We start from the raw sequence: 225,889 nt of genomic DNA on the forward strand, positions 1-225,889 counted from the left end.
AGCCCGAGCGCTGGACCGAAGCCCGCAAGCTGTTCGACTCCCTGGCCGTGGACGATGAGCAGACCTGCGAAACCATCGCCGAGGTGTTCGCACAGAGCGGCGAACTGCTCGATCCGCACACGGCTATCGGCGTCAGGGCGGCCCGTGAATGCCGTCGCAGCCTGGACATTCCGATGGTGATCCTGGGCACGGCGCATCCGGTCAAGTTCCCGGAAGCGGTGGAGAAAGCCGGTGTAGGAAAAGCGCTCGAACTGCCTGCGCATCTTTCTGATTTGTTTGAGCGAGATGAGCGTTGCACCGTGTTGCCCAACGACTTGAAAGCCGTGCAGGCCTTTGTCAGCCAGCATGGCAATCGCGGCAAGCCACTCTGACCGGGTAAACCTGTCACATTTTGAAGCCCGTCTCCTGACGGGCTTTCTTGTTTCTGCATGCCAAACTGGCCGGGTTTTCGCCCTTGGAGGGATGGGCGAGTCATCTCGAAGGAAATGCAGATGTCGTTTTTTATCAAAGGCAAGCCAGCCCTGGGCTGGGTAATGGGCCTGGCCCTGATGTACTGGACGCAAGGAGGCAATGCGGCGCAGTTGGCGGCTTTCGAAACACCACCGCCCAACCCTGGCGAACGGCTGGTGCTGGACGCGCAGGAGTTGAAGTGGATCAAGGAGAACCCCCGGGTCATCGTGGCCACGATGCAGTTTCCGTTGTACCTGTTCAAGAACGAACAGGGGCAGTGGAATGGGCTGAACCACGACGTGCTCCAGCGCATCGGGCACATGACCGGCCTTGAGTTCGTGCATCGGGAATCGTTCTCCCCCGGTGAATTGCTGACGATGCTGGAGAATGGCGAGGCCGACATGACGACCTTGCTGGCGATGAATGAAGAACGCCGGGACTTCCTGAGTTTCAGCCATGCATTCGGCGGTTCCGGTTGGGTATTCGTCGGCCGAGACGGGGAATCGTCCCTCCATTCCCTGGAGCAGCTCGAAGGGAAGGTTTTGGCATTGCCGGCACGGCATGCCTTGGAGGCGGAAATCAGGCGCGATTACCCGGCGATCAAGTTGCGCACGACCAAGACCTATGGCGAGGCGCGGGCGCTGGTGGAGAGCCGGGAAGCCTACGCCACCATCGAAAATGAAACCGGGGTGCATCTCTATCCAGCCGGGCAGTTGCAGGTCGGCAGCGGTCTTGAGGGCAAGTGGGAACCGGACTACCTGGCGGTGCGCCAGGACCTGATCGTGCTGTTGAGTATCTTGAATAAAGCACTGGAAGCCTTCCCGGCCGAGGACATGCGTGCACTGCGTTCGAAATGGATGGCCGGTGCGACGCCCGTCCAGGCGCCATCGATCTGGGAGCGGATATCCAGCTGGGGCTACTGGTGTGTGATCGTGGTCATGGTGTTTGGCCTCTTGTCCCTGCTGTGGAACCGCCGCCTGCAGATACAGATCGACCAACGCCTCAAGGCCGAAGCGGTCCTCAAGGATCAGTTGATGCTCCAGCGGGCCTTGATGGATGCCATTCCCGACCCGATTTTCATCTGTGATCTGGAAGGGCGCCTGATCATGTGCAACAAAAGCTATGAAGACCAGTTCGCGACCCGCTTCGAAAAACTGCGGGGCACGCGGCTTACCGACTCGGCATCATTCCCGCCGGCCACCGCCGAGCTGCTGCATGGGGAAGTGATGGAGCAATTGCGCACCGGCCAGTCTCGATTCGTCGACCGGCAATTGATGTTCAGCGGCGGATTGCGGGAAATCTATCATTGGTCGGTGCCGTTCTATGGGGCTGATGGACAGTTACGCGGCCTCCTGGGGGGCTGGACCGATGTCGGGCGGCGCTGGCGCCGTTGCGACAGGGGCCTGGCTGAGCCGGCCGTCACCCCGTAACGCTCCCGGAGAACGCTGTTGTTTGCCTGTCATATTGGACGCGCATGCTCGGTTGAACAGGTTGAAGGCATGCCGGTTCGGTGCGCTGACGAACTTTCTGCTGCGGCCCACGGTCATTTACTGTGCACATGCAGTTGTTTCGGACTATTGAAGGGTGAGCGAATGGAAAGTATCAGCCTATTGCTGAATGAAGCCTTGAGCCCGTATCAGGTCTCGCTGACTCCCTCCGGCGCCAAGGGCGAATGCCGGGTGACGCTGAAGAATGCCAGCGGGGTCATCATGGTCGAGCGAGTGTTCAATCAGGCCCAATTGACCGACAAGCGTCAGTTGACCGACGTGGTCGATGGCCTGCATCGCGATGTGCTGATTGCCGAGGGCCGCCTGGAGCCCTGTGTGATTGCGGCGTTGCGCAATCTGGCGCGCGACAAGGTCATGGTCGCGGCGAATTGACTGGGGTTTTGTGGGAACCTTCCTACGTCTTGATGAGTCAGACCCTTTACCAGCAAGAGCGAGCATTGTGCTCCGGTGCTTGTCGCTTGTTGTACGAACCTTGAATGGTTACGTTTAACCCCGAGTCGTCTCCCCACTTCTCGGGGTTTCTTTTTGCCCGGCTTTTACGTTTTTAGCGCGCGATCTGTCAGGCGCTGATGGAGCTTTTGTGGGAGCGAGCTTGCTCGCGATGACGGACTGACAGTTGACCGGGATTTTTTGGTTGGGTACATATCCATTGCTGCTGTAACGGCCACTTAGGGTTCCGCCCTGACGGCGGGTCACTTTTGAAAAGCCCGGAAGCCGGCCCAGTCAAAAGTAACCAAAACGCTTTTGCCCCACCACTCGGTGCCTCGCTTAGGCTCGGCATGCACTCACTCCGGCATTGCTCCGTGGGCCCGCCGCGAAGGGCCATCCATGGCCCAGCGCGGCTATCCCGGCATCCATGCCGGGATGCCCACTCCACAATGCCTGCGTTCGGCCAGCGTGGTTAACGGGGCGCCAAAATCAACGTCCACCGCGAGGCGGCCTAACAGCCGACCTGGCTCTTGATGGAGACCGCGTTCCCCTGTGGGAGCGAACCTGCTCGCGAAGGCGGCCTAGTAGCCGGCCTATCTCTTGCGGATGTACCCCGACCCAACTGTGGGAGCGAGCCTGCTCGCGATTGCGGCTTAGTAGCCGGCCTATTTCTTGCGGATGTACCCCGACCCAACGGTGGGAGCGAGCCTGCTCGCGAAGGCGGCCTGACAGCCGACCTATCTCTTTCGGATGTACCCCGACCCAACTGTGGGAGCGGGCTTGCTCGCGAAGGCGGCCTAGTAGCCGGCCTATCTCTTGCGGATGTACCCCGACCCAACGGTGGGAGCGAGCCTGCTCGCGAAGGCGGCCTGACAGCCGACCTATCTCTTTCGGATGTACCCCGACCCAACTGTGGGAGCGAGCCTGCTCGCGATTGCGGTATGCCAGTCAACATCGAGTCGACTGAACCGACGCTATCGCGAGCAAGCTCGCTCCCACCGTTTGATCTTCAGTGACAGCCCCCTGCGGCGTGTCAGATGGCGCCATCGCTGCGCAGTCTGGCGATCTGCTGCGCGTCGTAGCCCAGCTCGCCGAGCACTTGGGCATTGTGTTCACCCAGCGCCGGGCCGACCCATTCGCAGGTGCCCGGGGTGTTGGAGAGCTTCGGTACGATCCCCGGCATCTTGAACGCCTTGCCGTCCGGCAGCTTGGCCTGCAGGAACATTTCACGGGCGAGGAATTGCGGGTCGTTGAACATATCCTCGGCGCTGAAGATCCGACTGGCCGGTACGCCGGCCTGGTTCAGTTGGTCGATAACGCTATCGAGCGGCAGCGCGTTGACCCAGCGATCAATGACCCCGTACAGCTCGTCACGGCGGCTGTCTCGGCCGTCATTGCTGGCCAGTTGCGGGTCATTGGCCAGGTCGTCACGGCCGATGATCTGCATGAAGCGCTTGAAGATCGCATCGCCGTTGGCGCCAATCTGCACGTGCTTGCCATCGGCGCTGGTGTGGATGGACGAGGGGGTGATGCCGGGCATGATGTTGCCGGTGCGCTCGCGGATGAAGCCGAACACGTCGAACTCCGGCACCATGCTTTCCATCATGGCGAAAATCGCCTCGTACAGGGCCACGTCCACCACTTGTCCGGTTCCGCCATTGATCTCGCGGTGACGCAGGGCCATCAATGCGCCAATCACGCCCCAGAGGGCCGCGATGGAATCGCCGATGGAGATCCCGGTGCGCACTGGTGGGCGGTCTTCGAAGCCGGTGATGTAGCGCAGGCCGCCCATGGATTCGCCCACCGCGCCAAACCCCGGTTGGTCTTTCATCGGCCCGGTCTGGCCGAAGCCCGAAAGCCGCACCATCACCAGTTTAGGGTTCAGTGCATGCAGTACATCCCAGCCCAGGCCGAGCTTTTCCAATACGCCGGGGCGAAAGTTCTCGATCAGGATGTCGGCTTCGCCGAGCAGTTTTTTCAGGATCGCCAGGCCATCGGGGTGCTTGAGGTTCAAGGTCAGGGACTTCTTGTTGCGTGCCTGGACGAACCACCACAACGAGGTGCCTTCGTACAGCTTGCGCCACTTGCGCAGCGGATCACCGCCGTCAGGCGATTCGACCTTGATGACTTCGGCACCGAATTCGCCGCAGATGCGCGAGGCGAAGGGCCCGGCGATCAAGGTGCCGAGTTCGATGACTTTGACGCCGGCAAGGGGTTTGGCAGTAAGCGACATGACGGATCCTGTAGGACAAAGGCAGAACGAGTAGAGCGTTTTATCATAGGCCAGGGATGGTCGCCGCAGGTTGATGGTCGGCAATTCGTGGATTGCCCGCGTCATCGGTTAGACTTGCCGCCTTTCCTCGTATCAAGAAGCCCGTTCATGGCCCAGCCGTCCACGACCTACAAGTTTGAACTGAACCTCACCGACCTCGACCGCAATGTGTACGAGAATGTGAAGCAGACCATCGCCCGCCATCCTTCGGAAACCGAAGAGCGTATGACCGTGCGCCTGTTGGCCTACGCGTTCTGGTACAACGAGCTGCTGGCGTTTGGTCGTGGTCTGTCAGACGTCGATGAGCCTGCGCTGTGGGAAAAAAGCCTGGATGACCGTGTGCTGCACTGGATCGAAGTCGGCCAGCCGGATGCCGATCGCCTGACCTGGTGCTCGCGCCGGACCGAGCGCACCAGCCTGCTGGCCTATGGCAGCCTGCGGGTGTGGGAAGGCAAGGTGATCCCGGCGGTCAAGAACCTGAAGAACGTCAACATCGCCGCCGTGCCCCAGGAAGTGCTCGAAACCCTGGCCAAGGACATGCCCCGGGTGATCAAGTGGGATGTGATGATCAGCGAGGGCACGATTTTCGTGACCGACGACCGTGGCCAGCATGAAGTCCAGCTGCAATGGTTGCTGGGCGAGCGTGGTTGAACCATTGACCCGGTATTGAGTGAACTGATTGTGGGAGCGAGCTTGCTCGCGAAGACGGCAGATCAGTCTGCATTGATGTTGAATGTGCCGCCGCATTCGCGAGCAAGCTCGCTCCCACCCAAGCGTTCCTTGCCACAACCTTCATGATTTCCAGAGAAAATTTTGTCACCCCATGCGCATAGAACCCCGCCAACTGCCCGACACCCTGCCATTCCTCGGTGACCTGCCGCCCCTGTTGACCCGCTTGTACGCAGCACGCGGCGTGCAGTCCGAGGCGGAACTGGACAAGAGCCTGGCGCGCTTGATTCCGTTTCAGCAGCTCAAGGGGATCGACGCCGCGGTGGATCTGCTGGTGACGGCGTTGGAGCAGCGCCAGCGCATCCTGATCGTGGGGGATTTCGATGCCGATGGCGCGACCGCCAGCACCGTGGGCATGCTGGGGTTGCGCCTGCTCGGTGCGGTCCATGTCGATTACCTGGTGCCCAATCGCTTCGAATATGGCTACGGGCTGACCCCGGAAATCGTCGAAGTCGCCCTGGCCCGCGAACCGCAGTTGCTGATCACCGTGGATAACGGCATCTCCAGCGTGGAAGGCGTGGCGGCGGCGAAAGCGGCGGGGCTCCAGGTGCTGGTCACCGACCACCATTTGCCCGGCCTCGAACTGCCGGCGGCCGATGCCATCGTCAATCCGAACCAGCCGGGCTGTGAATTCCCGAGCAAGGCCCTGGCCGGTGTCGGGGTGATTTTCTATGTACTGATGGCCCTGCGGGCGCGTCTGCGCGGCCTGGGGTGGTATGCCAACACACCCCAGCCGAACATCGGCGAATTGCTCGACCTAGTGGCCCTGGGCAGCGTGGCCGACGTGGTGCCCCTGGACGCGAATAACCGGATCCTGGTGCACCAGGGCCTGGAACGGATTCGCGCCGGACGCGCCCGGCCCGGTATCAAGGCGATCCTGGAAGTGGCCAAGCGCGACGCTTCACGGATTACCTCCACCGACCTCGGGTTTATCCTCGGGCCGCGTCTGAATGCGGCAGGGCGCCTGGACGACATGAGCCTGGGCATCGAATGCCTGCTCACCGACGACCCGGCCCTGGCGCGGGAGATGGCGGCGCAACTGGACGGCATGAACCAGGACCGCAAGTCAATCGAGCAGGGCATGCAGCGTGAAGCCCTGGCCCAGCTCAAGGACTTGCCGGTGGAGTCGATGCCATTCGGTTTGTGCCTGTTCGATCCCCAGTGGCACCAAGGGGTGATCGGCATTCTTGCCTCGCGGATGAAAGAGCGTTATTTCCGCCCGACCATCGCCTTTGCCGATGCCGGGGACGGCTTGCTCAAGGGCTCGGGCCGCTCGGTGCCGGGCTTTCACATCCGCGATGCGCTGAGTGTGGTGGCGGCGCAGCATCCGACCCTGATCAGCAAGTACGGCGGTCATGCCATGGCGGCGGGGCTGACGTTGCCGGAGGCGAATTTTCCGTTGTTCGCCGAAGCGTTCGATGCGGAAGTGCGTCGGCAATTGCGTGAAGAAGACCTGACCGGCCGGCTGTTGTCGGACGGCACCTTGGCGGTGGAGGAATTCCACTTGGAACTGGCCCGGGCGCTGCGCCATGCCGGTCCCTGGGGCCAGCATTTCCCGGAGCCGATGTTCCATGGCGTGTTCCAGTTGGTCGAACAACGCGTGGTGGGCGAACGGCACCTGAAGGTCATCCTCAAGAGCGAGTGCGGCTCGGTGAAGCTCGATGGCATCGCCTTTGGCATTGATCGCGAGATCTGGCCCAACCCTACCGTGCGTTGGGTGGAGCTGGCCTACAAGCTCGACCTCAACGAGTTCCGCGGCCAGGAAACGGTGCAGTTGATGATTGCCCATATCGAGCCGCGGTAGCCGATACGCCGATGGGCCTTTGTGGCGAGGGAGCTTGCTCCCGCTGGGCTGCGAAGCAGCCCCCTGAATTCCAGCCATCACATCGCAAGGGGACGCTGGCGCGTCCAGCGGGAGCAAGCTCCCTCGCCACAGAAGTCGGGTAAGGACGCCACGGCGTCACACCGTCGGTTTTTAAGTTCTGAACCCTCCCGCCTCCCGGGTTGTCGACTAGGCTCTAAGCACTGCTTGATAGCCCTTGTGACGTCTTGTCGAATTTTTTGCCCGCGGGGGCGGGTGTTGCACCTTCTTGTCACTCGTCGACTTTTCAAACAGAACCCTGGAGCCTGCCCACTGATTCGAGAGGTGCCCCATGAGTCTGCTGCTGGAACCCTATACCCTTCGCCAATTGACCCTGCCCAATCGCATCGCGGTATCGCCGATGTGCCAGTATTCAAGCACCGATGGCCTGGCCAACGATTGGCACCTGGTGCACTTGGGCAGCCGCGCCGTGGGCGGTGCCGGCCTGGTATTCACCGAAGCCACCGCCGTGACCGCCGACGGCCGCATCACCGCCCAGGACCTGGGGCTGTGGAACGATGAACAGATCGAACCCTTGCAACGCATCACCCGGTTCATCACCGCCCAAGGGGCCGTGCCGGGCATCCAACTGGCCCATGCCGGGCGCAAGGCCAGCACCTGGCGGCCCTGGCTGGGCAAGCATGGCAGCGTCAAACCGGCCGACGGAGGCTGGGTGCCGGTCGGCCCGTCGCCGATTGCCTTCGACCCGCAACACACCCAGCCGGTGCAACTGGACGAAGGGCAGATCGCCGATCTGATCCAGGCCTTCGTGGATGCGGCCAAGCGCGCCCTCACGGCCGGCTTCAAGGTGGTCGAGGTCCACGCGGCCCATGGTTATCTGCTGCATCAATTCTTGTCGCCCTTGAGCAACCAGCGGCGCGATCAATACGGCGGCTCGTTCGAGAACCGCATCCGGCTGGTGCTGCAAGTCACCGAAGCGGTCCGGGCCGTATGGCCTGAAGAGCTGCCGGTGTTCGTTCGCGTCTCCGCCACCGATTGGGTCGAGGACGGTTGGAACCCGGATGAAACCGTGGAGCTGGCGCGGCGCTTCAGGGCGCTGGGGGTGGACCTGATCGACGTGTCATCGGGCGGCACGGCCGCCAATGCGGAAATCCCCACCGGCCCGGGTTACCAGACACGCTTTGCCGAACGGGTGCGCAAGGAGTCGGAAATCGCCACCGGCACCGTCGGCATGATTACCGAACCGGCCCAGGCCGAACACATCCTGCGCACCTGCCAGGCCGACATCATTTTCCTGGCCCGCGAATTGTTGCGCGATCCGTACTGGGCCTTGCATGCCGATGATGACCTGGGCGGCCGCAAGGCCACGTGGCCGGCGCAGTACCAGCGGGCCACCCATCGGGACCAGCCGATCCATGAGTCGGATTTGCGGGACTGAGTGTTTGGTAAAACAAAAGCCCCGGTCGATTTGGCCGGGGCTTTTTGTTTATTGGGCTGGATTATTCGGTGGCTGTAGCGGCCTCATCGCGAGCAAGCTCGCTCCCACAGTGGACTGTGTTGGGGCACAGAACTTGTGATCCACCCACTACCCTGTGGGAGCGAGCTTGCTCGCGATGGGGCCAGCCCAAGCGCCGAATCACTATCAGGGATACTTACGCTTATCCGGCGCCGGCGGGAAGTACTGGTACAACCAGGTCTCGCTCAAGGTACGGTCCTTGGTGCGAATGAACAGGCGCATCTCCACCGGGTCCACGCGGTCGTCGGTCGGGTACCAGTCGAAGGTGATGCGGTAGCCCTTGATCGCATCCAGCACCAACACGTTGAAGTCCTTCACCTCGCCGTGGGAACAGGTCACCACCGGTTCGATGCCGGTGCCCGGCGGCAGTTGGTCGAGGCCGCCACCGCTGAAGTCCACGGCGAAACGACGTGCCCAGACGGTCGGGTAATGCTCGCCCGGTGCCCAGCCTTCGATGAAGCCGCCCATGCCTGAACGGGTGGCGTCGACGTGGGCCAGGTCGGTGCTGACCGGCGGCAGCGCGCTCCAGTAGAGCTTGTAGCCGTAGTTCAGCGAGTCGCCGGCGGCCACCGGTTTTTTCGGCGTCCAGAACGCGACAATGTTGTCCAGGGTCTCGCCAGTGGTCGGAATCTCCAGCAGGTCCACCGAGCCTTCGCCCCAGGCCGTCGTCGGTTCGACCCACAGGCTTGGACGCTTGCTGTACCAGTCCACGGTGTCCTGGTAACTGGCAAAGTCGTGATCGGTCTGCACCAGGCCGAAACCTTTCGGATTATTGTCGGCGAAGGCGTTGAACTGCAGGGTGGCGGGGTTGTTCAACGGCCGGCAGACCCACTCGCCGTTGCCGCGCCACATGGCCAGCCGGTCGGAGTCATGGATTTGCGGGTGAATGGTGTCGCACATGCGCCGTTCGACGGTGCCGCAGCTGAACATGCTGGTCATGGGGGCGATGCCCAGTTGCTCGATGGCGGTACGGGCATTGACGTGCGCGTCGATCTCCATCACCACCCGGGTCGGTTGGCAATCGATGTCGAACCGATAGGCACCGGTGGCGCTGGGGGAGTCGAGCAGGGCGTAGACCACGAAGCGGGTGCTGTTCTTGTCCGGGGTTTCGAACCAGAACTTGGTGAAGTCCGGGAACTCCTCACGCTTCTTGGCATAGGTGTCGATGGCCAGGCCGCGGGCCGACAGCCCGTACTGGCCGCTGGCATCCACGGCGCGGAAATAGCTGGCCCCCAGGAACGAAACGATGTCGTGTCGATCCAGCTCCGGCGCCTTGAAGACACGAAAGCCGGCGAAGCCCAGGTCACCCGTCAGTTGCGAGGTGTTGACCGTGGTTTTCTCATAGTTGAACAGTTCCGGACGGAAGTGCACTTCACGGGCCATGCGCGTCTTCGGGTCGACGCTGTACATGCGCACCGGCTGCTTGAAACCCATGCCGACGTGGAAGAACTGTGCATCCAGTTGCCCATCCAGATCATTCCACAGCGAGTGGTTGACGTCGTACTGGATGGCGTTGAACTGCAGCGGCGACATTTGCGCCAGGGTGGGTGGCAGGACTTGCTTGGTGTCGACGTAGCGGCTCTCGGCCAGCCGTTTGGCCTGATCCTTCAAACCGTTGAAATCGAAGGGACGGGCTTCGCCGTCGGCAGTCTGATCGGCGGCCCAGGCGCGTGCGGCCATGAGCCCGGAGGCCGACAGCCCGGTGTAGGCGGCGAAGGCCATGGAGGCCTTGAGCAGATTCCTGCGGTGCATAAATACAACCTTTCTCAAAACAGTCCCGAGCCGACCCTGGCAACAAAGACTGATAAAGGAGTTCGGACATGCCTTTGGCCAAACGCGACGAACGTTAGAACAGATGCCTGAGAGCTGGATCGGTTCACCGAGGCGCAAAATCATAGGGGAAATACAGGCTTTGAGAGCAAGGAAAGCGTGGCTTGGTCAAATTTTCTTACAGTTATTTCTTTTTTTATGTCGATTCCAACTTTTTTTGACTAATTACTCTAAAACTCCCTTTTCACGCTTTGAATCCTCCCTATTCTTTAGCGTGATAGACGATCCAACCCGGGTTCAGACGGCGCTATCAGGTCAACCTCGACGTAAAGAAGGACAACTCATGACAAAAATACAGGGCATTACCGAAATGCTGGGGATCTTTCCAGGCCTGACCAACCCGCGCAGGCCACGCCGGCTCAGCCTGGAAGAATTGAGACTGGTCGAGCGCTATCGGGAGTTGTCGGAAAGCGACCGCATCGCCATGCGCTACCTGGTGGATGCGATGCGCAGTGTTTCGCGGTTTTGAAGCGTGGTGCAGGTGAGCGGCCGGGGCGGGAGCACCGGCCAACATCACTCTGGCGACCAGTCCTGGCGACGTTCGGTGCGCTGGTGCAGTATCCGCAGGACCTGCAGTTGGCCATGCTTGAGCCGGTAGGGGGCAACGAATGGATAGCGTGTCAGCACCAGCTCGCGGATATCGGGAACGAGCGAAGGACGGCCCGAACCGGGAAAGCGTTGCAGTTGACGCAGTGTCTCCAGGATGGCGCGGATGACATCATCGGCGCCTTCCGCGCCGATAGCGCTTTGGTAATGTTCGTGGATCGAGTCGAGGTCACTCTGTGCTTTGTCGGTCAGTACGATGCTCGGCACGCTTTGCCCACTTAGCCTTCACGGCGTCCAGATCGGTCAGATTTCCAGCGTCGGCATCGGCTATGCCTTCGCTGATGGCTTGCAGATGCCAGGATTCGGCTTCCACATATCGGACCAGTGCACGCTTGAGGTGATACTGGCGGTCGCGGTCAGTGGCGGCAGCCAGCGAGTCCAGCTGTTGAGCCAGACCTTCTTCCACACGAAAGGACAAAACGGGCGAGGCCATGGCTGATCTCCAAGGTGTATACGTTGTAGACACCCTAGGTGCTGCCAGGATTTCCGTCAACCGGCAGGCGTGCACCGATCGACGAAAACCTTAGCAGGGCGAACGCAGGGCAGGCGCGAGCATGTGTTGCCAACGTTGTCTTGTCGTCAATGCTTGAACATCACATGCCGCACCACCGTGTAATCCTCCAGCCCGTACATGGACATGTCCTTGCCATAGCCGGAACGTTTCTGACCGCCATGGGGCATTTCGCTGACGAGCATGAAGTGGGTGTTCACCCAGGTGCAACCGTATTGCAGGCGTGCCGACAGGCGATGAGCGCGGCCGATGTCGGCGGTCCATACCGATGAGGCCAGGCCGTAGTCCGAATCGTTGGCCCAGGCCAGCACTTGCGCTTCGTCGAGGAACGGGGTGACGGACACCACCGGCCCGAAGACTTCCCGGCGGACGATTTCGTCATCCTGCTGGGCGTCGGCCAGCACCGTCGGTTCGAAGAAGAACCCGTTGCCGTCCACGGCCTTGCCACCGGTGACCAGGCGGATATGCGGCTGGGCGATGGCCCGCTCGACGAAAGCGGCCACGCGGTCGCGGTGCTGGGCGGTGATCAGCGGGCCCATCTCGGTGTCGGATGCACCCTGCAGCCCATACTTGATGCTGCCCACCGCGGCACCGAGCTTCTCGACGAACTGGTCATAGATGCCTTGCTGGGCATAGATGCGGCAGGCGGCGGTGCAGTCCTGGCCGGCGTTGTAGAAACCGAAGGTACGAATGCCTTCCACGGCCGCGTCAATGTCGGCGTCGTCGAAAATGATCACCGGGGCTTTGCCGCCCAGTTCCATGTGCATGCGCTTGACGCTGTCGGAGGTGCTGGAAATGATGTTCGAGCCGGTGGCGATGGAGCCGGTCAGCGACACCATGCGCACTTTCGGGTGAGTGACCAGCGGGTTGCCGACGGTTGGCCCTCGGCCGAAGATCACGTTGAGCACGCCAGCCGGGAAAATCTCCGACGCCAGTTCCGCCAGGCGCAGCGCCGTCAGCGGGGTTTGCTCCGAAGGCTTGAGCACCACGGTATTGCCGGCGGCGATGGCCGGGGCGATTTTCCAGGCGACCATCATCAGCGGGTAGTTCCACGGCGCGATGGAGGCGATGACGCCCACCGGGTCGCGACGGATCATCGAAGTGTGCCCCGGCAGGTACTCGCCGCCCGCCGAACCGCTCATGCAGCGGCTGGCGCCGGCAAAGAAGCGGAACACGTCGGCAATCGCCGGGATCTCGTCGTTCAGCGCGGCGCTCAAGGGTTTGCCGCAGTTGTCCGACTCCAGCTTCGCCAGTTCCTCGCCGTGGGCTTCGATAGCATCGGCCAGCTTGAGCAGCAACAGGGAACGGTCCTTGGGCGGCACTTGCGACCAGGCCTCGAAAGCGCTGTCGGCGGCGCGCACGGCGGCATCGACCTGGGCTTCGCTGGCTTCGTTGATTTCCACCAGCACCCGGCCCAGCGACGGGTTGAACACCGCCTGGCCAGGGCCTTCGCCGTTTACCAGGTGGCCGTTGATCAGCAGTTTGGTTTGCATGTCGAAGTCCTCTTGAAGGTTTCCCAAGTCCCCTGTGGGAGCGAGCTTGCTCGCGATAGCGGTGGATCATTCAGCCGTTGCAGCGACTGATACGACGCCTTCGCGAGCAAGCTCGCTCCCACAGGATTGCGGTTCCCGCAGTAAGCGATCACCGTTGATTATTTCCCGCCGCTCCCGGCCACGCTCTCACCCCCACGGGTCAGGTAATACGCGCCGAGTATCGGCAGCATCGTGACCATCATCACCAGCATCGCCACCACGTTGGTCACCGGTACGTCGCGCGGGCGGCTGAGCTGGTTGAGCAGCCACAACGGTAAGGTGCGTTCGTGGCCGGCGGTGAAGGTGGTGACGATGATTTCGTCGAACGACAGCGCAAACGCAAGCATCCCACCGGCCAGCAGTGCCGATCCCAGGTTGGGCAAGATGATGTAGCGAAAGGTCTGCCAGCCGTCGGCGCCCAGGTCCATCGAGGCCTCGATCAGGCTATGGGAAGTGCGGCGCAGGCGGGCGATCACATTGTTGTAGACGATCACCACGCAGAAGGTGGCATGGCCGACGACGATGGTGAACATCCCCGGTTCGATGCCCAGGGTCTTGAAGGTCGCCAGCAGGGCAATGCCGGTGATGATCCCCGGCAAGGCAATCGGCAGGATCAGCATCAGCGAAATGCCCTGTTTGCCAAAGAAGTCGCGGCGGTACAGCGCCGCCGAGGCCAGGGTGCCGAGCACCATGGCGATCAGCGTGGCGATGGCTGCGACCTGTAATGACAGCTTGATCGCCTCCAGCACGTCCGGGCGCGAGAAGGCGACGCTGAACCACTTCAGGGTCAGACCCTTGGGCGGGAAGCTGAACGCCGCGTCCTCGGTGTTGAAGGCGTAGAGGAAGATGATCAGGATCGGGAAATGCAGGAACACCAGCCCGCCCCACGCTGCGATCCGCAAGCCCCATGAGGCCCGGTCTTGAGAATCAGAGTGCATCGAAGGCTCCCAGTCGCTTGACGACGGATAGGTAGATCGCGATCAGCACGATGGGCACCAGGGTGAACGCCGCCGCCATGGGCATGTTGCCGATGGCGCCTTGCTGGGCGTAGACCATGCTGCCGACGAAGTAGCCCGGCGGGCCCACCAGTTGCGGCACGATGAAGTCCCCCAGGGTCAGCGAGAAGGTGAAGATCGAGCCGGCGGCGATGCCCGGGATCGACAGCGGCAGGATCACCTGCATGAACGTCTGGCGTGGCCTGGCACCCAGGTCTGCCGAGGCCTGCAGCAGCGATGGCGGCAGACGTTCCAGGGAGGCCTGGATCGGCAGGATCATGAATGGCAGCCAGATGTAGACAAACACCAGGAAGCGTCCCAGGTGCGAGGTGGACAACGTGCTGCCACCCACCCCCGGGATCCCCAGCACGAATTGCAACACCGGTCCCAGGCCCAGGTGCTGGACGAACCACTGCGCCACGCCGCCCTTGGCCAGCAGCAGCGTCCAGGCATAGGCCTTGACGATATAGCTGGCCCACATCGGCAGCATCACCGCGATGTAGAAAAACGCCTTGGTCTTGCCGTGGGTGTAGCGCGCCATGTAGTAGGCGATCGGGAACGCGACAATGGCGCTGGCGATGGACACCGTAATGGCCATGCTCAGGGTGCGCAAAATGATGTCGAAGTTCGAGGGTTGGAACAGCGCCGTGAAATTCGCCAGGGTCAGGTCCGGCGTGACCGCCATGGTGAAGTCGTCGAAGGTGTAGAAACCTTGCCACAGCAGGGTCAGCAGCGAGCCGAGGTAGATCGCGCCGAACCAGAGCAGCGGCGGCACCAGCAACAGCGACAGGTACAGGTTGGGCCGTCGGTACAGCAGGTTGGCGAAACGCCGCAGCGGCGAACCGGGCGCAGGCGCTTGGGGGATGGCCAGGGTGTTCATTTCACACCTCGCCACTGACGGTGTCGTGCAGCGTGACCATCGCCTCACGGGCCCAGCGGACGCTGAGGTGCTGGCCGGTCTGGTGCTGGGCGGTGTTGTCGAGCCACTGGGTGTTGGCCTGGCTGAGGTTCAGGGTCTGGCCGTTGGCAAGTTTCAACTCGTAGCGCGTGGCGCTGCCCTGGTACTGGATGTCGTGCAGCAGGCCGTGGACTTCGATCTCGTCACTGGCCAACGGGCCCTCGGCGAAACGCACATGTTCCGGGCGAATCGAGAACGGCTGTGGATAACCACTCAGTTCCCGGGCCAACTCGCCACGAATCACGTTGGAGGTGCCGACGAATTCGGCGACGAAGGTGGTCGCCGGTTTCATGTACAGGTTGCGTGGGGTATCGACCTGTTCGATGCGCCCCTTGTTGAACACCGCTACCCGGTCGGACATCGACAGCGCTTCGGTCTGGTCGTGGGTGACGAAAATGAAGGTGATGCCCAACTGGCGTTGCAGCTTCTTCAACTCGCCCTGCATCTGTTCACGCAGCTTCAGGTCCAGGGCCCCCAAGGGTTCATCGAGCAACAACACCCGCGGACGATTGACCAGCGCACGGGCCAGGGCCACGCGTTGGCGCTGGCCGCCGGAGAGTTGCACCGGCTTGCGTTCGCCATAGCCACCCAACGCCACCATCTCCAGGGCTTCGTTGGCGCGCTGGATGCGCTCGGCCTTGGCGACGCCTTTGACTTTCAAACCGTAGGCCACGTTGTCGCGTACGTTCATGTGGGGGAAGAGGGCGTAATCCTGGAACACCGTGTTGACGTCCCGCTGGTACGGCGCGAGCCCGGTGGCTTCTTCGCCATGGATACGGATCGAGCCGGCACTGGGTTGCTCGAACCCGGCGATCAGCCGCAGGCAGGTGGTCTTGCCCGAGCCCGACGGGCCCAGCATGGAAAAGAACTCGCCGTCCTGGATATCAATGGAGACCCGGTCAACGGCCTTCACATCGCCGAACTGACGGGATACCTGGGTGAACTGGACTGCAAGCGTCATGGTGCGGGGCTCCAAAAAACGGGGCGGGTATGAATCTTCAACGATTGGAACGCAATCCCGTGGCGAGGGAGCTTGCTCCCGCTGGGGGGCGTAGCCGCCCCAAAACCAGGCGACACGGTGGGTCAGGTCATACCGCGTCGGTCCGTTTTGGGCGCGCTTCGCACGCCAGCGGGAGCAAGCTCCCTCGCCACAGGGATCACACCGGTTTTTTAGCGCCCACCCATGATCGCAATGTAGTCCTGGGTCCAGCGGCTGTACGGCACGAACTTGCCGCCCTCGGCCTGTGGGGTTTTCCAGAAGGCGATCTTGTCGAACTGATCGAAGCCGTTGGTCTTGCAGCCTTCGGCGCCCAGCAGCTCGCTGCCCTGGCACGCCGCCGGCACCGCAGGCAAGGAACCGAACCACGCGGCCACGTCACCCTGGACTTTCGGTTGCAGCGACCAGTCCATCCATTTGTACGCGCAGTTGGGGTGCTTGGCCTCGGTGTGCAACATCGTGGTGTCGGCCCAACCGGTGGCGCCTTCTTTCGGAATGGTCGAGGCGATCGGTTGTTTTTCGTTCATCAGGCCGTTGACCTGATACGGCCAGGCGCCGGACGCCACCACGCCTTCGTTCTTGAAATCGCTCATCTGCACAGTGGTGTCGTGCCAGTAGCGGTGGATCAACGGCTGCTGGGCCCGCAGCAATTCCAGCACGGCCTTGTACTGGGCTTCGTCGAGTTGGTACGGGTCCTTGATGCCCAGCTCAGGCTTGGCGGTCTTGAGGTACAACGCCGCGTCGGCGATGTAGATCGGGCCATCGTAAGCTTGCACGCGGCCCTTGTTCGGCTTGCCGTCGGGCAGGTCCTGGGCGTTGAACAGCACGCCCCAACTGGTGGGCGCCTGCTTGAATACATCGGTGTTGTACATCAGCACGTTCGGGCCCCATTGGTACGGGGTGCCGTAGGTCTGCTGATTGACCACGTACCACGGCGCATCCTTCAGGCGTGGGTCGAGGTTTTTCCAGTTGGCGATCAGCGCGGTGTTGATCGGCTGCACGCGCTTGCCGGCAATCAGCCGCAACGAGGCGTCGCCGGAGGCGGTGACCAGGTCGTAGCCACCCTTGGTCATCAGGCTGACCATTTCGTCGGACGTGGCGGCGGTCTTCACATTGACCTTGCAGCCGGTTTCCTTCTCGAAACCCGTGACCCAGTCGTAGGCCTTGTCGCTTTCCCCGCGTTCGATATAACCCGGCCAGGCGACGATATCCAGCTGGCCCTCGCCGGCGCCGACGGCCTTGAGTGGTTCGGCGGCCTGGAGGCTGACGCTGGTCAAAAGCGCCGTGGTGAGTGCACTGAGCAATATGGTCTTGTGCGCGTACATGGAAATCCCTCTTGCTTTAATTATGGTCGGGGCAGTGTTCGAACCGGGTGAAGCGCCATGGCTGGCCTGTTATTAGAGTAGTGGTGTTAGCTACAGATGCTGGCCGTGGCGGGCCATGATATGGCGCACCACGCTGTAGTCCTGGAGCGAATCGCTGGACAGGTCTTTCCCATAACCCGAACGTTTCAGGCCGCCGTGGGGCATTTCGCTGACCAGCATGAAATGGCTGTTGATCCAGGTGCAGCCGTATTGCAGCCGCGCCGCCACCTGCATGGCCTTGTCCAGGTTCTGCGTCCAAACCGAGGAGGCCAGGCCGTATTCGGAGTCGTTGGCCCAGTCCACCGCCTGGCTGAGTGCGTCGAAGCGGGTCACGGTGACGACCGGGCCGAACACCTCGCGCTGGACGATTTCATCGCTTTGCTTGCAGCCGGCCAGCAGCGTGGGCTGGTAGTAGAAACCGGCGCCGGAGTGCACCGCCGCGCCAGTGATGCGTTCGATATGCGGCTGGCCGAGGGCGCGCTCGACAAAACTGGCCACGCGGTCGCGCTGGCGGGTGCTGATCAGCGGGCCGATCTCATTGTCGGCGTCGCGCTTGCCGGCAAAGCGCAGGCTGCTGACCGCGGCGCCGAGCTCGGCCACCAGCCGGTCGTGAATCCCGTCCTGGGCATAGATCCGGCACGCCGCCGTGCAATCCTGCCCGGCGTTGTAGTAACCGTAGGTGCGTACGCCTTCGACCACGGCCTGGATGTCGGCATCGTCGCACACGATCACCGGCGCCTTGCCACCCAGCTCCAGATGCGTGCGCTTGAGGGTTTTCGCCGCCGCCTGGAGGATCTTCTGCCCGGTGACGATGTCGCCGGTCAGCGAGACCATGCGCACTTTCGGGTGGCTGACCAGATGGCTGCCGACACCTTCGCCGCCCCCGCAAATGATATTGATGACGCCCCGTGGCAGCAGTTGGGCCAGGGTCGGCGCCAGGGCCAGGATCGACAGCGGCGTGTGTTCCGAGGGCTTGAACACCAGCGTATTACCGGCGGCCAGGGCGGGGGCGATTTTCCAGGCGGCCATCATGATCGGGTAGTTCCACGGCGCGATGGACGCTACTACGCCGATCGGGTCGCGGCGCACCATGCTGGTGTAGCCGGGCAGGTATTCGCCGCTGAGCTGGCCGGTCTGACAGCGCACGGCACCGGCGAAGAAACGAAAGACATCCACCGTGGCGCTCAGGTCATCCTGGCGCGCCAGGTGCAGCGGCTTGCCGCAGTTCAGGGATTCGAGGCGGGCCAGCTCATCGGCGTTCGTTTCGATGGCGCTGGCGATGTCCAGCAACAGGTTCGAGCGTTGCTGCGGCGTGGTGCGCGACCAGCCGTCGAAGGCGCGATGGGCGGCGAGGATCGCGGCTTCCACCTGTTCGGTACTGGCCTCGGGGATGTGAGCCACCACCTCGCCGGTGGCCGGGTTGAGGATCGGCTCGGCAATGCCTTCACCGGGGATGAGTTCCCCGTCGATCAGCAACGCGGTGCATAACAAGGTTTGCGTGCCAGCCATGTCCGATTTCTCTTTTCATATATCGGTTGAAACGCAGAACCTGTGGGAGCGAGCTTGCTCGCGATAGCTGTCTACCAGTCGACGTTTACTTTGTTGACACTCCGCCATCGCGAGCAAGCTCGCTCCCACAATGGAATGGGGTGATGCAGCAAGACTAGTGCTCAGCCTCAAGGCCGACAAATTCGAAATACTCAAGGCTGCGTTCGATTAAATAGATGGCTTGCGCCCGCCATGGGGCTGTTCCCGGGCGACGGCCAGGAACGGGTCGACCGACGCCGGTCGCGCCGTGCCCCGGCGCCAGGCCAAGCCGACGTCGAGGGTCTGGTTAAGGTCGGCAATCGGTCGGGCTTCGATGATGTCGCCTTCCAATGACCAAGGGCGGTAGGTCATGTCCGGCTGGATCGACACGCCCAATCCCGCCGCCACCAGGCTGCGCACCGCTTCGGTCGAGGCGGTGCGTAGGGTGACCCTCGGTTGCAGGCCGGCGCCGCGCCACAGGCGCTGGGCGTTGCGGTCCATTTCATCGACGTTCAGCTGGATCAGCGGTTCGCGGGCCACGTCGGCCAGGTGGATGCTGTCGTGCTCCAGCAACGGGTGCTGCGCCGGCAACCACAAACGGTGTGGCGAATGGGTCAGGACCTCGGTCTGCAAGGCGTGGCGGTCTTCCAGGTTGGACAGGATCAGCACCCCGACGTCGATTTCGCCGCTGACCAGCAAATGCTCGATGTACGGCCGTTCGTCCTCCATCACGCGGATCTCCACGTTGGGGTAGGCGCGCTGGAAACGGGTGAGCAGGTCCGCCAGGTAATAGCCGGCGACCAGGCTGGTGACGCCGATGGTGACTTGGCCGGCGATCTGGTCGGTGCTTTGTTGCAGGCTGCGCTTGGCGTTGTCGACGGTGGCCAGGATCAAATGGGCCTGGCGCAGGAATTGATGACCCTGGTGGGTCAGGGTCATGCCCTTGGCGTGGCGGTTGAACAGGCTGACGCCGATTTCCTGCTCCAGTTGCTGGATCGCCAGGGTCAGGGTGGACTGGGAAATGAACGCCGTTTGCGCAGCGGCGGAGATGGAGCCGGTTTCGGCCACGGCGATGAAATGGCGGATCTGACGCAGGGTCATCATGGGCACATACCCGGTGGGCGGCTTTTATCGATGTATTGGAGTGTATATCGTTTTTTTAGAAGGGTAGATGCGTGCTTCATTTGATGGGTCAGGCAACATCTGGAAGCAATCTCGCCAACGGCGTCGGGGCACTTTCGATCTAGGCTGGGGGCCTTACGTTGACCCGACAATGTGGAGGCAACAAATGAACACCCGTGGATTGCTCGATCAGCTTCTCAAGTCCGGCCAGGAAATGTTGCAGAACAAGGCTGGCGGCTCACAGGGCAAGCCGTCCGGCGGCCTGGGCGGATTGCTCGGTGGCTCCGGCAACCTGGGCGGGATGCTTTCCGGCGCGGGCGGCGGGGCGCTGGCCGCTGGGGCCATGGGCCTGTTGCTGGGCAACAAGAAAGCCCGCAACTTCGGCGGCAAGGCCCTGGCCTACGGGGGCCTGGCTGCCTTGGGCGTGATCGCCTACAAAGCCTACGGCAACTGGCAGGCCCAGCAGGGCAACGCGCCGAAAACCGAACCGCAGACCCTCGACCGCGTGCCCCCGGCGCAGGTCGAGCAGCATAGCCAGGCGATCCTCAAGGCGCTGGTGGCGGCGGCCAAGGCCGACGGTCATGTGGACGAGCGCGAGCGGCAATTGATCGAAGGCGAGTTCACCAAGCTCGACAACGACCAGGAGCTGCAACACTGGCTGCACGCCGAACTGAACAAACCCCTGGACCCCACCGACGTCGCTCGCGCCGCCAGCACCCCGGAAATAGCCGCGGAAATGTACATCGCCAGCGTGATGCTGGTGGACGAGGAAAACTTCATGGAAAAGTCCTACCTCGACGAACTGGCGCGCCAACTCAAGCTGGAGCCAGGGTTGAAGGTGGAACTGGAAAAACAGGTACGTCAGGCGACTGTATAGAAGTCCCCATCGCTATCCCCTGTGGGAGCGGGCTTGCTCGCGAAGGCGGTGTGTCAGTCAATGGAAATGTCGACTGATGCACCGCTTTCGCGAGCAAGCCCGCTCCCACAGTGGTTTTGTGGTGTTTGGTAGTCTTGTGTCCAACGCTATTCCCTGTGGGAGCGAGCTTGCTCGCGATGGGTCCCTGTCAGTCACAGTATTTTTGACTGATACACCGCTATCGCGAGCCAGCTCGCTCCCACAGGGACGCATTCCATTCTTCAGTAGCGGGTGGCGAGCCTTGGATTGGTCAAAATCCCCCCACGCCGCCATACAGACGCCACGCCGCCCTCGGCTATACTCCCCAGCATTTCAAATGCCCGAGGTTTTACTGTGAAGAATTGGACATTGCGCCAACGCATCCTGGCGAGTTTTGCGGTGATCATCGCCATTATGCTGCTGATGGTGATTGTCTCGTATTCACGGTTGTTGAAGATCCAGGACAGTGGAGAAAAGGTCCGGACCGATGCGGTGCCAGGGGTGTATTTCAGTTCGATGATCCGTGGTGGCTGGGTCGACAGCTATGTCCTGACCCAGCAAATCGTCGGCCTTTCGGGAAACCGGGAAATCACCGCCGAGGACAAGGCCCGCTACCAGGGCTTCGAGCAGCACCTGCGCGAAGAAATACAGAACTATCAGAAACTGATCCAGGACCCGGCCGATCAGGTCTCTTTCGATGAGTTCGAGGTCAACCACCAGGACTTCAACAAGGCCCTGGCGAAGGTCCTGGACCTGTATCAACGCAAGGATTACGAAGGGGCGCGACTGGCACTGAACACAGAGCTGACGACGGCATGGCTCGAAGGCCGTGGGCACTTGAACCAGATCATCGAGCGCAATCGCGAGCTGGCGGAAAACGCCACCCAGACCATTGGCGATGCGGTGACCGCGGCCAAGGTCGCCATGGGCCTGTCGTTCCTGGTCGCGCTGATCGTCGCCGTGCTCTGTGGCGTGTTGTTGATGCGAGCGATCATGGGGCCGATGAACCGCATCGTCGAGATTCTCGAGATCATGCGCAGCGGTGACCTGAGCGGGCGCCTGAACCTGGCGCGCAAGGACGAATTCGGTGCCGTGGAAACCGGCTTCAACGACATGATGGCCGAACTGACCTCGCTGGTGTCCCAGGCCCAGCGCTCTTCGGTGCAGGTCACCACCTCGGTCACCGAGATCGCCGCCACCTCGCGCCAGCAACAGGCCACGGCCACCGAAACCGCCGCCACCACCACCGAGATCGGCGCGACCTCCCGGGAAATCGCCGCCACCTCCCGGGACCTGGTGCGCACCATGACCGAAGTCTCCACCGCCGCCGACCAGGCCTCGGTAGCGGCCGGCTCCGGCCAGCAGGGCCTGGCGCGCATGGAGGAAACCATGCATTCGGTGATGGGCGCCGCCGACCTGGTGAACGCCAAGCTGGCAATCCTCAACGAGAAGGCCGGCAACATCAACCAGGTGGTGGTGACCATCGTCAAAGTGGCCGACCAGACCAACCTGTTGTCCCTCAACGCGGCCATCGAGGCCGAGAAGGCCGGTGAGTACGGGCGCGGTTTCGCCGTGGTGGCCACGGAAGTGCGGCGCCTGGCCGACCAGACCGCCGTGGCGACCTATGACATCGAGCAGATGGTGCGCGAGATCCAGTCCGCGGTGTCGGCCGGTGTGATGGGCATGGACAAGTTCTCCGAAGAAGTGCGCCGGGGCATGGCCGAAGTGCAGCAGGTTGGCGAGCAACTGTCGCAGATCATCCATCAGGTCCAGGCCCTGGCGCCGCGGGTATTGATGGTCAACGAAGGCATGCAGGCCCAGGCCACCGGCGCCGAGCAGATCAACCACGCCCTGGTGCAACTGGGCGATGCCAGCAGCCAGACCGTGGAGTCCCTGCGCCAGGCCAGTTCCGCCATCGACGAACTGAGCCAGGTCGCCGTGGGGCTGCGCAGCGGCGTCTCGCGTTTCAAAGTCTGATGGGCGAACTCGAAACCCGGCGTGGCGCCGCACCGACGGCCCGCCAGTCGTTGTTCCTGGTGTTCTGCATCGGCAACGAACGGTACGCCCTCCAAGCCATCGATGTGGTGGAAGTGCTGCCGCGCCTGCCCCTCAAGCCGATCGCCCGGGCGCCGTCCTGGGTGGCGGGAGTGTTTGCCTGGCGCGGTACGGTGGTGCCGGTGATCGACCTGTGCGCCCTGACCTTCGGTCAGAGCGCTGAACCCCGGACCAGTACACGATTGGTGCTGGTGCGCTATCAAGGCGACGGGCAAGCCGGGCAAGTGCTGGGGCTGATCCTGGAACAGGCCACCGACACCGTGCGCTGTGATCCGGTCGATTTCAAACCCTATGGCCTGGACAATCGACAGGCGCCGTATCTCGGCCCCGTACGCGAAGATGCCCACGGGTTGCTGCAATGGGTGCGGGTCAATGACCTGCTCGACGAATCCGTTCGGGCGCTGCTGTTTCCCGCGTCGCCGCTGGACCTCGACGACCTCGGGGCAACGCCATGAGCAACGACCAGCGTTTTTTCGACTTCCTCAAGGAGCGCATCGGCCTCGATGTGACCTCCGTCGGCACCGCGATCATTGAGCGGGCCGTGCGCCAACGGATCAGTGCCGTGCCCGGGCGAACCGCCGATGAGTATTGGCAGGCCTTGCAGCATTCGGCCCCGGAGCAGCAGGCGCTGATCGAAGCGGTGATCGTCCCGGAGACCTGGTTCTTCCGCTATCCCGAATCCTTTGCGACCCTCGCCAGGCTGGCCGTCAAGCGCCTGGCCGAGATCAAGCACCTGCGTGCGTTACGCATCCTCAGCTTGCCGTGCTCCACCGGCGAAGAGCCTTATTCCATTGCCATGGCCTTGCTTGATGCGGGCTTGGCACCCCATCAGTTCAAGGTGGACGGCCTGGACGTCAGCCCGCTGTCGGTGGCGCGGGCCAAGGACGCGCGTTACGGCAAAAACTCCTTCCGTGGCGCCGAACTGGGTTTTCGCGAACGGCATTTCGACCTCGCAGACGAGGGGTACCGCCTCAGCGAACGGGTGCGCGAGCAGGTGCGTTTGCAAGTGGGCAACCTGCTGGATCCGGCCTTGCTGGTGAACGAGGCACCCTACGACTTTGTGTTCTGTCGCAACCTGCTGATCTATTTCGACCAGCCGACCCAGCAGCAGGTGTTCGAAGTGCTCAAGCGCCTGACCCATCAGGACGGCGTGCTGTTTATCGGCCCCGCCGAGGGCAGTTTGCTGGGACGCCTGGGCATGCGCTCGATCGGGATTGCCCAATCGTTCGCCTTCAGTCGACACGGGGCTCCGGAGCCTCAACCGTTGCCGGCCTTGATCCCGCCGCCGTTGCCGGTTCGCCAGCCACCCCGCGTGGTCCCGCCGGTGATTCGGCCGCGGCCGTTTGCCGCGAACGTCACGCCGATTGCCCCACCCAAGAGCAGTGACGCCGCGACCTTGCTGGCCAGTATCGCCGCCCTGGCCAACGGTGGCAAAAGCGCCGAGGCCCGTGCGGCGTGCGAAGAGTATGTGCGCAGCCACGCGCCGAACGCCCAGGTGTTCTATTGGTTGGGCCTGCTTAGCGACATGGCCGGCAGCGCGCTTGAAGCCCAGGGGTTTTATCGCAAGGCGCTTTATCTTGAACCGCAACACGCCGAGGCCCTGGTGCATCTGGCGGCGCTGCTGGCTTCCCAGGGAGACGCGGCCGGAGCCCGTCGATTGCAGGAACGCGCCGCCCGCAGCGGGCGCACGGCAGACAGTGAGCAAAAACGATGAGCGGTTCGGTTTCTTACAACCTCACCCATGACGATGCCCAGGCAATCGATGATTGCTGGAACCGCATCGGGGTGCATGGCGATAAATCCTGTCCACTGTTGGCCGAGCATATCCATTGTCGCAATTGCTCGGTGTATTCGGCGGCCGCCACCCGGCTGCTCGATCGTTACACCTTGCCGCAGGATCAACGGGACTTGTCCCTGGCCCCGGTGGACGACGATGTGGTCACGCGCTCGCTGCTGATGTTCCGCCTCGGCGAGGAATGGCTGGGCTTGACCACGCGCAGCCTGGTGGAAGTGGCACCGTTGCAGCCGATCCACTCATTGCCCCACCAACGCTCGCGGGCCTTGCTGGGCGTGGCGAATGTGCGCGGGGCACTGGTGGCCTGCCTGTCGCTGGTGGAACTGTTGGACCTGGAACCCGGCGCGGCGGCGGTTGCCGGTACGCGGGTCATGCCGCGCATGTTGATTGTCGCGGCCAAGGGCGGGCCGGTGGTGGTGCCGGTGGACGAGGTGGATGGCATCCACGCCATCGATGAACGCATTCTGGCGAGTGCGTCGCCATCGGCGGGCAAGTACACCCGTGGCGTGCTGCCCTACAACGGCCGCAGCCTGCGCTGGCTGGATGAAGAACAGTTGTTGTCCGCCGTGGCCCGGAGCCTGTCATGACCCCTGACCAGATGCGCGACGCCTCGCTGCTGGAACTGTTCAGCCTGGAAGCCGAAGCCCAGGTCCAGGTGCTGAGCACCGGCTTGTTGGCCCTGGAGCGTGATCCGACTCAGGCCGAATACCTTGAGTCGTGCATGCGTGCGGCACACTCCCTCAAGGGCGCGGCGCGCATCGTCGGGGTGGACGCCGGCGTCAGTGTGGCCCACGTGATGGAGGATTGCCTGGTCAGCGCCCAGGAGCGGCGCCTGGTGCTGGACGCCAAGCACATCGACGCCTTGCTGCAAGGCACCGACCTGCTGACGCGCATTGCCACTCCTGGCAACAATGTCGGCGCCCCGGACATCGACGCCTATGTGGCGTTGATGGGGCGTCTGCTCGATCCCAACGCGGCGCCACTGGCGGCGCCGGCGCCGACAAGCGTCGAGGTACCTGTCGAGCCCGTGAGTGCCGAGTTACCGGTTCTGGAACCGTTCGCGGCACCGGAGCCGGCTCCGAAGAATAAACGGGTCACCGAAGGCGGCGAGCGGGTCTTGCGAGTCACGGCCGAACGCCTCAACAGCTTGCTCGACCTGTCGAGCAAGTCCTTGGTGGAGACCCAGCGCCTCAAGCCCTGGCTGGCGACGATGCAACGGCTCAAGCGCCAGCAAGGCACTGGCTTGCGCGCCATTGAAGAACTGAACGTGCACCTCAAGGATCACGCCCTGAGCCTGCAGGCCCAGGAAGCCCTTGGCGATGCCCGTCGCTTGCTCGCCGAGACCCAGCAGTTGCTGGCGCAGAAAACCGCCGAGCTGGATGAGTTCGCCTGGCAGGCCAGTCAACGGGCGCAGGTGCTGTACGACACGGCGCTGGCCTGTCGCATGCGGCCGTTCGCCGATGTGCTTTCGGGGCAGGTGCGTATGGTCCGTGATCTGGGCCGCAGCCTGGGCAAACAGGTGCGCCTGGAGATCGAAGGCGAGAAAACCCAGGTCGACCGCGATGTGCTGGAAAAGCTCGAAGCGCCACTGACCCACTTGCTGCGTAACGCCGTGGACCACGGCATCGAAACCCCGGAACAACGGATACTGGCCGGCAAGCCCGCCGAAGGCCTGATCCGCCTGCGCGCCTCCCATCAGGCCGGCCTGCTGGTCCTGGAGTTGGCGGACGACGGTGCCGGGGTGGACCTGGAACGGGTGCGCCGCAGCATCGTCGAGCGCGGTCTTTCCCCTGAGTCAACCGCCGCCAGCCTGAGCGAAGAGGAACTGCTGACGTTCCTGTTCCTGCCCGGTTTCAGCCTGCGCGACAAAGTCACCGAAGTGTCCGGGCGCGGTGTCGGCCTGGACGCCGTCCAGCACATGGTCCGGCAGTTGCGCGGTGCGGTGGTACTGGAGCAGACGGCGGGCGAGGGCAGTCGTTTCCATCTCGAGGTGCCGCTGACGCTGTCGGTGGTGCGCAGTCTGGTGGTGGAAGTCGGCAATGAAGCGTACGCCTTTCCCCTGGCCCACATCGAGCGCATGTGCGACCTGGCGCCGGAAGACATCGTCCAGGTCGAGGGGCGTCAGCATTTCTGGCACGAAGGCCGACATATCGGCTTGGTCGCCGCCAGCCAGTTGCTCAATCGCCCGTCGACGCAGAACGGCAGCCAGACCCTCAAGGTCGTGGTGATCCGCGAGCGCGAGACGATCTACGGCGTGGCGGTGGAGCGGTTCATCGGCGAGCGAACCCTGGTGGTCCTGCCCCTGGACGAACGCCTGGGCAAGGTCCAGGACATTTCCGCCGGGGCCCTCCTTGACGATGGCTCGGTGGTGTTGATTGTCGATGTCGAAGACCTGCTGCGTTCGGTGGACAAGTTGCTCGATACCGGGCGCCTGGAGCGCATCGCCCGGCAGAACCAGGCCCAGGCCCCGCGCAAGCGGATCCTGGTGGTGGACGATTCCCTGACCGTGCGCGAGCTGCAACGCAAGTTGCTGCGGGGGCGCGGCTATGACGTGGCGGTGGCGGTGGATGGCATGGATGGCTGGAATGCGTTGCGCTCGGAGGATTTCGATTTGTTGATCACCGATATCGACATGCCACGCATGGACGGCATCGAGCTGGTGTCGCTGTTGCGGCGCGACAACCGCTTGCAATCGCTGCCGGTGATGGTGGTGTCCTACAAGGACCGCGAAGAAGATCGCCGCCGTGGCCTCGACGCCGGTGCCGACTATTATCTGGCCAAGGCGAGTTTCCACGACGACGCCCTGCTCGACGCCGTGGTCGAATTGATCGGAGGGGCCCGCGCTTGAAGATCGCCATCGTCAACGACATGCCCCTGGCGGTCGAGGCCTTGCGCCGCGCCCTGGCGTTCGAGCCGGCGCATCAACTGGTCTGGGTGGCCGCCAACGGCGCCGAGGCGGTGCAGCGTTGCGCCGAATACACCCCGGACCTGATCCTGATGGACCTGCTCATGCCGATCATGGATGGCGTGGAGGCCACCCGGCGGATCATGGCCGACAGCCCCTGCGCGATCGTGATTGTCACCGGGGACAGCCAGCAGAACGTTCACCGGGTGTTCGAGGCCATGGGCCATGGCGCGCTGGATGTGGTCGATACCCCGGCCCTTGGGGTTGGAAATCCGGCGGACGCCGCGGCACCGCTGCTGCGCAAGATCACCAACATCGGCTGGCTGATCGGTGAACGCAACAAGCGTGAACGACCCGCGCCGGCGGCGCAGCGCGCGGCGGTGTCGCGCAAGAGCCTGGTGGCCATCGGGTCATCGGCGGGCGGGCCGGCGGCGCTGGAAGTGCTGCTCAAGGCCCTGCCGCGGGACTTTGCCCCGGCCATCGTGCTGATCCAGCATGTGGACGAGGTGTTCGCCGCGGGCATGGCCGAGTGGCTGGGCAGTGTGTCGGGCCACACGGTGCGCCTGGCCCGGCACGGCGAAACACCGCAAAGTGGCACGGTGTTGCTGGCCGGGACCAACCATCATCTGCGTTTGCTGAAGAACGGCACCCTGGCTTACACCGCCGAGCCGGTGAACGAGATCTACCGGCCTTCCATCGACGTGTTTTTTGAAAGTGTCGCCCAGTACTGGAGCGGTGACGCGGTGGGCGTATTGCTCACCGGCATGGGCCGCGACGGTGCGCAAGGGCTTAAACTCATGCGTCAGCAGGGCTATGTAACCATCGCCCAGGACCAGCGCAGCAGCGCGGTGTACGGCATGCCCAAAGCAGCGGCCGCCATCGACGCCGCCGTCCATATTCTTGCCCTGGACGCCATCGCGCCACGGCTGTTGGAGATTGTGACCCCATGAAGAACCCCGCGAGCCTTGACCCAGGCCGTACCCAGGTAAGCCACCATGAATGATCTGCAGCTCGACGATTTCAAGCGCGATGAGAACGCCGCCATGGTCTTGCTCGTCGACGACCAGGCGATGATCGGCGAAGCGGTGCGGCGCGGGCTGTCGAATGAAGAAAACATCGACTTCCATTTCTGCTCCGATCCCCACCAGGCCGTTGCCCAGGCCGTTCGCATCAAGCCGACTGTCATTCTTCAGGACTTGGTAATGCCCGGCCTCGACGGCCTGAGCCTGGTGCGCGAGTACCGTAACCATCCCGCCACTCGCGATATCCCGATCATTGTCCTGTCCACCAAGGAGGACCCGCTGGTCAAGAGCGCGGCGTTCGCCGCCGGGGCCAACGACTACCTGGTCAAGTTGCCGGACAACATCGAACTGGTGGCGCGCATCCGCTATCACTCGCGTTCCTACATGATGCTGTTGCAGCGCGACGCGGCTTATCGCGCCCTGCGGGTCAGCCAGCAGCAACTGCTCGATACCAATCTGGTGCTGCAACGATTGATGAACTCCGATGGCCTGACCGGGCTGTCCAATCGCCGGCACTTCGACGAGTACCTGGAGCTGGAATGGCGCAGGGCGATGCGCGACCAGAGCCAGCTATCGCTGCTGATGATCGACGTGGACTACTTCAAGGCCTACAACGACAACTTCGGTCACCTGGAGGGCGACGAAGCCCTGCGCAAGGTCGCCACGGCGATCCGCGAGGCGTGCAGCCGTCCCTCGGACTTGCCGGCCCGCTACGGCGGTGAGGAGTTCGCCCTGGTGCTGCCCGGCACTTCGCCAGGCGGCGCCCGGCTGATGGCCGAGAAACTGCGCCAGAGCGTCGTCGCCCTGAAAATCCCCCACACCACCCCCGACGGCGGCGAGAACCTGACCGTCAGCATTGGCGTCTCGACCGTCACGCCGCAGCAAGGTGGCGATTGTCGGCAACTGATTTCGGCGGCGGACAAGGGGTTGTACCTGGCCAAGCACAATGGGCGTAATCGGGTGGGGGTTGAATAGATCACCCCTGGGTTGGCTTGGGCACCTTTGTGGCGAGGGAGCTTGCTCCCGCTGGGCTGCGCAGCAGCCCCAAAAATGGGCGACTCAACCCATCTGACACACCGAGCCGCCTGGTTTCAGGGTCGCTGCGCAACCCAGCGGGAGCAAGCTCCCTCGCCACGGAGCCGGTGTTGAGCCCTATCCCTGAGTTTCATGCCCCTAAAGCCGCCAGGCGGGCTGCCGCTGGCGCTTGATTACGTTATACTCGCCGGCTTTCAAAAGTTCGCCAACGAGTGCTGCCCGCCATGGAAATCAACCCGATCCTTAACACCATCAAGGACCTGTCCGAGCGCTCCGAAACTATTCGGGGGTATCTTTGACTACGATCAAAAGCATGAGCGCCTGACCGAAGTCAATCGCGAGCTTGAAGATCCGAATGTCTGGAACAACCCTTCGTACGCCCAGGAGCTGGGCCGCGAGCGTTCTGCGCTGGCGCAGATCGTCGAGACCCTGGACGAGTTGTCCAGCGGCCTGGCCGATTGCCGCGACCTGCTGGACATGGCTGTCGAAGAGAACGATGAAGGCGCGGTCGGCGATGTCGTCGCCGAGTTGACACGCCTCGACGAGAACCTCGCCAAGCTGGAATTCCGTCGCATGTTCAGCGGCGAGATGGACATGAACAACGCCTACCTGGACATCCAGGCCGGCTCCGGCGGCACCGAGGCCCAGGACTGGGCCAACATCCTGCTGCGCATGTACCTGCGCTGGGCTGACAAGCGCGGTTTCGACGCCACCATCATGGAGCTGTCGGCCGGTGAAGTCGCCGGGATCAAGGGCGCCACCGTGCACATCAAGGGCGAATACGCCTTTGGCTGGCTGCGGACCGAGATCGGCGTGCACCGCCTGGTGCGCAAGAGCCCGTTCGACTCCGGCAACCGTCGCCACACCTCGTTCTCGGCCGTGTTCGTCTCGCCGGAAATCGACGACAACATCGAGATCGAGATCAACCCGGCGGACCTGCGCATCGACACCTACCGTTCCTCCGGTGCCGGTGGTCAGCACGTCAACACCACCGACTCGGCGGTACGGATTACCCACGTACCGACCAACACCGTGGTCAGCTGCCAGAACGAGCGCTCCCAGCACGCCAACAAAGACACCGCGATGAAGATGCTGCGGGCCCGCCTGTACGAGCAGGAAGTGCAGAAGCGCAACGCGGCGTCCCAGGCGCTGGAAGACACCAAGTCGGACATCGGCTGGGGTCACCAGATCCGTTCGTACGTGCTCGACGCCTCGCGGATCAAGGACCTGCGCACCAGCATCGAACGCAGCGATTGCGACAAGGTGCTCGACGGCGATATCGATGAATACCTGATCGCCAGCCTCAAACAAGGGCTGTAACGCGACACCCATGCGGCGGGCGGGCACGCTTTCACCAACAAGCGCGTCTCGCCCGCAAACTCCGGCCCGGGCCGGGGGCAACGAACCTGTGATGGAATCCTTAAAGACATGAGCGACCTAGAACTCGACCCGCAAGCCCTGCAACAGGAAGAAAACTCCCTGATCGCCCTGCGCAAGGAAAAGCTTGCTGCCGAGCGCGCCAAGGGCCAGGCCTTCCCCAACGACTTCCGCCGCGACGCCTACTGCGACGTCTTGCAGAAGCAGTATGCGGACAAGACCAAGGAAGAGCTGGCCGAGGCGGCGATTCCAGTCAAGGTGGCCGGTCGCATCATGCTCAACCGTGGTTCGTTCATGGTGATCCAGGACATGACCGGGCGCATCCAGGTCTACGTCAACCGCAAGACCCTGCCGGAAGAAACCCTGGCGGCCGTCAAGACCTGGGACCTGGGCGACATCATTGCCGCCGAAGGCACCCTGGCCCGTTCCGGCAAGGGCGACCTGTACGTCGAGATGACCAGCGTGCGCCTGCTGACCAAGTCCCTGCGCCCGCTCCCGGACAAGCACCACGGCCTGACCGACACCGAGCAGCGCTATCGCCAGCGCTACGTCGACCTGATCGTCAACGAAGACGTGCGCCAGACGTTCCGCGTGCGCTCGCAAGTCATCGCCCACATCCGCAGCTTCCTGATGAAGCGTGACTTCCTGGAAGTCGAGACGCCGATGCTGCAGACCATCCCTGGCGGTGCGGCGGCCAAGCCGTTCGAAACCCACCACAATGCCCTGGACATGGAAATGTTCCTGCGCATCGCGCCGGAGCTGTACCTCAAGCGGCTGGTGGTCGGTGGCTTCGAGAAAGTCTTCGAGATCAACCGCAACTTCCGTAACGAAGGCGTTTCGACCCGGCACAACCCCGAGTTCACCATGCTCGAGTTCTACCAGGCCTACGCCGACTACGAAGACAACATGGACCTGACCGAAGAACTGTTCCGCGAGCTGGCGCAGCTGGTCCTGGGCAGCACCGACGTGCCGTACGGCGACAAGGTGTTCCACTTCGGCGAGCCGTTCGTGCGCCTGTCGGTGTTCGACTCGATCCTCAAGTACAACCCCGAGATCACCGCCGCCGACCTGCAGGACATCGACAAGGCCCGCGCCATCGCCAAGAAAGCCGGGGCCAAGGTGCTCGGCTTCGAAGGCCTGGGCAAGCTGCAAGTGATGATTTTCGAAGAACTGGTCGAGCACAAGCTGGAACAGCCGCACTTCATCACCCAGTACCCGTTCGAAGTGTCGCCACTGGCCCGTCGCAACGACGAGAACCCAAGCGTGACCGACCGTTTCGAGCTGTTCATCGGTGGTCGTGAAATCGCCAACGCCTACTCCGAGCTCAACGATGCCGAAGACCAGGCCGAGCGTTTCATGGCCCAGGTGGCCGACAAGGACGCCGGCGACGACGAAGCCATGCACTACGATGCCGACTTCGTGCGCGCCCTGGAGTACGGCATGCCGCCGACCGCCGGCGAAGGCATCGGCATCGATCGCCTGGTGATGTTGTTGACCAACTCACCGTCGATCCGGGATGTGATTCTCTTCCCGCACATGCGGCCTCAAGCGTAAGTGCTTCAACTAAAAAGCCGCCTGGAAGGGCGGCTTTTTATTGCCTGTCTGGTACAAACGTATCAATCGGTTACTTTTTCAAAGAGCGAGGAAGACCTGTCGTGAATCGTGCAATGGCTTCAGAAGGTGCAGCGGGCGTCGCCACGGCTGTCGCTGAAAGTGTTCAGTACCAGGGCCGCAAGGCCAGCCGACAGGGCAGTGAGCAGCGTCGCCAGGAGATTCTCGATGCGGCCATGCGCATCGTCGTGCGCGATGGCGTGCGCGCGGTGCGGCACCGTGCGGTGGCCGCTGAAGCGGGCGTGCCGCTGTCGGCCACCACGTACTATTTCAAGGACATCGATGACCTGCTCACCGACACCTTCGCCCAGTACGTGGAGCGCAGCGCGGCATTCATGGCCAAGCTGTGGACCAACAACGAAGGCCTGCTGCGGGAAATGGTCGCCTATGGTGACGGTAGCGCCCAATCGCGCTCGCAACTGGCGGACGACATTGCCCGGATGACCGCCGACTACGTGCGGCATCAACTGGACAGTCGTCGTGAATACCTGATGGCCGAGCAGGCCTTTCGCCAGGAAGCCCTGCTCAACCCGCGCCTGGCGGAGTTGGTGCGTTCACACCAGCAGATTTTGCTGCATGGCACGTGTCAGTTTTTCCAGGTTTTGGGCTCCCGCGAGCCGCAACAGGATGCCAAAGTGTTGACGGCGATTATCGGACGGATGGAATATCAGGGCTTGCTCAATGGCGCCGAGCCGGTAGCCGATGAAGATATGCTCGGCATCCTGACCCGCTACATGCACCTGGTACTGGCGTCGGTGTAGTCCCTTTGTGGGGGCCACCACCGTCCTTGTGGCGAGGGAGCTTGCTCCCGCTGGGCTGCGCAGCGGCCCCTTTTTGTGAGTGCTGCGCACTCAAGCGGGAGCAAGCTCCCTCGCCACCAGGGCAAGGCAACATGTGCCATAGGGAGTTCAAATGAAAGCCTGGCGTGCCGTTGTACTGGCCGTGTCGTTGCTGCTGCTCAGTGGCTGCCTGGTGTCGTTCAAGGCGCCGTTGCCTGACAGCGAAGCCGCACCCCCGGGCCTGGTCGGCCACTGGACCAGCACCAATGCCTGGGGCGAACCGTTGAACCTGGAGCTGACGCAGGTCGGCAAGCACCGGTACCAGGCCATCAGCTACTTCCGGACCAGGCCCCATGAGCGCGAAGCCATTCCCCTGACCGTCTCCCGTCACGGCAGCCGCTGGTACCTGTCGGCCAAGGTGCCGGCCCGCTATGGTGGGCATTTCCTGATCGCCGGTTTCGAATTGACCGATAAACAGGAACTGGTGGTCTACAACCTGGACCTGGAGCAGATCAACCAGGCCATCGGCCAGAAGATTCTCAGCGGCCAGCCGAACCAGAGCGAAGAGGGCGACGGCGTGTTGGTGGAGAGCGACATGAACACGGTGTTCAGCTACCTCGACGACCCGGCCAATTCCGATGTGTTCTCGGAAGCCGTGCGTTACCAGCGACTGACCCAATCCCAATAATTGCTACAAGCGGACGTTTTTTCACAGGAGTTCCGGGTGGACGATTACCAGCAGACGATACGCACCTTGTCCGATCGCATTGTGCTGGCGCAAACGCCGATTCGCATCCTCGACGCGGTGAAATGGGACGAGAGCATCCGCAAGGGGTTTCTCAAGGCCAAGGGCAAGGAAATGCCCGCGGTGGATCGCGACTATTACCTCAACCGGCCACTGTCCTTCGATTCCAGCAAGGTGAAGCTGGAGTTCCAGAACATCGAGCGTGACATCACCCGCCAATTGGGGCAGTTCAACCCGGTTGGCCAGATCATGCGTCGCATGTGCAAGGAGTATCGCATGGTGGTGCGCATGCTCGAAGCACGCGGCACCGAGGATTTCGGGCTGATTTCCCAGGAATTGTACGGCGCCGCTTCCGACGCCTTTCATGCTGGCGACCCGACCCTGGCGGACTTGGGCCTGATGCTGTCCGACTACCTGAACAATATCGACGGTCGCGGCGACCTGAAGGATGAGCCGAAGATCCTCACCGCCAAGGACGCCGTCAGCCTGTTGCAACATCGCCTCAACCGGGTGTTCGGTGAAGCCGAGGAAACCATCCGGGTGTTCGAGTCCGATGGGATTGTGGCCGATGCGGCGGCGGGTGCGGACTACATCAAGATCCGCACCGATGCGATGTTCAACGACCGCGATGTGCGGGCGCTGGAGGTCCACGAAGGGCTGGTGCACGTTGGCACCACCCTCAACGGCCTGAACCAGCCGATCTGCACCTTCCTGTCCAAGGGCCCGCCCTCGTCCACGGTGACCCAGGAAGGCCTGGCGATCCTGATGGAAATCATCACCTTTGCCTCGTACCCGAGCCGCCTGCGCAAACTGACCAACCGCACCCGGGCCATTCATATGGTCGAGGAGGGCGCCGATTTCCTGCAGGTCTTCGAGTTCTTTCGCGAGCAGGGTTTTGAAATGGCCGAAAGCTACGGCAACGCCAGTCGGGTGTTCCGTGGCTCGGTGCCGACCGGGCTGCCATTCACCAAAGACTTGTCCTACCTCAAGGGCTTCATCATGGTTTACAACTACATTCAGCTGGCCGTGCGCAAAGGCAAGCTGGAGCAGGTGCCGCTGCTGTTCTGCGGCAAGACCACCCTCGAGGACATGCGCACGTTGCGCCAGTTGGTGGACGAAGGCCTGGTGGTGCCGCCCAAATACCTGCCCGAGCAGTTCCGCGACATGAACGCCCTGTCGGCCTGGATGTGTTTCTCCAACTTCCTGAACCACCTGAGCCTGGACCGGATCGAAGCGGATTATTCCAATATTCTTTAATCACAACACCCACCCCCTGTGGGAGCGAGCTTGCTCGCGATAGCGACAGGACAGTCAACACCGCTCTGACTGATCTACCGCTATCGCGAGCAAGCTCGCTCCCACAAGGGGGCTGTGTATAACTTCTGATTTTTGCGAGGCTTCACCGGATGCGAACCCTCGGCATCATCTGCCTGTTGCTGGCCCTGAACGGTTGCAGCTCACTGCTGTTCTACCCCGAGCGCGGCCTGCCGTTTACCCCGGAGCGGGCCAAGCTCGAGTACCGCGACGTCACCCTGACCACCGCTGACGGCCTCAAGCTCCGGGGCTGGTGGCTGCCGGTCAAACCCGGCGTGGAGGTCAAGGGCACGGTGCTGCATTTGCACGGCAACGGCGGCAACCTGGCCTGGCACCTGGGCGGGAGCTGGTGGTTGCCGGAGCAGGGTTACCAGGTGTTGATGGTCGACTACCGGGGTTACGGCGTGTCCGAAGGCGAGCCGAGCCTGCCGGCGATTTACCAGGACATCGACGCCGCGTTCCAATGGCTCGACCAGTCGCCCGACGTCCAGGGCAAGCCACTGGTGTTGCTCGGCCAAAGCCTGGGCGGCGCGCTGGCGGTGCATTACCTGGTCGAACATCCCCAGCGCCAACGGCAGCTCAAGGCCCTGGTGCTCGATGGCGTGCCCGCAAGCTACCGCGACGTCGGGCGTTTTGCCCTGAGTACGTCGTGGCTGACCTGGCCGTTCCAGGTGCCGTTGTCCTGGCTGGTGCCGGACGGTGACAGCGCGATCAGTTCCGTGGCGCAATTGAATGGCGTGCCGAAATTGATCTACCACAGCCTGGACGATCCCATCGTGCCTCTTTCCAATGGCATCCGCCTGTATCAAGCTGCGCCGCCACCGCGGGTCCTGCAATTGACGCGCGGCGGCCATGTGCAGACATTCGCCGACCCGACCTGGCGCACCGTGATGTTGCGCTACCTCGACGACCCCCGGCACTTCGACGGCCTGCGTCGCCTGGGCGAGGTTCCGAACTACCCGAAATCACCCGTTGAATCACCAGAGAACCCGCAATGAGCGAAGAACGTAACGCCATCCCCCTGATCATCACCGGTATCTGCAGCATCCTCGGCACCGTCGCGGCGCTGTGGTACTACGGCTACCTGCACTTCGCCAAGCCCGAGGACGCGTTGCTGCTCAACCAGTTCACCATGCTCAAGACCGTGCCGGGGGAGGACTACAAGGTGTCCCTGGAACCGGCGCCCCAGGTCGCCCAGTGCATCGACGGTGTGCTGGTGTTGTTCGACACCGAGCAGAAAGGCTTGACCGGTGTACTGATCAACGAGAAGAAACGCGCGGTGCGCTGCATGGGCCAGGAGACGCCGCAGAAGCTTCAGCCGTAATCCAATCCCAAGGACACCACCATTCCCCTGTGGGAGCGAGCTTGCTCGCGATAGCGGTGGATCAGTCAACACCTAGGGCGACTGACCTGCCGCCATCGCGAGCAAGCTCGCTCCCACAGGGAATGTGTACAGCCAAGTCTATTCGTCCATGAAAAAGCCCCGCCTGACGAAATCAGGCGGGGCTTTTTTGTTGCACTCAGCCGATCAGTTGGCGCTCATGGTCGAGCGCGGGGCCACTGGCTGGTTGTCGTTGGAGATGGTCACTTCCACGCGACGATTCATCGCACGGCCCGAGACGCTGGTGTTGTCAGCCACCGGGAATTCCTTGCCGTAGCCCTGGGTCACGATGCGAGCCGGGTCGACGCCCATCTTCACCAGTTCGGTGCGCACGGAACTGGCGCGGCGTTCGGACAACGACTGGTTGTAGGAATCCGAACCGGTGCTATCGGTATAGCCTTCGATGATCACCTTGCGGTCGGGGTTTTCCTGAAGGAACTGCGCCAGTTTGTTCACATTGACCAGGCCGTTGGCGCGCAGGTCGGACTTGTTGGTGGCAAACAGCACGTCGCCGAAGGTCACCAGCGTACCGCGTTCGGTCTGCTTGGCGTTCAGGCTGTCCTGCAGTTGCTTGATCTGCGCGTTACGCGCGTCGAGCAGCGCACGGGCGCGTTGGTCGCCAGCGTTTTTCAGTTCAGCTTCGGCGTTGCGCAGGGCGATGGTCTGCTTGGCCACTTCGACGCGCTGGTTGGTCAGGTAGGCCAGTTGGTCGACCTTGGCTTCGTCTTCCTTGTCCAGGTAGGCCTTGTCGGCCTTGGCCAGGAAGTCCGCCGCGTCTTTGGTTTCCAGGGCCGCCACTTTAGTCGCCGCCGGATCGGCCTGCAGGCCGTTGTAGTTGGTGCGCGCCTGTTCCAGGTTCGCGTTCGGGTCATGGGAGCAAGCGGCCAGGGCTACGCAGGCAGCGAGCAGGGCGGGCATCATCAAGTGTTTGTGCATCATAGTCTGTCGTCCTTTTATCAATGAGAAGTACGTCGTGGCGTGAACGGTTTACTGAACCTTGTTCATGCCTTCCTGACGCAGTTCCTGAACCCCTTTCTGAGAATCCTTGAGTGCTTGTTCGGCCTTGGCGGCCTGGGCCTTGCGCTCGGCGACGCGGGCATCCCACTCGGCCTGTTCGGCCAGTCGCTTGGCTTCGTCGTACTTCTTGTCATGCATGGCGATTTCGGCTTGCTTGAGCTTGTCCTGGGCCGATTTCATTTCCACGGCGGCGAATTCGGTACCGCCGGCGCTGACGGCGCTGTTGACCGCCGATTGGGTCACCGCGTACTGCTCCGAAGGTGGATTACCGGCGCAACCGGCGAGAATGAAGCTGCTACCGATCGCCAGGGCAGCCAACTTCAAGCCGCGCAGGCCAGTGGATGAGGGTTTGGCAGTGCAGGTATTCATAGGCTTCAACTCCATTGGAAAACTCCTGAAAAAACGACAAATCCATGCTGGGACCGAAACCGTGACGTCTGGTTTGGCGTTGGCGCCAAGGCGCGTTTATTTAAACAACCGTTCCAGTATGGTTACTCGGTGTGACCCGAGGCGTTTTTCAAAAGTTCAGCGAAGATGGCCATTCGCCAAAAGAATTGCTGACTGATCGGTCAGTGGCAGAAAAGCTGAACTTTCAAGGCGCGCAGGGGTATCGCGGCGCGGGTGGAAAGGCCCCGCGCCGGAAAACCGCACGTTGGAATGGAGGAATCAGTGTTTGGATTTGTCGTTCTGCGAGGAAAGTTCGTGCAGGTGCCGACGGGACAACGCGAGGAATCGCGGGGTCGGGCCCACGTCTTCGTACAGCGGGTCACCTTCTTCATCGGTGGCGACGACTTGCGAACCCTTGATGTAGGGAAAGCTGGCTTCCAGCTCTTCCAGCGCCGCCCCGATCAGCTCGCCCAGCAGTTCCTCGGGCTGGCGCTTGGGGTACATGTCGCAGATCGCTGCCAGGCGCGCGGCGGCTTCCACGTCCAGATGGATCGTGTAGCCGGTCTGGGTCAGGCGACCCTTGGCGTTTTCTTCCCAATGCTGGGCAAGCTCACGAATTTTCATGATGACCTCAATCAGCCTGCTCGTGGCAGGCGCGGTGAGTGACAAGCCGTTGTGTGGCTTACTCATCAGACTAGCTTTGTTGAACAAGGTTTAAAGTCCCTTCGTCGCTTGTCATAAGCGGCGGGCATCGGCACTCTCTAAGCCAAGAGCTGTCCGGACTTTTTTGCTGGAGAAATGCTGATGACCGATATCGATGCCCGCTTGCGCGAGGATGTCCACCTGCTCGGCGAACTGCTGGGCAATACCATCCGCGAACAATACGGGGACACGTTTCTCGACAAGATCGAGCAGATCCGCAAGGGGGCCAAGGCTGACCGACGTGGTTCCGTGGATGCCGAACTCAGCGCCAGCCTCAACCAGCTGAGCGAGGACGAATTGCTGCCGGTGGCGCGGGCGTTCAACCAATTTCTCAACCTTGCCAACATCGCCGAACAGTACCAGCTCATCCATCGCCGCGAAGAATCGCAACCGGCGCCCTTCGAGGCACGGGTCCTGCCCGAACTGCTCGCCCGGTTGCGTGCCGAGGGCCATGGCGCCGAGGCCCTGGCCCGGCAGTTGGGGCGGCTGGAGATCGAACTGGTCCTCACGGCCCACCCCACGGAAGTGGCTCGCCGTACGCTGATCCAGAAATACGACGCCATCGCCGCGCAACTGGCGGCCCAGGATCACCGCGACCTGACCAGCGCCGAGCGCGCGCAGATTCACGAACGCCTGCAACGCTTGATCGCCGAAGCCTGGCACACCGAAGAAATCCGCCGCACCCGGCCGACCCCGGTGGATGAAGCCAAGTGGGGGTTCGCGGTGATCGAGCATTCGCTGTGGCACGCCATCCCCAATTACCTACGCAAGGCCGACCAGGCCCTGCACGCCGCCACCGGCTTGCGCCTGCCCCTGGAGGCCGCGCCGATCCGCTTTGCCTCGTGGATGGGCGGCGACCGTGACGGCAACCCGAACGTCACCGCCGTCGTGACCCGCGAGGTGCTGTTGCTGGCGCGGTGGATGGCGGCGGACCTGTACCTGCGGGACGTCGACCAACTGGCGGCCGAACTGTCCATGCAAAACGCCAGCGAGGCCTTGCGTGCCCAGGCCGGCGACAGCGCCGAACCGTATCGCGCCGTGCTCAAGCAACTGCGCGAACGCCTGCGCGCCACCCGCAACTGGGCGCACGCCTCCTTGAGTGCCGCCACGCCACCCAGCGCCGAGGTGTTGCAGCACAACCGCGAACTGTTAGACCCCTTGGAGCTGTGCTACCACTCCCTGCACGAGTGCGGCATGGGCGTGATTGCCGACGGGCCGTTGCTCGATTGCCTGCGCCGGGCGGTGACCTTTGGCCTGTTCCTGGTGCGCCTCGATGTTCGCCAGGACTCGACGCGCCATAGCGCCGCCATGACGGAAATAACCGACTACCTGGGCCTGGGCCGTTATGAGGATTGGAACGAGGAGCAGCGCATCAGCTTCCTGCTCGAGGAACTGAACAACCGGCGTCCGCTGCTGCCAGCCCATTTCAAGCCCTCGGCCGACACGGCGGAAGTGTTGGCGACATGCCGGGAAGTGGCGGCGGCGCCGGCGGCGTCCCTGGGCTCCTACGTGATCTCCATGGCCGGCGCGGCTTCCGATGTCCTCGCCGTGCAGTTGTTATTGAAGGACGCCGGCGTGTTGCGACCGATGCGGGTGGTGCCGCTGTTCGAGACCCTGGCCGACCTGGACAACGCCGGGCCGGTGATCGAGCGGTTGTTGCTGCTGCCGGGCTATCGTTCACGGCTGCAAGGGCCCCAGGAAGTGATGATCGGCTATTCCGATTCGGCCAAGGATGCCGGGACCACGGCGGCGGCCTGGGCGCAGTATCGGGCCCAGGAGCGGCTGGTGGACATCTGCCGCGAGCAGCAAGTCGAACTGCTGTTGTTCCACGGTCGCGGTGGCACCGTGGGCCGTGGTGGCGGTCCTGCGCACGCGGCGATCCTGTCCCAGCCTCCGGGCTCGGTGGCCGGGCGTTTCCGCACCACCGAGCAAGGTGAAATGATTCGTTTCAAATTCGGCCTGCCGGACATCGCCGAACAGAACCTCAATCTTTACCTCGCCGCGGTGCTTGAAGCGACGTTGCTGCCACCGCCGCCACCCACGCCGCAGTGGCGGGGCTTGATGGACGAACTGGCGGCCGACGGCGTCAGTGCCTACCGCGCCGTGGTACGGGAGAACCCGCAATTCGTCGAGTACTTCCGCCAGTCCACCCCCGAGCAGGAACTCGGGCGCCTGCCCCTGGGCAGCCGTCCGGCCAAGCGTCGCGCCGGTGGTATCGAAAGCCTGCGGGCGATTCCGTGGATCTTCGGCTGGACCCAGACCCGCCTGATGCTGCCGGCCTGGCTCGGCTGGGAGACCGCACTGAGCAAAGCCCTGGAGCGCGGCGAAGGGGAGTTGCTGGGGCAGATGCGCGAGCAATGGCCGTTCTTCCGGACCCGCATCGATATGCTGGAGATGGTGCTGGCCAAGGCTGACGCCGATATCGCGCGCTCTTACGACGAGCGTTTGGTGGAACCTGGGCTGTTGCCTTTGGGGGCGCATTTACGCGACCTATTGTCGCAGGCGTGCTCGGTGGTCCTTGGCTTGACCGGCCAGTCGCAGCTACTGGCACATAGCCCAGCCACGCTGGAATTCATTCGCCTGCGCAACACCTACCTCGACCCGTTGCACCTGTTGCAGGCCGAACTGTTGGCACGCTCGCGGCAGCAGGATGTGGCCCAGGGCAGCCCTGTGGAGCAGGCGTTGCTGGTGTCTGTGGCGGGGATTGCCGCCGGTTTGCGTAATACCGGCTAACATCAGGCGACGCAGCGAAACGGCTCGTCCGGCGTTCCCGGGCGTTGTCCGTCGGGGGAGGGGGCAGGTCGAGCAGGCGACAGTTTGTCGTTCGGTTACGACGCTCGCCACCCCCTCCGAAGGTCGTATCGGGCGCGGGTTCCTCCGACTTTCGGCGGCTTGTGTGGGTCGGGCCTGCTGTGTATCTTGATCAGCCTTTGGCCGTTTGGGCGGTCACGATCCAGTTTTTCGAAGATTGGCCCCACGAGGCGAATCCGAGCGTTTTACATAAAAAAATTGAGGAGCACATCGATGCGCGTCATTCTGCTGGGAGCTCCCGGGGCCGGTAAAGGTACTCAGGCAAAGTTCATCACCGAAAAATTCGGTATCCCGCAAATCTCCACTGGCGACATGCTGCGTGCCGCGGTCAAGGCGGGCACGCCACTGGGCGTTCAAGCCAAGAGCATCATGGATGCCGGCGGCCTGGTGTCGGATGACCTGATCATCGCCCTGGTCAAGGATCGTATCGCTCAACCCGACTGCGCCAATGGCTTCCTGTTCGATGGCTTCCCGCGCACCATTCCCCAGGCTGAAGCCTTGGTGTCTGCTGGTGTCGAGTTGGATGCGGTGGTTGAAATTGCCGTCGAAGACGAGGAAATCGTCCAGCGCATTGCCGGCCGACGCGTTCATGAGTCTTCCGGTCGCGTTTACCACACCGTCTACAATCCGCCGAAAACCGAAGGCAAGGACGACGTGACAGGTGAAGACCTGGTGCAACGCAAGGACGACACCGAGGAAACCGTGCGTCATCGCCTGTCGGTCTATCATTCCCAGACCAAGCCGCTGGTGGATTTCTATCAGAAACTGTCGGCCGCCAACGGCAAGCCGAAGTACAGCCATATCGAAGGCGTCGGTTCGGTTGAAGCGATCACTGCCAAGGTGCTCGCAGCCTTGAGCTGAAAAGTCTGATCAGCTGCATCAACTACGGCCCGCTTGCGGGCCGTAGTTGTTTATACTGGCGCACTTTTTTCACCTGATTGACGGATACATCGATGAGCACCTTGCTGGCCCTGGACACCGCGACTGAAGCTTGCTCCGTTGCCTTGCTGCACGACGGCAAGGTCACGAGCCATTACGAGGTGATCCCGCGCCTGCATGCGCAGAAACTGTTGCCGATGATCCAGCAACTGCTGAGCGACGCCGGGACGACCTTGCAGGCGGTGGACGCGATTGCCTTCGGTCGCGGGCCGGGGGCTTTTACGGGGGTGCGCATTGCCATCGGTGTGGTGCAGGGGTTGGCGTTTGCCCTGGAGCGGCCGGTGTTGCCGGTGTCGAACCTGGCGGTGTTGGCCCAGCGCGCCCTGCGTGAACAGGGCGCTCACCAGGTCGCCGCGGCCATCGATGCGCGCATGGACGAAGTCTACTGGGGCTGCTATCGCGAAACCGACGGCGAGATGCGCCTGGTGGGGGCCGAGGCGGTATTGCCACCCGAGGCCGCGGCGTTGCCAAGCGGGGCCGACGGTGACTGGTTCGGCGCCGGCACAGGTTGGGGTTACGGCGAGCGCATCGGTGTCAGCCTGATCGGCCAGGACGCCTCAATGCTGCCCCATGCCGAAGACCTGCTGGCCCTGGCCCGCTTCGCCTGGGAACGCGGCGAAGCCATCCCGGCGGACGATGCGCAGCCCGTTTACTTGCGAGACAAAGTCGCAACGCCGAAATCCGAGCGGTAACTCGACAGCAACAAGTGTTCAAGCGAGCACCGTTGTGGCGAGGGAGCTTGCTCCCGCTGAGGCGCGAAGCGGCCCTAAAGTCTCATTCGCACCGTTTCTGGTCAGGTATTGGGGCTTCTTCGTAGCCCAGCGGGAGCAAGCTCCCTCGCCACAAAAGCGTTGGCCTTCCCAAAAAAGCGGTGCGCTCGCAAAAGTCATTTGCACCTTCAAAAGTCACACCCAATACTGCCAGTCGTCACTTTTTCAGGCCGTTTTTAAACCTTTTCGACTTTATGTGCTCTAGTTATCACTTGCGCATTTGCGCGGCTGCGAAAGTGCCGCTAAATTGCCATCATTGATACCGAGCATTCTGTTATGCGTATAGACGGCGTTTCATCCCAGTCCTATCCCATCAAGCGTCGGCCTCGGGCGGGTAAAGCCACTGAGCCGGAAAACTTCGATGACATCGACGGCGACCTGGAATTTCCGTCCGAGGAGCAACTGGCCTCCCGCGCCGCCAAAGCTTCCGCGCAACGCCTGAGCAATCTCCCCGCCCGTCAGCAAGACATGCTTTATCACCGCGCAATGAGCCGCAGTGTCGCTACGGCCCTGGCGAGCTACCTGAGCACTGCCGGTTTCGTCGATTGGGATATGGAAGTGCTGGGACTCGATCTCTACATCTGATGGTCTTGCCTTACTACCTGGGCTGTCCGTCCTGGAGCGAAAACGCCTGGCGCGATTACCTTTATCCCCAGGACGCCAAAAGCACCGACTTCCTCAATCTCTATTCCCAAGTGTTCAATGCCGTGGAAGGCAATACGACCTTCTACGCCAGCCCGTCTGCGGCCACGGTCCAGCGCTGGGCCGAAATCATGCCCGAGCACTTTCGCTTCACCGCCAAGTTCCCCGGTGACATCAGCCACAATGGCGACTTGCGCGAACGCCTGACGGCCACCGAAACCTTCCTGCAACTGCTCAGCCCGTTGGGCGAGCGCGTTGCGCCGTACTGGCTGCAACTGTCCAAGGCCTTCACTCCGAATCGGTTGGCGGAACTGGCAGGGTTCATCGACGCTTTGCAGCGCCCCTTGGCCGTGGAGGTCCGTCACGATGAGTTCTTTGCCAAGGGTGACGCCGAGCGACGCCTCAATCGGTTGTTGCTCGATCGCGGCGTCGAACGCATCTGCCTCGATCCTCGGGCCTTGTTCAGTTGCACCTCCCCTGATCCTGCTGTGCTCCACGCACAATCGAAAAAGCCCCGCGTGCCACCCCGGCCCGCGGCGTTCACCCAATGCCCGCAAGTGCGCTTCATCGGCCATCCGGTGCTCGAAGCCAACGAGCCGTTCCTGACGCCCTGGGTAGAGAAAATCGCCGAGTGGATCGAAGAGGGGCGCACGCCTTATATCTTCCTGCACACCGCCGACAACCGGCTGGCGGCCCGGCTCGCACAACGCTTTCACCAGCGTTTGATGGATCGATTGCCTGGCTTGCCGGCCCTGCCTGCGCTATATAGAGAGCCCGCCGCCGAGCAACTGGGTTTGCTCTGAGGCCCACTCCCTCTCTGCTCAGGAGCGAACTACATGGAAGCGCAAATTCGTCGAGCCCAGGCGTTCAAGGCCTTGCACGAACGCGAAGGGGCGTTTGTCATTCCCAACCCGTGGGATGCCGGTTCGGCCAAGATGCTGGCCAGCCTCGGCTTCGAAGCCTTGGCGACCACCAGTGCCGGTCACGCCTTTTCCTTGGGCCGACCCGATGGCGCGTTGGGCCTGGATGACACCCTGGCTAATGTGCGGGCGATTGTGGCCGCCACTGACCTGCCAGTGGCCGTCGACCTGGAGAACGGTTTTGCCGATGCCCCCGAGGACTGCGCGCGTAGCCTGCTCCGGGCGGCAGAGGCCGGTGCGGTGGGTGGTTCGATCGAGGATGCCACGGGGCGCGAAGACAGCCCGATCTATTGCTTCGACCATGCGGTGGCGCGGGTCAAGGCGGCAGCCGAGGCCGTGCGCAGCTTGCCGTATCCCTTTCTGCTGACGGCCCGGGCGGAAAACTTCCTGCATGGCAACCCGGACCTGGACGACACCCTTCGCCGCCTGAAGGCCTTCGCGGACGCGGGGGCCGACGTGTTGTACGCGCCGGGGCTGAGCAGCGCCGAGCAAGTGCTCGCCGTGGTGCGGGCCGTGGCGCCGAAACCGGTAAACGTACTGATGTCCGGGGCGCTGGACCTGACCGTCGCGCAGTTGAGCGAGTTGGGCGTCAAGCGCATCAGCGTCGGGTCGGCGCTGGCCCTGGCCGCGTATGGCGAGTTCTTCCGCGCCGCCGAGGAAATCCAGGGGCAGGGCACCTTCACCTTCACGCGCCGCTCGATGCCGTTCAAGCAGGCCAACCAATTATTCAAGGGTTGATGCCCGAGGCAACATCGTGCGGTTTTTGAAAGCTCTTGCGGTCGTGGCACTGCTCGTTGGCGTTGCCGTGCTGGCGGTATGGCGCGGCTGGGTGGCGCTGCCGCCCCAATGGAATCCCTGGGCGCCGTTGGACGTCAATCTCGCGCCCAACCTGCTGACCCGCTTCAAGCTCATGGCCCTGCGCAACGACCCGCAACTGTGTGACCAGGCTCTCGCCACCTCGGGGCTGCGCACCGCTCGCCAGGCCGACAGCGGTGCCAATACGACATGCCCGTTGACCAATGTGTTGAGGGTGCAGGGCGGTGAGGTGGCGTTGAGCAGCAGTTTCCTCGCCAGTTGCCCCCTGGCAGTGGCGTTCGCGCTGTTCGAGCGCCATGGGTTGCAGCCGGCGGCAATGGCGGTTTACGGGCAGAAGGTGACGCGGGTCGATCACCTTGGCAGTTTCGCCTGCCGCAACATGTACGGGCGTGAGAGCGGTGCGCGCAGTCAGCACGCCACCGCCAGCGCGCTGGACATCGCCGGGTTTCGCCTGGCCGATGGGCGCACGATCAGCGTGCTCAGGGACTGGCCCAAGGACACTGCCGATGCGCGCTTTCTTCGTCAGGCCCGGGATGGTGCCTGCGATATGTTCAGTGTGGTCTTGAGTCCGGATTACAACGAGGCACACCGCAACCATTTTCATCTGGATGTGGGGCCATGGTGGATTTGTCGTTGATTTAGTGTCAGGCGGCGATGCGCAGGTTCTGCAGCACGATTGGACGCGCCCAGCGGGTGTCGAAGTCCAGTTGTTTCTGCTGCGCCACCAGCTCTTCTTCCGGGAATGGCGGGAACGGCTTGTCCAGCAGGTCGAGTTCGAACTCGGCGATTGGCAAGTGCAATGGGCGCGGTTGCGGTGCCGGGCCGGGCTCCGGCAGCGGTTGTCCGGCGGCGAGGACGAGTGGGCGAACCCAGTTGCTTTCGAAGGTCTGCTGTTTTTGCTGGGCGGCGATTTCTTCCGCTGGGAAGGGTGGGAAGGGCTTGTCCAGCAGGTCGAGTTCGAATTCGGCGATGGGCAGGAACAGCGGCTCAGGCGGCTTGACCGGTGTATCGGTTACTTCACAGGTGCGCTGGCTGACGATGTGCGCCAGCAGCTCCGCGCCGAGGGTCGGTTCAACGGTCTCATCGAGCGGCGCTGGCTGGTAGCTGCCAGGCGCCGGTGCGTTATCACCCAGTTGATCGGCCAGGGCCCGGGCAAAAAAATCCTGCCACAGGTGACTGACGCCGCTCAGTGCTTGGGTGTTGCGCAGGCTGTAATCGCCGTAAGGGGAGATAACGCCTATCGATGTGGATTGAATGTCTGACATTTTTCTCGGTCGACGCTCAGCTCTGGCAAAATGCCGTTCACCGTTGTTATCGGCCGTTTTTGCCGATCCTTAATTTTTTGAGCATGTTTCCATGAGTGAGCAACTTGCGGCCTGCCGTATCCATGTCGAGGCCCTGGCCCCGGCCTTCCAACCGCAGGCCAAGCACTGGGCCGAGCGGCTTGGCCTGCCTTTGCAAGTGGACGATGGCGAGTTTGCCTTGCAAGTCGGCGAGCAGGGCTTGCAATTGCAGCAATTGGGCCCGGATGCGCCAGGGCCGGTGCGCGTGGACTTCGTCGAAGGTGGCGCGGCGCATCGGCGCTTGTACGGCGGCGGCAGCGGCCAGATGATCGCCAAGGCGGTCGGGATTGCCCAGGGGGTGCGTCCGCGGGTGCTGGATGCCACGGCCGGGTTGGGCAAGGATGCGTTTGTGCTGGCCAGCCTGGGCTGCGACATGAGCCTGATCGAGCGCCAGCCGCTGATTGGTGCCTTGCTGGAGGATGGCCTGGCCCGTGGGGCCAAGGACGTCGAGGTGGCGCCGATCGTGGCGCGCATGCGTTTGCTCAAGGGCAATTCCATTGAGGTGATGCGCAACTGGGAAGGCGAACCGCCTCAGGTGATCTACCTCGACCCGATGTTTCCCCATCGTGAGAAAACCGCCCTGGTGAAGAAGGAAATGCGCCTGTTCCGCCCTCTGGTGGGCGATGACCCGGACGCCCCGGCACTGCTCGCCGCGGCCCTGGCCCTGGCGACGCACCGGGTGGTGGTCAAGCGGCCGCGCAAAGCCCCGTGCATCGAAGGGCCGAAGCCGAGCCATGGGCTCGATGGCAAATCCAGTCGCTACGACATCTACCCGAAGAAAGCGCTCAAGCCTTGAGACCGAGTTGTCTGCATCGCGAGCAAGCTCGCTCCCACAGGAGGGTGGGGGTGGGGCCAGGTTTTGTGAGCGCCTCGGTCAAATTGTGGGAGCGAGCCTGCTCGCGATAGCGATTTGTCTGAGGCGGTGATGTTGGCTGTGCCATCGCCTTCGCGAGCAAGCTCGCTCCCACATTGGATAGGTGGTGTTCATCAACCCTGTGGGAGCGAGCTTGCTCGCGATGAGGCCCTTCCAGCCAGCGAAAGGCTAGCGTTCGAGCTAAGGCCGATAAGCCCGCATGAACAACCCCACCACTTCCTGCACATGAGCCTCGGCGGCTTCCGGTTCCGGCGCCGCGCCGCAGCCAGTCAACAACCGGAAATTCGCTGCGCCCTTGATCAGGCAGAAAAAATGCTCGGCGGCATTGCGCGGTTTATCGATGCTCAGGACGCCGCTCTGGTTGACCTTGTTCAGCAGCCGCTCCATGCCTGAGAGCATCCGCTGTGGGCCTGCGTCATAGAAAATCGTCGACAGCTTCGGGTCCTGGCTGCCCAGGGCCATGATCAACCGATGCAGGTTCAGGGATTCGTCGCTGTTGATCAGTTGGTTGAACCCGCGGGCGATGTTCAACAACACCTGTTCGATCGGAACGCCGTCAGGCCATTCATAAAACAGCGGCGGCACCTGCTCTTCACATTTGGCCATCACGGCAGCGGAAAACAGCGTCTCCTTGTCGTTGAAATGGCTGTAGACCGTCAGCTTCGACACCCCGGCTTCGGTGGCGACGGCGTCCATGCTGGTATTGGCGTAGCCCATGCTCAGGAACAGGCTTTTCGCCGCGTCGAGAATGGCCTGGCGCTTGGCCAGGTCTTTGGGGCGGCCAGGGCCGCTGGGGGGGGAGGGATTGTTCGACATTCTTCGCTTTAATACTGGACTGGTGAGTTTGCTATTAATAACATACTCGCCAGTATAATTATTCCAAGCACCATTAGCGAAAGGTCACTCGTCATGTTCCGCTATGCCCTGCCCCTCGCCGTGCCAGTCACCCTGGCTTTTTTATTGTCTGCGTGCGGTCATGACGAGCCGGTGCCCGTCGCCGTGCGCCCCGCCATGGTGGTCAAGCCCGAGCCGTCGGCCCAGGTGATGGACAGTTACCCCGGCGAAGTGCGGGCCCGTTTCGAGCCCGACCTGGCTTTTCGCATTGGCGGCAAAGTGAGCCGACGACTGGTGGAAGAGGGCCAGCGGGTCAAGACCAACCAACCGCTGGCCGAGCTCGATCCCGAGGATGTGCGCCTGCAACTGGAAGCGACCCGTGCCCAGGTCGCGGCTGCCGAGGCCAACCTGAACCTGGTTCGCGCCGAGCGTGACCGCTACAAAACCTTGATGGAGCGGCAGATGGTCAGCCGCTCCCAGTACGACAACGCCGAAAACCTTTATCGCTCTGGCACCGCACGGCTCAAGCAGATCAAGGCCGAGTTCGATGTCGCCAACAACCAGGCCAGCTATTCGGTGCTGCGTGCGCCCCAGGATGGCGTGGTGGCCCGGCGTTCGGTGGAGGTCGGGCAGGTGGTCTCGGCCGGGCAAACCGTCTTCACCCTGGCCACCGACGGTGAGCGTGAAGTGCTGATCAGCCTGCCGGAACAGGGTTTTGGCCGGTTCAAGATCGGCCAGCCGGTCTCGGTCGAACTGTGGAGCCAGCCCGACCAGCGTTTCAGCGGGCGTATTCGCGAACTGTCGCCCGCCGCCGACCCCAAGTCCCGTACCTTTGCCGCCCGCGTGGCCTTCACTGCCGGCAGCGTTCCGGCCGAGCTGGGCCAAAGCGCGCGGGTGTTTATCCAGACCGCCGACAAGGTGCCGCTGTCGGTGCCTTTGTCGGCCCTGACGGCTGAAAACGGCGCGACGTATGTCTGGGTGGTCAATGCCAACAACACCGTGAAAAAAGTCCCGGTGCGGGTCGGCGCCTTCGGCGAAAAGGCCGTGCCGGTGCTCGAAGGCCTCAGCCCCGATGACTGGGTGGTGGCTGCCGGTGTGCATGTGCTCCTCGACGGCCAGCAGGTGCGACCGGTGGATCGCTCCAACCGTGTGGTCAACCTGACGGCCAAGGAGTAATCCGCGATGGGTTTCAATCTTTCCGAATGGGCGCTGCGTAACCGCCAGATCGTACTTTTCCTGATGCTGTTGCTGGCCATCGTCGGTGCGCTTTCCTACACCAAGCTCGGCCAGAGCGAAGACCCGCCGTTCACCTTCAAGGCCATGGTCATCCGCACCAACTGGCCAGGCGCCACGGCCGAGGAGGTTTCGCGACAAGTCACTGAGCGCATCGAAAAGAAGCTGATGGAAACTGGCGATTACGAAAAGATCGTCTCGTTCTCCCGGCCGGGGGAGTCCCAAGTGACCTTCATGGCCCGAGACTCCCTGCATTCGGCGCAGATTCCCGAGCTGTGGTACCAGTTGCGCAAGAAGATCAGCGACATCCGCCACACCTTGCCGCCGGGTATCCAGGGGCCGTTTTTCAACGACGAATTCGGCACCACCTTTGGCAATATTTACGCACTGACCGGCGATGGCTTTGACTACGCCGTGCTCAAGGACTACGCCGATCGCATCCAGCTCCAGTTGCAGCGGGTCAAGGACGTGGGCAAGGTCGAGCTGCTCGGCTTGCAGGACGAGAAGATCTGGATCGAATTGTCGAACGTGAAACTGGCGACCCTCGGCCTGCCCTTGGCCGCGGTCCAGCAGGCCCTTGAAGAGCAAAACGCGGTCTCCACCGCAGGCTTCTTCGAAACCGGCAGCGAGCGCTTGCAGCTACGGGTTTCGGGGAATTTCCAGACCGTGGAAGAGATCCGCAACTTCCCGATCCGGGTTGGCGATCGTACGTTCCGTATCAGCGACCTGGCGGACGTGCGCCGTGGTTTCAACGACCCGCCGGCACCCCGCATGCGCTTCATGGGCGAAGACGCCATCGGCCTGGCCGTGGCGATGAAGGAAGGCGGGGATATCCTGATTCTGGGCAAGGCCCTTGAAGTCGACTTCGCCCGCATCCAGAACACCCTGCCGGCCGGCATGCAACTGCGCAAGGTGTCGGACCAGCCGGCGGCGGTGAAGACCGGGGTCGGCGAGTTCGTCCAGGTGTTGGTGGAAGCGCTGACCATTGTGTTGCTGGTGAGCTTCTTCTCCCTCGGGCTGCGCACCGGGATGGTGGTGGCCCTGGCGATCCCGCTGGTGCTGGCGATGACGTTCGCCGCCATGTACTACCTGGGGATCGGCCTGCACAAGATTTCCCTCGGCGCGCTGGTATTGGCCCTGGGGCTGCTGGTGGACGACGCGATCATTGCGGTGGAGATGATGGCGATCAAGATGGAGCAGGGCTATGACCGGATCAAGGCCGCCAGTTTCGCCTGGACCAGCACCGCATTCCCGATGCTCACCGGTACGTTGATCACCGCGGCCGGCTTCCTGCCGATCGCCACCGCGCAATCGGGCACCGGCGAATACACCCGCTCGATTTTCCAGGTCGTGACCCTGGCCTTGCTGGCCTCCTGGGTGGCCGCCGTGGTGTTCGTGCCGTATCTGGGGGAAAAGCTCTTGCCGGACCTGGCGAAAATTCATGCGGCCAAACATGGCACGACTGACGGCCAGACCGACCCTTACGGCACGCCGTTTTATCAGCGTGTCCGGCGGATGGTGGAATGGTGCGTGCGTCGCCGCAAAACCGTCATCCTGCTGACCGTGCTGTTGTTCGTCGGCTCGGTGGTGTTATTCCGGTTCGTGCCCCAGCAGTTCTTCCCGGCCTCGGGGCGGCTGGAGCTGATGGTTGACCTGAAGTTGCAGGAAGGCGCCTCCCTGAGCAATACGGCCGAACAGGTCAAGCGCCTGGAAGCGCTGCTCAAGGACCATGCCGGCATCGACAACTACGTGGCCTACGTCGGCACCGGTTCTCCGCGCTTCTATCTGCCGCTGGACCAACAACTGCCGGCCTCCAGCTTCGCCCAGTTCGTGGTGCTGGCCAAGACCATCGAAGACCGCGAGCCTTTGCGCAGTTGGTTGATCGCGACCCTGAACGAACAATTTCCGACCCTGCGCTCGCGGGTCACGCGCCTGGAAAACGGTCCGCCGGTCGGTTATCCGGTGCAGTTTCGCGTCACGGGTGAGCACATCGAAGAAGTCCGGGCCTTGGCGCGGAAAGTGGCGACGAAAGTTCGCGAAAACCCCTACGTGGTCAACGTGCACCTGGACTGGGAAGAACCGAGCAAAGTGGTGTACCTGAATGTCGATCAGGACCGCGCCCGGGCCCTGGGCGTCAGCACGACCGACCTGGCGAGTTTCCTGCGCAGCTCCCTCACCGGTTCCAGTGTCAGCCAGTACCGGGAGGACAATGAACTGATCGAAATCCTGCTGCGCGGTACGGTGCATGAGCGCACCGAGCTGTCATTGCTGCCGAGCCTGGCCGTGCCGACCGACAACGGCAAGAGCGTGGCCCTGTCGCAGATCGCGACCCTGGAATACGGCTTCGAAGAAGGCGTGATCTGGCACCGCAACCGTCTGCCGAGCGTGACCGTACGGGCCGATATCTACGGCAAGGAACAGCCGGCGACCCTGGTGCAGCAGATATTCCCGACCCTGGAGCCGATTCGTGCCGAACTGCCGGACGGTTACCTGCTGGAAGTGGGCGGTACGGTGGAGGATTCGGCCCGTGGCCAGAAATCGGTGAATGCCGGCGTGCCGTTGTTCATCGTGGTGGTGTTGACGCTGCTGATGTTGCAACTGCGCAGTTTCTCCCGCACGGCCATGGTGTTTCTCACCGCGCCCCTGGGGTTGATCGGCGTCACGCTGTTCCTGCTGGTGTTCCGCCAGCCGTTCGGTTTCGTCGCCATGCTCGGCACCATCGCGCTGTCGGGGATGATCATGCGCAACTCGGTGATCCTGGTGGACCAGATCGAGCAGGACATCAAGGCCGGGCTGGCGCCCTGGCAGGCGATTATCGAAGCCACGGTGCGCCGCTTTCGCCCCATTGTGCTTACTGCACTGGCCGCGGTGCTGGCGATGATCCCACTGTCGCGCAGCCTGTTCTTCGGGCCGATGGCCGTGGCGATCATGGGCGGCTTGATCGTGGCCACGGCGTTGACGCTGTTGTTTCTGCCGGCGTTGTATGCAGCGTGGTTCAGGGTCAAGAAAACCTGATAACCGCAGGCTGATTGTTTAATGTGCCGCCGCCTTCGCGAGCAAGCCCGCTCCCACATTCGACCGTATTTCCATGGAGGAACGCGGTTAAATGTGGGAGCGGGCTTGCTCGCGAAGAGGGCGTGACAGTCAATCAAGATGCTGGATTGAAAACCCCGGATCAGAGAGTGCCGAAAACCTTCTTCGCCAAACTGGTCGCCGCAGCCGCCGGGTTCTGGCGAATGGTGGCTTCCTGTTTGCCGATCATTTCGAACAACCCATCCAGTGCCTGTTCGGTCACGTAGTTTTCGATGTTGGCGCTCTTGGCATCCAGCACGCCGAACGTCGCGGCCTGGCCGGCGAAGGCATTGTATTTCTGGGCCACGCCGACCTTGTCGGTGGCTTGCTTGACGATAGGCAGGAACTTGGCGCGGATCTGCTCGCGGCTGCTCTTGTTCAGGTATTGCGTGGCCGAGTCTTGGCCGCCGCTGAGGATGCCCTTGGCATCGCTCACGCTCATGTTTTTCACGGCATTGACCAGAATCGGCTGGGCCTGGACCACGGCGGCTTCAGCGGCCTGGTTCATGCTGGTTTCCAGTTGTTCGACCTGTTCACCCATGCCGAAGGCCTTCATCTTGCTGGCGACTTTGCCCAGCTTGCCTGGCAGCTCGATCTTCACATCCGGGTTGTTGCTGAAGCCGCCGGGTGTGCCCAGTTGCTTGACCGCCACTTGCGCGCCTTGGGTCAAGGCGTCCTTGAGGCCACCGGTGGCATCTTGTTGCGACAGGTCGCCCAGGGACAGGGCCATGGCATTGGCGCAGATCAACAGGCCCGCGCACAGGCCGGTGAAACGGAGGGTGGAGCGGAGCATGATGGCGTCCTTGAAAAAAAGTTGGAAAAAGCAATCAGCGTGCGGCGTTGACGCGGATCTTCAACGGCTGCGGATCCTTGCCATCGAGTTGCACGGCGTGTTGTTCGGTGGTGATGAACATCAACTGGCCATCCACTTCGATGCGGGCGCTCACGGCATAACGATGGCCGGGCTTGACCTGGGCGGGATCATAACTGAGGTGGAACGGCAGTGGGACCTGGCCTTTGACCGGGCCGCTCTGCTCATCGAGCACCACCGCAGGGGCGTCGGCCAGGGAAACGTCCTGAAGGCTCACGCTCAAGGTCGCGTTGGGCGGCAGGGCAATGCGTTGCAGATAGAAGACTTCCCCATCGAGGGACGCAGAGGGTGGGGTTGTCGATTGGCAAGCGGCCAGCATGGCCATGGATGCAAGCAGAGCGAGTTTTTTCATGGGGAAGCACCTGGCTCATTGACGCTTGCTACACACGGGCGTCAATGAGCATTTAGCGGATTTGCGTCCAAGCATCCCTGCGTAACGTCGCGGCTCAGGAACCGAACACGGGCGCTTGAACAGTTTCAGCCAGCGATGCTGGCGCCAGGCTCAGGAGGATGTCAACGTGTTGATCGGTGCCATCCCAGGTGAAGGCCTGTTCGGTATCAAGGAAAAGAGCGGTATCGCCTCGGTACATTTGCGCTTTCACCGAGAGTTTCTCGCCCACGGACGCCGTCTCGGCACTGACCTGGAAGCGATATTGCCAAGGCTGCCGGAGGGGCTCCCTTGGCGCCATGTTGGAGCCCTGGCCGCCGCTGGCGCTGATCTGCACACCGTCGGCATTTCGAACACTGATTTCGGCACGGCCGGCTTCCGGGAGTTCATAGCCTTCGGGCAGTTGCAGGGTGAGGGTGAGGGTGATGATGTTCACGTTGAATTCCTTTTCACTACGTCGACATTGACGTGAGCTCATCCTAGAGGCCGGCTCCAAAGTTCTCTGTAGGTCTTTTCTTCGTTTGACGTCGCTTTGGCCGCTGCGCGGCGTCGGAGTACGCCTGTCGACTGACCGATGCACTCACCGCAACCGTTCCCTGTTCACGGTGAGTGATCGTAAATGTCAAAGGTCGGGGCTGACGGCGACCTCCGCCGCATCTTCACTGCGATGCAACGCCACCTGGCGAATCGACAGGCGAATTTCCGCCGGCAGCACCCGCTTGGCCGCGCCTTCGGCCAGTTCGCCCAGCAGTTCGTGGTAGCCGAGTTTGCCGGCCTCGTCGCGGCGCAGTACATCCAGGTCCAGCATCGTCTGGATGAAGTGACGGAACAGGCTCTTGTCGAAAAATTCCGGCGCATTCAGGCCATGCAGGATCGACAGGCGCTGAGCCATGACGGTGCAGAGGTCTTCCAGTTCTTCGGCGCTGACGGTGTTCTGACCGCTGTTGAGCAGCAGCGAGACGGTCATGTAGAAGCGCTGCAAGGTCTGGGCAATGCTTTTCGACAGCAGGGTCAGCAGCACGAAGTGCCGCGAACTCGGCGCCGGACGCAGGTACAGGTCGTTTTCGAAACGCAGCAGGCCCTGTTCGACGAATGCGTCGAGCCACTGGTCGACCACGCCGTCCAGCGCTTCCAGCGACCAGCGAATGAACAACTCCGATTGCAGGTACGGGTACAACGCGTGGGTGTAGCGCAGGATCTGCTCGCGGCTCATGCGCGAGCTGCTCTGGAAGAAGCTCGCCAGCAACGCCGGCAGGGCGAAGATGTGCAGCACGTTGTTGCGGTAGTAGGTCATCAACACCGCGTTCTGCTCGTCCAGGTACAGAATCTTGCCCAGGGCGTCGCTCTGTTCCGACAGCAGGTCCATGCCTTTTACGTGTTCGATCAGCGCTCGACCATCGCCTTCGGGCAGGGTGGTATGGGGCGAGTACGGGACTTTGCGCAACAACGCCAGGTACAGGTCGAGCACGCGGGCCATGGCGCGGTCGTCCAGGGCCAGGCGGCTGGTGGACAGCAGCGCCAGGGCGACGAGGTTGACCGGGTTGATGGCCGCGGCTTCGTTCAGGTGCCGGGCCACGCGCTCGCCGAGGCGGTGGGTGGTCGCGTTGAGCCAGGCTGGTTTGAATTGTGGGCCCAGTTCCTGCTGGCGCCAATCCGGCTGTTCACCGTCGAGGAATTCCGCCAGCTTGATCGGTTCGCCGAAGTTCACCGCCACCTGGCCGAAGCGCTGCTTGAGGGCGCCGATGACTTTGAAGATGTCGAAGATCGATTCTTTCTTCTTGCTGGCCCCGCGCAGTTCGCCCAGGTAGGTGCGGCCTTCCAGCACCCGTTCATAGCCGATGTACACCGGTACGAAGACGATGGGCATGCGCGAGGAGCGCAGGAAGCTGCGCAAGGTGATGGCGAGCATGCCGGTCTTGGGTTGCAGCATGCGTCCGGTGCGCGAGCGACCACCCTCGACGAAGTACTCCACCGGAAAGCCTTTGGTGAACAGCGTGTGCAGGTATTCGTTAAACACCGCGGTGTAGAGCGGGTTGCCCTTGAAGGTGCGGCGCATGAAAAACGCTCCGCCTCGGCGCAACAGGCCACCAATCACCGGCATGTTGAGGTTGATGCCGGCGGCGATGTGCGGTGGTGTCAGGCCGTTGCGAAACAGCAGGTACGACAGCAGCAGGTAGTCGATGTGGCTGCGGTGGCACGGCACGTAGATGACTTCGTGGCCCTGGGCGACGTTCTGCACGCCTTCGATATGGTTGACCTTGATGCCGTCGTAGATCTTGTTCCAGAACCAGCTCAGGACCACTTCCAGGAAACGGATCGCGGTGTAGGTGTAGTCCGAGGCGATCTCGTTGCCGTAGCGCAGGGCCTGGGCCTTGGCTTTTTCCGGGGAGATCTTTTCCCGTTCGGCTTCCTCGGCAATCGCCTGCTTGACCAGCGGCTGGTTCAACAGGCCCTTGACCAGGTTGCGTCGGTGGGAGATGTCGGGGCCGATGACCGCCGCTTTCAAATTGCGGAAGTGCACCCGCAGGATCCGCTGGGCCATGCGCACGGTGCGTTCGTGGCCTTTGTCGTGCTTGATCAGTTCACGCAGGTGGATCGGTGCGGAGAATTGCACGCGGGTCTTGCGCCCCAGGATCATGATGCTCAGCAGGCGGCGCAGGCGCCCGGTGACCGCCCAGCTGTCGGCGAACAACAGCTTCCAGGGGCTGGATTCGCTGTCGGGCGACTGCCCCCAGAACACGCTGACCGGGATGATCTGGGCGTCTTCTGCGGCATTGTGGGTCAGTGCGTCGACCAGTCGCGTCAGGGTGGGCGGCGCGCCGCGTTTGTCCTGGCGCCCGATCCAGTCCGGCGCGGGTGTCAGGTAGAAAAACGCCGCCGGTTCCAGCAGGTTGCCCACGGACACCGGCAATACCGGACGGGGCAGGCCGGCCTTGGTGCATTCGGTATCGAGTACTGCCAGATCGGTGAGCGAAGGATCTTGCAGGACGTAGAACACCGGACGACTGCGGTCGAGGTTGAGGGTGAAGGACGACTGGTTGATGGTCTCGGAGCGAACCCAGAGGTACAACAGTCGGCGCAGGGTGCCAAACACAAGACGGCGGAACGGGGAGCGGGTCATACGGCTTCTGCATGAGTGGATAAGATCAAGCGGCCGCTAGTGTGCCGGATTCGTCGAAAATCGGCAAAAAAGCGGCGAAGTAAAGTCAGTTGAGAGTTTTTACGTGTGACATATACTCGGCCAGTGACTGCCACGGCCCTTCTTATGGACGGCTGGACGGCAGCTAACGTTCGTACGGCTTTCCCTCGAAAAGCCGACTCAAAAAATAAAAATGGGAGTGAGCATCATGGCAGCACGGGAAACCGGCAGTGTGAAGTGGTTCAACGACGCCAAGGGCTACGGCTTCATCCAGCGTGAAGGTGGGGCGGATGTGTTCGTGCATTACCGCGCCATTCGTGGCGAAGGCCACCGTTCACTGACCGAAGGCCAGCAGGTCGAGTACGCGGTGGTGGAAGGGCAGAAGGGCTTGCAGGCTGAGGATGTGGTGGGGTTGTAACCCGTAACATCCACAACAGATCTCCTGTGGGAGCGGGCTTGCTCGCGAAAGCGGTGTGTCAGGCAATATCTTCATTGGCTGATACACCGCTTTCGCGAGCAAGCCCGCTCCCACATTTAGATCCAGGTAGGCCCTGAGACTAGGATCACGCCGTCTTCCAGGTAATCTCTTCTTCCCCATCGGCGCTGATGCGAATCCAGCGATCCGCCGACTCTTCACCTTCCTCTTCCACCCACGAGCCAGGTGCACAGCGCACTTCGACATTCAGTGCGGCGAAGGCGGCGCGGGCGCAGGCGATGTCGTCTTCCCACGGGGTCTGGTCGCTTTCCAGGTAGAGGCTGTTCCATTTGCCGACGGCCTTGGGCAGCCAGGTCACGGGGACGTTGCCGGCCTTGCACTTGTAGGTCTGGCCTTTCTGCACCCAATCGCTGCACGGGCCCAGCGCCTGGCCGAGCCAGGCGGCGATGGCCTTGTGGTCGACGTCGGCGTCCTTGAGGTAAATCTCGATATCGGGTTGGCGCATGGATGTCCTCGCTGCGGTCTTGAAAAATCCATTCGCGGATTTAACTGGCCCCGGACGGTTGCCCGAGGCCCAAGGTTAATTATTGAACAATGAAATAATCGTAGCGCATCGACACCGTGACCTCGAACGCCTCGGCCTGCTCGATCACGTTGGCGCGGCGTTCGGCGCTGGCGCGCCAGCCGTGGGGCGTCATGGCCAGCAGGTTGGCGCGGTCCTGGCCGTTGTCGAGGGTCAGCTTGAATTCGAGGGTTTCGCTGTGATCCAGCGCCATGCCCGACGGCACCAGGGCCAGGTGCTTGTCGTCGGTGTATTCGCGCACCTCGTCATACAGGCGCTCGCGCAATTCCATCAGATGGCCGGCGGTGGGGCCGACTTTCATCAGACCACCGCCGGGGCTGAGCAGGCGCTTGGCCTCTTGCCAGTCCAGCGGGCTGAACACGCTGGCCAGAAACTGGCAGCAACCGTCCGCCAACGGCACCCGGGCCATGCTGGCGATCAACCAGGTCAGTTGCGGGTTGCGTTTGCAGGCGCGCTTGACCGCCTCGCGGGAAATGTCCAGGGCATAGCCATCGGCGTGGGGCAACGCCTCGGCGATCTGCGCGGTGTAGTAACCCTCGCCGCAGCCGATGTCCAGCCAGCGCCCGGGCGCGCGTTCGGCGGCCAGTTCCGCCAGGCGCCGGGCGACCGGGGCGTAGTGTCCGGCGTTGAGGAAGTCGCGGCGGGCTTCGACCATCGCCTGGTTGTCGCCGGGGTCGCGACTGTTCTTGTGCTGCACCGGCAGCAGGTTCAGGTAACCCTGGCGCGCGCGGTCGAAGCGGTGCCCCGCCGGGCACACCACGCCGTTGTCCACCGCGTTCAGCGGTTCACTGCAGATCGGGCAGGCGAGCATCAGGCGAGCAACTTGATCAGCGTCTTGTAGTAGATCTCGGTCAGCACGTCGAGATCGGCCGCCAGCACGCGCTCGTTGACCTGGTGGATGGTCGCGTTGACCGGCCCCAGCTCGACCACTTGCGTGCCCATGGTGGCGATGAAACGACCGTCGGACGTGCCGCCGCTGGTGGACGCCTGGGTCTCGCGCCCGGTGACGTCCCGGATGCTCGACGACACTGCGTCCAGCAAGGCCCCCGGTTCGGTGAGGAACGGCAGGCCGGACAGTGCCCAGTCGATGTGCCAGTCCAGTTGATGCTTGTCGAGAATATCGGCGACGCGCTGTTGCAGGCCTTCGACGGTGGATTCGGTGGAGAAGCGGAAGTTGAACACCGCTACCAGGTCTCCCGGGATCACGTTGGTCGCGCCGGTGCCGGAGTTGAGGTTGGAGATCTGGAAACTGGTGGGCGGGAAGAAGTCGTTGCCGTGGTCCCAATGCTCGGCGGCCAATTCGGCCAAGGCGGGCGCGGCGAGGTGGATCGGGTTCTTCGCCAGGTGTGGATACGCCACGTGACCTTGCTTGCCGCGCACGGTCAGTTTTGCGCCGAGGGAACCGCGCCGGCCATTCTTGACCACATCGCCCACCAAGGTGGTGCTCGACGGTTCGCCGACGATGCACCAGTCCAGCCGCTCCTGGCGGGCCTTGAGGCGTTCGACCACGGCTTTGGTGCCGTGGTGGGCCGGGCCTTCTTCATCGCTGGTGATCAGGAAGGTCAGCGAGCCCTTGTGGTCCGGGTAGTCGGCGACGAACCGTTCGGCCGCCACCACCATCGCCGCCAGGCTGCCTTTCATGTCCGCCGCGCCACGGCCGCAGAGCATGCCCTGTTCGTCGATGACCGCATCGAACGGGTCGAGCTGCCAGGCCTGCACCGGACCGGTCGGCACCACATCGGTGTGCCCGGCGAAACACAGCACCGGGCCGTCATGCTTGCCGTGGCTGGCCCAGAAGTTATCCACGTCCTCGATACGCATCGGCTCGAGTGTGAAGCCCGCGTTGCCCAGGCGCTGCATCATCAGTTTCTGGCAATCGGCATCCACCGGCGTCACGGACGGACGGCGGATCAGGTCGCAGGCGAGTTGCAGGGTCGGCGAGAGGTCGGCGTGGGCCGTCATGGAAAACTCCGGAAAGCTGGAAAGGAGATCACAGTCCCTGTGGGAGCGGGCTTGCTCGCGAAGCTTTTAGCGTCAGTGATGACGCCTTCGTGAGCAAGCCCGCTCCCACAGGTCCTGAGTGCGACCGTTGAATTGTATTCGGTCGAGGCTTACAAAATGGCGGTTATCTTATAGCAAAACGACCACCATGGGCCCTGGTGCTGGTCAGTTGGAACACAAATCCTGTGGGAGCGAGCTTGCTCGCGATGGCAGTGTGTCAGTCAACATCACTGCCACGGATCCACCGTCATCGCGAGCAAGCTCGCTCCCACAGAGGTTTTGCTTAATTTGCTGTGGCAAAGCCCTATAATGCGCGCCGGTTTTTGGGGTAATGGTCATGAGTACAGAAGATCCAAGGTTTGCCGGCATCGCCCGTTTGTACGGCATCGAAGGCCTGGAGCGCCTGCGGGCGGCCCATGTGGCGATTGTCGGCGTCGGCGGTGTCGGTTCCTGGGCGGCGGAAGCCATTGCCCGTTGCGGCGTGGGCGAGATTTCGCTGTTCGACCTGGACGATGTCTGCGTCAGCAACGCCAACCGCCAGCTGCACGCCCTGGACAGCACCGTCGGCAAGCCCAAGGTCGACGTGATGGCCGAGCGGCTGCGGGGGATCAACCCCGACTGCAGCGTGCACGCGGTGGCCGACTTCGTCACCCGCGACACCATGGCCGAGTACATCACGCCGAACATCGACTGCGTGATCGACTGCATCGACAGCGTCAACGCCAAGGCCGCGCTGATCGCCTGGTGCAAGCGCCGCAAGATCCAGATCATCACCACCGGCGGTGCGGGCGGGCAGATCGACCCGACGCTGATCCAGGTCTGCGACCTCAACCGTACGTACAACGATCCACTGGCCTCCAAGGTGCGCTCCACCTTGCGCCGCGACTACGGCTTCTCCCGCACCGTGACCCGCCACTACAGCGTGCCCTGCGTGTTCTCCACCGAACAACTGCGCTACCCGAAACCGGACGGCAGCATTTGCCTGCAGAAGAGTTTTGTCGGCGACGGCGTCAAGCTCGACTGCGCCGGTGGGTTTGGTGCGGTGATGATGGTCACGGCGACATTCGGCATGGTCGCGGCGACCAAGGCTGTGGATAAGATCGTGGCGGGTGTGCGGCGGCCGGCGGACAGGGTCAAGCCCGGGCAGTGATCGCTCTTGTGGCGAGGGAGCTTGCTCCCGCTGGGTCGCGAAGCGGCCCTGAAACCGGGCAACGCGGTATGTCAGGCAGATTGAGTTGACTGCTTTTGGGACTGCTGCGCAGTCCAGCGGGAGCAAGCTCCCTCGCCACGGTTATTGCGTCAATTCGCGCATCCGCTGCAACACCGCATTCAACCCATTGCTTCGCGACGGCGACAGCTGCCGCGACAATCCCAACTGATTGAACCAATCCGGCAAATCCACGTGCTGCAACTCGTCAGCGGACAACCCGTTGACCCGCGCCAGCAACAACGCCACCAACCCCCGGATCAACCGCGCATCGCTGCTGGCGGAAAACTGCCAGTGCCGGTCGTGCAAGCGACCCACCAACCACACCTGGCTTTCACAGCCGTGGACGAGGTTGGCGTCGCACTTGTCCTCGTCGCTCAACGGCGGCAGGCGTTCGCCCCATTGCATCAGTAGCCGGGCCCGTTGTTCCCAGCCCGAGGCTTCCTGGAAAATCTGCAGCGCGGAGGAGGCCTCGGCAGGCAGATTCATCGGAGCATCTCCAACGCCTGGTCCAGTGCCTCGAAGAAGCGTTCGAGATCAGCAGAGTCGTTGTACAGCGCCAGTGACACCCGAATCGCCCCGGACAGCTTCAAATGCTTGAACAACGGCATCGCGCAGTGATGCCCGGCGCGCACGGCGATGCCCTGTTCGGTCAGCAGGTGCGCCAGGTCGGCGTTGTGGATGCCTTCGACCACGAAGCTGACCAGGGCCAGGCGCGGGTTGCCCAGCAGGCGAATACCGTTGCGGGCCAGCAGGCCATGGAGCAGGTAGTCATGCAGCGCCGCCTCATGCTCGATGACCGCCTGCGGGTCGAGGTCGGACAGGTAATCCAGGCTCGCCCCCAGGCCGATCACGCTGGCAATCGGTGGCGTGCCGGCTTCGAAGCCCAGCGGCGCCGCCCGGAAGGTGGCGGTGTGGTAATCGGCCTGTTGCACCATTTCGCCGCCGAATTGCCAATGGCGCAGGGTGCCAAGGGCTTCGGTACGGCCAAACAGCACGCCGAGACCGTCGGGGCCGTAGAGTTTGTGGCTGGAAAATACATAGAAATCGCAGCCCAGCGCCTCCACGTCGTGGCGGCCATGGACCACGCCTTGGGCGCCGTCGATCACCGTCAGCGCGCCGTGGGCCTTGGCCAGTGCCAGCAGCGCCGGCACCGGCTGCCAGGCCCCCAGCACATTGGATAACTGGCTCACCGCCAGCAAGCGTGTACGGGGGCCGATCAGTTCGGCGGCGGCGCTTGAATCGATCACGCCGTCGGCATCCAGTGGCAACACCACCAGGGTCAACGAACGGCGCTCGGCCAGTTGCTGCCACGGCAGCAGGTTGGCGTGGTGTTCCAGAGCGCTGATGACGATCTCATCGCCCGGGTTGAATAAATGTTCCAGCCCGTAGGCCAGCAGGTTCAGCGCCGAAGTGGCGCCGTGGGTGAAGACCACCTGCCCGCAGTTTCCGGCATTGAGCCATTGCGAGACCTTGAGGCGGCTGTCCTCGAACGCCTGGGTGGCATGTGCGCCCGGCAAATGTTGCGCGCGGTGCACGTTGGCCGCGCCGTTGGCGTAGTAGTGCGTCAGGGCATCCAATAGGGCTTGGGGTTTTTGCGTGGTGGCGGCGCTGTCCAGGTAGGTCTGGCCTTGCCGTTGCAGGGCGGCGATGGCCGGGAAATCGGCACGCCAGGGGGATTGGATCAACATGCTTTCGGGCCCTGCTGGAGTTACGCCGGACCCTGTGGGAGCAAGGTTGCTCCCACAGGTGAGGGTGTGACGCGGCTTAGTTGTGGGCGTGCAGTGCTTCGTTCAGCTCGATGGCCGACTTGTGCGTCTTGCATTCCACCGCGCCGGTCTCGGAGTTGCGACGGAACAGCAGGTCGGGCTGGCCAGCCAGGTCGCGGGCCTTGACCACTTTCACCAGTTGGTTGTTTTCGTCCAGCAGGGCGACTTTGGTGCCGGCGGTCACGTACAGGCCCGACTCCACGGTGTTGCGGTCGCCCAGGGGGATGCCGATGCCGGCGTTGGCGCCGATCAGGCAGCCTTCGCCAACCTTGATCACGATGTTGCCGCCGCCCGACAGGGTGCCCATGGTCGAACAACCGCCGCCCAGGTCCGAACCCTTGCCGACGAACACGCCCGCCGAGACACGGCCTTCGATCATGCCTGGGCCTTCGGTGCCGGCGTTGAAGTTGACGAAACCTTCGTGCATGACCGTGGTGCCTTCGCCCACGTAGGCGCCCAGGCGGATCCGCGCGGCATCGGCGATGCGCACGCCGGCCGGGACCACGTAGTCGGTCATTTTCGGGAACTTGTCCACCGAGAACACTTCCAGCAGCTCGCCACGCAGGCGGGCTTCGAGCTGGTGCTCGGCCAGTTCGCTCAGATCGATCGCGCCCTGGCTGGTCCAGGCCACGTTCGGCAGCAGTGGGAAAATGCCGGCCAGGTTCAGGCCGTGGGGCTTGACCAGGCGATGGGACAGCAGGTGCAGCTTGAGGTAGGCCTCAGGGGTGGAGCTCAGTTGGGCATCTTCGGCCAGCAGGGTGGCGACCAGCGGCTTGTGGCTTTCAGCCAGGCGAGTCAGCAGCTTGGCTTGTGCGGCATCGACGCCCTTGAGGGCTTCGGCCAGTTGCGAGGCCTGGGTGGTGGTGAAGGTGATGGCCTGGTTGCCTTCGCTGTAGCCAAGGATCGGCGCGACAGCGGCAACGATCTCAGCCGACGGCTTGAGCAGCGGCTGTGCGTAGAACACTTCCAGCCAGGCGCCTTCGCGGTTTTGGGTGCCGACGCCGAAGGCCAGGCTGAACAGGGTAGTGGACATGAAATTACCTCTACAAAATGGACTGGGCAGGCTTACTTGATCTCTGCCGCATAAATATCTGGCTTGAAGCCAATCAGGGTTCGGTCACCGAGATCGAGCACCGGGCGCTTGATCATCGAGGGTTGGGCGAGCATCAGTTCGATGGCTTTCGTCTGGTCGAGATCGGCTTTGCGTTCGTCGTCGAGTTTGCGAAAGGTCGTACCAGCACGGTTCAACACCACTTGCCAGCCATGCTCGTTGCACCATTGGGTCAGGTGCTCACGGTCGATGCCGGCGGTCTTGTAGTCGTGAAAGTCGTAGTGCACAGCGTGATCATCGAGCCAGGTGCGCGCCTTTTTCATCGTGTCGCAGGCTTTGATGCCGAAAAGGTGCAACGTTTTGCTTGAATCGGTCAAGGAACTGCCCCCTTTGCAGGTGCTGAAAGTAAAAGGTGAAGGATTATGCCATGACCGGACGGTTTCGCGACGGCCCAGATCGGCATGCTCCCAAACCTGTGGGAGCGAGCTTGCTCGCGATGGCGGTCTTACATCCAGCATTGATGTCGGCTGATACACCGCTATCGCGAGCAGGCTCGCTCCCACAAGGGTGGGCTGCGACATAGGTGTAACGGCCAGGCTCATGCTAAGCGGTTAATATGGCACTTCAACGGCAAGCTGTTGCCGGATGTGTGTGGCTGCAATTGGAAACCGTTATGCAAAGCGCTTATACCGTCCTGATCCTGTTGATGCTGGTGGGCGTTTCGCGCCTGATCGGACGGTTGATCCCGCTGCCGTTGCCCCTGGTACAGATCGGCGCTGGTGCCGTGTTGGCCTGGCCGTCCCTGGGTCTACATGTGGCCCTCGATCCTGAGTTGTTCCTGTTTCTGTTTCTGCCACCGCTGCTGTTCTCCGACGGCTGGCGCATGCCCAAACGCGAGTTGTGGCGCCTGCGCGGGCCGATCCTGACGCTGGCGGTGGGGCTGGTGTTGTTCACGGTGGTGGGCGCCGGTTACTTCATTCACTGGCTGCTGCCGAGTATCCCGTTGCCGGTGGCCTTTGCCCTGGCCGCGGTCCTGTCGCCGACCGACGCGGTGGCGGTGTCGGCGATTGCTCGCGACCGTCTGCCCGCACCTTTGATGCATATGCTCCAGGGCGAGGCGTTGATGAACGACGCGTCGGGCCTGGTGACGTTCAAGTTCGCCCTGGCGGCGGCGATCACCGGGGTGTTTTCCCTGGCGGGCGCGAGCCTGGCCTTCGTCCTGGTGGCGGTCGGCGGCCTGCTGGTCGGTGTGGCCCTGAGTTGGTTATTGGGGCGCTTGCGGGCCTGGATGGTGGCGCGCGGCTGGGACGATCCGGCCACCCATGTGGTGTTCATGTTGCTGCTGCCGTTCGCGGCCTATGTGCTGGCTGAACGCTTGGGCGCCTCGGGCATTCTCTCGGCGGTGGCGGCGGGGATGATGCAGAGCTGGCTCGACCTGCTGCCGCGTCAGACCGGCACGCGGCTGCTCAATCGCAGCGTATGGTCGCTGCTGGAATTCGCCTTCAACGGCTTGATCTTCCTGCTGCTGGGCCTGCAACTGCCGGACATCATCAAGGCGGTGACCAGCCACGAGACGACGCTGTGGCCAACGCTGTTCTACCGCTGCCTGGAGGTGGTGGCGATTTTCCTGGTGCTGCTGGTGCTGCGGTTTGTCTGGGTACAAAGCATCTGGCGGCTGTCCGGGCTGTTACGTCGCTGGCGTGGCGAGAACGAACTGACGTTCGTGCCGACTGCGCGCTCCTGCTGGTTGCTGACCTTCGGCGGGGTGCGCGGTGCGGTGACGTTGGCAGGTGTGCTGTCGGTGCCGTTGCTGCTGGGGGCGGGCGAGGCGTTTCCCGAGCGCGACTTGCTGATCTTCATTGCCGCCGGGGTGATTCTGTTGTCGTTGATCGCGGCCTGCATCGCCCTGCCATTGCTGTTGCGAGGTATCGAGAAGAGCCCCGATGACAAGCGCCGCACCGAAGTGCGTGATGCCTGGCGTAAAACCGCTGAAGCGGCGATCCATGCGTTGGAAGTGGAGGAGCCGGCCGAGCTGTCCAGTACACCCGATGCGGCTCAGGCCGCACTGGCGACCGAGGTCAAGGCGCGCTTGATGTCTGAATATCGCCATCAGTTGGAGGTGTTCAACGACTCCGCCGAAGCCCAGGCGCTGGCGTTCGAAATGGACCTGCTGGAACGCCGGTTGCGCTTGAAGGCCTATCGGGCGCAGCGGCTGGAGTTGTATCGCCTCAGCCGTCATCACCAGATTGGGGATGATGTGCTGCGAGAGGTGCTGGGGGAGTTGGATCTGGCGGAGGCGAATTTGGGGTTGGGTAAATAGCCGCCATGGCGCAAAGCCAATGGTGGTCTGTCAGACGCACCGAAGTTTCCGACAAGTTTTTAAGGTTGTCCGTCGGAAGCGAGGGCTCTAGCCTCTGGGTGTCGCTGCCAATTCAGCGACCGGACGTGAGAATCCGATCCTCCCTAGTAGGCGCGTAGGCGCCGACCATATAAAGTGCAGGCGCTTTTCGTCTGGGCATTATGTTATGGCGGCTGTGCGCGGGCATGCTTCGGCATGGCCGGGCTTCCTAGGGGCTTGGATTCTCACCCCGCGTACGGCTGCCACCCTCCGGTCCGTGAGAAGACTCGGTGGCGGCTCCCAATTTCCCTAGGAGCAATAGCATGACTAAAGAAACGCCTAATCCTCCAAAACCGGCCTCCACTTTCCCCTACGGCGACTACGCCCCCGAAAAGCTGCAAGAAGCCGCTGATCGTGCGCTGGACCATTACCTCAAACCTGACGACAGCGAGTCAGAACCCCAACCCTCGGTACAGTTGTTCACCGTGTCGGACAGCGTTGATACCGAAGCCCTGCTAGCCAACCTCAGCGAAACCCTAGCTTCGGCCAATGCGATGCTCAACGACCTGGCGTTTGGCCTGGAAGGCTCGCGGCGGCATGTGGCGTTGGGGGCGGCGCAGATGATTGAGTTGGGGACGTTGTTGGCGAACAAGGCTTTGGATCGGGTAGAGCTGCGGACCTGATGTAATAAGTACCGGCCTCATCGCGAGCAAGCTCGCTCCCACAATGGATGCGTGTTGTTCACAGAACTTGTGATCGACACCAGCCCCTGTGGGAGCGGGCTTGCTCGCGAAGACGTAGGCCCATCCAACATGGATGCAAGCTGAACCACAGAAGATTTGTGGTGTTCACAGATATGGGTCGACACCAAACCCCTGTGGCGAGGGAGCTTGCTCCCGCCGGGGCGCGAAGAGGCCCTGAAATAGGGCAACGCGGTATGTCAGGTAGATTGAGTTGAATGCTTTGGGGCTGCTACGCAGCCCCGCGGGAGCAAGCTCCCTCGCCACAACTGCGGTCTACTCAAGTCCTGAGGCGGGATTAACCCCGACGCTGAATGAACGCGCGAATCCGCTCGGCCGCTTCCACACATTCAGCCAATGGCGCGACCAAGGCCATGCGCACACGCCCGGCGCCTGGGTTGACGCCATTCACATCGCGGGACAGGTACGAGCCCGGCACGACGGTCACGTGTTCCTGTTCGAACAGGTCACGGCAGAACGCCGCATCATCGCCCGCCACATTCGGCCACAGATAGAAGCTGCCATCAGGCCGCTGCACATCCAGCACCGGGCTGAGGATTTCCAGCACGGCGTCGAACTTCTCCCGGTACAGCGCGCGGTTGGCTCGTACGTGTACTTCGTCGTTCCATGCGGCGATGCTCGCCAGTTGGGTCTGCACCGGCATCGCGCAGCCGTGATAGGTGCGGTAGAGCAGGAAACCCTTGAGGATGTCCGCGTCACCCGCGACGAAACCGGAGCGCAGGCCGGGCAGGTTGGAGCGTTTGGACAGGCTGTGGAACACCACGCAGCGCTTGAAATCCTGGCGACCCAGTTCGACGCAGGCGCTGAGCAGCCCTGGCGGCGGGGTTTGTTCGTCGAAGTAGAGTTCGCTGTAGCACTCATCCGCGGCGATGACGAAGTCATGTTCGTCAGCCAGGGCGATGAGTCTCTTCAACACATCCACCGGGATCAGTGCCCCGGTCGGGTTGCCCGGGGAGCACAGAAACAGGATCTGGCAGCGTTTCCAGATGTCCGGCGAGACCGCATCGAAATCCGGATTGAAGCCGTTCGCGTCCAGGCACGGCAGGTAGTGCGGCTTGGCCCCGGCCAGGAACGCCGCGCCTTCGTAGATCTGGTAGAACGGGTTCGGGCTGACCACCAGCGCATCGTCGTCCCGGTTGACCACGGTCTGGGTGAAGGCGAACAAGGCTTCGCGGGTGCCATTGACCGGCAGCACATGGCGCGCGGGGTCCAGCCAGCCGTTCGGCACGTTGAAGCGGCGCTCGCACCAGCCGGTGATGGCTTCACGCAATTCCGGGATACCGAGGGTGGTCGGGTACACGGCCATCTTTTCCAGATTGCTGGCCAGGGCCTCAGCCACGAAGCTGGGTGAGCGATGCTTGGGTTCGCCGATGGACAGCGCGATGGGGCGTTTGTCGGGGTTGGGCGTGACGCTGCCGAGCAGGGCGCGGAGTTTTTCGAACGGGTAGGGCTGCAACTGGTTCAGAGCGTTGTTCATCGAGGGCCTCGTCAATGTGGGCGCGGTCCTTGTGGGAGCGAGCTTGCTCGCGATGGCGGTGTGTCAGGCAGCATCAATGCTGGATGTTGCGCCGCTATCGCGAGCAAGCTCGCTCCCACAGAGGGGGATTGTTCGTTCAGATGCTGATCCGTGTCAGGTGAGCATCGGGTTCCTGGTTGACGCTCAGGTGCCGCACGATCGCCTCCTGCAGGCGGCTGCACAGTTGCGGATCGGACAGCGGCTGGTTGTGAGCGTCGGTGATGAAAAACACGTCTTCCACCCGTTCGCCGAGGGTGGCGATCTTGGCGTTTTGCAGCGACAGGTCGAACTCCAGGAAGATATGGCCGACCCGCGCCAGCAGGCCCGGGCGGTCCGGGGCGCTGAGTTCCAGCACGGTGACCTGGCGCTGGGCGTCGTTGTGGATCGTCACCTGGGGCGCAAAGGCGAAGTGCTTGAGCTGGCGCGGCACGCGGCGCTGGATGATGGTCGGGTAGTCCGCCGGGTTACGCAGGGCTTCGGTCAGGCCGTCGCGAATCTGCTTGACCCGCGCCGGGTTGTCGCCAATCGAGTCGCCATCGGTGTCGAGCACGATGTAGGTGTCGAGGGTGAACTGGCTGCTGGAGGTAATGACCCGGGCGTCATGGATGTTGAGGTTGAGCTGGTCCATCGCCGCCACGGTCACGGCGAAGAAGTCGTGCTGGTCCGGGGCGTAGATGAAGATCTGCGTGCCGCCCTCGAACTCGCGCTGGGTGGTTTCCTTGATCAGCACCAGCGGCCCGCCATCGGCCGGTTGCTGCAGGATCGCGTCGCTGTGCCAGGCCACGTCGCCGGCGGTGTGGCGCAGGAAATAGTCATCGCCCAATTGCGACCAGAGCTGTTCGACATCGTCCGGATCGGTGCCGCCGCGGACCAAAATGTCCAGGGCCGCGCTTTGGGTGCGACGGATCTGTTCTTCGCGGTCCACCGGGTTTTCCAGGCCACGGCGCAAGGCGCGCTTGGTCTCGGTGTAGAGCTGACGCAACAGGCTGGCGCGCCAGGAGTTCCACAGGCTCGGGTTGGTGGCGTTGATGTCGGCCACGGTCAGCACGTAGAGGTAATCCAGGCGCGTTTCATCGCCGACGATCTGGGCGAAGTCGTGGATCACCTGCGGGTCGGACAAGTCCTTGCGCTGGGCGGTGGTGGACATCACCAGGTGGTTCTGCACCAGCCAGACGATCAGCCGGCTGTCCCACACGGGCAGTTGATGGCGCTGGCAGAACGCCTCGGCATCCACCGCGCCGATCTCGGAGTGATCGCCCTGGCGACCCTTGCCGATGTCGTGGTACAGCCCGGCCATGTAGATCAGCTCAGGCTTGGGCAGCTTGCCCATGAGCTTGCTGGCCAGCGGGAATTTCTCCGACACCTGGGTGTACTGCAGCTTACGCAGGTGCTTGATCAGGTTCAGGGTGTGGGCGTCGACCGTATAGATGTGGAACAGGTCGTGTTGCATCTGCCCAACGATGAAGCCGAACTCCGGCAGATAGCGCCCGAGGATTCCATAGCGGTTCATGCGCCGCAGATTGCGGTGCACGCCGATCTTGCACTTGAACAGCTCGATGAACAGGCTGGTGTTGCGGATGTCGTGGCGGAAATCCTCATCGATCAGATGACGGTTTTCCCGCAGCAGGCGAATGGTGTCGGCGCGCACACCCTTGATTTCCGGCTGCTGGGCCATCAGCACGAAGATTTCGAGCATGGCGAACGGCGTGCGGCGGAACACATAGTCGTGACGCGCTTCGATGTAGCCGTCGTGGAGCTGGAAGCGGGAGTTGATCGGCTGCGGCGGTTCCTCGTCTTCGGGGGCGAGGATGACTTCCTCGAAGTGCTGGATGATCAGTTCGCTGAGCTGGGCGATGCTCATCACCACCCGATAGTACTGCTGCATGAAGTTTTCGATGGACTGCTTGGCATCCTGGCCCTCGAAACCCAACAGGCTGGCGATGGAGCGCTGGTGATCGAACAGCAGGCGGTCCTCGGAGCGCCCGGCGAGCATGTGCAGGGCGTAGCGGACCTTCCACAAAAATTCCTGGGACGAGGCCAGCAAGGCGTTTTCGCTTTCCACCAGGAACCCTTCGCCAGCCAGGGCGCGCAGGTTCAGCGTGCCGTACTGGCGGCGGGCCACCCACAGGATGGTCTGGATGTCCCGCAGCCCGCCGGGCGAGCCCTTGACGTTGGGCTCCAGGTTGTATTCGGTGTCGTTGTACTTGTGGTGGCGGGCCTTCTGCTCCGCGTGCTTGGCCAGGAAGAAGTCCTTGCTCGGCCACATGTGCGCCGTGCTGGTGACATCGAGCATGCGCTGGCGCAGGTGCTCGGGGCCGGCGATGGTGCGGCTTTCCATCAGGTTGGTGATCACCGTCAGGTCGGCGCGGGCCTCATCGGCGCATTCCTGCACCGAGCGCACGCTCTGGCCGACTTCCAGGCCGATGTCCCACAGCAGGGTCAGGAACCGCTCGATGGAGTCGCGGAAAATTTCATGATCGGCGCTGTCCAGCAGGATCAGCAGGTCGATGTCGGAGTAGGGGTGCAGCTCACCGCGCCCATAGCCGCCCACCGCCACCAGGGCGATGTCGGCGTCTTCACTCCAATCGAACTGCTCCCAGGCCTTTTGCAGGATGTTATCGACGAACCAGGCGCGGTCCTCGATCAACCGACGGATATCCCGGCCACTGCGAAAGCGCTGGTCGAGCACTTCGTGGGCCTGGCGGATCGCCTTCTTGAACGCCGAGATGGGGCTTGCCTTCAGGGCCAGTTCAGCCTGGAACTGGCCGCGGTCGAAGAGTTCGGGATCCACCTGCGGCATTGAATGGCTTTCCTTTCTATCTATATCTATCGGATCTATAGGCTGGGTTCGGATCAGGCGGAAACACGCGCGATGGTGTCATCGCTGCGCAGGGTGAAGATTTCATAGCCGGTCTCGGTGACCAGCAGGGTGTGTTCCCACTGGGCCGACAGCTTGCGGTCCTTGGTGATGGCGGTCCAGCCATCGCCCAGCACCTTGGTGTCGGCGCGGCCCTGGTTGATCATCGGCTCGATGGTGAAGGTCATGCCCGCCTGCAGCTCCATGCCGGTGCCGGCACGGCCGTAGTGCAGGATCTGCGGCTCTTCGTGGAACACCTTGCCAATGCCGTGGCCGCAGAACTCGCGCACCACCGAGAAGCCGTTCTTCTGCGCGTGCTTCTGGATCACTTCGCCGATGTCTCCCAGGCGGCAGCCCGGTTTCACCAGTTCGATGGCCATGTACATGCATTCCTGGGTGACCTTGGACAGGCGCTGGGCCCACTCCGGCACGTTGCCGACATGGAACATGCGGCTGGTGTCACCGTGATAGCCGTCCTTGATGACGGTGACGTCGATGTTCAGGGTGTCGCCATCCTTCAACGGTTTTTCGTTGGGGATGCCGTGGCAGACCACGTGGTTGATCGAGGTGCAGATCGACTTCGGGAAGCCTTTGTAGTTGAGCGGGGCCGGGATGGCTTTCTGCTCGTTGACGATGTAGTCGTGGCAGATGCGGTCCAGCTCTTCGGTGGTCACGCCCGGCTTGACGTAGTCGGCGATCATCTCCAGCACTTCGGCGGCGAGTTTTCCGGCGACACGCATTTTTGCGATGTCCTCGGGCGTCTTGAGGGTAACGGTCATACAGGCTCTCTCTGCGCCCGGCGGCGCTGTTCAAAACGAAATGGGCGGCGGATGATGAGCAGCGCGGCCCTGAAAGAGTCGATTCTAACAGACGATCAGTACAATGAGCTCTCCAGGCTGGAACTCTGTGGTGAGGGGATTTATCCCCGTTGGGCTGCGCAGCAGCCCAACATCAGGCAGCATGGTGTATCAAGTCGATTGAATCGCCTGGTATGGGGCCGCTACGCGTCCCAGCGGGGATAAATCCCCTCGCCACAAGAGGTTTTCAGAATCCGTGTTCCGTTTTCGCCCTTGCTGTGGTATAAAATGCGCCGCTTTCCGGGGATGACCCCGTAAGCTTAAATCCACACACGTGTCGACACGATGACCTGGGTGCCTTCGGCCTATACAGCCGCTGGTTGGTCATTGGGATACGTGGAGGCCAAACCCGACTTATCAAGGAACTATCATGTCCCAAGTCAACATGCGCGATATGCTGAAGGCCGGTGTGCACTTCGGTCACCAGACCCGTTACTGGAACCCGAAAATGGGCAAGTACATTTTCGGCGCGCGTAACAAGATCCACATCATCAACCTTGAAAAAACCCTGCCGATGTTCAACGAAGCACTGACCTTCGTAGAGCGCCTGGCCCAGGGCAAAAACAAGATTCTGTTCGTCGGCACCAAGCGTTCCGCTGGCAAGATCGTTGCTGAAGAAGCAGCACGTTGCGGTTCGCCGTACGTCGATCACCGCTGGTTGGGCGGCATGCTGACCAACTTCAAGACCATTCGCGCTTCCATCAAGCGTCTGCGTGACCTTGAAGTCCAGTCCGAAGACGGTACTTTCGCCAAGCTGACCAAGAAAGAAGCGCTGATGCGCACCCGCGATCTTGAGAAGCTGGACCGCTCCCTGGGCGGTATCAAGGACATGGGCGGTCTGCCTGACGCACTGTTCGTGATCGACGTTGACCACGAGCGCATCGCGATCACCGAAGCCAACAAGCTGGGTATCCCGGTCATCGGCGTTGTTGACACCAACAGCAGCCCGGAAGGCGTTGACTACATCATCCCAGGCAACGATGACGCCATCCGCGCCATCCAGCTGTACATGGGTTCGATGGCTGACGCTGTGATCCGTGGTCGCAACAATGTTAACGGCGGCACCGAAGTCTTCGCTGAAGAAGCTCCGGCAGCAGCCGCTGAGTAATCGACGCCCCTGGCGTTGACTCAGTAAGCAAAAAGGGGGCTTGGCCCCCTTTTTGCCACCTCGAAAACCATTTGCCGCCAGCGCAGTGACCTGTTTGTAACCTGCAGCGGCCTATAAGCAGTGGTTTTCCAGGAAGAATTGATCGCCCGTTCGATCGGGTGGAATGGTTGAAAACCTATCCAAGAGGATTTTGAAATGGCAGAGATTACTGCAGCGTTGGTCAAAGAACTGCGCGAGCGTACCGGCGAAGGCATGATGGATTGCAAGAAAGCCTTGACCAAGGCTGGCGGCGACATCGAGAAAGCCATTGATGACATGCGTGCTTCGGGCGCCATCAAGGCTGCCAAGAAAGCCGGCAACATTGCCGCTGAAGGCGCGATTGGTATCAAGGATGACGGTAAAGCTGCCGTTATCATCGAAGTCAACTCGCAGACTGACTTCCTGGCCCTGCAAGACGACTTCAAGGCATTCGTTGCTGCCAGCGTCGAAAAAGCATTCGCCGACAAACTGACCGACGCAGCTCCGCTGATCGCCGCTCAGGAATCGGCTCGTGAAGCCCTGGTTGCCAAAGTAGGCGAAAACGTCAACATCCGTCGCCTGGTTCGCGTCGAAGGTGATGTTGTCGGTTCCTACCTGCACGGCAACAAGATCGGCGTGGTTGTAGCCCTTAAAGGCGGCAACGTCGAGCTGGCCAAGGACATCGCGATGCACGTCGCTGCCAGCAACCCTGAGTTCCTGCTGCCTTCGGAAGTTTCCGCTGACGCCATCGAGCGCGAAAAAGCCGTGTTCATGCAGCTCAACGAAGACAAGATCAAAGGCAAGCCAGCCGAAATCGTTGAAAAAATGGTTGCCGGCCGTATCACCAAGTTCCTGGCAGAAGCCAGCCTGGTTGAGCAGGCGTTCGTCAAGAACCCTGAAATCAAGGTCGGTGAACTGGCCAAGAAAGGCGGCGCTGAAATCGTTTCCTTCACCTACTTCAAAGTGGGCGAAGGCATCGAGAAGCCAGTAGACAACTTCGCTGAAGAAGTGGCTGCTCAGCTGGCTGCCAGCAAGCAATAAGACAGTTTTCGTAACTGTCGCCCTGGAGAGGCTGCCCGCTTATGCGCGCAGCCTCTTTTCAGATGGGGATGCCGATTTTTATTGGTTTCCTGTCGGAACTGGCTTACAAAGCCGTGTTCCGATGGCGCTGTGTCAGCGTCAGCTAGAGTGAACGCAGGCTGTAAACAGTTTGCAAAGAATTTTCGAAAATACGCCGCAGGAGAGATTCGCAATGGCTCAGCAGGGCAGTGGTTATCAGGCTCGCTATAAACGCATTCTACTCAAGCTTAGCGGCGAGGCCCTGATGGGCTCGGAAGAGTTCGGGATCGATCCGAAAGTGCTGGATCGCATGGCCCTGGAAGTTGGCCAGTTGGTCGGGATCGGCGTTCAGGTCGGCCTGGTCATCGGCGGTGGCAACCTGTTCCGCGGCGCAGCGCTGAGCGCGGCCGGCATGGATCGGGTCACGGGCGACCACATGGGGATGCTGGCCACTGTGATGAACGCCCTGGCTATGCGCGACGCGCTGGAGCGTGCCAATATCTCGGCCATCGTGATGTCGGCCATTTCCATGGTTGGCGTGACCGATCACTACGACCGCCGCAAAGCCATGCGCCACCTCAACGCCAAGGAAGTGGTGATTTTTGCCGCCGGTACCGGCAATCCGTTCTTCACCACGGATTCGGCCGCCTGCCTGCGAGCGATCGAGATCGATGCCGATGTCGTGCTCAAGGCCACCAAGGTCGATGGCGTCTATACCGCTGACCCGTTCAAGGACCCGCATGCCGAGAAGTTCGATCATCTGACCTACGATGAAGTGCTGGATCGCAAGCTGGGTGTCATGGATCTGACGGCTATCTGCCTGTGCCGTGACCACAAGATGCCGCTACGTGTCTTTAATATGAACAAGCCTGGCGCCCTGCTGAATATCGTCCATGGCGGCGCCGAAGGAACACTGATCGAGGAAGCGCAACAATGATCAACGAAATCAAGAAAGACGCTGAACAGCGCATGCAGAAATCCCTGGAGTCCCTGGCGCACAACTTCGGTCGCATCCGCACCGGCCAGGCGCACCCGAGCATCCTTGAAGGCGTGATGGTGCCGTACTACGGCTCCGATACCCCGATCAAGCAGGTGGCCAACATCACCGTCAAGGACGCGCGTACCCTGCAGGTCGTGGCTTTCGAGCGCAACATGCTGGGCGCGGTCGACAAGGCCATCGGCAGTGCCGGTCTGAACCTGAACCCGACCAACCTGGGTGAGCTGCTGCTGATCTCCATGCCGGCCCTGACTGAAGAAACCCGTCGTGGTTTCACCAAGCAGGCCCGTGATGTGGCTGAAGACGCCCGTGTTGCCGTGCGCAACATCCGTCGTGATGCCAACAGCCAGCTCAAGGACCTGGTCAAGGAAAAGGAAATCAGCGAAGACGAAGAGCGTCGCGCCACTGGCGAGATCGACGACCTGACCAAGAAGTACGTGGCTAAGATCGACGCGGATTTGGCGCAGAAAGAAAAAGACCTGATGGCCGTATAAGGGTCTCGTTTTCATGGAAAAGACCAAGCAGGCCGTGCCGTTCGCGGTGCCGCGCCACGTGGCGATCATCATGGACGGCAACAACCGTTGGGCCAAGAAACGCTTTATGCCTGGTGTCGCCGGGCACAAGGCGGGGGTCGATGCGGTTCGCGCCGTCATCGAGGTGTGCGCCGAGGCAGGGGTCGAGGTGCTGACCCTGTTCGCCTTCTCCAGCGAGAACTGGCAGCGGCCGGCCGATGAAGTCAGCGCCTTGATGGACCTGTTCCTCAAGGCCCTGCGCCGTGAGGCCAAGCGCCTCGACGACAACAAGATCAGCTTGCGCATCATTGGTGATCGCTCGCGCTTCCATCCTGAATTGCAGGCTGCGATGCGCGACGCCGAGGCCGCGACAGCGGGTTCCAATCGGTTCGTCCTGCAAATCGCTGCCAACTATGGTGGCCAGTGGGACATTGCCCAGGCTGCCCAGCGGTTGGCGCGAGAAGTCCAGGCCGGGCACTTGCGTCCGGAAGACATTACCCCTGAACTGTTGCAGACCTGCCTGGCGACCGGCGACCTGCCATTGCCGGACCTGTGCATCCGTACCGGTGGCGAGCATCGCATCAGCAACTTCCTGCTCTGGCAGTTGGCCTATGCCGAGCTGTACTTCTCCGACCTGTTCTGGCCGGACTTCAAACACGAAGCCATGCGCAGCGCACTGGCCGATTTCGCTTCCCGTCAGCGTCGCTTCGGTAAAACGAGCGAGCAGATCGAAGCTGGAGCCCGGGTTTAATGCTTAAACAACGAATCATCACTGCCTTGATCCTGTTGCCCATCGCCCTGGGTGGTTTCTTCCTGCTCAAGGGCGCCAGTTTTGCGCTGTTCATCGGGCTGGTCGTGACCCTGGGGGCGTGGGAATGGGCGCGGCTGGCGGGTTTTCCTGCGCAGTCGGCGCGCGTGGCCTACGCAGCGGCCGTGGCGGCCATGCTGTTCATCATGTACGTGGTGCCCGGCCTTGCGCCTTGGGTGCTGGGCGCCGCGGTGCTGTGGTGGGCGACAGCGACCTTCCTGGTCCTGACCTATCCGCAGACTACGCATCATTGGGCCAATGCGGCGACCAAGCTGGTCATCGGCCTGTTGATCCTGCTGCCGGCCTGGCAGGGTTTGATCTGGATCAAGCAAGGTCCGCTGGGCAACTGGCAGATCATGGCGGTGATGGTGCTGGTCTGGGGTGCCGACATCGGCGCCTATTTTTCCGGCAAGGCCTTCGGCAAGCGCAAGCTCGCGCCAAAAGTCAGCCCTGGCAAGAGTTGGGAAGGGGTCTATGGTGGCCTGGTCTTGAGCCTGGTGATCACCACGGTGGTCGGTTTCGTGCGGGACTGGACGGTCGCGCAACTGTTCATGGGCCTTATTGGTGCCGCCCTGATCGTATTTGTTTCCGTGGTCGGCGACCTGACCGAAAGCATGTTCAAGCGTCAATCCGGGATCAAGGACAGCAGTAACCTGTTGCCTGGTCACGGCGGCGTGCTGGATCGCATCGACAGCCTGACTGCCGCGATCCCGATCTTTGCCGTGCTGTTGTGGATGGCTGCACCGTGAGTCGCCCCCAGCAGATCACTGTCCTTGGCGCGACCGGTTCGATTGGCCTGAGTACGCTTGACGTCATTGGCCGGCATCCGGAGCGCTACCAGGTGTTCGCCCTCAGTGGCTTCACGCGTTTGAGCGAATTGCTGGCGTTGTGCATTCGCCACACGCCGCGGTTTGCCGTGGTGCCTGAGGTCGGCGTGGCGCGGGCGCTGCAGGACGATCTGCGCGCAGCCGGCCTGCAAACCCGTGTGCTGGTGGGGGAGAAGGGGCTCTGTCAAGTGGCTGCCGCCCCTGAAGTCGACGCCGTGATGGCGGCGATCGTCGGTGCGGCGGGCCTGCGTCCGACCCTCGCGGCGGTGGAAGCCGGCAAGAAGATCCTGTTGGCCAATAAAGAGGCGCTGGTGATGTCCGGCGCGCTGTTCATGCAGGCTGTACGCAAGAGCGGCTCGGTGTTGCTGCCGATCGACAGCGAGCACAATGCGATTTTTCAATGCATGCCGCGGGATTTTTCCCGTGGTCTCGGCGCGGTGGGCGTCCGGCGGATTTTGCTGACGGCCTCCGGTGGTCCGTTCCGGCAGACGCCGCTGGAAGAATTGGTGCATGTTTCACCCGAACAGGCCTGTGCACATCCGAACTGGTCCATGGGGCGCAAGATTTCCGTGGATTCGGCCAGCATGATGAACAAGGGCCTGGAGTTGATCGAGGCCTGCTGGTTGTTCGATGCCAAGCCGTCGCAAGTCGAGGTGGTGATTCACCCCCAGAGCGTGATTCACTCCCTGGTGGACTACGTTGACGGGTCAGTGCTGGCCCAGTTGGGCAACCCGGACATGCGCACCCCGATCGCCAACGCCCTGGCCTGGCCGGAGCGTATCGACTCGGGCGTTGCGCCGCTGGACCTGTTCGCTATCGCTCGCCTGGATTTCCAGGCGCCCGATGAGCAGCGCTTCCCCTGCCTGCGCCTGGCGCGCCAGGCGGCCGAGGTGGGCAACAGTGCACCGGCCATGTTGAACGCTGCCAATGAAGTGGCCGTTGCCGCGTTTCTCGATGGACGTGTCCGTTACCTCGAGATCGCGAGTATCATCGAGGAAGTCTTGAATCTCGAGGCCGTGGTTTCGGTTGATGACCTCGATACAGTATTTACGGCGGATGCCAGGGCTCGTGAGTTGGCGGGCCAATGGCTGCAGCGCCACGGGCGTTGAAGCTGCGATACGTTAGCCAGGGCTGCCCTGGACAGGATTGCGGAGAAAACAGATGAGCGCGCTCTATATGATTGTCGGCACCCTGGTTGCCTTGGGGGTGTTGGTCACTTTTCACGAATTCGGTCATTTCTGGGTTGCGCGTCGCTGTGGCGTCAAGGTCCTGCGTTTTTCCGTGGGCTTTGGCATGCCATTGCTGCGCTGGCACGACAAGAAAGGCACGGAGTTCGTCGTGGCGGCCATCCCATTGGGCGGCTACGTCAAGATGCTCGACGAGCGCGAAGGCGAAGTCCCGGCCGATCAGCTCGATCAATCCTTCAATCGCAAGACCGTCCGTCAGCGTATCGCCATCGTCGCGGCGGGGCCGATTGCCAACTTCCTGCTGGCCATGGTGTTTTTCTGGGGCCTGGCCATGCTGGGCAGCGAGCAGGTGCGTCCGGTCATCGGCGGGGTAGAGGCCGGTAGCGTCGCCGCCCGTGCCGGGCTGGGTGCCGGGCAGGAAATTATCGCTATCGATGGTGAGCCGACATCGGGCTGGGCGGCGGTCAACCTGCAGCTGGTGCGTCGTTTGGGTGAGAGTGGGTCGTTGCAGTTGCTGGTGCGCGAGCAGGGTTCCACGGTGGACTCGCCTCGCGAGCTGGTCCTGGACAACTGGCTCAAGGGCGCCGACGAGCCGGATCCGATCCGTTCCCTGGGGATCAAGCCATGGCGTCCGGCCTTGCCGCCGATACTCGCCGAACTCGACCCGAAAGGCCCGGCCCAGGCTGCCGGCCTGAAGACCGGCGATCGGTTGCTGGCCCTCGACGGCCAGCCGGTCAGCGACTGGCAGCAGGTGGTCGATTCGGTTCGTGTACGTCCTGATACCAAAATTGTGCTGCGCATCGAGCGCGACGGTGCTCCAATCGACGTCCCAGTGACCCTGGCCGCCCGTGGCGAGAGCAAGGCGCCGACCGGTTACCTGGGAGCGGGCGTCAAGGCGGTCGACTGGCCGCCGGAAATGATCCGCGAGGTCAGTTTCGGCCCTGTGGCGGCGATTGGCGAGGGTGCGCGTCGTACCTGGACCATGAGCATCCTGACGCTGGACTCGCTCAAGAAAATGTTGTTCGGCGAGCTCTCGGTAAAAAACTTGAGTGGACCGATAACCATTGCTAAAGTGGCGGGCGCTTCTGCCCAGTCGGGCGTTGCTGATTTCCTGAATTTCCTTGCTTATCTGAGCATTAGCCTGGGGGTTCTGAATTTGCTGCCCATCCCGGTACTGGATGGGGGGCATCTGCTGTTTTATCTGATCGAGTGGGCGCGTGGTCGTCCCTTGTCGGATCGGGTGCAAGGTTGGGGGATACAGATCGGTATCAGCTTGGTGGTCGGGGTCATGTTGCTTGCCCTCGTCAACGATCTGGGTCGTCTGTAACGCTTCGCTGAATTGCGAATCTGCCGCATTTTGCGGCAGTTTGTTTATTGCCAGTTGGAATAAGAAAGGACTTCATGAAACGTCTGCTGCTAACTGCGGTTCTCACCGTATTGATGATCGCCGAAGTTCACGCCGAGTCCTTCACTATCTCTGATATTCGCGTCAATGGCCTCCAGCGGGTCTCCGCGGGTAGCGTCTTTGGTGCCTTGCCGTTGAACGTCGGCGAGCAGGCGGATGATCGGCGCCTGGTGGAATCCACGCGTGCGCTGTTCAAGACCGGCTTCTTTCAAGATATCCAGCTGGGCCGTGACGGCAATGTCCTGGTCATCACGGTAGTCGAGCGCCCGTCGGTCGCCAGTATCGAGATCGAAGGCAACAAGGCGATCTCCACTGAAGACCTGATGAAGGGCCTCAAGCAATCCGGCCTGGCCGAAGGCGAGATCTTCCAGCGCGCCACCCTCGAAGGTGTGCGTAACGAGCTGCAGCGCCAGTACGTTGCCCAGGGCCGCTACTCGGCCACCGTCGACACCGAAGTGGTGCCGCAGCCGCGCAACCGCGTCGGCCTGAAGGTCAACATCAACGAAGGCACCGTGGCGGCCATCCAGCACATCAACGTGGTGGGCAACACGGTTTTCCCGGATGAAGACCTGATCGACCTGTTCGAACTCAAGACCACCAACTGGCTGTCGTTCTTCAAGAACGACGACAAGTACGCCCGTGAAAAACTTTCCGGTGACCTGGAGCGCCTGCGTTCCTACTACCTGGACCGCGGCTACATCAACATGGACATCGCTTCGACCCAGGTGTCCATCACCCCGGACAAGAAGCACGTCTACATCACCGTCAACGTCAACGAAGGCGAGAAGTACACCGTTCGTGACGTCAAGCTCAGCGGTGACCTGAAGGTCCCCGAGGACCAGGTCAAGTCGCTGCTGCTGGTACAGAAGGGCCAGGTGTTCTCGCGCAAGCTGATGACTACCACCTCCGAGCTGATCACCCGCCGCCTGGGTAACGAGGGCTACACCTTCGCCAACGTCAACGGCGTGCCACAGCCCCATGATGAAGACCACACCGTCGACATCACTTTCGCCGTGGACCCGGGCAAGCGCGCCTACGTCAACCGCATCAACTTCCGTGGCAACACCAAGTCCGAGGACGAAGTGCTGCGCCGTGAAATGCGCCAGATGGAAGGTGGCTGGGCCTCGACCTACCTGATCGACCAGTCCAAGACCCGCCTGGAGCGCCTGGGCTTCTTCAAGGAAGTCAACGTCGAGACCCCGGCCGTGCCGGGCGTCGATGACCAGGTCGATGTGAACTACAGCGTCGAAGAGCAGGCTTCCGGCTCGATCACCGCCAGCGTCGGTTTCGCCCAGAGTGCCGGCCTGATCCTCGGTGGCTCGATCACCCAGAACAACTTCCTGGGTACCGGTAACAAGGTCAGCATCGGCTTGACCCGCAGCGAATACCAGACCCGCTATAACTTCGGTTTCGTGGACCCCTACTGGACCGCTGACGGCGTGAGCCTGGGCTACAACGCCTTCTACCGCACCACCGACTATGACGAGCTGGACTCTGACATCTCCAGCTATGCGGTGGACAGCTACGGTGTCGGCGCCAACGTGGGCTACCCGATCAGCGAGACTTCGCGCCTGACCTTCGGCCTCACCGCCCAGCAGGACAAGATCAACACCGGTCGCTACACCGTCGACGAGATCTTCGATTTCGTGAACAAGGAAGGCGACAGCTACCTGAACTTCAAGGCGTCTGCCGGTTGGTCCGAGTCGACCCTGAACAAGGGCGTGCTGGCGACCCGTGGTCATTCCCAGAGCCTGGTGCTTGAAAGCACGATTCCTGGCAGCGACCTGTCGTTCTTCAAGCTCGACTACCGTGGCCAACTGTTCCAGCCGTTGACCGATAACTACACCATGCGCCTGCACACCGAACTGGGTTATGGCGACGGTTATGGCTCGACCGATGGTCTGCCGTTCTACGAGAACTATTACGCCGGTGGTTTCAACTCGGTACGCGGTTTCAAGGACAGCACCCTTGGCCCGCGCAGTACGCCGAGTCGAGGCAACAACCCAGGCACAATTGCCGACCCGGACCAGGATCCACTGCCGTTCGGTGGCAACGTATTGATCCAGGGTGGCGTCGAGGTTCTGTTCCCGATGCCGTTCGTCAAGGATCAACGCTCCCTGCGTACCTCGGTATTCTGGGACGTGGGTAACGTTTTCGATTCAAGTTGCAGTGACACCACCAACGCCAACGGCACCAAGTCCGACACAAAGTGCAACGACATCAGCCTGAGCAACCTGGCCAGTTCCGTGGGTGTGGGCGTGACCTGGGTCACCGCGCTGGGTCCTTTGAGCTTCGCGTTGGCGATGCCGATCAAGAAACCGGATGACGCTGAAACCCAAGTGTTCCAATTCTCCCTCGGCCAGACGTTCTAAGCGTCTGACCCAAGATAACGACAATGGATTTTGTAGGAGTACATCGTGCGTAAGTTGACTCAATTGGTTCTCCTGGCGACCGTACTGGTCGCAGGTCCGGCTTTTGCCGACATGAAGATTGCCGTGCTGAATTATCAGATGGCCCTGCTGGAATCCGACGCGGCGAAGAAGTACGCCGTGGATGCGGAGAAGAAATTCGGCCCGCAACTGACCAAGCTCAAGGGCCTGGAAAGCAGCGCCAAAGGCATTCAGGATCGTCTGGTCGCCGGTGGCGACAAGATGGCCCAGGGCGAGCGCGAGCGCCTGGAGCTTGAGTTCAAGCAAAAGGCCCGTGACTTCCAGTTCCAGTCCAAGGAGCTGAACGAGGCGAAAGCCGTTGCCGACCGCGAGATGCTCAAGCAACTCAAGCCGAAGCTCGACAGCGCCGTGGAAGAAGTCATCAAGAAGGGTGGTTTTGATCTGGTGTTCGAGCGTGGCGCAGTGATCGATGTCAAGCCTCAATACGACATCACGCGCCAAGTGATCGAGCGCATGAATCAGCTGAAGTAATCCATGACAGCGACTATCAAGCTCGGCCAGTTGGCCGAGTTCCTCGGCGCCACCCTGCGTGGCGACCCGGAGAAAGCAATTACTGGGCTAGCCACTTTGCAAGAGGCTGGCCCAGCTCAGTTGAGCTTTCTGGCAAACCCTCAATACCGTAAGTACCTGGCCGACAGCCGGGCCGCCGCGCTGTTGCTCAAGGCCGCTGATGCCGATGGGTTTGCCGGCGATGCCCTGATCGTGCCCGATCCGTACCTGGCGTATGCCCGCATTTCCCATCTGTTCGATCCCAAACCGACATCGGCCGCCGGTATTCATCCCAGCGCCGTGATCGCCGCAGATGCCGTGGTTGACCCCACGGCCAGCGTTGGCCCGTTCGTGGTCATCGAAAGCGCGGCCCGAATTGGTGCCGGCGTCACGCTGGGCGCCCATTGCGTCATTGGTGCGCGCAGCGAGATCGGCGAGGGTGGCTGGCTGGCACCACGGGTCACCCTGTATCACGATGTGCGCATCGGCAAGCGGGTGGTGATCCAGTCCGGCGCGGTGCTGGGCGGCGAAGGGTTCGGTTTCGCCAATGAAAAAGGCATCTGGCAGAAGATCGCCCAAATCGGCGGCGTCACCATTGGCGATGACGTGGAGATCGGCGTCAACACCGCGATCGACCGTGGCGCCCTGGCCGACACGGTCATCGGCAATGGGGTCAAGCTCGACAACCAGATCCAGATCGCCCACAACGTCCAGGTCGGTGACCACACCGCCATGGCCGCCTGCGTGGGCATCTCCGGCAGCACCAAGATCGGCAAGCACTGCATGCTCGCCGGTGGCGTGGGCCTGGTGGGCCATATCGATATCTGTGACAACGTGTTCCTGACCGGGATGACCATGGTGACCCACTCGATTACCGAGCCGGGTGCCTATTCTTCCGGCACAGCCATGCAACCGGCAGCCGAATGGCGCAAGAGCGCGGCGCGTATCCGTCAGCTCGACGACATCGCGCGGCGCCTCAAGCAGGTGGAAAAGCGTGTAGGGGACGTGACCCCTGGCGGTAATGCTTCATCAGATGGCTGATACCATTTCCATATCAAGTGTGCACAGCCGTTAGGGCATCTTGATTTGCTAGCGGAGTGCGCGTCACTCGTGCGCTCCCAATCTTTACATAGGCTTCCCCCCGAAATGATGGACATCAACGAGATTCGTGAATACCTGCCTCACCGTTACCCGTTCCTGCTGGTGGATCGGGTGGTGGACCTGGACGTTGAAGGCAAGCGCATTCGCGCCTATAAGAATGTCAGCATCAACGAGCCGTTCTTCAATGGTCACTTCCCCGCGCATCCAATCATGCCGGGTGTATTGATCATCGAGGCGATGGCCCAGGCTGCCGGGATCCTTGGTTTCAAAATGCTCGACGTCAAGCCTGCCGACGGCACGCTCTATTACTTCGTCGGTTCCGACAAGCTGCGCTTCCGCCAGCCGGTCACCCCGGGCGACCAGTTGATCCTCGAAGCCAAGTTCATCAGTTGCAAGCGCCAGATCTGGAAGTTCGAATGCCAGGCTTCGGTCGACGGCAAGCCAGTCTGCTCCGCTGAAATCATCTGTGCGGAACGCAAACTATGAGTTTGATTGACCCTCGCGCAATCATCGATCCGACGGCCGTCCTGGCCGCCGATGTCGAGGTCGGCCCGTGGTCGATTGTCGGCGCAGGTGTGGAAATCGGCGAGGGTACGGTGATCGGTCCCCACGTAATTCTCAAGGGACCGACCCGGATTGGTCGACACAATCGCATCTACCAGTTTTCTTCGGTAGGCGAGGACACGCCCGATCTCAAGTACAAAGGTGAAGAAACCCGTCTGGTCATTGGCGATCACAACGTGATCCGCGAAGGCGTGACGATTCACCGTGGCACCGTCCAGGATCGTTCCGAAACGACCCTGGGCGACCACAACCTGATCATGGCTTACGCACACATCGGCCATGACAGCGTGATTGGCAACCATTGCATCCTGGTCAACAACACCGCGTTGGCCGGCCACGTGCACGTGGACGATTGGGCGATCCTGTCCGGGTTCACCCTGGTGCACCAGTATTGCCATATCGGCGCCCATAGTTTCTCCGGCATGGGCACCGCCATCGGCAAGGACGTCCCGGCCTATGTCACGGTGTTCGGCAACCCGGCCGAAGCCCGCAGCATGAACTTCGAAGGCATGCGCCGTCGTGGTTTCAGCGAAGAAGCGATTACGGCCCTGCGTCGCGCCTACAAGGTGGTGTACCGCCAGGGCCTGACCGTCGAGCAGGCGCTTGCCGAACTGGCCGAGGCTTCGGCGCAATACCCGGAAGTCGCGATCTTCCGCGATTCCATCCAGTCTTCGACCCGCGGCATCACTCGCTGACCATGGCTAACGTGCGCGTTGCACTGGTGGCGGGAGAGGCTTCCGGTGACATTCTGGGCGCGGGTCTGATGCGAGCGCTCAAGGCGCAGCACCCCGCGGTGGAATTCATCGGCGTCGGTGGGCCGTTGATGCAGGCCGAGGGCCTGACCTCCTATTTTCCGATGGAACGCCTGTCAGTGATGGGCCTGGTGGAAGTGCTCGGTCGCCTGCGGGAGCTGCTGGCCCGGCGCAAGAAGCTGATCCAGACCCTGATCGAGGAAAAACCGGATGTGTTCATCGGCATCGATGCGCCGGATTTCACCCTCAATATCGAACTCAAGTTGCGTCAGGCCGGGATCAAGACCGTGCACTACGTCAGCCCGTCGGTCTGGGCCTGGCGGCAGAAGCGGGTGCTGAAGATCCGCGAAGGCTGCGACCTGATGCTGACGCTGCTGCCGTTCGAGGCCAAGTTCTACGAAGAGAAGGGCGTGCCGGTGCGGTTTGTCGGGCACACCCTGGCCGATACCATTCCCCTGGAAGCCGACCGCGAGGCAGCTCGCCAGGCGTTGGGCTTGCCCGACGGGCCGTTGGTGGCCTTGATGCCCGGCAGCCGGGGCGGCGAAGTGAGTCGCCTGGGCGGCCTGTTTTTCGACGCCGCGCAGCGCCTGCGGGCGCTGCGCCCCGGTGTACGTTTTGTCCTGCCGTGTGCCAGCCCGCAACGCCGTGTCCAGCTGGAAGCCCTGCTGGTCGGTCGCGATTTGCCGGTGACGTTGCTCGATGGCCGTTCCCATGATGCGTTGGCGGCCTGTGATGCCGTGTTGATTGCCTCCGGTACTGCTACCCTTGAGGCGTTGTTGTACAAACGCCCGATGGTGGTCGCCTATCGCCTGGCGCCGCTGACGTTCTGGATTCTCAAGCGCATGGTCAAGAGCCCCTACGTGTCCTTGCCGAACCTGCTGGCCCAGCGCCTGTTGGTGCCGGAGCTGCTGCAGGACGACGCGACCGCCGAGGCATTGGCCAACACGCTGTCGCCCTTGATCGACGGCGGCGAGGAGCAGACCTGGGGCTTTGACGAAATTCACCGTACCCTGCGTCGCGATGCCTCCAACCAGGCGGCTGACGCGGTATTGACCCTGATTGGCGCAAAACCATGAGCAACGTAAAACTACAGATGGGCCTGGACTTCAACCTGGTCGCCGAAGTGGAAGAGCTGGTGGCCGGTGTCGATGAAGTGGGGCGTGGCCCGTTGTGCGGCGCGGTGGTGACGGCGGCGGTGATTCTCGATCCGAACCGGCCGATCCTGGGCCTCAATGATTCGAAGAAACTCACTGAGGCCCGTCGCGAAAAACTCTACGACGAAATCTGCGAGAAAGCCCTGAGCTGGTGCATCGCCCGGGCCGAAGTCGAAGAGATCGATGAACTCAATATCCTGCACGCCACCATGCTCGCCATGCAGCGTGCGGTGCAGGGCCTGCACATCACGCCGAAGCTGGCGATGATCGATGGCAATCGCTGCCCGAAACTGTCGATGCGCGCCGAAGCGGTCATCCAGGGCGACGGCAAGGTGCCAGCCATCGCGGCGGCCTCGATCCTGGCGAAGGTCAGCCGTGACCGGGAAATGAGCGCCTTCGAGTTGATCTACCCGGGCTACGGCATCGGCAGCCACAAGGGCTACCCGACCCCCGTGCATCTCGAAGCCCTGGCGCGCCTTGGGCCAACGCCGATCCACAGGCGTTCGTTTGCCCCGGTGCGGCTGGCTTATGAAGCCCGTGAAGGTCTGATCGTCAGCAGCCAGTGTGCTGTGTCTTAAGGACAACACCGCTTTTGTGGCGAGGGAGCTTGCTCCCGCTGGGCTGCGCAGCAGCCCCCTGGGTGAAATTGCAATTGCAGGTGTGGGTGCTACGCACCCAAACGGGAGCAAGCTCCCTCGCCACGGATTCAATCACTCAAGTGAACAACATAGGTTGCAGGCTGATGTTTTACCCAAGGCCCGGTACAATCCGGGCCTTGTTGTTTTCATGACTTAACGCAGGATCACTATGCCGGCTTCATTCGTTCATCTACGCCTGCACACTGAATACTCCCTGGTTGACGGTCTGGTGCGGATCAAGCCCCTGGTCAAGACCCTGGTGGGCATGAACATGCCTGCCGTGGCGGTCACCGACCAGAACAACATGTGCTCGCTGGTCAAGTTCTACAAGGCCGCCATGGGGGCCGGGATCAAGCCGATCTGTGGCGCCGACCTGTGGCTGTCGAACAAGGACCCGGACGCACCGCTGAGCCGTATCAGCCTGCTGGTGATGAACGCCGTGGGGTATCGCAACCTCACCGAGCTGATCTCCCGCGGCTTTATCGATGGCCAGCGCAATGGCTCGATCATCATCGAGCGCGAGTGGGTGGCCGAGGCCAGCGAAGGGCTGATCATGCTGTCGGCGGCCAAGGAAGGTGAAATCGGCCTGGCCCTGCTCAGTGGCAACCCCGACGAAGCTGAGGCCCTGGCCCGCGACTGGATGGCGGTGTTCCCGGAGCGCTTCTACATCGAAGTGCAGCGCACCAACCGTCCCAACGACGAAGAGCACTTGCATGCCGCCGTGGCCCTCGCCGATAAGATCGGCGCGCCCCTGGTGGCGACCAACGACGTACGCTTCATCAAGCAGGAGGATTTCGAAGCCCACGAAACCCGCGTCTGCATTGGTGAGGGGCGGGCCCTCGACGATCCACGGCGGTCGAAAAACTACAGCGACCAGCAATACCTCAAGAGCGCCGAGGAAATGGCCGAGTTGTTCAGCGACTTGCCCGAGGCGCTGGAAAACACCGTCGAGATCGCCAAGCGCTGCAACATCGAAGTGAAGCTGGGCAAGCACTTCCTGCCCAACTTCCCGATTCCCGATGGCATGACCATCGACGAGTATTTCCGCAAGGTGTCCTTCGACGGCCTCGACGAACGCCTCCGCGTCCTGTTGCCCAAGGACACCACCGAAGATTACGAAGCCAAGCGCCAGGTCTATGTCGATCGGTTGAATTTCGAGCTGGATATCATCATCCAGATGGGTTTTCCCGGTTACTTCCTGATCGTGATGGACTTCATCCAGTGGGCCAAGAACAACGGCGTGCCGGTGGGCCCTGGCCGTGGATCGGGCGCCGGGTCGCTGGTGGCCTACGTGCAGAAGATCACCGACCTCGACCCGCTGGAATATGACCTGCTGTTCGAACGTTTCCTCAACCCGGAACGTGTATCCATGCCCGACTTCGACGTCGACTTCTGCATGGACGGCCGCGACCGGGTCATCGACTACGTGGCCGAGAAGTACGGTCGCAACGCGGTGAGCCAGATCATCACCTTCGGTTCCATGGCCGCCAAGGCGGTGGTGCGTGACGTGGCGCGGGTGCAGGGCAAGTCCTACGGTTTGGCGGATCGTCTGTCGAAGATGATCCCGTTCGAAGTCGGCATGACCCTGGAAAAGGCCTACGAGCAGGAAGAAATCCTGCGGGACTTCATCAAGGTCGACGAAGAGGCCGCGGAAATCTGGGAGATGGCCCGCAAGCTCGAAGGCGTGGTGCGTAACGTCGGCAAGCACGCCGGGGGCGTGGTGATCGCGCCGACCAAGTTGACGGACTTCTCGCCGATCTATTGCGACGAAGAAGGCGACGGCCTGGTGACCCAGTTCGACAAGGACGACGTCGAGGCGGCGGGCCTGGTGAAGTTCGACTTCCTCGGCCTGCGAACCCTGACGATCATCGACTGGGCGCTGAAAACCATCAACCGCGACCGGGCCAAGGTCGGCGAAGAGCCGCTGGACATTGCCTTCATCCCGCTGGATGACAAGCCGACCTACAGCCTGTTGCAAAAAGCCGAAACCACGGCGGTGTTCCAGCTTGAATCCCGGGGCATGAAGGAGCTGATCAAAAAGCTCAAGCCCGACTGCCTGGAAGACCTGATCGCACTGGTGGCCCTGTTCCGTCCGGGCCCTCTGCAATCGGGCATGGTGGATGACTTCATCAACCGTAAGCACGGTCGCGCCGAGCTGGCGTACCCGCACCCGGATTATCAGTACGACGGCCTCAAGCCGGTGCTGGCCCCGACCTACGGCATCATCCTGTACCAGGAACAGGTGATGCAGATTGCCCAGGTGATGGCCGGCTACACCCTCGGTGGCGCGGACATGCTGCGTCGAGCCATGGGTAAGAAAAAGCCCGAGGAAATGGCCAAGCAGCGCGGTGGTTTCATCGAAGGTTGCGCGAACAACGGCATCGATGCGGACCTGGCGGGCAACATCTTCGACCTGGTGGAAAAGTTCGCCGGTTACGGCTTCAACAAATCCCACTCCGCCGCCTATGGCCTGGTGTCCTACCAGACGGCATGGTTGAAGGCGCATTACCCGGCGCCGTTCATGGCCGCGGTACTGTCGGCGGATATGCACAACACCGACAAGGTCGTGACCTTGATCGAAGAAGTGCGGACCATGAAGCTGCGCCTCGACGCACCGGACGTGAACGCTTCGGAGTTCAAGTTCACGGTGAACGACGAAGGCCGCATCATCTATGGCCTCGGCGCGATCAAGGGCGTGGGCGAGGGACCGGTGGAAGCCATTACCGAAGCGCGCCAGGACGGGCCGTTCAAGGACCTGTTCGATTTCTGCGCCCGGGTCGACCTCAAGCGCATCAACAAGCGCACCCTTGACGGTTTGATCCGCAGTGGCGCCCTGGACCGGCTCGGGCCTTACTTCCAGGATGAGCCCAAGGCCTACCAGGCCAACATCGACCGCAACCGCGCGGTGCTGCTGGCGGCGATGGAGGAGGCGATCAAGGCCGCCGAACAGACCGCCCGTACCCACGACAGCGGCCACGCCGACCTGTTTGGCGGGCTGTTTGTCGAAGAAGACGCCGATGTCTACGGCAACCACCGCAAGGCCAAGGAACTGACCCTCAAGGAACGCCTCAAGGGTGAGAAAGACACCCTGGGCCTGTACCTCACCGGTCACCCGATCGACGAATACGAAGGCGAGATCCGCCGCTTCGCCCGCCAGCGCATCATTGACCTCAAGCCGGTGCGCGACACCCAGACCGTCGCCGGCATGATCATCGCCCTGCGGGTGATGAAGAACAAAAAGGGCGACAAAATGGGCTTCATCACCCTCGACGACCGCTCCGGGCGTATCGAAGCCTCATTGTTCGCCGATGCATTCCACTCGGCGCAGTCGCTGCTGCAGACCGACGCGATGGTGGTGGTGGAAGGCGAGGTCAGCAACGATGACTTCTCCGGTGGCCTGCGGCTGCGGGTCAAGCGGGTGATGAGCATGGAAGATGCCCGTACCAACCTGGCTGAGAGCCTGCGTCTGAAGTTGCAGACCCAGGACCTCAAGGGCGACCAGCTACGCTGGTTGGGCGAATTGTTCAAGCGCCATCGCGGTGCCTGTCCGATCACCATGGAGTACGTACGTCCCGATGCCAAGGCCGTGCTGCAGTTCGGCGAAGGCTGGCGGATCGATCCGGCGGATGCGTTGATTCAAGCCTTGCGTGACCAGTTCGGCAAAGACAACGTCTTCCTCCAATACCGTTGACGGCCAGGGGCCACTGTTGAAACCGGAATGCCCCTGATCTCGACCCGAATTTTTAATCTCGACCTGAACGCGCCTCTCCCTTAAGGTAGGCGCGAATAGACAACCGGCCGGCCCAAGCTCTCTTGGACGTCGACCCAAGACGGACGCCTATGAACCCGAATTTTCTAGATTTCGAACAGCCGATCGCCGACCTGCAAGCCAAGATCGAAGAGTTGCGCTTGGTCGGTAATGACAATTCGCTGAATATCGGCGATGAAATCTCTCGTCTGCAGGATAAAAGCCGCACGCTGACCGAAGACATCTTCGGCAAGCTGACCAGTTGGCAGATCGCTCGCCTGGCGCGTCACCCGCGTCGTCCCTACACCTTGGACTACATCGAACACATCTTTACCGAGTTCGATGAGCTGCACGGCGACCGCCACTTCTCCGACGACGCCGCGATCGTCGGCGGTGTTGCCCGCCTGGAAGACCAGCCGGTGATGGTCATCGGCCATCAGAAAGGCCGCGAAGTCCGCGAGAAGGTGCGCCGCAACTTCGGCATGCCACGTCCGGAAGGCTATCGCAAGGCGTGCCGCCTGATGGAAATGGCCGAGCGCTTCAATATGCCGATCCTGACCTTCATCGACACCCCGGGCGCTTACCCGGGCATCGACGCCGAAGAGCGCAACCAGAGCGAAGCGATCGCCTGGAACCTGCGCGTCATGGCACGCCTGAAAACCCCGATCATCGCCACCGTGATTGGCGAAGGCGGTTCCGGCGGTGCGTTGGCCATCGGTGTCTGCGACCAGTTGAACATGCTGCAATATTCCACTTATGCGGTGATCTCGCCGGAAGGCTGCGCCTCGATTCTGTGGAAAACCGCCGAGAAAGCGCCGGATGCCGCCGAGGCCATGGGCATTACCGCCGAGCGCCTCAAAGGCCTGGGTATCGTCGATAAAGTGATCAGCGAGCCCGTTGGCGGCGCCCATCGCGACCCGGCTGCGGCGGCGGCACTGATCCGCGCCGAGCTGAGCTCCCAGCTGTCGATGCTCAAGAAGTTCGACAACGACGCGCTGCTGGCCCGTCGCTATGAGCGGTTGATGAGCTACGGTCTCTGATCTGACCAAGCTTCCAGCAGTTGTGGGGGCCAGTGTGGGAGCGGGCTTGCTCGCGAAAGCGGTTTAACATTCAACCCATGTGTTGACTGATTCACCGCCTTCGCGAGCAAGCCCGCTCCCACATTTGATTTGTGCCAAGGCTGATACCCATGAACACAAGCATCGACCTGCCAACCCGACTCCTCACACAGCTATTCCCCTGGCGCAACGCCGCCACCTGGCGCATCGCCTTCTCCGGTGGCCTCGACTCCACCGTCCTGTTGCACCTGCTCGCGTTTCTCTCCAAAACCCAAACCCTGCCACCGTTGAGCGCTATCCACGTCCATCATGGCCTCCAGGCTGTGGCCGATGCATGGCCGGACCATTGCCGCTCGGTCTGCAAGGCCCTTGGGGTGCCGCTTGAAGTGGTGAGCGTGCAAGTCCAGCCCGGCGCCAGCGTCGAGCGTGCCGCCCGGGAGGCGCGTTATGGCGCCTTCGTGGCGGCTATCCATGACAATGAAGTGCTGCTCACCGCCCAACATCGTGATGACCAGGCCGAAACCCTGCTGTTTCGCCTGCTGCGGGGGGCGGGGGTAAGGGGTTTGGCGGCGATGCCACGGCAGCGCCCTTTGGGCCAGGGACACCTGCTGCGGCCCTTGCTCGAGGTGTCCCGTGCCGAGCTGGAGATCTATGCGACGCAGCAGGGCTTGAGCTGGATCGACGACCCGTCCAACGACGATCACCGATACGCACGCAACTACCTGCGCCAGCGGATTTTTCCGGCGCTGACCGAGCACTGGCCGCAAGCCTCGTCGACACTGGCTCGCAGCGCTGGACACATGGCCCAAGCCCAAGGTTTGCTGGACGATTTGGCGCGGATCGACTTGGCCCGGGCCGCGTCTCCAGGTGCGTTCGACTGGCTTGGGCTGCAATCCCTGGCGCTGGCGCCGTTGCGGGCGTTGTCGCCGGCCCGGCAGCGCAACGCCATGAGTCACTGGCTGGCGCCGCTGACCCTGCTGCCCGACAGCGAGCACTGGGCGGGCTGGGACTCATTGCGCGATGCCGCCGACGATGCCCGGCCAATCTGGCGCCTGGCCGGCGGCGAGCTGCACCGGGCCGCCGGACGGGTCTGGTGGTTATCCGACCACTGGCTATGTTCGCTGCCAGGCGCCGTCGACTGGGCGGATCCGGCGCTGGCACTGTGCTTGCCAGGCAATGGTCGGGTGGCGCTGATCGGCAAGCCGCCTGCGGGGCCGCTCAGGGTGCGCTATCGTCAAGGCGGCGAGGTGCTGGCGTTAGCGGGTCGTGGTCATCGTGACCTCAAGCGTTTGCTCAATGAACAGGGTGTGCCGGCGTTCGTTCGCGGCCGATTGCCGCTGCTCTATCAAGGCGAGCGATTGCTGGCGGTGGCCAACCTGGCTGGGCTCGATGCACAAGCTGATGGCAGTTGGCAATTGATCTGGACGCCAGGAAACCAAGATCTGGGTTTGAGCTGAAAGGGGCTTTCCGGTAGACTACGCTCCCTTCTTGATACAACTTCTGTGGATTCGCCTGAATTGCAGGAGTTGCCGATTACCAAGCAGTCTTTGCTGGGCGATTCCAAAAAATGTGTAGCGAGCAACGTACCGGTGATTTCACTTCCGGTCTGTCCCAACGCGGCGGTTTTTTTGAAAGGTGCACTGTGATTAATGCAGGTGATCGGGGGCTTCGGCCTTCCTTCGCTTTCCCCGGCGGCTCGGACCGCTTTAACGCAGACTTCTAGGGTTTTTCATGACGCGCTACATATTCGTCACGGGCGGTGTTGTTTCTTCATTGGGGAAAGGCATTGCCTCGGCTTCATTGGCGGCCATCCTGGAGGCGCGGGGACTTAAGGTCACCATGCTCAAGCTGGACCCGTACATCAACGTCGACCCGGGCACCATGAGCCCATTCCAGCACGGTGAAGTGTTCGTCACCCACGACGGCGCCGAGACCGACCTGGACCTGGGTCACTACGAGCGGTTCATCCGCACGACCATGACCCAGAACAACAACTTCACCACTGGCCGTGTCTACGAACACGTGCTGCGCAAAGAGCGCCGTGGTGACTACCTGGGCGCGACCATCCAGGTCATCCCGCACATCACCGACGAAATCAAGCGCCGTATCATCAAGGGTGCCGGCGATGCCGACGTGGCGATGGTGGAAATCGGCGGTACCGTGGGCGATATCGAGTCCCAGCCGTTCCTCGAAGCCATCCGCCAATTGCGTTTCGAAATCGGCGCCAAGCGCGCGATGCTGATGCACCTGACCCTGGTGCCGTACATCGCCACCGCCGGCGAAACCAAGACCAAGCCAACCCAGCACTCGGTCAAGGAACTGCGTTCCATCGGCCTGCAGCCGGACGTGCTGATCTGCCGCTCCGATCATCCGATCGACATCTCGTCGCGTCGCAAGATCGCCCAGTTCACCAACGTTGAAGAGCGCGCGGTCATCGGCCTGGAAGACGCCGACACCATCTACAAGATCCCGGGCATCCTGCACTCCCAGGGCCTGGACGACTTCGTCGTCGAGCGCTTCGGCCTGCAGTGCGCCGGCGCCGACCTGTCCGAATGGGACGCCGTGGTCGATGCCAAGCTCAATCCGGAACACGAAGTCACCATCGCCATGGTCGGCAAGTACATGGAACTGCTGGATGCCTACAAGTCGCTGATCGAGGCGATGAGTCACGCCGGTATCAGCAACCGCACCAAGGTCAACCTGCGCTACATCGATTCCGAAGACATCGAGAACCAGGGCACCGGCCTGCTCGAAGGCGCCGATGCGATCCTCGTGCCGGGCGGCTTCGGCCTGCGGGGCGTGGAAGGCAAGATCACCGCCGTGCAGTACGCTCGCGAAAACAAGGTGCCTTACCTGGGGATCTGCCTGGGCATGCAAGTGGCGGTCATCGAGTTCGCCCGTAACGTGCTGGGCTGGAAAGACGCCAACTCCACCGAATTCGATCGCGCCAGCGGCCACCCGGTCGTGGGCCTGATCACCGAGTGGGAAGATGCCACCGGCGCCGTGGAAGTGCGCACCGAAAGCTCGGACCTGGGCGGCACCATGCGTCTCGGCGCTCAGGAATGCCTGCTCGAAGCCGGTTCCAAGGTGCACGATTGCTACGCCAAGGATGTGATCGTCGAGCGTCACCGTCATCGCTACGAAGTGAACAACAACCTGCTGCCGCAACTGATCGAGGCCGGCCTGAAAATCTCCGGTCGTTCCGGTGACGGCGCGCTGGTGGAAGTGGTCGAGTCCCCGGACCATCCATGGTTCGTCGCCTGCCAGTTCCACCCCGAGTTCACCTCGACGCCACGGGACGGTCATCCGTTGTTCAGCGGTTTCGTGAAGGCCGCGTTGGCTCAACACCAGAAAAAGGCATAAGACGATGGCCCAGAAGATCATCCGCGTCGGCGACATCGAGATTGCCAACGACAAGCCCATGGTGCTGTTCGGCGGCATGAACGTGCTGGAAAGCCGCGACATGGCGATGCAGGTCTGCGAAGAGTACGTGAAGGTCACCCAGAAACTGGGTATCCCTTATGTCTTCAAGGCCAGCTTCGACAAGGCCAACCGTTCGTCCGTGACGTCCTACCGTGGCCCGGGCCTGGAAGAAGGCATGCGGATCTTCCAGGACATCAAGCAAGCCTTTGGCGTGCCGATCATCACCGACGTCCACGAGCCGGCCCAGGCCGCGGTCGTCGCCGAGGTCTGCGACATCATCCAGTTGCCGGCTTTCCTGTCGCGCCAGACCGACCTGGTGGTCGCGATGGCCAAGACCGGCGCGGTGATCAATATCAAGAAGGCACAGTTCCTCGCCCCCCAGGAAATGAAACACATCCTGAGCAAGTGCGAAGAGGCCGGCAATGACCAGTTGATCCTCTGCGAGCGCGGTTCGAGCTTCGGCTACAACAACCTGGTGGTGGACATGCTCGGCTTCGGCATCATGAAGCAGTTCGAATACCCGGTGTTCTTCGACGTGACGCATGCCCTGCAGATGCCCGGTGGTCGTTCCGACTCCGCCGGCGGTCGTCGTGCCCAAGTCACAGATCTGGCCAAGGCAGGCATGAGCCAGTCCCTGGCAGGCCTGTTCCTCGAGGCCCACCCGGATCCGGACAACGCCAAGTGCGACGGCCCTTGTGCCTTGCGCTTGAACAAGCTGGAACCTTTCCTGTCTCAGCTCAAGGCATTGGATGAGCTGGTCAAGGGTTTTCCGACGATAGAAACCGCGTAACGCGGTTTTCTCCGGTAAAGTACCGCTCGATAAACGCTCTGGCCTGCGGGCCGGGCGTGATCGTCGGCTAGCCTGCCCGCTGCTCTCTACCCGCCGACGGTAAAAGATTTCCTCTCGCTGCGTCGTTTTCGTCAACTTTGGAGTGTTTACAACAATGGCAAAAATCGTCGACATCAAAGGTCGTGAAGTTCTCGACTCCCGTGGCAACCCCACTGTTGAAGCGGACGTGCTTCTCGACAACGGCATCATCGGCAGCGCCTGCGCGCCGTCCGGTGCTTCCACTGGCTCGCGCGAAGCGCTGGAGCTGCGTGATGGCGACAAGAGCCGTTACCTGGGCAAGGGCGTGCTCAAAGCCGTCGCCAACATCAACGGTCCGATCCGCGAACTGTTGCTGGGCAAGGACCCTGCCGACCAGAAAGCCCTCGATCACGCGATGATCAAGCTCGACGGTACCGAAAACAAAGCCACCCTGGGCGCCAACGCGATCCTCGCCGTGTCCCTGGCCGCTGCCAAGGCCGCTGCCCAGGACCAGGACCTGCCGCTGTACGCGCACATCGCCAACCTCAACGGTACCCCTGGCGTTTACTCGATGCCGGTGCCGATGATGAACATCATCAACGGCGGCGAGCATGCCGATAACAACGTCGACATCCAGGAGTTCATGGTGCAGCCGGTTGGCGCCAAGACCTTCTCCGAAGGCCTGCGCATGGGCACCGAGATTTTCCATCACCTCAAGGCTGTGCTCAAAGCCCGTGGCCTGAGCACCGCGGTTGGCGACGAAGGCGGTTTCGCGCCGAACCTGGCCTCCAACGAAGACGCGCTGAAAGTGATCTCCGAAGCCGTAGCCAACGCTGGCTACAAGTTGGGCACCGACGTGACCCTGGCCCTGGATTGCGCCGCCAGTGAGTTCTTCGAAGACGGCAAGTACAACCTGTCCGGCGAAGGCCAGGTGTTCACCGCCGAAGGTTTCGCCGACTACCTCAAGGGCCTGACCGAACGCTACCCGATCATCTCCATCGAAGACGGTCTGGACGAGTCCGACTGGGCCGGCTGGAAAATCCTCACCGACAAGATTGGAGAGAAAACCCAGCTGGTGGGTGACGACCTGTTCGTGACCAACACCAAGATCCTGAAAGAAGGCATCGACAAGAAGATCGCCAACTCGATCCTGATCAAGTTCAACCAGATCGGCACCCTGACCGAAACCCTGGAAGCCATCCAGATGGCCAAGGCCGCCGGCTACACTGCCGTGATCTCCCACCGCTCCGGTGAAACCGAAGACTCGACCATTGCCGACCTGGCCGTGGGCACTGCGGCAGGCCAGATCAAGACCGGTTCGCTGTGCCGTTCCGACCGCGTTTCCAAGTACAACCAACTGCTGCGTATCGAAGAGCAGTTGAATGGCAAGGCCAAGTACAACGGTCGCGCCGAGTTTCGCGGTTAAGCGGTAAATGGTAAAAAGACAGCGGGTTGGGTCGCAAAAGTCGCCATGGTGGCGGTTTTGCCTCTAATCTGATGCCTTATCAAGCACAAGCCTGGGTTCTCCAGGCTTCGTGCTATCAGACGCTTCAAAGTTTGGCATGGCGGTCTTTTTTCACTGGATACCTGATATTCGATGCGCAGTCCCAATTGGTTGTTTCTTGTCTTGCTCCTGTTGCTGGCCGGCCTGCAGTACCGCCTGTGGGTGGGTAATGGCAGCCTGGCACAAGTGGCCGACCTGACTCAGCAAATTGCCGACCAACACGCCGAAAACGAGGCGCTGCTGGAGCGTAATCGGGTGATGGACGCCGAAGTGACCGAGTTGAAAAAAGGCATGGAGACCGTTGAAGAGCGGGCTCGACATGAACTGGGCATGGTCAAGGAGGGCGAAACCCTCTACCAGTTGGCCCAATGAGTATGCGTTTGCCGGCCTTCTGGGCCGTGATTCCTGCCGCGGGCGTTGGCGCCCGGATGGCCGCCGACCGTCCCAAGCAATACCTGCAACTGGGCGGGCGCACAATTCTTGAACACAGCCTCGGCTGTTTCCTCGACCATCCCACCGTCAAGGGTGTGGTGGTCAGCCTTGCACACGATGATCCTTACTGGCCGACCTTGGCCTGCGCCAGCGACACACGCATCCAGCGTGTCGACGGTGGCGAACAACGTTCGGATTCAGTGCTCAATGCCTTGCTGCATCTGCACGGGCAGGGCGCCGACGATCACGATTGGGTGCTGGTACACGATGCGGCCCGGCCCAACCTGACTCGGACCGACCTGGATACACTGCTCAGCGAGTTGGCGAACGACCCGGTCGGCGGCCTGCTGGCCGTCCCGGCGCGCGACACCCTCAAGCGCGTCGACAAGCAGGGCCGTGTGCTGGAAACCGTTGATCGCAGCGTCATCTGGCAAGCCTACACACCACAGATGTTCCGCCTCGGTGCCTTGCATCGAGCCCTGGCCGACAGCCTGGTGGCGGATGCGGTGATTACCGACGAAGCGTCCGCCATGGAATGGGCCGGGCAGGCGCCTCGGTTGATTGAAGGGCGGGCGGATAACATCAAGGTCACCCGGCCGGAAGACCTGGAATGGTTGCGCCAGCGTTGGGCGAATCGGCATTAAGCTGGACCTGGTTTCGTTAGATCGTCATCGTCTGGGCCGGCGCTATCGCGAGCAAGCTCGCTCCCCACAGGGTTTTCGTCGAATGATGGACCTGTGTTCACACCGGTCCACTGTGAGAGCGAGCTTGCTCGCGATGACGCCGGCCCAGGCAACAAAGAACCCCAGTCACCCCCGATATTCCGGCCGCTCAGCCAACCCTTCCTTCAAGTAATCCACCAACTTGCGCACTTTCGGCGACAGATGCCGCTGCTGTGGATACAACGCCCACACCGCCGTATTTGGCGGCTGATGGGCTTCCAGCAGCGAGATCAACGCCCCACTGTGCAAATGCTCCAGCACGTAATAATCCGGCAACTGACACAACCCCACCCCTTGCAACGCCGCATCGAGCACCGCTTGCCCACTGTTGCAACGCCAGTTTCCCTGTACTCGCTGGGAAAATTCCCGCCCGTTCTGCTCCAGTTGCCAGATGTCGGAGCTGCCGATCAGGCAATTGTGGCGGCTCAGTTCCGACACGCTGTGGGGCCGGCCGTAGCGTTCCAGGTAAGAGGGCGAGGCGCACAAGTACATGCGCCGCGGTGCCAGGCGCGTGGCGACCAGGCGCGAGTCCTGCAAGCGACCCAGGCGAATCGCCAGGTCCAGACTCTCATGCACCAGGTCCAGCGGGCGATTGCTCAGTTCGATGTCCACCCGTAACTGTGGATAAAGCCCCATGAACCGCGTCACCAGCGGCACGATGAAGCGCTCCCCATAGGCCACGGCACAGGTCATGCGCAACATGCCCTTGGGTTCGCTGGTGAGATCGCCTACCGCCCGCAGCGCTTCCTCGCGTCCATCCTGTAGTCGCTGGCAATGTTGCAAAAAGGTTTGGCCGGCTTCGGTCAGGGTGACTCGGCGGGTGCTGCGATAGAGCAGTCGCGTCTGTAGACGCTCTTCGAGCCGTACGATTTGTCGACTGATATGGGAGGACGAAACCCCGAGCCGCTCGGCGGCGGCGGTGAATTGGCTGCATTCGGCCACCGCCACAAACTCGTCGATGCCTTCCCAGCGGTTATCAGACATAAAGGATTATCCCTATACAGCAATAATGTTTTGCTTTTGGCTGGATTATTCATTGTCTGGCGGAGGATTACACTCCCGGTCTTGTCTTTATTTGCTGGAGAACCTGGAATGATCAAGTCGCGCGCTGCCGTTGCCTTCGAGGCCAAGAAACCCCTGGAAATCGTTGAAGTCGACGTCGCCATGCCCAAGGCGGGCGAAGTGCTGTTGCGCGTGGTGGCTTCCGGTGTCTGTCACACCGACGCTTACACCCTGTCGGGCGCCGACCCGGAAGGGATCTTCCCGTCGATCCTGGGCCATGAAGGCGGCGCCATTGTCGAAGCCATCGGCGAAGGCGTGACTTCGGTGGCGGTGGGTGACCATGTGATCCCGCTGTACACGCCGGAGTGCGGCCAGTGCAAATTCTGTAAGTCGGGCAAGACCAACCTCTGTCAGGCGATTCGCGCCACCCAGGGCAAAGGCCTGATGCCGGACGGCACTTCGCGCTTTTCCTACAAGGGCGAGACGATTTTCCACTATATGGGTACGTCGACGTTCTCTGAGTACACCGTGCTGCCGGAAATCTCAGTCGCCAAGATCTCCAAAGAAGCGCCGCTGGAAAAAGTCTGCCTGCTGGGTTGTGGCGTCACCACCGGCATCGGCGCGGTGATCAACACTGCCAAGGTCAAGCCGGGTGACACCGTGGCGATCTTCGGCCTGGGCGGTATCGGCCTGTCGGCTGTGATCGGCGCCGTGAAGGCCAAGGCCGCGCGGATCATCGCCATCGACATCAACCCGGCCAAGTTCGAAATCGCCAAGCATCTGGGCGCCACCGATTGCGTCAACCCGAAAGACTTCGACCGTCCGATCCAGGAAGTCATCGTCGACATGACTGACGGCGGCGTGGACTTTTCCTTCGAGTGCATCGGCAATGTCCAACTGATGCGCGCCGCGCTGGAATGCTGTCACAAGGGCTGGGGCGAGTCGGTGATCATCGGCGTGGCCGGGGCTGGCCAGGAAATCGCCACCCGTCCATTCCAGTTGGTGACTGGGCGCGTCTGGCGCGGTTCGGCCTTTGGTGGCGTGCGCGGCCGCAGCGAATTGCCAAGCTACGTGGAAATGGCCGAGAAGGGCGAAATCCCGCTGGATACCTTCATCACCCACACCATGGGCCTGGAAGATATCAACAAGGCGTTCGACCTGATGCATGAAGGCAAGAGCATCCGCACCGTTATCCATTTCTGAGGTCGGTCATGAGTCTGGAAAACATTTCTTGCCAGAAGAGCTTTGGCGGCTGGCACAAGCGTTACCGGCACCGTTCCGATGTGCTCGGTTGTGACATGGTGTTTGCCGTGTACCTGCCACCGCAAGCCGAGCAGGGTGGCAAGTTGCCGGTGCTGTATTGGCTGTCCGGGCTGACCTGCACCGACGAGAACTTCATGCAAAAGGCCGGTGCCCAGCGCATGGCCGCCGAGCTGGGGCTGATCATCGTCGCGCCGGACACCAGCCCCCGTGGTGCCGACGTGCCGGGCGATCCGGACAATGCCTGGGACTTCGGCCTGGGGGCCGGCTTTTATCTGAACGCCACGCAGGATCCATGGGCGCGGCACTATCGGATGCATGACTACGTGGTGCAGGAATTACCGGCGCTGGTCGAAGCGCATTTCCCGGCTTCGGACAAACGCGGCATCAGTGGTCACTCCATGGGCGGCCACGGGGCGCTGGTCTGCGCGTTGCGCAACCCGGGGCGTTACCGTTCGGTGTCGGCCTTTTCGCCGATCAACAATCCAATGGATTGCCCATGGGGCCAGAAGGCTTTCTCCCGTTACCTGGGGGAAGACCGCTCGAAATGGCGGGAATGGGATGCCTGTGCATTGATTGCCGAGGCACAGGAGAAGCTGCCATTGCTGGTGGACCAGGGCGATCGCGATGATTTCCTGGCCAACCAACTCAAGCCCGAAGCCTTGCAACAGGCGGCCAAGTCCGCCGGCCATCCGTTGGAGCTGCGCCTGCAACCGGGCTACGACCACAGCTACTTCTTCATCGCCAGCTTCATTGACGACCACTTGCAGCATCATGCACGCGCTCTAAACGTTTAATGCAGGTAGAATCACGCCCTGACAAAAATCGGGGCGTTTTTTTATGCGTATTGGCCACGGCTACGATGTTCACCGTTTCGCTGAAGGCGACTTCATTACTCTGGGCGGCGTGCGGATCGCACACGGCTTCGGGCTGCTCGCGCATTCTGACGGTGATGTCCTGCTGCATGCCTTGAGCGATGCGCTGCTCGGCGCGGCGGCCCTGGGTGACATCGGCAAGCACTTCCCCGACACCGACCCGCAATTCAAGGGCGCCGACAGCCGCGTGCTGCTGCGCCATGTGGTCGCGCTGATCCACGCCAAGGGCTGGAAAGTCGGCAACGTCGACAACACCATCGTTGCCCAGGCCCCCAAAATGGCCCCGCACATCGAAGCGATGCGCCAACGGATCGCCGAGGATCTTCAAGTTGAGTTGGACCAAGTGAACGTGAAGGCCACCACCACCGAGAAGCTGGGTTTCGTCGGTCGCGAAGAAGGCATTGCCGTCCATTCCGTTGCCTTGTTGCTGCGCCCATGACCGAACTGGAACTGTTGGGGCCGCGGGCCTACGGCGAGTCGTTGGGCAGCGCGGTGCTCAAGGCCAGCGCTGAAGATTTCCAGGTCGATGAAGTGCTCGATATTCCGTTGACCGGCGATGGCGAGCACCTGTGGATCTGGGTTGAAAAACGTGGCTTGAACACCGAAGAGGCTGCCCGGCGAATCGCCAAGGCCGCCGGCGTGCCGTTGCGCACCGTCAGCTACGCCGGGCTCAAGGACCGTCAGGCCCTGACCCGCCAATGGTTCAGTGTCCAATTGCCAGGCAAGGCCGATCCGGACTTGTCGGCGGCAGAGAACGACACGCTGAAGATCCTCAAGACCGGTCGACATAAACGCAAACTGCAGCGCGGCGCGCACTCGGCCAATGGCTTCACCTTGCGCCTGACCCAATTCAAGGGCGACACGGCGGCGATCGACGCGCGCTTGCAACAGATTGTCCGCCAGGGCATCCCCAACTATTTTGGCGCCCAGCGCTTCGGCCATGACGGCGGCAATGTCGTCGATGCCCGTGCCTGGGCGGCGCGCAAGGCCTTGCCGGAACAGCGCAATGTGCGCTCGCGGCTGTTGTCCACCGCCCGCAGCTTTCTGTTCAATCGGGTGCTGGCGGCGCGGGTCGCGGACGGGACCTGGCAGCACGCCCAGGTGGGCGACTTGCTCGCCTTCACTGACAGCCGCAGTTTCTTCCCCGCCGGTGAGGCTGAGTGCAGCGATCCGCGCCTGGCCATTCTCGACCTGCACCCGACCGGGCCGCAGTGGGGCGAGGGACCGTCGCCAGCCGCCGGTGCGACGTTCGAATTGGAACAAGCCATCGCCGCGGGCGAGGCCGATTTGCGGGACTGGTTGATAAACGCGGGAATGAGTCACGAACGTCGCATCCTGCGACTGCCCATTGGCGGGCTGTCGTGGCATTATCCCTCGCCTGACATTCTGCAACTGGAATTCGTCCTGCCGGCCGGATGTTTCGCCACTGTCTTGGTGCGCGAACTCGTCGATCTGGTGCCGGTGGGGCAGACGGACAGCCCATGCGTATTCTGATTTCTAACGACGACGGGGTGACTGCACCCGGTCTTGCCGCGCTTTATGCTGCGTTGGCGGATTTTGCCGAGTGCGTGGTGATCGCCCCGGACCAGGACAAAAGCGGCGCCAGCAGCTCGCTGACGCTCGACCGTCCTTTGCACCCCTGCTATCTGGACAACGGTTTCATCAGCCTCAACGGCACCCCGACCGATTGCGTGCACCTGGGCCTCAACGGCTTGCTGGAGCGTGAGCCGGACATGGTGGTGTCGGGCATCAACCTGGGGGCCAACCTGGGAGATGACGTGCTGTATTCCGGCACGGTCGCCGCTGCCCTGGAAGGTCGCTTCCTGGAAAAGCCGTCGTTTGCCTTTTCGTTCGTTTCACGGCAGGTCGATAACTTGCCGACCGCCGCCTATTTCGCCCGTAAACTGGTCGAAGCCCACGGCGAACTGGACCTGCCACCCCGCACGGTGCTGAACGTGAATATTCCCAACTTGCCGCTCGATCACATCCGTGGCATCCAGCTCACGCGCCTGGGCCATCGTGCCCGCGCCGCGAAACCGATGCATGTCGTCGACCCGCGCGGCAAGGCCGGTTACTGGATCGCCGCCGCCGGTGATGCCGAGGATGGCGGGCCGGGCACTGATTTCCATGCGGTGATGCAAGGCTATGTCTCGATCACGCCGTTGCAGCTGGATCGCACCTTCAATGACGCCTTTCGAAGTCTCGATGGCTGGCTGGAGGGGCTGCGCTGATGGCTCGTGAGCAAGACGATATGCTGCGCCGCGGAATCGGCATGACCTCCCAGCGCACCCGTGAACGACTGATCCAGCGTCTCTACGAAGAAGGTCTGTCCAACGCCCAGGTGTTGGAAGTGATTCGCCGCACGCCGCGCCATCTGTTCGTCGATGAAGCCCTGGCCCATCGTGCCTACGAAGACACGGCGTTGCCGATTGGCCACAACCAGACCATTTCCCAGCCGTACATGGTGGCCCGCATGAGCGAGTTGCTGCTGGAGGCGGGACCGCTGGACAAAGTGATGGAGATCGGCACCGGTTCGGGTTACCAGACGGCGGTGTTGTCGCAGCTGGTCGAACGGGTGTTTTCCGTCGAGCGGATCAAGGTGCTGCAGGATCGCGCCAAGGAACGCCTGGTGGAGTTGAACCTGCGCAACGTGGTGTTTCGTTGGGGCGATGGCTGGGAAGGTTGGCCGGCCCTGGCGCCGTACAACGGCATCATCGTCACCGCCGTGGCCACCGACGTGCCCCAGGCCCTGCTGGATCAGCTCGCCCCCGGTGGACGGCTGGTCATTCCCGTGGGCGCCGGCGAAGTCCAGCAACTGATGCTGATCGTGCGCGAAGAACACGGTTTTTCGCGACATGTCCTGGGAGCGGTGCGGTTCGTGCCGTTGCTCAATGGACCCTTGGCCTGAGCATTTATCAACAGACGCTGAATTCCGTGGCCACGCCTGTGTCTTACAGCGGCACCGATTCGCTGAACAGAGCCCAATGGCGTCGAGCAAACGTGTGCGGCGGCGCGTTGCGCTTCATTAATAGAGGCGCAGTCGTTGCCAGCTATATTTGTATGAGTGCGGCCTGGACAGGCAGCCTCCAATTTTTCAGCCACCACAAAGGGAGCGGCGGGTGAGTCTCACAGTCATTGCGCAGCGTATGGGTATCACGAGCTTTCAGCGCCTGGTGACTGGCCTTGTCTTGAGCACTTTGCTGGTCGGTTGCTCCAGTACGCCGTCGAGCAATGTCCGGGTTGTCGATCGCAACAATGCAACACCTCAACGTCCTACGGTAACGACCGGCCAATATGTAGTCCGTCGCGGCGATACGCTGTTTTCCATCGCTTTTCGCTACGGTTGGGACTACAAAGCCCTCGCGGCGCGCAACAACATTCCTGCGCCTTATACGATTCACCCCGGTCAGACGATTCGCTTCGATGGCCGTAGTGGTTCAACGCCTACCGCGGTGGTGACACAGTCGGGTTCGACGGCTTCGTCGTCGAGTAAAACCACAGTCATTCGCCGACCGGCGGGGGCTGGCACGGCGGTAATACCGTCCGTCGCGAGCAAACCGACCCCTGCTCCGATGCCGCCTGCGGGCCCCGCCCCGACTGGCTGGGGATGGCCTTCTAATGGCGTTCTCATTGGAAAATTCTCTTCAAACGGTAGTTTGAATAAAGGAATTGATATCGCCGGGGATTTGGGACAGCCTGTTTTAGCCGCGTCTGATGGCACGGTTGTGTACGCCGGGAGTGGTTTGAGGGGCTACGGCGAACTCGTGATCATCAAACACAGCGATACCTACGTCAGTGCCTACGGTCACAACCGCAGGCTGTTGGTTCGGGAGGGGCAGCAGGTCAAGGTCGGACAGACAATTGCCGAAATGGGATCAACGGGAACGGACCGGGTGAAACTGCACTTTGAGATTCGCCGACAAGGTAAACCAGTCGATCCGCTGCAATTCCTGCCACGTCGTTGATTTGATTGTCAGCCTGTTCCGTCACGTAGAGGGAACAGGCTCCAGCGTTGCCAAGGATAAAGGCGTCGCTTGAGCTTGAGGTCGAACTCACCAAAGGACTATAACAATGGCTCTCAGTAAAGAAGTGCCGGAGTTTGACATCGACGATGAGGTTCTCCTTATGGAGACCGGCATCGCTATGGATTCGATGTCGAATGATGAAGGGGCGACTCCACCTTCCGTTCGTGCCAAATCCAGACACTCCGCTTCACTTAAACAACATAAGTACATCGATTACACCCGGGCGCTGGACGCCACTCAGCTGTACCTCAACGAAATCGGATTTTCGCCACTGCTTTCTCCCGAGGAAGAAGTTCATTTTGCGCGGCTGTCGCAAAGTGGCGACCCGGCCGGTCGAAAACGCATGATTGAAAGCAACCTGCGCCTGGTGGTGAAAATCGCCCGACGCTACGTCAATCGCGGGCTTTCGCTGCTGGACCTGATCGAAGAGGGCAACCTGGGCCTGATTCGCGCTGTCGAGAAATTCGACCCCGAGCGCGGCTTCCGCTTCTCGACCTACGCCACCTGGTGGATCCGCCAGACCATCGAACGGGCGATCATGAACCAGACCCGGACGATCCGGTTGCCGATTCATGTGGTCAAGGAACTGAACGTCTACCTGCGGGCCGCCCGTGAGTTGACCCAGAAACTCGACCATGAACCTTCACCCGAAGAAATCGCCAATCTGCTGGAAAAACCGGTGGGTGAGGTCAAGCGCATGCTTGGGCTCAACGAGCGGGTCTCTTCGGTGGACGTTTCCCTGGGGCCGGACTCGGATAAAACCTTGCTGGACACCCTCACCGATGATCGACCCACCGATCCGTGCGAGCTGTTGCAGGACGATGACCTGTCACAGAGCATCGACCAGTGGCTTTCGGAGCTGACCGACAAGCAACGGGAAGTGGTGATTCGCCGCTTCGGCTTGCGGGGGCACGAAAGCAGCACGCTTGAAGACGTCGGGCTGGAGATTGGTTTGACTCGTGAGCGGGTCCGGCAGATCCAGGTTGAAGGCCTCAAGCGTTTGCGAGAGATCCTGGAGAAAAACGGCTTGTCGAGTGAGTCGTTGTTTCAATAACCCAAGGCAAGAGCAGCATAAAACGCCCTGACTGGCTGTGATGCTGTCTACTTGGAAAAACGGCGCTTCCCTTGCTAAAGAGGGAGGCGCCGTTTTTTTTTGGCTTGGGTTTGGGTGTATATCCGTTTCTTCGGTAACGGCGGCTATTGGTTCCGCCCTTACGGCGGGTCACTTTTGGAAGAGCGCCAAAAGTAACCAAAAGCGCTTCTGCCCCACCACTCGGTGCCTCGCTAAGGCTCGGCATGCCTGAACGAAGGCCTTGCTCCGTGGGCCGCCGCGAAGGGCCATCCATGGCCCAGCGCGGCTAACCCGGCATCCATGCCGGGTTACCCACTCCACAACACCTCCGTTCAGCCATCGTGGTTAATGGGGCGCCCGAGATCAACGTCCACCGCGAGGCGGCCTGATAGCCGACCTGGTTCCTGATGGGACCGCGTTTCCCCTGTGGGAATAAAGTGTGGGAGCGAGCTTGCTCGCGATGGCGGTGGGTCAGTTTGCGGTGATGTTGGATGTGCCGGCCTCATCGCGAGCAAGCTCGCTCCCACGGTGGTTCTGTGTTGGACATACATTTTTGTATCCACTGGAGATTGAATGTGGGAGCGAGCCTGCTCGCGATGGCGGCGGCTCAGTCACGTGGATGTTGGGTTTGCCGGCTTCATCGCGAGCAGGCTCGCTCCCACAGGAGAAATGCGGTCCCCATCAAGAGCCAGGTCGGCTATCAGGCCGCCTCGTAGTGGGGTGGACGTTGATCTCAGCGCCCCGTTAACCACGCTGGCCGAACGCAGGCATTGTGGAGTGGGCATCCCGGCATGGATGCCGGGATAGCCGCGCAGGGCCATGGATGGCCCTTCGCGGCGGGCCCACGGAGCAATGCCGGAGTGAGGGCGTGCCGAGCCTTAGCGAGGCACCGAGTGGTGGGGCAGAAGCGTTTTGGTTACTTTTGCGCTTCTCAAAAGTGAGCCGCCGTAAGGGCGGAACCATAAGCCGCCGTTACCGAAGAAACGGATATACACCCCCCCCCCTGAAATCCCCCACCCGTAAACGATAGAACATCACGACTGGTTTAAAGCCTTTGCGCTTCCGAAGGGTCATTTCCCTAGCCCGATCTATTTGTAGCTTCAGCTTGTAAGCCTTTGCCTAGTGTTACGTAAGCAATCGGTTTCTCATCGCCGGGACAGACAGCTATAAATACCGTGATCTTTTTATATTTAACTGATTTATAAGGGAAATTTGTTGATGAATATCGTGTGACAGAGCAAGCCACCTGTATCAGCCGCGTTGCACTCGCCCGGGAAAATACTAATATCAGTCCTGTGTCGACGGACAGACACACCCGTCAAGGACGATGGGAAGGAAGGACATCGCAGGACGCGATTCATCAGGACGATGAATAGGATTAAAGGGATTAGGGAAAAAATGTGGGCGGGTCAAACCGCCCCTTTTTTTTGCCTGCGATTTTGTTCCAGGCAGCAAAAAGGCCCGCAAAGGGCCTTTTCGACGAACGTAACAACGATCAGCGTTCCAGGTCTGCGATCTTGCCAGGCTTGCCATCCCACGCTGCGGCGTCCGGCAGGGGGTCTTTCCTCTCGGTGATGTTCGGCCAGACATCCGCCAGCTCGGCGTTCAGCTCGATGAAATTCTCCATGCCGGCCGGCACTTCGTCTTCCGAAAAAATGGCATTCGCCGGGCATTCCGGTTCACACAGGGCGCAGTCGATGCACTCATCCGGGTGAATGACCAGAAAATTCGGCCCTTCGTAAAAGCAGTCCACCGGACACACTTCTACGCAGTCGGTGTACTTGCACTTGATGCAGTTGTCGGTGACGACGAAGGTCATTTCTAATTCTCTCCTCAGGCGGCGGCAGCGAATCCCCTTCACGGGTGGGGTCGCCAGGTTCGGGAGCGGTAGTCTGCGGACCAGGCTAAATAGTCCGCAGCATCCCAAACCGCGCGAGATTCTAACAGCTTGAAAGCCTGTGCGTTAGATCCGTGTCTTCAATGTATAGAGTAAATCCAGCGCCCGGCGCGGGGTCAGGTCGTCCAGATCGAGCTTGGCCAGTTCATCGAGCACCGGGTGGGGCAGGCTGGCGAACAGGTCGCTTTGCTGGGGTGCGGCCGGTTTGCCTTTGGTTGGGCGTGGTGCTTCGTGGGGCAGGCTGGTGGTTTCCAGGCGGCTCAGGTGCTCACGGGCACGGGTGATCACTTCGCTCGGCACGCCGGCCAGTTGCGCCACTGCCAGGCCGTAGCTCTGGCTGGCCGGGCCAGGCAGCACATGGTGCAGGAAAACGATGCGCTCATTGTGCTCGGTGGCATTGAGGTGAACGTTGGCCACCAGTGGCTGGCTTTCCGGCAGTACCGTCAGCTCGAAATAGTGAGTGGCGAACAACGTATAAGCCCGCAGGTGCGCCAGACGTTCGGCTGCAGCCCAGGCCAGAGACAAGCCGTCGAACGTACTGGTGCCGCGTCCGACTTCGTCCATCAGCACCAGGCTGCGTTCGGTGGCGTTGTGCAGGATGTTCGCGGTTTCGCTCATTTCCACCATGAACGTCGAACGCCCGCCTGCCAGGTCATCGCTGGAGCCGATCCGGGTGAAAATCCGGTCCACCAGGGACAATTCGCAGCTGGCCGCCGGGACGAAGCTGCCGATGTGGGCCAGCAGCACGATCAGTGCGGTCTGGCGCATGTAGGTGGACTTACCGCCCATGTTCGGACCGGTGATCACCAGCATGCGGGTGTTGTCGTCCAGGCTCAGGTCGTTGGCCACGAACGGCGTGGTCAGTACTTGCTCGACCACCGGGTGACGACCTTGGCTGATGCGCATGCACGGTTCGCTGACGAAGCGCGGGCAGTTCAGGTCCAGGTTCAAGGCACGTTCGGCCAGGTTGCTCAGCACGTCCAGTTCCGCCAAGGCGCCGGCGGTGTCCTGCAAGGGCGGCAATTGGCTGATCAGGTCTTCGAGCAGTGCTTCGTAGAGCATCTTTTCCCGGGCCAGGGCGCGGCTCTTGGCTGACAGCGCCTTGTCTTCGAACGCCTTGAGTTCCGGGGTGATGAAACGCTCGGCACCCTTGAGAGTCTGGCGGCGAACATAATCGGCCGGGGCTTGCTCGGCCTGCTTGCTCGGCAGTTCGATGAAGTAGCCGTGGATGCGGTTGTAGCCGACCTTGAGGTTGGCCAGGCCGGTGCGGGCTTTTTCCCGGGCTTCGAGGTCGATCAGGAACTGGCCGGCGTTCTCGCTCAGCGCTTGCAGCTCGTCGAGTTCGGCGTCGTAGCCGGTTTTCAGTACCCCACCGTCACGGATTACCGCTGGCGGGTTATCGATAATGGCTTTTTCCAGCAGCGCGGCCAGCTCCGGGTAGGTGCTGGTGGTACGCGCCAGTTGCTGCAGGTGTGGCGCTTCGAGGTCGGTCATCGCCACTTGCAGCTCGGGCAGGGCGCCGAGGGCATCGCGCAGGCGCGCCAAGTCCCGGGGACGGGCATTGCGCAGGCCGATACGGGCGAGAATGCGCTCGATGTCGCCGATTTCCTTGAGCTGTGGTTGCAACTGCTCGAAGCGATAACGATCCAGCAGGCAGGTAATGGAGGACTGGCGCGCCAGCAGCACGGTCAGGTCCCGCAGCGGCCGATTCAACCAGCGGGTCAGCAGGCGGCTGCCCATGGCGGTCTGGCAGCGATCGACCACCGATTGCAGGGTGTTGTCGCGCCCGCCGGCCAGGTTGGTGTCCAGTTCCAGGTTGCGCCGGCTCGCGCCGTCCAGCACTACCGTGTCATCCAGGCGTTCGTGACGCAGGCTGCGCAAGTGGGGCAGGGCGGTGCGCTGGGTTTCCTTGGCGTAGGCCAGCAGGCAACCGGCCGCGCCGATGGCCAGGGTCAGGTTCTCGCAACCGAAGCCCTTGAGGTCTTGGGTGGAAAATTGCTGGCAGAGACTTTTCAGCGCCGAGTCGCGCTCAAAATCCCACGGCGCCCGACGGCGCACGCCACGGCGTTTTTCCGCCGGCAGGTCTTTGGGCCAGTCATCGGGAATCAACAGCTCGACCGGGTTGACCCGCTCCAGCTCCGCCAGCAGGTTTTCCCAGCCCTTGATTTCCAGCACCGAGAAATTGCCGCTGGTGATGTCCAGCACCGCCAGGCCGAACAGGCGCTCGTCGCCCAGCACCGCGGCGATCAGGTTGTCCCGGCGCTCATCCAGCAAGGCCTCGTCACTGACCGTGCCCGGGGTGATGATCCGCACGACTTGGCGCTCCACGGGCCCTTTGCTGGTGGCCGGGTCGCCGACTTGTTCGCAGATCACCACGGATTCGCCGAGCTTGACCAGCTTCGCCAGGTAACCTTCCGCCGCGTGGTAAGGAATCCCACACATCGGAATCGCCATGCCCGCCGATTGCCCACGCGCCGTCAGGGTGATGTCCAACAGCTTGGCGGCTTTCTTCGCGTCCTCGTAGAAGATTTCGTAGAAGTCGCCCATGCGGTAGAACATCAGCTGATCGGGGTGCTGGTTCTTCAGGCGCCAGTATTGCTGCATCATCGGCGTGTGGGAGGACAGGTCGTTCACGGCTGTATTCATGGGTGTCAGGGAAGCTCGTTGAAAGGTGTGGGGCAAAAGGAGGGGCATTGGCCCGGCTTTTCCGCGATGGGCGCAAGGTTAACATGGGTGGTCGGGGGGGACCCAGGCGTGAGTGGTTTTTGGGGCTGGGTGTATATGGGATTGGGTGTATATCCGTTGCTGCGGTAACGGCCACTTATGGTTCCGCCCTGACGGCGGGTCACTTTTGAAGAGCCTGGAAGCCGGCCCAGTCAAAAGTAACCAAAACGCTTTTGCCCCACCACTCGGTGCCTCGCCTAGGCTCGGCATGCCTGAACGAAGGCATTGCTCCGTGGGCCGCCGCGAAGGGCCATCCATGGCCCAGCGCGGCTAACCCGGCATCCATGCCGGGTTGCCCACTGCGCAATACCTTCGTTCAGCCAGCGTGGTTAACGGGGCGCCCCAGATCAAAAACAAAACCGAGGCGGCCTGGTAGCCGACCTGGTTCTTGGTGGGACCGCGTTTCCCCTGTGGGAGCGAGCCTGCTCGCGAGGCGGCCTTACAGCCGGCCTGTCTCTCCGGCTGTACCCCGATCCAATGTGGGAGCGGGCTTGCTCGCGAAGGCGGCCTGACAGCCGGCCTGTCTCTCCGGCTGTACCCGATCAAATTGTGGGAGCGAGCTTGCTCGCGATGACGGCAGCCAATACAACTTAGTTGTAACTGAACTACCGCTATCGCGAGCAATCTCCCACAGTGATTGCTTGGGCTTCTCTTAGGTCTCGGCTTGCATCATGCCTACCTTACCTCAACCACATCCAACGCCCGATTCGCCAGCAACTGGCTCAGCTCGATCATCTGTTGAACCCCCAGCAAGATATTCCGCCGCGAGCCCTTCAGGTCGAATGCCAGGTCGCTGACCATGGCGTTGGCCGAGGCCAGGGTTTCGCTGAGGTTGGCGAGCAGGCATTCGGCGTCGATGTTGGGGGCGATGATGAAAAGGGTGTCGGGTGTGTCGCAGGTTTCTTTGTCGGCTTTGGGTTTGAGGTAATGGTCCAGGGCACGAGTGGCCGCGTCGTCGAGTTTTTTGGCGTTGGCCGATTGGCTGCGAGAGACGTGATCGTCTGGGGGATTTGGTGTGTGCTTCGGCATTCTATGGATCCTTGAAGTTGAGCCACCACTCACTCGCGACTAAACGAGGGGCGGCAGCTGTACGCAGGTTAGTCGACCGGGGATCCAAGGAACCGGCGCGCCCGAGGGCGCCCTGCGCACAACTACCATCAAGTGCAGGAATAGAAGTACCTGACTGAATGGAGCAATGAGCACCTTGGAATACCGAGCGACTAAACCCGATCACTGATGGGCAGTGACAGGATCAAAAGTACCGATGGCCCCCAAGGCGCACAAGCCGGCGGATTCTGGCGTAGTTGTAGGCAGAGGCGCAAGAAAACGTAGCCTTGCGTCGCACATTTGAAGGACGGGGGCGGCGCGTTTTCCTAAGGGGGTGTAGGGCGAATCCCGTGGCGAGGGAGCTGAGTGCGAAGCGCTCACAAAAAGGGTCTGCTGCGCAGCCCAGCGGGAGCAAGCTCCCTCGCCACAATGGATGCAAAAGGCTGGAATTGCATATTTATGCAAAACAGCATTTGTCTTCCGCTAAAAGAACAAGCATTATGCGCGTTATGCAAAAACGCAACGTTTCTACCGTATTAAGAGCATTGCTCGATCAGCACGGGATCTCCCCCACGGAGCTTCACCGGCGTACCGGCGTGCCTCAGTCCACCCTTTCGCGGATTCTCAGCGGCAAGATTGTCGACCCTTCGGATAAACACATCTCGAAGATCGCCGAATACTTCGCCGTGAGCACTGACCAGTTGCGCGGGCGCGCGGACGTTGTGCCCGCCGGCAACGCTCGCCGCGATGAGCCGCATTCCGAACTCAAGGACATAAGCCTGTGGGACGACGAAACACCCGTCGAAGAAGACGAAGTGTCGGTCCCTTTTCTGCGCGAGGTTGAATTGGCTGCTGGATCAGGAAGATTCGTCATCGAGGAAAGCGAGCGCTCCAGCCTGCGCTTCGGCAAGCGTAGCCTGCGCCACAACGGTGTGCAGTTCGATCAGGCGAAGTGCGTGACGGTGCGCGGCAACAGCATGTTGCCGGTGCTGCGCGACGGCGCCACGGTTGGGGTGAATGCGGGCAAGTGCGGGATCGGCGACATCGTCGACGGTGACCTCTACGCCATCAACCACAACGGCCAACTGCGGGTGAAGCAGCTTTATCGCCTGCCCACCGGCATCCGCCTGCGCAGCTTCAACCGTGATGAACATCCGGACGAGGACTACACCTTTCAGGAAATGCAGGACGAGCAAATCGTCATCCTCGGTCACGTCTTCTGGTGGGGTATGTACGCCCGCTAACCTCTCCGCTGTCAGATAAAACCCGCCGTCGTGCGGGTTTTTTTTCGCCTCCTGAAAACCCGCAACCCCTGTGTTTGCGAGGGGTTCATGCATTTGCGCATTCGTCATGCATAAATAAATGCATTTACGCATTGACTGTATATGCATACATGCATATTCTGTGTCCAAGCCGCTCGACAAAGCGGCTGGCAACAAAGCTCTTTAGTTCCATCAACAGGCAGCGATGAACCGGCCTTAACGGTTCAGAGGGTTGGCAACTGGCCCGGGTGTGCAGCGTAAAGCACCAGAAGCAGTTATCCGGCGGGCAGGGGCCGCGGTCGGAGGAACAATTTGAATGGATCCGTACCGCGCCAGTCGCGCCGAAAGATCAAGCGCATTACTGAAAAGCCTGGGCAACCGGGCTTTTTGGAATGCCTGTGCCGCAAAGCACTTCAAACCGCCGCCAATGGGAGGGCTTTCGATGCTGAAGGATTTCAGATGCGGTCACTGCAAAAGACTTCTGGCCCGCATGGGCGAGAACACCGAACTCCAGATCAAATGTGCCCGATGCGGAACGTTGAATCATGTGAAGGCCCTTGAGCCTCGAGTGAACGCCGGCGAGCGACATGAGCGCTAAAGCTGCGCAATCAAAATCATCCGACTCAAAAGGTTTATCTCATGAAAAAAATTACAGTTGCTTCATTGCTGGGTTTGTTTCTGTTTTCTGGTGTGTCCGTTAGCGCATGGGCAGAAACCGCCATGTCTTGGAACTTGGCAAAAGATGTGATCTTTGCAAAAGAGCGTGTTGCGACAGACTCGCCTTGGGCTTTTATGGAAAACACCTCTGGGGACTGTCAGAAATTTTGTGTTCGGGCATAACATGCTGAAGAGGTGCATGTATGCCAATCAAAAAGAAGACGGCCTTGGAGGCCAAAACCGAGTTCCCTTCGATCCCGAAGGAGCTGATTGATCAGTTCGTCAAAGGTCCTATGACTGCCGAGGCGATTCAGGACGCGTCGATGGCCTTCAAGAAGGCGCTTATCGAGCGAGCCCTGGGTGCAGAGCTGGGTCACCATCTTGGCTATCCTCAGGGCGCGGAGCGCCCCGAGGAGTCGAGTAACCAGCGCAACGGTAAAAGTGGCAAGACCGTTTTGACAGACGACGGTCCGCTTCGTCTGGAGATTCCCCGAGATCGCGATGGCAGCTTTGCGCCGATTCTGATTCCCAAGCATGAGCGGCGCTTTACCGGTTTCGATGACAAGATCATCGCCATGTACGCTCGGGGCATGACGGTTCGCGAGATTCGTGCGTTTCTCCTGGAGCAGTACGGCACGGATGTCTCGCACGACTTCATCAGCTCGGTCACCGACGCGGTGATGGAAGAGATCGGCGCTTGGCAGCAACGACCGCTTGAGCCGATGTACCCGGTCATCTTCTTCGACGCGCTGCGGGTCAAAATCAGGGAAGAAGGTCTGGTCCGCAATAAGGCCATCTACTTGGCCTTGGGCGTACTACCGGACGGAACCCGCGATATCTTGGGCATCTGGATCGAGACAACGGAAGGCGCCAAGTTCTGGATGAAGGTCTTCAATGACCTCAAGACACGCGGCGTCGAAGACGTGTTGATTGCCGTGACCGATGGCCTCAAAGGCATGCCAGAAGCCCTGAGCGCGGTGTTTCCTGAGACGACGTTGCAAACCTGCATCGTGCATCTGATCCGCAACAGCCTCGACTATGCAGCCTGGGACAAACGTCGGGAACTGGCCAAGGCTCTCAAGCCGATCTATCAAGCGATCAACGCCGAGGCCGCCGAAGTGGCTCTGGACTCATTCGAAACCGGCCCCTGGGGCAAGCAGTACCCGACCGTCGTGGCTGCCTGGCGACGCGCCTGGGATCGAGTTATCCCGTTTTTTGTCTTCCCGCCCGCCATCCGGAAAGTGATTTACACGACCAATGCAATCGAGAGCATCAACGCTCAACTGCGAAAGATCATTAAAACGAGAGGACACTTTCCAACCGATGATGCTGCCACGAAGCTGATCTGGCTGGGCTTGCGCAATATCACAGCAAACTGGGGCAGTGCGGCCCATGATTGGAAAAGTGCGATGAATCAGTTCGCGATCCTGTACGGGGATCGGTTCATCAGGCCGACGTGGTAAATGAAGGTCTGCCTAACGGCAGGCCGTTACCGGCCCGCACACAAAAAATCTGACACTCCCCACCTCTGGCGTGAATAATCCCGACAACTACATCCTTCTGCCTTCGTTTACGGCCGATGTATGTGGCGGAAAACCTGCAACCTGCTGGCAAGACATTCCGTCCGGGGCTCACGTTACCGTTCACAAGGAAACCTATAACTACACTGGGAACGGCAGCTTTACTGTTCCGCCAGGTAACGTGATTTTTCATCCTGGCATGAATAGTCAAACAATCATCCGCTGGACCAGTCCTGTCACCGGTGCCGTCAATATTCTGGGGCGTATCAACAGTATCCACAGCGCCTGTGGTGATGGTGTCGCATGGTCGCTAAGTCAAGGCGGTGCGGTTTTGCAGTCGGGTAGCTTGGCCAAAGGTACGGGGGCTGTTTTTTCCCTTAGCAATGTACCTGTCACCGCCGCCTCACCTGTTTACTTCGTCCTGGATAAAAAGACTAATTACTCTTGCGACTCAAGCACCATAGACATGCTGATTACCAAATAGCATTCATCGGTATGTGAGAACACCGAACTCCAGATCAAGTGTTCCCGATGCGGAACGTTGAATCATGTGAAGGCCGTTGAGCCTCGAGTGAGCGCCAGCGAGCGAACGGCGTGCGGAATAAACCGTGCCCCCGATACTCAATGACATCCATCGAGGTAAGTAAATGAAATTACTTAAAGAACTCCTGCTGGCGACTGCCTTTCTGTCGTCCGTCCTGTCCTTGGGCGCCAGGGCTGATACGGCCCTGTCGTGGAACCTGGCCCGAGACATGTACCTGATGACCGAAGCCGCACCTGCCGGTTCGCCGTGGTCCTTCATGCAAAACAAATCGGGGGTGAACGCCTCGGCCAACTACACGCTCTTCCCAACGTTCCAGGCCGGGGTGTGCAATGGCAAGCCAACCACCTGCTGGCGGGACGATGCCACTGGAGCCTGGATTTCCATTCCCAACGCAAGCTTCACCTTCACCGGCTCGGGCACAAGCTTCGTGTTCAAGCAGGGCGATGTAGCCACGCATCCCGGCACCAACAGCCAGAGCATCTTCCGTTGGGCCAGTCCTGTCACCGGCAATATCAACGTGCTGGGGCGGGTCAATGACCTGCATAACGCTTGCGGGGATGGTGTTGGCTGGTCGCTCAACCTGGGCGACACCGTGCTCCAGTCCGGGAGCCTGGCAAACGGCGGCAGCACCACGTTCATGTTGAGCAATGTCGCGGTGACGCCGACGTCTTCGCTCTACCTAGTCATCGACAGGAAGGCTAACAACTCTTGCGACGCGACCAGCGTGGACATGCTGATTACTCGGTAGGCGCAATGGCCAAAAAAACCTATTTATCTAAAGGAAGTAAATTAATGAAAAAATTATTCAGCGTGTTGATTGCAGCCGTCCTGGCCACCCAGGCCATCCATGCGTTTGCTGAAAACTCACCTGTCGGTTCCTGGCAATTCGCTTCCTACCATGTTCCGGGCGGTGGTTTTTATGCCAACCAAACGATCTGTTTCAAAGCGGACAATACTTGGTACTCAAGTTCGCAGGCTGGTTGGAATGGAGCATGGTTCCAGAACGGGGACGATCTCCAATGGAATGGGAGTGTGCCGATGCCGGGGGCCGGGAGTGCCAACAATCTCGCCACCATTGCTATGGGTAAGTTCATTGCTGCTGGCTCGATGTCGGGTAACTACGCGGAATGGGCAGCGCCCAGTACGCTACCGCTGTCGTGGGACAGGCACTACACCTACACCATGACTTACAAAGGCGCGACCTGCGGAGCTCCAAAGTGAGGCCAGCCTTGTTCAATTAATGACTTTAAACCCGTCAAGCCCCTGTGAATGTTTGCGCCGTTGTTCAGGCATCTACGTTCTCTGGGGCTTTTTGTTTCACGCCTTCTGTAGCGACTTAATTTGTTGCACCAACCAAGACCTCATTCAACTTCAGAAAAAACTTCCCTGCCCAATCTCAATCACCCACTGGAGGCGTGACATGACAAACGAGCAACAAGCGTTGCTGGACATGCCAATCTGGCTGGTCATCGTGCTCGCCCTGGTGGGTGGGGTGTCCGGCGAGATGTGGCGTGCTGACAAGGAGGGCGCCCGTGGCTGGTCGCTGCTGCGGCGCCTGGCCCTGCGCTCCGGTGCCTGCGTGGTCTGCGGCGTATCGGCAACCATGCTGTTGTACGCCCTCGGCATGTCGATCTGGAGCGCCTGCGCCTTGGGTTGCCTGACCGCCATGGCCGGTGCCGATGTGGCGATCGGTCTTTACGAGCGCTGGGTCGCCAAGCGGATCGGCGTATGCGAAGTGCCACCGCGGGACGTTCCTCCCGACCAGCCGTGAACCCACATCGCTGATCCCTACACAAGGAGGCGATCAATGCCCGTCCTTATCGAAAAACCGTCGCAGCTGTTCTTCGCCATTGCCCAGACGCTGCGCACCACTTATCCCGCTTTGAAAGTCGGCAGCCCACAGGATTTCGATGGCACCGACGATCAACCCTGGGTGCTGATTGCCATTGAGCGTGATGCGCCCGGTCACCGTGCCAACGACGGACGTATCGCCCATGTCCTGACGGTTTCCCTGCAAGTGGTCATGGCTGTTCCGGGCTGGGATGCCTGCGACTTGGCCGCTGAGCTGAAACACCTGGTCATGGACAACCGCTGGGGTCTGTCGGGCGATCAATGCGACCTGCCCACGGAGCTCGATGGCCTGCCGTCCACGTTCATCAACCCGGCACGGTCGTACACCGCCTGGACCCTTTCCTTCACTCAAACCCTGTACCTCGGCCCAACGATGCTGGAAGACCCGTTGGGTATCCCGAAGTTTGCTCGCACCTGGGAAGTGTCGAACATCGACGACCCGGACCAATACACCGCACTCGAGGGTTGAGCCATGTTCGATGCGCTGTTACGGATGCATCTGGGGCCGATCATCGAGCGGCTGGCACAGATGGAAACCGAGCTGGAGGACTTGCATCGGCGTGCGGAGAGTTTCTGCCGCATCGGCGTTTGCCAGGAAGTCGACGCGGCCAGCAACACCTGCAAAGTCAGCCATGGCGGACTGCTGACCCCAGCGATCCGTTTTTTCAACCCGAGTGCCGGCGCCCAGAGCGAGTCGCGGATTCCGTCCGTGGGCGAGCAGTGCCTGTTGCTGAACCACGGCGGCGGTGAGAGCGGTGGGCAAGCCGTGGCGTTGTTCGGCCTCAATGGCGGTCAGTTCCCGCCCGTCTCGACCCAGGCCACGCTGACGCGTCGCCTCTATCAGGACGGTACGGAAAACGGCTACGACCACGCCAGCCATGTCCTGCACTGGCAAAACGGCCCGGCGGCGTTCAGCGGTTCCCGTGAAGCCCTGCAACTGAGCATCGGCCCGTCGCAGTTGGCGATGACACACGAGGCCATCGAATTGAAAGTCGGTGCCGTCGGCATTCGGCTCGACGCCTCCGGTGTGCACCTGAGCGGCCCGGTGGTGGATCACCAGGGACGCGTCATCAGTACCGCATAAGAGATTTCCTCATGATTGGAATCGATCGAAATACCGGCGCCACGGTCGACGACTGGCTGCAGTTCGTGCAGCGCGCCACCCGTGCAATGACCACGCCGTTGGGTACTCGCCAGAAGCGCCCGTTGTATGGCTGCGCCCTCACGCAGTTGCTGGGGCAGAACCTCGGCGACGACCTGCTGATCCTTGCCCAGAGCCACGCGGCCCAAGCGTTCTACAACCCGGACAACGGTATCGATGATTTCGAGCCGCAGGTCATTGTCGCCAGTCGGCACGGCGCTGGATTACTGCTGCGTTTCGCCGGCACCTGGAAAAACCGCAAACAGACTTTCGAGGTGGTGACATGAGCATGTTGATACCCGGCCAGAATCAACTGGCCGAACCGACCATCGTCACCGTCGAAGCGTTCGAGGACCTGCTCGCAGAGTTCAAGACCTTCGTGGTCGAGTACGTCGCCGCACGTTCTCCCGGCAGCGCCGCCAAGTTGGTGGACAGCCTCGAAAACGAAAGCGAACTGCTGACCCTGGCCCTCGAGGCATTCTGTGTCCGGCTGCAAACCCACGAACGCAAATACAACGCCCGCATCAAGCAGATGTTGGCGTGGTGGGCCACGGGCACCAACCTTGATGCCCGCCTCGCGGACATGGGCCTTGAGCGTCAGTTGCTCGATCCCGGCGATCCGGCGGCTTTCCCGCCCATTCCCCCGGTCTATGAGAGCGATGACGATGCCCGGTTGCGTTATTACCTGGCACCCCACGCCCCGGCGGCCGGTTCGCGAATGCAGTATCGGCGGGAGATTTTTACCTTGGGTGAGCGGCCCGTCGTGAAGGTGGAAAACGCCTCGGCAGGTGTGGTGACGGTCACCTACACCTTCGACCCGGATGGTTATGCGGCGCAGGTCAAGGACGGCAATGGACGCCGCACCGCGCCGGGCGAAGTCACGGTCACAGTGCTGTCCCGAGAGGGCAATGGCATACCGTCCGAGGCGCTGCTTGAGGGGGTTCGCCAGCATTTCGCCCGACCTGATGTGCGACCGGAAACCGACCTGGTCATCGTCCAGGCCGCGCAAATCAAACCCTACAAAATCCGCGTCGTGGCGAAGATCAACGCCGGCCCGGATTCGGGCTTGACCCAGGTGGCTGCCGAGCAGCAATTGCGGGAATACGCCGAGGCGTGTCATCGACTGGAAGGTCGGGTGGACCCGAGCTGGATCGACTACACGCTGCATAGCGCCGGCGCGGTTCAGTTGCAGATTCTCGAACCACTCCAGCCGATTGTGACGACGGCTTTCCAAGCCCCGTACTGCACGGGCGTCGAGGTCGAGGTGGAGACGTTATGACTGACGACACACCCCGCCCGAGCCTGCTGCCGGCCAACAGTTCACCATTGGAGCGGGCGCTGGATCTGGGTTTCGCCCGGCTGCTCGAACGCATCGATCCGCCGTTTCCCGAGCTGATGAACCCGTCGGCCACGCCCTTGGCGTTCCTGCCGTATCTCGCGGCGGATCGCGGGGTCAGTGAATGGAGTTCCGCAGCGCCCGAAGCTGAAAAGCGCTTGACCGTTGAACTCGCCTGGCCCACCGCCCGGCAGGCCGGGACGCGAAAGGCGCTGGAAAATGCCGCCAAGGGTTTGCAACTGATGCCTGAAGTGCGCGCCTGGTATGAACAAACACCACCCGGTCCGCCCTACAGTTTTACCGTCAGGGCGTTTACCGAACAGCCCTACAGCGAAGAAATCGACGCCCGTCTCGACCGCCGCCTGGCCGATGCCAAAAGCGAGCGCGACACCTTGAAGGTGTCTGTCGGCTTGAGTGCATTCGGCCGTCACGTCATTGGCGCCGCCACGCTGTGCGGCGAGCTGACCACGGTTTACCCGATTGTCATCCAAGGGCTGGAAGTCTCGGGCCAGGCCTTCATGGCCGCCGGGCTCTACACCGTCGAAACCTCCACTATTTATCCACAGGGGTCCTAAATGGCCGATTACTACACCCTGCTCACCGATGCGGGGATCGCCTACGAAACCGCCTGCAAGGCGGCGGGCACACCGATCAAGCTGTCGCAGATTTCCGTCGGTGACGGCGGTGGAGCGCAATACAACCCGGCCGCAACGGCGACGGCACTCAAGCGCGAAGTTTGGCGCGGGCCGCTCAACGCGCTGTTCCAGGATGAAAACAACCCGAGCTGGCTGCTGGCCGAGGTCACCATCCCGTCCGACGTGGGCGGCTGGTATGTGCGTGAGGCCGGAATCTGGACCGATACCGGCGTCCTGTATGCGATTGTCAAATATCCGGAGTCGTTCAAACCGGTGCTGGCGACGTCTGGCTCGGGGAAAGAGTTCTACATTCGGTCGATTTTCGAGACCAGCAATGCTGAGATGGTGACGCTGCTGATTGACGATACGGTCGTCAAGGCCACGCGGGCCTGGGTGACCGGCTACGTGGCCGACGAACTCGCCAAGCTCGACAGGAAGCAGTCGGTGCGGGCAGCGACGACGGCCAACATTGCCTTGAGTGGCGCGCAGGCGATCGATGGTGTTGCGGTGATTGCCGGGAATCGGGTCCTGGTCAAGTCCCAGACCTTGGCGAAGGACAACGGTATTTACGTTGCCGCGAACGGCGCTTGGGTTCGGGCAAAGGATGCCGATGCAAGTGCCGAAGTGACTTCGGGGTTGACTGTCTCGGTGGAGGAGGGCGCGACGCTTGCCAACACGATCTGGCAGTTGATTACCGATGGAGCGATTGTACTGGGCACTACGGCGTTGGCGTTTCAGAACATCACGCAAGGGTTTGCGCCGCTCAATTCGCCGGTGCTGGTTAATCCGACGGCAAATACGCCGCCGCTATTCGACAACACGAAGTCGATCGCAACGACTGAATACGTCATGCGCGCCAGTGGCAATTATCGCGGTTTTACCAATGCGACGGCAGCGGCCACGTTGACCGCGGCTGCCGCTGGCACGCTGGTGACGGCCATCGGGTCGTTCACACTCACCCTGCCGCTGGTCAACGCTTTACCCTACGGTGGCGCGATCCACTTTCGTAATATTGGCAGCGGCGTTGTCACTGTCGTTTGTGCTGGTGCTGACAGCATAAACTCGGGGGCCGGTCAGATTACGAGTATTGAGTTGCAAGTAGGTGCCACTCTAGAGCTGACTGGTAATGGTGCGAGCGCCTGGTGGGCCGCTGGATCCGCGCAATTGCAATATTCCAAGGTATTTGGCGCTACCGCGGCGCAATTTGACAGCAGCAAGTTGCTGGCCACAGCCGAGTTTGTGAAGCGAATGGGGGTCGAGTGGTCGGGTTTTACCTCGGTCAGCGCCAATACAGTGTTGGGGAATTCAAGCGCTGGCGGCATTGTCGCTGCGTCATCTTCGACGGCAATCAGCGTTACCTTGCCGTCCACCGTGTCAGTGGGGCCAGGAGCCATGATCATGGTGCTGAGTGGTGGGGCAGGTGCTGTCACGCTCCTGGCTTCGAATGGCGAGCTGATTTCTAATTCGAGTGGAAGCGCGATAACACTTGTTTTGGGGCAGGGTGATTCCGCGCTATTGACCAGATTGAGCGGCGAGTGGCGATTGATTGAAGGGACAATGGCTGCGCGGTATTCGGCAACTTTCGCCGCAACTTTTGGATACACCGGCAATCAGGTATTGCCAAGCGGTTGGATACTCAAAACCGGACACGCGTCAACGGATGTCGCGACAGGAACCGTGCCGGTAACGTTTCCCGTCGCATTTCCTACAGCCTGCATGTATGTGGGGGCGATTTATGCCGGGGCTAGTTCAGCGACGAATCCATCTGTTTGTCAATCCGGAATACCGACCCGAACGGGTTTTACGGGCTATATCACTAATGTGGCTGGCAATAACGCAGCTGTCACTGTGGGTGGTTACAACTGGCTAGCCATCGGCTACTGAGGGGACTATGTACGCAAAATGGATTGAAGAAGATGGTCGATTTGCCTTCGAGTTAACGGATAACGGGGGCATTGAGATATCTGATGAGGATCATGCAGTGCTCTTTGAGTCGCGACTGGATGGAAAAATCATCGGCAAGGGGCCTGATGGTCGTCCGCAATTGCAAGACCCGCGATTGCCGACGCCAGCTGAGCTATCGCTCGTTGAGCGCGTATGGCGCAATAGTCAGCTCTCACTGACTGATGGGGTGGTAACGCGTCATCGAGATGAGCTGGAAGAAGGGGCTGGAACCACGCTTTCGGTTGAGCGATACACTGAACTACAAACGTATCGCCGGGCCTTACGTAACTGGCCTGAGGCCGGGGAGTTTCCGCTGGATGAACATCGTCCGCTCGCGCCGCCATGGCTGATTGAGCAATCCCAATAACGCCCCGCACCGACGGGGCGTTTTCTTATCCGTCAAAACAATCACCAACACCCAACAGCCCCTTCCACAAAAGGGGCTTTTTCGTATCTGGAGAACCCCAAATGGCACCACGCCAAACCTACACCGTGCTCCTCCCATTCCCCACCGGGGGTGGTCACTGGTCGAGCGTCGGCCAGGAACTCGACCTGCTCGACGTCGAGGCCAGTGCCTTGCGCAGCGCCGGTCGCCTGGAGCTGAGAAAAACCGAGGTCGCTGAAGCGGCTTCTACATCCAACCCGGCCAAAAAGGCCACCACCAAAAAGGCTGAATAACCATGGCTGAGGTTCTGAACTTCGAGCACAACGGCATTACCGTCAATGCCACTGAATCTCCCGAGGCCATGGGTGGCCTGGGTGACAACGTCATCGGGCTGGTCGGCACCGCGCCGAATGCCAACCCGCTGATCCCGAAAAACACCCCGTTCCGGATCAACAGCTTCACCACCCAGGCCCAGCTGGACCCGACCGGTGCCGAAGCGGGTACGCTGTTCCAGGCGGTCTACCAGATCCTCAAAGTGGTCAAGGTGCCGGTGTACGTGGTCATCGTCGAAGAGGGCGCGACCCCGGCTGACACCCAGAACAACGTCATCGGCGGCATCGAGGCGCAGACCGGTCGCAAACTCGGTCTGGCGGCGTTGAGTGGGGTCGCTGAAGACCTGACCATCATCGGCGCGCCAGGCTTCACCGGCACCAAGGCCGTGGCGAGCGAGTTCGCTTCGTTTGGCAAGCGCATCAAGGCCCGTGTGGTGCTCGATGGCAAGGACGCCTCGGTCGCTGACCAAGTGACTTACAGCCAGGAGTTGGGCGGCGCTGACCTCGGTTTTGACCGTTGCCTGGTGGTGCACAACATGCCGGCGGTGTACTCCAAGGCTGCGAAGAAAAACGTCTTCCTCGCGCCGTCGAGCCTGGCCATCGCCGCCCTCGCCAAGGTCAAGCAATGGGAGAGTCCGGGCAACCAGGTGACCTTCGCCGAAGACGTCTCGCGCACCGTCGAATACAACATCCTCGACACCTCCACCGAAGGCGATCTGCTCAACCGCTACGGCGTCAGCTACTACGCCCGGACCATCCTTGGCGGCTTCTCGTTGTTGGGTAACCGCTCCATCACCGGCAAGTTCATCAGCTACGTCGGCCTGGAGGATGCCATCAGCCGCAAGCTGGTGAAGGCCGGCCAGAAAGCCATGGCCAAGAACCTGACCAAATCGTTCATGGACCAGGAGGTCAAGCGCATCAACGACTGGCTGCAAACCCTGGTGGCCGATGAAACCATTCCTGGCGGCAGCGTGTACCTGCACCCGGAATTGAACAGCGTCGAGAAGTACAAGAACGGCACCTGGTACGTGGTCATCGACTACGGCCGCTACGCGCCGAACGAACACATGATTTATCAACTCAATGCCCGCGATGAAATCATCGAGCAGTTCCTGGAGGACGTTCTCTAATGTTTACCAACCGCGTAAGACAGGCCATCGCGGCCACTCTGCAAGGCCTGCCGTTGTCGGCGACCGTGGAAGATTTCACGCCGCCGAAGATCGAATTCGACATGGAAGAGATGCGTGGCGGCCGTTTCATTGGCGAGGAAATGGCCAAGGGCGGCAAAGTGCTGACGGCCAAGCTGACGCTGCAAGGGCTTGGTCCGGAAGTCATGCTGGCATTGGGCGTGACGGTGGGCGACGACATTCTGCTGAACGTGCGTGAAGCCGGCCAGGATCAGGACGGCAACACCTGGTTCACCTACCACACAGTGGGCGGCAAGTTGAAATCCCTCGAGGAGACCACGCTGAAAATGGGCGAGAAGCCCAAGACCATTCTTGATCTGTCCTGCCGTACCTACAACCGCCTGGAAAACGGCGTCCCGGTGATCGACATCGATGTGCGCACCCAGAAGTTCGTGCTCAACGGCGTCGATATCCTTGGCGATGCGCGTCGTGCGGTGTTGCTGCCTTAAACACCTGCCAGCCGGCTGAGCAGAACCCCGGTGGGAGCGAGCCTGCTCGCGATAGCGGTGAGTCAGCCAACATCAATGCTGACTGACCCGATGCCATCGCGAGCAAGCTCGCTCCCACAGGGGACACATCTTGACTGACCGGCATTGCGCAACACCTTCCCAGTATCCACCAAGGAATTCACTTCATGTCCTGGACGCCTCCCGTTCACGTCCTGCTGTCGCCGATCACCGCTGACGACGAGTCGCAGATCGAGCAGCTCCAACTCAAACCCTTGTTCTACGCCGCACAAAAAGACGCCCTGGCCCGCGCTGGCGATGACGAAGACGACCAGTTCTTCGAACTGGCCAAACTGGCCACCGGCCTGTCGGTCAAGGAGCTCGACCAGCTCAAGCGCCCGGACTACGTGAGCATTGCGCAATACGTGCACGAAATGTCCACCCGCCCGGCGTCGCACTTTCTGGAGTCGGCGGATGGCGCAGCGGCCGATCCCGACCAGGTGCAACTGCTGCAAGCGCTCAACGTCGCGGGCCGCAGCATGACTTCGCTGACCCTGGAAATGCCGGTGCTGCGCGCCACCAAGGCGATGAAAAAACTGAAGACGGCCAAGGAGCGCGCCGAGTTCATCACCGCCCATTGCACCGGCCTGATGATTCCCGATCTCGATCGGCTGACCGTGCCCGACTGGACCCAGTTGCAGGTACGCATCGACGATTTTTTAAACAAACCGGCGGACTTCTTTCGGAACGCGACATCGAAGTGATCCTCGATGTGGTGCCGCTCATTTACTCGGTAAGTGAGGCGGAAATCCTGGAGTGGGACGCCGGCAAGGCCTTGCGCCGCTACGACATCGCGATCACTCGCCTTGGCGTGAAACAGGAGTAGAGCGGGATGGCGGACGATAGATATTCGCTCAAATACGCAGCCTTCGATGAGCGTGGGTTGGCGTTCGGTGATACCAGCCTCACCAGTGGTGTGTCAGCGCAAGACGCGTTCGCCAGAGATCGACTGGCGAGCCTCGATCTGGCGCTGGAAAAACTTGGGCTCAAGCTCGGGCTGCTGACCACGGCGATCGAGTCGTTGACCGTGAAGCTGTCGGCGCAACGCTTGTTCTCCCAAACGATGGGCACCGACGCCAAGGGTGAGTCGGCCAGTGAGCCCAAGGGTAAGCCGGGTGGCGGTATCGAACCACCGGCGCTGCTCAAACCCGCGATAGCGATGGATTCGGCCATGGCCGATCTGAAAAAGGCCACCCAATTTGGGCCGCGCCAGATTCAACAGGTGGCTGAGTCAACCCAGCAGATCGCCGCCGCTCCGTTGGTGGCGGCCGGGGGCACCACGGCGGTTGACGTGGTGAAGATGCAAAGCCTGGCGGCCAGGAAAGGCATCGGTAGCGATGCGCACGATGCCTCGGAGCGACAGTTGATCCTGTCGAATTTCGCCTCGGATGCTGGCGTCACCGCGGCGGCGTTCGAAATGCCGGCCATGAAGGCCGCCGAAATGCTGGCCGACTGGCGCATCTCCATGAAGCTCAGCGGCACCCAAGCCTTTGACTTGGCGGATGCCACCAACCAGTTGGGCAAATTACCCAATGGTGCGAAAGCGGCTGAGATCGGTGCGGTCTTGCAGAGTGACGGTGCGGCGGCGACGACGGCAGGCCTGGTCCCTGCACAAGCCGCCGCGCTGACAGCGGCATTGCTTAATACCGGTACCAAACAAGCTGAAGCCGGCGTGGCGCTGGATAGTTTCACGACGGCCCTGGGCAAGGGTGACCAGGCCTCCGCCACCGAGCAAACGGCCTGGAAACAGCTTGGCCTGGCGCCCACGGCGGTGGCGGGCGGCTTGCGTGATAAGGACACGGCGTCTGGCACGGTGATGACGGTGCTGGCGGCCTTGAACGCGCAACCGGCCGACAAGCGCTCGGCCCTTGCCGCCACGCTATTTGGCAATGGCGATGAGGCGGTGCTGCGCATGGCGCAGAAACTGCCCGATGTGAACGCCGCCTTCTTGCAGGTGAAAGACCCAAGCCAGTACGCCACTTCACAATTGGGCAACGACGGCTCGGTGCGGCAGGACGCGTTGGCGCTGTCGAAAACCCAGCAAGGCCAGCTGAACATCCTCAACGCCCGCAGCGAGCGTTTGTCGGTGGCCACGGGCAATGCCTTGATGCCTTCGGCGGATACCTCGTTCCAGTGGCTGGGTTCGCTGGTCGATGGCATGAGTGAGTTGGCGGAGTCCTCTCCTAAAGCCGCCGCGGCCGTTGTGCTGCTGGGCGCGGCGATCAAACCGCTGGTGGGTGTGCTGCTCAAAGCTGTAGGGGATGAGATATCCAGTCAGGTGGCCAAGCAGGTGTTGGGGAGGGCGGCTCCGCGCCTTCCCGGCCGATTGGGTGAGGTGATCTCCGAGGATTTCAGAAATTCTCGTGTGAACAAGCTGGATACAAGCAATGCCAACCAGCGTCCCGAATCCAGGCCGAAAATACGCGTCAGTACACGAGGCTCACTGGGCGGCGCAGGGCGCTTGTCACTCGGGCCAACCGCCTCGTTACGCTCTATGACTCGCAGGGCGCCCGGCCCATTAAAAGTAGTCGGCGCCGTCGCTGATGTGGCCGAGGGTGTGCTGACCGGCGACAAACGAATGATGGGCGCAGGCCTGGGAGCCGCAGGTGGTGGCTGGGCAGGCGCTGCTGCGGGGTCTGCGGCCGGTGCCGCTTTGGGGAGTGTCGTTCCGGTGATCGGCACGGCCATTGGTGGTGTGATTGGCGGACTGCTGGGCGGCTGGTTGGGGAGCGATGCCGGCGCGTCTCTGGGTGAAAAACTCGTTGCCCCCGCCGACAGACTCGCCGCTCCAGACCAGGTCAGCAAAGACCTGACCAGCACCCAGGCAACCACACAGCAGAACACCATGACCGCGAACATCTACATCAACGGCCAGGACCAGGCCAGTGCCAGTCAGTTGGCCAACCTGGTGGTGCAACAGCTCTCGGGCCAATTCGGCTTAACGACCATGCCCAACTCACTGGCCATGCGCAGTGATGCGGCCCTGACCGACGGAGGTACGTGATGCGTCAACAAATGGCCCTCGGCAGTTTTATCTTTGGCCTGTCGAGAAATTTTGCGTACCACCAACTGGTGCATACGTCGGACGGTGGCTGGAAAAACATCGACATTCTCACCAGCAAACCCAAGTCCAGCCAGATAGGCCAGGGCCTGCAAGGGCTGACGATCACGGGCAAATCGATGTACGCGACCGCCATGGATCGCCTCGATGAGTTGCGCGCCTTGCAGGCGCAGCGTGTCCCACTGCCGTTGGTCGATGGCATCGGCCGCAACTGGGGCCTGTGGCAGATCAACAAGGTCACGGAAACCCAGACCGAAATCATTGATGACGGCACGGCGATGGTGGTCGGCTGGGTGGTTGAGTTGATGGAGTTCGCCAATGCGTAGGGTTCGAAGTATCGCCGGTGATTCGGTGAATCTGTTGCTGTACCGCGAGCTGGAGCGTTGTGACGACATCGTCGAGGAAGCGCTCTGGCGGCTCAATCCGGGGTTGGCTGAATGGGGCCCGGTATTGCCGGCGGGCGTATGGGTGGTCTTGCCGGAAGTGGACCTCAAGCCCGTGGCAACCCCACCGGTTTCGGCCTGGGATTAAGGAGGCGACATGTCATTGGGTTTCACGCCAGCGGTGGAAATTTATGGCGCGAACGCCGCGCTGCTCAACGAACGATTGCTCAAGTGGGTGCATGTCGATGCGGCGGGTATCGAGTCCGATCAACTGACGCTCACCATTAGTCTGGACGGTCTGGAAGGGTTGCCCAGCCTGGGCGGAAAGATTGGCCTGCGGGTCGGTTATCTGGAGTCGGGTCTGGTAGACAAAGGCGAGTTCGTCATCACCCGGCGCACGCCGTTCCTGTTTCCCCTGCAACTCGTGCTGGTGGCCATGGCAGCGCCGTTCAGTGCCGCGGACCAGACCGGGTTCAAGCAACGCCGATCCGTCAGCCATGGCCCGACGACCCTGGGAGCGCTGTTTCGTCAGCTGACCTCCCGGCACGGATTTTCCCCCCGGGTGGCGCCGGACCTGTCGCTGATCAAAATCGAGCACATCGACCAGACCAACGAAACCGACATGGGATTCCTCACGCGGCTGGCTCACCGTTATGACGCCGTCGCCAAGCCGGTCAACGAGCTGTATGTGCTGGCCCGGCGCGGCCAGGCGAAGTCGCTGTCGGGCAAGGTCCTGCCCGAGATGAGACTGTCGGTGACGACGAATAATCGCCCGGGCGACCACGCCTTCATTTCGGCCAAGTTCGATGAAACCGCCCGGGCCAAGTACCAGGGCTGCAAGACCCGGTGGTGGGATGCCGCAGCTGGCAAGCTGCAGGTCGAGGAGAGCGGTATCGCGCCGTTCAAGACCCTGCGTCAGCGCTTCCAGAGCGCGGACGACGCCCGCGCCGCCGGTGAAGGAGAGGTGCGCCGGATGGAGCGCGAAGCACTCAAGGTGACCATCGAGTGCCCTGGCAACCCGGGGCTGTCCGCCGAGGGCATCGTACTGCTGGATCCCACCTGGCCGGACTTCATGCGCGGTCGCTGGTCGATTGACAAGGTCACGGCCAGTGGCGACCGGGAAAAAAGCTATCGCTGCTTGATTCATGCGACCTGCCTGGATGCCAAGGCCTGATCCATGTGGGAGCGAGCTTGCTCGCGATAGCGCCCTGACATTCAACATCTGCACTGGCTGACACATCGCTATCGCGAGCAAGCTCGCTCCCACAGGGTTTGCTCGCACCTTCAGATACTGGAGCACCTCCATGAAGACCAGGAACAACTGGCGTTGATGGAGTGGAAGCTCTACAGCGTCGAATTGAATCGCATCCAACATCAGGTCGGTTTTCCAACCCATATCAACTGGCCGGTCATGCCGGTGTCTGCTGCTTAAACATCCACCGCCGCCCATTAGAACTCCCCGGTTTCCCATAGTGTCTGCCACAGGCGAGGTTTTATATCGCCTTTGCCTGGGCGTCGATGGCCTGTGATCGGGGAAAGAACGTGCTGTTTTCAGCTATTGAGCATCCGCCGCACCTCATCAAGGCTGATCTTTTTAATGATATGTGCTGGAACCCTGGAGCTGGCGGACAAGTTATAAACCTGGAAATCATCGTCAACGACATGCTTGGACATCAGTTTCAAGGAAGGCAGGATCCGGGTGTCGTAGTGCTGGTCCAGTCCGCAAGGCGAGCGCTTGCTTTCGGGCGTTTCATAGAATCGGCCAGCCGCCTGATGCAAGTCGGCGCCTACCAGGAAAACCTTGTTGAAACCCAGGTGGTAGGCGGCCTGCAGGGCCAGGTACATGACCGTTCGGGCATCGAAGCAGCCAAGGGACATGTCTTTGCTGAAACCGATGTCTTTGCTTCGCTTGCTCAAGAGAGACCTGTGCCTGACAAGCGATTTCTGCGGGTTGAATAACGACGTAAAGATCGATGCCCTGGGCGCCTTTTTCAAACCGAAGGCTTGCCCGCTGGGCTTGGCTTGGACGACGTCAAACTGGTTTTCCCACAAGGCAACGTTTTCGCTGATTCGCATCGCGGTTGCGAAGAGATCCGGCTGCTGCAGCGGGAAGTCGTTATCCGAGCAGAGATAGAAGAAGGGTTTTGTATCGCCCTGGCTGAACATGGATATAGCGCCGTTCATGGTAATCATCGGCACGGTTGGAAACTCATGCAACGGGAAATCTTTTGCCGAGCTGCCTGAGGCAATGATAAAGACCGGACCGCTTTTTATGTTCCTGCACTCACTGAAACTGGCCTGTTTAAAAGGTACAGCTGTTTCTGTGACGAGCGATTTTTCCAAACATTCTGTCGTGTCCATTTGTGTTCCCATTCCATTATTCAAATGAATGACGATGTCCTTCATCGCATTGAGGAGACGCCATGCCCCTTACGCAAGCCCAACTGCTGCGCATCCTTCCGAACGCCGGCGCCAATGCCGGCGTTTTTGCACCTGTCCTGAACACCGCCATGGGCCGTTACCAGATCATTGGCCCCAAGCGTGTCGCCGCGTTCATTGCCCAGGTTGGCCATGAGTCCGGCCAACTGCGTTACCTGCGGGAGTTGGGCAATGATGCTTATTTGTCAAAGTATGACACCGGTCGGCGGGCTTTGCGCCTGGGCAATACCCCCGAAGTGGACGGTGACGGTCAAAAATTCCGGGGGCGCGGGCTGATCCAGATTACCGGTCGGGCGAACTACCGGGCGTGCGGTGAGGCCCTGGGGCTGGATCTGGTCGCAGAGCCTGCACTGTTGGAGCAGCCACAGTGGGCCGCGCATTCGGCTGCATGGTTCTGGACTTCACGCGGGCTTAATCCCCTCGCCGATTCCGGCGATTTCGACATGATCACCCAGCGGATCAATGGCGGCCAGAACGGCTCCGCGGACCGCTGGGCGTTATATGGGCGGGCCCTGCGGGTGTTGGGATGAGCCCGGCGCTGCTGAGATTCTTGCCTGTCACCGCCTTCGCGCTTGTGCTGTTGATGACCAGCGTGACGTGGAAAATTCAGGACTGGCGCTACGGCAAGGCATTGGCCGAGCAGGCTCGGTCGCAGGTCGAAACCTTGAGGCAGGTGGCTGTTGCCACCGCAGCGTCGCAGCAAAAAGAAACAGACAAACGCCTCGCCCTCGAACAGCAACTCGCCGCCAGCGAACAAACCCATTACCGAGCCTTGAGCGATGCCCAACGTGACCAGGATCGCTTACGCGATCGCCTTGCTACTGCCGATGTCCGGTTGTCAGTCCTCCTCGACGCCGACGATGTTGCCGCCGGTTGTGCAGTGCCTGCCGCCACCGGCACCGGCGGCCTGGATCATGGCGCCCCACGCGCCCGACTTGACCCGGCGCATGCTCAACGAATTATCGCCATCACCGACGAAGGCGACCGCGGATTGATCGCCTTGCAGGCTTGCCAGGCCTACGTCAGGGCTCTGGGTCGGTAATCCGGTGAGCCTTGCAAGCGCCGACTGCTCGTGTACGGTAGGCCTCAATCGCGTGGAATCAGGAGAGCACCGTGGACGACATTACCGAACTGGCCGCTGAACTGGGCAGGTGCCTGCAACGGCTTAATGCCCATGTCACCACGGCCGAGTCTTGTACGGGCGGGGGGATTGCCGAGGCGATTACCCGGATTCCCGGGAGTTCGGCCTGGTTCGAGGCCGGTTACGTCACTTATTCCAATCGTCAGAAGAACCAGCAACTGGAGGTACCGGCCGAGTTGTTCGAGAAGGTCGGGGCAGTCAGCCGCGAGGTGGTCGAAGCCATGGCGCAAGGGGCCCAGCGCAAAAGCCTGGCGCGTTTTGCCGTGGCGGTCAGCGGGGTGGCCGGGCCGGACGGGGGCTCGCCGAGCAAACCGGTGGGCACCGTGTGGCTGGCCTGGGCTGTTGGCGAGACGATGATCAGCGAGCAGCGCTTCTTTGCAGGCAACCGCGACGAGGTCCGCCGACAAACGGTGAAGGCCGCGCTAGAGGGGCTGCTGCAACATGCCGCTGTAGAAATCTCAAATCAGGGGTAGGCGATCCTGAATCGCTGTGGAATAATACTGGCTACTTATACAGGTGTTGGCCGTCAGGCCTTATTGATTACGTGAGGACTTTAATGGACGACAACAAGAAGAAAGCCTTGGCTGCGGCCTTGGGTCAGATCGAACGTCAATTCGGCAAGGGTGCCGTAATGCGTATGGGCGATCAGGACCGTCAGGCTATTCCTTCCATCTCCACCGGCTCCCTGGGCCTGGACATTGCGCTCGGCATCGGCGGTCTGCCAAAAGGCCGAATCGTTGAAATCTACGGTCCTGAGTCTTCCGGTAAAACCACACTGACCCTGTCCGTGATCGCCCAGGCCCAGAAAGCCGGCGCGACCTGCGCCTTCGTCGACGCCGAACACGCCCTGGACCCGGAATACGCCGGCAAGCTGGGTGTCAACGTCGACGACCTGCTGGTTTCCCAGCCGGACACCGGCGAGCAGGCCCTGGAAATCACCGACATGCTGGTGCGTTCCAACGCGGTTGACGTGATCATCGTCGACTCTGTGGCGGCATTGGTGCCAAAGGCTGAAATCGAAGGTGAAATGGGCGACATGCACGTGGGCCTCCAGGCTCGCCTGATGTCCCAGGCCCTGCGCAAGATCACCGGTAACATCAAGAATGCCAACTGCCTGGTGATCTTCATCAACCAGATCCGTATGAAGATCGGCGTGATGTTCGGCAGCCCGGAAACCACCACGGGCGGTAACGCACTGAAGTTCTACGCCTCGGTTCGCCTCGACATCCGCCGTACTGGCGCGGTGAAAGAAGGTGATGAAGTGGTCGGCAGCGAAACCCGCGTCAAGGTCGTGAAGAACAAGGTGGCTTCGCCGTTCCGTCAGGCCGAATTCCAGATTCTTTACGGCAAGGGCATCTACCTCAATGGCGAGATGATCGACCTGGGTGTGTTGCACGGTTTCGTCGAGAAGTCGGGCGCCTGGTATGCCTACAACGGCACCAAGATCGGTCAGGGCAAGGCCAACTCGGCCAAGTTCCTGGCGGATAACCCGGAAGTTGCCGCTGCTCTCGAGAAGCAACTGCGTGACAAACTGTTGAGCCCGGTTGCAGACGTCAAGTCCGTGGCTAATCGCGAGCCCGTTGACGACCTGGCTGACGCTGACATCTGATTGATCCGATGACCGCCGTACTCGATACCCTCGTCGCGGTGCGGCGAACCGCGATGGACCTGCTCGCCAGGCGCGAGCACGGTCGAGTCGAGCTGACGCGTAAACTGCGTCAGCGCGGCGCGCCCGATGAGTTGATCGCCACGGCCCTCGACCGTTTGACTGAAGAGGGCCTGCTGTCGGAATCCCGTTACCTGGAAAGTTTCGTCGCTTATCGCGCCCGCTCCGGCTATGGTCCTTTGCGCATTCGTGAGGAGCTGGGTCAGCGCGGCTTGCAACGCCCGGATATCGAACTCGCCTTGCGCGAAAGCGGTATCGATTGGCAGGAGCAACTGACGGACACTTGGCGCCGCAAGTTCTCAGGGCATTTGCCCATCGATGCACGAGAGCGAGCCAAGCAAGGGCGTTTCCTGGCGTACCGAGGTTACTCCATGGAAATGATCAATCGCTTGTTCAGCGGTCGCGGTATGGATGATTGAACAAAAACGGCCCGCTATTTCGATAGCGGGCCGTTTTTTATGGGCTCAGGTTACTTTGATCGGCTCCCAGGTAAGGGGATGGGGCTTTTGGGCGGGTTGGGCCCAGTTTTCCGGCAGGTTGATGTAGTCCACCAATTCTCTCAAGCGACCATGATTGCGGGCGTTGAAGGTAAACGTCAGGCGTGTCAGGTGACTGAACCGGGCCTCGTCGTGCTCTTCGCCGCCGTAGTCATGTTGATGAAAACAATCGTTCAGGCACAGGTCGGCAAAATCTACCTGCATCTGCTGCAAGGCCTGCTCGCTTAGCTTGTGATTCATGCGGATCACGAACTGATGCTTGAGCCAGCGACTGGAGTGGAAGTTGCGGTAGAACTGATTGATCTCTTCCACGGCCTCTTCGGCGTTGTACACCAGGCGCATGAGCTTCATGTCAGTGGGCAGGATGTAGCGATTTTCTTCCAACTGCTCGCGGATAAAGTCCAGCGCGCTTTGCCAGAACTTGCCCCCGGGAACATCCAGCAGGACTACCGGTACCAGTGGGCTTTTCCCGGTCTGTACCAGCGTCAGGACTTCCAGCGCCTCATCAAGCGTGCCGAAACCACCGGGACAGAGCACCAGCGCATCGGCCTCCTTGACGAAAAACAGCTTGCGGGTGAAGAAGAAGTGGAACGGCAGCAGGTTCGATGTGCCTTCAACGGTCGGGTTTGCGTGCTGTTCGAAAGGCAGGGTGATATTGAATCCCAGGCTATGGTCACGACCCGCGCCTTCATGGGCAGCGGCCATGATGCCACCGCCGGCACCGGTGATGACCATCATGTCCGAACGCGCCAGCGCAGCGCCCAGCTCACGAGCCATGCCGTACAGCGGGTGTTCGATAGGCGTTCGGGCCGAGCCGAAGACCGTGACCTTGCGCCGGCCCTTGAATTGTTCGAGCGTGCGGAAGGCGTGCTCCAATTCCCTCAGGGCCTGTAGCGTGATCTTGGCATTCCAGCGATTGTGATCTTCCTGGGCCATGCGCAGCACGGTCAGGATCATGTCACGGTAAATGGGGAGGTTGGGGCTGTTGGGAGACACCAGGTTGAGTTGTTCTTCGACCTTGCGGGTGAGGTCGTGGCCGTGGTTCTCAAAATGACGACTGAGCAGGTCATTCGGTTTATAAGGCATTCAACTTCTCCTTCTTAACAGGACCCAGGCCCGGATGAGAGATTCATCAGAGCCACGACACCTCGTGTGTCGTCGTCAGCCCAGGCAGCGGCCTGGAGGTTGACCTGGCTTGATGCGGTCTGCGGCAGGTCGACCAAGCCATCCAGCGGGTTCTGTTTTTCCCTTTGATAAAAACAAGCACGTCAAGGTGTTGGCCGGGCAGCCTCTTTCTGCCCGATGCAAATACTCAGAATACTTCTGAATCTAGCCGATCTTTGCTGTCTTGATCATGGCGCTCAAAAGTGACCGTTGGCAACCGCTGGATAAAAGCGCACCGCACTAGCGCGCCGCTCGTCAGATTGCCGGCCGGGTGTGTGCCGCTCTGATTTACTGATAACAAGCGTGCCAATGCAATTTGACGCCCAGGGCTGGGTGCCACGTGATGGATTGAAGCGGATCGGGCATGGAGGCGGGAGAGATGGCCAGGGTGACGCTGGAACTCGACAGGCAGTTGCACTTGATGCTGTTGGAATCGGCAAAGGCCAATCGGGTGAGTCTTGAGGAAGAATGCTGTCGTCGACTGGGCGGGCGGGCATGGCGCTCGCGCTACCTGCAGGCGCTGGTAGCGGAATTGCGCGCCGACGATGAACAGCGGCGCGCAAGCTCGGGTTGATTACTTCTTCGTCTTGGCCGGTTTCGGGCAATCCGATTCCTGGAAGCGTTCGGTCGCGACCGGGCGGTTGGTCTTAACCTCGGTGAATTCGTAGCGCATCGTCGCGCCCTTGGCCATCAACTTGCGAAAGCCCGGATTGGTGCACACCGTGGAGCCCAACTGGAAATACACGGCCTTGGGGTCTGCGCGCATTTTCTGGGCATGGCTGCTTTGCACGCTGAGGTGGTTGATCAGCTCGGTGCCTTCGACGGTATAACCCTGGTCGAGAATGTCTTCGTTGATCGCCCGCGGCGTACCGACGCTACTTTCCTTGGCAACGTTCTGCAGCATCTTGTTCAGTTCGAGTTCTTTCAGCGAGGCAGCCTGAGCGCTGAAGGACGTCGCCAGCAGAACGGCAACGGTAGGGACGATAAGGCGCAGCATGAAACTCTCCTGGTTCAGTGACTGGTGGTTCGACCGATCACATGACTGTGCGTTCAGTGGCCGGGGATTATAGGGGAGCCCGAGTGGACGGTACAGGCTCGTGCGCTCTGGTAGACTGCCGGCCTTTATTGCCCTGCCGAGTGTTGTTCGTGTCGAGTTTTCCTGTCTGCCGGCGTCGCCCACGATGAATCGCGCCCCTAATGCTGTAGCCCGCCTGCGCGACCAGCGTATCGATGAAGGGATCAAGCCGATTCAGGCCCGTGGTTGGCGCGCGCCTCGTTGCAGCGCCTGCCGGGTGATCGAGAGCCATTGCCTGTGCGCCTGGCGACCAAGCGTCGAAACCCGTTCCGGGGTTTGCCTGATCATGACCAACAAGGAAGTGTTCAAGCCGAGCAACACCGGTTGGCTGATTGCCGATGTGGTGCGCGACAACCATGCGTTCATCTGGTCGCGCACCGAGGTCGATGAGCAACTGCTGGCGTTGCTGAACGATCCGCAATGGCAGCCGTACCTGGTGTTTCCGGGCGAATATGTCGAACCATCGCGGGTTACTCACACGGTGGACCTCGATCAGTCCAGGCGCCCGCTGTTCATTCTGCTGGACGCGACCTGGACGGAGGCGCGGAAGATTTTCCGTAAAAGTCCGTATTTCGACCGGCTGCCGATCCTGAGCCTGTTGCCCGACAAACTGTCGCGCTACCGTTTGCGTCGTTCGACCCGCAGCGAGCACCTGTGCACGGCAGAAGTGGCGGCGTTGTGCCTGGAGTTGGCAGGGGACAGCGACGCCGCGTCGGCCCTGGATGCCTATTTCGATGTATTCAGCCAACATTACCTGGGTGCCAAGGGCCAGCAGGAGGTGAATGTGTCGACCCCGGCCCATGCCGAGTTGCAACCCTTCATTCGTACGCCGCACACAGTATTGGCCCAATAGTGGCCCATACTGGACTCAGGGGCAGCCGTGCTGCTTGACCACCCCGGCTTCGCTGGGCATGCTTGGCGCCGATCAGGGCGCCGCCCATGTTTGAAACGCCATCTTTGGCGTTGCACGTGCCCCTGTGGATGCCGCTGCCGGGTGGTGTCTTGAGTTGTCTTGGCGAGGCACGAATGCATCGGGCCTGCCATTAAAAACAGGATCATTTGAAAAATGGCCACATACGAAATCCTGATTGCCGATGACCACCCGCTCTTTCGCAGCGCGTTGCATCAGGCAGTGACCCTGGGCCTTGGCCCGGATGTCCGGTTGACGGAGGTGGCCAGTATCGCGGAACTGGAGGTCCAACTGACGGCGAAGGCCGATTGGGACCTGGTGCTGCTGGATCTGAACATGCCCGGTGCCTATGGTTTTTCAGGGCTGGTGCTGTTGCGCGGCCAATACCCGCAGATCCCCGTGGTCATGGTCTCGGCCCAGGAAGAAGCCTCGGTGATGGTCAAGGCCCGGGAGTTCGGCGCCAGTGGGTTCATCCCCAAGTCCAGTTCCCTTGAGATGATTCAAAAGGCCGTGAAGGCGGTCCTGGACGGCGATGTCTGCTGGCCGCCCCAGGCGTTTGAAGCGGTGAGCGTGTCCGAAGAAGCCAAGGCCGCCAGCGCGGGCCTGGCCAGCCTCACGCCGCAGCAGTTTCGGGTGTTGACCATGGTCTGCGAAGGCCTGCTGAACAAGCAGATTGCCTATGAGCTGAACGTGTCGGAGGCCACTATCAAGGCCCACGTCACGGCGATCTTCCGTAAACTGAACGTACGCACCCGGACCCAGGCGGCCTTGCTGTTGCAACAACTTGAGTCAATTTCGCCGCAGGCTTAATGCGCTGCTTCACGCTTTTTTGACCGGGTTTGAATTAGTTTCTCCACTCCTTTTCGATCAGTTGCTCACTCTATGTCACCTTTTAAAGGCCAGACCGGCCTGAAACGCATCCTCAACGCCTCCGGCTATTCCTTGGACGGGCTGCGCGCGGCTTTTGTCGGCGAAGCGGCTTTCCGTCAGTTGGTGTTGCTCAACGTTGTGCTGATTCCGTTGTCCTTCTTCCTGAACGTCAGCCGTGTCGAGCAGGCGCTGCTGATCGCCGTGTGTCTGCTGGCGTTGATCGTGGAATTGCTCAACTCGGCGGTGGAGGCGGCCATCGACCGCATCTCCCTGGAGCTGCATCCGTTGTCGAAAAACGCCAAGGACATGGGCAGCGCCGCCCAGTTCGTCGCCCTGACGATGATCGCGTTGGTGTGGGGGCTGATCCTGCTGTAACGGCTCAGGCAATGGTCGGCAGCACGATTTCGTCGCTGCGCTGGGCCCCGGCGGTGAATGCTCGGCACAATTCGAGGAATTCGCGCATGGCGGAGGTCTGGTACTTCTGCTTATGCCAGATGAAATAGAACTGCCGCGCCAGGTCCATGTCCGGGGTTTCCACCGCGACGAGGCTGCCGCGGCGGAAGGCGTCGCGCAGGGCCAGGCGTGAGATGCAGCCAATGCCCAGGCCGGATTCCACGGCGCGCTTGATCGCTTCGGTGTGTTCCAGCTCCAGGCGAATATTCAACGCGCTGCGGTGGTGACGCATGGCCTGGTCGAAGGTCAGTCGCGTGCCCGATCCCTGCTCCCGCAGAATCCAGGCTTCATGGGTCAACTCCTCCATGGTCGCCTGGCCGCGCTTGGCCAGCGGGTGTTGAGGGGCACAGAACACCACCAGTTCGTCCTCGACCCAGCTTTGCACTTCGATGTCCGGATGGCTGCAGTCGCCTTCGATTAGACCCAGATCAATTTCATAGTGGGCAACCTGGTGCACGATATTGGCAGTGTTCTGCACGTGCAGCTTCACCTGGCTTTCCGGATGGCGCTGCATGAACCCGCCGATCAACAAGGTCGCCAGGTAATTGCCGATGGTCAGAGTCGCCCCGACCGCCAGTGAACCGAAACCGGACTTGCCATTGAGCAGGTCTTCGATCTCCTTGGCCTGGTCCAGCAGCGCCACTGCCTGGGGCAGCAACTGTTTACCCAGGGCATTGAGGCTCAGGCGTTTGCCGGCGCGGTCGAACAGCTGGCAGCTCGATTGCCGCTCCAGTTCGGTGATGGAGGTACTGGCCGCCGACTGCGACAGATTGAGTTGGCCCGCAGCGCGAGACACGCTTTCTTGCTGGGCGACGGCGACGAAGACTTGAAGTTGACGTAGAGTAAATCGCATATCGATATAACCGATAACCCTTATCTTAATAATCCATTTAACAGATATTGTCGCCGCCATTAGAATGCGATGCAATTGCGCAGATTATCGGCGCAGGCATCATTCCCAGGAGTCCCCGTACATGAGCAACATGAACCACGAGCGTGTCCTCAGTGTTCATCACTGGAACGACACTCTGTTCAGCTTCAAGTGCACCCGCGATCCGGGCCTGCGCTTCGAGAACGGTCAGTTCGTGATGATCGGCCTGCAACAGCCCAACGGCCGCCCGCTTATGCGCGCTTACTCGATTGCCAGCCCGAACTGGGAAGAGCATCTCGAATTCTTCAGCATCAAGGTGCCCGATGGTCCGCTGACTTCCCAGTTGCAGCATCTGAAGGAAGGCGACGAGATCATCATCAGCAAGAAACCCACCGGCACTCTGGTGCTGGACGATCTCAAGCCTGGCAAGCATTTGTACCTGCTCAGCACCGGCACCGGCCTGGCGCCGTTCATGAGCGTCATCCAGGATCCGGAAACCTATGAGCGTTTCGAAAAAGTGATCCTGTGCCACGGCGTGCGTTACGTCAATGAAGTCGCTTACCGCGAGTTCATCACCGAGCACTTGCCGCAGAACGAGTTCTTCGGCGAAGCCCTGCGCGACAAGCTGATCTACTACCCGACCGTGACGCGCGAGCCGTTCGAGAACGAAGGCCGCCTGACCGACCTGATGCGCAGTGGCAAGCTGTTCCGCGACATCGGCCTGCCACCGATCAACCCACAGGACGACCGCGCCATGCTGTGCGGCAGCCCAAGCATGCTCGACGAGACCAGTGAAGTGCTCAACAGCTTCGGCCTGACCGTTTCGCCGCGTATGCGCGAGCCGGGTGATTACCTGATCGAGCGGGCGTTTGTAGAGAAGTAAGCCTGCATTTGTGGCGGCTGATAGATCGCTGTCGCGAGCAGGCTCGCTCCCACAAGGGGATTTGTGGTGAATCCAAACGCGTGAACAACACGAACCACCTGTGGGAGCGAGCTCGCTCGCGATGGCAGCGACTCGGTCCAGCTGCCAGACCCTAAAAAGCCCGCGCTACCTGAAGAAGGTAGCGCGGGCTTTTTCATTTCTGGCGGTTACGACTTCGCCGGAATCACTTCCAGCACTCGGATCAACCCTGGCTGCGGGTAATGCCAGCGAACGTCCAAGTCCCAGAACTGCGCGCCATACTCCCGTTCGGCGGTAGGAACCTGGTACGCCGGGCGTGGGTCTTGGGCCAGGCATTGTTCAATCAGCTCCACCAACGGTTCTTCCAGGCGCGTGGCATGCTCGTGTGCTTGAAGCAGGGCGGTGTCCGCCCATTGCACTGTAATCAACTCAGGCGCGGCGCTGGCGATGCTGTTGGACGCTGAACCGATGATGTCGGCGTAGGGCACGTAGGGCTTGATGTCGAGCACCGGCGTGCCGTCCAGCAAATCGATACCCGAGAGCCACAGGCGCCCGGCTTCGACCCGTTCCAGCTTCACGACCGACTGGCCAATGCCGTTGGGGCGGTGGGTGGCGCGGGTGGCGAACACGCCCATGGACTTGTTGCCGCCCAGGCGCGGTGGACGAACCTTCAACCGTGGCTTGTCTTCCAGGGCCTGGTGGAACAGAAACAGCAGCCAGACATGGCTGACCTGCTCCAGCCCTTGCACCGCCTCGCCCTGGTCGAACGGCGCCACCAACTCCAGCACGCCGCGTGCGGCCGGGGCCAGTTGCGGTTGGCGGGGAATGGCGAACTTCTCCTTGAAGCAGGAGCGGACGAAGCCGATGGGGGAGACGGTGTAGGTCATGGGTTGGGATCGAGGCGAGGTAGAAAGGGCATCATAGCGCGAGGGACCCGTTGGGCACTGTTCTCTGTGGCAAGGGCGCTTTTGTGGCGAGGGAGCTTGCTCCCGCTGGACGCGCAGCGTCCCCTGGCGGTGTGTCAGACAAAAGCAGGGGGCTGCTTCGCAACCCAGCGGGAGCAAGCTCCCTCGCCACAAAAGCTCTGCAAACATCAGCAGTGCTTAGGAATCAGCAGCCCCTTGGCATCAGCCGCGAACGCGCAGCGTCAGGCCCTTGAGGAAGTTGCGCAGCAATTGGTCGCCACACGGGCGGTAGTTGGTGTGGCCGAACTTGCGGAACAGCGCGCTCAGTTCCGGCTTGGACACCGGGAACTCGGCGGCCTTGAGGATGGCGTGCATGTCGTCTTCCTTCAGCTCGAAGGCCACCCGCAGTTTCTTGAGGATGATGTTGTTGGTCACCGGTACTTCGATCGGCTGTGGCGGACGGTTTTCGTCCTTGCCACGTTTGAAGATCACCAGGCCATCGAGAAAATGCGCCATGACCTCGTCAGGGCAGAACACGAAGCCTTCTTCCTCGTCTTTCTTGAGGTAGCCCGCCAGGTCCGCCAGGGAGACGTCCAGGCCGCCCAGCTTGATGATCTCGATGACTTTCTTGTCGCTGATGTCGAGCATGTAGCGCACGCTGCGCAGTACGTCGTTGTGAATCATGTGTGCAGTCCTGATCAATCGGCAGTGGGCGCCTGCGTTCGGTGCGGCGCCGGGAAAATTAGAATTTCTCTTTGGCGGACAGGTAGCGCCACTGGCCCAGCGGCACCTTGCCGATGGACACGCCACCGATGCGGATGCGGCGAATGGCGACGACCTTGAGCCCGACCGCCTGGCAAAACAGCGCGATCACGCCGGGCTGGGGGTTTTTCATGGCAAAGCGCAGGCGGTTCTCGTTCTGCCAGCTGGCTTTGACCGCCGGCAGCTCCTTGCCCTTGTAGGTCAAGCCATGGTTCAGGCGATTGAGGCCATGGGCGACCATTTCACCTTCGACTTCCACCACGTATTCCTGCTCGATCTTGGCGGCGTCGGCGGTGAGCTTGCGCAAGATCTTCCAGTCCTGGGTGAACACCAGCAGCCCGCTGGCGTTGGCTTGCAGGTCGGCACTGGCGGTCAGGCGCAGGAAATGGCCCTTGAGCGGCCGCTTGCCGAAGCGATGTTCTTCGCTCAGGGTCTGCGGTCCAAGGGAGGCCATCGCGGTGTCTACGTCCATGCCCGCCGGGACGTTCATCAGCAGCGTCACCGGCTCCGGCGCAGTGGCCTTGGCCTCGGGGTCGAGTTCGACTTTCTGGGTGGTTACCTTGAACTGCGGCTCATCGATCACTTCGCCATCCACGGTGACCCAGCCGCCCTCGATGAACAGCTCAGCCTCCCGACGGGAACAGCCGACGAGTTCGATGAGGCGTTTGGAGAGACGAATCGGGTCAGTCATGACGGGGGCCGTAACAAAAAGAGGGTGGGCATTGTACCTGCCTGGGGCCGGTTAATCGCGGGTCCATTTGCCTCATGCAGCTTTTAGCCGCGTCCGGCCTTCAGGTCAGGCTGCTTGTAGCGCATGTGCAGCAGTGGGTAGGGCTGGTTCATGCCATCTTTTGCCGAGCGCCCGACCACTTCAAAGCCTTGCTTGAGGTAAAAGCCCAAGGCTTGCGGGTTCTGTTCGTTGACGTCCAGTTGATCGGCGTTCAGGTGTTCCATGGCGTAGCGCAGCAACAGCTTGCCCAGGCCCTGGCCACGGTGCTGCGGGTCGATGAAGAGCATCTCCACCTTGCCGGCCGCGACACCGGCGAAACCGGTGATCCGCTGGCGCGCGTCCCGGGTGCAAATGAGCATCACCGCATCCAGGTAGCGGGTGAGCACCAGGTTTTTCAGCAGTTCGATGTAGCTGTCTGGCAGAAACTCATGGGTGGCCCGCACCGACGCCTCCCAAACCTGGGTCAGTTCCTGGTAATCGCTCGGTTTCGGTGTATGGATGACCGAATGCTGGCGCATGTCCGCCTGTTCCTTGTGCTGGATGTGCTGGGTTTCTCCATACGATAGCCGTAAAAAAGCCCCGCATCTCGTTACAAGAGCGGGGCTTCTGGATTTTTTGGGTGCCGGCGGGTGAGAGGCTTGCAAACAACCTGTGGCGAGGGAGCTTGCTCCCGCTCGATTGCGTAGCAATCGCAAAGATGGGGCTACTTCGTAGCCCAGCGGGAGCAAGCTCCCTCGCCACAACAGCGGCCCCGCTTTGAGCGAATCAACCGATCTGCTCAGCCCACAAATCGTACTCATCGGCGTCGGTCACCTTGCACCAGACCTTGTCGCCTGGCTTGAGGTTGCTGCCGTTGTCGATGAAGACGTTGCCGTCGATTTCCGGCGCGTCGAAGAAGCAACGGCCCACGGCACCTTGCTCGTCCACTTCATCCACCAGCACTTCGATTTCACGGCCGATGCGCATTTGCAGGCGCGCCGAGCTGATGGCCTGCTGGTGCGCCATGAAGCGCTCCCAGCGGTCCTGCTTGACGTCGTCCGGCACCACGTCCAGGTCCAGGTCGTTGGCCGGTGCGCCTTCGACGGGGGAATACTGGAAGCAGCCAACCCGGTCGAGCTGGGCTTCGGTCAGCCAGTTCAAGAGGTACTGGAAGTCTTCTTCGGTTTCGCCGGGGAAGCCGACGATGAAGGTCGAGCGGATGATCAGGTCCGGGCAGATTTCGCGCCAGTTCTTGATGCGGGCCAGGGTCTTGTCTTCGAAGGCCGGGCGCTTCATGGCCTTGAGGACTTTCGGGCTGGCATGCTGGAACGGGATGTCCAGGTACGGCAGGATCTTGCCGGCCGCCATCAGCGGGATCAGTTCGTCGACATGCGGATACGGGTAAACGTAATGCAGACGGACCCAGACGCCCAGGGTGCTGAGGGCTTCGCACAGTTCGGTCATGCGGGTTTTCACCGGCGCGCCGTTCCAGAAGCCGGTGCGGTATTTCACGTCCACGCCGTAGGCGCTGGTGTCCTGGGAGATCACCAGCAGCTCCTTGACGCCGGCCTTGACCAGGCGCTGGGCCTCGTCGAGCACATCGCCCACCGGACGGCTCACCAGCTTGCCGCGCATCGACGGGATGATGCAGAAGCTGCAACTGTGGTTGCAGCCTTCGGAAATCTTCAGGTAGGCGTAGTGGCGCGGGGTCAGCTTGATGCCTTGTGGCGGCACCAGGTCGATCAGCGGGTTGTGGTCCTGGCGTGGTGGCACCACCTCATGCACGGCGTTGACCACTTGTTCGTACTGTTGCGGGCCGGTCACGGACAACACGCTTGGGTGCACGTTGCGGATGTTGCCTTCTTCCACGCCCATGCAGCCGGTGACGATGACCTTGCCGTTTTCCTTGATGGCTTCGCCGATCACTTCCAGGGACTCGGCCTTGGCCGAATCGATGAAGCCACAGGTGTTGACCACGACCACGTCGGCGTCCTGATACGTGGACACGACGTCATAGCCTTCCATGCGCAGCTGGGTCAGGATGCGCTCGGAGTCGACCAGAGCCTTCGGGCAACCCAGGGATACGAAGCCAACCTTCGGATTGGCGGGCGCGGTAGTGGTGGACATGTCTAACCTCGGTGTAGGGAGATCGTCTCTTGCCGAGACAGGGCGCCTGGCGCGCCTCTGATCAAAAAGTGCGCAATTCTATCCAGGGTCGACGCACTTGACCAGCTTTATACCGGGAAATGCGACGAGTGCTGCGCTATGCTTCGCGCTTTTGCGCTCTGGCGATTGCTACAGTCAACAAAACGTCTGTAACAATACGTAAAACAGCGCATGCTGCCTCAGCAAAGCATCGTGTTTCGTTCAAGAAGACAGGTCTGGGAATCGGGAGTGTTGGATGGGTCATGCAAGTAGTCAGGTGGCAGGTGCCGAGCATTCGGCAGCGAAGCCGCTGAGCATGCTGGTCGCGGCGGTCGGAGTGGTTTATGGCGACATCGGTACGAGCCCGTTGTACACCCTCAAGGAAGTGTTTTCCGGTGCCTATGGCGTGCCTGTCAATCACGATGGGGTGCTGGGGATTCTGTCGCTGATTTTCTGGTCGTTGATCTGGGTCGTGTCGATCAAGTACATGATGTTCGTGCTGCGCGCCGACAACCAGGGCGAGGGTGGGATCATGGCGCTCACCGCCCTGGCGCGGCGAGCGGCGGCGGGAAGGGCGCGACTGCGGACATTCCTGGTGATCTGCGGCTTGATCGGCGCGGCGCTGTTTTACGGCGACAGCATGATCACGCCGGCGATCTCCGTACTCTCGGCGATTGAAGGTCTTGGCCTGGCGTTCGAAGGCATCGACCACTGGGTGGTGCCCTTGTCGCTGGTGGTGCTGGTGGGACTGTTCCTGATCCAGCGCCACGGCACGGCACGGATTGGCATCCTGTTTGGCCCGATCATGGTGACCTGGTTCCTGGTGCTCGGCGCCCTGGGTGTGTACGGCATCCTGCAACACCCGGAAGTATTGCAGGCGGTGAACCCGGCCTGGGCCGTGCGTTTCTTTGTTGTCCACCCGGGCATGGGCGTGGCGATCCTCGGCGCGGTGGTGCTGGCGTTGACCGGCGCTGAAGCGCTGTACGCGGACATGGGCCATTTCGGTCGCAAACCGATTGCCCGCGCCTGGTTCATCCTGGTGCTGCCAGGTCTGATGCTCAACTATTTCGGCCAGGGCGCGTTGTTGCTGGGCGATCCGGAAGCGGCGCGCAACCCGTTTTATCTGCTGGCGCCGAGCTGGGCGCTGCTGCCGTTGGTGGGCCTGTCGACCCTGGCCACGGTGATCGCCTCGCAAGCGGTGATTTCCGGCGCGTTCTCTCTGACGCGCCAGGCGATCCAGCTCGGTTACATCCCGCGTATGTACATCCAGCACACCTCCAGCGCCGAGCAGGGTCAGATCTACATCGGCGCGGTAAATTGGTCGCTGATGGTCGGCGTGGTACTGCTGGTGCTGGGTTTCGAATCTTCCGGCGCGCTGGCTTCGGCCTACGGCGTGGCCGTGACCGGTACGATGCTGATGACCACGATCCTGGTGTCCGCCGTGATACTGCTGTTGTGGAAGTGGCCGCCGTTGCTGGCTGTTCCGTTGCTCCTCGGTTTCCTTTTGGTGGACGGGCTGTATTTCGCCGCCAACGTGCCGAAGATCATCCAGGGCGGTGCGTTCCCGGTCATCGCCGGTATTGCCTTGTTCGTGCTGATGACCACGTGGAAGCGCGGCAAGCAATTGCTGGTGGAACGCTTGGACGAAGGGGCGTTGCCGCTGCCGATCTTCATCAGCAGCATCCGCGTGCAGCCGCCGCACCGTGTCCAAGGCACCGCCGTGTTCCTGACGGCGCGTTCGGACGCGGTGCCTCACGCGCTGTTGCACAATCTATTGCACAACCAGGTGCTGCATGAGCAAGTGGTGCTGCTGACAGTGGTGTACGAAGACATTCCCCGGGTACCGCCGCAGCGGCGCTTCGAGGTCGATGCCTATGGAGAAGGGTTCTTCCGGGTGATCCTGCACTTCGGCTTCACCGACGAGCCTGATGTCCCGCAGGCACTCAAGCTCTGCCATCTGGATGACCTGGATTTCAGCCCGATGCGCACCACCTACTTCCTCAGTCGCGAGACTGTCATCGCCTCCAAACTTGAGGGCATGGCCCGCTGGCGCGAGATACTGTTCGCCTTCATGCTGAAAAATGCCAACGGCAACCTTCGTTTCTTCAATCTGCCGTTGAACCGGGTGATTGAACTGGGGACGCAGGTCGAGATGTAGCCCCAGGAAACAAAAAGCCCTCGTTGCCTTGTGGCGGCGGGGGCTTTTTTGTGGGCGATACGATACCGATACCAGGCGAGCCCTGTGGGAGCGAGCCTGCTCGCGATAGCGGTCTGCCTGAGCCGGTGATGTTGAGTGTGCCGCCGTCATCGCGAGCAGGCTCGCTCCTACAGGGGGGCGGTGGTGGGCACAAATGCTGTGGGCACTGGGATCAAAAACTGTGGGAGCGAGCCTGCTCGCGATAGCGGTCTGCCTGGGCCGGTGATGTTGAATGTGCCGCCGTCATCGCGAGCAAGCTCGCTCCCACAGGGGGGGCGGTGGTGGGCACAAATGCTGTGGGCACTGGGATCAAAAACTGTGGGAGCGAGCTTGCTCGCGATAGCGGTCTGCCTGAGCCGGTGATGTTGAGTGTGCCGCCGTCATCGCGAGCAGGCTCGCTCCCACAGGGGGCAGTCGAGCGGGCACAAAAAAGCCCCTGGCCCTAAGGCTGCCGGGGCTATTGTCAGGTGACTATCTGCTTACTGCTCGGCTGTCTTGTTCTGGCGTTTGTTGATCTCATCGATCAGGCGCTTGGCCAGGGCCGGGTAGTTCTCGTCGAAGTGGTGGCCGCCTGGCAGCTTGATGGCCTCGCCAACCGCTGTCTTGTCGGTGCAGCCGCTTTCGTCGGCTTCTTCACCACCGTAGATGCACACCACTTTCTCGGCTGGCAGCTTGGCCATTTCCGGGCCGGTGGCGGCTTCGGTGCCGGCGTTGCCGAGCCAGCCTTCGACTTCGATTTCGAAGCTGCCGGTGCGGGCGAAGGCCAGCAGGATGATCGCATCGACCCGCTGTTGCTCGGTGGCCGGCAGGCGATTGTAGATGGCCGGCAACACGTCGGCGCCGAAGGAGTAGCCGGTCAGGATGAAGCGCTTGGTGCCCCAGATCTGCCGGTAGTGCTGCATCAGCTCGGTCAGGTCCGCCGCGCTCTGCTCAGGGCTCTTGTGTTGCCAGTAGTAGCGCAGGGTGTCGATGCCGACCACCGGGTAGCCGATCTTGGCCATTTCATCGGCCACGTCACGGTCCAGGTCGCGCCACCCGCCATCTCCGGAGAGAAACAGGGTGACGGTGTCCCGTGTCTGGCTGGCAGGGACTTCCACCACCGGGATGCTCAGGCCGCCCTTGGCCTTGTCAGTGCCCACCAGGATTTTGCGCAGTTCGTTATTCAGCACTTGTGGCAGGTTGATGTCGTAGTCGCTGATGCTGGTCTCGGCATTCGATTGGTCGCGTACGAAACCGGCGCTGGTGTCGTCAGGGTTGTCGTTCCAGGCCACCAGCCAATGGCCATGGGCTGCGCTTTTAGGCAGCAGGTGGGTGCAGCCGGGTTTTTCCAGGGCCAGGTCCACTGAAACGGCCTTGGCGTTGTCGTCCTTCTGTTCGGCCAGCCAACGCCAGGCCAGCACAGCGCCAGGGCCGATGCCGCTGACCAGCGTGGCCGGGCCCTGGAGCTCTCTCAGGCCGGCCTGCAGCGCGCGGCCTTGCAACATGCAGTCCTTGGGCAGGATCACTTGGACGATCTGCGCCGAGCCGCTACGGCTGAGGGTCGTCAATTGCGTGTCGCTGAGCTTCTGGTCTTCATTGACCGCCACCAGTACCCGGGCACGCGCCTTGGTACCGGGAGTGACACGGGTCAGGGCTGAGCCATCGGCGGGTGCCAGTTGTTCCAGGGTCGGTTGCGGGGCTGGGCGGTTCCAGTACCAGTAACCGCCACCGAGAATCACCGCCAGCACCAGCAGGGCGGCCACTACGTATCGCCAGGAGCGTTGCATCATCAGCGTTTCACCAGTCCAGTCAGGCCGCCTGCAATCAGGGCGGCGGTATCGGCCAGCGCCACCAGCGGATCGAGTCCGGCGGGCACGGCCATGTAACGAGGTTCCCAGTCAGGCTGGAATTTGTCTTTGAAGCGGCGCAGCCCCTGGAAGTTATAGAGCTGCTCGCCACGACGGAACACCATCGAGCCCAGGCGCTGGGTCAGTGGTGCGCCGCGCCGCGGTTGCAGGCCCGACAGCGGGACCATGCCGAGGCTGAAGCGGGCGTAGTCATGGTTTTTATAATGCTGGATGAGGCCGACCATCATGAACTCCATGGTCAGTTTCGGGGCCTCGGGGTGGGCGCGCATCAGGTCGAGGCTGGCCAGTTCGTGGCTGTGGGTTTCCAACAGGTTGGCGAACGCCACCGGCCGGCCCTCGAAACGAATCACCGCGATGCGGAAATGCTTGAGGTAGTCATCGCTGAAACGCCCCAGGGAGAAACCTTTTTCCCGCACGTTCTTGCCGGTCAGCCAGGCATCGGAAATGACCTTGAGCTCATCCATCGGCGCCTGGCCCGGTTCGTGGATCTCCAGGGACAGGCCGTCACGGGTGCCGCGGTTCCAGGTGTAGCGCAAGTCCTTCATCTCTTTGCCCTTGGCTTCGAGATCGAAACGCTTGAGGTCGACCCGTGCTTCCTCGCCCAGCTTGATGGCCGTCAGGCCGATGTCCATGTAGTACGGCAGGTTTTCGGCGCGTACCTGGTAGAACACAGGGCGGGCATGGTGGATGTCGCACAGGTCGCGGAACTGCCAGATCATTTCGGCCCGTTGCTGGGACGGGCCGATCGGGTCATACAACGCCACCAGGCTGCGGCCACGGCGGGCATACATCAGGAACGCCTCGTCGTTGGAGTGGAACAACAGCGCTTTGTCACCGGTCAGGGCCAGGCCGCCGTCGGGTTGCGACGACGTCATCAGGATCGCCCTGGCGCGCTCCAGTTCTTGCGCCGTAGGCAAATGGATCACCGGCCGTGCGGTGCGCAGCAGCCAGGTCAGGGACACCACCACCAGCAGCACCGCGGCGCCCAACAGGGAGCGTAGGCCGCGTGGGGCGTCGGCATCGAGGGTGAACTGCCACCATAGTTGATGGCTGTAGGGCACGTCCTGGTAGGCAAACAGCAGCAGCCAGATCGATGCGCCGAGCACGCAGAGGCTGGCGATCAGGAACAACGGGGAAAATGGCAGCTCGGTCAGGCGGCTCGGACGATAAAAGGAGCGCCGGAATACTGCCAGCAGGGCGGCTGTCAGGGTCAGCAACGTGGCTTCTTCCCAGTCGAAGCCCTTGAGCAGCGAGAGCAGGGCACCCACCAGGAGCAGCACCGTGGTCAGCATCCAGGCGGCCGACAGGCGACGGCGCAGGCCTTGGGCGAGCAACAGGCACAACACGCCCACCAGGCTGGCGCCGAAGTGCGAAGCGTCCACTAGCCGATGGGGGATCAGGAAGCCGATGTGCTCCAGGCGGGTGTCGATTTCCGGGGTCACGCCGGAAAACAGCAGCACCACACCGGAGAGGAACACCAGCACCGCCAGGATCGGCGCGGCGAAACCCGATGCCGCCCGCAGGCTCTGGCGTGTCTGGAACAGCCGCTGTGCCTCATTGATCAGCAACAACACGCAGGCCACCAGCATCGGCAGCAGCACGTAGATCAAGCGATACAGCAACAGCGCGGCGGCCAGCGGTGCGGCGCCGAGTTTGTCGGCAAACGCGGCCAGCAGGATCGCCTCGAATACCCCGACCCCGCCCGGTACATGGCTGAGCACACCGGCGGCCAGCGCCAGCAGGTACACCAGCAGAAAGGCGCCGAACGGCGGTGCCTCGGGCAGCAGCAGATACAACACGGTGGCGGCCGCGGCGACATCCAGCGCAGTGATCACCAGTTGCAGGAAGGTCAGGCGTCGGCCCGGCAGGCGCAGCGTGCGGCGCCCGGCCTTTACCAGAAGGCTGTCCCGATGCGGCTGCTCCGGCAGGCGGCGACGGTAAATGCCGATGGCCAATACGCTGGTGAGCAGCAGCACCGCCACGGCAATGGCCCCCAGCAAAGTGGCAGGCAGGTGCAGCGCGGCAGAGGCGGCGGGCAGGTTGCTGAGTGTCGCCAGGGCCGCCAACGGCGGCAACGCGCAGCCCAGGGACAGGCTGGCGAACAGCGTCATGTGGGCGACATCCGATGCTCCCAGGCCATGGCGCGCATACAGACGGTAGCGAACCGAACCGCCCGACAGCAGCGACAGGCCAATGGCATTGCCGATGGCGAACGCGGTGAACCCGCCCAGGATCATGGTCTGTGGCGGCAGCGTCACCCCGGCGTAACGGCTGGCGGACCATTCATAGCCCAAAAGAATGATGAAGCCGACGACTGTGGCGGCGATCGCACCAAGCAGGGCGGGCCGGGGCACTTCCAGAATCGAGTCGTGCAGGGCGTATAGATCGAGCTCGCTCAGCAGATGGCGGCAGGCAATCAATGCAATCGCAAACAGCAGCAGCGTGACCGCGAGGCCAATGGGCTGGCGGTACTGGCTGATCCGATCCAGCCAGCGCAGTCGTTCGGCCTTGATCGGTTGTGTCGCGGTAACGGAGTCTTGCGGGTCAGACGAGTGGGCGCGCATCAATCACCTCTTGAGCTATGCGCGACAGGATGGGGGTATCCAGCTAAGTTACCAATCCCCGCGGTAAAAAATAATTACAAAAAATTTGTAATGAGGCCTTTTTTCATCAGGCACAAAAAAGGCCACTCTTTCGAGCAGCCTTTCTTGATATTTGGTTGCGGGAGCCGGATTTGAACCGACGACCTTCGGGTTATGAGCCCGACGAGCTACCAGACTGCTCCATCCCGCGTCTGTGTGGCGGCATTCTACAGGCGAACGCCCGAGTGTCAACCGTTAAAAGGCACCGGGGTCAAATAAACGGCCGATCCGCCCCTTGCCTTCCTAAATGCGCGGAATTAAAGGGAAATTGTCCTACAACTTACAGTGCGTGCAGCGTCGCAGGCGGCGTCTCTTTGATCGTGTGGTCAAAAACGAGCGCCCACAAAAAAGGCCACTCTTTCGAGTAGCCTTTTTTGATGTTTGGTTGCGGGAGCCGGATTTGAACCGACGACCTTCGGGTTATGAGCCCGACGAGCTACCAGACTGCTCCATCCCGCGTCTGTGTGGCGGAATTCTACAGAGGATTGAGCCGCTGTCAACCCCAGCGTCACAAAAACCTGTTCCGCTTCAATCGCTTAGCCTTGGGCGTAGGCATTGTGACAGCGCTGTGACGCAGGCCTGGCAAGGGTTGAAGCTCTATTGGAGGGGGCGTTGCAATTGAAGAAGTAAATTTGTGTAGGTGTTTTCGGTGCCTGAAGAAGGATCTTTCAAACTACTGGTGCTATATACAGGTGCCGGTGCGATACTGGTGGCCCGATTCGTCCCACACCCTGTTCTTTTATGACGCAACGTAAAATCATCCATGTCGACTGTGACTGTTTCTATGCCGCTATCGAGATGCGCGATGATCCGCGGCTGGCCGGTAAGCCCATGGCGGTGGGGGGCTCGGCGGATCGGCGGGGTGTGATTGCCACCTGTAACTACGAAGCGCGGGCCTACGGCGTGCGCTCGGCCATGTCTTCCGGCCACGCTTTGAAGCTCTGTCCGGACCTCACCATCGTCAAGCCGCGCATGGAGGCCTATCGGGAAGCGTCGAAGGAAATTCATACGATTTTCAGCGATTACACCGATCTGATCGAGCCGCTGTCCCTGGACGAGGCCTACCTGGACGTTTCCGCCAGTACCCACTTCGGCGGCAGCGCCACCCGCATCGCCCAGGACATTCGCCGACGTGTTTCCAACCAGTTGCACATCACCGTGTCCGCCGGTGTCGCGCCGAACAAGTTCCTGGCCAAGATCGCCAGTGACTGGAAAAAGCCCAACGGGTTGTTTGTCATCACCCCGGACCAGGTCGAGGACTTTGTCTCGGCCCTGCCGGTCAGCAAGCTCCACGGCGTAGGCAAGGTCACCGCCGATAAGCTGAACCGGCTCGGTATCGTCGACTGCCTGCAGTTGCGTCAATGGGACAAGTTGGCGCTGGTGCGTGAATTCGGCAGTTTTGGCGAGCGGCTCTGGAGCCTGGCCCGTGGGATCGATGAGCGTTTGGTGCACAACGACAGCCGACGGCAGTCCATCAGCGTGGAAAACACCTACGATGTCGACTTGCCCGACCTGGTGAGTTGCCTCGACAAACTGCCGGAACTGATGGAAACCCTCAAAGGGCGCATGGCGCGGATCGACAGCAGTTATCGACCGGGCAAACCGTTCGTCAAAGTGAAATTCCACGACTTTACCCAGACCACGCTGGAACAGGCCGGGGCAGGGCGGGACTTGGGCAGTTATCAGTTGCTGTTGACCCAGGCGTTCAATCGGGGCGGCAAGCCGGTGCGGTTATTGGGGATTGGGGTGCGGCTGGAGGATCTGCGGGGTGGGTTCGAGCAGTTGGAGCTGTTTGAGCGGTGAGGCTGCCACTTACATGGGCTCTTGTGGCGAGGGAGCTTGCTCCCGCTGGGCCGCGTAGCGGACCCCAAAACTCTTACTCAACTTATCTGGCATACCGGTGACAGGTTTCAGGGCTGCTGCGCAGCCCAGCGGGAGCAAGCTCCCTCGCCACAAGAGCCGTTGCCCTATCCAAACTGGACTCAGTGAGCCCCCGGATCCGCCACCAACCGCCCGCCATCCTTGGTCAGGGCTTTCATGAACTCGGTCTGCAACTCCGGATCGTTGCGCGTCAGTTCGATCAGGCTCTGTTCCAGTTCGCTGGCCTCTTCCTCAAGTCCCAGCTCCGACAGGCGCTTGACCCGATGAACCCACTGGCTCACCTCGTCGTCTTCCAGGTCGTCGTAGATCAGCGCATGAGCTTCCACCAGTTTGCTGCGCAAGGTGCTGCTGATGCTCAGGGATGAGTCGGTGTGCACTTCGTCCTGGGCATCCGTCACGCTGATCTGCAATTTGCCGAACTGGCTCAGGTCCTGCTCGGCGAACGGGCTTTCCAGCAGGTTCAAGCGCAGCACGCCGTTACGGTCGGTGCTCAGCTCGAAGGTCTGCCGGGCGGCCTTGACCTCCACCGGGCGTTCGCTCCAAGGCAGGCTCGAGTGTTCCGTGCGCTTGTCGCGCTGGACTTCGTCGATGCCCGCCAGGTTCTGCTGGGCCCGGCCATGGGAGGGGACGTTCATGAACGGGTTGAGCCCGGCGAAACCGTAGCTGATCCAGTCACGGGTCGCCGTGTCCGGCAGGTTGCCGAGGGCGAACACATTGACCACGTTCGCGCCGACACCGGCCACCACGGCCACCGCGCCCAGGGGGATCTCGTAGATCTCCCGCCAGGGTTGGTACGGCGTGTAGCGATCGTAATGGCGGGTGACTTCGAACTCGGTGACTTCGAAGGTCTTCTGCTCATTGATGCGCACCCGACGCTGCGGCAGGTCGAGCACCTTGGGTTCGCCCACGTCGATTTGCAGGCTGTGGTCGAGCAATTTTCGCTCGACCCGCTCTTCGTGCTCGCTGCGTTGTGACATTTGGTTGGCGCAGCCGCTGACCAGCAGGGCGCCGCACAGGGCGGCGCCGCCGAGGCCTAAGGTGTTTCGCTTGAACATGACGTCTCTATCTGGTGTCAGCGGCGGATACGGGCCTGGAGGAACGACAGCACGTCGGCGACCGGCAGCGCTTGCGGCTCGGCCTCGGTGCGGCTCTTGTATTCCAGGTTGCCTTCGGCCAGGCCACGGTCACTGACGACGATCCGGTGGGGGATGCCGATCAGTTCCATGTCCGCGAACTTGATGCCGGGGCTGGTTTTCTTGTCGCGGTCGTCCAGCAGCACTTCGAAGCCGGCGGCCGTCAGTTCGGCGTAGAGCTTGTCGGTGGCTTCGCGCACCAGGTCGGTTTCATAGCGCAGCGGCACCAGGGCCACCTGGAACGGCGCCAGCGTGTCGCTCCAGATGATGCCTTTCTCGTCGTTGTTCTGCTCGATGGCGGCTGCCACCACGCGGGAAACACCGATGCCGTAGCACCCCATTTCCAGGGTGACCGGCTTGCCGTTCTCGCCCAGCACTTCGCACTTCATCGCCTTGCTGTACTTGTTGCCCAGCTGGAAGATGTGCCCGACTTCGATGCCCCGCTTGATTTCCAGGGTGCCCTTGCCGTCCGGGCTCGGGTCGCCGGCCACGACGTTGCGCAGGTCCGCGACGGTTGGAACCGGCAGGTCGCGTTCCCAGTTCACGCCGAAGTAGTGCTTGTCGTCGATGTTGGCGCCGATGGCGAAGTCGCTCATCAATTCCACCGAACGGTCGATGATGATCGGCAGGGGCAGGTTTAGCGGGCCGAGGGAGCCGGCACCGGCGCCAATGGCGTCGCGCAGTTCTGCGTCGGTGGCCATGACCAGCGGGCTGGCAACACCTGGCTGGTTGGCGGCCTTGATTTCGTTTAGCTCATGATCGCCACGGATGATCAGGGCAATCAGCTTGCCGGCTTCTTCCGCCCGCACGATCAGGGTCTTGATGGTCCGTTCGATCGGCAGGTTGTGGCCTTCCACCAGTTGGGCGATGGTCTTGGCGTTCGGCGTATCCACCAGGCGCAGTTCTTCGGTCGGCGCGGCGCGGGAAGTTTCCCGTGGTACTGCTTCGGCTTTCTCGATGTTCGCGGCGTAGTCGGAGCCGTTGCTGAAGACGATGTCGTCTTCGCCGGACTCGGCCAGCACGTGGAATTCGTGGGAGCCGGCGCCACCGATGGAGCCGTTGTCGGCTTCAACCGGGCGGAATTTCAGGCCCAGGCGGGTGAACACGTTGCAATACGCCTGGTGCATGCGGTCGTAGGTGACTTGCAGCGAAGCCAGGTCGGCATGGAACGAGTAGGCGTCCTTCATGATGAATTCGCGACCGCGCATCAGGCCGAAGCGTGGACGGATCTCGTCACGGAATTTGGTCTGGATCTGATACAGGTTGATCGGCAGCTGCTTGTAGCTGCTCAACTCGTTGCGCATCAGGTCGGTGATCACTTCTTCGTGGGTCGGGCCTGCACAGAAGTCGCGACCGTGACGGTCTTTGATGCGCAGCAGCTCAGGGCCGTATTCTTCCCAGCGCCCCGATTCCTGCCACAGCTCGGCCGGTTGGGTGCTCGGCATCAACACTTCCAGGGAACCGGCGGCGTCCATCTCTTCGCGAACGATGGCTTCCACCTTGCGCATGACCCGCAGGCCCATCGGCAGCCAGGTGTACAGGCCCGAGGCGAGTTTGCGGATCATGCCGGCACGCAGCATCAACTGATGGCTGATCACGACGGCGTCGGAAGGCGTTTCTTTCTGTGTGGCGAGCAAAAATTGACTGGTGCGCATGGTTGGCCGTTGTCGGTTGCTGATGACGAGAAGTGACGGAGCATTGTACGGGCGAGATGCCCTGGCGTACAGGCGCGTGGCCGGTCGCCAGGTGCGAACGCCGGTTTCCCCGGCGTTTGCTGAAGTTTCCTACGACTCTTCCGCAGGCTGGGTGGGCGCCGGTTCCTCGCTGGGTGTCGAATCCTGGCGACGGTTCTCCTGGAACCAGTGCAAGGCGATCAGCAGCAGGGTCGGCACGCCCAGCAACGCGGTGATCAGGAAGAAGTTGTGGTAGCCGAATTTCTCCACCATCACCCCTGAATAACCACCGATCAAGCGCGGCAGCAACAGCATGATCGAGCTGAGCAGGGCGTATTGGGTGGCGGAGAATTTCAGGTTGGTCAGGCTCGACAGGTAGGCGACGAACGCCGAAGTGGCCAGGCCGGAGCTGAAGTTGTCCAGGGAGATGGTGACAATCAGCATCTGCAGGTTGGCGCCCATGTCGGTCAACATCAGGAAGAGGATGTTGGTGGCGGCCGAGGCGACACCGCCGATGAACAGGATGGGCAGGATGCCGAAACGTACGATCAGCAGGCCGCCCATGCCGGCGCCGACGAGGGTCATGATCAGGCCGAAAATCTTGCTGACGCTGGCGATCTGGTCCTTGGTGAACCCTTGGTCGATGTAGAACACGTTGGCCATGACACCCATGACCGTGTCGGACATCCGATAGGTCGCGATCAGCCCGAGCAGCAGCAGGGCCTGCCAGCGATAACGCAGGATGAAATCGTTGATCGGCGTCAGCACTGGCGCCAGTCCGCGCCGGCCCATGGCCGACAGGCACAGGGCGGTCAGGATGGTATAGAGGATGGCTCGCAGGAAGGCGCGGTCTTCGAGCAGCAGGTCGAGCAGGCTGACGCCCTCGAACAGCACGCTGGCGAAGTCGGTGTTGAAAAGCTGGGTGAACATCGCCGGGACGGAGACCAGCAGTACGATCAGCACGAATACCGACGCCAGCTGATGAACGAACGTGTAGCGTCCGGCCTGCAGTTGGGTGCGCAGCGGCACCGGCGGCTCGCGCATGAACAGTGAGGTGAGGAGCGCCGGGACCATCAACACGCCGAACAATAGGTAAGTACCGGCCCAGGCCGAGTGTTTGTAGTTGAAGCCGGTGGAGCCAAAGCCTTCGGCGAAGAACAGGGCGCCGGCGGTGGCCAGCAGCGCGGCGATGCGGTAACCGGACATGTAGCTGGCGGCGAGGGCGGCCTGGCGGGTGTCGTCGGCGATCTCCAGGCGATAGGCGTCGACGGCGATGTCCTGCGTCGCGGAGGCGAAGGCCACGATTACGGCGATGGCGATCAACCATGACAGGTGTTTTTGTGGATCGCAGAAACCCATGCCGATCAGGCCGAGGATCACCAAAGCCTGGGAGAGCACCAGCCATGAGCGACGGCGTCCCAGCTTGCCCAGCAGCGGCAGGCGCCATTGGTCGAGCAGGGGCGACCAGACCCATTTAAAGGCGTACGCCAGGCCGATCAGGCTCGCGTAGCCGATGGTTTCGCGGGCCACGCCGGCTTCGCGCAACCAGACTGAAAGCGTGGAAAACACCAGCATGTATGGCAAGCCGGCGGCGAAGCCAAGCAGCAACAGCACGAGCGTCGAGGGACTGGCATAGGCGGCGAGGGCGGCGCGCCAGGTTTTACGGGGCATGGGCTGGAGTCTGCCTCAAAAATTGCGAAAACAAAGCGCGCACTCTAACCGCTGTGCTCTACCGGGCGCCAGCCATGGCGCTGAATATCAACACGATTGTTCAGGACACTGACCCCTTCCATGCGCAGGCGCGCGCGCTGCTCATCCCCTGAGGCGCTACCTGCTGGCAGACTGATCCGACCACCGGCAGCCAATACCCGATGCCAGGGCAGCTTGGTGTCGTTCGGCAATTGGCTGAGGGTTCTTCCCACCCAGCGCGCCGCGCGGCCCAGGCCAGCCATTTCGGCGAGTTGACCATAGGTGACGACCTTGCCCGCCGGCACCTGTGCCAGGGTCAGGTAAAGGGTCGTGCGGCGGATTTGGGCGGCGTTCTCGGTGTCCGCGGGTGCGTCAGTCACGTAAAGTGTTCCTGAATGGGTGTCCGTCTGTAGATTAATTCCTACAGGACTGGTTGAGAAATGAACTCATCAGTCCTATACAGGTCAGTCCTTGCTGAGGTGTCATCCTGGGGGATAATGCCGCCTTTTCACCGCAAACTTGAGCCCTTTATCGCTTATGTTGTCTAGAACCCTGCTATGCCTGGCTGTTACCAGCGCCTCCATGCCCCTGCTCGCCGACACTGTCTGGTTGAAGAATGGGGACAAACTCAGTGGCAAGATTACCGTTTTCGATGGCGGTAAGTTGCTGATCCAGACCGATTACGCCGGTGCGATTCCCATCGACTGGAAACAGGTCAAGACCCTGGAGAGCGATCAGCAGCTCCTGGTCAAACAGGACGCTTACACCGGTGAGAAGGCCAAGGCGCTGCAGGCGGCCGAGGACGGCAAGGTCACCCTGGCCAACGGTGATGCGCCCAAGACTGTCGAGCTGGCCAGTATCCAGCAGATCCTCAAGCCCAAGCCGGTGGTCGAGGACCTGGTGTGGAAAGGCAATATCGATGCCGCGCTGGATTACCAGCGTGCGGAAAACGATACCGATGATTACGACATCGACTTCAAGACCTCGGCGCGCCATGGCAGATGGCGGCACACTGCCGAAGGCGAATACAACCGTGAATTCCAGGATGACGTGGTTTCCGCCGACAACTGGAGGCTGGAGTATTCCCTCGACCGGTTCCTGACGGACAAATGGTTCTGGCAAGGTCGCTTGAACTACAAGCGTGACAAAGTCGAAGACCTGGCCCGCCAGCGCGTGGTGGGTACCGGTCCGGGCTACCAGTTCTGGGATGACGAGCTGGGTGCGTTCTCCCTGGGCTCGCTGTTGAACCGCACCGACTATGAATACCGCGATGGCGGCAAGGACAACTTCTATTCCGTCGCGATGAAGTGGGACTACAACCGCTACCTGATTGGCAAGCGCGTCGAGTTCTTCACCAACGGCGAAGTGGGCAAACCCCTGTCCGACGTGGCGGATTACGCCTACGACGCTGAAGTGGGGCTGCGCTACAAGGTCACTGACTGGGCGTCGCTCAACCTCAAGGCGGAGAAGGATGTCATTGAGGGTACCGAGGACAGCGATCTGAGCAAGACACGTTACACGGCTGGATTTGGCGTCACCTGGTAGTCCCAGGCTAGTAACAAACCCTGTGGGAGCGAGCTTGCTCGCGATAGCGGTATGTCAGCAATATGAATGTTGACTGACACGCCGCTATCGCGAGCAAGCTCGCTCCCACAGTTTTTTTGTGCGCCGGTAAAAACGACAGGCACAAAAAAGCCCCGCTTTTGAGGGCGGGGCCTTTTACTAAAGCAAGTGCAAGTTAGATAACTTGAACTTCTTCAGCTTGCATGCCTTTCTGACCGCGGGTAGCGATGAAAGAAACCTGTTGGCCTTCTTTCAGGCTTTTGAAGCCGTCGGATTGGATAGCTTTGAAGTGAACGAACAGGTCGTCACCGGATTGTGGGGTGATGAAGCCGAAGCCTTTTTCATCGTTGAACCACTTAACGGTACCGGTTTGGCGATTAGACATGGTGTAACTCCTTGAACAAAGATAACTGCGACTCAGGAAGAACCCTGGCCGAGACTGAGTGCAAAGAGCAGGAAAAATTCTTGTAGATGGTTGGATCGAAATTCAACATATCGTGTAGAGATTCTCAGTGACACAAGCAACACAGTGGCGCCACCTTAACCCTTTTTCCAGAATGTGCCAATGGTCTTTGCGAAGGTTTCTCTTATTTGGTGACTGACGGCGCGGGTGATGGCCGGCAGGACCCGGAAATCAAGGTGGATCGGCGAGATTTGTGTGCCGCGCTTTGAACCCGGCCCCGTGCCCCGGTAAGATGCCGGACGTATTTTTTCCACCTCGCTATTTCAGGAAACCGCCATGAGCATCAAATCGGACAAGTGGATTCGCCGCATGGCGCAAGAGCACGGCATGATCGAGCCCTTCGTCGAGCGCCAGATGCGTGGCGAAGGCGCCGACCGGCTGATCTCCTTCGGCGTCTCCAGCTACGGCTACGACGTGCGCTGCGCCGACGAATTCAAGGTGTTCACCAACATCAATTCGGCCACTGTCGACCCGAAGAACTTCGACGAGAAGAGCTTCGTCGACGTCAAGAGCGACGTTTGCATCATCCCGCCGAACTCCTTCGCCCTGGCCCGCACCGTCGAATACTTCCGCATTCCACGCAACGTGCTGACCATCTGCCTGGGCAAGAGCACCTACGCCCGCTGCGGCATCATCGTCAACGTCACGCCGCTGGAACCCGAGTGGGAAGGCCACGTGACCCTGGAATTCTCCAACACCACGACGCTGCCGGCGAAAATCTACGCCAACGAGGGTGTGGCGCAGATGCTGTTCCTTGAATCCGATGAAGAATGCGAAGTGTCCTACAAGGACCGTGGCGGCAAGTATCAGGGCCAGCGCGGCGTGACGCTGCCGCGTACCTGAATCTGACGAGCTGTTGGAATTCCTGGGCGGGCAGACACTCTATTGTGTGTACTGCCCGTTTTTGCGTCAGCGCAACGGGCTTCGCCCAGGAGTTGCTCTATGAAGATCGATCCGCGAATCAGTGCCGAACTGGCAAAGCTCGAGCCCAATCAGATCGGCGTCATGGCCTGGTCATTGCTGGCCCATCCTGCCGAAGCGGCGGGCGGCATCCCCGGCCAGCCCGATCCCGATACGCCCAATGAACAACCTACCGAACCCGGCGAGCCGACCCTGCCGGACGAGCCGCCTCCTGCGCCTGTTGCCTGATGAGACGATGGCCCGCCAGCGATAGCACAGAGTGCTTTCAGTTGACGGGCCATATTTCGTTATCGCCGATGACAAAAATCCTGCAATCGCTGTCTTGCTCGACTCGATAACCGCCCGTGAACGCGCCGAAGGCCGGTAGCAGGCTGATTTCACTGCCCAGCCGAAAGCAGGCCAGGCGCAGGCGCTGTCGGCCCTTGCCGCTCAGGTGGTAGACCGGGTGCACGTGACCGGCCAGCACATGGCGGCTGGGGTGTGGGGTGGGCTCGTGTTGTACGGCAAAAGGGCCCAGTAGCAACGGCTCCGATACGACGCGAATGTTCAGCGCTGGCGGTGGGTCGCCAGCGCGTTTGTCGTGGTTGCCGCGAATCAGCGTCATGGCCAGGTGCGGATGTCGCTCACGCCAATCGGAAAGTGCCTTCAAGGTGCCGGGCGCGTGAGAACCAGGGCCGTGGAGGAAATCTCCGAGAAAGATCAACTGTCGACACGCCAGGCTGGCCAGTAACCCATCCAACACCGCGATGTTGCTGGCGGTGGTGCCGTGGGGCACCGGTTGCCCGAGACTACGATAGGCGGCGGCCTTGCCGAAATGAACATCGGCCACCATCAACGCTTCCTGGTCGGGCCAATACAGGGCTTTTTCCGGGAGCAACCAGAGCGCTTCGCCGGCCAGGTTGACGGGATACGGCGCTGGCATCAGGCGTCACCGCGATCGGCAGTCTTTTCCAGCTCGCTGACCATCCGTCGGATGCGGTCGGCGAGTTTTTCCGAGCTCATGCTTTCCCGGAACCGCTCCACCAGCAGTGGAAACCCGAGCGGGGTGGGGCGTTTGATCATGTGCAGGTCCAGCTTCAAGGTATTGAGGCGTTGCAAGGTCTGCTCCAATCGACGGATATCCAATTCTTCACGCAAGACTTCCTCCCCGGCCTGGGCCAGCAACAGATTGTCGGCGTCGTATTGTTTGAACACCTGGAAGAACAACCCACTGGAGGCCTGGACTTGCCGGGTGCTTTTCGGCGCACCGGGGTAGCCGGCGAAGACCAGCCCCGCGATCCGGGCGATTTCGCGAAAGCGCCTGAGGGCCAGTTCCCCGGCATTCAGGCTCGCGAGCACGTCGGCCAGCAGGTGATCAACGCTCAACAGGCTCGGAGTCAGGTAGTGCGACCAATCCACTGCCGTGGCGCTGAGCAGTTCCAGGCCGTAGTCATTGACCGCAATGGAAAACGTCAGCGGCTGTTGTCGACTGACGCGCCAGGCCAGCAGGCTGGCCAGGCCCAGATGAACCTGGCGCCCGGCAAACGGGTACAGGAACAGGTGCCAGCCTTCCCGGGACTTGAGGGCTTCGGCCAGCAAGGTGTGTTGCGTGGGCAAACCGGACCAGCGTTGCTGGGTCAACAGCAGGGGCTGCACGGCTTGCATCTCCGGGCCCTGGAAGCGGCCCGTGGCGGCTTCGCTCAAACGGGCCACGACGGCAGACGCCAGTTCGCTGGAAAGCGGCATGCGCCCGCCGTTCCAGCGCGGCACGGCGGCCTTCTTGGCCTGGCTGCGTCGTACATAGGCAGTCATGTCTTCGACCCGGACCAATTCCAGCAGTCGCCCGGCGAACAGGAAACCGTCACCGGGCCGCAGGCGAGCGATGAAGCCCTCCTCTACGCTGCCCAGGGTCTTGCCGCCGCCGCCCTTGCTCCAGAACTTCAATTGCAGGCTGGCATCGCTGACGATGGTGCCGATGCTCATGCGGTGACGCCGAGCCAGGCGGGCGTCAGGCACGCGCCAGACCCCATGTTCGTCCGGTTCGACCCGTCGGTAATCGGGGTAGGCGGTCAGTGACAGGCCGCCGTGGCGTACAAAGGCCAGGGCCCAAGCCCATTCGGCCGGGTTGAGGTCGCGGTAGGCCCAGGCACCCCGTACCTCCTCGTACAATTCGTCGGGAACGAAGCCGCCGCCCAGGGCCATGCTCACCAAATGCTGCACCAGGACATCCAGCGGCTTGCGGGGCGACTCGCGAGATTCGATGCGCCGTTGGGCCACGGCGTCCTGCGCGGCGGCGGCCTCGATCAACTCCAGGCTATGGGTCGGCACCAGCGTCACCCGGGAGGTCCGCCCCGGTGCGTGGCCGGAGCGCCCGGCCCGTTGCATCAGCCGCGCCACCCCCTTGGCCGAGCCGATCTGCAGCACCCGTTCCACCGGCAGGAAATCCACCCCCAGGTCCAGGCTCGAGGTGCAGACCACCGCTTTGAGCTGGCCGTCCTTCAATGCCTGCTCCACCCAATCGCGGGTATCGCGCGACAGCGAGCTATGGTGCAGGGCGATCAGCCCGGCCCAATCGGGTCTTGCCTCAAGAAGCGCCTGATACCAGATTTCCGACTGTGCCCGGGTATTGGTGAAGACCAGGCAACTGCGGCTGGCGTCGATTTCAGCAACGACCTGGGGCAGCATTTTCAGGCCGATGTGCCCGGCCCAGGGAAAGCGTTCGAGGGCCGGGGGCAGCAGCGTGTCGACCTGCAGCGCCTTGCCGTTGGCGCCTTGCACACTGATGCCGTTGCCTTGCGGGATCAATACCTGCTCGGCGTGGGCCTGGTTACCCAGGGTCGCGGAGACGCCCCAGACGATGAGTTCGGGATGCCAGTGCCGCAAGCGCGCCAGGGCCAGTTGCAACTGCACGCCACGTTTGTTGCCGAGTAATTCGTGCCACTCATCCACCACGACCATGCGCAGGGTCGAGACAGCGGCTTGCGCATCGGCCCGGGCGAGCATCAGGGTCAGGCTTTCGGGCGTGGTGATCAGTGCGGTGGGCAGGCGCCGGCCCTGGCGGGCGCGTTCGCTGGCGCTGGTGTCGCCAGTGCGCAGGCCGACACTCCACGGCACTTGCAGGTCTGCCAGGGGCGCTTCGAGGGCTTTGCCGGTGTCGGCCGCCAGTGCGCGCATCGGCGTGATCCACAGGACGGTCAGCGGTTCGGCTGGCGGCTTGCGTTTGCGTGGTTTGTCCGGCGGTGGTGCCGGGCGGGCGAAACGGTTGAGGGCGGCAAACCACACCGCATAGGTCTTGCCGGCGCCGGTGCTGGCGTGCAACAGCCCGGATTCCCCGCGCTTGACCGCGGCCCATACCTGCTTCTGAAAGGCGAACGGCTTCCAGCCGCGGGCGCCGAACCACTGGTTTGCGAAATTGTTGGATGTCGCCATGCCTGCCGCGTGCGCCCTGGAAGTCCTTCTTCAGTGACCACGGCCAGCGATGAAAGGTTTTATGCAGGACATCGTGGCGAGCGTGCTTTTGTGGCGAGGGAGCTTGCTCCCGCTGGGCTGCGAAGCGGCCCCCTGGATCTGGATGACACGCTGCAAGGGGAGGCTGCGCCTCCAGCGGGAGCAAGCTCCCTCGCCACAAAAGCAGCGTCTGGCGCCGAATGCCAGTCAGCTAAGCAGCAAACATGTGGGAGCAAAGCTTGCTCGCGATTGCGGTAAGCCAGCCGACTAAGATATTGGCGACTCTGCCGCTATCGCGAGCAAGCTTTGCTCCCACAGGATTTATGCCGTTTGTTCCTAACTGACAGGCATTGGCGCCTGGCGCCTTCTTTTCAGGGGAGTCCGAAGTTTATTTCAGGTTGCCACTGAGAAACTGCTTGAGCCGTTCGCTGGTGGGATTGCCCAGTACGTCTTCCGGCGCGCCTTCTTCTTCCACCAGGCCCTGGTGCAGGAACAGGACCTGGTTCGAGACTTTGCGGGCGAAGCTCATTTCGTGGGTCACCATGATCATGGTCCGGCCCTCTTCGGCCAGACCCTGGATCACCTTCAGCACTTCGCCCACCAGCTCCGGGTCCAGGGCCGAGGTGGGTTCGTCGAACAGCATCACCTCCGGTTCCATCGCCAGCGCACGGGCAATGGCCACGCGCTGTTGCTGGCCGCCGGAGAGGAACGCCGGGTACTGCTCGGCGACCCGCGCCGGCAGGCCGACCTTGTCGAGATAACGACGGGCGCGGTCATCTGCTTCCTGTTTGCTCACACCCAGCACCCGGCGCGGCGCCATGGTGATGTTTTCCAGCACGGTCATGTGGCTCCACAGGTTGAAGTGCTGGAACACCATGGCCAGGCGCGTGCGGATGCGTTGCAGCTCGTCGGCGTCGGCCACGTGCATGCCGTGGCGGTCCTTGATCATCCGGATTTGCTGGCCATCCAGGGTCATGGCGCCGTCGTTGGGTTGTTCGAGGAAGTTGATGCAGCGCAGAAAGGTACTTTTGCCCGAGCCGCTGGCGCCGATGAGGCTGATGACGTCGCCGGTCTTGGCCTTGAGCGAAACGCCCTTGAGCACTTCATGTTCGCCATAGCTTTTGTGCAGGCCTTCGATGGTCAGTTTGTACATGGAGCATGCATCCTCAAGGCGAAAGTAGGTAGCCGCTGCGGTAGGCCTCGGTGCCGGCGACATGGGCGATGACCATGCCAGCCGTGGCCATGCGGCGCAACGAACGGGCATACAGCAGCCCGGCGTTACGGCAATGAACGGGGGTGACGGTGTCGTTGACCGGGTCGATGATTTCCGCGATCAGTTGCCCCGCCTCCAGGTATTCGCCGGGCAGGGCGCTGTAGACCAGCAACCCGCCCACGGGCGTCGCCACCGGCTCGACCGCGGCCAGCGGCGTGGCCGGGTAGGGCAGTTCGGGCATGGGCATCGGTTCACCGTCGATGGCGCCGAAGCGGATCAGGTATTCGATCAAGGCCTGGCAGTCGAGGCTCGCCAGACCATGGTTGACGTCACCTTGGCCGCGCAATTCCACGGTCACCGAAAAGCTGCCCAGGGGAATCTCGAAGCGTTCGCCGAAGCGTTCCTTGAGTTGCCACCAGAGCAGGGTGAAGCATTCGTCGAACGATTGGCCGCCCGAATCGGTCGCCAGCAGGCTGGCTTCGGCACCGATGTAGCGGGCCAGCGGCTCGACCTGGGGCCAGGCGTCGGGCGTGGTGTAGAGGTGGGCCACGGCTTCGAAGTCGCAATGCAGGTCCAGCACCATGTCGGCGTCGCAGGCCAGCCGTTGCAGGGCCAGGCGCAGGGATTGCAGTTGGGTGCCTGGGGTCTGCCGGGCGAGGGCATCGCGCAGGCTGGTGCGGATCAGCATCAGGTTGTGCTGCGGATCGTCGGTGAGCAGGTCCTGGATTTCGTTGCCGATCTCTTCGCTCAGGTCGACGAAGCGGCGGTTGAAGTTCTGCCCGCTCTCGGTTTCGTAGCGACCCAGGGGCACGTCCATCAGCACTTGTTCGAGGCCGACGGGGTTGGCGACCGGCACCAGCACGATCTCGTGGCGCAGGTGGCCCGACGCCTCGAGCTCGGCCAGGCGTTGCTTGAGGTGCCAGGCGACCAGCATGCCCGGCAGTTCATCGGCGTGCAGGGACGACTGGATATAGATTTTGCCGCCGGCTTTTTCCGGGCCGAAGTGGAAGCTGTGGATCGTGCGTGCGGTCCCCGGTACCGGGGCCAGCAGGTCATGGATCTGGTGGCGCATGTGCGTGTGTGTCCTGGAACAAAAGCCCTAGTGGGTCGGCCCGAGGAAGGCCAGCCATCGGCGTTCGGCGAGGCGGAAGAGGCCCACCAGCGCAAAGGTGACGGTCAGGTAGATCAACGCGGCGATCCCGAACGACTGGAACGTCATGAACGTCGCCGAGTTGGCATCCCGGGCGACTTTCAGCACGTCTGGAACGGTAGCGGTGAACGCCACGGTCGTCGAGTGCAGCATCAAGATGACTTCGTTGCTGTAGTAGGGCAGCGAGCGTCGCAGCGCCGAGGGCATGATCACGTAGGCGTACAGTTTCCAGCCGGTCAGGCCGTAGGCCTTGGCCGCCTCCACTTCGCCATGGTTCATGCTGCGAATCGCCCCGGCGAAAATTTCCGTGGTGTAGGCACAGGTGTTCAAGGCAAAGGCCAGGATCGTGCAGTTCATCGCGTCGCGAAAGAAACTGTCGAGCATGGGTTGGGCGCGTACCGCCTCGATGCTGTAGATGCCGGTGTAGCAGATCAGCAGCTGGATATAGAGCGGCGTGCCCCGGAACAGGTAGGTGTAGAACTGCACGGGCCAGCGGACGTAGAACTTGGGCGAAACCCGGGCGATGGACAGCGGGATCGACACCACGAAGCCGATCAGCAGCGAAGCGCTGAGCAGCCACAGGGTCATGGCCAGGCCGGTGATGTTGACGCCGTCGCTGTAAAGGAACGGCCGCCAATATTCCTGCAGAAGTTCGATCATCGCACCGCCTCCCGGGCTCCGGCGGCGTAGCGGCGTTCAAGCCAGCGCAGGATGAAGTTGGACGCGCTGGTGATCAGCAGATAGATCAATGCCGCCAGTACCAGGAAGTAGAACAGCTGGTAGGTGCTCTTGCCCGCATCCTGGGCCGCCTTGACCAGGTCGGCCAGGCCGATGATCGACACCAGCGCGGTGGCCTTGAGCATCACCATCCAGTTGTTGCCGATACCCGGCAGGGCAAAGCGCATCATTTGTGGAAACACCACGAAGCGAAAGCGCTGGCCACGCTTGAGGCCATAGGCCGTGGCAGCTTCGACCTGGCCCCGGGGGACCGCGAGGATCGCGCCGCGAAAGGTTTCGGTGAAATACGCGCCATAGATGAAGCCCAGGGTGATCACCCCGGCGCCGAATGGGTCGATCTCGATGTATTCCCATTCCATGAAGTCGGTAAACGAGGTCAGCCAGGTTTGCAGGCTGTAGAAGATCAGCAGCATCAGGACCAGGTCCGGCACGCCACGGATCAGCGTGGTGTAGAGCTGGGCAGGGATTCGCAGCAGTTTGACGCGGGACAGCTTGGCACTGGCGCCCAGCAGGCCGAGCAAGACGCTCAACAACAGGGACAGGGCCGACAGCTTGATGGTCATCCAGGTGCCTTGCATCAGCAGCGGGCCGAAGCCCTGCAGGCTGAAGGCGGAGAGCCCCAGACTTTGTAGGAGTTGTTCGAACATGGACGTTGCCTTTGGCAGAAAAAAGACGCCCACCCGAGACCGGATGGGCGCCGCGCATTATTTGCCGCTGTACAGATTCAGATCGCCAAAGTGTTTTTTCTGGATTTCGGCGTACGTGCCGTCGTCGTGTAACGCTTTGATACCTTTATCCAAAAGGGCCTTCAGCTCTTTGTTACCTTTCTTGATACCGATGGCGGTCTTGGATGGCAGCAGTTCGCTGTCCACCGGTTTGCTGACTTCATAGCCTTCGCCTTTTGGCGACTTCAGGAAGCCCAGCTCAGCCTGGAGCATGTCCTGGATCGCCGCGTCGAGGCGGCCGGAGGTCAGGTCGGCGTAGACCTGGTCCTGGTTCTGGTAGGCCTGGGTCTTGACGCCGGCCTTGTCCAGCACGGCCTTGGCGTAGGCTTCCTGGATGGTGCCCTGCTCATAGCCGACGGTCTTGCCTTTGAGCGAGGCAACGTCTTCGCTCAGGCCCGAGCCCTTCTTGAAGACATAGGCCGTTGGGCCGGAGAACAGCTCGCTGGAGAAGTCGATGACTTTTTCCCGCGCCGGGGTTACGGTCATGGAGGAAATCACGCCGTCGAATTTATTGGCCTTGAGGCCCGGGATCATGCCGTCGAAATCGCTTTCGACCCATTTGCATTTGACCTTCAGCTCTGCGCAGATCGCATTGCCCAGGTCGATGTCGAAACCGACCAGGTTGCCGTCGGCGGCCTTGGACTCGAACGGGGCGTAGGAAGGGTCGACACCAAAACGCAGTTCCTTGTATTCCTTGGCTGTGGCGACGCCAGCGGCCATGCACAACGCCAGTGCAGAAAGGGTCAGCAGTGCTTTTTTCATTATTGAGTCCCTAAAACCAATTTGAGCGCTTGTGGCGCGTAAGATTGTTACCGGTGAAGGTCTGAACGGTATGACGGCATAAAGGTAGCAATTTCCGAACCATAGTGCCGAACAAGTGTTTTAAAAGCACGGACGGCTGTGGACGGAACGCGATGGTGCGCGAGGGTGAGCGTACATCAAAAGCCGCACCAGGATGGAGCGAAACGCTTTAATTGCGAGGGCGTCTGTTTGTGGCGAGGGAGCTTGCTCCCGCTGGAGGCGCAGCCTCCCTTTGCGGTGTGTCATCCAGAGTCAGGGGGGCCGCTTCGCGCCCCAGCGGGAGCAAGCTCCCTCGCCACAAAAGCCTGCGTTACTTCAAGAGGTCCTGCAGGGTTGCCAATGTGTCAGCCTCGTCGACGTGCTTGTCCTGGCGCCAGCGCAACATCCGCGGGAACCGTACCGCGATTCCGCTCTTGTGGCGCTTGGACAGGGCGATGCCTTCGAAGCCCAGTTCGAACACCAAGGTGGGGGTGACGCTGCTCACCGGGCCGAACTTCTCCACGGTGGTCTTGCGCACGATGCTGTCGACCTGGCGCATTTCTGCATCGGTCAGCCCTGAATAGGCCTTGGCGAATGGCACCAGGGTGCGCTCGCGACTGCCCGGCGGGTTGTCCCATACGGCGAAGGTGTAGTCGCTGTACAGGCTGGCGCGTCGACCGTGGCCGCGCTGGGCGTAGATCAGCACCGCGTCGACGCTGAACGGGTCGATCTTCCATTTCCACCACACCCCCATGTCCTTGGTGCGACCGACGCCGTACAGCGCGTTGCGGGCCTTGAGCATCATGCCCTCGACGCCGAGGCTGCGAGAGGCTTCGCGCTGCCGGGCGAGGTCTTGCCAGCCCTGGCCGGTGACGATCGGCGAGGGCAACAGCACCGGGCTATGGATTCGGGCTATCAGCGCTTCCAGTTGTTCGCGGCGCTCGGCCTGGGGGCGGCTGCGCCAATCCTCGCCTTGCCATTCCAACAGGTCGTAGGCCATCACCACCACGGGCGCGTCGTCGAGGATTTTCTTGCCCAGGGTCTTGCGACCGATGCGCTGCTGCAACAAGGCGAAGGGCTGCACGGCCGGTTGCAGCGGCGCGTCCGGGTCGAAAGCGTCCTCGGTGACCGACTGGGGGGCTTTCCAGACCACGATTTCACCGTCGATCACCGTGCCGTCAGGCAACGCCTGGGCCAGTGAATGCAACTCCGGAAACCGTTCAGTGACCAAGTCCTCGCCTCGGGACCAGATCCACAAATGGCCGTCGCGCTTGATCACCTGGGCGCGGATCCCATCCCATTTCCATTCCACCTGCCAGTCGCTGGCCGGCCCCAGTAGCGTGTCGAATTGCTCCACTGGCGCAGCCAACGCATGGGCCAGGAAAAACGGATAGGGCTGGCCGCCGCGCTGGGCATGTTCATCGTCGGACTCGGCGGCGATCAGCTTGAGGTAACTGGCGGCCGTGGGGCGATGGGACAGGTCGGTGTAGCCCACCAGACGCTGGGCCACCCGTTTGCTGTCCAGCCCGGCCATGGTCGCCAGGGCTCGGGTCACCAGCAGTTTGGATACGCCGACGCGGAAACTGCCGGTGATGAGTTTGACGCAGAGCATCAGGCTCGGCCGGTCCAACTGCGCCCACAGCGCCGGAAGCCGTTCAGCCAGGACGTCAGGCGACGCTCCGCGCAATGGCAGCAGTTTCTCTTCGATCCACAGCGCCAGGCCTTCATCGGAGCGGTGGGGCGATTCGGGCAGGACCAGCGAAATGGTTTCGGCCAGGTCGCCCACGGCCTGATAACTTTCCTCGAACAGCCAGAGCGATAACCCGGATACCTGGACCGCCAACTCCCGCAGGATTTTTACTGGCACCAGTTGCCGCGGACGCCCACCGGAGAGGAAATACACGGCCCACGCCGCGTCCTGGGGCGGGGCCTTGGTGAAATAGTCCTGCATGGCGGTGAGCTTGGCATTGCTGGAAGTGGTGGCGTCCAGTTCGGCGTACAACTCGGCGAAGGCTTTCATGGCGCCTCCTCACCGCTGTCGGTGGCCGTGACGAGGTCTTCTTCGTCGTCGCCGTATTCGGTGGTGAACCCCTGGGCATCGAGGCCTTGCTCGCACAAGTGGCGCACCAGCACGGCGACTGACCCGTGGGTGACCATGACCCGTTCGGCGCCGGTCTGTTCGATGGCCCAGAGCAGGCCTGGCCAGTCGGCGTGGTCGGACAGCACGAACCCCCGGTCCACGCCACGCCGCCGACGCGTACCGCGCAGGCGCATCCAGCCGCTGGCGAAGGCGTCGCTGTAGTCGCCGAAGCGGCGCATCCAGCTGCTGCCTCCGGCAGAGGGCGGGGCGATGACCAGCGCCTGGCCCATGATCGGGTCGTTCTTCTTGATATCACCGGCATAAATCGTTGGCGGCAGATAAACCCCGGCCTCGCGGTAGACCCGGTTCAGCGGTTCCACCGCCCCATGGGCCAGGATCGGGCCGAGGCTTTCATCGATGCCGTGAAGAATCCGCTGGGCCTTGCCGAAGGAATAACAGAACAACACGCTGGCCCGGCCGGCGGCGATGTTCCCGCGCCACCACTGGTTGATCTCGTCGAAAATCTGCGCCTGGGGCTGCCAGCGGTAGATCGGCAAGCCGAAAGTGGATTCCGTGATGAAGGTGTGGCATTTCACCGGTTCGAACGGAGTACAGGTGCCGTCGGGCTCGACTTTGTAATCCCCCGACGCCACCCAGACCTCGCCCTGATATTCCAGGCGTACCTGGGCCGAGCCGAGCACATGGCCGGCGGGGTGAAAGCTCAAGGTCACGCCATGGTGCGACAGGCATTCGCCGTAGGGCAGGGTTTGCAGGTTGAGGTCCTGGCCCAGGCGCGACCGCAGGATGCCTTCGCCGGGTGCCGCTGCCAGGTAGTGTTGGTTGCCGCTGCGGGCATGGTCGCCGTGGGCGTGGGTGATGACCGAGCGTTCCACCGCCCGCCACGGGTCGATGTAGAAATCCCCGGGTGGGCAGTACAAGCCTTCGGGGCGGGCAATGACAAGATCCATGCAATCACCGGAGCGATGGGCTTGTCAGGTAGAGGCGAGGGCGGGGGGAGAAGTTCTATCGGGTTTTTCGGGGGGCATGGGCTGGGGCCATCGCGAGCAAGCTCGCTCCCACATTGGCTTTGTGTTGAATCGCCATACCGAATTCAACACGACCCCCTGTAGGGAGCAAGCTCCCTCGCCACAAAGCCCTATCTCAAGTCCTGGGCTGCAGTTATTTGCCAGGCACCAGCGTCAACCGCGACTTTCCATACGCCCGATCAAAGTTCTGCGATTGCAACGGCAGGCTCTGGTATTGCCCCTTGATCCACGGATCAATGCCATTGGCATAGTTCGGGCTGACCGGGTTGCCGGACTGGCCGGCGCCGTCCTGGATCATCAACGGCTCGGGCTGGCCGAAGTCGACGATAAAGCGCATGGCCGGCGCCAGGGTGGTGGTGAAATCCTGGCCCCAGGCGAACGCCGCGGTGTTGAGCGTGGTGGCGTCGCCACCGGCCGGCAGTGGGCCGTGTACGATCTGGCCGTTGCTGTTCTTCCAGGTGTTGCGATGCAATTGGCCCCATTGCCAGGCCTTGTGGTCACCGCCCAACTGGCTGTCACCGGCGTTGATGGTGGCGGCCAGGCTGCGGGCGAGGATGACGGCCTTGTCTTCTTTCTGGGGTGTGCGTACATCGTCCCAGAACGGGCTGTCTTCACGTCCCAGCAGATGATCGGCCTGGGCCGAGTAGGACAATTGGCCGTTGGCGACCAGCGCCTGCCACGCGGGGCTGCTGTCCGGGCCCAGCTCGTCGAGGAAAATCTGCTTCATGCTTTCCTGCAGGAACAGCTCGTAAATCGCCGCGTCGGCGGAGGTCGGGCTGAGCCGGCCATCGAATGCCATCAAGCGGGTATAGGCCTCGCGAGCCTTGGCCCGGTCAGCCACCGGCAGGGCTTCGATGGCCTGTTTGAGCGGCTGGGTCATGCCCGGGGCTTCGAAGACTTGCTTGAGCTTGGCCGCGAACGTCGTGGTCTGGTCGTATTGCATGGCGGTCAGGCTGCGGGTGTCGTGCTTGCCAGCGCCGGCCAGCTCGGCCATGCGTTCGCCACGCTCCGGCGACGCCCAGGAATTGGACAACTGCATGCCGTAGCCATGGGGAATGACCCGTTGGTTGGCCGTGCCGAGCCAGCCCTGGGCCGGGTCTTGATCGTAGGGGTGCAGCATCGGGTCGGCGTAACCGTCCCAATCGTAGCGACCGTCCCAGCCCGGCGACGGCAGCAGGCCTTCGCCTTCACGGCGGTTCGGGTAGCGACCAGTGACTTGCCAGCCGATATGGCTGGCGTCGGCAAAGACCAGGTTCACGGCCATGGCGCGGATTTCCCGGCTGGCATCGGAAGCTTTTTCGACGTTCTGCGCCCGGGACAGGTCAAAGAATGCGTCCAGGGTCTTGTCGTCGCTGAAGCTCGGCGTCTGCAAGGCCAGGCCAAAGCCGTTGGCCATGGCGGGGCCTTGGGCGCTGTTGAGCAACGGGCCGTGGCGGGTCTCGAACACCGCTTCACGGATCGGCCGCTGGCCTTTGATGAAGTAGGTTTCGTTGCGCACGATCGCCGGCTGCCATTTGCCGTTGACCTCGTAGGACAGGCCATTGCCCTGGCGGCGGATTTTTTCCAGGAACAGGTCCTGGTTGTCCCCCAGCACGCTGGTCATGCTCCAGGCCACTTTGCCGTTGAACCCGGCCAGGATCATCGGGATGCCTGCCACGGAAACCCCGACCGCCTGGTACTTGGGCGCACGGATCTGTACCGGGCTCCACAGCCCCGGCATGCCCAGCGGCCCGTGGCTGTCGCTGGCCAACAGGCTCTTGCCGCTGCGGCTGCGTTGTGGCGCGATGGCCCAGTTGCTTGCCGACGCAGCACCCAACAGGTTCAGCCCAGCCAATTGGCGGGTGGCGTTGCTGATCTCGTTCAGGCCCGGGATCTGGCCGTTGAGGCGCAGGCCCTGGAGCTTGTCGGCTTCGGCCACGGGCAGTTGCTCGTCCGGATAGGACGGGCTCAGCCAGGCGAGTTTGTCGTGGGTGACCGTCTGGGCCAGCACCAGGTTGGCGATTTCTTCCGGCAGGTTGGCCGACTGGCTGAAATTCAGCAGGCAGAACATCAGCGCCGAATCTTCCGGTTTCCAGTATTCGGGTTTGTAACCGGTGGCGGCCAGGTCCGACGGCAACTTGTCGCGGTAGCGGAACAGGTAGGCGTTGACGCCACGGGCATAGACTTCGAAGAACCGCTTGAGCCGTGGCGAAGACGCCTTGTACAGCTCGTCGGCGTTTTTCCTCAGGTTGACGGCGCGCATGTAGCGGTCGACGTCCAGCCGCTCGGCGCCGGACATTTCCGCCAATCGGCCCTGGGCCAGCAGGCGCAGGGTCACCATCTGGCTGATACGGTCGCTGGCGTGGACGTAGCCGAGGGTGAACAAGGCGTCATGGAAGCTGTTGCTTTCGATCAGCGGCATGCCCATGGCATTGCGGCGGACCGAGACGTTCTGCGCCAGCCCCTTGAGCGGCTGCACACCGGACGTGGGCGGGACCGTGTCCTGAGCATTCCAGGTCTGGCATCCGCTCAAACCGAGCACACTGGCCACCGCGGCGGCAACGCCGAGCCGGGGGATGAAGGAAATAGAGGCTGGCGAGGCCATGGCAAAGCTCCTGCGGGAGGGGGGTGGCACCAATAAAGGCGCTACGTTAGTGAGCAGGCGGGGGCCGCGCAAGCGGGGCGAGGGTTATTTGTTGATTTGGCGATGAAAGCCCGGGACCGGGTCATCGCTTTTGCGCGAAGGCTTGCCTGTTGGAAGAGGTGATGCTCAAGTGTGGACCATTCAAAGACCGAGCAAGAGAAAACCGGCATGGAGCTACAGAACGACGCGGCGCTGATCCTCATCGATCAACAAAAAGGCATCCTTCACCCCAGGCTCGGCCCTCGCAACAACCCCGAGGCAGAGCTGCGCATGCTGGAACTGCTGGCTTTCTGGCGACACACGGCGCGACCGGTGATTCACGTCCATCACCTGTCCCGTTCGCCGGACTCGGTATTCTGGCCGGGGCAGTCGGGCGTGGAGGTCCAGCCACGGTTCGAGCCGATGGGTGGGGAATGGTTGGTGCAAAAGCAGGTGCCGGATGCGTTCAGTGGCACGCACCTGGAGCAAGACCTGCGCAAAGCCGGTATCAGGCAATTGGTGATCGTCGGTGTGGCGACGCACAACTCGGTGGAGTCCACGGCGCGTACCGCCGGCAACCTGGGATTCGATACCTGGGTGGCCGAGGACGCCTGCTTCACCTTCGACAAGACCGATTACTTCGGCAATGCCCGTTCGGCGGCCGAGGTGCATGCCATGTCCCTGGGCAACTTGCATGGCGAGTATGCGACGGTGGTCAGTGTGAAGGGGATTCTGGGGGGGCGGGCTGATACATAAGCAGTGAATGTACCGGCCTCATCGCGAGCAAGCTCGCTCCCACACTGGATTCTGCGGTGATCATTGGATATCGCCTCACCGCAATTCCCCTGTGGGAGCGGGCTTGCTCGCGAAGAGGGCGTGTCAGGTCAATCACTGCCAACTGACCCACCGCATTCGCGAGCAGGCCCGCTCCCACAGGAGTCAGTGGTGAGACAGGGCTTGGCGAACGCCTTGGAGCCCCTGTGGGAGCGAGCTTGCTCGCGATGACGGTCTAACAGGCGAAAATTTTTTCCGCCCGAACCTTCAAGCCCCGTGGCACTTCTTGAATTTCTTGCCGTTGCCGCACGGGCAAGGGTCGTTGCGACCGACATCCTTCAGGGCGTTGCGCACCGGTTCCTGATGGGCGTGACCGCAGTTCGGGCCATGGACGTGGCCGTGGTCATGGTCGTGATGATGGTCGTGATCGTGGTTGCAATCAGGGCCGTGGACGTGGGGTTGCTGGGTCATCGGGGTTACTCCGCAATTAAATCGGCGGCGATTATCACGCCATTGCGCTCAAGGTGCACGTAATGGGCGATGAATAATCCGGTTTCCAGCTCACCTTCCAGACGATAGGGGATCTGTTCCCGGGGTTTCTCCAGCAGCTTCACCACTTCCCGCACCTGTGGCCACAGGTTGGTGCGCACCGGCACCTTGAAGTAGGCGCTGTGCCTGGGGCGCACGGTGAACCAGTGCTCATGCTCGCCTTCGGTCAGCAACAGGTCGCCCAGGTGGATGCGGTAGGTCAGGCCGCGAACGGTGAGGTCGCTGTCGCCGGGGTTGTCGACGCGAAAGTGCAGCATGAACTTCTGTTCCAGCAGCCGGGCCCTCACCACCTCGACTTTGACCAGATGCACCTGTGGTTCCGGGGCTTCTTCACCTCGCCAGGATGCACAGCCGCCGAAACCAACAAACAGCAGCAGACAGGTGATGCGCAGCAAGAATGATGGTGGAGTCATGTCCGTGCCTCTGATTTATCCCCAGTCTAGCCCTATGGGCCGATGGACGAGCGTCGGACGTTTCCTAAAATCAGCGATTGAAGTAGCCGGCGCAGCACTTCTTGAATTTGTGCCCGCTGCCGCACGGACAGCTGTCGTTGCGTCCTGTCTTGACCGGCACGGTCGGATCGATGAAGTACCAGCGCCCGTCGTTCTGCACGAAGGAGGACTGTTCACGGTGGCTGTGCTCGCCCTGGCCGTCGTGCCAGCGTGCCGTGAACGTGACAAAGGCGTGTTCCGGTTGACCGCCGAACACTTCGCTGCTTTCCACGTCCAGTCCCAACCAGGTGCTGTTGGCGCTCCACTCGCTGATGGACTGGCGATCGAGCCCTTGCTGCTGCGCGGGCAGGGTGGTGGCAACCAGGTAATCCACCAGGCCCAGCACATAGGCGCTATAGCGCGAGCGCATCAAGGCTTCGGCGCAGGGCGCCGGGTGACCGTCGTGGTAGTGGCCGCAGCAGGCCTCCAGTGAGTTGCCACTGCCGCAGGGGCAAATGGGTGAGTGCGAGCTTGAGTTCACGGTTACCACCAATATTTTCCAAAGTTTTCCGGGTTGGCCCAAAAACGTGAGTTGAGCCAGTCGGGGACCTGTTTGTATTCAAGCAGATCGTAGGTGAACAGGGTCAGCACCTGATCGTCGCGCTGGAATCGCTCACTGGCCTGCAGGGCCAGGGAAAAAAAGTCCGTCTCTTGCCAGCCGCAGGCGTTGAGGTCGGCGAGCACGGCGATGCGGCTGGCGTTGAGGTTGCGGATGCCGCCCAACAGGTTCAGACCGTCGCGCTTGGGCAAATGCTCCAGGCAATCGAGCGCCAGGGCCAGGTCAAAACGTCGCGCCGCCACGTCCGCCGGCAGCGCGCCGGGGGCGGCGTGGACCACTTCGGTGCCGGGGTGGGCCTGCTGGAATGCTTCGAGTGCGGGAAAGCCGCTGGCACCGATCAGCAGCAGTGTTTGCGGGGCATAACGGTCAAGCACGGCCGCCAGGGCTTGCTGGGGTGTGCGCGAAGAAATGGCAACGGTCATCGAAGTTCCTCAGTCAGAACCTGCACGATAGCCTGCCCGGACAGCATGGCCTAGAGCGGTTTATCCCTGAATGTGCGCAAACTTCGCAAACACGGGGCGAAAACCCGCGATTGCTCAGGCTGGCGCAGATACGAAGTCGGGTCTTTACTCCCCTGAATCGGCGACAAGCCGATCCCTCAAGGAGAAAAACCAATGAGCATAGTTCGGACAGCGTTACCCCTGGTTCTGCTAACCAGTGTGTTGACTGGTTGCGCAGGTTTGCAGAAAACCGACTGGCCGATCTGTGCGGCCACGGGTGGTGTCGTCGGCGCGGGATTGGGCGCCATCGAAAGCAGTTCCTGGATCGGCCCGGGAGCGCTGGTGGCCGGCACCGTGGCGGCGGGCTGGTGCTGGGCCCATGGCGACGGCGACGAAGACGGCGATGGTGTGCCGGACAGCCGTGACAAGTGCCCAGGCACACCGAAGGGCGTGCAGGTCGATGCCGACGGTTGCCCGCCACCCGCCCCGGCGCCGGTGGTCGAAGAGCCGGTCGTGGTCAAGGAAGAAACCATCGTGGTCCGCGACGTGCACTTTGAGTTCAACAAAGCCACGCTGACCCCGGCCGACAAGGATGTGTTGAGCGCGGTCGCCACCCAGTTGAAACAGGAAGCGTCCACCACGCAACTGCGGGTCACCGGCCACACCGACAGCGTCGGCAGCGATGCCTACAACCAGAAACTGTCGGAGAAACGGGCCCACTCGGTGGTGCAATACCTGGTCCAAAACGGCGTGCCACGGGCCAGTTTTGTCTCGGTGTCCGGTGCCGGTGAGAGCCAGCCGGTGGCCGATAACAAGACCGCCGATGGCCGCGCGATGAACCGCCGCACGGAAATCAAGATAAACCGCTGAAACCCTTGTCATCCGCGGCTTGTAGAGTTGCGGATGCGGGTCTTTACTCCTGTGTGACCGGTATGGGCCGGTGACACAGGAGCCTTCACCATGAACGTTCTCATCAGGGCCGCCTTACCGGTACTGCTGGCAAGCAGTCTGTTGTCCGGTTGCGCCACTCACAGCGACGGCAGCGCACCTCTCAACCAACGCACCTGGCCAATCTGTAGCCTGATCGGCGGCCTCGTCGGCGGCGGGTTGGGGGCCATTGAAAGCAGTGGCTGGGCCGCCGGCGGCGCGGCATTGGGGCTGCTGGGCGGTGGTTTGATCTGCTACGCCCAGGATGGCGACGAAGACGACGACGGCGTGTTCGACCGCCGCGATCGTTGTCCCGATACCCCGGCCAATACGCCCGTCGAGCATCACGGTTGCCCGGTGCCGCAATACCCGGCCAGTGCGCCACCGGTCGAACCGCAAGCACCGGCCAGCGAGGTCATCACTCTCAACGACGCGGGCAAGGTGCTGTTCGATTTCGACAAATCCGACCTCACCGCAGACGCTCGAAGCCAGCTCGATGGGCTGGTGAGCAAGCTCAGCCATGCCAATGTCGCCAGTATCCGGGTGGTGGGCCACACCGACAGTGTCGGCACCGATGCCTATAATCAGGGGCTGTCCGAACGTCGGGCCAGCAGCGTCGTGGAGTATTTGCTGACCCAGGGGCTAGCCCCCGACAAACTCACCAGCGAAGGCAAGGGCGAAAGCGCGCCGGTGGCCGACAATGAGACCGATGAAGGGCGGGCGCAGAACCGTCGGGTTGAATTGCATATCCAGCGCTGAGGCGCGGCCCAGGGCCGCCGGGTCGTCGGGAGGACGATCCGGTGGGCCAGGGCCCGGGTCAGATTAAATTTGCCGGGCCCTCTGGCTTATCCTGCGCGCAAGCCGTTACTGTGCGGGCAAAGAATAATGCTCGATCAGGGGGACGTATGAAGGTGTTTTGGGGGCTGGGGCGCTTGCTGACCCTGCCGTTCTGGCTGGTGGTGCTGGTTAATCTGGTCGTGCCGTTCGTCCATCCGCTGCATCTGCTGGTCAATGTCGCCGGCACGTTTTTGCTGGTACTCCATCTGCTGGAGCTGCTGTTGTTCCGGGCCAGTTTCCGTGGCCGCCCCGCGCCTGGCCGCGATCGCCTCAGAGTGCTGCTGTTCGGCATCTTCCACCTGCAAACCCTCCCGACCGCGCCAGAGGCTTCCCATGCGTAAATTGTGTCTGCTTGCCGCACTCGTATGCCCGTGGGCTTCAGCCCAAGTGCTCCAGGTCGAAGGCCATTCGTTGATGCGCCTGCCCAACACTACCAGCACCCTGACCCTGGAACGCCTGGATGTGGCCGACTACGGCACGCTGCTGGTGCCTTCCAATGTCACTGAACTGACCATCGACCAATTGCACCTGGGGCGTGAGGCGCGGATCGCCATCGTGCCGGCGCAGCAGGTTCTGGAAATGAAAGTGGCCCAGGCTGAATTGGCCGAGGGCAGCCAGATCACTTCACGCGGCGCACCGGGGACCTATACCAAGGCCGCGCGGCCGGGGCGTGATCTCAACCTGCGTTTCAAGGTGTTGAATGCGCCGTTGTTGTCGGTGGACGCCCGTGGCGGCACCGGTGCACCAGGTTTCGTTGGCCTTGACGGGGCCAATGGCCAGGCGCCGGGTTGCACCTGGGGTTCGGCCGGTCGCGGTGCCGACGGCAGCAATGGCAGTGATGGCCAGCCGGGTGCCGCTGGCGCGCAGGTGCGCCTCGAACTGCCCCGGGCCTACCCGGCCGAGCAGATCAAGGTGACGGTGGACGGCGGCGCCGGTGGCGCGGCGGGGCACGGCGGTAAACCCGGCGCCGGGGGCAAGGCCAAGGGCTGCCTGGTCTATACCGCGGATGGCGGCAAAAGCGGTCGTCCTGGCGCTGATGGCCAGCCAGGGCCTGCCGGAGCGGCGGGTACGGTGACGGTGCAGCGGTTCTGAAGAAAAATCTGATCCCGACCTGTGGGAGCGAGCTTGCTCGCGATGGCATTGGGTCAGTCGATCAAGTATTGCCTGACGTGCCGCCATCGCGAGCAAGCTCGCTCCCACAGGGTTCGGTGCAATTTTTTCAGAACATCGGTCGCGCCGCGCCAATCGCCACCACCAGCAACCCAATCAACAGATTGATCCCCACCAATCTGCGGATCTTCCCCAGCACCGCCGCTCCCGCCGGCCAGTCCTGCGCCGTCACGGCGTTACGCAATGCGGGCAGTTGCAAGCCCTGGATGCGGATAAACAGCGCCGTCATCACCACGTACAAGCCCATCATCACCTGCACATAACGCGGCGCGGTTTCGAAACCGGCGAAGCGTAGATGGATCAGGCCTACGCCGCTGATCGGCAAAAGGACCACCGCGACCCAGACCCAGACGAAAAAACGCTGAAACACTTCTACCCACAACTTGAGCCGGGCAGGGCCCTCAAGCGCCGTCATTGCGGCGGGGCGCAGGATCATCCAGGCGAAGAACATGCCGCCGACCCAGACCAGGGCCGCCAGTAAATGCAGGGTGTAGACAAGGGCAAAGGGTGTCATTGGGTTACTCCGTTCTGCGCAGGATTCATTAGCGGGGTATGATAGCCGCCGATCCGAACCACTGAAAATTTATCCAGCGTTTTTAGCGCCCGACCATTCATGATCAGCACCGAACTCAAAACCACGATCCAGGGCGCCTATTCGCGTTTTCTCGAAGCCAAGAGCCTCAAGCCGCGATATGGCCAGCGCCTGATGATTGCCGAAGTGGCAAAAGTCCTGGGCGACATCGACACCGACGACGAAGGTCGGCGCAGCGGCGAGCCTGCCGTCGTGGCGGTGGAGGCCGGCACCGGTACCGGCAAGACCGTGGCCTACAGCCTGGCGGCGATTCCCACCGCCAAGGCCGCCGGCAAGCGCCTGGTGATCGCCACGGCCACCGTCGCCCTGCAGGAGCAGATCGTCTACAAGGACCTGCCCGACCTGATGCGCAACAGCGGTCTGAACTTCACGTTCGCCCTGGCCAAGGGCCGGGGGCGCTACATGTGCCTGTCCAAGCTCGACATGTTGCTCCAGGAAGGCCATGCCCAGACTGCCACGGCCCAGTTGTTCGAGGAAGAAGGCTTCAAGATCGAGGTCGATGAAGCCAGTCAGAAGCTGTTTACCAGCATGATCGAGAAGCTGGCCGGCAATAAATGGGACGGCGACCGCGACAGCTGGTCCACGGCCCTGGAAGATGCCGACTGGTCCCGCCTGACCACCGACCATAGCCAGTGCACCAACCGCCACTGCCCGAACTTCGGCCAATGCGCCTTCTACAAGGCCCGTGAAGGCATGGGCAAGGTCGACGTCATCGTCACCAACCACGACATGGTCCTGGCCGACCTGGCCCTGGGCGGTGGTGCGGTGCTGCCGGACCCGCGCGACACGATCTACGTATTCGACGAAGGCCATCACCTGCCAGACAAGGCCATCGGCCATTTCGCCCACTACACCCGGCTGCGTTCCACCGCCGATTGGCTGGAAACCACCGCCAAGAACCTCACCAAACTGCTGGCCCAGCATCCGTTGCCGGGTGACCTGGGCAAGTTCATCGAGCAAGTGCCGGAGCTGGCGCGGGAAATCAAGACGAACCAGCAGTTCATGTTCACCGCGTGCGAGCAAGTGGCCGATTTCAAGCCCGGCGAAGACGTCGAGGGTCGCGAGCGGCCACGCCATCGCTTTGTCGGCGGCGTGATTCCTGAACACATGCGCGAAATGGGCATCGAGCTCAAGAAAGGTTTCGCGCGCCTGACCGATCTGTTCACGCGCCTGACCGACCTGCTCAAGGAAGGCATGGATGGCGAGGTCAACATCGGCATCGCCAGCAACCAGGCCGAGGAGTGGTACCCATTGTTCGGCAGCCTGTTGTCCCGTTCCCAGGGCAACTGGGAGCTGTGGACGGCCTTTACCGCCGAAGACCCGGAAGACAACCCGCCGATGGCGCGCTGGCTGACCCTGGCCGAAAGCGGTTCGCTGTTCGACATCGAGGTCAATGCCAGCCCGATCCTGGCGGCGGAAATGCTGCGGCGCAACCTGTGGAACGTGGCCTATGGCGCGCTGGTGACGTCCGCCACGCTGACCGCCCTGGGGACGTTCGACCGCTTCCGCATGCGCGCCGGCCTGCCGAAGAAAGCCGTGACCGCGGTGGTTCCGAGTCCCTTTCATCACGCCGATGCCGGCGTGCTGCGGGTGCCCGACCTCAAGGCCGACCCACGGGATGCCGCCGCCCACACTGCGGCGATCATCCGCGACCTGCCGGAACTGGTGGAAGGCTCCCGGGGTACCCTGGTGCTGTTTTCTTCGCGCAAGCAGATGCAGGACGTGTTCGATGGCCTTGATCGTGACTGGCGCAAGCAGGTGTTCATCCAGGGCAACCTGTCGAAGCAGGAAACCTTGAACAAGCACAAGGCACGGGTCGATGGTGGGGACTCCAGCGTGCTGTTCGGCCTGGCGAGCTTCGCCGAAGGCGTGGACTTGCCCGGTGCCTATTGCGAGCACGTGGTGATCGCCAAGATCCCCTTCTCGGTTCCCGACGACCCGGTGGAGGCAGCGCTGGCCGAGTGGATCGAAGCCCGTGGTGGCAACCCGTTCATGGAAATCTCCGTGCCGGACGCTTCGCTGAAGCTGGTCCAGGCGTGTGGTCGCTTGCTGCGTACCGAAGAAGATCGCGGCACCATCACCTTGCTCGACCGCAGGTTGGTGACCCAGCGCTATGGCAAGGCGATCCTCAATGCATTGCCGCCGTTTCGGCGGGAGATTTCCTGATACAAGCGCCTGTGGCAGAACGCTTTTGTGGCAAATGGCGGCTTTTTGTGGCGAGGGAGCTTGCTCCCTCGCCACAAAGGTCAGAGCCAGGCCGGTCAGCCGTCTAACGGCGGTTCCCAAAACTGTTAATGGCTGAAACAATGCCAGCCACCTTAAAAGTGTTTATTTCAAGGGAGTTACGGGTGCAAATTCAAGGCCATTACGAACTTCAGTTCGAGGCGGTGCGTGAAGCGTTCGCCGCGCTGTTCGATGATCCCCAGGAGCGCGGCGCTGCGTTGTGCATCCAGGTGGGTGGCCGCACGGTGATCGACCTGTGGGCCGGTACCGCCGACAAGGATGGCCATGAAGCCTGGCACAGCGACACCATCGCCAACCTGTTTTCCTGCACCAAGACGTTCACCGCTGTCACCGCCCTGCAACTGGTGGCTGAAGGCAAGTTGCAGCTGGACGCCCCGGTAGCCCGCTATTGGCCCGAGTTTGCCGCGGCCGGCAAGCAATCCATCACCCTGCGCCAACTGCTCTGCCACCAGGCTGGGCTGCCGGCGCTACATGAATTGCTGCCGCCCGAAGCGCTTTATGACTGGCAAGCCATGGTCGATGCCCTGGCTGCCGAAACACCTTGGTGGACTCCGGGCGAGGGCCACGGTTATGCCGCGATCACTTACGGCTGGCTGGTGGGCGAGTTGTTGCGCCGGGCCGATGGGCGCGGCCCGGGGGACTCCATCGTGGCTCGTGTTGCCAAACCGTTGGGCCTGGATTTCCACGTTGGCCTGGCCGACGACGAGTTCTATCGCGTGGCCCACATCGCCCGTGGCAAAGGCAACGCCGGCGATGCGGCGGCCCAGCGCCTGCTGCAGGTGACGATGCGCGAGCCCACGGCCATGACCACCCGGGCCTTTACCAATCCACCGTCGATCATGACCAGCACCAACAAACCGGAATGGCGACGAATGCAGCAACCGGCGGCCAATGGCCACGGCAATGCCCGTAGCCTGGCCGGGTTCTATGCGGGGCTGCTGGACGGCAGCCTGCTGGAAGGTGAAATGCTCGACGAACTGACTCGCCAGCACAGCTTGGGCGAGGATAAGACATTGTTGACCCAGACCCGTTTCGGCCTGGGTTGCATGCTCGACCAGCCGGATGTGCCGAACGCGACCTACGGCCTTGGCCCGCGGGCGTTCGGTCATCCGGGGGCCGGGGGCTCCATCGGGTTTGCCGATCCCGAACATGATGTTGCGTTCGGCTTCGTGACCAACACCCTCGGGCCTTACGTTTTGATGGACCCGCGGGCGCAGAATCTTGCGCGGGTGCTTGCCACTTGTCTATAAAACGCCATTGAAGGCGGCGGGCACCGGAACCTCGTGTCCTTTTCAGTTTCAAAGCGTCTGTTTATGCGGCCAAAACAGGGCCTTTGTTTTTTCATTCAGATCATTTTGTGGATATCCAATGTCATCGACTAAAACCCTCGCTCTGGCGCTGTGCTTCGCTATCACCGGTTGCGCACAAACCCCACAAAATGATGCCGAGGGCAGTAGCGGCTGGTGGCCGTTCGGCGCTTCCGACAAGGTGGCAGCCAAGGAAACGGCACCCGCGGCGCCCCTGAAGCCGGCCGCCGTCGCCCCGCAAGCCAAGGCCGAGAGCGCCAGCCATTGGTGGTGGCCGTTCTCTTCCGAGGAAACCGCTGCGGACGCCGCCAGAAAAGTCGAAGCAAAGGCAGAAGCGCAAGCCAAGCCTGAGGCCAAGGCGCCGGCAGCTGTTGCCAAGGCCGAAGCCGAAAGCAATGGCAAGTGGTGGTGGCCGTTCGGTGGCAAGGATCAGGAAACCGCCAAGGCGGTGCCGATGCCCGATCCTAAAGTCACCCAAGCCTGGCTCGACGACTACGAGCCGAAGCTGCGCACCGCCATCAAGGACAGCAAGCTCGAACTCGAGCGCCGCGACGATGTGCTGGTGGTCACCGCGCCCGTGGACGGCTCTTTCAACCCGGACCGTCCGGCCATGCTGCTGCCCGTGACCCTCGGCCCGTTCACCCGTGTGGCGAAGATCCTTGAAACCGACCCGAAGACTGCCGTGCTGATCCTCGGCCACGCCGATACCTCGGGCGCCGCACCGGCCAACCTCAAGCTCAGCCAGGAGCGTGCCCAGTCCGTGGCGGCGATTTTTCGCCTCAGCGGCCTGCAACGTGATCGCCTGATGCTGCGCGGCATGGGCGCAGTGGCACCACGTGCGGCCAACGACAGCGTTGAGGGCCGCGCCTTGAACCGTCGTGTGGAATTGCTGGTCACGCCGGCCAACACCATGGTTGCGCTGCTGAGCAAATACAACATGCCGGCCCCGGCCCCAGTGACGATGGTTGCAGCCCAGGATGCGAAGCCTGTTGCCCCGGCGCCTGCGCCTGCGGCAAAAAAAGCGGTGGCCTCGACCACCAAAGCCTCGGCCAAGAAAGCCCCGGCCAAAAAAGCCGCGACCAAGGCGCCTGCTAAGAAGGCCCCGGCCAAGCCCGCTACCCCAGCGAAGAAACCCCAACCGGCCAAAGCCGCCACCGATACCAAGAAAGTCGCGGCCGCCGAGGCCCCGAAGCAGTGATGGGCTAACACAAGGAACGCGCCATGACCCAACCGCTGGCTGATATGCGCCGCGACTACACCCGCGACGGTTTGACCGAGGCACAAGCCCCGGCCGAACCGTTCGCGCTGTTCCACCAATGGTTCGCCGACGCGGTGAAAACCGAGCAGGCCCCGGTGGAGGCCAACGCCATGACCCTGGCGACGGTGGATGCGCAAGGGCGCCCGCACTGCCGCATCCTGCTGCTCAAGGGCCTGGATGCCCTGGGCTTCACCTTCTTCACCAACTACGACAGCGACAAGGGCCAGCAATTGGCTGCGAATCCATTCGCGGCCATGACGTTTTTCTGGCCGGCCCTGGAACGCCAGGTGCGCATCGAAGGCAAAGTGGTCAAGGTCACGGCGCAAGAGTCGGACGCCTATTACCAGGTTCGCCCGCTGGGCAGCCGCCTTGGCGCCTGGGCTTCACCCCAGAGTCGGGTGATTTCGGGGCGTGCTGAGCTGGACGATCTGCTCAAGGCTACCGAGCAACGCTTCAGCGATAGCCAACCTCATTGCCCGGAGCACTGGGGCGGCTATCGTTTGCTGCCCGAGCGTATCGAATTCTGGCAGGGCCGACCGAGCCGCCTGCATGATCGCCTCAACTACCGCCTGCAAGGGGCGGACTGGACTCGCGAGCGCCTGGCGCCTTAGCGGGATAACCTGCCGCAGCGGTTTGAAGCCATTGCGGCAGGTCCCGGCGCTTGATGCCTTGCTCCCGGGCGCGGGTCAATTGTTGCAGCATGTAGGTCTTTTTCTGCTCATCCTGCCCCGCCAGCGACAACGCCAGGTCGCGGTCCATCCAACGTCTGATCCGTACGTACAGCCACCCGTGGAAGTACAGGCCGGCCACGGTGGTGACGACGATGATGAAATAATCCATGAAAAAATCCCTGGGTTGATGACGCAGGTTTCGTAAATTGGCGCTACTGTTTGGTGAATTTTTCCGGTGCGCCTGTATCCCACCTGAATGAAAACAATTTTATCCCGGTGAGGCCGTGACAGGCGTCAAGCTGCGGAGTTTAATGAATCCCTGTCTTTTGGAGTTGATGCTATGCGTAAGTCTGTTTTGCTGGTTGCTTCCTTTTCCACGATGGCGATGTTGCTCACTGGCTGTCAGTCGAGCCTGACCGGTGACTCCTACTCCCGTGACGAGGCGCGTCGCGTGCAGACGATTCGCATGGGGACCATCGAATCCCTGCGTCCGGTCAAGATCGAAGGCACCAAGACCCCTATCGGCGGTGCGGCCGGTGCTGTGGTCGGTGGTGTCGGCGGCAGCGCCATCGGTGGTGGCCGTGGCAGCATCGTCGCTGCCGTGATCGGCGCTGTGGCGGGTGGCCTGATTGGTTCCGCTACCGAAGAAGGCCTGACCCGTACCCAGGGTGTGGAAATCACTGTGCGTGAAGATGACGGCAGCATGCGTGCCTATGTGCAGCAGGTTCAGGAAAACGAGGTGTTCCGTGTGGGTGAGCGGGTTCGTATTTCCACTGTGGGTGGTACGAGTCGCGTTTCGCACTAAGCTGGAATTGCTTTGAGAAAACGGCGCTTTTTCCTGGACGGAAGGCGCCGTTTTTTTTATGGCTTTGTTTCGGGGGCGGCGTACATATCCGTTTTTTCGGTAACGGCTACTTAGGGTTCCGCTTTTACAGCGGGTCACTTTTGAGAAGCGCAAAAGTAACCAAAACGCTTTTGCCCCACCACTCGGTGCCTCGCCTAGGCTCGGCATGCCTGAACGAAGGCATTGCTCCGTGGGCCGCCGCGAAGGGCCATCCATGGCCCAGCGCGGCTAACCCGGCATCCATGCCGGGTTGCCCACTGCGCAATACCTTCGTTCAGCCATCGTGGTTAACGGGGCGCCGAGATCAACGTCCGCCCCGAGGCGGCCTGATAGCCGACCTGGTTCATGGTGGGACCGCGTTTCCCCTGTGGGAATAAAGTGTGGGAGCGAGTTTGCTCGCGATGGTGGTGGGTCAGTTTGCGGTGATGTTGGATGTGCCGGCCTCATCGCGAGCAAGCTCGCTCCCACAGTAGGGCTGTGTTGGTATGAATTTTGTGTTCACTGAAGGTTGGGTGTGGGAGCGAGCTTGCTCGCGATGGCGGCAGAAAATTCAATCGCTATATAACTGAACTATCGATATCGCAAGGCTGAAAAAGCGGCAAAACAGTGACGAAGATGTTGCATGTGCTGGCCCCTTCGCGAGCAGGTTCGCTCCCACAGGAGAAACGCGGTCCCACCATGAACCAGGTTGGCTATCAGGCCGCCTCGTGGTGGACGTTGATCTCGGCGCCCCGTTAACCACGATGGCCGAACGCAGGCATTGTGGAGTGGGCATCCCGGCATGGATGCCGGGATAGCCGCGCTGGGCCATGGATGGCCCTTCGCGGCGGCCCACGGAGCAATGCCGGAGTGAGGGCATGCCGAGCCTAGGCGAGGCACCGAGTGGTGGGGCAGAAGCGCTTTGGTTACTTTCGCGCTTTTCGAAAGTGACCCGCTGTAAAAGCGGAACCGCCAGTAGCCGTTACCGAAGAAATGGATATACACCTCCCTCCGATTTATCCGGTTACCAGAAATCAACCAGGCAATGCAGGCTGCTTACGACTGGCCGCCGCCGTCACCGCATACCCCAGCACCGCCGCCAGGATCGACCCGGTGAGAATCCCCATCCGGTCCATGCCCGCATAGTCACTGACACCCGGCTCAAACGCGAGGGAGCCAACGAACAGGCTCATGGTGAAACCAATACCGCACAGGATTGCCACGCCCAGTACCTGGCCCCAATTGGCCCCCGCGGGCAGGCTGGCGATGCCGATTTTCACGGCCAGCCAGGTCAGGCCGAAGACGCCGACGGTCTTGCCCAGTAACAGGCCGATGGCAATGCCCATCGGCACGTGATGGGTAAAACTTTCGACAGTGACGCCGCTCAGGGACAGGCCGGCGTTGGCGAAGGCGAACAGCGGCAGGATGCCATAGGCCACCCAGGGATGCAGGGCATGTTCCAAGGTGAGCAGCGGCGAAGTCTCGGCGTTTTTCGTGCGCAGCGGGATGCAGAACGCCAGGGTTACCCCGGCCAACGTGGCATGGACACCGCTCTTGAGCACGCAGACCCAGAGGATCAGGCCGACGACCATGTAGGGCCCGAGCTTGACCACACCCATCCGGTTCATTGCCACCAGCGCGGCGATGCAGGCGGCCGCCAGTATGAGCGACAAGGTCGACAGGGCGCCGGAGTAGAAAATGGCGATGATGATAATGGCACCCAGGTCATCGATGATCGCCAGGGTCATCAGGAACAGTTTGAGCGATACCGGCACCCGCTTGCCGAGCAAGGCCAGCACACCGAGGGCGAACGCGATGTCGGTGGCCGTCGGAATCGCCCAGCCCGCGAGGGCGGGCGGATTGTCGCGGTTGAGGAACCAGTAGATCAGGGCCGGTACCACCATGCCACCAATCGCCGCCGCGCCCGGCAGGACGATTTGCGAAGGGTTCGACAGCTGCCCATCGAGGACCTCACGCTTGACCTCGAGGCCGATGAGCAGGAAGAACATCGCCATCAGGCCGTCGTTGATCCACAGCAGCAAGGGTTTGGCGATCTTCAATGCGCCAACCTGGGCGACCACCGGGGTGTCGAGCAGACCGTTATACAGCCAGGACAACGGTGAATTGTTGATGACCAGGGCCAGTACGGCGGCGGCGATCAGCAGCAGGCCGCTGGCAGCCTCCAGTTGAAAAAAACGTGTCAGAGAATTGCGTAGAGCCACGATCGCTCTCCATTCATCGAATCAAAAAGATGGCACACCCTAACCCGTACTGTTAGTTGTTAAAACAAAAGTTATATTCTTTTTTGTTATATGGCGTTACAAGGCCTGCGCCACGCAGTCGGCAGTTACGGGCCATATTGGACCTTAGCTGTACCTGTGCGTGATGTCGGTTTTTTCCTAAGCTGGCGTCTGGTTTTTCCGAACGTCAGCCGTGCCTGCACGACCGCGTGATCTCCCCACGCCGAACCGATCCAGTGAGAAATACACCATGAACGACCACCGCCAGTGGGCCCGTGAAGCGATCCGCATCATCGAGGCAGACTTCCAGCGCAGCGCCGATACCCACCTGATTCCGCTGCCGCTGCCTGGTCTGCCGGGCATCGAGCTGTATTTCAAGGACGAGTCCAGCCATCCCACCGGCAGCCTCAAGCATCGGTTGGCCCGTTCGCTGTTTCTCTATGCATTGTGTAACGGCTGGCTCAAGCCCGGTGCGCCGGTGATCGAGGCCTCCAGCGGCTCGACGGCGATTTCCGAGGCTTACTTCGCCAGGTTGCTGGGCCTGCCGTTCATTGCGGTGATGCCGGCGACGACGTCCAAGGAAAAAATCGCACAGATCGCTTTCTATGGCGGCCAGAGCCACCTGGTGGATGATCCTACGCAGATCTACGCCGAATCCGAGCGCCTGGCCCGCGAGCATGACGGGCATTTCATCGACCAGTTCACCTATGCCGAGCGTGCCACAGACTGGCGGGCCAATAACAACATTGCCGAATCGATCTTCCAGCAGATGCGCTTCGAGCGGCATCCGGAACCCACTTGGCTGATTTCCAGCCCCGGCACCGGCGGCACCACGGCCACCCTGGGACGCTATGTCCGTTACCGCCAGCACGGCACCCGCGTGCTGTGTGCCGACGCCGAGCGTTCGGTGTTCTTCGACTACTACCGCAGTGGCGACGCCAGCCTGCGCCTGGATTGCGGTTCGCGTATCGAGGGTATCGGCCGGCCACGGGTCGAGGCGTCGTTCCTGCCGAAAGTCATCGATGCGATGGTCAAGGTGCCGGACGCCTTGTCCCTGGCGGCCATGCATTACCTGGCCCAGCGCTTGGGGCGACGGGTCGGCGGGTCCAGCGGCACCAACCTGATCGGCGCGCTCATGGCGGCCCGGCACATGGCAGAGGCGGGGGAGTCGGGGTCAATCGTGGCGATCTTGTGTGACGGCGGCGAGCGCTATGCCACGACCTATTACGACCCGGCGTGGCTCAAGGCCCAGGGCTATGAGTTGAGTGGGCTGATGGACATCGTGGCGGCAAGCGTGGAGCGCGGGGAGGCGCTGCCGGAGAGTGTGTTGCGAGCGAACATCTGAGTCACTGTGATCCCTTGTGGGAGCGAGCTTGCTCGCGATAGCGGTGGATCAGTCAACATCTGTGTTGATGCCAGGCCACCATCGCGAGCAAGTTCGCTCCCACAGGGGCATGCTGTTCGCCCAAGCAAATCCTACCTTGAGTGAACAGCATTGGCCCTCTGTCAGGCCTCCAGGCCAAGGATATCCCGCGCCACCGCTTCGGCGATCCGAATCCCGTCCACGCCCGCCGACAGGATCCCACCCGCGTAACCGGCGCCTTCACCCGCCGGGAACAGGCCCTTGACGTTCAGGCTCTGCAGCGATTCGTTGCGGGTGATGCGCAGGGGCGATGAGGTGCGGGTTTCGATGCCGGTCAGCACGGCGTCGTGCAGCGAGTAGCCGCGAATCTGCTTCTCGAACGCCGGCAAGGCTTCGCGGATGGCTTCGATGGCGAAGTCCGGCAAGGCCAGGGCCAGATCCCCCAGGGATACCCCAGGCTTGTAGGAAGGTTCGACGCTGCCCAGTGCCGTAGACGGCTTGCCGGCGATGAAATCGCCCACCAGTTGCGCCGGGGCCTCGTAGTTGCTACCGCCGAGCACGAACGCGTGGGATTCCAGGCGTTCCTGCAACTCGATGCCGGCCAGCGGGCCACCTGGATAATCCACTTCCGGGGTGATGCCGACGACGATGCCGGAGTTGGCGTTGCGCTCATTGCGCGAATACTGGCTCATGCCGTTGGTCACGACGCGGTTCGGCTCGGACGTCGCCGCTACCACGGTGCCGCCCGGGCACATGCAGAAGCTGTACACCGAGCGGCCATTCTTGGCGTGGTGCACCAATTTGTAGTCGGCGGCGCCGAGTTTCGGATGGCCGGCGTACTTGCCCAGGCGCGCGCTGTCGATCAGCGATTGCGGGTGTTCGATGCGGAAACCCACCGAGAACGGCTTGGCTTCCATGTACACGCCACGGCTGTGGAGCATACGGAACGTGTCCCGGGCGCTGTGGCCGAGGGCCAGGATCACGTGTTTCGAATGGATGCGTTCACCGCCGGCCAATTCGACGCCGACCAGTTGGCCGTCCTCGATCAGCACATCGGTGACCCGCTGCTGGAAGCGTACTTCGCCGCCCAGGGCGCGAATCTGCTCACGCATGGTTTCCACCACGCCTGTCAGGCGGAACGTGCCGATGTGTGGCTTGCTGACGTAGAGGATTTCTTCTGGCGCGCCGGCCTTGACGAATTCATGCAGGACCTTGCGGCCAAGGAACTTCGGATCCTTGATCTGGCTGTAGAGCTTGCCGTCGGAAAACGTCCCGGCGCCGCCTTCACCGAACTGCACGTTCGATTCGGGGTTGAGCACGCTTTTGCGCCACAGGCCCCAGGTGTCCTTGGTGCGCTGGCGCACTTCCGGGCCACGTTCGAGGATGATCGGCTTGAAGCCCATCTGCGCCAGCAACAGCGCGGCGAAGATCCCGCACGGGCCGAAGCCGACCACGATCGGGCGCTCGCTCAGGTCGGCCGGTGCCTGGCCCACCACTTGGTAGCTGACATCCGGCGCTTCGTTGACGTTACGGTCATCGGCGAACTTGCGCAGCAGGCTGGCTTCATCGCGCACCGTCAGGTCGATGGTGTAGATGAAGCACAGTTCGGAGGATTTCTTGCGCGCGTCGTAGCTGCGCTTGAACAGGGTGAAGTCGAGCAGATCATCGCTGGCGATGCCCAGGCGCTGCACGATGGCAGGGCGCAGGTCTTCTTCGGGATGGTCGATCGGCAGCTTGAGTTCGGTGATTCGTAACATGGCGGGGTCCGGTTCGCGGGATGCACAACTGCACCAGGGCGTGAACCGGCGATTATAAGCCAAAAGCTGTGAATCAGTCGTCGCGCGCGCCACCGAAGTAGGCGCAGCCGCGTTGGACCTGGCCGTTGACCCGCAACTCGGCGCTCATGTGTTGCACACTGCCGCTGACGCTGTCGACACAACGCGCAGGTGTGACCCAGAGCTCGACTTTCTGGTTGTTGGCCTCGGTGCCCAAGTTGAAGCGGCCATCGCCCAATTGCTCCTCGACGTAAGGCACCGCCAGCGGCGGCTGGCCTTCGCGGTCCAGCACCAGGCCCTTGCCACTGGCCTTGAGCGTCCATTCAGGGCCGTGCCCCGCGGCGCGCAGGATCACGCGTTTGAAGTCAACGTCTTCGCAAGCCGTTCCCGAGCGTTCCAGGCGATACAGTTGTTCAACGTCCAACTGACTGTCGGTGCCGGCCGCTGCGCTGGAAACGATACGGCCACGTACATCGGCAAACAGCTTGCCCTGATCATCGGCCAGGCTGGCGGCCTGTTGCAGTACGCTGGTGCCACCGCTGTCGTTGACGATGTAGCGGCGCTGTTCCTGGCACGGCTGGAACACCAGTTTGCCATCGGCCGCCGTGAGTTCGCCCTGCAGGCGCGTCTGGCCGGCGTGGGAGGCGCTCTGGCGTGGGGCATCGAGCAGTTGGCAGCCGGTAAACAGCGGCAGGAGGGCGACAAACAGCAGGGAGCGGGCGGCACGCATCATTGGGTCTCCAGACAAGTGCCGCCACGTTACTCAGACTGATCCTGCATCACAAGGGGTGTTAGCCCACGTGAAAGGTCTGACCGGTTTGCAGGCCTTCGACGCTCTTGGCGTAGGCCAATGCCACATCCACTGCGGGGACGGGTTTGAAACCGCGGAAATAAGGCGCGTACTTGTCCATGGCTTCCAACAGCACGTTCGGGCTCACCGAGTTGACCCGCAGGCCCCGTGGCAACTCGATTGCCGCGGCGCGCACGAAGCTATCCAGGGCACCGTTGACCAGGGCCGCCGAAGCACCGCTCTTGATCGGATCGTGGCTGAGTACGCCGGTGGTGAAGGTGAAGGACGCACCGTCGTTGGCGAATTCGCGGCCGATCAGTAGCAAGTTGACCTGGCCCATCAGCTTGTCTTTCAAGCCCAGGGCGAAGCTGTCTTCGGTCATGTCGGCCAGGGGCGCGAAGGTGACGTTGCCGGCGGCGCAGACCAGGGCGTCAAAACGGCCCGTCTTTTCGAACAAGGCGCGAATCGAGGCGCTGTCGCTGATATCCACCTGCAACTCACCGCTGTGGCGGCCGATCCGAATGATTTCGTGGCGGGGCGACAGTTCGTTATCAATGGCCGAACCGATGGTGCCGTTGGCGCCGATCAACAGGATTTTCATGAGTTGTTCCTTAATGGGTTGAACGAGTTTTCAGTCTAGAGATGTTCTTTCCGCTGATAATCATGCTAATAGGCAACCTTTGGTTTTCATTTGGAAACAATCCAATGAGTGAAATGGATGACCTGGCGGCGTTTGCCGTGTTGATGGAGGCCGGCAGTTTCACCCTGGCGGCCCAGCAATTAGGGTGCAGCAAGGGCCAGTTGTCCAAGCGCATCAGCCTGTTGGAGAGCCGGTTTTCGGTGCTGTTGCTGCAACGCACCACACGGCGCTTGAGCCTTACGGCGGCAGGGGCGGCGTTGTTACCCCAGGCCCAGGCGTTGTTGGTGCAGGTGGAAAGGGCGCGTCAGGCACTGGCGCGGTTGAAGGATGACATTTCCGGTCCGGTGCGTATGACGGTTCCGGTTTCGTTGGGCGAAACCTTCTTCGAAGGCTTGCTGATGGAATTCGCTCGCACGTATCCCAACGTGCAGATCGAACTGGAGCTCAACAACGGTTACCGCGACTTGACCCGCGATGGCTTCGACCTGGCGATCCGTTCCGACGCCACCATTGATGAACGGCTGGTGGCCCGGCCATTGTTGGCGTGGCACGAAATGACCTGCGCCAGCCCAGCCTACCTCGAGCGTTACGGCGAACCTGAGACACCCCAGGCCCTGGCCGAGCACCGCTGTTTGCTCAACAGCCACTACAGCGGCCGGGAGGAATGGCTTTACCACCAACAACACGAACTGCTGCGGGTCCGAGTCTCGGGGCCGTTCGCCAGCAATCACTACAGCCTATTGAAAAAAGCCGCCCTGGCCGGCGCCGGAATCGCCCGGTTGCCGTCGTACCTGCTGCACGAAGAGTTGGCTGACGGACGCTTGCATTGGCTGCTGCGCGATTACCAGACCCGGCGCATGCCGATGTACCTGGTGCACCCCTATCAGGGTGGCCTGCCCAAGCGCACCCAGGTGCTGGCCGACTACTTGATCGACTGGTTCAAGCGCAGCGGCGAGGCGCTGGATCGGCTCGCTCCCACAGGGGGGGCTGGGGTCAGTCAGCGGGCGTAACGCTTGGCGATCAGGTGATGGATGGACAACACCCCCGGCCCGCGGGCCATCAGGTAGAGCAAGACCGCCGCCCAGGTGCCATGGGTCGGGTAGGCGTCCGGGTAGACGAACAGTTGGATCGTCACGGTCATGCCGAGCAAGGCCAGCGCTGAAAAGCGTGTCGCCAGGCCCAGCAGGATCAGCACCGGGAACACATGCTCGGCAGAGGCCGCCAGGTGCGCGGCCAGTTCCGGCGACAGCAGCGGCAGAGCGTATTCGCTTTTGAACAGGGGAATGGTCGAGTCCGCCAGGCGTGGCAGACCGATCTGGAAGGTGCCGTCGAACAGGTCGATGGCCAGGCCTTCGATTTTGGTCTGGCCGGATTTCCAGAACACCGCGGCAATCGAGAAGCGTGCGATGAAGGCGATCAGGCTGTGGGGAATTTTCTCCAGCCATTGAATGAAACCGGCAATCAGGGCGTTCATGGGGATACCTGTTCGGCTATGAGATGGGTGATGGCCTGGTGGCGGATGAGCCCCGCCAGGGTGTGTTCCAGATCGAGGTCGATTGAGGCCTCAATGGCAGCGGTCAGCGGCAACCCTTGTTGCAAGGCGGCGATGAACCCATGGGCAGCGCGACTGATCGCAAGCACCACCACGTCCAGGCCGTTGCGCAGCACCAAGGCGTTTTGCGCGGGAAACGTTTCGAACGGCACCGGCGTCTGGTGCTGATGGGCGGCCCAGATCGTCACCACGGCGAAGGGGGATTGCAGCAGGCGCAGTGACGGGTGAAGCCCGATCTTCAGGCGCCCCGCCAGCGTGGGGGACGACAGCGCCGCCACGATTCGTTCTTGCGCCATGGGCTCGGCGTCGGCGGCATGCCAGGCTTGCACCTGCAGCCGCTCCAGTCGGGCGACGTCCGCCAGGTAAGGCACGCTGACGGCGGGTTCGAAGTGTTCGATGAACTCGGCGAAATCGCCCCCGTAGTCGTTCATCACCGGGCTTCGCGGCGGCGCTGACTGGGCGTAGACCCCCGCCATGGCCCGGAAGAATGCCTCGCCCACCAGTTGCGCCACCACCGGGTAGTTGTCGGCCAGGGCGTTGATCAATGAGCTGAGCACGTTGTTGCGGTACACCGCGAAACGGCTCTGCGGGTCCGCACCATTGGCGCTGACCAGGCCAGGTGGACACGCCTTGCGCGGGTCGAGCAGGGCGGCGGCGAATGCGTGCTGGTTGCTCATGGCCGGGCTCCAGCGGCGCTCAACAGTTGATCGGCCTGGCGCGCCTCGGCCAGCAGTACCTCCCATGCAGGGATGTGGTTGTCGCGCTCGATCAAGGTGGCGACCGGCCCGGTCCGCTCCAGTGCCTTGAGGTACAGTTGCCAGACTGCGTGGTCGATCGGCGCGCCGTGATCGTCTATCAGCAGGCGCTCGCCGAGGCTGTCGGCATCTTCGGCAAAGCCGGCCAGGTGAATTTCGCCGGTCGCTTGCAGGGGCAGGGCGTCGAGGTAGGCCAATGGATCGCGACAGTGATTGATGCACGAAACGTAGATGTTGTTCACATCCAGCAACAGGCCGCAGCCGGTACGACGGATCACTTCGCTCATGAACTGTGGCTCGTCGAGGGTCGAGGTTTCGAAGGCCAGGTAGGTGGCCGGGTTTTCCAGTAACAGCGTGCGCTTGAGGCTGCTCTGCACCTGGTCGATGTGGTCGCAGACCCGGTCGAGGGTCGCCTCGTCGTAGGCCAGGGGGAGCAGGTCATTGAGGAACACCGGGCCGTGGCTGGACCAGGCCAGGTGTTCGGAAAAGGATTGGGGCTGATAGCGTTCGATCAATGCGACCAGGCGCTGCACATGCGCGACATCCAGCGGCCCCTCCCCACCGATCGACAGGCCGACGCCGTGCAATGACAGCGGGTACTGTTCGCGTATCAGCCCCAGGAAGTGATGAAGCGGCCCGCCGGCCACCATGTAGTTTTCCGCGTGCACCTCGAAAAAGCCCAGATCCGGTCGGGTCAGGAGCACCTCGCGAAAATGCTCGCTCTTGAGCCCCAACCCTGCCCTTGGCGGCAGCCGGCTAGCAGAGGCGAGGGATGGGGTGTTCAACATCGTGGCGGGCCTCAGGCGGATGCGATCAGGACTTGGCTTTGAACGCTTCGAGCTGACCGAAACCGGTCGGGGAGGTTTTGCTTTCCAGGGTGGTGCACGTGCCTTTGGGGACCGATTTCCAGGCGTTGGCCTGATAGTCCATTTTTGCGGTACCGGCGCAGGTGGTGCCGGCGCCGGCGGCGCAGTCGTTCTTGCCTTTGAGGGCAACGCCGAAGCATTTTTCCATGGCGTCGTCGGCTGCGTGGACGGTCGAGACGGCTGTCATGCTCAGGGCGGAACCCAGGGCCAGGACCAAGGCAGCGGCGGACAGGGAGCGGGTCGAAGCAGTCATGATGATTCTCCAGTCATTCAGGGAAATGAACCGGCGTTAGCGCCGGTCTGCTGAACTAGAGAGGGGAGGTAAAGGCGTGTTACAGCGGGCGCATGATTTTTTTGAATGGCCCGAAACCTGTGGCGAGGGAGCTTGCTCCCGCTGGGCTGCGAAGCGGCCCCCAAGATTTTTCGGCTGCTGCGCAACCGAGCGGGAGCAAGGCATTCACTTTAGATCTGGGCAAAAAAAAACGGCCCGAAGGCCGTTTTTTCCTTGCTGTAGACTCAACCCCCCAGATACGCCTCGCGCACTTTCGGGTCGGTCAGCAGGGCTTCACCGGTGCCTTGCATCACTACGCGACCGTTCTCCAGCACGTACGCCCGGTCGGCGATTTTCAGTGCCTGGTTGGCGTTCTGCTCCACCAGGAACACCGTCACGCCGTCCTTGCGCAGTTGCTCGATGATGTCGAAGATCTGCTGGATGATGATCGGTGCCAGGCCCAGGGACGGCTCGTCGAGCAGCAGCAGCTTGGGCTTGCTCATCAGCGCACGGCCGATGGCGAGCATTTGCTGTTCGCCGCCGGACATGGTGCCGCCGCGCTGGGTAAAACGCTCTTTCAGGCGTGGGAAAAGGTGCAGGACCTTGTCCATCTGTTCCTGATAGTCGCCCTTGTCGGTGAAAAAACCGCCCATGGCGAGGTTTTCTTCCACAGTCAGCCGGGCAAATACCCGACGGCCTTCCGGCACCACCGCGATGCTCTTGCGCATGATCTGCGACGAGTCCTGGCCCACCAGTTCCTCACCCATGTAGCGGATGCTGCCACTGTGGGCCTGGGGCGAGCCGCAGAGCGTCATCAGCAGGGTGGATTTGCCGGCACCGTTGGCACCGATCAGCGTCACGATTTCGCCCTGGCGGACTTCGACGTTGACGCTGTGCAGGGCCTGGATCTTGCCGTAGAAGGTGGAAACGTTTTCGAACTGCAGCATTTACGCTTCCCCCAGGTAGGCTTTGATCACTTCAGGATTGTCGCGGATCTGTTCCGGCGTACCGTCGGCCAGGGGCGTGCCCTGGTTGATCACGACGATGTGGTCGGAAATGCTCATGACCAGCTTCATGTCGTGCTCGATCAACAGCACGGTGACGTTGTGCTCCTCGCGCAGCACACCGATCAGCGCTTTCAGGTCTTCGGTTTCCTTGGGGTTCAGGCCGGCGGCCGGTTCGTCGAGCATGAGGATCCGCGGACGGGTCATCATGCAGCGGGCGATTTCCAGGCGCCGTTGCTGACCGTAGGCCAAGGTCCCGGCGGTACGGTTGGCAAACTCGGTGAGGTTGACCTTGTCCAGCCAGTACTCGGCGTACTCCATCGCCTCGCGTTCGCTCTTGCGGAACGCCGGGGTCTTGAACAGACCGGCAAAGAAGTTGGTGTTCAGGTGACGATGCTGGGCGATCAGCAGGTTCTCGACCGCCGTCATGTCCTTGAATAGCCGCACGTTCTGGAAGGTGCGCACCACACCCTTGCGGGCGATGTGGTGGCCGGGCAGGCCCTGGATCGGCTCGCCGTCCAGCAGGATGGTGCCGCCGGTGGGCTGGTAGAAGCCGGTCAGGCAGTTGAACACGGTGGTCTTGCCCGCGCCGTTAGGCCCGATCAGGGCTACCACCTGCTTCTCTTTCACGGTCAGGGCCACGCCGTTGACCGCCAGCAAACCGCCGAAGCGCATGCTCAAGTTTTCGACTTTCAGGATCTCGCGGCTCATTTGCGCAGCTCCATGTGGGGGCGTTGCATAGGCAGCAGACCTTGAGGACGCCAGATCATCATCAGCACCATCAAGGCGCCGAACATCAACATGCGGTATTCGCTGAATTCACGCATCATTTCCGGCAGAAGGATCATCACGATCGCCGCCAGGATCACGCCCAACTGCGAGCCCATCCCGCCCAGCACCACGATGGCGAGGATGATCGCCGACTCGATGAAGGTGAAGGACTCCGGCGTCACCAGGCCTTGGCGAGCGGCGAAGAAGCTGCCGGCAAAGCCGGCGAACGCGGCGCCGAGGGTAAAGGCCGACAGTTTGATCACGGTTGGGTTGAGACCCAGGGCACGGCAGGCGATTTCGTCTTCACGCAATGCCTCCCAGGCGCGGCCGATCGGCATGCGCAGCAGGCGGTTGATGACGAACAGCGCGGCCAGGGCCAGCAACAGGGCAACCAGGTAGAGGAAGATCACCTTGTTGATCGAGTTGTATTCCAGGCCGAAGTACTCGTGGAAGGTCTGCAAGCCTTCGGCGGCTTTACGTTCGAAGGTCAGGCCGAAGAACGTCGGTTTCTCGATGTTGCTGATGCCGTTCGGGCCACCGGTGATGTCGGTCAGGTTGCGCAGGAACAGGCGGATGATCTCGCCAAAACCCAGGGTCACGATCGCCAGGTAGTCGCCGCGCAAGCGCAGGACCGGGAAGCCCAGCAGGAAACCGAAGGTGGCGGCCATCATCCCGGCGATCGGCAGGCAGATCCAGAAGCTCAGGCCGAAGTAGTGGGACAGCAGCGCATAGCTGTAGGCACCGACGGCGTAGAAACCCACGTAACCCAGGTCCAGCAGGCCGGCCAGGCCTACGACAATGTTCAGGCCCAGGCCGAGCATCACGTAGATCAGGATCAGCGTGGCGATGTCCACCGCGCCGCGAGAGCCGAAGAACGGCCACACCAGGGCGACGACGATCAGGCCCAGCACGATCCAGCGCTGGGTCGACGGCAGCGTCAGGAAGTTGCTGGCCTTGGCCGGGATCACCGGCAGGCCGGGCGAAGACTTCCACGCCGCGCTGATCTGCGTGCTGAACAACACGCGTACGAACATCAGCAGCGAGCATACGGCGATGGTCGCCAGGATGGCCGGGCTGGTGCCGTGCACTTCCAGGTTGATGCCGACGATGGTCAGTTTAAGACCCAGTACCGGGTAGGCCACGGCCCAGACCAGCAGGGCGCTGAAGAGCGCCGATTTGAGATGCCTAGTCATACTTTCTCAACCTCCGGGCGGCCCAGGATGCCGGTCGGCCGGAATAACAGAACCAGAACCAACAAGCCGAATGCCACGACGTCCTTGTACTGGTCGCCGAAGATGTCGGCGCCAAAGGCCTCCGCCACGCCCAGCACCAGCCCGCCGAGCATTGCGCCGGGGATGCTGCCGATGCCGCCCAGTACCGCGGCGGTGAAGGCTTTCAGGCCTACGAGGAAGCCGGCGTTGGGGTTGATCACGCCGTATTGCATGCTCAACAGCACCGCGGCAATGGCCGCCAGGGCCGCACCGATGATGAAGGTCAGGGCGATGATGTTGTTGGTGTTGATGCCCAGCAGGTTGGCCATCTTGATGTCCTCGGCACAGGCGCGGCAGGCGCGACCGAGGCGGGAACGGGAGATGAACAGCGTGAGGCCGAGCATGGCGACCAGGGTCACCACGAACACCACGATTTGCATGTAGGAAATCAGCACTTCATGTGCCCCGCCTGGCCCGATGGCAAAGTTGCCCGGGATCAGGTTGGGTATGGATTTGTCCTTGGAGTCTTGCGAAAGCAGTACCGTGTTCTGCAGGAAGATCGACATGCCGATGGCGGAGATCAGCGGGATCAGACGGTTGCTGCCGCGCAGGGGGCGGTAGGCGATCCGTTCGATGCTGTAGCCATAGGAGCTGGTGACGACGATGCTCGCGATGAACGCTGCGGTCATCAACAGCGGGACACTGTCGAGTCCCATCATGGCCAGCCCGGCGATGGCGATGAACGCCACGTAGGAGCCGATCATGTACACCTCGCCGTGGGCGAAGTTGATCATTCCAATGATGCCGTAAACCATCGTATAGCCGATGGCGATCAGGGCATACGTGCTGCCAACGGTCAGGCCGTTAACCAGCTGCTGGAAGAAGTGATAGATGTCAGGCATTACAGCGCTCCTAAAAACCTGATACGCATTTCACTGGTGGAGTCATTTTCCGCCCGGGCCCCGTGGATCTGCATCCACTTCGAGCACGAGGTTTGCCAGCGAACCGCTGATGACGGTTTTGAGATTTTCAGGTGGGGAGACTGGCGGATCACGCCAGCGCGGCCCAATACATTTAAAACAAAGCCCACGGCACGCCGTGGGCTTTATTGGCAGTCAGTCAGGCCAGGCCTTACTGAGGCGAAGCTTCGGTTTTAGGTTTGCCGAAATGCCACTCGTAGACCACGAACTTGAAGTCCTTCAGGTCGCCTTTCGCGTCGAAGCTCAGGTCGCCCGTTGGGGTCTTGAAGGTGCCGGCGTGGATGGCTTCAGCCACTTTGCTTGCGTCTTCGCTCTTGGCAGCCTTGATGGCGTCGGCGATCACGGTCACTGCGGAGTACGACGGGAACACGAACGGACCGCTCGGGTCTTCTTTCTTGGCCTTGAACGCGTCAGCCAGGGCAACGTTGGCCGGATCCTGGTCGAAGGACTTCGGCAGGGTCACCAGCAGGCCTTCGGAGGACTCCTTGGCGATTTGCGAGATGGAGTCGTTACCCACGCCTTCCGGACCCATGAACTTGGCCTTCAGGCCTTTTTCCTGGGATTGACGCAGGATCAGGCCCAGCTCCGGGTGGTAGCCGCCGTAGTAGACGAAGTCGACGTTGGCTTGCTTGAGCTTGGCGATCATCGAGGAGAAGTCTTTGTCGCCGGCGTTCACGCCTTCGAAGACGGCCACTTTCACGCCTTTGCCTTCGAGGGTTTTCTTCACGGCGCTGGCGATGCCTTCACCGTACTGCTGCTTGTCGTGCAGGACCGCAACGATCTTCGGCTTGACGTGGTCGGCGATGTAGTTGCCGGCCGCAGGGCCTTGGGCGCTGTCCAGGCCGATGGTGCGGAAGATCATCTTGTAGCCGCGAGCGGTGATGTCCGGGCTGGTAGCCGCCGGGGTGATCATGATCACGCCTTCGTCTTCGTAGATGTCGGACGCTGGCTGGGTGGAGCTGGAGCACAGGTGGCCGACCACGAACTTGATGCCGTCGTTGACGACTTTGTTCGCGACCGCGACCGCTTGTTTTGGATCACAGGCGTCATCGTATTCAACGGCTTCAAGTTTCTTGCCGTCGACGCCGCCCTTGGCGTTGATCTGTTCGATGGCCATTTTCGCGCCACTGAACTGCATGTCGCCGTATTGGGCTACAGGGCCGGTTTTCGGGCCGGCGATGCCGATCTTGATGGTGTCGGCGGCAAACGAATGGCTGGCAACCCCGGCCAGAACCATAGCGGCAAACAGTTTGGAAATCTGCTTAGTAGCCTTAGTCATAGTGCTCCACTCATGCTGTTGTAGTTTTTATAGTCCTGGCGCCGTAGCAGCAGAACCGGGTCAGATATCTTGGATACCCACGCGGAAAATGCCCCCCGGCAACTGTACCGGTACAGTGTAGAGCGCCGATTGTTGGCAAGGGAAGCTGGCGCTTGGGTGCAAAACCTGGGGGTGTCGCTTAATTGAAAGAAAAAGACAGAATAGCGGCGGGGGTTGTCCGGTCGTTTCGGCAATCCTTGGCTTTCCTGCGCTTTTCAATCGGTGCTGCAATTACTACCGGGTTTTTCTGCCAGACCACCGACGTTATCATTCGCGCCGATTTCTTTTCCGGACAGGTCCCATGAATCAAGAACCTAGCACCCTCTATGCCAAGCTGCTTGGAGAAACCGCATCCATCACCTGGAAAGAGCTGGAGCCGTTCTTTGCCAAGGGTGCCCTATTGTGGGTCGATCCGGCACTGGATTTGATCGCCGCCGCCGAGGCCGTTGCCCAGGACGAAGGTACCAAAGTCGCCGCCTGGCTGGCCGCCGACCAGCTCGCCAAGCTGTCTGAAACGCGGGCGCTGGATTTTCTGGAACGCGATCCGCAGCTTTGGGCGGTGGTGGTTTCGCCGTGGATTATGATCCAGGAAAGGGCGTCGAATTGATCGGCGCACCAAGTTGGTTCGTGTTTTTGCGTTTGAAAAAGTGTGTAGGTGAGTAGCGTGATAGCACCCTGCCGTGGCGAAACGCCACAGGAGGGGGTGACGTATACGTAACGGGAACAGTTTATTGAGCAGCCTTTGGGCTGCTTAATTGTTTCTGGATGTTGTCTCGGTGGTGTATTCAATACCGCTATCGCGAGCAAGCTCGCTCCCACAGTTGATCGCGTTTTGCCTGAAGGAACGCGGTCCACTGTGGGAGCGAGCTTGCTCGCGATTGGGGCCGACGCGGTGTCGCGCCTGCCCTCAGTAAGTCCTGCCAGTATGGTTATTGAGGGAAATAACCTTGGTCTTGCCAATGCGATGACGGTAGATCTCGCGCAGGTACTTGATGGATTTCTTCACGCAGTCCCGGGACAGGCGGATGTCGTTGATCGAGACGAACTTGTCCTTGTCATTGATCAGCTCGCGGTACTTCTTCTCGTACATCGGCTTGATCGCGTACCAGTTGGTGTCGAGGATCTTCGCCGGGTTTTCGAATTCGTTGAGCAGGTCGTCGATGCGGGCTTCGTCGAAGTCTTCATTGATGATGAAGTCCAGGATCGAGTTGTCCAGGGTGTCGTCTAAGCGGTACGGGGTGCGGGCGAAGCAGCGTTTGATGAAGGCCACGATCAGGGTCAGGAAGTCATCCGACAGGCACGGGCTCTTGGCGATCAGGGTGGTCAGCGACAGGTTCGCCGAGGCGCCGATCACTAACGCGTAACGCTTGAGCGTGGTGTTGGGGAACAGGCTGTTGAGGTGGGTCTTGAGCCGGTTCAGGTCCATGTAGGACAGCTTGTAGTCCTTGGGCAAGGAGACGATGGACACCACCGACGAGCAATTCTTGAAGAAATGCAGGTCATGCAGGGCCGCGGCGTCGTAGCCGGAATTCTTGTATTGCTCCAGCGAGGCGCGATAGCGCTTGGATTCGATCGGCAACAGGCTGATGCCCTCGATGGCCTGGGTGACCTTGTTGAAGTGCGGCAGGTCGATGGAGCGGAAGAACAGGTCGTCGATGTTCAGGCGCGGTGGCTCTTTTTCGAACACCTTGAACTTGTCGCCGCTCGGCGCCGGGGTTTCCGGGACGACGGACTCGGCGTAGGCGATCGCCACCGGGCCGGCCAGGCTCATGAACAAGTCGTTGGCGTCCAGGCGAATGGTTTCGCCGATGTCGATGCCGGCACGGCGGAAGTAGTTCTGGTCGTAGTCGGTGGTGACGGCCTGGGCCGTCAGGATGTTGAAGATCTGCTGGGAAATGTACTGGTTGGCGTGCTTCTCCATGGCATTGACATCAATGTTCTGGATGTTGCCGTCATCGCTCTCTTCGGCGTAGCGCATGATGTCGTTGGAGATCAGCATCATCGCGTTCCACGGGCGGATACGGCCCATCACGCTGGCTTCGCTGCTGTCTTCGTTGGCGAAGTTGTACGAGAAATCCCATTCTTCCGACAGGTACTTGCACAGCAGGCGTCCGGCGTTGATGTGCAAGGCCTCGGACATTTCGCTGCGGTGGTCGGAAATGTTCGGCAGTACGCAGATGCCGCTGGTGAAGATCGGCTCGAAGACGAAGGAGTGGCCGCTCTTGCTGTCGTGTTCGTCCATCGGCTTGGTGTCGAACGTCTTGTTCATGTACGAGTACTGCTGGGCCAGGCCGAATTCCGAGGCCATGCCCGAACCGGTACCGCCGCCGGCGCTGAAGATCGAGAAGTACAGGCGCGACTGGTTGGCCTTGATGCCGCAGCTGTCGATCAGGTACGAGTGGATCATTTTCCAGTCGGGGCTGGAGAAGCGCTGGGTGTCCTTGTTCAGGATGATCTTGGCCAGGTACTGGCCGAGGATCGGCGCGTTACCGGCGCCACCGGCGTGGACTTCCGACAGGTCCATGATTTTCATTTTGCTGTAGTCGCGCAAGAAGCCGCTTTTTTCGCCCTTGCGCGAGAAACGGATGCGCCCGGCGATGTCCTTGTCCAGGTCGCCGAGCATCACCAGCGGCTCCACCAGGAACACCGGCTTGCTGGCCTTGCTGGTGCCCAGGCGCAGGTTGTTGCGGATCCACTGTGCGGGGCTGTAGCCCTTGTCGCTGTAGCCCTTGTCTTCGGCGTTGAATTCGTTGAGGTAGAACTTGCGGGCGTTGTACACCAACTCGGCCACGTCCAGGGCGATGTTGGAGCCGCAGCGACCCAGGCCGATCAGGCACACCGACGGGAACTCCTGCTGGGCGCGGTCGTATTCGTCGTCCACCAGGTGTGGCGGACGCGGGAACACGGTGTCACGCAGGCCGTCGAGGTTATCCAGGATACGGTCGGTGTTGGTTTCGGTGAAATACAGATACTGTTGGGTCGACAGAGGGCGCGGGGGGCTCGATGGCTTAGAGACTTCTGGGCCGTTGGCGGCCGGGCTCAAGGTCAGATCGGATACCGCAGTGGCTGTTTTTTTTGAGGTCATTGTGCGCCATATGCCTGAACTGGTGGCTCGACGAATGCGCTCATCGAACCCTCGCGGATGGGAATTCACGCCTGGATAAACGCGAAAATCGGTCCAAGCGGTCAGGGCTGCAGCCTGAGCAGCGCTCGGGATAATCTTTTCCTGATCTCGTTGAATCGGCCACCGGACTTCGATCTTTAACCAACAAAAGGCAAAATGATGGCAATTGTTACAGGAAGTTGATCGGTATCAAGAAATACGCCGCGTCCCATGGGCGGGTATCAGTCTTGCGAATGATTGGAGACAGCGCCCGTGCCGCTGTCTAGATTGCATATCCAGGCCACGGACCGTTGGCCCATAACAATAAAAGAGACGGACCCATGCAGAACTCGACCCAAGCGGCGAATGCCTGGCGCATTCTGTTCCTGTTGTTCCTGGCCAACCTGTTCAATTTCTTCGACCGCACCATTCCGGCGATTATCATCGAGCCGATCCGCATGGAGTGGAGCCTCAGCGACTTCCAGATCGGCATCATCGGCACCGCCTTCACCATCGTTTACGCCATTGCCGGTTTGCCGCTGGGGCGTATGGCCGATACCGGTTCGCGCAGCAAGTTGATGGGTTGGGGCCTGGCGGCCTGGAGTGGACTGACGGCGGTGAATGGCCTGGTGGGCAGCTTCTGGGCGTTCCTGGTGGTGCGCATGGGCGTCGGCATCGGCGAGGCCAGTTACGCGCCAGCCGCCAACTCGCTGATTGGCGATCTGTTCCCGGCCCACCGCCGGGCGCGGGCCATGGGTATCTTCATGCTGGGGCTGCCGCTGGGCCTGTTGTTGGCGTTTTTCACCATTGGCGCGATGGTCAAGGCATTCGACAGCTGGCGTGCGCCGTTCTTCATTGCGGCGGTGCCGGGGCTGGTGCTGGCGGTGTTCATGTTTTTCATCAAGGAGCCCAAGCGCGGCGCGGCGGAAACCGTGCAGGTCTCCCAGGAAAAAATCGACAAGCCGGTTCGCCGGGTGCTGGCGATTCCCACCTTCCTCTGGCTGGTGCTGGCCGGGCTGTGCTTCAACTTCGCTACCTATGCTTGCAACTCCTTCCTGGTGCCGATGCTGCAGCGTTATTTCCTGATGCCGCTGCACGAGGCGGCCGTGGCCACCGGGATCATGGTGGGTGTGACGGGGTTGTTCGGGCTCACCCTGGGCGGCTGGGTCGCGGACAAGATCCACCAGCGCGTGCCCAACGGCCGCCTGCTGTTCGCCGCGTTCAGCCTGGCGATTTCGACGGTCACCACGGCGTGGGCCCTGCATGCCGGGCGCATTGAAATCGGCGTGTTCGTGGCGGTGTTCAGCGTCGGTTGGCTGTTTGCGTACAACTTTTACACCTGCGTCTACACCGCGATCCAGGACGTGGTGGAGCCGCGCCTGCGTGCCACGGCGATGGCGTTGTACTTTGCCGGGCTGTATTTGCTCGGCGGCGGCCTGGGGCCGGTGGTGGTGGGCGGCTTGTCCGACTACTTCGCCCGCACGGCCATGGCCGCCGCCGGTGTCGACCAGATGACCGAAGCGTTCAAGGCCATCGGCCTGCACGACGCGATGTACCTGATCCCGGTGGCGCTGCTCTTGACCATGGTGTTCCTGTTCCTGGCATCACGCTGCTTCGTGCGCGATGCCAAGCGGATGAAGGACGGGATGAGCGCGCAGGTGGTGCCGGAGGGTGTCGTGGCGACGGCCTGAAGATTGTGTGGCAACATTGTTTTTGTGGCGAGGGAGCTTGCTCCCGCTCGGTTGCGCAGCGACCGCAACATTTTTGGGGCCGCTTCGCGCCCCAGCGGGAGCAAGCTCCCTCGCCACAGAGATCGTGTCTTACAGGTTATCCAACTTTTCATCCCGCCCTCGCAGCAGGCGATCGGGCATCGCCACTGCCGCCGCCAGTCCCAGTAACGACACCGCCGCGCTGATCAACAGCAAATCCCGGAACGTCGCCTGCAATGCCTGGCGCAAGGCATGCTGCGCCTCCCCCGGGGCGGCGCTCAGGCCGTCCAGCAAGACGTTGCCGGAATGCCCTTCGCCGATCAGCGACGAGCCGGCGAGCCGGGCGAAGCTTGAATCCTGCAGCAAGGCCAGCAGCAACGCCGACATCAGGGCCACACCCACCGCGCCGCCAAGGGAGCGGAACAGGTTGGTGGTGCTGGTGGCGACGCCGATGTCCTGTTGGTGCACGGAGTTCTGCGAACCCACCAGCGACGTGGGGAACTGCATGCCGGAGGCGATGCCGCTGAGCAGCATGAACAGGCTGCTGAGCCAGAACGCGTCAGGCGGGGTGAAAGCCATGCCGAGGATGGCGAATGGAACGAGCAGGGCGCCGCTCAGGATCATCGGTTTGTAGCGCCCCGTGACCGAGGTACGGCGGCCGGCGAAATACGCGCCCATCGGCAACCCCATCGCCAGTGGCAACAAGTGCAAGGCCGCGCTGTCGGCACCGGCACCGGTCACGCTCTGGAAGCGCAACGGCACCAGCACTGTCAGGGATATCGCCTGGAAACTGGTGAAGAACACCGTGCACCAGCACAGCACCGCGCTGCGGTTGACGAACAGGTGCATCGGCAGCAATGGTTCCCGCGCCCGGCGTTCGTGCCAGACGAACACCCCCAGGGCTATCCCCGCGCACCCCAGCAGCCCCAGCACTTCATGGCTGTGCCAGGCATGGCCCTGGCCGACCTCGGTGATCCCCAGAAGCAACGCCGTCAGGCCGATGATCAGCAACACGGTGCCCAGGTAGTCGATGATCGGCGTGCGTTGCGGCACTGGCAGCCCCACCAGGGTACGTCGGGCCACCCACCAGGCCGTGAGGCCCAGCGGCAGGTTGATCCAGAACACCCAGCGCCACGACAAGTATTCGGTCATATAACCACCGAGCACCGGCCCGGCCACGCTGGCCACCGCGTACATGCTGCTGAAATACCCCTGGTAGCGACCCCGTTCGCGGGGCGGGATGATGTCGCCGATGATCGCCTGGCTCACCGAAATCATCCCGCCGGCGCCGATGCCCTGGACGATCCGCGCCAGTACCAGTTGCTCCATGTTTTGTGCCAGGCCACAGAGCAGCGAGGCCAGGGTGAACAGGCCCATGCCGAACAGCATCAGCGGCCGGCGCCCGTAGAGGTCGCCGAGTTTGCCGTAGATCGGCACCGCCACGGTCATGGCGACCATGTAGCCGGAGATCACCCAGGCCAGCAGGCTGACGTCGGAAAATTGTGCGGAGATGGCCGGCATCGAGACGGCGACGATGGTCTGGTCCAGCGCACCCAGGAAAATCGCCAGCATCAAGGCCACCAGCACGCTGCGGATGGCCGGTTTCGGGGCTTGGAGTGTATTGAGCTGAGTCACGGCAGAACCTGCGGGCATTGCGCCGAAGAGGCGAATGGGACGAAGCCCGCAGTTTAAGTCGGTAGGCGGCTATTCGATAGCCTCGTAAGGAAGTCCGACGTAATTTTCCGCGATGGTTTTTCGGCCGGCCTCGGAGTCGAGGAAATATTCCAGTTCGGCTTCGCTGATGCGCTGGTTGAAGGCATCGTCGTCGAAGCGGTGCAGCATCGAAGTCATCCACCACGAGAACCGCTCGGCTTTCCACACGCGCCGCAGGCAGATGGCCGAATATTGCTCCAGCAAATCCACACGGCCGTCGCGATAGACCTTGAGCAGAATGTTGAACAGCGTGCTGACATCGCTGGCCGCCAGGTTCAGCCCCTTGGCCCCGGTCGGCGGGACGATGTGGGCCGCATCGCCCACCAGGAACATCCGCCCGTACTGCATCGGCTCGACCACGAAGCTGCGCAGCGGCGCGATGCTTTTCTCGATGGACGGGCCGGTTACCAGGGCTTCGGCCAAGTCGGCGGGCAGGCGATTTTTCAGTTCACCCCAGAAACGCTCGTCCGGCCAGTCGGCCACTTGCTCCTCGGCAGGGACTTGCAGGTAGTAACGGGTGCGGGTCTTGGAGCGCATGCTGCACAGGGCAAAACCGCGGGCGTGCCGAGCGTAGACCAACTCCTCGTGGACCGGCGGGGTGTCGGCCAGCACGCCGAGCCAGCCAAACGGGTAGACGCGCTCGAAGACCTTGAGTTTTTCTGCCGGAATGGACTGTCGCGCCACGCCGTGGAAACCATCGCAACCGGCAATGTAGTCGCAGTCCAGGCGCCAGGTTTGCCCTTCATGCTCGAAGGTCACGAAGGGGTGTTCGGTTTGCATGTCGTGGGGCTGGGCGTTGCTGGCCAGGTAGAGGGTGCGGGCGCCGGCGGCTTCGCGAGCGGCCATCAAGTCCCGGGTGACTTCGGTCTGGCCGTAGACCATGACGTTTTTACCGCCGGTCAGGCCCTTGAGGTCAATGTGCACCCGCCGATCGTTGAGCACCAGTTCAAAGCCGTCATGGGGCAGGCCTTCGGCGTCCATGCGTTGGCCGACGCCCGCCTGGCGCAGCAGTTCGACCATGCCTTGCTCCAGCACACCGGCGCGGATGCGGCTCAGTACATAGTCCGGGGTCTGGCGTTCGAGGATGACAGTGTCGATTCCAGCGTTATGCAGCAACTGGCCGAGCAGCAGGCCAGAGGGGCCGGCACCGATAATAGCGACTTGGGTCTTGAGGGTTTTCATTGTTCTTATGACTCGCACGAAGCACGCGACCAGGGTCGGTGTTGATTGTTGTGGACCGAGTGCCTACATTTTTCGCTTGCGGACCTGTCAGTTGAAGGGGAAAACTGAGCCGATACCTGTACTTTCTGCCAATTGGTGCGATTATCGCCCGCAACCCCAGGCCCGGATCCACGTTATGAAAAAACCTGATCTGCCTTCGATCCCGGTGTTCAAGCTCTACGGTGAAAGCCAGGAATGGCCGACGCCGGACCTGCTGCACTGCGAAACCATCTCCAAGCGCAGTCGCGAGCATCAATGGGAAATCAAGCCCCATCGGCACGCCGATCTGTGTCAGTTGTTGTTTGTCTTCAAGGGCCAGGCGGAACTGGAAATCGAAGGCCGGCGCACCCAGCTCACCGAGCCAGCCGTGCAGATCCTGCCGCCGCTGTCGGTCCATGGCTTTCGTTTTTCCGAGGATGTGGAAGGTTACGTGGTGACGTTGGCGGCGCCGCTGGTCACACACCTGCAAGCGCAACTGGGGCATTCGGTCAATGTGCTGGCCCAGGCCGAAAGCTACCCCGCCCTTGAGAATGCCGAGTACCTCAACAGCCTGTTCAGCGCCTTGCAGAATGAATACATGGGGCATCAGCCGGCTCGGGAAATGCTGATGCATGCGCTGGTCAGCGTGATCATGGTCTGGGTCAGCCGCCAGGTGATGCAACGCCACACCCAGGCCCAGCGCCCGCAACGGGCCCGGGAATACCTCAACGGGTTCATTCAGTTGGTGGAAGAAACCTATCGCGAGCACGTCAAGGTCGAAGATCTGGCCCATCGCCTGGGCATTTCCGTGTCGCACCTCAACGGCACCTGCCGGGAACTGGCGGGGCAACCGGCATTGCAGATCATGCATGAGCGCCAGTTGCTGGAAGCCAAGCGCCTGCTGACCTACACCGGCATGACCATCTACGAGATTTCCGAACTGCTCGGGTTTTCCGACCCGACCAACTTCACCCGGCTGTTCCGCCGGCGCGTCGGCATCTCGCCCAAGGCGTTCCGGGACCGGCTCAAGACCGATCAACAGGACGACTGACCACGCCTCAGCGCAGGGCGTTCAGGGTCGCGCTGTGGGGGATGCAGCGTTCGAAGTTGCAACTGGCGTGTTCACGGGGCAGTTGCCTGGCCTGCTCGACCCGGTAGGCCGCAGTGCCATATAGCGCAAGCGTGGCGGCGCAGGTGACGAAAATGGCGAGGCGTCTTTTTATTTTGATGTTCATGGCGGTGACCTCTGAACGAATACCCGGGGGTACTACATTGAGCATAGGTCAGCCGTGGCGGGTTGCCAGCCGGGCAAGTGTTGCATTTAACCCGATATTCAAGACGCTGATATCCCTGTGGGAGCGAGCTTGCTCGCGACGACGGCGGCACATCCGGCATCGATGCAAGCTGACACTCCGCTATCGCGAGCAAGCTCGCTCCCACAGGGGATAGGGGGCTTTGAGGTTGGTTACGCCAGATGTTCAGGCTTCATCGGATCCCCTGGCTTGACGTCCAGTTGCTTGCGCACGTCTTCGAACATTTCGTCGTAGTACTTGTGCATCGAGCCGATGCTGGCGGTCTTGGGCAAGCCGTATTTCTGGGCGATACGCGTGGCATGGCGGGCGAAGTCGAAGGCCTGGTCCTTGGCCAGGAAGAAGGTCTCGTCCAGGGCCTTGTCCTCGACCGTGCCGTGGATCTGGAACGACATGCCTGTGCCCTCTTCGGGGTTCTGCTCAACCTTGTAGTCGATGCACAGGTTGTAGCTGAAATCATCCTTGTTCAGCGCATGGCGCTCCATGTGCAGGTGACCGGGTTCGAACATGGCCATAAAACGACTCTCCTTCGAAGGCGTGGGTGTAGGACAGACCCTGGATCCGCCCCGCAAGTTTCCTGTTATCGATAAGCGATGCCGGGTGTCGACGTGCTGATGCGGGTGCCGGCAGTGCCTTGGACGATAGCATCGATGTCCGACAGCGACCCGATCACCGCGACCTTGCCCGTGTTGCGCGCGAATTCGCAGGCGGCCTGCACCTTCGGCCCCATGGAGCCGGCGGCGAAGCCGAGCCGGTCCATTTCGTCGGGGTGGGCCTGGGCGATGGCTTTCTGGGTCGGTTTGCCGAAGTCGATGAACGCGGCGTTGACGTCGGTGGCGATCACCAGCAGATCGCTTTCCAGCTGTTCGGCCAACAGCGCCGAGCACAGGTCCTTGTCGATCACCGCTTCCACGCCTTGCAGCTTGCCGTCGGCGTCGTACATCGTCGGAATGCCGCCACCGCCGGCACAGATCACGATGCTGCCTTTTTCCAGCAGCCATTTGATCGGGCGGATTTCAAAGATGCGCTTGGGCCTGGGGCTTGCGACCACACGGCGGAACTTCTCGCCATCCGGGGCGATGGCCCAGCCTTTCTCGGCGGCCAGTTTTTCGGCTTCGACCTTGTCGTAGACTGGGCCGATCGGTTTGGTCGGCTTCTTGAAAGCAGGATCGTTGGCGTCGACTTCGACTTGGGTCAGCAGCGTTGCGAAAGGCACTTCGAAGTCCAGCAGGTTGCCCAATTCCTGTTCGATGATGTAACCGATCATGCCCTCGGTTTCGGCGCCGAGCACGTCCAGCGGATACGGCGTGACCGAGGTGTAGGCTGCCGCCTGCAATGACAGCAGGCCCACCTGCGGGCCGTTGCCGTGGGCGATGACCAGTTGGTTGCCGGGGTGGATCTTCGCGATCTGTTCGGTCGCGGTGCGGATATTGATGCGTTGGTTGTCTGCGGTCATGGGTTCACCCCGACGCAGGAGGGCGTTACCGCCCAGGGCAACGACGATACGCATGATATTGTCCTTTTAAAAATGGAACGAACTCCGCAGTCTCCTGTGGGAGCGAGCTTGCTCGCGATGACGGCGGCACATCCAACATCAATGCAAACTGACATTCCGCCATCGCGAGCAAGCTCGCTCCCACAGTGAAGAGCACTTCAGCATGGGAGCGGGCGGTGTTCAGATATCCGCCAGCGCCGCCACCAGGATCGCCTTGATGGTGTGCATGCGGTTTTCCGCCTGTTCGAAGGCGATGTTGGCTGGGGACTCGAACACGTCCTCGGTTACTTCCACGCCATTGGCCAGGTTTGGATAACGGGCGGCGATGTCCTTGCCGACCTTGGTTTCGCTGTTGTGGAACGCCGGCAGGCAATGCATGAATTTCACCCGTGGGTTGCCCGAGGCTTTCATCATTTGCGCGTTGACTTGGTAGGGCAGCAATTGCTCGATGCGTTCATCCCAGGCTTCCACCGGCTCGCCCATGGACACCCAGATGTCGGTATGGATGAAGTCCACGCCCTTGACCGCTTCCTTCGGGTCTTCGGTGATGGTGATGCGTGCACCGCTTTCAGCGGCGAAGGCCTGGCATTGGTCGATGAAGTCCTGGTGCGGCCACAGGGCTTTCGGTGCGCCGATGCGCACGTCCATGCCCAGTTTGGCGCCGATCATCAGCAGCGAATTGCCCATGTTGTAGCGGGCATCGCCCAGGTAGGCGTAGCTGATGTCATGCAGCGGCTTGTCGCTGTGCTCGCGCATGGTCAGGGTGTCGGCGATCATTTGGGTGGGGTGGAATTCGGCGGTCAGGCCGTTGAACACCGGCACCCCGGCGAACTTGGCCAGTTCCTCGACGATCTCCTGTTCGAAGCCTCGGTATTCGATGGCGTCGAACATCCGCCCCAGGACCCGGGCGGTGTCTTTCATGCTTTCCTTGTGGCCGATCTGCGACGACACCGGGTCGATGTAGGTGACGTGGGCGCCCTGGTCATGGGCCGCGACTTCGAAGGCGCAGCGGGTGCGGGTCGAGGTCTTCTCGAAGATCAACGCGATGTTCTTGCCCTTGAGGTGCGGCTGTTCGGTGCCGGTGTACTTGGCACGCTTGAGGTCGCGGGACAGGTCCAGCAGAAAGTGCAGCTCGCGGTTGGTGTGGTGCATCAGACTCAGCAGGCTGCGGTTGCGCATGTTGAACGCCATGATGTGGAACTCCTCAGGTGTAGGTTATCCCCAGGGCCGGTCTCTGCCGTGGGATGCAGAGCGTTGCCGGCCCTGGCTCAAAGGTCAGTAATCGATCGGGTCGCGAATGATCGGGCAGGTCATGCAATGACCACCGCCACGGCCCCGACCCAGTTCGCTGGCGCTGATGGTGATGACCTCCACGCCGGCCTTGCGCAGCAGGGTGTTGGTGTAAGTGTTGCGGTCATAGCCGATCACCACGCCCGGTTCCAGGGCCACGACGTTGTTGCCGTCGTCCCATTGCTCGCGTTCGGCGGCGAAGCTGTTGCCGCCGGTTTCCACCACCCGTAGCGCCGGCAGCTTGAGGGCCGCGGCCACGGTGTCGAGGAAGCTGCCGTCCTCGCGGCGCACATCGATACCGCCGGGCTTGCTTTCGTCAGGGCGCAGTGAGAAGGCGACGATCTGGCTCACCACTTCCGGGAATACCGTGACCAGGTCGCGGTCGCAGAAGCTGAACACGGTATCCAGGTGCATGGCGGCCCGGGATTTCGGCAAGCCGGCGACGATTACCCGCTCCACGGCCTTGTGCTTGAACAGGTTCAACGCCAGTTGGCCGATGGCTTGGTGGGACGAGCGTTCGCCCATGCCGATCAACACCACGCCATTGCCGATGGGCATGACATCGCCGCCTTCAAGCGTGGCGTTGCCGTGCTCCTGGTCCGGGTCGCCGTACCAGACCTGGAACTCGGCCTGGGTGAATTCGGGATGGAACTTGTAGATAGCGCTGGTCAGCAGGGTTTCCTGGCGGCGCGCCGGCCAGTACATCGGGTTCAGGGTCACGCCGCCGTAGATCCAGCAGGTGGTGTCGCGGGTGAACTGGGTGTTGGGCAGCGGCGGCAGGATGAAGCTGGAGTGCCCGAGGAAGTCGCGGAACATCTGGATGGTCTTGCCGCCGAAGCTGTCCGGCAGGTCATCGGCCGAGACGCCGCCGATCAGGAACTCCGCGATATGGCGCGGTTCCAGGCTGCGCAACCACGAACCGACTTCATTCACCAAGCCCAGGCCCACCGAGTTGGCGGTGATCTTGCGCTGCAGGATCCAGTCCAGGGCTTCGGGGATGGCGACGATGTCGGTCAGCAAGTTGTGCATTTCCAGCACGTCGATATCACGCTCGCGCAGCTTGGTGACGAAATCGAAATGGTCGCGCTTGGCCTGGTTGACCCAGATCACATCGTCGAACAGCAGCTCGTCGCAGTTGTTCGGGGTCAGCCGCTGGTGGGCCAGGCCAGGGGAACACACCATGACTTTACGCAGTTTGCCGGCTTCGGAATGAACGCCGTACTTCACTTTTTCCGTGGTCATTACACATCCTCCCGTTAAAACAATCAGCCAACTACAAGGTCAGGAAGCCGTCGTAGAGCCCATAGGCCGCCACCAGGGCGCCTACGATCACTGCGGCGAAAATCAGCTTCTCGACAGAGGTGAAAATCGGTTTGCCCGACTCGCGCTTGGCCTTGGCGAACAGAATCGCGCCGGGGGCATAGAGCAGGGCGGAGAGCAGCAGGTACTTGATTCCGCCGGCATACAGCAGCCACACCGCGTAGATCAGGGCGATGGCGCCGATGACCAGGTCCTTGCGGCGCTCGGCCAGGGCGTTTTGATAGGTCTCGCCGCGCACCGCCAGCAGCACGGCGTAGGCCGCCGACCACAGGTACGGCACCAGGATCATCGAGGTGGCGAGGTAGATCAGTGACAGGTAAGTGCTGGCCGAGAACAGGGTGATGACCAAAAACAGCTGGACCATCGCGTTGGTCAGCCACAGGGCGTTGGCCGGTACGTGGTTGGCATTCTCCCGGCGCAGGAACTCGGGCATGGTGTGGTCCTTGGCGGCGGCGAACATGATCTCGGCGCACAGCAGCACCCAGGACAGCAGGGCACCGAGCAGCGAGATGATCAGGCCGACGCTGATCAGCACCGCGCCCCAGTGCCTCACGACATGCTCCAGTACGGCGGCCATGGACGGGTTCTGCAACTTCGCCAGTTCCGGCTGGGTCATGATGCCCAGGGACAGCACGTTCACCAGCACCAGGAACAGCAGCACGGTGATGAAACCGATCACGGTGGCCTTGCCGACGTCGCTGCGTTTTTCGGCGCGGGCGGAAAAAATACTCGCCCCCTCGATGCCGATGAACACCCACACGGTGACCAGCATCATGTGTCGCACCTGGGTCATCACGCTGCCCAGGTCCGGATTTTTCAGGCCCCAGATGTCAGCGGTGAAGATATCGAGCTTGAAGGCGAACACCGCGATCAGCACGAACAGCACCAGCGGCACGACCTTGGCCACGGTGGTGACGAGGTTGATGAACGCGGCTTCCTTGATGCCGCGCAGCACCAGCCAATGCACTGCCCACAACAACACCGAGGCGCCGATTACCGCCGCGACGGTGTTGCCTTCACCAAAGATCGGGAAGAAGTAGCCCAAGGTGCTGAACAGCAACACGAAGTAACCGACGTTGCCCAGCCAGGCACTGATCCAGTACCCCCAGGCGGACGAAAAACCCATGTAGTCGCCGAACCCGGCCTTGGCGTAGGCATACACGCCGCCGTCCAGGTCGGGCTTGCGGTTGGCCAGGGTCTGGAACACAAAGGCCAGGGTCAGCATGCCGACGGCGGTGATGGCCCAGCCGATCAGCACGGCGCCGACGTCTGCACTGGCCGCCATGTTCTGGGGCAGGGAAAAGATTCCGCCGCCGATCATCGAACCCACTACCAAGGCGACCAGCGCACCCAGTCGAAGTTTTCCCGGGGTATCAGACATTTGTAATACTCCAATGCTGGAGAAGAGAGTTAACAGCCTAAGTCGATTTGCAAACCCAATCGCTGATCTGGATCAGTACATGGCAACATTCCATTGTTGATGAGAGACTTAACAACCCTTCTTCGCGTATTGAAGTAAGCGACGAGGCCCATGGCAGAGGCTTCGTACAAGACAGGCGAAATGAATGCCTAACGCCGTGAACACTGACGCTAGTTGGTTTATTTGAGTTGGCAAATTTCTTCAGGTTGTTCTTTAGGTTAATGTCATTAGGCTATGTTCGATGTTTTTTTAGATTAAGTCAGACTAAATCGGGCGAGGGTTAAGATTAATAGGGTTCTATAACGCGTAAATAAATGGTCGGACTTTTTAATTGTCGACGTTATTCACAATGCTTATGACGTCTTATTTATATTTTCAGGGATGAGAAAAAAATGACGCAACCGATGCAGAAGCTACGACTTGGCGCATTGATCGCACTGGTGGTGGGTTCGATGATTGGTGGCGGGATCTTCTCCTTGCCGCAAAACATCGCCGCCCGGGCCGATGTCGGTGCGGTGCTGATCGGTTGGGGCATCACGGCGGTGGGCATGTTGGCGCTGGCCTTCGTGTTCCAGACCTTGGCCAATCGCAAGCCGGAGCTGGACTCGGGGGTGTATGCCTATGCCAAGGCCGGATTCGGCGACTACATGGGATTCTCATCAGCCTGGGGCTACTGGATCAGCGCCTGGCTGGGAAACGTCGGCTACTTCGTCCTGCTGTTCAGCACGTTGGGCTATTTCTTTCCGGTCTTCGGCCAAGGCAACACACCGGTGGCCATTGCTTGTGCCTCGTTGCTGCTGTGGGCGGTGCATTTTTTGGTGCTGCGGGGCATCAAGGAGGCTGCGTTCATCAACCTGGTGACCACCATCGCCAAGGTCGTGCCATTGGTGATGTTCATCGTCATTGCCGCCGTGGCGTTCAAAGCCGAGGTGTTCAGCCGTGACATCTGGGGGGCGATGAATCCGGACCTGGGCAGTGTGATGGATCAGGTGCGCCACATGATGCTGGTCACCGTGTTCGTCTTCATCGGCATCGAAGGGGCCAGTGTGTATTCGGCGCGGGCGCAAAAGCGCACGGATGTGGGGAGGGCGACGGTCATCGGGTTCCTGGGCGTGCTGGCACTGCTCGTGCTGGTGAACGTGTTGTCCCTCGGGGTCATGAGTCAGCCTGAACTGGCGCGGCTGCAAAATCCGTCCCTGGCCGGGGTGTTGGAGCACATTATCGGCCCCTGGGGCGCGTTGCTGATCAGCCTGGGGCTGGTGGTGTCACTGCTTGGTGCGCTGCTGTCCTGGGCGCTGCTGTGCGCGGAAATCCTCTACGCCACTGCCCGGGACAAAACCATGCCGGCATTCCTGGCCCGGGAGAACGCCAATCATGCACCGGTCAACGCGCTGTGGCTGACCAACGGGATGATCCAGATTTTTTTGCTGATCACGCTGTTTTCCGCCGGCACCTATACCAGCCTGATTTACCTCGCCTCATCGATGATCCTGGTGCCGTACCTGTGGTCGGCGGCCTATGCGGTGCTGCTCTGCGCACGGGGCGAAACCTATGGACAGGCCTCGGCCCGGCGCATGAAAGATCTGTGCATCGGCGGCATTGCGCTGTGTTACGCGGTGTGGCTGTTGTATGCCGGCGGGGTGAAATACCTGCTGCTGTCGGCGCTGTTGTATGCGCCGGGGGTCATCCTGTTTGCCCAGGCCAAGCGTGAGCAGGGACTGCCGTTGTTTACGTCTCTGGAAAAGGTGATTTTTGCGGGTGTGGCGGCGGGGGCGGGGTTGGCGGCTTATGGGTTGTACAGTGGGTTTTTGGCGTTGTGAGGCTCTCCGCGTTGTCGAGGCGGACCCTTGTGGCGAGGGAGCTTGCTCCCGCTGGGGCGCGCAGCGACCCCGAAGCCTGACGGCAAGGTGTTTCAAGCTGATGGAGTGTCTTTTGGAGAGGGCTGCTGCGCAGCCCAGCGGGAGCAAGCTCCCTCGCCACAGGGGGACGGTTTTAAACCGGTGGTGAACGTCACCACCGTGCCCGATGCGCACCCAGTTCCGCCGCCGGCAAGGTCCATTGCAGCGGTGTCCCGGTGATTTTCAAGGGCACCTGCAGGCGGTGGGCAGGTCCCCAGGGGGTCTGCTCGACCACCAGTCCCTGATCATCGTCGGCCTCGGCCCGTAATGGGGTTGGGTCTCCCGCGCCACGCTCGATCAACAGCTTCGCCGTGCGCGCCAGTGACAAGCGTGCCGAGCCGCCCTGGCCGGTCGCCAAACGTCGGGTCAATAGCGCAATGACGCTGGCCGCCAGCAGATAGCCGGTGCCATGGTCCAGCGCCTGCACCGGCAGCGGAGTCGGTTTGTCGCTGTGTTTCCAAGCCATGCCGGCTTCGGCGATGCCGCTGCTCATCTGCACTAGGCTGTCGAAGCCGCGCCGGTTTTGCCACGGGCCGCTCCAGCCGTAGGCGTTGAGGCTGACGTCGATCAGGCCCGGGGCCATCTGCCGACGCTGCTCGGCGCCGTAGCCCAGGTGCTCCAAGGCGTCGGCCCGGTAGCCGTGCAGGAGGATGTCGGTGTCCTTGAGCAATGCCTCGAACGCCGCTCGATCATCGGCCCGATGCAAGTCGAGGCGGGCGCAGCGTTTGCCCAAGGTGACTTCCGGGACCACGCCAGGCTCGTTCCAAGTCGGCGGGTCGATGCGCAGCACGTCGGCCCCCAGGCCGGCGAGGAGGCGGCTGGCGACGGGGCCGGCCAGCACGCGGGTCAGGTCCAATACCTTGAGGCCCGCCAGCGGCTGGGTCACGGCGCCGAGCCAGGGCTTGCGCTGCTCCCCAGTCGTTTCACTCAGTTGCACCAGCGGCTCGGCATTGACCGCCAGGCCTTGAGGGTGGGTTTGCCAGGCCTGCCACGAACGCATCTCGGCGGCGCAACCGCCGGCGTCGACCACGGCCTGCTCCAGCTCGGCCTTGTTCCAGCGGGCCACCCTCGCCGCCATGTCGACGCGGTCGGTGCAAGTGCCGAGGACCTTTTCCGCGGCCAGGCGATGATGGGGTGCGTTGGTGTGCAGGCGAATCCAGCCGTCGGCGCTGGCGTAGTCGCCGGCCACCGGGTCCCACATTGGCGGCACGTTCCAGCCGATGGGGCGCAGGGACGTGGAGAACCAGAACGACGCCAGGCGCCGGTCGACCTCGACGGGTGGCAGGCGGCCGGTTTGCTGGTGGATGAGTGCGGCGGTCGCCTGGCCGGCCACGGCGATGCTGGCGCTGGCCAACTCCGTGACGGCGAATGCCGAGGGCAGGGCGCCTTCTCCGCTGAAGGTGATTGGGGTCGTGGGCAAGCCGAGCGCAGCTTGCATGGACGTGAGCAGATCGGCCATCGAAAGCCCTCCAGTGCGAGAGGGCGATCATAGTTCAAAAATCCGTTGGGGGCCGCTTTGCGGCCCAGCGCGAGCACACTGCCTCGCCACTTGCGCCCTGCACCTGTTCCGGGCGCGACCAGATCCACAGGTTGCCCAGGCCCATGCCCGTGAGCGCCAGGTAGACCGGCCAGCGCTGGTCGAGCATCACCAGCATCAGCCCGGCACACAGCAGCATGCTGGCGGTGGCACTGACCTTGGCCCGGCGCGGGATGACCTTGCCGTTGCGCCAGTTGTGCAGCATCGGCCCGAACAGCCGATGGTTCTCCAGCCACGCGCTCAGGCGCGGCGAACTGCGGGTCGCGGCCCAGGCGGCCAGCAGGATGAATTCGGTGGTCGGCAGGCCGGGCACGACGATGGCGACCAGGCCGATGGCCAGGCTGGTGTAGGCGAGCAGGGCGAAGAGCCGTTGGGTGAGTTTTGAGGGTGTGCGGCTCATGTATTTCTATCCGACATGCACTTTCCACTGCGGGAGCGAGCTTGCTCGCGATGGCGGTGTGTCAGGCGCATGAAGGGCGACTGGTCTGGCGTCATCGCGAGCAAGCTCGCTCCCACAGGGGTTCCTGGGGGGCAGCAAGTTATGTATCCACCATAAATCCCAGTGGGAGGCAGTGCCCGTCAGGCCAGCTCGGCCGCATAGGCCTGTTCCAGCAGCACCGTGAAGCGATTGAAGGCGTCCAGCGCGCCTTTGTCCGCCTCGGCTTCCTGCTGTTCGGTAAAGGCCAGGCCGTCGAGGGTGCGGGTGAAGGTTTTCCAGCCTTCGGCGCGTCCGCCGGCAGGTTCCGCCAAGTGCCGGGCGCCGAAGGTTTCGCTCAGCCCCAGGCCCACGGCACGCTTGATCAGGAACGCGGCACCGAGTTTGGAACCTTCGGAGACGAACAGCCAGCCCAGGGCTTCGGCCTGGGTTGGGTTGTTCACCGCACCGGCCACCGGCGCGGGGACTTCGGTGTCCAGGTCGGCGAGATCCGCCTTGGCGGCGTCGGCCCGGCAACGGGCCGGCAGGTCGGGAATCAGGGCGGACAGCTCGGCGTCGTTGTACATCGCCACCAGTTCCGACTGGAACAGGTACTGGGCGACAACGAAACGGGCGAAGCTGGCCGGGGTTTCGAACGGGGCGTGGGCCTTGACCAGCGCGTCGAGCTTGCTGTGGGGCTCGTGGGTGATCTGGTTCAGGCGTTGGGAGCGGGAAGTGGCGCGTTGTGAGGTCATGAAAAATTCCTTCGAATGAGAATGTGTGGCGAGGGAGCTTGCTCCCGCTCGGTTGCGCAGCGACCGCAAGTTCTTGGGACTGCTGCGCAGTCCAGCGGGAGCAAGCTCCCTCGCCACAGGACATTTGGCTTGCCGAAAAATCTTTGTCAGATATCCCAGATCAGATTCACCGCGAAGTTACGCCCAGGCGCCGTCAGGCGATCGAGGTTGGCGGGGCTCAGCACTGCCGCTTCGCCGACACTGTCGTAGCCGCGCACGTCATCCCACAGCCAGTACTTCTTGTCGGTGAGGTTGTAGAAGCCGCCGCTGACGGTCACGTCGCCGGTCACCTTGTAGAAACCCGTCAGGTCGAGGATGCCGAAGCCTGGCGTTTTGAACTGGCTGCTCACGCCATCGGGCGAGTTGAAGTTGCTGTCGTCGACGCGGTCCTTTTTCTTGACCAGGGTCCAACTGAGCAAGGTGCCGAACTGCTCCTGGTCGTAGCCCAGGCCAAACACGCCAGTGAGCGGGTTGACGCTGTTGAGCGGCTCGCCCGTGTCGTTGTTGCGACCATAGAGGTAGGCCACCGAGCCTTGGGTGTAGAGGCCCTTTGGCGCGCCCAGCACGTCCAGGTCCAGGCGTCCCTTGGCTTCGACACCCTTGATGGTGGCGTGCTTGATGTTGTTGCTCTGGAAGGTCAACTGGTTGGCGCCGGGGGTGATGGCGTCCTCGTTGATGAAGTCGCGGTACTTGTTGTAGAACACCGCCACGTCGAACGAACCGGAATCGAAACGGCCGCGCAGGCCGGTCTCGTAGCCCTGGCTTTTTTCCGGCTCCAGGTCGGGGTTGGGCTCCACGCTATAGCCGGCGCCGGGGTTGTCGAAACGACCGTACAGGGCCTTGGCGGTCGGGGTGCGGAAACCTTCGGCGTACTGGCCGTACCAGGTGTACTGGTCGGTCAGGGCATAGGTCACGCCGAATTTCGGCGAGACGCGGTGCCAGGTCTTGTTCTTGTCGCTGACTTGACCGCCACTGGTGGGGTCCACGGTGTTGAGGAACTCCTCGGTCAGGTGCGGCTTGAGCTGGGTGTAGTCGTAGCGCAGGCCGGGCGTGAAGGTCCATTTGTCCCAACTGATCTGGTCCTGGGCGAACAGGGCGTAGCTGTTGATGGTCGGGTCCGGGAAATCACTGGCTTTTGCCAACACGTCCCGGGTGCTGATGGCGCCCACCGCGGAGCAACCGACGCCGACCGCCAGGCACACGCCATTGCCGCTGCGCGAGCCGGTGACTTTCTGCTGCTTGATCGTGGTGCCATAGGTCAGCGCGTGATCGGTGTCGGCGATGCTGAAGGCCTTGTCCAGTTGCGCATCGAAGACCCACTGTTTTTCTTCGTAGAGGGTATCCCGGGTGCGCAGCACCTGGCGGGTGATCGGGAAGTAGAACTCGGCGGTGCTCTGGTCGGTCTTGGCGACCTGGTGGTTCAGGCTCCACTTGACGTGATCGGCCAGCAAGCTGTCGAGGGCGAAGCTGTGCTCCAGGCCGAAACGCTCGCGGGTGATGGTGTCGTTGCCGGTGCGCCACTGGTACATGCCGCCGGGCAGCACAAAGTTGGGGATCGCCGGCTGGCCGTTGGCGTAGGGGCCGCCGTAGGCGCTTTTCAGGTC

At 61.7% G+C, this 225,889-nt stretch carries 213 protein-coding genes, 2 tRNA genes and 2 pseudogenes (2 of these 217 running past the window's edge); 123 read left to right on the top strand and 94 right to left on the bottom strand.

The window, feature by feature from the left end:
* The 3 genes from thrC to AC515T_RS05145 all read left to right on the top strand — a co-directional run.
* Positions 1–371, top strand: the 3' end of a protein-coding gene (thrC, locus tag AC515T_RS05135; protein WP_063322824.1) for a threonine synthase. 1,039 nt of this gene lie to the left of the window's left edge; 371 of the gene's 1,410 nt are visible here — the last part of the coding sequence; its start codon lies off the left edge, out of view; its stop codon occupies positions 369–371.
* Between the two features lie 120 nt (positions 372–491).
* A complete protein-coding gene (locus AC515T_RS05140; RefSeq protein ID WP_496531662.1) occupies positions 492–1,880 on the top strand; it encodes a transporter substrate-binding domain-containing protein in 1,389 nt (462 codons plus the stop codon).
* 162 nt (positions 1,881–2,042) lie between these two features.
* Entirely contained in the window at positions 2,043–2,330 is a 288-nt protein-coding gene (locus AC515T_RS05145) for a DUF3509 domain-containing protein (RefSeq protein ID WP_060739052.1), read from the top strand.
* Between the two features lie 1,090 nt (positions 2,331–3,420).
* Here AC515T_RS05145 and AC515T_RS05150 read toward each other — a convergent pair.
* Positions 3,421–4,620, bottom strand: coding sequence for a CaiB/BaiF CoA transferase family protein (locus AC515T_RS05150; RefSeq protein ID WP_496531663.1), 1,200 nt, complete (start codon positions 4,618–4,620; stop codon positions 3,421–3,423).
* Between the two features lie 147 nt (positions 4,621–4,767).
* Between AC515T_RS05150 and AC515T_RS05155 the strand changes: the two genes are divergently transcribed.
* The 3 genes from AC515T_RS05155 to AC515T_RS05165 all read left to right on the top strand — a co-directional run bounded on the left by AC515T_RS05155 (position 4,768) and on the right by AC515T_RS05165 (position 8,648).
* Positions 4,768–5,310, top strand: coding sequence for a YaeQ family protein (locus tag AC515T_RS05155; protein ID WP_122568769.1), 543 nt, complete (start codon positions 4,768–4,770; stop codon positions 5,308–5,310).
* A 172-nt stretch (positions 5,311–5,482) separates the two neighbouring features.
* On the top strand, positions 5,483–7,192 hold the full coding sequence (recJ, locus tag AC515T_RS05160; protein ID WP_496531664.1) for a single-stranded-DNA-specific exonuclease RecJ: 1,710 nt from the start codon (positions 5,483–5,485) through the stop codon (positions 7,190–7,192).
* A 349-nt stretch (positions 7,193–7,541) separates the two neighbouring features.
* Positions 7,542–8,648, top strand: coding sequence for an NADH:flavin oxidoreductase/NADH oxidase (locus AC515T_RS05165; protein ID WP_122568767.1), 1,107 nt, complete (start codon positions 7,542–7,544; stop codon positions 8,646–8,648).
* 204 nt (positions 8,649–8,852) lie between these two features.
* On the opposite strand, the gene AC515T_RS05170 is transcribed toward AC515T_RS05165, so the two are convergent.
* Positions 8,853–10,478: a glucan biosynthesis protein D gene (locus tag AC515T_RS05170; RefSeq protein WP_496531665.1), complete on the bottom strand. Its 1,626-nt coding sequence runs from the start codon at positions 10,476–10,478 to the stop codon at positions 8,853–8,855.
* A 361-nt stretch (positions 10,479–10,839) separates the two neighbouring features.
* Here AC515T_RS05170 and AC515T_RS05175 point away from each other — a divergent pair, with 361 nt between their 5' ends.
* Positions 10,840–11,025, top strand: a complete 186-nt coding sequence (locus tag AC515T_RS05175) for a hypothetical protein (RefSeq protein WP_496531666.1) — start codon at positions 10,840–10,842, stop codon at positions 11,023–11,025.
* 44 nt (positions 11,026–11,069) lie between these two features.
* On the opposite strand, the gene AC515T_RS05180 is transcribed toward AC515T_RS05175, so the two are convergent.
* From AC515T_RS05180 to AC515T_RS05220, 9 genes are all read right to left on the bottom strand, one after another.
* Positions 11,070–11,369: a type II toxin-antitoxin system RelE/ParE family toxin gene (locus AC515T_RS05180; RefSeq protein ID WP_496531667.1), complete on the bottom strand. Its 300-nt coding sequence runs from the start codon at positions 11,367–11,369 to the stop codon at positions 11,070–11,072.
* The gene (locus AC515T_RS05185) at positions 11,332–11,595 is read right to left on the bottom strand and encodes a CopG family ribbon-helix-helix protein (protein ID WP_122568763.1); all 264 of its coding nucleotides are present in this window, start codon (positions 11,593–11,595) and stop codon (positions 11,332–11,334) included. The genes AC515T_RS05180 and AC515T_RS05185 overlap by 38 nt, the downstream gene beginning before the upstream one ends.
* A 146-nt stretch (positions 11,596–11,741) precedes the next feature.
* A complete protein-coding gene (locus AC515T_RS05190; RefSeq protein ID WP_496531668.1) occupies positions 11,742–13,166 on the bottom strand; it encodes a gamma-aminobutyraldehyde dehydrogenase in 1,425 nt (474 codons plus the stop codon).
* Positions 13,167–13,324: 158 nt separating this feature from the next.
* Positions 13,325–14,143 carry an ABC transporter permease gene (locus AC515T_RS05195; RefSeq protein WP_057448389.1) on the bottom strand — a complete coding sequence of 273 codons (819 nt, stop codon included), beginning with the start codon at positions 14,141–14,143 and terminating at the stop codon, positions 13,325–13,327.
* Positions 14,133–15,080 (bottom strand): ABC transporter permease, encoded by a 948-nt coding sequence (locus tag AC515T_RS05200; protein WP_496531669.1) that lies wholly within the window; start codon positions 15,078–15,080, stop codon positions 14,133–14,135. Before AC515T_RS05200 ends, AC515T_RS05195 begins: the two co-directional genes overlap by 11 nt.
* Before the next feature lies 1 nt (position 15,081).
* Positions 15,082–16,119, bottom strand: coding sequence for an ABC transporter ATP-binding protein (locus AC515T_RS05205; protein ID WP_496531670.1), 1,038 nt, complete (start codon positions 16,117–16,119; stop codon positions 15,082–15,084).
* Positions 16,120–16,328: 209 nt separating this feature from the next.
* Positions 16,329–17,480 (bottom strand): putative ABC transporter substrate-binding protein YdcS, encoded by a 1,152-nt coding sequence (gene ydcS, locus AC515T_RS05210; protein ID WP_496531671.1) that lies wholly within the window; start codon positions 17,478–17,480, stop codon positions 16,329–16,331.
* Between the two features lie 90 nt (positions 17,481–17,570).
* Complete coding sequence (locus AC515T_RS05215) at positions 17,571–19,028, bottom strand: gamma-aminobutyraldehyde dehydrogenase (protein WP_496531672.1); 1,458 nt, start codon at positions 19,026–19,028, stop codon at positions 17,571–17,573.
* Positions 19,029–19,235: 207 nt separating this feature from the next.
* Positions 19,236–20,150, bottom strand: a complete 915-nt coding sequence (locus AC515T_RS05220; RefSeq protein WP_496531673.1) for a LysR family transcriptional regulator — start codon at positions 20,148–20,150, stop codon at positions 19,236–19,238.
* 184 nt (positions 20,151–20,334) lie between these two features.
* Between AC515T_RS05220 and AC515T_RS05225 the strand changes: the two genes are divergently transcribed.
* From AC515T_RS05225 to AC515T_RS05295, 15 genes are all read left to right on the top strand, one after another.
* Positions 20,335–21,045: a tellurite resistance TerB family protein gene (locus AC515T_RS05225; RefSeq protein WP_496531674.1), complete on the top strand. Its 711-nt coding sequence runs from the start codon at positions 20,335–20,337 to the stop codon at positions 21,043–21,045.
* A 372-nt stretch (positions 21,046–21,417) separates the two neighbouring features.
* Complete coding sequence (locus AC515T_RS05230) at positions 21,418–23,040, top strand: methyl-accepting chemotaxis protein (RefSeq protein ID WP_496531675.1); 1,623 nt, start codon at positions 21,418–21,420, stop codon at positions 23,038–23,040.
* On the top strand, positions 23,040–23,573 hold the full coding sequence (locus tag AC515T_RS05235) for a chemotaxis protein CheW (protein ID WP_496531676.1): 534 nt from the start codon (positions 23,040–23,042) through the stop codon (positions 23,571–23,573). The genes AC515T_RS05230 and AC515T_RS05235 overlap by 1 nt, the downstream gene beginning before the upstream one ends.
* A complete protein-coding gene (locus tag AC515T_RS05240) occupies positions 23,570–24,832 on the top strand; it encodes a CheR family methyltransferase (RefSeq protein ID WP_496531677.1) in 1,263 nt (420 codons plus the stop codon). The genes AC515T_RS05235 and AC515T_RS05240 overlap by 4 nt, the downstream gene beginning before the upstream one ends.
* Positions 24,829–25,500: a chemotaxis protein CheW gene (locus AC515T_RS05245; protein ID WP_496531678.1), complete on the top strand. Its 672-nt coding sequence runs from the start codon at positions 24,829–24,831 to the stop codon at positions 25,498–25,500. The genes AC515T_RS05240 and AC515T_RS05245 overlap by 4 nt, the downstream gene beginning before the upstream one ends.
* On the top strand, positions 25,497–27,761 hold the full coding sequence (locus tag AC515T_RS05250; RefSeq protein WP_496531679.1) for a hybrid sensor histidine kinase/response regulator: 2,265 nt from the start codon (positions 25,497–25,499) through the stop codon (positions 27,759–27,761). The genes AC515T_RS05245 and AC515T_RS05250 overlap by 4 nt, the downstream gene beginning before the upstream one ends.
* Positions 27,758–28,768, top strand: a complete 1,011-nt coding sequence (locus AC515T_RS05255; protein WP_496531680.1) for a chemotaxis response regulator protein-glutamate methylesterase — start codon at positions 27,758–27,760, stop codon at positions 28,766–28,768. The genes AC515T_RS05250 and AC515T_RS05255 overlap by 4 nt, the downstream gene beginning before the upstream one ends.
* Before the next feature lie 45 nt (positions 28,769–28,813).
* Complete coding sequence (locus AC515T_RS05260) at positions 28,814–29,815, top strand: diguanylate cyclase domain-containing protein (RefSeq protein WP_496531681.1); 1,002 nt, start codon at positions 28,814–28,816, stop codon at positions 29,813–29,815.
* A 284-nt stretch (positions 29,816–30,099) separates the two neighbouring features.
* Positions 30,100–31,195 (top strand): peptide chain release factor 2 gene (gene prfB / locus AC515T_RS05265; RefSeq protein WP_095963568.1). Its coding sequence is split into 2 segments (ribosomal slippage): positions 30,100–30,171 and positions 30,173–31,195, totalling 1,095 coding nucleotides; the frame shifts between segments, so codons are not numbered across the junction.
* A 108-nt stretch (positions 31,196–31,303) separates the two neighbouring features.
* Complete coding sequence (lysS, locus tag AC515T_RS05270; protein ID WP_496531682.1) at positions 31,304–32,806, top strand: lysine--tRNA ligase; 1,503 nt, start codon at positions 31,304–31,306, stop codon at positions 32,804–32,806.
* A 101-nt stretch (positions 32,807–32,907) separates the two neighbouring features.
* Positions 32,908–33,624: a TetR/AcrR family transcriptional regulator gene (locus tag AC515T_RS05275; protein ID WP_496531683.1), complete on the top strand. Its 717-nt coding sequence runs from the start codon at positions 32,908–32,910 to the stop codon at positions 33,622–33,624.
* A 151-nt stretch (positions 33,625–33,775) separates the two neighbouring features.
* Positions 33,776–34,330, top strand: a complete 555-nt coding sequence (locus AC515T_RS05280; protein WP_496531684.1) for a hypothetical protein — start codon at positions 33,776–33,778, stop codon at positions 34,328–34,330.
* A gap of 36 nt (positions 34,331–34,366) precedes the next feature.
* Positions 34,367–35,644: a flavohemoglobin expression-modulating QEGLA motif protein gene (locus AC515T_RS05285; RefSeq protein ID WP_496531685.1), complete on the top strand. Its 1,278-nt coding sequence runs from the start codon at positions 34,367–34,369 to the stop codon at positions 35,642–35,644.
* 149 nt (positions 35,645–35,793) lie between these two features.
* Positions 35,794–36,699 carry an alpha/beta hydrolase gene (locus tag AC515T_RS05290; RefSeq protein WP_496531686.1) on the top strand — a complete coding sequence of 302 codons (906 nt, stop codon included), beginning with the start codon at positions 35,794–35,796 and terminating at the stop codon, positions 36,697–36,699.
* On the top strand, positions 36,696–37,025 hold the full coding sequence (locus AC515T_RS05295) for a PA3694 family proteiin (RefSeq protein ID WP_496531687.1): 330 nt from the start codon (positions 36,696–36,698) through the stop codon (positions 37,023–37,025). The genes AC515T_RS05290 and AC515T_RS05295 overlap by 4 nt, the downstream gene beginning before the upstream one ends.
* A gap of 204 nt (positions 37,026–37,229) precedes the next feature.
* Here the strand turns inward: AC515T_RS05295 and lptF are convergent, their stop codons facing one another.
* From lptF to AC515T_RS05310, 3 genes are all read right to left on the bottom strand, one after another.
* Positions 37,230–38,018, bottom strand: a complete 789-nt coding sequence (gene lptF, locus AC515T_RS05300; RefSeq protein WP_496533076.1) for a lipotoxin F family OmpA-related lipoprotein LptF — start codon at positions 38,016–38,018, stop codon at positions 37,230–37,232.
* Positions 38,019–38,069: 51 nt separating this feature from the next.
* Positions 38,070–38,483: a DUF4398 domain-containing protein gene (locus tag AC515T_RS05305; protein ID WP_003198164.1), complete on the bottom strand. Its 414-nt coding sequence runs from the start codon at positions 38,481–38,483 to the stop codon at positions 38,070–38,072.
* 282 nt (positions 38,484–38,765) lie between these two features.
* Complete coding sequence (locus AC515T_RS05310; RefSeq protein WP_003198166.1) at positions 38,766–39,110, bottom strand: hypothetical protein; 345 nt, start codon at positions 39,108–39,110, stop codon at positions 38,766–38,768.
* Positions 39,111–39,290: 180 nt separating this feature from the next.
* On the opposite strand from AC515T_RS05310, the gene ppc reads away from it, so the two are divergent.
* From ppc to AC515T_RS05345, 7 genes are all read left to right on the top strand, one after another.
* Entirely contained in the window at positions 39,291–41,921 is a 2,631-nt protein-coding gene (gene ppc / locus AC515T_RS05315; RefSeq protein WP_496531688.1) for a phosphoenolpyruvate carboxylase, read from the top strand.
* A 291-nt stretch (positions 41,922–42,212) separates the two neighbouring features.
* The gene (adk, locus tag AC515T_RS05320; RefSeq protein WP_496531689.1) at positions 42,213–42,860 is read left to right on the top strand and encodes an adenylate kinase; all 648 of its coding nucleotides are present in this window, start codon (positions 42,213–42,215) and stop codon (positions 42,858–42,860) included.
* A 92-nt stretch (positions 42,861–42,952) separates the two neighbouring features.
* Entirely contained in the window at positions 42,953–43,630 is a 678-nt protein-coding gene (gene tsaB, locus AC515T_RS05325; protein ID WP_496531690.1) for a tRNA (adenosine(37)-N6)-threonylcarbamoyltransferase complex dimerization subunit type 1 TsaB, read from the top strand.
* Between the two features lie 354 nt (positions 43,631–43,984).
* The gene (locus tag AC515T_RS05330; RefSeq protein WP_496531691.1) at positions 43,985–44,293 is read left to right on the top strand and encodes a hypothetical protein; all 309 of its coding nucleotides are present in this window, start codon (positions 43,985–43,987) and stop codon (positions 44,291–44,293) included.
* A complete protein-coding gene (locus AC515T_RS05335; protein ID WP_496531692.1) occupies positions 44,293–45,153 on the top strand; it encodes a DUF72 domain-containing protein in 861 nt (286 codons plus the stop codon). Before AC515T_RS05330 ends, AC515T_RS05335 begins: the two co-directional genes overlap by 1 nt.
* 33 nt (positions 45,154–45,186) lie before the next feature.
* On the top strand, positions 45,187–46,008 hold the full coding sequence (locus AC515T_RS05340; RefSeq protein WP_496531693.1) for an isocitrate lyase/PEP mutase family protein: 822 nt from the start codon (positions 45,187–45,189) through the stop codon (positions 46,006–46,008).
* A 16-nt stretch (positions 46,009–46,024) separates the two neighbouring features.
* Entirely contained in the window at positions 46,025–46,723 is a 699-nt protein-coding gene (locus AC515T_RS05345) for an extensin-like domain-containing protein (RefSeq protein ID WP_496531694.1), read from the top strand.
* Between the two features lie 7 nt (positions 46,724–46,730).
* On the opposite strand, the gene AC515T_RS05350 is transcribed toward AC515T_RS05345, so the two are convergent.
* Complete coding sequence (locus tag AC515T_RS05350; protein ID WP_496531695.1) at positions 46,731–47,351, bottom strand: energy transducer TonB; 621 nt, start codon at positions 47,349–47,351, stop codon at positions 46,731–46,733.
* Positions 47,352–47,442: 91 nt separating this feature from the next.
* Between AC515T_RS05350 and AC515T_RS05355 the strand changes: the two genes are divergently transcribed.
* Positions 47,443–48,225, top strand: a complete 783-nt coding sequence (locus tag AC515T_RS05355) for a class I SAM-dependent methyltransferase (RefSeq protein WP_496531696.1) — start codon at positions 47,443–47,445, stop codon at positions 48,223–48,225.
* Between the two features lie 258 nt (positions 48,226–48,483).
* Here the strand turns inward: AC515T_RS05355 and AC515T_RS05360 are convergent, their stop codons facing one another.
* Complete coding sequence (locus AC515T_RS05360; protein WP_496531697.1) at positions 48,484–49,119, bottom strand: TetR/AcrR family transcriptional regulator; 636 nt, start codon at positions 49,117–49,119, stop codon at positions 48,484–48,486.
* Between the two features lie 93 nt (positions 49,120–49,212).
* Between AC515T_RS05360 and AC515T_RS05365 the strand changes: the two genes are divergently transcribed.
* On the top strand, positions 49,213–50,313 hold the full coding sequence (locus AC515T_RS05365; protein ID WP_496531698.1) for an efflux RND transporter periplasmic adaptor subunit: 1,101 nt from the start codon (positions 49,213–49,215) through the stop codon (positions 50,311–50,313).
* A gap of 6 nt (positions 50,314–50,319) precedes the next feature.
* Complete coding sequence (locus AC515T_RS05370; protein WP_496531699.1) at positions 50,320–53,385, top strand: efflux RND transporter permease subunit; 3,066 nt, start codon at positions 50,320–50,322, stop codon at positions 53,383–53,385.
* 160 nt (positions 53,386–53,545) lie between these two features.
* Here the strand turns inward: AC515T_RS05370 and AC515T_RS05375 are convergent, their stop codons facing one another.
* From AC515T_RS05375 to plsB, 4 genes are all read right to left on the bottom strand, one after another.
* Positions 53,546–54,235, bottom strand: coding sequence for a DUF4197 domain-containing protein (locus AC515T_RS05375; RefSeq protein ID WP_496531700.1), 690 nt, complete (start codon positions 54,233–54,235; stop codon positions 53,546–53,548).
* Between the two features lie 34 nt (positions 54,236–54,269).
* Entirely contained in the window at positions 54,270–54,665 is a 396-nt protein-coding gene (locus AC515T_RS05380; RefSeq protein WP_496531701.1) for a YbaY family lipoprotein, read from the bottom strand.
* Between the two features lie 94 nt (positions 54,666–54,759).
* On the bottom strand, positions 54,760–55,137 hold the full coding sequence (locus tag AC515T_RS05385) for a hypothetical protein (protein ID WP_496531702.1): 378 nt from the start codon (positions 55,135–55,137) through the stop codon (positions 54,760–54,762).
* Positions 55,138–55,323: 186 nt separating this feature from the next.
* A complete protein-coding gene (gene plsB / locus AC515T_RS05390) occupies positions 55,324–57,822 on the bottom strand; it encodes a glycerol-3-phosphate 1-O-acyltransferase PlsB (protein ID WP_496531703.1) in 2,499 nt (832 codons plus the stop codon).
* Between the two features lie 226 nt (positions 57,823–58,048).
* Between plsB and AC515T_RS05395 the strand changes: the two genes are divergently transcribed.
* A complete protein-coding gene (locus AC515T_RS05395; protein ID WP_003198198.1) occupies positions 58,049–58,258 on the top strand; it encodes a cold shock domain-containing protein in 210 nt (69 codons plus the stop codon).
* Between the two features lie 145 nt (positions 58,259–58,403).
* Here AC515T_RS05395 and AC515T_RS05400 read toward each other — a convergent pair whose 3' ends face one another.
* The 3 genes from AC515T_RS05400 to dapE all read right to left on the bottom strand — a co-directional run bounded on the left by AC515T_RS05400 (position 58,404) and on the right by dapE (position 60,821).
* Positions 58,404–58,781, bottom strand: a complete 378-nt coding sequence (locus tag AC515T_RS05400; protein ID WP_135843905.1) for a hypothetical protein — start codon at positions 58,779–58,781, stop codon at positions 58,404–58,406.
* 79 nt (positions 58,782–58,860) lie between these two features.
* Positions 58,861–59,670: a putative RNA methyltransferase gene (locus AC515T_RS05405; RefSeq protein WP_496531704.1), complete on the bottom strand. Its 810-nt coding sequence runs from the start codon at positions 59,668–59,670 to the stop codon at positions 58,861–58,863.
* On the bottom strand, positions 59,670–60,821 hold the full coding sequence (dapE, locus tag AC515T_RS05410; RefSeq protein WP_496531705.1) for a succinyl-diaminopimelate desuccinylase: 1,152 nt from the start codon (positions 60,819–60,821) through the stop codon (positions 59,670–59,672). Before dapE ends, AC515T_RS05405 begins: the two co-directional genes overlap by 1 nt.
* A 370-nt stretch (positions 60,822–61,191) precedes the next feature.
* Here dapE and tcdA point away from each other — a divergent pair, with 370 nt between their 5' ends.
* Positions 61,192–62,010: a tRNA cyclic N6-threonylcarbamoyladenosine(37) synthase TcdA gene (gene tcdA / locus AC515T_RS05415; protein WP_496531706.1), complete on the top strand. Its 819-nt coding sequence runs from the start codon at positions 61,192–61,194 to the stop codon at positions 62,008–62,010.
* Positions 62,011–62,151: 141 nt separating this feature from the next.
* On the opposite strand, the gene AC515T_RS05420 is transcribed toward tcdA, so the two are convergent.
* The 4 genes from AC515T_RS05420 to AC515T_RS05435 form a co-directional block, all read right to left on the bottom strand.
* A complete protein-coding gene (locus AC515T_RS05420) occupies positions 62,152–62,556 on the bottom strand; it encodes a SufE family protein (protein WP_496531707.1) in 405 nt (134 codons plus the stop codon).
* Positions 62,553–63,758, bottom strand: coding sequence for an aminotransferase class V-fold PLP-dependent enzyme (locus tag AC515T_RS05425; protein ID WP_496531708.1), 1,206 nt, complete (start codon positions 63,756–63,758; stop codon positions 62,553–62,555). The genes AC515T_RS05420 and AC515T_RS05425 overlap by 4 nt, the downstream gene beginning before the upstream one ends.
* A gap of 76 nt (positions 63,759–63,834) precedes the next feature.
* On the bottom strand, positions 63,835–64,869 hold the full coding sequence (dapD, locus tag AC515T_RS05430) for a 2,3,4,5-tetrahydropyridine-2,6-dicarboxylate N-succinyltransferase (RefSeq protein ID WP_496531709.1): 1,035 nt from the start codon (positions 64,867–64,869) through the stop codon (positions 63,835–63,837).
* 32 nt (positions 64,870–64,901) lie between these two features.
* Positions 64,902–65,264, bottom strand: a complete 363-nt coding sequence (locus AC515T_RS05435) for an ArsC family reductase (protein WP_053119206.1) — start codon at positions 65,262–65,264, stop codon at positions 64,902–64,904.
* A 296-nt stretch (positions 65,265–65,560) separates the two neighbouring features.
* On the opposite strand from AC515T_RS05435, the gene AC515T_RS05440 reads away from it, so the two are divergent.
* Complete coding sequence (locus AC515T_RS05440) at positions 65,561–67,207, top strand: Na+/H+ antiporter (RefSeq protein WP_496531710.1); 1,647 nt, start codon at positions 65,561–65,563, stop codon at positions 67,205–67,207.
* Between the two features lie 341 nt (positions 67,208–67,548).
* Positions 67,549–67,908 carry a DUF6124 family protein gene (locus tag AC515T_RS05445; protein WP_496531711.1) on the top strand — a complete coding sequence of 120 codons (360 nt, stop codon included), beginning with the start codon at positions 67,549–67,551 and terminating at the stop codon, positions 67,906–67,908.
* Positions 67,909–68,263: 355 nt separating this feature from the next.
* Here AC515T_RS05445 and dapC read toward each other — a convergent pair whose 3' ends face one another.
* The 3 genes from dapC to map all read right to left on the bottom strand — a co-directional run bounded on the left by dapC (position 68,264) and on the right by map (position 73,138).
* Complete coding sequence (gene dapC, locus AC515T_RS05450; protein WP_496531712.1) at positions 68,264–69,463, bottom strand: succinyldiaminopimelate transaminase; 1,200 nt, start codon at positions 69,461–69,463, stop codon at positions 68,264–68,266.
* A 136-nt stretch (positions 69,464–69,599) separates the two neighbouring features.
* Complete coding sequence (locus AC515T_RS05455; protein ID WP_496531713.1) at positions 69,600–72,302, bottom strand: [protein-PII] uridylyltransferase; 2,703 nt, start codon at positions 72,300–72,302, stop codon at positions 69,600–69,602.
* Positions 72,303–72,355: 53 nt separating this feature from the next.
* Positions 72,356–73,138 carry a type I methionyl aminopeptidase gene (gene map, locus AC515T_RS05460; protein ID WP_053118843.1) on the bottom strand — a complete coding sequence of 261 codons (783 nt, stop codon included), beginning with the start codon at positions 73,136–73,138 and terminating at the stop codon, positions 72,356–72,358.
* Positions 73,139–73,586: 448 nt separating this feature from the next.
* On the opposite strand from map, the gene rpsB reads away from it, so the two are divergent.
* From rpsB to ispD, 23 genes are all read left to right on the top strand, one after another.
* The gene (gene rpsB / locus AC515T_RS05465; protein WP_003198231.1) at positions 73,587–74,324 is read left to right on the top strand and encodes a 30S ribosomal protein S2; all 738 of its coding nucleotides are present in this window, start codon (positions 73,587–73,589) and stop codon (positions 74,322–74,324) included.
* 195 nt (positions 74,325–74,519) lie between these two features.
* Positions 74,520–75,383, top strand: coding sequence for a translation elongation factor Ts (gene tsf / locus AC515T_RS05470; protein ID WP_024619613.1), 864 nt, complete (start codon positions 74,520–74,522; stop codon positions 75,381–75,383).
* 211 nt (positions 75,384–75,594) lie between these two features.
* A complete protein-coding gene (gene pyrH, locus AC515T_RS05475; protein WP_003184915.1) occupies positions 75,595–76,338 on the top strand; it encodes a UMP kinase in 744 nt (247 codons plus the stop codon).
* Positions 76,335–76,892, top strand: coding sequence for a ribosome recycling factor (gene frr, locus AC515T_RS05480; RefSeq protein ID WP_003184913.1), 558 nt, complete (start codon positions 76,335–76,337; stop codon positions 76,890–76,892). The genes pyrH and frr overlap by 4 nt, the downstream gene beginning before the upstream one ends.
* A 13-nt stretch (positions 76,893–76,905) precedes the next feature.
* Entirely contained in the window at positions 76,906–77,661 is a 756-nt protein-coding gene (uppS, locus tag AC515T_RS05485; protein ID WP_496531714.1) for a polyprenyl diphosphate synthase, read from the top strand.
* Entirely contained in the window at positions 77,661–78,467 is an 807-nt protein-coding gene (locus AC515T_RS05490; RefSeq protein WP_496531715.1) for a phosphatidate cytidylyltransferase, read from the top strand. Before uppS ends, AC515T_RS05490 begins: the two co-directional genes overlap by 1 nt.
* Positions 78,464–79,654 carry a 1-deoxy-D-xylulose-5-phosphate reductoisomerase gene (gene ispC / locus AC515T_RS05495; protein ID WP_496531716.1) on the top strand — a complete coding sequence of 397 codons (1,191 nt, stop codon included), beginning with the start codon at positions 78,464–78,466 and terminating at the stop codon, positions 79,652–79,654. Before AC515T_RS05490 ends, ispC begins: the two co-directional genes overlap by 4 nt.
* Positions 79,655–79,706: 52 nt before the next feature.
* Positions 79,707–81,059, top strand: coding sequence for an RIP metalloprotease RseP (gene rseP, locus AC515T_RS05500; protein ID WP_496531717.1), 1,353 nt, complete (start codon positions 79,707–79,709; stop codon positions 81,057–81,059).
* A 74-nt stretch (positions 81,060–81,133) separates the two neighbouring features.
* Positions 81,134–83,509, top strand: a complete 2,376-nt coding sequence (bamA, locus tag AC515T_RS05505) for an outer membrane protein assembly factor BamA (RefSeq protein ID WP_496531718.1) — start codon at positions 81,134–81,136, stop codon at positions 83,507–83,509.
* 45 nt (positions 83,510–83,554) lie between these two features.
* Positions 83,555–84,058, top strand: a complete 504-nt coding sequence (locus AC515T_RS05510) for an OmpH/Skp family outer membrane protein (RefSeq protein ID WP_003184901.1) — start codon at positions 83,555–83,557, stop codon at positions 84,056–84,058.
* 3 nt (positions 84,059–84,061) lie between these two features.
* A complete protein-coding gene (gene lpxD / locus AC515T_RS05515; RefSeq protein WP_496531719.1) occupies positions 84,062–85,117 on the top strand; it encodes a UDP-3-O-(3-hydroxymyristoyl)glucosamine N-acyltransferase in 1,056 nt (351 codons plus the stop codon).
* A 105-nt stretch (positions 85,118–85,222) separates the two neighbouring features.
* Entirely contained in the window at positions 85,223–85,663 is a 441-nt protein-coding gene (gene fabZ, locus AC515T_RS05520) for a 3-hydroxyacyl-ACP dehydratase FabZ (protein WP_003184897.1), read from the top strand.
* On the top strand, positions 85,660–86,436 hold the full coding sequence (lpxA, locus tag AC515T_RS05525; protein ID WP_053118863.1) for an acyl-ACP--UDP-N-acetylglucosamine O-acyltransferase: 777 nt from the start codon (positions 85,660–85,662) through the stop codon (positions 86,434–86,436). Before fabZ ends, lpxA begins: the two co-directional genes overlap by 4 nt.
* Before the next feature lie 2 nt (positions 86,437–86,438).
* Positions 86,439–87,569, top strand: a complete 1,131-nt coding sequence (gene lpxB / locus AC515T_RS05530; RefSeq protein ID WP_496531720.1) for a lipid-A-disaccharide synthase — start codon at positions 86,439–86,441, stop codon at positions 87,567–87,569.
* On the top strand, positions 87,566–88,225 hold the full coding sequence (gene rnhB, locus AC515T_RS05535) for a ribonuclease HII (protein WP_496531721.1): 660 nt from the start codon (positions 87,566–87,568) through the stop codon (positions 88,223–88,225). The genes lpxB and rnhB overlap by 4 nt, the downstream gene beginning before the upstream one ends.
* Before the next feature lie 229 nt (positions 88,226–88,454).
* Positions 88,455–91,976: a DNA polymerase III subunit alpha gene (gene dnaE, locus AC515T_RS05540; RefSeq protein WP_496531722.1), complete on the top strand. Its 3,522-nt coding sequence runs from the start codon at positions 88,455–88,457 to the stop codon at positions 91,974–91,976.
* A gap of 149 nt (positions 91,977–92,125) precedes the next feature.
* The gene (locus AC515T_RS05545; protein WP_496531723.1) at positions 92,126–93,073 is read left to right on the top strand and encodes an acetyl-CoA carboxylase carboxyltransferase subunit alpha; all 948 of its coding nucleotides are present in this window, start codon (positions 92,126–92,128) and stop codon (positions 93,071–93,073) included.
* A 149-nt stretch (positions 93,074–93,222) separates the two neighbouring features.
* Positions 93,223–94,548: a tRNA lysidine(34) synthetase TilS gene (tilS, locus tag AC515T_RS05550; protein WP_496531724.1), complete on the top strand. Its 1,326-nt coding sequence runs from the start codon at positions 93,223–93,225 to the stop codon at positions 94,546–94,548.
* Between the two features lie 274 nt (positions 94,549–94,822).
* Positions 94,823–96,454: a CTP synthase gene (gene pyrG / locus AC515T_RS05555; protein ID WP_003184880.1), complete on the top strand. Its 1,632-nt coding sequence runs from the start codon at positions 94,823–94,825 to the stop codon at positions 96,452–96,454.
* Between the two features lie 4 nt (positions 96,455–96,458).
* On the top strand, positions 96,459–97,304 hold the full coding sequence (gene kdsA / locus AC515T_RS05560; RefSeq protein WP_053152762.1) for a 3-deoxy-8-phosphooctulonate synthase: 846 nt from the start codon (positions 96,459–96,461) through the stop codon (positions 97,302–97,304).
* Positions 97,305–97,458: 154 nt separating this feature from the next.
* A complete protein-coding gene (gene eno / locus AC515T_RS05565; protein WP_072408299.1) occupies positions 97,459–98,748 on the top strand; it encodes a phosphopyruvate hydratase in 1,290 nt (429 codons plus the stop codon).
* A 171-nt stretch (positions 98,749–98,919) separates the two neighbouring features.
* Positions 98,920–99,198: a cell division protein FtsB gene (gene ftsB / locus AC515T_RS05570; protein WP_003184873.1), complete on the top strand. Its 279-nt coding sequence runs from the start codon at positions 98,920–98,922 to the stop codon at positions 99,196–99,198.
* Complete coding sequence (gene ispD / locus AC515T_RS05575; RefSeq protein WP_496531725.1) at positions 99,195–99,902, top strand: 2-C-methyl-D-erythritol 4-phosphate cytidylyltransferase; 708 nt, start codon at positions 99,195–99,197, stop codon at positions 99,900–99,902. The genes ftsB and ispD overlap by 4 nt, the downstream gene beginning before the upstream one ends.
* Before the next feature lie 165 nt (positions 99,903–100,067).
* On the opposite strand, the gene AC515T_RS05580 is transcribed toward ispD, so the two are convergent.
* A complete protein-coding gene (locus tag AC515T_RS05580; RefSeq protein WP_092330626.1) occupies positions 100,068–100,964 on the bottom strand; it encodes a LysR substrate-binding domain-containing protein in 897 nt (298 codons plus the stop codon).
* Positions 100,965–101,072: 108 nt separating this feature from the next.
* On the opposite strand from AC515T_RS05580, the gene AC515T_RS05585 reads away from it, so the two are divergent.
* From AC515T_RS05585 to rpoS, 8 genes are all read left to right on the top strand, one after another.
* Positions 101,073–102,185, top strand: a complete 1,113-nt coding sequence (locus tag AC515T_RS05585; RefSeq protein WP_496531726.1) for an S-(hydroxymethyl)glutathione dehydrogenase/class III alcohol dehydrogenase — start codon at positions 101,073–101,075, stop codon at positions 102,183–102,185.
* Positions 102,186–102,193: 8 nt separating this feature from the next.
* A complete protein-coding gene (gene fghA / locus AC515T_RS05590) occupies positions 102,194–103,039 on the top strand; it encodes an S-formylglutathione hydrolase (RefSeq protein ID WP_496531727.1) in 846 nt (281 codons plus the stop codon).
* A gap of 43 nt (positions 103,040–103,082) precedes the next feature.
* Positions 103,083–103,556: a 2-C-methyl-D-erythritol 2,4-cyclodiphosphate synthase gene (gene ispF / locus AC515T_RS05595; protein ID WP_496531728.1), complete on the top strand. Its 474-nt coding sequence runs from the start codon at positions 103,083–103,085 to the stop codon at positions 103,554–103,556.
* Complete coding sequence (gene truD / locus AC515T_RS05600; RefSeq protein ID WP_496531729.1) at positions 103,553–104,611, top strand: tRNA pseudouridine(13) synthase TruD; 1,059 nt, start codon at positions 103,553–103,555, stop codon at positions 104,609–104,611. Before ispF ends, truD begins: the two co-directional genes overlap by 4 nt.
* Positions 104,599–105,348, top strand: coding sequence for a 5'/3'-nucleotidase SurE (gene surE, locus AC515T_RS05605; protein WP_496531730.1), 750 nt, complete (start codon positions 104,599–104,601; stop codon positions 105,346–105,348). The genes truD and surE overlap by 13 nt, the downstream gene beginning before the upstream one ends.
* A 41-nt stretch (positions 105,349–105,389) precedes the next feature.
* Positions 105,390–106,025, top strand: coding sequence for a protein-L-isoaspartate(D-aspartate) O-methyltransferase (locus tag AC515T_RS05610; RefSeq protein WP_170862085.1), 636 nt, complete (start codon positions 105,390–105,392; stop codon positions 106,023–106,025).
* 211 nt (positions 106,026–106,236) lie between these two features.
* Positions 106,237–107,082: a peptidoglycan DD-metalloendopeptidase family protein gene (locus AC515T_RS05615; protein ID WP_496531731.1), complete on the top strand. Its 846-nt coding sequence runs from the start codon at positions 106,237–106,239 to the stop codon at positions 107,080–107,082.
* 106 nt (positions 107,083–107,188) lie between these two features.
* Entirely contained in the window at positions 107,189–108,196 is a 1,008-nt protein-coding gene (gene rpoS, locus AC515T_RS05620) for an RNA polymerase sigma factor RpoS (protein ID WP_047227588.1), read from the top strand.
* 1,513 nt (positions 108,197–109,709) lie between these two features.
* Here the strand turns inward: rpoS and fdxA are convergent.
* From fdxA to AC515T_RS05635, 3 genes are all read right to left on the bottom strand, one after another.
* The gene (gene fdxA, locus AC515T_RS05625; protein WP_496531732.1) at positions 109,710–110,033 is read right to left on the bottom strand and encodes a ferredoxin FdxA; all 324 of its coding nucleotides are present in this window, start codon (positions 110,031–110,033) and stop codon (positions 109,710–109,712) included.
* A gap of 144 nt (positions 110,034–110,177) precedes the next feature.
* Positions 110,178–112,745, bottom strand: coding sequence for a DNA mismatch repair protein MutS (mutS, locus tag AC515T_RS05630; protein ID WP_167331288.1), 2,568 nt, complete (start codon positions 112,743–112,745; stop codon positions 110,178–110,180).
* Between the two features lie 765 nt (positions 112,746–113,510).
* On the bottom strand, positions 113,511–113,864 hold the full coding sequence (locus AC515T_RS05635) for a DUF6124 family protein (RefSeq protein ID WP_496531733.1): 354 nt from the start codon (positions 113,862–113,864) through the stop codon (positions 113,511–113,513).
* A gap of 527 nt (positions 113,865–114,391) precedes the next feature.
* Here AC515T_RS05635 and AC515T_RS05640 point away from each other — a divergent pair.
* The 25 genes and pseudogenes from AC515T_RS05640 to AC515T_RS05760 form a co-directional block, all read left to right on the top strand.
* The gene (locus tag AC515T_RS05640; protein ID WP_003198297.1) at positions 114,392–115,126 is read left to right on the top strand and encodes a LexA family transcriptional regulator; all 735 of its coding nucleotides are present in this window, start codon (positions 114,392–114,394) and stop codon (positions 115,124–115,126) included.
* A 460-nt stretch (positions 115,127–115,586) separates the two neighbouring features.
* Complete coding sequence (locus tag AC515T_RS05645; RefSeq protein ID WP_496533077.1) at positions 115,587–115,742, top strand: Com family DNA-binding transcriptional regulator; 156 nt, start codon at positions 115,587–115,589, stop codon at positions 115,740–115,742.
* A gap of 41 nt (positions 115,743–115,783) precedes the next feature.
* Positions 115,784–115,984 carry a hypothetical protein gene (locus AC515T_RS05650; RefSeq protein WP_496531734.1) on the top strand — a complete coding sequence of 67 codons (201 nt, stop codon included), beginning with the start codon at positions 115,784–115,786 and terminating at the stop codon, positions 115,982–115,984.
* A gap of 20 nt (positions 115,985–116,004) precedes the next feature.
* On the top strand, positions 116,005–117,264 hold the full coding sequence (locus AC515T_RS05655; RefSeq protein ID WP_496530171.1) for an IS256 family transposase: 1,260 nt from the start codon (positions 116,005–116,007) through the stop codon (positions 117,262–117,264).
* Between the two features lie 70 nt (positions 117,265–117,334).
* A complete protein-coding gene (locus AC515T_RS05660) occupies positions 117,335–117,805 on the top strand; it encodes a hypothetical protein (RefSeq protein ID WP_496531735.1) in 471 nt (156 codons plus the stop codon).
* Positions 117,806–117,826: 21 nt separating this feature from the next.
* Positions 117,827–117,949: pseudogene (locus tag AC515T_RS05665) on the top strand (Com family DNA-binding transcriptional regulator); the annotation flags it as partial.
* A gap of 19 nt (positions 117,950–117,968) precedes the next feature.
* Positions 117,969–118,613 (top strand): hypothetical protein, encoded by a 645-nt coding sequence (locus AC515T_RS05670; RefSeq protein WP_496531736.1) that lies wholly within the window; start codon positions 117,969–117,971, stop codon positions 118,611–118,613.
* A 5-nt stretch (positions 118,614–118,618) separates the two neighbouring features.
* Positions 118,619–119,086: a hypothetical protein gene (locus AC515T_RS05675; RefSeq protein ID WP_496531737.1), complete on the top strand. Its 468-nt coding sequence runs from the start codon at positions 118,619–118,621 to the stop codon at positions 119,084–119,086.
* Between the two features lie 199 nt (positions 119,087–119,285).
* Positions 119,286–119,636, top strand: a complete 351-nt coding sequence (locus tag AC515T_RS05680; protein ID WP_135843944.1) for a phage holin family protein — start codon at positions 119,286–119,288, stop codon at positions 119,634–119,636.
* A gap of 36 nt (positions 119,637–119,672) precedes the next feature.
* Positions 119,673–120,185 carry a hypothetical protein gene (locus AC515T_RS05685; RefSeq protein WP_496531738.1) on the top strand — a complete coding sequence of 171 codons (513 nt, stop codon included), beginning with the start codon at positions 119,673–119,675 and terminating at the stop codon, positions 120,183–120,185.
* A 3-nt stretch (positions 120,186–120,188) separates the two neighbouring features.
* Entirely contained in the window at positions 120,189–120,800 is a 612-nt protein-coding gene (locus tag AC515T_RS05690) for a phage baseplate assembly protein V (protein WP_496531739.1), read from the top strand.
* Between the two features lie 11 nt (positions 120,801–120,811).
* Complete coding sequence (locus AC515T_RS05695) at positions 120,812–121,144, top strand: phage baseplate protein (RefSeq protein ID WP_496531740.1); 333 nt, start codon at positions 120,812–120,814, stop codon at positions 121,142–121,144.
* A complete protein-coding gene (locus AC515T_RS05700) occupies positions 121,141–122,136 on the top strand; it encodes a baseplate J/gp47 family protein (RefSeq protein ID WP_496531741.1) in 996 nt (331 codons plus the stop codon). Before AC515T_RS05695 ends, AC515T_RS05700 begins: the two co-directional genes overlap by 4 nt.
* Positions 122,133–122,768, top strand: coding sequence for a phage tail protein I (locus AC515T_RS05705; protein WP_496531742.1), 636 nt, complete (start codon positions 122,133–122,135; stop codon positions 122,766–122,768). Before AC515T_RS05700 ends, AC515T_RS05705 begins: the two co-directional genes overlap by 4 nt.
* Positions 122,769–124,712 (top strand): phage tail protein, encoded by a 1,944-nt coding sequence (locus AC515T_RS05710; RefSeq protein WP_496531743.1) that lies wholly within the window; start codon positions 122,769–122,771, stop codon positions 124,710–124,712.
* A gap of 7 nt (positions 124,713–124,719) precedes the next feature.
* A complete protein-coding gene (locus AC515T_RS05715; RefSeq protein WP_496531744.1) occupies positions 124,720–125,139 on the top strand; it encodes a phage tail protein in 420 nt (139 codons plus the stop codon).
* A 101-nt stretch (positions 125,140–125,240) separates the two neighbouring features.
* Positions 125,241–125,450 (top strand): hypothetical protein, encoded by a 210-nt coding sequence (locus tag AC515T_RS05720; RefSeq protein WP_496531745.1) that lies wholly within the window; start codon positions 125,241–125,243, stop codon positions 125,448–125,450.
* A gap of 2 nt (positions 125,451–125,452) precedes the next feature.
* Positions 125,453–126,619, top strand: a complete 1,167-nt coding sequence (locus AC515T_RS05725; protein WP_496531746.1) for a phage tail sheath protein — start codon at positions 125,453–125,455, stop codon at positions 126,617–126,619.
* Entirely contained in the window at positions 126,619–127,125 is a 507-nt protein-coding gene (locus AC515T_RS05730; RefSeq protein WP_122565425.1) for a phage major tail tube protein, read from the top strand. Before AC515T_RS05725 ends, AC515T_RS05730 begins: the two co-directional genes overlap by 1 nt.
* Before the next feature lie 185 nt (positions 127,126–127,310).
* Positions 127,311–127,886, top strand: coding sequence for a phage tail assembly protein (locus AC515T_RS05735; RefSeq protein WP_496531747.1), 576 nt, complete (start codon positions 127,311–127,313; stop codon positions 127,884–127,886).
* A 128-nt stretch (positions 127,887–128,014) separates the two neighbouring features.
* Positions 128,015–130,186, top strand: a complete 2,172-nt coding sequence (locus AC515T_RS05740) for a phage tail tape measure protein (protein WP_496531748.1) — start codon at positions 128,015–128,017, stop codon at positions 130,184–130,186.
* On the top strand, positions 130,186–130,569 hold the full coding sequence (locus tag AC515T_RS05745) for a phage tail protein (protein ID WP_496531749.1): 384 nt from the start codon (positions 130,186–130,188) through the stop codon (positions 130,567–130,569). Before AC515T_RS05740 ends, AC515T_RS05745 begins: the two co-directional genes overlap by 1 nt.
* Complete coding sequence (locus AC515T_RS05750) at positions 130,562–130,774, top strand: tail protein X (protein ID WP_063322730.1); 213 nt, start codon at positions 130,562–130,564, stop codon at positions 130,772–130,774. The genes AC515T_RS05745 and AC515T_RS05750 overlap by 8 nt, the downstream gene beginning before the upstream one ends.
* A 9-nt stretch (positions 130,775–130,783) precedes the next feature.
* Complete coding sequence (locus tag AC515T_RS05755; RefSeq protein WP_496531750.1) at positions 130,784–131,800, top strand: phage late control D family protein; 1,017 nt, start codon at positions 130,784–130,786, stop codon at positions 131,798–131,800.
* Positions 131,801–131,941: 141 nt separating this feature from the next.
* Positions 131,942–132,058 (top strand): annotated as a pseudogene (locus AC515T_RS05760) (tail fiber assembly protein); the annotation flags it as partial.
* A 119-nt stretch (positions 132,059–132,177) separates the two neighbouring features.
* Here the strand turns inward: AC515T_RS05760 and AC515T_RS05765 are convergent.
* Positions 132,178–132,987, bottom strand: coding sequence for a WaaZ-like lipopolysaccharide core biosynthesis protein (locus tag AC515T_RS05765; protein WP_496533078.1), 810 nt, complete (start codon positions 132,985–132,987; stop codon positions 132,178–132,180).
* A 62-nt stretch (positions 132,988–133,049) separates the two neighbouring features.
* On the opposite strand from AC515T_RS05765, the gene AC515T_RS05770 reads away from it, so the two are divergent.
* The 5 genes from AC515T_RS05770 to recX all read left to right on the top strand — a co-directional run bounded on the left by AC515T_RS05770 (position 133,050) and on the right by recX (position 136,291).
* Positions 133,050–133,595 carry a glycoside hydrolase family 19 protein gene (locus AC515T_RS05770; protein WP_496531751.1) on the top strand — a complete coding sequence of 182 codons (546 nt, stop codon included), beginning with the start codon at positions 133,050–133,052 and terminating at the stop codon, positions 133,593–133,595.
* A 53-nt stretch (positions 133,596–133,648) separates the two neighbouring features.
* On the top strand, positions 133,649–134,107 hold the full coding sequence (locus AC515T_RS05775) for a lysis system i-spanin subunit Rz (RefSeq protein ID WP_496533079.1): 459 nt from the start codon (positions 133,649–133,651) through the stop codon (positions 134,105–134,107).
* A 71-nt stretch (positions 134,108–134,178) separates the two neighbouring features.
* On the top strand, positions 134,179–134,679 hold the full coding sequence (locus tag AC515T_RS05780; RefSeq protein WP_496531752.1) for a CinA family protein: 501 nt from the start codon (positions 134,179–134,181) through the stop codon (positions 134,677–134,679).
* Positions 134,680–134,762: 83 nt separating this feature from the next.
* Positions 134,763–135,815, top strand: a complete 1,053-nt coding sequence (recA, locus tag AC515T_RS05785) for a recombinase RecA (protein ID WP_014336835.1) — start codon at positions 134,763–134,765, stop codon at positions 135,813–135,815.
* A gap of 8 nt (positions 135,816–135,823) precedes the next feature.
* Positions 135,824–136,291 carry a recombination regulator RecX gene (gene recX, locus AC515T_RS05790; RefSeq protein ID WP_496531753.1) on the top strand — a complete coding sequence of 156 codons (468 nt, stop codon included), beginning with the start codon at positions 135,824–135,826 and terminating at the stop codon, positions 136,289–136,291.
* Positions 136,292–136,336: 45 nt separating this feature from the next.
* On the opposite strand, the gene AC515T_RS05795 is transcribed toward recX, so the two are convergent.
* A complete protein-coding gene (locus AC515T_RS05795) occupies positions 136,337–137,455 on the bottom strand; it encodes an LOG family protein (protein ID WP_496531754.1) in 1,119 nt (372 codons plus the stop codon).
* Between the two features lie 457 nt (positions 137,456–137,912).
* On the opposite strand from AC515T_RS05795, the gene AC515T_RS05800 reads away from it, so the two are divergent.
* Complete coding sequence (locus tag AC515T_RS05800; protein ID WP_053118945.1) at positions 137,913–138,107, top strand: hypothetical protein; 195 nt, start codon at positions 137,913–137,915, stop codon at positions 138,105–138,107.
* On the opposite strand, the gene AC515T_RS05805 is transcribed toward AC515T_RS05800, so the two are convergent.
* Positions 138,108–138,530, bottom strand: a complete 423-nt coding sequence (locus tag AC515T_RS05805) for a quorum-sensing-regulated virulence factor family protein (protein ID WP_003198359.1) — start codon at positions 138,528–138,530, stop codon at positions 138,108–138,110. It lies immediately after the preceding gene.
* Positions 138,531–138,714: 184 nt separating this feature from the next.
* Between AC515T_RS05805 and AC515T_RS05810 the strand changes: the two genes are divergently transcribed.
* The 3 genes from AC515T_RS05810 to AC515T_RS05820 all read left to right on the top strand — a co-directional run bounded on the left by AC515T_RS05810 (position 138,715) and on the right by AC515T_RS05820 (position 140,763).
* Positions 138,715–139,461, top strand: a complete 747-nt coding sequence (locus AC515T_RS05810; RefSeq protein ID WP_496531755.1) for a tRNA-uridine aminocarboxypropyltransferase — start codon at positions 138,715–138,717, stop codon at positions 139,459–139,461.
* A gap of 213 nt (positions 139,462–139,674) precedes the next feature.
* Entirely contained in the window at positions 139,675–140,328 is a 654-nt protein-coding gene (gene erdR, locus AC515T_RS05815; RefSeq protein ID WP_496531756.1) for a response regulator transcription factor ErdR, read from the top strand.
* 72 nt (positions 140,329–140,400) lie between these two features.
* On the top strand, positions 140,401–140,763 hold the full coding sequence (locus AC515T_RS05820) for a diacylglycerol kinase (protein ID WP_053118952.1): 363 nt from the start codon (positions 140,401–140,403) through the stop codon (positions 140,761–140,763).
* Positions 140,764–140,767: 4 nt separating this feature from the next.
* Here the strand turns inward: AC515T_RS05820 and AC515T_RS05825 are convergent, their stop codons facing one another.
* The gene (locus tag AC515T_RS05825) at positions 140,768–141,694 is read right to left on the bottom strand and encodes a LysR family transcriptional regulator (RefSeq protein ID WP_063322709.1); all 927 of its coding nucleotides are present in this window, start codon (positions 141,692–141,694) and stop codon (positions 140,768–140,770) included.
* 121 nt (positions 141,695–141,815) lie between these two features.
* On the opposite strand from AC515T_RS05825, the gene fpr reads away from it, so the two are divergent.
* Positions 141,816–142,595 carry a ferredoxin-NADP reductase gene (fpr, locus tag AC515T_RS05830; protein WP_003184787.1) on the top strand — a complete coding sequence of 260 codons (780 nt, stop codon included), beginning with the start codon at positions 141,816–141,818 and terminating at the stop codon, positions 142,593–142,595.
* Positions 142,596–142,801: 206 nt separating this feature from the next.
* On the opposite strand, the gene tsaA is transcribed toward fpr, so the two are convergent.
* The 5 genes from tsaA to rimO form a co-directional block, all read right to left on the bottom strand.
* Complete coding sequence (tsaA, locus tag AC515T_RS05835; RefSeq protein ID WP_496531757.1) at positions 142,802–143,500, bottom strand: tRNA (N6-threonylcarbamoyladenosine(37)-N6)-methyltransferase TrmO; 699 nt, start codon at positions 143,498–143,500, stop codon at positions 142,802–142,804.
* A gap of 240 nt (positions 143,501–143,740) precedes the next feature.
* The gene (locus tag AC515T_RS05840; protein ID WP_496531758.1) at positions 143,741–144,202 is read right to left on the bottom strand and encodes a YehS family protein; all 462 of its coding nucleotides are present in this window, start codon (positions 144,200–144,202) and stop codon (positions 143,741–143,743) included.
* Between the two features lie 58 nt (positions 144,203–144,260).
* Positions 144,261–144,971: an rRNA pseudouridine synthase gene (locus tag AC515T_RS05845; RefSeq protein ID WP_496531759.1), complete on the bottom strand. Its 711-nt coding sequence runs from the start codon at positions 144,969–144,971 to the stop codon at positions 144,261–144,263.
* An 83-nt stretch (positions 144,972–145,054) separates the two neighbouring features.
* Positions 145,055–145,528, bottom strand: a complete 474-nt coding sequence (locus tag AC515T_RS05850) for a GNAT family N-acetyltransferase (protein WP_122565408.1) — start codon at positions 145,526–145,528, stop codon at positions 145,055–145,057.
* Between the two features lie 247 nt (positions 145,529–145,775).
* A complete protein-coding gene (gene rimO, locus AC515T_RS05855; protein WP_496531760.1) occupies positions 145,776–147,116 on the bottom strand; it encodes a 30S ribosomal protein S12 methylthiotransferase RimO in 1,341 nt (446 codons plus the stop codon).
* Between the two features lie 334 nt (positions 147,117–147,450).
* Between rimO and AC515T_RS05860 the strand changes: the two genes are divergently transcribed.
* Positions 147,451–149,292, top strand: a complete 1,842-nt coding sequence (locus AC515T_RS05860; protein WP_496533080.1) for a potassium transporter Kup — start codon at positions 147,451–147,453, stop codon at positions 149,290–149,292.
* Between the two features lie 518 nt (positions 149,293–149,810).
* Here AC515T_RS05860 and AC515T_RS05865 read toward each other — a convergent pair.
* The 4 genes from AC515T_RS05865 to AC515T_RS05880 form a co-directional block, all read right to left on the bottom strand.
* Positions 149,811–151,100, bottom strand: coding sequence for a virulence factor family protein (locus AC515T_RS05865; RefSeq protein ID WP_496531761.1), 1,290 nt, complete (start codon positions 151,098–151,100; stop codon positions 149,811–149,813).
* Positions 151,100–153,742 (bottom strand): bifunctional lysylphosphatidylglycerol flippase/synthetase MprF, encoded by a 2,643-nt coding sequence (gene mprF, locus AC515T_RS05870; RefSeq protein ID WP_496531762.1) that lies wholly within the window; start codon positions 153,740–153,742, stop codon positions 151,100–151,102. The genes AC515T_RS05865 and mprF overlap by 1 nt, the downstream gene beginning before the upstream one ends.
* A gap of 152 nt (positions 153,743–153,894) precedes the next feature.
* Positions 153,895–153,971 (bottom strand) — tRNA-Met (locus tag AC515T_RS05875).
* A gap of 231 nt (positions 153,972–154,202) precedes the next feature.
* A tRNA-Met gene (locus AC515T_RS05880) sits at positions 154,203–154,279 on the bottom strand.
* 282 nt (positions 154,280–154,561) lie between these two features.
* Here AC515T_RS05880 and dinB point away from each other — a divergent pair.
* Positions 154,562–155,623 (top strand): DNA polymerase IV, encoded by a 1,062-nt coding sequence (gene dinB, locus AC515T_RS05885; RefSeq protein WP_496531763.1) that lies wholly within the window; start codon positions 154,562–154,564, stop codon positions 155,621–155,623.
* 179 nt (positions 155,624–155,802) lie between these two features.
* Here dinB and AC515T_RS05890 read toward each other — a convergent pair whose 3' ends face one another.
* The 4 genes from AC515T_RS05890 to AC515T_RS05905 form a co-directional block, all read right to left on the bottom strand.
* A complete protein-coding gene (locus AC515T_RS05890) occupies positions 155,803–156,756 on the bottom strand; it encodes a hypothetical protein (protein WP_092475130.1) in 954 nt (317 codons plus the stop codon).
* A 17-nt stretch (positions 156,757–156,773) separates the two neighbouring features.
* Positions 156,774–158,489 (bottom strand): proline--tRNA ligase, encoded by a 1,716-nt coding sequence (locus tag AC515T_RS05895; RefSeq protein ID WP_496531764.1) that lies wholly within the window; start codon positions 158,487–158,489, stop codon positions 156,774–156,776.
* A gap of 129 nt (positions 158,490–158,618) precedes the next feature.
* Positions 158,619–160,178 (bottom strand): AmpG family muropeptide MFS transporter, encoded by a 1,560-nt coding sequence (locus AC515T_RS05900; RefSeq protein ID WP_496531765.1) that lies wholly within the window; start codon positions 160,176–160,178, stop codon positions 158,619–158,621.
* Positions 160,179–160,222: 44 nt separating this feature from the next.
* Positions 160,223–160,576 (bottom strand): MGMT family protein, encoded by a 354-nt coding sequence (locus AC515T_RS05905; protein WP_496531766.1) that lies wholly within the window; start codon positions 160,574–160,576, stop codon positions 160,223–160,225.
* A gap of 157 nt (positions 160,577–160,733) precedes the next feature.
* On the opposite strand from AC515T_RS05905, the gene AC515T_RS05910 reads away from it, so the two are divergent.
* On the top strand, positions 160,734–161,741 hold the full coding sequence (locus tag AC515T_RS05910) for a DUF481 domain-containing protein (RefSeq protein WP_496531767.1): 1,008 nt from the start codon (positions 160,734–160,736) through the stop codon (positions 161,739–161,741).
* 193 nt (positions 161,742–161,934) lie between these two features.
* Here the strand turns inward: AC515T_RS05910 and AC515T_RS05915 are convergent, their stop codons facing one another.
* Complete coding sequence (locus AC515T_RS05915; protein ID WP_002554837.1) at positions 161,935–162,144, bottom strand: cold-shock protein; 210 nt, start codon at positions 162,142–162,144, stop codon at positions 161,935–161,937.
* Positions 162,145–162,498: 354 nt separating this feature from the next.
* On the opposite strand from AC515T_RS05915, the gene dcd reads away from it, so the two are divergent.
* Both dcd and AC515T_RS05925 read left to right on the top strand, forming a co-directional pair.
* Positions 162,499–163,065: a dCTP deaminase gene (dcd, locus tag AC515T_RS05920; RefSeq protein WP_003184751.1), complete on the top strand. Its 567-nt coding sequence runs from the start codon at positions 162,499–162,501 to the stop codon at positions 163,063–163,065.
* Positions 163,066–163,164: 99 nt separating this feature from the next.
* Positions 163,165–163,371 carry a hypothetical protein gene (locus tag AC515T_RS05925; RefSeq protein ID WP_122565397.1) on the top strand — a complete coding sequence of 69 codons (207 nt, stop codon included), beginning with the start codon at positions 163,165–163,167 and terminating at the stop codon, positions 163,369–163,371.
* 37 nt (positions 163,372–163,408) lie between these two features.
* Here AC515T_RS05925 and pdeM read toward each other — a convergent pair whose 3' ends face one another.
* From pdeM to AC515T_RS05975, 10 genes are all read right to left on the bottom strand, one after another.
* On the bottom strand, positions 163,409–164,065 hold the full coding sequence (gene pdeM, locus AC515T_RS05930; protein WP_496531768.1) for a ligase-associated DNA damage response endonuclease PdeM: 657 nt from the start codon (positions 164,063–164,065) through the stop codon (positions 163,409–163,411).
* Complete coding sequence (locus AC515T_RS05935; RefSeq protein WP_496531769.1) at positions 164,065–166,551, bottom strand: ligase-associated DNA damage response DEXH box helicase; 2,487 nt, start codon at positions 166,549–166,551, stop codon at positions 164,065–164,067. Before AC515T_RS05935 ends, pdeM begins: the two co-directional genes overlap by 1 nt.
* Positions 166,552–166,957: 406 nt before the next feature.
* Positions 166,958–167,722, bottom strand: a complete 765-nt coding sequence (locus AC515T_RS05940) for an ABC transporter ATP-binding protein (RefSeq protein WP_496531770.1) — start codon at positions 167,720–167,722, stop codon at positions 166,958–166,960.
* Positions 167,723–167,735: 13 nt separating this feature from the next.
* Complete coding sequence (locus AC515T_RS05945) at positions 167,736–168,854, bottom strand: succinylglutamate desuccinylase/aspartoacylase family protein (RefSeq protein ID WP_496531771.1); 1,119 nt, start codon at positions 168,852–168,854, stop codon at positions 167,736–167,738.
* Between the two features lie 27 nt (positions 168,855–168,881).
* Positions 168,882–169,592, bottom strand: coding sequence for an ABC transporter permease (locus AC515T_RS05950; RefSeq protein ID WP_496531772.1), 711 nt, complete (start codon positions 169,590–169,592; stop codon positions 168,882–168,884).
* The gene (locus AC515T_RS05955) at positions 169,589–170,317 is read right to left on the bottom strand and encodes an ABC transporter permease (RefSeq protein ID WP_496531773.1); all 729 of its coding nucleotides are present in this window, start codon (positions 170,315–170,317) and stop codon (positions 169,589–169,591) included. The genes AC515T_RS05950 and AC515T_RS05955 overlap by 4 nt, the downstream gene beginning before the upstream one ends.
* Positions 170,318–170,374: 57 nt before the next feature.
* Positions 170,375–171,157, bottom strand: a complete 783-nt coding sequence (locus tag AC515T_RS05960) for a transporter substrate-binding domain-containing protein (protein ID WP_496531774.1) — start codon at positions 171,155–171,157, stop codon at positions 170,375–170,377.
* 349 nt (positions 171,158–171,506) lie between these two features.
* Positions 171,507–173,195, bottom strand: a complete 1,689-nt coding sequence (locus tag AC515T_RS05965; RefSeq protein ID WP_496531775.1) for an ATP-dependent DNA ligase — start codon at positions 173,193–173,195, stop codon at positions 171,507–171,509.
* Positions 173,192–174,223 (bottom strand): ligase-associated DNA damage response exonuclease, encoded by a 1,032-nt coding sequence (locus AC515T_RS05970; RefSeq protein ID WP_496531776.1) that lies wholly within the window; start codon positions 174,221–174,223, stop codon positions 173,192–173,194. The genes AC515T_RS05965 and AC515T_RS05970 overlap by 4 nt, the downstream gene beginning before the upstream one ends.
* Before the next feature lie 211 nt (positions 174,224–174,434).
* A complete protein-coding gene (locus AC515T_RS05975; RefSeq protein ID WP_496531777.1) occupies positions 174,435–176,885 on the bottom strand; it encodes a penicillin acylase family protein in 2,451 nt (816 codons plus the stop codon).
* A 207-nt stretch (positions 176,886–177,092) separates the two neighbouring features.
* On the opposite strand from AC515T_RS05975, the gene AC515T_RS05980 reads away from it, so the two are divergent.
* Positions 177,093–177,659, top strand: a complete 567-nt coding sequence (locus AC515T_RS05980; protein ID WP_496533081.1) for a cysteine hydrolase family protein — start codon at positions 177,093–177,095, stop codon at positions 177,657–177,659.
* 285 nt (positions 177,660–177,944) lie between these two features.
* Here AC515T_RS05980 and AC515T_RS05985 read toward each other — a convergent pair whose 3' ends face one another.
* The 4 genes from AC515T_RS05985 to AC515T_RS06000 all read right to left on the bottom strand — a co-directional run bounded on the left by AC515T_RS05985 (position 177,945) and on the right by AC515T_RS06000 (position 179,698).
* Complete coding sequence (locus tag AC515T_RS05985) at positions 177,945–178,148, bottom strand: SEC-C metal-binding domain-containing protein (RefSeq protein ID WP_003198420.1); 204 nt, start codon at positions 178,146–178,148, stop codon at positions 177,945–177,947.
* Positions 178,149–178,153: 5 nt separating this feature from the next.
* The gene (locus tag AC515T_RS05990; protein ID WP_496531778.1) at positions 178,154–178,639 is read right to left on the bottom strand and encodes an LEA/WHy family protein; all 486 of its coding nucleotides are present in this window, start codon (positions 178,637–178,639) and stop codon (positions 178,154–178,156) included.
* Between the two features lie 70 nt (positions 178,640–178,709).
* Complete coding sequence (locus AC515T_RS05995) at positions 178,710–179,198, bottom strand: YchJ family protein (protein ID WP_496531779.1); 489 nt, start codon at positions 179,196–179,198, stop codon at positions 178,710–178,712.
* Positions 179,199–179,200: 2 nt separating this feature from the next.
* Positions 179,201–179,698 (bottom strand): DUF6231 family protein, encoded by a 498-nt coding sequence (locus tag AC515T_RS06000; RefSeq protein WP_496531780.1) that lies wholly within the window; start codon positions 179,696–179,698, stop codon positions 179,201–179,203.
* 192 nt (positions 179,699–179,890) lie between these two features.
* Between AC515T_RS06000 and AC515T_RS06005 the strand changes: the two genes are divergently transcribed.
* From AC515T_RS06005 to AC515T_RS06020, 4 genes are all read left to right on the top strand, one after another.
* Positions 179,891–180,586, top strand: a complete 696-nt coding sequence (locus AC515T_RS06005; RefSeq protein WP_496531781.1) for a PA1041 family peptidoglycan-binding anchor lipoprotein — start codon at positions 179,891–179,893, stop codon at positions 180,584–180,586.
* 90 nt (positions 180,587–180,676) lie between these two features.
* On the top strand, positions 180,677–181,402 hold the full coding sequence (locus AC515T_RS06010) for a PA1041 family peptidoglycan-binding anchor lipoprotein (RefSeq protein WP_496531782.1): 726 nt from the start codon (positions 180,677–180,679) through the stop codon (positions 181,400–181,402).
* A gap of 146 nt (positions 181,403–181,548) precedes the next feature.
* Positions 181,549–181,821 carry a DUF1145 domain-containing protein gene (locus tag AC515T_RS06015; protein ID WP_496531783.1) on the top strand — a complete coding sequence of 91 codons (273 nt, stop codon included), beginning with the start codon at positions 181,549–181,551 and terminating at the stop codon, positions 181,819–181,821.
* Positions 181,814–182,572 (top strand): collagen-like protein, encoded by a 759-nt coding sequence (locus AC515T_RS06020; protein WP_496531784.1) that lies wholly within the window; start codon positions 181,814–181,816, stop codon positions 182,570–182,572. Before AC515T_RS06015 ends, AC515T_RS06020 begins: the two co-directional genes overlap by 8 nt.
* 127 nt (positions 182,573–182,699) lie before the next feature.
* Here AC515T_RS06020 and AC515T_RS06025 read toward each other — a convergent pair whose 3' ends face one another.
* Positions 182,700–183,164 (bottom strand): CopD family protein, encoded by a 465-nt coding sequence (locus AC515T_RS06025; protein WP_496531785.1) that lies wholly within the window; start codon positions 183,162–183,164, stop codon positions 182,700–182,702.
* A 99-nt stretch (positions 183,165–183,263) separates the two neighbouring features.
* Between AC515T_RS06025 and dinG the strand changes: the two genes are divergently transcribed.
* The 4 genes from dinG to pdxH all read left to right on the top strand — a co-directional run bounded on the left by dinG (position 183,264) and on the right by pdxH (position 188,662).
* Entirely contained in the window at positions 183,264–185,408 is a 2,145-nt protein-coding gene (gene dinG, locus AC515T_RS06030; RefSeq protein WP_063322679.1) for an ATP-dependent DNA helicase DinG, read from the top strand.
* A 182-nt stretch (positions 185,409–185,590) separates the two neighbouring features.
* On the top strand, positions 185,591–186,736 hold the full coding sequence (locus AC515T_RS06035) for a serine hydrolase domain-containing protein (RefSeq protein WP_496531786.1): 1,146 nt from the start codon (positions 185,591–185,593) through the stop codon (positions 186,734–186,736).
* Between the two features lie 118 nt (positions 186,737–186,854).
* Positions 186,855–187,991, top strand: a complete 1,137-nt coding sequence (locus tag AC515T_RS06040) for an OmpA family protein (RefSeq protein WP_496531787.1) — start codon at positions 186,855–186,857, stop codon at positions 187,989–187,991.
* Positions 187,992–188,014: 23 nt separating this feature from the next.
* Complete coding sequence (gene pdxH / locus AC515T_RS06045; RefSeq protein WP_496531788.1) at positions 188,015–188,662, top strand: pyridoxamine 5'-phosphate oxidase; 648 nt, start codon at positions 188,015–188,017, stop codon at positions 188,660–188,662.
* Here pdxH and AC515T_RS06050 read toward each other — a convergent pair.
* Positions 188,610–188,891, bottom strand: coding sequence for a hypothetical protein (locus tag AC515T_RS06050; protein WP_496531789.1), 282 nt, complete (start codon positions 188,889–188,891; stop codon positions 188,610–188,612). The two genes, pdxH and AC515T_RS06050, sit on opposite strands and share 53 nt — an antisense overlap.
* 171 nt (positions 188,892–189,062) lie before the next feature.
* Here AC515T_RS06050 and AC515T_RS06055 point away from each other — a divergent pair, with 171 nt between their 5' ends.
* Complete coding sequence (locus tag AC515T_RS06055; protein ID WP_024776354.1) at positions 189,063–189,527, top strand: outer membrane lipoprotein; 465 nt, start codon at positions 189,063–189,065, stop codon at positions 189,525–189,527.
* Between the two features lie 1,052 nt (positions 189,528–190,579).
* On the opposite strand, the gene nhaA is transcribed toward AC515T_RS06055, so the two are convergent.
* Entirely contained in the window at positions 190,580–191,767 is a 1,188-nt protein-coding gene (gene nhaA / locus AC515T_RS06060; protein ID WP_496531790.1) for a Na+/H+ antiporter NhaA, read from the bottom strand.
* Positions 191,768–192,035: 268 nt separating this feature from the next.
* Here nhaA and AC515T_RS06065 point away from each other — a divergent pair, with 268 nt between their 5' ends.
* On the top strand, positions 192,036–193,130 hold the full coding sequence (locus tag AC515T_RS06065) for a PLP-dependent cysteine synthase family protein (protein ID WP_496531791.1): 1,095 nt from the start codon (positions 192,036–192,038) through the stop codon (positions 193,128–193,130).
* Positions 193,131–193,291: 161 nt separating this feature from the next.
* Here AC515T_RS06065 and AC515T_RS06070 read toward each other — a convergent pair whose 3' ends face one another.
* The 3 genes from AC515T_RS06070 to AC515T_RS06080 form a co-directional block, all read right to left on the bottom strand.
* Complete coding sequence (locus AC515T_RS06070) at positions 193,292–194,905, bottom strand: NAD(P)/FAD-dependent oxidoreductase (protein ID WP_496531792.1); 1,614 nt, start codon at positions 194,903–194,905, stop codon at positions 193,292–193,294.
* Between the two features lie 73 nt (positions 194,906–194,978).
* Positions 194,979–195,653: a COG3650 family protein gene (locus AC515T_RS06075; RefSeq protein WP_496531793.1), complete on the bottom strand. Its 675-nt coding sequence runs from the start codon at positions 195,651–195,653 to the stop codon at positions 194,979–194,981.
* 61 nt (positions 195,654–195,714) lie between these two features.
* Positions 195,715–196,314, bottom strand: a complete 600-nt coding sequence (locus AC515T_RS06080; protein WP_496531794.1) for a short chain dehydrogenase — start codon at positions 196,312–196,314, stop codon at positions 195,715–195,717.
* 104 nt (positions 196,315–196,418) lie between these two features.
* Between AC515T_RS06080 and AC515T_RS06085 the strand changes: the two genes are divergently transcribed.
* Positions 196,419–197,363, top strand: coding sequence for a LysR family transcriptional regulator (locus tag AC515T_RS06085; protein ID WP_496531795.1), 945 nt, complete (start codon positions 196,419–196,421; stop codon positions 197,361–197,363).
* Here the strand turns inward: AC515T_RS06085 and AC515T_RS06090 are convergent.
* From AC515T_RS06090 to AC515T_RS06130, 9 genes are all read right to left on the bottom strand, one after another.
* On the bottom strand, positions 197,351–197,827 hold the full coding sequence (locus tag AC515T_RS06090) for a DoxX family protein (protein WP_496531796.1): 477 nt from the start codon (positions 197,825–197,827) through the stop codon (positions 197,351–197,353). The two genes, AC515T_RS06085 and AC515T_RS06090, sit on opposite strands and share 13 nt — an antisense overlap.
* Positions 197,824–198,582 carry an HvfC/BufC N-terminal domain-containing protein gene (locus AC515T_RS06095; protein ID WP_496531797.1) on the bottom strand — a complete coding sequence of 253 codons (759 nt, stop codon included), beginning with the start codon at positions 198,580–198,582 and terminating at the stop codon, positions 197,824–197,826. The genes AC515T_RS06090 and AC515T_RS06095 overlap by 4 nt, the downstream gene beginning before the upstream one ends.
* A complete protein-coding gene (gene bufB, locus AC515T_RS06100; RefSeq protein ID WP_496531798.1) occupies positions 198,579–199,448 on the bottom strand; it encodes an MNIO family bufferin maturase in 870 nt (289 codons plus the stop codon). The genes AC515T_RS06095 and bufB overlap by 4 nt, the downstream gene beginning before the upstream one ends.
* 25 nt (positions 199,449–199,473) lie before the next feature.
* Positions 199,474–199,779 (bottom strand): BufA1 family periplasmic bufferin-type metallophore, encoded by a 306-nt coding sequence (locus AC515T_RS06105; protein WP_496531799.1) that lies wholly within the window; start codon positions 199,777–199,779, stop codon positions 199,474–199,476.
* Positions 199,780–200,042: 263 nt separating this feature from the next.
* Entirely contained in the window at positions 200,043–200,744 is a 702-nt protein-coding gene (locus AC515T_RS06110; RefSeq protein WP_123342436.1) for an ABC transporter ATP-binding protein, read from the bottom strand.
* Complete coding sequence (gene livG, locus AC515T_RS06115) at positions 200,745–201,512, bottom strand: high-affinity branched-chain amino acid ABC transporter ATP-binding protein LivG (protein WP_060738896.1); 768 nt, start codon at positions 201,510–201,512, stop codon at positions 200,745–200,747.
* On the bottom strand, positions 201,509–202,765 hold the full coding sequence (locus AC515T_RS06120) for a high-affinity branched-chain amino acid ABC transporter permease LivM (protein ID WP_053182535.1): 1,257 nt from the start codon (positions 202,763–202,765) through the stop codon (positions 201,509–201,511). Before AC515T_RS06120 ends, livG begins: the two co-directional genes overlap by 4 nt.
* Entirely contained in the window at positions 202,762–203,685 is a 924-nt protein-coding gene (gene livH / locus AC515T_RS06125) for a high-affinity branched-chain amino acid ABC transporter permease LivH (RefSeq protein WP_496531800.1), read from the bottom strand. The genes AC515T_RS06120 and livH overlap by 4 nt, the downstream gene beginning before the upstream one ends.
* 229 nt (positions 203,686–203,914) lie before the next feature.
* Entirely contained in the window at positions 203,915–205,042 is a 1,128-nt protein-coding gene (locus AC515T_RS06130; RefSeq protein ID WP_496531801.1) for a branched-chain amino acid ABC transporter substrate-binding protein, read from the bottom strand.
* 340 nt (positions 205,043–205,382) lie between these two features.
* On the opposite strand from AC515T_RS06130, the gene AC515T_RS06135 reads away from it, so the two are divergent.
* Positions 205,383–205,688: a DUF2288 domain-containing protein gene (locus AC515T_RS06135; RefSeq protein ID WP_053119051.1), complete on the top strand. Its 306-nt coding sequence runs from the start codon at positions 205,383–205,385 to the stop codon at positions 205,686–205,688.
* A 300-nt stretch (positions 205,689–205,988) separates the two neighbouring features.
* On the opposite strand, the gene AC515T_RS06140 is transcribed toward AC515T_RS06135, so the two are convergent.
* Positions 205,989–208,166, bottom strand: a complete 2,178-nt coding sequence (locus tag AC515T_RS06140) for a hypothetical protein (RefSeq protein ID WP_496531802.1) — start codon at positions 208,164–208,166, stop codon at positions 205,989–205,991.
* Positions 208,167–208,525: 359 nt separating this feature from the next.
* Here AC515T_RS06140 and AC515T_RS06145 point away from each other — a divergent pair, with 359 nt between their 5' ends.
* Positions 208,526–209,875 (top strand): spinster family MFS transporter, encoded by a 1,350-nt coding sequence (locus AC515T_RS06145; RefSeq protein ID WP_496531803.1) that lies wholly within the window; start codon positions 208,526–208,528, stop codon positions 209,873–209,875.
* A gap of 129 nt (positions 209,876–210,004) precedes the next feature.
* Here the strand turns inward: AC515T_RS06145 and AC515T_RS06150 are convergent, their stop codons facing one another.
* Together AC515T_RS06150 and pobA are read right to left on the bottom strand one after the other, a co-directional pair.
* On the bottom strand, positions 210,005–211,528 hold the full coding sequence (locus AC515T_RS06150) for an MDR family MFS transporter (RefSeq protein ID WP_496531804.1): 1,524 nt from the start codon (positions 211,526–211,528) through the stop codon (positions 210,005–210,007).
* A gap of 69 nt (positions 211,529–211,597) precedes the next feature.
* Positions 211,598–212,788, bottom strand: coding sequence for a 4-hydroxybenzoate 3-monooxygenase (gene pobA, locus AC515T_RS06155; RefSeq protein WP_496531805.1), 1,191 nt, complete (start codon positions 212,786–212,788; stop codon positions 211,598–211,600).
* Positions 212,789–212,963: 175 nt separating this feature from the next.
* Here pobA and AC515T_RS06160 point away from each other — a divergent pair, with 175 nt between their 5' ends.
* Positions 212,964–213,857, top strand: a complete 894-nt coding sequence (locus AC515T_RS06160; RefSeq protein ID WP_305482870.1) for a helix-turn-helix domain-containing protein — start codon at positions 212,964–212,966, stop codon at positions 213,855–213,857.
* 7 nt (positions 213,858–213,864) lie between these two features.
* On the opposite strand, the gene AC515T_RS06165 is transcribed toward AC515T_RS06160, so the two are convergent.
* The 6 genes from AC515T_RS06165 to arcD (AC515T_RS06190) all read right to left on the bottom strand — a co-directional run bounded on the left by AC515T_RS06165 (position 213,865) and on the right by arcD (AC515T_RS06190) (position 219,602).
* Positions 213,865–214,041 (bottom strand): hypothetical protein, encoded by a 177-nt coding sequence (locus AC515T_RS06165; RefSeq protein ID WP_163006774.1) that lies wholly within the window; start codon positions 214,039–214,041, stop codon positions 213,865–213,867.
* A gap of 230 nt (positions 214,042–214,271) precedes the next feature.
* Entirely contained in the window at positions 214,272–214,631 is a 360-nt protein-coding gene (locus tag AC515T_RS06170) for a DUF5064 family protein (protein WP_496531806.1), read from the bottom strand.
* A 65-nt stretch (positions 214,632–214,696) separates the two neighbouring features.
* On the bottom strand, positions 214,697–215,626 hold the full coding sequence (gene arcC, locus AC515T_RS06175) for a carbamate kinase (RefSeq protein WP_496531807.1): 930 nt from the start codon (positions 215,624–215,626) through the stop codon (positions 214,697–214,699).
* Positions 215,627–215,791: 165 nt separating this feature from the next.
* Positions 215,792–216,802: an ornithine carbamoyltransferase gene (locus AC515T_RS06180; RefSeq protein ID WP_496531808.1), complete on the bottom strand. Its 1,011-nt coding sequence runs from the start codon at positions 216,800–216,802 to the stop codon at positions 215,792–215,794.
* A gap of 84 nt (positions 216,803–216,886) precedes the next feature.
* Entirely contained in the window at positions 216,887–218,143 is a 1,257-nt protein-coding gene (arcA, locus tag AC515T_RS06185; RefSeq protein ID WP_496531809.1) for an arginine deiminase, read from the bottom strand.
* A gap of 31 nt (positions 218,144–218,174) precedes the next feature.
* Entirely contained in the window at positions 218,175–219,602 is a 1,428-nt protein-coding gene (gene arcD / locus AC515T_RS06190) for an arginine-ornithine antiporter (RefSeq protein ID WP_496531810.1), read from the bottom strand.
* A gap of 431 nt (positions 219,603–220,033) precedes the next feature.
* Here arcD (AC515T_RS06190) and arcD (AC515T_RS06195) point away from each other — a divergent pair, with 431 nt between their 5' ends.
* A complete protein-coding gene (arcD, locus tag AC515T_RS06195; protein WP_496531811.1) occupies positions 220,034–221,461 on the top strand; it encodes an arginine-ornithine antiporter in 1,428 nt (475 codons plus the stop codon).
* A gap of 190 nt (positions 221,462–221,651) precedes the next feature.
* Here the strand turns inward: arcD (AC515T_RS06195) and AC515T_RS06200 are convergent, their stop codons facing one another.
* From AC515T_RS06200 to AC515T_RS06215, 4 genes are all read right to left on the bottom strand, one after another.
* Positions 221,652–222,998 (bottom strand): CoA transferase, encoded by a 1,347-nt coding sequence (locus tag AC515T_RS06200; protein WP_496531812.1) that lies wholly within the window; start codon positions 222,996–222,998, stop codon positions 221,652–221,654.
* 34 nt (positions 222,999–223,032) lie between these two features.
* Complete coding sequence (locus AC515T_RS06205) at positions 223,033–223,476, bottom strand: YbaN family protein (protein ID WP_496531813.1); 444 nt, start codon at positions 223,474–223,476, stop codon at positions 223,033–223,035.
* Between the two features lie 179 nt (positions 223,477–223,655).
* On the bottom strand, positions 223,656–224,246 hold the full coding sequence (locus AC515T_RS06210) for a biliverdin-producing heme oxygenase (protein WP_496531814.1): 591 nt from the start codon (positions 224,244–224,246) through the stop codon (positions 223,656–223,658).
* 146 nt (positions 224,247–224,392) lie between these two features.
* Positions 224,393–225,889 carry the 3' portion of a TonB-dependent receptor gene (locus AC515T_RS06215; RefSeq protein ID WP_496531815.1) on the bottom strand. The gene runs 1,101 nt beyond the window's last position, so 1,497 of the gene's 2,598 nt are visible here — the last part of the coding sequence; its start codon lies off the right edge, out of view — the gene reads right to left on this strand; it ends in the stop codon at positions 224,393–224,395.

The sequence above is a fragment of the Pseudomonas sp. FSO-7 genome (assembly GCF_059579345.1).

What these genes read in the sequence shown, in the direction of transcription:
- AC515T_RS05140 (WP_496531662.1), top strand. Translation starts at nt 492, where the DNA reads ATGTCGTTTTTTATCAAAGGCAAGCCAGCCCTGGGCTGGGTAATGGGC.
- AC515T_RS05145 (WP_060739052.1), top strand. Translation starts at nt 2,043, where the DNA reads ATGGAAAGTATCAGCCTATTGCTGAATGAAGCCTTGAGCCCGTATCAG.
- AC515T_RS05150 (WP_496531663.1), bottom strand. Translation starts at nt 4,620, where the DNA reads ATGTCGCTTACTGCCAAACCCCTTGCCGGCGTCAAAGTCATCGAACTC.
- AC515T_RS05155 (WP_122568769.1), top strand. Translation starts at nt 4,768, where the DNA reads ATGGCCCAGCCGTCCACGACCTACAAGTTTGAACTGAACCTCACCGAC.
- recJ (WP_496531664.1), top strand. Translation starts at nt 5,483, where the DNA reads ATGCGCATAGAACCCCGCCAACTGCCCGACACCCTGCCATTCCTCGGT.
- AC515T_RS05165 (WP_122568767.1), top strand. Translation starts at nt 7,542, where the DNA reads ATGAGTCTGCTGCTGGAACCCTATACCCTTCGCCAATTGACCCTGCCC.
- AC515T_RS05170 (WP_496531665.1), bottom strand. Translation starts at nt 10,478, where the DNA reads ATGCACCGCAGGAATCTGCTCAAGGCCTCCATGGCCTTCGCCGCCTAC.
- AC515T_RS05175 (WP_496531666.1), top strand. Translation starts at nt 10,840, where the DNA reads ATGACAAAAATACAGGGCATTACCGAAATGCTGGGGATCTTTCCAGGC.
- AC515T_RS05185 (WP_122568763.1), bottom strand. Translation starts at nt 11,595, where the DNA reads ATGGCCTCGCCCGTTTTGTCCTTTCGTGTGGAAGAAGGTCTGGCTCAA.
- AC515T_RS05190 (WP_496531668.1), bottom strand. Translation starts at nt 13,166, where the DNA reads ATGCAAACCAAACTGCTGATCAACGGCCACCTGGTAAACGGCGAAGGC.
- AC515T_RS05195 (WP_057448389.1), bottom strand. Translation starts at nt 14,143, where the DNA reads ATGCACTCTGATTCTCAAGACCGGGCCTCATGGGGCTTGCGGATCGCA.
- AC515T_RS05200 (WP_496531669.1), bottom strand. Translation starts at nt 15,080, where the DNA reads ATGAACACCCTGGCCATCCCCCAAGCGCCTGCGCCCGGTTCGCCGCTG.
- AC515T_RS05205 (WP_496531670.1), bottom strand. Translation starts at nt 16,119, where the DNA reads ATGACGCTTGCAGTCCAGTTCACCCAGGTATCCCGTCAGTTCGGCGAT.
- ydcS (WP_496531671.1), bottom strand. Translation starts at nt 17,480, where the DNA reads ATGTACGCGCACAAGACCATATTGCTCAGTGCACTCACCACGGCGCTT.
- AC515T_RS05215 (WP_496531672.1), bottom strand. Translation starts at nt 19,028, where the DNA reads ATGGCTGGCACGCAAACCTTGTTATGCACCGCGTTGCTGATCGACGGG.
- AC515T_RS05220 (WP_496531673.1), bottom strand. Translation starts at nt 20,150, where the DNA reads ATGATGACCCTGCGTCAGATCCGCCATTTCATCGCCGTGGCCGAAACC.
- AC515T_RS05225 (WP_496531674.1), top strand. Translation starts at nt 20,335, where the DNA reads ATGAACACCCGTGGATTGCTCGATCAGCTTCTCAAGTCCGGCCAGGAA.
- AC515T_RS05235 (WP_496531676.1), top strand. Translation starts at nt 23,040, where the DNA reads ATGGGCGAACTCGAAACCCGGCGTGGCGCCGCACCGACGGCCCGCCAG.
- AC515T_RS05240 (WP_496531677.1), top strand. Translation starts at nt 23,570, where the DNA reads ATGAGCAACGACCAGCGTTTTTTCGACTTCCTCAAGGAGCGCATCGGC.
- AC515T_RS05245 (WP_496531678.1), top strand. Translation starts at nt 24,829, where the DNA reads ATGAGCGGTTCGGTTTCTTACAACCTCACCCATGACGATGCCCAGGCA.
- AC515T_RS05250 (WP_496531679.1), top strand. Translation starts at nt 25,497, where the DNA reads ATGACCCCTGACCAGATGCGCGACGCCTCGCTGCTGGAACTGTTCAGC.
- AC515T_RS05260 (WP_496531681.1), top strand. Translation starts at nt 28,814, where the DNA reads ATGAATGATCTGCAGCTCGACGATTTCAAGCGCGATGAGAACGCCGCC.
- lysS (WP_496531682.1), top strand. Translation starts at nt 31,304, where the DNA reads ATGAGCGACCTAGAACTCGACCCGCAAGCCCTGCAACAGGAAGAAAAC.
- AC515T_RS05280 (WP_496531684.1), top strand. Translation starts at nt 33,776, where the DNA reads ATGAAAGCCTGGCGTGCCGTTGTACTGGCCGTGTCGTTGCTGCTGCTC.
- AC515T_RS05290 (WP_496531686.1), top strand. Translation starts at nt 35,794, where the DNA reads ATGCGAACCCTCGGCATCATCTGCCTGTTGCTGGCCCTGAACGGTTGC.
- AC515T_RS05295 (WP_496531687.1), top strand. Translation starts at nt 36,696, where the DNA reads ATGAGCGAAGAACGTAACGCCATCCCCCTGATCATCACCGGTATCTGC.
- lptF (WP_496533076.1), bottom strand. Translation starts at nt 38,018, where the DNA reads ATGCACAAACACTTGATGATGCCCGCCCTGCTCGCTGCCTGCGTAGCC.
- AC515T_RS05305 (WP_003198164.1), bottom strand. Translation starts at nt 38,483, where the DNA reads ATGGAGTTGAAGCCTATGAATACCTGCACTGCCAAACCCTCATCCACT.
- AC515T_RS05310 (WP_003198166.1), bottom strand. Translation starts at nt 39,110, where the DNA reads ATGAAAATTCGTGAGCTTGCCCAGCATTGGGAAGAAAACGCCAAGGGT.
- ppc (WP_496531688.1), top strand. Translation starts at nt 39,291, where the DNA reads ATGACCGATATCGATGCCCGCTTGCGCGAGGATGTCCACCTGCTCGGC.
- adk (WP_496531689.1), top strand. Translation starts at nt 42,213, where the DNA reads ATGCGCGTCATTCTGCTGGGAGCTCCCGGGGCCGGTAAAGGTACTCAG.
- tsaB (WP_496531690.1), top strand. Translation starts at nt 42,953, where the DNA reads ATGAGCACCTTGCTGGCCCTGGACACCGCGACTGAAGCTTGCTCCGTT.
- AC515T_RS05330 (WP_496531691.1), top strand. Translation starts at nt 43,985, where the DNA reads ATGCGTATAGACGGCGTTTCATCCCAGTCCTATCCCATCAAGCGTCGG.
- AC515T_RS05335 (WP_496531692.1), top strand. Translation starts at nt 44,293, where the DNA reads ATGGTCTTGCCTTACTACCTGGGCTGTCCGTCCTGGAGCGAAAACGCC.
- AC515T_RS05340 (WP_496531693.1), top strand. Translation starts at nt 45,187, where the DNA reads ATGGAAGCGCAAATTCGTCGAGCCCAGGCGTTCAAGGCCTTGCACGAA.
- AC515T_RS05350 (WP_496531695.1), bottom strand. Translation starts at nt 47,351, where the DNA reads ATGTCAGACATTCAATCCACATCGATAGGCGTTATCTCCCCTTACGGC.
- AC515T_RS05355 (WP_496531696.1), top strand. Translation starts at nt 47,443, where the DNA reads ATGAGTGAGCAACTTGCGGCCTGCCGTATCCATGTCGAGGCCCTGGCC.
- AC515T_RS05360 (WP_496531697.1), bottom strand. Translation starts at nt 49,119, where the DNA reads ATGTCGAACAATCCCTCCCCCCCCAGCGGCCCTGGCCGCCCCAAAGAC.
- AC515T_RS05365 (WP_496531698.1), top strand. Translation starts at nt 49,213, where the DNA reads ATGTTCCGCTATGCCCTGCCCCTCGCCGTGCCAGTCACCCTGGCTTTT.
- AC515T_RS05370 (WP_496531699.1), top strand. Translation starts at nt 50,320, where the DNA reads ATGGGTTTCAATCTTTCCGAATGGGCGCTGCGTAACCGCCAGATCGTA.
- AC515T_RS05375 (WP_496531700.1), bottom strand. Translation starts at nt 54,235, where the DNA reads ATGCTCCGCTCCACCCTCCGTTTCACCGGCCTGTGCGCGGGCCTGTTG.
- AC515T_RS05380 (WP_496531701.1), bottom strand. Translation starts at nt 54,665, where the DNA reads ATGAAAAAACTCGCTCTGCTTGCATCCATGGCCATGCTGGCCGCTTGC.
- plsB (WP_496531703.1), bottom strand. Translation starts at nt 57,822, where the DNA reads ATGACCCGCTCCCCGTTCCGCCGTCTTGTGTTTGGCACCCTGCGCCGA.
- AC515T_RS05395 (WP_003198198.1), top strand. Translation starts at nt 58,049, where the DNA reads ATGGCAGCACGGGAAACCGGCAGTGTGAAGTGGTTCAACGACGCCAAG.
- AC515T_RS05400 (WP_135843905.1), bottom strand. Translation starts at nt 58,781, where the DNA reads ATGCGCCAACCCGATATCGAGATTTACCTCAAGGACGCCGACGTCGAC.
- AC515T_RS05405 (WP_496531704.1), bottom strand. Translation starts at nt 59,670, where the DNA reads ATGCTCGCCTGCCCGATCTGCAGTGAACCGCTGAACGCGGTGGACAAC.
- dapE (WP_496531705.1), bottom strand. Translation starts at nt 60,821, where the DNA reads ATGACGGCCCACGCCGACCTCTCGCCGACCCTGCAACTCGCCTGCGAC.
- tcdA (WP_496531706.1), top strand. Translation starts at nt 61,192, where the DNA reads ATGGTCATGAGTACAGAAGATCCAAGGTTTGCCGGCATCGCCCGTTTG.
- AC515T_RS05420 (WP_496531707.1), bottom strand. Translation starts at nt 62,556, where the DNA reads ATGAATCTGCCTGCCGAGGCCTCCTCCGCGCTGCAGATTTTCCAGGAA.
- AC515T_RS05425 (WP_496531708.1), bottom strand. Translation starts at nt 63,758, where the DNA reads ATGTTGATCCAATCCCCCTGGCGTGCCGATTTCCCGGCCATCGCCGCC.
- dapD (WP_496531709.1), bottom strand. Translation starts at nt 64,869, where the DNA reads ATGTCCACTACCCTGTTCAGCCTGGCCTTCGGCGTCGGCACCCAAAAC.
- AC515T_RS05440 (WP_496531710.1), top strand. Translation starts at nt 65,561, where the DNA reads ATGCAAAGCGCTTATACCGTCCTGATCCTGTTGATGCTGGTGGGCGTT.
- AC515T_RS05445 (WP_496531711.1), top strand. Translation starts at nt 67,549, where the DNA reads ATGACTAAAGAAACGCCTAATCCTCCAAAACCGGCCTCCACTTTCCCC.
- dapC (WP_496531712.1), bottom strand. Translation starts at nt 69,463, where the DNA reads ATGAACAACGCTCTGAACCAGTTGCAGCCCTACCCGTTCGAAAAACTC.
- AC515T_RS05455 (WP_496531713.1), bottom strand. Translation starts at nt 72,302, where the DNA reads ATGCCGCAGGTGGATCCCGAACTCTTCGACCGCGGCCAGTTCCAGGCT.
- map (WP_053118843.1), bottom strand. Translation starts at nt 73,138, where the DNA reads ATGACCGTTACCCTCAAGACGCCCGAGGACATCGCAAAAATGCGTGTC.
- rpsB (WP_003198231.1), top strand. Translation starts at nt 73,587, where the DNA reads ATGTCCCAAGTCAACATGCGCGATATGCTGAAGGCCGGTGTGCACTTC.
- tsf (WP_024619613.1), top strand. Translation starts at nt 74,520, where the DNA reads ATGGCAGAGATTACTGCAGCGTTGGTCAAAGAACTGCGCGAGCGTACC.
- pyrH (WP_003184915.1), top strand. Translation starts at nt 75,595, where the DNA reads ATGGCTCAGCAGGGCAGTGGTTATCAGGCTCGCTATAAACGCATTCTA.
- frr (WP_003184913.1), top strand. Translation starts at nt 76,335, where the DNA reads ATGATCAACGAAATCAAGAAAGACGCTGAACAGCGCATGCAGAAATCC.
- uppS (WP_496531714.1), top strand. Translation starts at nt 76,906, where the DNA reads ATGGAAAAGACCAAGCAGGCCGTGCCGTTCGCGGTGCCGCGCCACGTG.
- AC515T_RS05490 (WP_496531715.1), top strand. Translation starts at nt 77,661, where the DNA reads ATGCTTAAACAACGAATCATCACTGCCTTGATCCTGTTGCCCATCGCC.
- rseP (WP_496531717.1), top strand. Translation starts at nt 79,707, where the DNA reads ATGAGCGCGCTCTATATGATTGTCGGCACCCTGGTTGCCTTGGGGGTG.
- bamA (WP_496531718.1), top strand. Translation starts at nt 81,134, where the DNA reads ATGAAACGTCTGCTGCTAACTGCGGTTCTCACCGTATTGATGATCGCC.
- lpxD (WP_496531719.1), top strand. Translation starts at nt 84,062, where the DNA reads ATGACAGCGACTATCAAGCTCGGCCAGTTGGCCGAGTTCCTCGGCGCC.
- fabZ (WP_003184897.1), top strand. Translation starts at nt 85,223, where the DNA reads ATGATGGACATCAACGAGATTCGTGAATACCTGCCTCACCGTTACCCG.
- lpxA (WP_053118863.1), top strand. Translation starts at nt 85,660, where the DNA reads ATGAGTTTGATTGACCCTCGCGCAATCATCGATCCGACGGCCGTCCTG.
- lpxB (WP_496531720.1), top strand. Translation starts at nt 86,439, where the DNA reads ATGGCTAACGTGCGCGTTGCACTGGTGGCGGGAGAGGCTTCCGGTGAC.
- rnhB (WP_496531721.1), top strand. Translation starts at nt 87,566, where the DNA reads ATGAGCAACGTAAAACTACAGATGGGCCTGGACTTCAACCTGGTCGCC.
- dnaE (WP_496531722.1), top strand. Translation starts at nt 88,455, where the DNA reads ATGCCGGCTTCATTCGTTCATCTACGCCTGCACACTGAATACTCCCTG.
- AC515T_RS05545 (WP_496531723.1), top strand. Translation starts at nt 92,126, where the DNA reads ATGAACCCGAATTTTCTAGATTTCGAACAGCCGATCGCCGACCTGCAA.
- tilS (WP_496531724.1), top strand. Translation starts at nt 93,223, where the DNA reads ATGAACACAAGCATCGACCTGCCAACCCGACTCCTCACACAGCTATTC.
- pyrG (WP_003184880.1), top strand. Translation starts at nt 94,823, where the DNA reads ATGACGCGCTACATATTCGTCACGGGCGGTGTTGTTTCTTCATTGGGG.
- kdsA (WP_053152762.1), top strand. Translation starts at nt 96,459, where the DNA reads ATGGCCCAGAAGATCATCCGCGTCGGCGACATCGAGATTGCCAACGAC.
- eno (WP_072408299.1), top strand. Translation starts at nt 97,459, where the DNA reads ATGGCAAAAATCGTCGACATCAAAGGTCGTGAAGTTCTCGACTCCCGT.
- ftsB (WP_003184873.1), top strand. Translation starts at nt 98,920, where the DNA reads ATGCGCAGTCCCAATTGGTTGTTTCTTGTCTTGCTCCTGTTGCTGGCC.
- ispD (WP_496531725.1), top strand. Translation starts at nt 99,195, where the DNA reads ATGAGTATGCGTTTGCCGGCCTTCTGGGCCGTGATTCCTGCCGCGGGC.
- AC515T_RS05580 (WP_092330626.1), bottom strand. Translation starts at nt 100,964, where the DNA reads ATGTCTGATAACCGCTGGGAAGGCATCGACGAGTTTGTGGCGGTGGCC.
- AC515T_RS05585 (WP_496531726.1), top strand. Translation starts at nt 101,073, where the DNA reads ATGATCAAGTCGCGCGCTGCCGTTGCCTTCGAGGCCAAGAAACCCCTG.
- fghA (WP_496531727.1), top strand. Translation starts at nt 102,194, where the DNA reads ATGAGTCTGGAAAACATTTCTTGCCAGAAGAGCTTTGGCGGCTGGCAC.
- ispF (WP_496531728.1), top strand. Translation starts at nt 103,083, where the DNA reads ATGCGTATTGGCCACGGCTACGATGTTCACCGTTTCGCTGAAGGCGAC.
- truD (WP_496531729.1), top strand. Translation starts at nt 103,553, where the DNA reads ATGACCGAACTGGAACTGTTGGGGCCGCGGGCCTACGGCGAGTCGTTG.
- surE (WP_496531730.1), top strand. Translation starts at nt 104,599, where the DNA reads ATGCGTATTCTGATTTCTAACGACGACGGGGTGACTGCACCCGGTCTT.
- AC515T_RS05610 (WP_170862085.1), top strand. Translation starts at nt 105,390, where the DNA reads ATGACCTCCCAGCGCACCCGTGAACGACTGATCCAGCGTCTCTACGAA.
- rpoS (WP_047227588.1), top strand. Translation starts at nt 107,189, where the DNA reads ATGGCTCTCAGTAAAGAAGTGCCGGAGTTTGACATCGACGATGAGGTT.
- fdxA (WP_496531732.1), bottom strand. Translation starts at nt 110,033, where the DNA reads ATGACCTTCGTCGTCACCGACAACTGCATCAAGTGCAAGTACACCGAC.
- AC515T_RS05635 (WP_496531733.1), bottom strand. Translation starts at nt 113,864, where the DNA reads ATGCCGAAGCACACACCAAATCCCCCAGACGATCACGTCTCTCGCAGC.
- AC515T_RS05640 (WP_003198297.1), top strand. Translation starts at nt 114,392, where the DNA reads ATGCAAAAACGCAACGTTTCTACCGTATTAAGAGCATTGCTCGATCAG.
- AC515T_RS05645 (WP_496533077.1), top strand. Translation starts at nt 115,587, where the DNA reads ATGCTGAAGGATTTCAGATGCGGTCACTGCAAAAGACTTCTGGCCCGC.
- AC515T_RS05650 (WP_496531734.1), top strand. Translation starts at nt 115,784, where the DNA reads ATGAAAAAAATTACAGTTGCTTCATTGCTGGGTTTGTTTCTGTTTTCT.
- AC515T_RS05655 (WP_496530171.1), top strand. Translation starts at nt 116,005, where the DNA reads ATGCCAATCAAAAAGAAGACGGCCTTGGAGGCCAAAACCGAGTTCCCT.
- AC515T_RS05670 (WP_496531736.1), top strand. Translation starts at nt 117,969, where the DNA reads ATGAAATTACTTAAAGAACTCCTGCTGGCGACTGCCTTTCTGTCGTCC.
- AC515T_RS05675 (WP_496531737.1), top strand. Translation starts at nt 118,619, where the DNA reads ATGGCCAAAAAAACCTATTTATCTAAAGGAAGTAAATTAATGAAAAAA.
- AC515T_RS05680 (WP_135843944.1), top strand. Translation starts at nt 119,286, where the DNA reads ATGACAAACGAGCAACAAGCGTTGCTGGACATGCCAATCTGGCTGGTC.
- AC515T_RS05685 (WP_496531738.1), top strand. Translation starts at nt 119,673, where the DNA reads ATGCCCGTCCTTATCGAAAAACCGTCGCAGCTGTTCTTCGCCATTGCC.
- AC515T_RS05690 (WP_496531739.1), top strand. Translation starts at nt 120,189, where the DNA reads ATGTTCGATGCGCTGTTACGGATGCATCTGGGGCCGATCATCGAGCGG.
- AC515T_RS05695 (WP_496531740.1), top strand. Translation starts at nt 120,812, where the DNA reads ATGATTGGAATCGATCGAAATACCGGCGCCACGGTCGACGACTGGCTG.
- AC515T_RS05700 (WP_496531741.1), top strand. Translation starts at nt 121,141, where the DNA reads ATGAGCATGTTGATACCCGGCCAGAATCAACTGGCCGAACCGACCATC.
- AC515T_RS05705 (WP_496531742.1), top strand. Translation starts at nt 122,133, where the DNA reads ATGACTGACGACACACCCCGCCCGAGCCTGCTGCCGGCCAACAGTTCA.
- AC515T_RS05710 (WP_496531743.1), top strand. Translation starts at nt 122,769, where the DNA reads ATGGCCGATTACTACACCCTGCTCACCGATGCGGGGATCGCCTACGAA.
- AC515T_RS05715 (WP_496531744.1), top strand. Translation starts at nt 124,720, where the DNA reads ATGTACGCAAAATGGATTGAAGAAGATGGTCGATTTGCCTTCGAGTTA.
- AC515T_RS05720 (WP_496531745.1), top strand. Translation starts at nt 125,241, where the DNA reads ATGGCACCACGCCAAACCTACACCGTGCTCCTCCCATTCCCCACCGGG.
- AC515T_RS05725 (WP_496531746.1), top strand. Translation starts at nt 125,453, where the DNA reads ATGGCTGAGGTTCTGAACTTCGAGCACAACGGCATTACCGTCAATGCC.
- AC515T_RS05730 (WP_122565425.1), top strand. Translation starts at nt 126,619, where the DNA reads ATGTTTACCAACCGCGTAAGACAGGCCATCGCGGCCACTCTGCAAGGC.
- AC515T_RS05735 (WP_496531747.1), top strand. Translation starts at nt 127,311, where the DNA reads ATGTCCTGGACGCCTCCCGTTCACGTCCTGCTGTCGCCGATCACCGCT.
- AC515T_RS05740 (WP_496531748.1), top strand. Translation starts at nt 128,015, where the DNA reads ATGGCGGACGATAGATATTCGCTCAAATACGCAGCCTTCGATGAGCGT.
- AC515T_RS05745 (WP_496531749.1), top strand. Translation starts at nt 130,186, where the DNA reads ATGCGTCAACAAATGGCCCTCGGCAGTTTTATCTTTGGCCTGTCGAGA.
- AC515T_RS05750 (WP_063322730.1), top strand. Translation starts at nt 130,562, where the DNA reads ATGCGTAGGGTTCGAAGTATCGCCGGTGATTCGGTGAATCTGTTGCTG.
- AC515T_RS05755 (WP_496531750.1), top strand. Translation starts at nt 130,784, where the DNA reads ATGTCATTGGGTTTCACGCCAGCGGTGGAAATTTATGGCGCGAACGCC.
- AC515T_RS05765 (WP_496533078.1), bottom strand. Translation starts at nt 132,987, where the DNA reads ATGGACACGACAGAATGTTTGGAAAAATCGCTCGTCACAGAAACAGCT.
- AC515T_RS05770 (WP_496531751.1), top strand. Translation starts at nt 133,050, where the DNA reads ATGCCCCTTACGCAAGCCCAACTGCTGCGCATCCTTCCGAACGCCGGC.
- AC515T_RS05775 (WP_496533079.1), top strand. Translation starts at nt 133,649, where the DNA reads ATGACCAGCGTGACGTGGAAAATTCAGGACTGGCGCTACGGCAAGGCA.
- recA (WP_014336835.1), top strand. Translation starts at nt 134,763, where the DNA reads ATGGACGACAACAAGAAGAAAGCCTTGGCTGCGGCCTTGGGTCAGATC.
- recX (WP_496531753.1), top strand. Translation starts at nt 135,824, where the DNA reads ATGACCGCCGTACTCGATACCCTCGTCGCGGTGCGGCGAACCGCGATG.
- AC515T_RS05795 (WP_496531754.1), bottom strand. Translation starts at nt 137,455, where the DNA reads ATGCCTTATAAACCGAATGACCTGCTCAGTCGTCATTTTGAGAACCAC.
- AC515T_RS05800 (WP_053118945.1), top strand. Translation starts at nt 137,913, where the DNA reads ATGGCCAGGGTGACGCTGGAACTCGACAGGCAGTTGCACTTGATGCTG.
- AC515T_RS05805 (WP_003198359.1), bottom strand. Translation starts at nt 138,530, where the DNA reads ATGCTGCGCCTTATCGTCCCTACCGTTGCCGTTCTGCTGGCGACGTCC.
- AC515T_RS05810 (WP_496531755.1), top strand. Translation starts at nt 138,715, where the DNA reads ATGAATCGCGCCCCTAATGCTGTAGCCCGCCTGCGCGACCAGCGTATC.
- erdR (WP_496531756.1), top strand. Translation starts at nt 139,675, where the DNA reads ATGGCCACATACGAAATCCTGATTGCCGATGACCACCCGCTCTTTCGC.
- AC515T_RS05820 (WP_053118952.1), top strand. Translation starts at nt 140,401, where the DNA reads ATGTCACCTTTTAAAGGCCAGACCGGCCTGAAACGCATCCTCAACGCC.
- AC515T_RS05825 (WP_063322709.1), bottom strand. Translation starts at nt 141,694, where the DNA reads ATGCGATTTACTCTACGTCAACTTCAAGTCTTCGTCGCCGTCGCCCAG.
- fpr (WP_003184787.1), top strand. Translation starts at nt 141,816, where the DNA reads ATGAGCAACATGAACCACGAGCGTGTCCTCAGTGTTCATCACTGGAAC.
- tsaA (WP_496531757.1), bottom strand. Translation starts at nt 143,500, where the DNA reads ATGACCTACACCGTCTCCCCCATCGGCTTCGTCCGCTCCTGCTTCAAG.
- AC515T_RS05840 (WP_496531758.1), bottom strand. Translation starts at nt 144,202, where the DNA reads ATGATTCACAACGACGTACTGCGCAGCGTGCGCTACATGCTCGACATC.
- AC515T_RS05845 (WP_496531759.1), bottom strand. Translation starts at nt 144,971, where the DNA reads ATGACTGACCCGATTCGTCTCTCCAAACGCCTCATCGAACTCGTCGGC.
- AC515T_RS05850 (WP_122565408.1), bottom strand. Translation starts at nt 145,528, where the DNA reads ATGCGCCAGCATTCGGTCATCCATACACCGAAACCGAGCGATTACCAG.
- rimO (WP_496531760.1), bottom strand. Translation starts at nt 147,116, where the DNA reads ATGTCCACCACTACCGCGCCCGCCAATCCGAAGGTTGGCTTCGTATCC.
- AC515T_RS05860 (WP_496533080.1), top strand. Translation starts at nt 147,451, where the DNA reads ATGCTGGTCGCGGCGGTCGGAGTGGTTTATGGCGACATCGGTACGAGC.
- AC515T_RS05865 (WP_496531761.1), bottom strand. Translation starts at nt 151,100, where the DNA reads ATGATGCAACGCTCCTGGCGATACGTAGTGGCCGCCCTGCTGGTGCTG.
- mprF (WP_496531762.1), bottom strand. Translation starts at nt 153,742, where the DNA reads ATGCGCGCCCACTCGTCTGACCCGCAAGACTCCGTTACCGCGACACAA.
- dinB (WP_496531763.1), top strand. Translation starts at nt 154,562, where the DNA reads ATGACGCAACGTAAAATCATCCATGTCGACTGTGACTGTTTCTATGCC.
- AC515T_RS05890 (WP_092475130.1), bottom strand. Translation starts at nt 156,756, where the DNA reads ATGTTCAAGCGAAACACCTTAGGCCTCGGCGGCGCCGCCCTGTGCGGC.
- AC515T_RS05895 (WP_496531764.1), bottom strand. Translation starts at nt 158,489, where the DNA reads ATGCGCACCAGTCAATTTTTGCTCGCCACACAGAAAGAAACGCCTTCC.
- AC515T_RS05900 (WP_496531765.1), bottom strand. Translation starts at nt 160,178, where the DNA reads ATGCCCCGTAAAACCTGGCGCGCCGCCCTCGCCGCCTATGCCAGTCCC.
- AC515T_RS05910 (WP_496531767.1), top strand. Translation starts at nt 160,734, where the DNA reads ATGTTGTCTAGAACCCTGCTATGCCTGGCTGTTACCAGCGCCTCCATG.
- AC515T_RS05915 (WP_002554837.1), bottom strand. Translation starts at nt 162,144, where the DNA reads ATGTCTAATCGCCAAACCGGTACCGTTAAGTGGTTCAACGATGAAAAA.
- dcd (WP_003184751.1), top strand. Translation starts at nt 162,499, where the DNA reads ATGAGCATCAAATCGGACAAGTGGATTCGCCGCATGGCGCAAGAGCAC.
- AC515T_RS05925 (WP_122565397.1), top strand. Translation starts at nt 163,165, where the DNA reads ATGAAGATCGATCCGCGAATCAGTGCCGAACTGGCAAAGCTCGAGCCC.
- pdeM (WP_496531768.1), bottom strand. Translation starts at nt 164,065, where the DNA reads ATGCCAGCGCCGTATCCCGTCAACCTGGCCGGCGAAGCGCTCTGGTTG.
- AC515T_RS05935 (WP_496531769.1), bottom strand. Translation starts at nt 166,551, where the DNA reads ATGGCGACATCCAACAATTTCGCAAACCAGTGGTTCGGCGCCCGCGGC.
- AC515T_RS05940 (WP_496531770.1), bottom strand. Translation starts at nt 167,722, where the DNA reads ATGTACAAACTGACCATCGAAGGCCTGCACAAAAGCTATGGCGAACAT.
- AC515T_RS05945 (WP_496531771.1), bottom strand. Translation starts at nt 168,854, where the DNA reads ATGCGCCACCAGATCCATGACCTGCTGGCCCCGGTACCGGGGACCGCA.
- AC515T_RS05950 (WP_496531772.1), bottom strand. Translation starts at nt 169,592, where the DNA reads ATGATCGAACTTCTGCAGGAATATTGGCGGCCGTTCCTTTACAGCGAC.
- AC515T_RS05955 (WP_496531773.1), bottom strand. Translation starts at nt 170,317, where the DNA reads ATGTTCGAACAACTCCTACAAAGTCTGGGGCTCTCCGCCTTCAGCCTG.
- AC515T_RS05960 (WP_496531774.1), bottom strand. Translation starts at nt 171,157, where the DNA reads ATGAAAAAAGCACTGCTGACCCTTTCTGCACTGGCGTTGTGCATGGCC.
- AC515T_RS05965 (WP_496531775.1), bottom strand. Translation starts at nt 173,195, where the DNA reads ATGAAAGCCTTCGCCGAGTTGTACGCCGAACTGGACGCCACCACTTCC.
- AC515T_RS05970 (WP_496531776.1), bottom strand. Translation starts at nt 174,223, where the DNA reads ATGGATCTTGTCATTGCCCGCCCCGAAGGCTTGTACTGCCCACCCGGG.
- AC515T_RS05975 (WP_496531777.1), bottom strand. Translation starts at nt 176,885, where the DNA reads ATGGCCTCGCCAGCCTCTATTTCCTTCATCCCCCGGCTCGGCGTTGCC.
- AC515T_RS05980 (WP_496533081.1), top strand. Translation starts at nt 177,093, where the DNA reads ATGGAGCTACAGAACGACGCGGCGCTGATCCTCATCGATCAACAAAAA.
- AC515T_RS05985 (WP_003198420.1), bottom strand. Translation starts at nt 178,148, where the DNA reads ATGACCCAGCAACCCCACGTCCACGGCCCTGATTGCAACCACGATCAC.
- AC515T_RS05990 (WP_496531778.1), bottom strand. Translation starts at nt 178,639, where the DNA reads ATGACTCCACCATCATTCTTGCTGCGCATCACCTGTCTGCTGCTGTTT.
- AC515T_RS06000 (WP_496531780.1), bottom strand. Translation starts at nt 179,698, where the DNA reads ATGACCGTTGCCATTTCTTCGCGCACACCCCAGCAAGCCCTGGCGGCC.
- AC515T_RS06005 (WP_496531781.1), top strand. Translation starts at nt 179,891, where the DNA reads ATGAGCATAGTTCGGACAGCGTTACCCCTGGTTCTGCTAACCAGTGTG.
- AC515T_RS06010 (WP_496531782.1), top strand. Translation starts at nt 180,677, where the DNA reads ATGAACGTTCTCATCAGGGCCGCCTTACCGGTACTGCTGGCAAGCAGT.
- AC515T_RS06015 (WP_496531783.1), top strand. Translation starts at nt 181,549, where the DNA reads ATGAAGGTGTTTTGGGGGCTGGGGCGCTTGCTGACCCTGCCGTTCTGG.
- AC515T_RS06020 (WP_496531784.1), top strand. Translation starts at nt 181,814, where the DNA reads ATGCGTAAATTGTGTCTGCTTGCCGCACTCGTATGCCCGTGGGCTTCA.
- AC515T_RS06025 (WP_496531785.1), bottom strand. Translation starts at nt 183,164, where the DNA reads ATGACACCCTTTGCCCTTGTCTACACCCTGCATTTACTGGCGGCCCTG.
- dinG (WP_063322679.1), top strand. Translation starts at nt 183,264, where the DNA reads ATGATCAGCACCGAACTCAAAACCACGATCCAGGGCGCCTATTCGCGT.
- AC515T_RS06040 (WP_496531787.1), top strand. Translation starts at nt 186,855, where the DNA reads ATGTCATCGACTAAAACCCTCGCTCTGGCGCTGTGCTTCGCTATCACC.
- pdxH (WP_496531788.1), top strand. Translation starts at nt 188,015, where the DNA reads ATGACCCAACCGCTGGCTGATATGCGCCGCGACTACACCCGCGACGGT.
- AC515T_RS06050 (WP_496531789.1), bottom strand. Translation starts at nt 188,891, where the DNA reads ATGGATTATTTCATCATCGTCGTCACCACCGTGGCCGGCCTGTACTTC.
- AC515T_RS06055 (WP_024776354.1), top strand. Translation starts at nt 189,063, where the DNA reads ATGCGTAAGTCTGTTTTGCTGGTTGCTTCCTTTTCCACGATGGCGATG.
- AC515T_RS06065 (WP_496531791.1), top strand. Translation starts at nt 192,036, where the DNA reads ATGAACGACCACCGCCAGTGGGCCCGTGAAGCGATCCGCATCATCGAG.
- AC515T_RS06070 (WP_496531792.1), bottom strand. Translation starts at nt 194,905, where the DNA reads ATGTTACGAATCACCGAACTCAAGCTGCCGATCGACCATCCCGAAGAA.
- AC515T_RS06075 (WP_496531793.1), bottom strand. Translation starts at nt 195,653, where the DNA reads ATGCGTGCCGCCCGCTCCCTGCTGTTTGTCGCCCTCCTGCCGCTGTTT.
- AC515T_RS06080 (WP_496531794.1), bottom strand. Translation starts at nt 196,314, where the DNA reads ATGAAAATCCTGTTGATCGGCGCCAACGGCACCATCGGTTCGGCCATT.
- AC515T_RS06085 (WP_496531795.1), top strand. Translation starts at nt 196,419, where the DNA reads ATGAGTGAAATGGATGACCTGGCGGCGTTTGCCGTGTTGATGGAGGCC.
- AC515T_RS06090 (WP_496531796.1), bottom strand. Translation starts at nt 197,827, where the DNA reads ATGAACGCCCTGATTGCCGGTTTCATTCAATGGCTGGAGAAAATTCCC.
- AC515T_RS06095 (WP_496531797.1), bottom strand. Translation starts at nt 198,582, where the DNA reads ATGAGCAACCAGCACGCATTCGCCGCCGCCCTGCTCGACCCGCGCAAG.
- bufB (WP_496531798.1), bottom strand. Translation starts at nt 199,448, where the DNA reads ATGTTGAACACCCCATCCCTCGCCTCTGCTAGCCGGCTGCCGCCAAGG.
- AC515T_RS06105 (WP_496531799.1), bottom strand. Translation starts at nt 199,779, where the DNA reads ATGACTGCTTCGACCCGCTCCCTGTCCGCCGCTGCCTTGGTCCTGGCC.
- AC515T_RS06110 (WP_123342436.1), bottom strand. Translation starts at nt 200,744, where the DNA reads ATGCTGCAGTTCGAAAACGTTTCCACCTTCTACGGCAAGATCCAGGCC.
- livG (WP_060738896.1), bottom strand. Translation starts at nt 201,512, where the DNA reads ATGAGCCGCGAGATCCTGAAAGTCGAAAACTTGAGCATGCGCTTCGGC.
- AC515T_RS06120 (WP_053182535.1), bottom strand. Translation starts at nt 202,765, where the DNA reads ATGACTAGGCATCTCAAATCGGCGCTCTTCAGCGCCCTGCTGGTCTGG.
- livH (WP_496531800.1), bottom strand. Translation starts at nt 203,685, where the DNA reads ATGCCTGACATCTATCACTTCTTCCAGCAGCTGGTTAACGGCCTGACC.
- AC515T_RS06130 (WP_496531801.1), bottom strand. Translation starts at nt 205,042, where the DNA reads ATGACTAAGGCTACTAAGCAGATTTCCAAACTGTTTGCCGCTATGGTT.
- AC515T_RS06135 (WP_053119051.1), top strand. Translation starts at nt 205,383, where the DNA reads ATGAATCAAGAACCTAGCACCCTCTATGCCAAGCTGCTTGGAGAAACC.
- AC515T_RS06140 (WP_496531802.1), bottom strand. Translation starts at nt 208,166, where the DNA reads ATGACCTCAAAAAAAACAGCCACTGCGGTATCCGATCTGACCTTGAGC.
- AC515T_RS06145 (WP_496531803.1), top strand. Translation starts at nt 208,526, where the DNA reads ATGCAGAACTCGACCCAAGCGGCGAATGCCTGGCGCATTCTGTTCCTG.
- pobA (WP_496531805.1), bottom strand. Translation starts at nt 212,788, where the DNA reads ATGAAAACCCTCAAGACCCAAGTCGCTATTATCGGTGCCGGCCCCTCT.
- AC515T_RS06160 (WP_305482870.1), top strand. Translation starts at nt 212,964, where the DNA reads ATGAAAAAACCTGATCTGCCTTCGATCCCGGTGTTCAAGCTCTACGGT.
- AC515T_RS06165 (WP_163006774.1), bottom strand. Translation starts at nt 214,041, where the DNA reads ATGAACATCAAAATAAAAAGACGCCTCGCCATTTTCGTCACCTGCGCC.
- AC515T_RS06170 (WP_496531806.1), bottom strand. Translation starts at nt 214,631, where the DNA reads ATGGCCATGTTCGAACCCGGTCACCTGCACATGGAGCGCCATGCGCTG.
- arcC (WP_496531807.1), bottom strand. Translation starts at nt 215,626, where the DNA reads ATGCGTATCGTCGTTGCCCTGGGCGGTAACGCCCTCCTGCGTCGGGGT.
- AC515T_RS06180 (WP_496531808.1), bottom strand. Translation starts at nt 216,802, where the DNA reads ATGGCGTTCAACATGCGCAACCGCAGCCTGCTGAGTCTGATGCACCAC.
- arcA (WP_496531809.1), bottom strand. Translation starts at nt 218,143, where the DNA reads ATGACCACGGAAAAAGTGAAGTACGGCGTTCATTCCGAAGCCGGCAAA.
- arcD (WP_496531810.1), bottom strand. Translation starts at nt 219,602, where the DNA reads ATGTCTGATACCCCGGGAAAACTTCGACTGGGTGCGCTGGTCGCCTTG.
- arcD (WP_496531811.1), top strand. Translation starts at nt 220,034, where the DNA reads ATGACGCAACCGATGCAGAAGCTACGACTTGGCGCATTGATCGCACTG.
- AC515T_RS06200 (WP_496531812.1), bottom strand. Translation starts at nt 222,998, where the DNA reads ATGGCCGATCTGCTCACGTCCATGCAAGCTGCGCTCGGCTTGCCCACG.
- AC515T_RS06205 (WP_496531813.1), bottom strand. Translation starts at nt 223,476, where the DNA reads ATGAGCCGCACACCCTCAAAACTCACCCAACGGCTCTTCGCCCTGCTC.
- AC515T_RS06210 (WP_496531814.1), bottom strand. Translation starts at nt 224,246, where the DNA reads ATGACCTCACAACGCGCCACTTCCCGCTCCCAACGCCTGAACCAGATC.